This window comes from Sphingomonas sp. Root720 (assembly GCF_001428605.1).
Taxonomy (GTDB): domain Bacteria; phylum Pseudomonadota; class Alphaproteobacteria; order Sphingomonadales; family Sphingomonadaceae; genus Rhizorhabdus.
Genome location: NZ_LMID01000013.1, coordinates 383,600 through 614,285, shown reverse-complemented (window position 1 = coordinate 614,285; position 230,686 = coordinate 383,600). Strand labels below are relative to the sequence as shown.

At 67.1% G+C, this 230,686-nt stretch carries 202 protein-coding genes, 3 tRNA genes and 1 pseudogene (2 of these 206 cut by a window edge); 83 read left to right on the top strand and 123 right to left on the bottom strand.

The features are described 5' to 3' along the window. Positions 1–3, bottom strand: partial view of an NAD(P)/FAD-dependent oxidoreductase gene (locus ASE22_RS20325; protein ID WP_056363883.1) — the 5' portion only. Its footprint begins 1,179 nt before the window's first position; 3 of the gene's 1,182 nt are visible here — the first part of the coding sequence; the start codon lies at positions 1–3; its stop codon lies beyond the left edge, outside the window. A 6-nt stretch (positions 4–9) separates the two neighbouring features. Beyond that, the gene (locus ASE22_RS20320; protein WP_056363882.1) at positions 10–930 is read right to left on the bottom strand and encodes a dihydrodipicolinate synthase family protein; all 921 of its coding nucleotides are present in this window, start codon (positions 928–930) and stop codon (positions 10–12) included. 180 nt (positions 931–1,110) lie between these two features. Between ASE22_RS20320 and ASE22_RS20315 the strand changes: the two genes are divergently transcribed. Then, a complete protein-coding gene (locus ASE22_RS20315; protein ID WP_056363879.1) occupies positions 1,111–2,058 on the top strand; it encodes a LysR family transcriptional regulator in 948 nt (315 codons plus the stop codon). On the opposite strand, the gene ASE22_RS20310 is transcribed toward ASE22_RS20315, so the two are convergent. From ASE22_RS20310 to ASE22_RS20300, 3 genes are read right to left on the bottom strand one after another with little or no spacing between them, the layout of a single operon-like run. Next, a complete protein-coding gene (locus tag ASE22_RS20310) occupies positions 2,029–3,477 on the bottom strand; it encodes a sodium:solute symporter family protein (RefSeq protein WP_056363877.1) in 1,449 nt (482 codons plus the stop codon). The two genes, ASE22_RS20315 and ASE22_RS20310, sit on opposite strands and share 30 nt — an antisense overlap. Then, positions 3,474–3,719, bottom strand: coding sequence for a DUF3311 domain-containing protein (locus ASE22_RS20305; RefSeq protein WP_156397187.1), 246 nt, complete (start codon positions 3,717–3,719; stop codon positions 3,474–3,476). The genes ASE22_RS20310 and ASE22_RS20305 overlap by 4 nt, the downstream gene beginning before the upstream one ends. After that, positions 3,716–5,539 carry a DUF885 domain-containing protein gene (locus ASE22_RS20300; RefSeq protein WP_056363873.1) on the bottom strand — a complete coding sequence of 608 codons (1,824 nt, stop codon included), beginning with the start codon at positions 5,537–5,539 and terminating at the stop codon, positions 3,716–3,718. The genes ASE22_RS20305 and ASE22_RS20300 overlap by 4 nt, the downstream gene beginning before the upstream one ends. Positions 5,540–5,824: 285 nt before the next feature. Here ASE22_RS20300 and ASE22_RS20295 point away from each other — a divergent pair, with 285 nt between their 5' ends. The 6 genes from ASE22_RS20295 (at position 5,825) to ASE22_RS20270 (ending at position 14,903) form a co-directional block, all read left to right on the top strand. Continuing rightward, the gene (locus ASE22_RS20295; protein ID WP_200933131.1) at positions 5,825–7,087 is read left to right on the top strand and encodes an amidohydrolase family protein; all 1,263 of its coding nucleotides are present in this window, start codon (positions 5,825–5,827) and stop codon (positions 7,085–7,087) included. Between the two features lie 127 nt (positions 7,088–7,214). Further along, positions 7,215–7,703, top strand: coding sequence for a hypothetical protein (locus ASE22_RS20290; RefSeq protein ID WP_056364193.1), 489 nt, complete (start codon positions 7,215–7,217; stop codon positions 7,701–7,703). Positions 7,704–7,808: 105 nt separating this feature from the next. Beyond that, positions 7,809–10,088 (top strand): TonB-dependent receptor, encoded by a 2,280-nt coding sequence (locus tag ASE22_RS20285; protein ID WP_056363871.1) that lies wholly within the window; start codon positions 7,809–7,811, stop codon positions 10,086–10,088. A gap of 113 nt (positions 10,089–10,201) precedes the next feature. Then, complete coding sequence (locus ASE22_RS20280) at positions 10,202–11,698, top strand: tannase/feruloyl esterase family alpha/beta hydrolase (RefSeq protein ID WP_056363869.1); 1,497 nt, start codon at positions 10,202–10,204, stop codon at positions 11,696–11,698. A 38-nt stretch (positions 11,699–11,736) separates the two neighbouring features. Then, complete coding sequence (locus ASE22_RS20275) at positions 11,737–13,551, top strand: DUF885 domain-containing protein (protein ID WP_200933132.1); 1,815 nt, start codon at positions 11,737–11,739, stop codon at positions 13,549–13,551. 26 nt (positions 13,552–13,577) lie between these two features. Then, positions 13,578–14,903 carry an amidohydrolase family protein gene (locus tag ASE22_RS20270; RefSeq protein WP_082545388.1) on the top strand — a complete coding sequence of 442 codons (1,326 nt, stop codon included), beginning with the start codon at positions 13,578–13,580 and terminating at the stop codon, positions 14,901–14,903. 121 nt (positions 14,904–15,024) lie between these two features. Here ASE22_RS20270 and ASE22_RS20265 read toward each other — a convergent pair whose 3' ends face one another. Then, positions 15,025–15,627 carry an FMN-dependent NADH-azoreductase gene (locus tag ASE22_RS20265; RefSeq protein ID WP_056363867.1) on the bottom strand — a complete coding sequence of 201 codons (603 nt, stop codon included), beginning with the start codon at positions 15,625–15,627 and terminating at the stop codon, positions 15,025–15,027. Positions 15,628–15,765: 138 nt separating this feature from the next. Between ASE22_RS20265 and ASE22_RS20260 the strand changes: the two genes are divergently transcribed. Beyond that, entirely contained in the window at positions 15,766–17,085 is a 1,320-nt protein-coding gene (locus ASE22_RS20260; protein WP_056363865.1) for an MFS transporter, read from the top strand. A gap of 15 nt (positions 17,086–17,100) precedes the next feature. On the opposite strand, the gene ASE22_RS20255 is transcribed toward ASE22_RS20260, so the two are convergent. From ASE22_RS20255 to ASE22_RS20235, 5 genes are all read right to left on the bottom strand, one after another. Further along, positions 17,101–17,802, bottom strand: a complete 702-nt coding sequence (locus ASE22_RS20255; RefSeq protein ID WP_056364188.1) for a nitroreductase — start codon at positions 17,800–17,802, stop codon at positions 17,101–17,103. A 1-nt stretch (position 17,803) separates the two neighbouring features. After that, positions 17,804–18,559, bottom strand: a complete 756-nt coding sequence (locus tag ASE22_RS20250) for an MBL fold metallo-hydrolase (RefSeq protein WP_056363864.1) — start codon at positions 18,557–18,559, stop codon at positions 17,804–17,806. Positions 18,560–18,574: 15 nt separating this feature from the next. After that, on the bottom strand, positions 18,575–20,179 hold the full coding sequence (locus ASE22_RS20245; RefSeq protein WP_056363862.1) for a carboxylesterase/lipase family protein: 1,605 nt from the start codon (positions 20,177–20,179) through the stop codon (positions 18,575–18,577). Positions 20,180–20,248: 69 nt separating this feature from the next. After that, positions 20,249–22,492 (bottom strand): TonB-dependent receptor, encoded by a 2,244-nt coding sequence (locus ASE22_RS20240; protein WP_056601647.1) that lies wholly within the window; start codon positions 22,490–22,492, stop codon positions 20,249–20,251. Positions 22,493–22,728: 236 nt separating this feature from the next. Then, on the bottom strand, positions 22,729–23,877 hold the full coding sequence (locus tag ASE22_RS20235) for an aminotransferase class V-fold PLP-dependent enzyme (protein WP_056363858.1): 1,149 nt from the start codon (positions 23,875–23,877) through the stop codon (positions 22,729–22,731). 149 nt (positions 23,878–24,026) lie between these two features. Here ASE22_RS20235 and ASE22_RS20230 point away from each other — a divergent pair, with 149 nt between their 5' ends. Next, positions 24,027–24,482, top strand: coding sequence for a MarR family winged helix-turn-helix transcriptional regulator (locus tag ASE22_RS20230; protein ID WP_056363856.1), 456 nt, complete (start codon positions 24,027–24,029; stop codon positions 24,480–24,482). Positions 24,483–24,511: 29 nt separating this feature from the next. On the opposite strand, the gene ASE22_RS20225 is transcribed toward ASE22_RS20230, so the two are convergent. Next, complete coding sequence (locus tag ASE22_RS20225; RefSeq protein ID WP_156397188.1) at positions 24,512–24,952, bottom strand: hypothetical protein; 441 nt, start codon at positions 24,950–24,952, stop codon at positions 24,512–24,514. A 110-nt stretch (positions 24,953–25,062) separates the two neighbouring features. Then, positions 25,063–26,445 carry an MFS transporter gene (locus ASE22_RS20220; protein ID WP_235536474.1) on the bottom strand — a complete coding sequence of 461 codons (1,383 nt, stop codon included), beginning with the start codon at positions 26,443–26,445 and terminating at the stop codon, positions 25,063–25,065. A gap of 146 nt (positions 26,446–26,591) precedes the next feature. On the opposite strand from ASE22_RS20220, the gene ASE22_RS20215 reads away from it, so the two are divergent. Continuing rightward, positions 26,592–27,752, top strand: a complete 1,161-nt coding sequence (locus ASE22_RS20215; RefSeq protein ID WP_056363852.1) for an aminotransferase class V-fold PLP-dependent enzyme — start codon at positions 26,592–26,594, stop codon at positions 27,750–27,752. On the opposite strand, the gene ASE22_RS20210 is transcribed toward ASE22_RS20215, so the two are convergent. Then, positions 27,753–29,024, bottom strand: a complete 1,272-nt coding sequence (locus ASE22_RS20210) for a cysteine desulfurase-like protein (RefSeq protein WP_200933136.1) — start codon at positions 29,022–29,024, stop codon at positions 27,753–27,755. 509 nt (positions 29,025–29,533) lie between these two features. Between ASE22_RS20210 and ASE22_RS20205 the strand changes: the two genes are divergently transcribed. The 3 genes from ASE22_RS20205 (at position 29,534) to ASE22_RS20200 (ending at position 35,450) form a co-directional block, all read left to right on the top strand. After that, the gene (locus ASE22_RS20205) at positions 29,534–34,351 is read left to right on the top strand and encodes an autotransporter domain-containing protein (RefSeq protein WP_162254026.1); all 4,818 of its coding nucleotides are present in this window, start codon (positions 29,534–29,536) and stop codon (positions 34,349–34,351) included. Between the two features lie 147 nt (positions 34,352–34,498). Next, the gene (locus ASE22_RS26930; RefSeq protein WP_156397189.1) at positions 34,499–34,648 is read left to right on the top strand and encodes a hypothetical protein; all 150 of its coding nucleotides are present in this window, start codon (positions 34,499–34,501) and stop codon (positions 34,646–34,648) included. Positions 34,649–34,658: 10 nt separating this feature from the next. Next, a complete protein-coding gene (locus ASE22_RS20200) occupies positions 34,659–35,450 on the top strand; it encodes a hypothetical protein (RefSeq protein WP_056363847.1) in 792 nt (263 codons plus the stop codon). A gap of 75 nt (positions 35,451–35,525) precedes the next feature. Here the strand turns inward: ASE22_RS20200 and ASE22_RS20195 are convergent, their stop codons facing one another. The 5 genes from ASE22_RS20195 to ASE22_RS27735 form a co-directional block, all read right to left on the bottom strand. Beyond that, positions 35,526–36,827, bottom strand: coding sequence for a spinster family MFS transporter (locus ASE22_RS20195; RefSeq protein WP_056363845.1), 1,302 nt, complete (start codon positions 36,825–36,827; stop codon positions 35,526–35,528). Then, on the bottom strand, positions 36,824–37,984 hold the full coding sequence (locus ASE22_RS20190; protein ID WP_056364182.1) for a dipeptidase: 1,161 nt from the start codon (positions 37,982–37,984) through the stop codon (positions 36,824–36,826). The genes ASE22_RS20195 and ASE22_RS20190 overlap by 4 nt, the downstream gene beginning before the upstream one ends. Before the next feature lie 22 nt (positions 37,985–38,006). Beyond that, a complete protein-coding gene (locus tag ASE22_RS20185; RefSeq protein WP_056363843.1) occupies positions 38,007–39,575 on the bottom strand; it encodes a M20/M25/M40 family metallo-hydrolase in 1,569 nt (522 codons plus the stop codon). Positions 39,576–39,643: 68 nt separating this feature from the next. Continuing rightward, positions 39,644–42,382 (bottom strand): M14 family zinc carboxypeptidase, encoded by a 2,739-nt coding sequence (locus ASE22_RS20180; protein ID WP_235536475.1) that lies wholly within the window; start codon positions 42,380–42,382, stop codon positions 39,644–39,646. Positions 42,383–42,767: 385 nt separating this feature from the next. Continuing rightward, positions 42,768–43,187 (bottom strand): hypothetical protein, encoded by a 420-nt coding sequence (locus ASE22_RS27735; RefSeq protein ID WP_235538180.1) that lies wholly within the window; start codon positions 43,185–43,187, stop codon positions 42,768–42,770. A 13-nt stretch (positions 43,188–43,200) separates the two neighbouring features. On the opposite strand from ASE22_RS27735, the gene ASE22_RS20175 reads away from it, so the two are divergent. From ASE22_RS20175 to ASE22_RS20160, 4 genes are all read left to right on the top strand, one after another. Then, positions 43,201–45,261: a TonB-dependent receptor gene (locus ASE22_RS20175; protein ID WP_235537394.1), complete on the top strand. Its 2,061-nt coding sequence runs from the start codon at positions 43,201–43,203 to the stop codon at positions 45,259–45,261. Positions 45,262–45,317: 56 nt separating this feature from the next. Beyond that, positions 45,318–46,634: a metal-dependent hydrolase family protein gene (locus ASE22_RS20170; protein WP_056363837.1), complete on the top strand. Its 1,317-nt coding sequence runs from the start codon at positions 45,318–45,320 to the stop codon at positions 46,632–46,634. A gap of 151 nt (positions 46,635–46,785) precedes the next feature. Then, the gene (locus ASE22_RS20165; RefSeq protein WP_056363834.1) at positions 46,786–47,268 is read left to right on the top strand and encodes a (2Fe-2S)-binding protein; all 483 of its coding nucleotides are present in this window, start codon (positions 46,786–46,788) and stop codon (positions 47,266–47,268) included. After that, positions 47,268–49,490: a xanthine dehydrogenase family protein molybdopterin-binding subunit gene (locus ASE22_RS20160; protein ID WP_235536476.1), complete on the top strand. Its 2,223-nt coding sequence runs from the start codon at positions 47,268–47,270 to the stop codon at positions 49,488–49,490. The genes ASE22_RS20165 and ASE22_RS20160 overlap by 1 nt, the downstream gene beginning before the upstream one ends. Before the next feature lie 20 nt (positions 49,491–49,510). Here ASE22_RS20160 and ASE22_RS20155 read toward each other — a convergent pair whose 3' ends face one another. From ASE22_RS20155 to ASE22_RS20135, 5 genes are all read right to left on the bottom strand, one after another. Continuing rightward, complete coding sequence (locus ASE22_RS20155) at positions 49,511–50,119, bottom strand: glutathione S-transferase family protein (protein WP_056363831.1); 609 nt, start codon at positions 50,117–50,119, stop codon at positions 49,511–49,513. Positions 50,120–50,162: 43 nt separating this feature from the next. Continuing rightward, positions 50,163–50,807: a 4-carboxy-4-hydroxy-2-oxoadipate aldolase/oxaloacetate decarboxylase gene (locus ASE22_RS20150; RefSeq protein WP_056363829.1), complete on the bottom strand. Its 645-nt coding sequence runs from the start codon at positions 50,805–50,807 to the stop codon at positions 50,163–50,165. 37 nt (positions 50,808–50,844) lie between these two features. Then, complete coding sequence (locus ASE22_RS20145; protein WP_235536477.1) at positions 50,845–52,995, bottom strand: PQQ-dependent dehydrogenase, methanol/ethanol family; 2,151 nt, start codon at positions 52,993–52,995, stop codon at positions 50,845–50,847. Positions 52,996–53,066: 71 nt separating this feature from the next. Further along, positions 53,067–54,491: an MFS transporter gene (locus ASE22_RS20140; RefSeq protein WP_056363827.1), complete on the bottom strand. Its 1,425-nt coding sequence runs from the start codon at positions 54,489–54,491 to the stop codon at positions 53,067–53,069. Beyond that, on the bottom strand, positions 54,491–54,955 hold the full coding sequence (locus ASE22_RS20135; protein WP_056363825.1) for a MarR family winged helix-turn-helix transcriptional regulator: 465 nt from the start codon (positions 54,953–54,955) through the stop codon (positions 54,491–54,493). The genes ASE22_RS20140 and ASE22_RS20135 overlap by 1 nt, the downstream gene beginning before the upstream one ends. A 159-nt stretch (positions 54,956–55,114) precedes the next feature. On the opposite strand from ASE22_RS20135, the gene ASE22_RS20130 reads away from it, so the two are divergent. From ASE22_RS20130 to ASE22_RS20120, 3 genes are read left to right on the top strand one after another with little or no spacing between them, the layout of a single operon-like run. Beyond that, the gene (locus ASE22_RS20130) at positions 55,115–55,945 is read left to right on the top strand and encodes a p-hydroxycinnamoyl CoA hydratase/lyase (RefSeq protein ID WP_056363822.1); all 831 of its coding nucleotides are present in this window, start codon (positions 55,115–55,117) and stop codon (positions 55,943–55,945) included. Further along, positions 55,938–58,043 carry an acetate--CoA ligase family protein gene (locus ASE22_RS20125; protein ID WP_056363820.1) on the top strand — a complete coding sequence of 702 codons (2,106 nt, stop codon included), beginning with the start codon at positions 55,938–55,940 and terminating at the stop codon, positions 58,041–58,043. The genes ASE22_RS20130 and ASE22_RS20125 overlap by 8 nt, the downstream gene beginning before the upstream one ends. Beyond that, positions 58,040–58,687, top strand: a complete 648-nt coding sequence (locus ASE22_RS20120) for a glutathione S-transferase family protein (protein WP_056363819.1) — start codon at positions 58,040–58,042, stop codon at positions 58,685–58,687. Before ASE22_RS20125 ends, ASE22_RS20120 begins: the two co-directional genes overlap by 4 nt. A 1-nt stretch (position 58,688) precedes the next feature. On the opposite strand, the gene ASE22_RS20115 is transcribed toward ASE22_RS20120, so the two are convergent. The 4 genes from ASE22_RS20115 to ASE22_RS20100 are packed head-to-tail and all read right to left on the bottom strand — an operon-like array spanning position 58,689 to position 61,920. Beyond that, a complete protein-coding gene (locus ASE22_RS20115) occupies positions 58,689–59,558 on the bottom strand; it encodes an amidohydrolase family protein (RefSeq protein ID WP_056364179.1) in 870 nt (289 codons plus the stop codon). After that, on the bottom strand, positions 59,558–60,484 hold the full coding sequence (locus ASE22_RS20110; RefSeq protein WP_056363818.1) for an alpha/beta fold hydrolase: 927 nt from the start codon (positions 60,482–60,484) through the stop codon (positions 59,558–59,560). The genes ASE22_RS20115 and ASE22_RS20110 overlap by 1 nt, the downstream gene beginning before the upstream one ends. Before the next feature lie 4 nt (positions 60,485–60,488). Next, a complete protein-coding gene (locus ASE22_RS20105) occupies positions 60,489–61,031 on the bottom strand; it encodes a hypothetical protein (RefSeq protein ID WP_056363816.1) in 543 nt (180 codons plus the stop codon). A 4-nt stretch (positions 61,032–61,035) separates the two neighbouring features. Next, on the bottom strand, positions 61,036–61,920 hold the full coding sequence (locus ASE22_RS20100) for an amidohydrolase family protein (protein ID WP_056363815.1): 885 nt from the start codon (positions 61,918–61,920) through the stop codon (positions 61,036–61,038). 214 nt (positions 61,921–62,134) lie between these two features. Between ASE22_RS20100 and ASE22_RS20095 the strand changes: the two genes are divergently transcribed. The 3 genes from ASE22_RS20095 to ASE22_RS20085 all read left to right on the top strand — a co-directional run bounded on the left by ASE22_RS20095 (position 62,135) and on the right by ASE22_RS20085 (position 64,684). Beyond that, on the top strand, positions 62,135–62,587 hold the full coding sequence (locus tag ASE22_RS20095) for an ester cyclase (protein WP_056363813.1): 453 nt from the start codon (positions 62,135–62,137) through the stop codon (positions 62,585–62,587). Then, positions 62,584–63,270 (top strand): glutathione S-transferase family protein, encoded by a 687-nt coding sequence (locus ASE22_RS20090; RefSeq protein ID WP_235536478.1) that lies wholly within the window; start codon positions 62,584–62,586, stop codon positions 63,268–63,270. The genes ASE22_RS20095 and ASE22_RS20090 overlap by 4 nt, the downstream gene beginning before the upstream one ends. Before the next feature lie 79 nt (positions 63,271–63,349). After that, positions 63,350–64,684 (top strand): MFS transporter, encoded by a 1,335-nt coding sequence (locus tag ASE22_RS20085; RefSeq protein ID WP_162248207.1) that lies wholly within the window; start codon positions 63,350–63,352, stop codon positions 64,682–64,684. A gap of 5 nt (positions 64,685–64,689) precedes the next feature. Here ASE22_RS20085 and ASE22_RS20080 read toward each other — a convergent pair whose 3' ends face one another. Then, a complete protein-coding gene (locus ASE22_RS20080) occupies positions 64,690–65,373 on the bottom strand; it encodes an EthD domain-containing protein (RefSeq protein WP_056363809.1) in 684 nt (227 codons plus the stop codon). 190 nt (positions 65,374–65,563) lie between these two features. Here ASE22_RS20080 and ASE22_RS20075 point away from each other — a divergent pair, with 190 nt between their 5' ends. After that, positions 65,564–66,331, top strand: a complete 768-nt coding sequence (locus tag ASE22_RS20075) for an EthD domain-containing protein (RefSeq protein WP_056550002.1) — start codon at positions 65,564–65,566, stop codon at positions 66,329–66,331. 25 nt (positions 66,332–66,356) lie between these two features. Here the strand turns inward: ASE22_RS20075 and ASE22_RS20070 are convergent, their stop codons facing one another. The 4 genes from ASE22_RS20070 to ASE22_RS20055 form a co-directional block, all read right to left on the bottom strand. Then, a complete protein-coding gene (locus ASE22_RS20070) occupies positions 66,357–67,658 on the bottom strand; it encodes an aromatic ring-hydroxylating dioxygenase subunit alpha (RefSeq protein ID WP_056363804.1) in 1,302 nt (433 codons plus the stop codon). Continuing rightward, the gene (locus ASE22_RS20065; RefSeq protein ID WP_056363802.1) at positions 67,658–68,422 is read right to left on the bottom strand and encodes an enoyl-CoA hydratase/isomerase family protein; all 765 of its coding nucleotides are present in this window, start codon (positions 68,420–68,422) and stop codon (positions 67,658–67,660) included. The genes ASE22_RS20070 and ASE22_RS20065 overlap by 1 nt, the downstream gene beginning before the upstream one ends. Next, positions 68,419–69,024, bottom strand: a complete 606-nt coding sequence (locus ASE22_RS20060) for a carboxymuconolactone decarboxylase family protein (RefSeq protein ID WP_235536479.1) — start codon at positions 69,022–69,024, stop codon at positions 68,419–68,421. Before ASE22_RS20060 ends, ASE22_RS20065 begins: the two co-directional genes overlap by 4 nt. A 99-nt stretch (positions 69,025–69,123) precedes the next feature. After that, on the bottom strand, positions 69,124–69,879 hold the full coding sequence (locus tag ASE22_RS20055; protein WP_235538179.1) for a GntR family transcriptional regulator: 756 nt from the start codon (positions 69,877–69,879) through the stop codon (positions 69,124–69,126). A gap of 203 nt (positions 69,880–70,082) precedes the next feature. Here ASE22_RS20055 and ASE22_RS20050 point away from each other — a divergent pair, with 203 nt between their 5' ends. Continuing rightward, complete coding sequence (locus ASE22_RS20050; protein WP_056363800.1) at positions 70,083–70,742, top strand: glutathione S-transferase family protein; 660 nt, start codon at positions 70,083–70,085, stop codon at positions 70,740–70,742. Between the two features lie 29 nt (positions 70,743–70,771). Then, positions 70,772–71,950: a CaiB/BaiF CoA transferase family protein gene (locus tag ASE22_RS20045; protein WP_056363798.1), complete on the top strand. Its 1,179-nt coding sequence runs from the start codon at positions 70,772–70,774 to the stop codon at positions 71,948–71,950. A 45-nt stretch (positions 71,951–71,995) separates the two neighbouring features. On the opposite strand, the gene ASE22_RS20040 is transcribed toward ASE22_RS20045, so the two are convergent. The 3 genes from ASE22_RS20040 to ASE22_RS20030 are packed head-to-tail and all read right to left on the bottom strand — an operon-like array spanning position 71,996 to position 74,102. Continuing rightward, on the bottom strand, positions 71,996–72,652 hold the full coding sequence (locus ASE22_RS20040) for an RraA family protein (RefSeq protein ID WP_056363796.1): 657 nt from the start codon (positions 72,650–72,652) through the stop codon (positions 71,996–71,998). Continuing rightward, positions 72,649–73,320 (bottom strand): RraA family protein, encoded by a 672-nt coding sequence (locus tag ASE22_RS20035; RefSeq protein ID WP_056363794.1) that lies wholly within the window; start codon positions 73,318–73,320, stop codon positions 72,649–72,651. Before ASE22_RS20035 ends, ASE22_RS20040 begins: the two co-directional genes overlap by 4 nt. A gap of 23 nt (positions 73,321–73,343) precedes the next feature. Continuing rightward, positions 73,344–74,102 (bottom strand): EthD domain-containing protein, encoded by a 759-nt coding sequence (locus ASE22_RS20030; RefSeq protein WP_235536482.1) that lies wholly within the window; start codon positions 74,100–74,102, stop codon positions 73,344–73,346. 239 nt (positions 74,103–74,341) lie between these two features. Here ASE22_RS20030 and ASE22_RS20025 point away from each other — a divergent pair, with 239 nt between their 5' ends. Genes ASE22_RS20025 through ASE22_RS20005 form a run of 5 tightly spaced genes read left to right on the top strand, consistent with a single transcriptional unit; the run spans position 74,342 to position 78,638 of the window. Further along, the gene (locus ASE22_RS20025) at positions 74,342–75,679 is read left to right on the top strand and encodes an MFS transporter (RefSeq protein ID WP_056363790.1); all 1,338 of its coding nucleotides are present in this window, start codon (positions 74,342–74,344) and stop codon (positions 75,677–75,679) included. 40 nt (positions 75,680–75,719) lie between these two features. Beyond that, on the top strand, positions 75,720–76,706 hold the full coding sequence (locus ASE22_RS20020) for an extradiol ring-cleavage dioxygenase (RefSeq protein WP_235536483.1): 987 nt from the start codon (positions 75,720–75,722) through the stop codon (positions 76,704–76,706). Between the two features lie 14 nt (positions 76,707–76,720). Continuing rightward, positions 76,721–77,110, top strand: coding sequence for a RidA family protein (locus ASE22_RS20015; protein WP_056363786.1), 390 nt, complete (start codon positions 76,721–76,723; stop codon positions 77,108–77,110). After that, entirely contained in the window at positions 77,107–78,093 is a 987-nt protein-coding gene (locus ASE22_RS20010; RefSeq protein ID WP_056363783.1) for an amidohydrolase family protein, read from the top strand. The genes ASE22_RS20015 and ASE22_RS20010 overlap by 4 nt, the downstream gene beginning before the upstream one ends. Next, positions 78,090–78,638, top strand: a complete 549-nt coding sequence (locus ASE22_RS20005; protein ID WP_156397191.1) for a DUF4286 family protein — start codon at positions 78,090–78,092, stop codon at positions 78,636–78,638. Before ASE22_RS20010 ends, ASE22_RS20005 begins: the two co-directional genes overlap by 4 nt. A gap of 66 nt (positions 78,639–78,704) precedes the next feature. Here the strand turns inward: ASE22_RS20005 and ASE22_RS20000 are convergent, their stop codons facing one another. The 4 genes from ASE22_RS20000 to ASE22_RS19985 form a co-directional block, all read right to left on the bottom strand. Then, complete coding sequence (locus ASE22_RS20000; RefSeq protein ID WP_056363781.1) at positions 78,705–79,967, bottom strand: MFS transporter; 1,263 nt, start codon at positions 79,965–79,967, stop codon at positions 78,705–78,707. 264 nt (positions 79,968–80,231) lie between these two features. Further along, positions 80,232–81,161 (bottom strand): LysR family transcriptional regulator, encoded by a 930-nt coding sequence (locus tag ASE22_RS19995; protein ID WP_056601656.1) that lies wholly within the window; start codon positions 81,159–81,161, stop codon positions 80,232–80,234. A gap of 35 nt (positions 81,162–81,196) precedes the next feature. Continuing rightward, positions 81,197–82,117, bottom strand: a complete 921-nt coding sequence (locus tag ASE22_RS19990; RefSeq protein ID WP_200933138.1) for a TauD/TfdA dioxygenase family protein — start codon at positions 82,115–82,117, stop codon at positions 81,197–81,199. Between the two features lie 89 nt (positions 82,118–82,206). Beyond that, complete coding sequence (locus ASE22_RS19985) at positions 82,207–83,148, bottom strand: LysR family transcriptional regulator (RefSeq protein ID WP_056363776.1); 942 nt, start codon at positions 83,146–83,148, stop codon at positions 82,207–82,209. 249 nt (positions 83,149–83,397) lie between these two features. On the opposite strand from ASE22_RS19985, the gene ASE22_RS19980 reads away from it, so the two are divergent. The 3 genes from ASE22_RS19980 (at position 83,398) to ASE22_RS19970 (ending at position 87,015) form a co-directional block, all read left to right on the top strand. After that, positions 83,398–85,488, top strand: a complete 2,091-nt coding sequence (locus ASE22_RS19980) for a TonB-dependent receptor (RefSeq protein WP_056363774.1) — start codon at positions 83,398–83,400, stop codon at positions 85,486–85,488. Positions 85,489–85,552: 64 nt separating this feature from the next. Beyond that, entirely contained in the window at positions 85,553–86,197 is a 645-nt protein-coding gene (locus ASE22_RS19975) for an RraA family protein (RefSeq protein WP_156397192.1), read from the top strand. Next, complete coding sequence (locus tag ASE22_RS19970; protein WP_200933139.1) at positions 86,194–87,015, top strand: carbon-nitrogen hydrolase family protein; 822 nt, start codon at positions 86,194–86,196, stop codon at positions 87,013–87,015. The genes ASE22_RS19975 and ASE22_RS19970 overlap by 4 nt, the downstream gene beginning before the upstream one ends. Before the next feature lie 78 nt (positions 87,016–87,093). On the opposite strand, the gene ASE22_RS19965 is transcribed toward ASE22_RS19970, so the two are convergent. From ASE22_RS19965 to ASE22_RS19940, 5 genes are all read right to left on the bottom strand, one after another. Beyond that, positions 87,094–87,471, bottom strand: coding sequence for a phosphatase PAP2 family protein (locus ASE22_RS19965; RefSeq protein WP_082545395.1), 378 nt, complete (start codon positions 87,469–87,471; stop codon positions 87,094–87,096). 221 nt (positions 87,472–87,692) lie between these two features. Further along, positions 87,693–89,993 carry a TonB-dependent receptor domain-containing protein gene (locus ASE22_RS19955; protein WP_056363766.1) on the bottom strand — a complete coding sequence of 767 codons (2,301 nt, stop codon included), beginning with the start codon at positions 89,991–89,993 and terminating at the stop codon, positions 87,693–87,695. After that, a complete protein-coding gene (locus tag ASE22_RS19950; protein WP_056363764.1) occupies positions 89,956–90,924 on the bottom strand; it encodes a FecR family protein in 969 nt (322 codons plus the stop codon). The genes ASE22_RS19955 and ASE22_RS19950 overlap by 38 nt, the downstream gene beginning before the upstream one ends. A gap of 79 nt (positions 90,925–91,003) precedes the next feature. Continuing rightward, positions 91,004–91,687, bottom strand: coding sequence for an RNA polymerase sigma factor (locus ASE22_RS19945; RefSeq protein ID WP_082545396.1), 684 nt, complete (start codon positions 91,685–91,687; stop codon positions 91,004–91,006). Between the two features lie 44 nt (positions 91,688–91,731). Next, a complete protein-coding gene (locus ASE22_RS19940; protein ID WP_200935114.1) occupies positions 91,732–92,133 on the bottom strand; it encodes a superoxide dismutase family protein in 402 nt (133 codons plus the stop codon). Between the two features lie 311 nt (positions 92,134–92,444). Here ASE22_RS19940 and ASE22_RS19935 point away from each other — a divergent pair, with 311 nt between their 5' ends. Beyond that, positions 92,445–92,891 carry a DUF2141 domain-containing protein gene (locus ASE22_RS19935; RefSeq protein ID WP_200933141.1) on the top strand — a complete coding sequence of 149 codons (447 nt, stop codon included), beginning with the start codon at positions 92,445–92,447 and terminating at the stop codon, positions 92,889–92,891. 13 nt (positions 92,892–92,904) lie between these two features. Here ASE22_RS19935 and ASE22_RS19930 read toward each other — a convergent pair whose 3' ends face one another. From ASE22_RS19930 to ASE22_RS28025, 8 genes are all read right to left on the bottom strand, one after another. Beyond that, positions 92,905–93,537 (bottom strand): class I SAM-dependent methyltransferase, encoded by a 633-nt coding sequence (locus ASE22_RS19930; protein WP_056363759.1) that lies wholly within the window; start codon positions 93,535–93,537, stop codon positions 92,905–92,907. Beyond that, a complete protein-coding gene (locus ASE22_RS19925) occupies positions 93,537–94,154 on the bottom strand; it encodes a tetratricopeptide repeat protein (RefSeq protein WP_056364160.1) in 618 nt (205 codons plus the stop codon). Before ASE22_RS19925 ends, ASE22_RS19930 begins: the two co-directional genes overlap by 1 nt. Before the next feature lie 34 nt (positions 94,155–94,188). Beyond that, positions 94,189–94,944 carry an SDR family NAD(P)-dependent oxidoreductase gene (locus ASE22_RS19920; RefSeq protein ID WP_056363757.1) on the bottom strand — a complete coding sequence of 252 codons (756 nt, stop codon included), beginning with the start codon at positions 94,942–94,944 and terminating at the stop codon, positions 94,189–94,191. Beyond that, a complete protein-coding gene (locus tag ASE22_RS19915) occupies positions 94,931–96,973 on the bottom strand; it encodes an AMP-binding protein (protein ID WP_056363756.1) in 2,043 nt (680 codons plus the stop codon). Before ASE22_RS19915 ends, ASE22_RS19920 begins: the two co-directional genes overlap by 14 nt. Further along, positions 96,970–97,515: a thermostable hemolysin gene (locus ASE22_RS19910; protein ID WP_162248208.1), complete on the bottom strand. Its 546-nt coding sequence runs from the start codon at positions 97,513–97,515 to the stop codon at positions 96,970–96,972. The genes ASE22_RS19915 and ASE22_RS19910 overlap by 4 nt, the downstream gene beginning before the upstream one ends. Positions 97,516–98,061: 546 nt before the next feature. Beyond that, entirely contained in the window at positions 98,062–102,174 is a 4,113-nt protein-coding gene (locus tag ASE22_RS28035) for a beta strand repeat-containing protein (protein ID WP_443028912.1), read from the bottom strand. A gap of 7 nt (positions 102,175–102,181) precedes the next feature. Continuing rightward, positions 102,182–102,870 (bottom strand): calcium-binding protein (locus ASE22_RS28030; RefSeq protein WP_443028911.1); only part of this gene is annotated, 689 nt, incomplete at its 3' end. Positions 102,871–103,250: 380 nt separating this feature from the next. Then, positions 103,251–105,547, bottom strand: a 2,297-nt coding sequence (locus ASE22_RS28025) for a beta strand repeat-containing protein (protein WP_443028910.1), incomplete at its 3' end; no start/stop codon positions are given. A gap of 488 nt (positions 105,548–106,035) precedes the next feature. Between ASE22_RS28025 and ASE22_RS19900 the strand changes: the two genes are divergently transcribed. Beyond that, a complete protein-coding gene (locus tag ASE22_RS19900; protein ID WP_056601480.1) occupies positions 106,036–107,127 on the top strand; it encodes a helix-turn-helix transcriptional regulator in 1,092 nt (363 codons plus the stop codon). 209 nt (positions 107,128–107,336) lie between these two features. Here ASE22_RS19900 and ASE22_RS19895 read toward each other — a convergent pair. From ASE22_RS19895 to moaA, 3 genes are all read right to left on the bottom strand, one after another. Next, positions 107,337–107,411, bottom strand: a tRNA-Asn gene (locus ASE22_RS19895). Between the two features lie 120 nt (positions 107,412–107,531). After that, a complete protein-coding gene (locus ASE22_RS19890; RefSeq protein WP_056363746.1) occupies positions 107,532–108,305 on the bottom strand; it encodes an NAD kinase in 774 nt (257 codons plus the stop codon). Further along, complete coding sequence (gene moaA / locus ASE22_RS19885) at positions 108,302–109,327, bottom strand: GTP 3',8-cyclase MoaA (protein ID WP_056363745.1); 1,026 nt, start codon at positions 109,325–109,327, stop codon at positions 108,302–108,304. The genes ASE22_RS19890 and moaA overlap by 4 nt, the downstream gene beginning before the upstream one ends. A 252-nt stretch (positions 109,328–109,579) precedes the next feature. On the opposite strand from moaA, the gene ASE22_RS19880 reads away from it, so the two are divergent. Then, entirely contained in the window at positions 109,580–111,535 is a 1,956-nt protein-coding gene (locus tag ASE22_RS19880) for a putative bifunctional diguanylate cyclase/phosphodiesterase (RefSeq protein WP_235536304.1), read from the top strand. Positions 111,536–111,557: 22 nt separating this feature from the next. Here ASE22_RS19880 and mfd read toward each other — a convergent pair whose 3' ends face one another. Next, positions 111,558–115,046 (bottom strand): transcription-repair coupling factor, encoded by a 3,489-nt coding sequence (mfd, locus tag ASE22_RS19875; RefSeq protein WP_056363742.1) that lies wholly within the window; start codon positions 115,044–115,046, stop codon positions 111,558–111,560. Positions 115,047–115,123: 77 nt separating this feature from the next. Continuing rightward, positions 115,124–115,390 (bottom strand): FAD assembly factor SdhE, encoded by a 267-nt coding sequence (locus ASE22_RS19870; RefSeq protein WP_056363740.1) that lies wholly within the window; start codon positions 115,388–115,390, stop codon positions 115,124–115,126. A 130-nt stretch (positions 115,391–115,520) separates the two neighbouring features. Between ASE22_RS19870 and recG the strand changes: the two genes are divergently transcribed. Beyond that, the gene (gene recG, locus ASE22_RS19865; RefSeq protein WP_056363738.1) at positions 115,521–117,581 is read left to right on the top strand and encodes an ATP-dependent DNA helicase RecG; all 2,061 of its coding nucleotides are present in this window, start codon (positions 115,521–115,523) and stop codon (positions 117,579–117,581) included. A 68-nt stretch (positions 117,582–117,649) separates the two neighbouring features. On the opposite strand, the gene ASE22_RS19860 is transcribed toward recG, so the two are convergent. The 3 genes from ASE22_RS19860 to tyrS form a co-directional block, all read right to left on the bottom strand. Then, complete coding sequence (locus ASE22_RS19860) at positions 117,650–118,015, bottom strand: PilZ domain-containing protein (protein WP_056363736.1); 366 nt, start codon at positions 118,013–118,015, stop codon at positions 117,650–117,652. 148 nt (positions 118,016–118,163) lie between these two features. Continuing rightward, on the bottom strand, positions 118,164–119,444 hold the full coding sequence (locus ASE22_RS19855) for a hypothetical protein (RefSeq protein WP_056363734.1): 1,281 nt from the start codon (positions 119,442–119,444) through the stop codon (positions 118,164–118,166). Between the two features lie 122 nt (positions 119,445–119,566). Beyond that, complete coding sequence (gene tyrS / locus ASE22_RS19850; protein ID WP_056363732.1) at positions 119,567–120,796, bottom strand: tyrosine--tRNA ligase; 1,230 nt, start codon at positions 120,794–120,796, stop codon at positions 119,567–119,569. Positions 120,797–120,881: 85 nt separating this feature from the next. On the opposite strand from tyrS, the gene ASE22_RS19845 reads away from it, so the two are divergent. Next, the gene (locus ASE22_RS19845; protein WP_200933094.1) at positions 120,882–121,979 is read left to right on the top strand and encodes an anhydro-N-acetylmuramic acid kinase; all 1,098 of its coding nucleotides are present in this window, start codon (positions 120,882–120,884) and stop codon (positions 121,977–121,979) included. Between the two features lie 120 nt (positions 121,980–122,099). Here ASE22_RS19845 and ASE22_RS19840 read toward each other — a convergent pair whose 3' ends face one another. The 3 genes from ASE22_RS19840 to ASE22_RS19830 form a co-directional block, all read right to left on the bottom strand. Further along, a complete protein-coding gene (locus ASE22_RS19840) occupies positions 122,100–123,275 on the bottom strand; it encodes a vWA domain-containing protein (protein WP_056363729.1) in 1,176 nt (391 codons plus the stop codon). Beyond that, positions 123,275–124,558 carry an MFS transporter gene (locus ASE22_RS19835; protein ID WP_056363727.1) on the bottom strand — a complete coding sequence of 428 codons (1,284 nt, stop codon included), beginning with the start codon at positions 124,556–124,558 and terminating at the stop codon, positions 123,275–123,277. The genes ASE22_RS19840 and ASE22_RS19835 overlap by 1 nt, the downstream gene beginning before the upstream one ends. A 131-nt stretch (positions 124,559–124,689) precedes the next feature. Beyond that, complete coding sequence (locus tag ASE22_RS19830; protein WP_056364153.1) at positions 124,690–125,154, bottom strand: glycine zipper 2TM domain-containing protein; 465 nt, start codon at positions 125,152–125,154, stop codon at positions 124,690–124,692. Between the two features lie 311 nt (positions 125,155–125,465). On the opposite strand from ASE22_RS19830, the gene ASE22_RS19825 reads away from it, so the two are divergent. Continuing rightward, positions 125,466–126,461: a glycine zipper 2TM domain-containing protein gene (locus tag ASE22_RS19825; protein WP_056363725.1), complete on the top strand. Its 996-nt coding sequence runs from the start codon at positions 125,466–125,468 to the stop codon at positions 126,459–126,461. 393 nt (positions 126,462–126,854) lie between these two features. Here the strand turns inward: ASE22_RS19825 and ASE22_RS28020 are convergent. The 14 genes and pseudogenes from ASE22_RS28020 to ASE22_RS19755 form a co-directional block, all read right to left on the bottom strand. Further along, positions 126,855–126,971, bottom strand: a pseudogene (locus ASE22_RS28020) (HGGxSTG domain-containing protein); the annotation flags it as partial. A gap of 369 nt (positions 126,972–127,340) precedes the next feature. Continuing rightward, entirely contained in the window at positions 127,341–128,531 is a 1,191-nt protein-coding gene (locus ASE22_RS26320; protein WP_162248197.1) for a calcium-binding protein, read from the bottom strand. 1,128 nt (positions 128,532–129,659) lie between these two features. After that, positions 129,660–129,914, bottom strand: a complete 255-nt coding sequence (locus tag ASE22_RS27730; protein ID WP_156407254.1) for a hypothetical protein — start codon at positions 129,912–129,914, stop codon at positions 129,660–129,662. Between the two features lie 288 nt (positions 129,915–130,202). Beyond that, positions 130,203–131,381 (bottom strand): calcium-binding protein, encoded by a 1,179-nt coding sequence (locus tag ASE22_RS19805; protein WP_082545332.1) that lies wholly within the window; start codon positions 131,379–131,381, stop codon positions 130,203–130,205. A gap of 1,057 nt (positions 131,382–132,438) precedes the next feature. Then, positions 132,439–132,990 (bottom strand): hypothetical protein, encoded by a 552-nt coding sequence (locus ASE22_RS19800; protein ID WP_156397155.1) that lies wholly within the window; start codon positions 132,988–132,990, stop codon positions 132,439–132,441. Between the two features lie 283 nt (positions 132,991–133,273). Next, positions 133,274–134,326 carry a ribonucleotide-diphosphate reductase subunit beta gene (locus tag ASE22_RS19795; RefSeq protein ID WP_056363712.1) on the bottom strand — a complete coding sequence of 351 codons (1,053 nt, stop codon included), beginning with the start codon at positions 134,324–134,326 and terminating at the stop codon, positions 133,274–133,276. Between the two features lie 17 nt (positions 134,327–134,343). Further along, complete coding sequence (locus ASE22_RS19790; RefSeq protein WP_056363710.1) at positions 134,344–134,565, bottom strand: hypothetical protein; 222 nt, start codon at positions 134,563–134,565, stop codon at positions 134,344–134,346. A 771-nt stretch (positions 134,566–135,336) separates the two neighbouring features. Beyond that, the gene (locus tag ASE22_RS19785; RefSeq protein WP_056363708.1) at positions 135,337–137,304 is read right to left on the bottom strand and encodes a ribonucleoside-diphosphate reductase subunit alpha; all 1,968 of its coding nucleotides are present in this window, start codon (positions 137,302–137,304) and stop codon (positions 135,337–135,339) included. Positions 137,305–137,976: 672 nt separating this feature from the next. Further along, a complete protein-coding gene (locus ASE22_RS19780) occupies positions 137,977–141,186 on the bottom strand; it encodes an autotransporter outer membrane beta-barrel domain-containing protein (protein ID WP_056364152.1) in 3,210 nt (1,069 codons plus the stop codon). 446 nt (positions 141,187–141,632) lie between these two features. Further along, a complete protein-coding gene (locus tag ASE22_RS19775) occupies positions 141,633–141,920 on the bottom strand; it encodes a hypothetical protein (RefSeq protein ID WP_056363706.1) in 288 nt (95 codons plus the stop codon). Between the two features lie 156 nt (positions 141,921–142,076). Continuing rightward, positions 142,077–144,479: a TonB-dependent receptor domain-containing protein gene (locus tag ASE22_RS19770; RefSeq protein ID WP_082545331.1), complete on the bottom strand. Its 2,403-nt coding sequence runs from the start codon at positions 144,477–144,479 to the stop codon at positions 142,077–142,079. After that, positions 144,476–145,465, bottom strand: a complete 990-nt coding sequence (locus ASE22_RS19765) for a FecR family protein (protein ID WP_056363702.1) — start codon at positions 145,463–145,465, stop codon at positions 144,476–144,478. The genes ASE22_RS19770 and ASE22_RS19765 overlap by 4 nt, the downstream gene beginning before the upstream one ends. Positions 145,466–145,506: 41 nt before the next feature. Next, positions 145,507–146,019, bottom strand: coding sequence for an RNA polymerase sigma factor (locus tag ASE22_RS19760; protein WP_056363700.1), 513 nt, complete (start codon positions 146,017–146,019; stop codon positions 145,507–145,509). A 169-nt stretch (positions 146,020–146,188) separates the two neighbouring features. Next, entirely contained in the window at positions 146,189–147,592 is a 1,404-nt protein-coding gene (locus tag ASE22_RS19755) for a hypothetical protein (RefSeq protein WP_056363698.1), read from the bottom strand. A gap of 129 nt (positions 147,593–147,721) precedes the next feature. Between ASE22_RS19755 and ASE22_RS19750 the strand changes: the two genes are divergently transcribed. The 4 genes from ASE22_RS19750 to ASE22_RS19735 all read left to right on the top strand — a co-directional run bounded on the left by ASE22_RS19750 (position 147,722) and on the right by ASE22_RS19735 (position 150,450). Further along, on the top strand, positions 147,722–148,285 hold the full coding sequence (locus ASE22_RS19750; protein WP_056363697.1) for a dihydrofolate reductase family protein: 564 nt from the start codon (positions 147,722–147,724) through the stop codon (positions 148,283–148,285). Positions 148,286–148,406: 121 nt separating this feature from the next. Next, on the top strand, positions 148,407–149,420 hold the full coding sequence (locus tag ASE22_RS19745; RefSeq protein ID WP_235537378.1) for a transporter: 1,014 nt from the start codon (positions 148,407–148,409) through the stop codon (positions 149,418–149,420). A 113-nt stretch (positions 149,421–149,533) separates the two neighbouring features. Next, on the top strand, positions 149,534–150,262 hold the full coding sequence (locus tag ASE22_RS19740) for a dienelactone hydrolase family protein (protein ID WP_056363694.1): 729 nt from the start codon (positions 149,534–149,536) through the stop codon (positions 150,260–150,262). A gap of 5 nt (positions 150,263–150,267) precedes the next feature. Further along, positions 150,268–150,450, top strand: coding sequence for a hypothetical protein (locus tag ASE22_RS19735; RefSeq protein ID WP_056363692.1), 183 nt, complete (start codon positions 150,268–150,270; stop codon positions 150,448–150,450). An 85-nt stretch (positions 150,451–150,535) separates the two neighbouring features. Here the strand turns inward: ASE22_RS19735 and ASE22_RS19730 are convergent, their stop codons facing one another. From ASE22_RS19730 to ASE22_RS19720, 3 genes are read right to left on the bottom strand one after another with little or no spacing between them, the layout of a single operon-like run. Continuing rightward, on the bottom strand, positions 150,536–151,756 hold the full coding sequence (locus tag ASE22_RS19730) for a diaminopimelate decarboxylase (RefSeq protein ID WP_056363690.1): 1,221 nt from the start codon (positions 151,754–151,756) through the stop codon (positions 150,536–150,538). Continuing rightward, positions 151,743–152,210 (bottom strand): SET domain-containing protein-lysine N-methyltransferase, encoded by a 468-nt coding sequence (locus ASE22_RS19725; RefSeq protein WP_056363688.1) that lies wholly within the window; start codon positions 152,208–152,210, stop codon positions 151,743–151,745. The genes ASE22_RS19730 and ASE22_RS19725 overlap by 14 nt, the downstream gene beginning before the upstream one ends. 43 nt (positions 152,211–152,253) lie before the next feature. Continuing rightward, complete coding sequence (locus ASE22_RS19720; RefSeq protein ID WP_056364150.1) at positions 152,254–152,652, bottom strand: ATP-binding protein; 399 nt, start codon at positions 152,650–152,652, stop codon at positions 152,254–152,256. Positions 152,653–152,808: 156 nt separating this feature from the next. Between ASE22_RS19720 and ASE22_RS19715 the strand changes: the two genes are divergently transcribed. Then, positions 152,809–153,105: an STAS domain-containing protein gene (locus ASE22_RS19715; RefSeq protein WP_235537377.1), complete on the top strand. Its 297-nt coding sequence runs from the start codon at positions 152,809–152,811 to the stop codon at positions 153,103–153,105. Between the two features lie 22 nt (positions 153,106–153,127). Here the strand turns inward: ASE22_RS19715 and ASE22_RS19710 are convergent, their stop codons facing one another. Genes ASE22_RS19710 through ASE22_RS19695 form a run of 4 tightly spaced genes read right to left on the bottom strand, consistent with a single transcriptional unit; the run spans position 153,128 to position 158,202 of the window. Next, positions 153,128–154,303: a hypothetical protein gene (locus ASE22_RS19710; protein ID WP_056363684.1), complete on the bottom strand. Its 1,176-nt coding sequence runs from the start codon at positions 154,301–154,303 to the stop codon at positions 153,128–153,130. Next, positions 154,300–154,665: a hypothetical protein gene (locus tag ASE22_RS19705; protein ID WP_056363682.1), complete on the bottom strand. Its 366-nt coding sequence runs from the start codon at positions 154,663–154,665 to the stop codon at positions 154,300–154,302. Before ASE22_RS19705 ends, ASE22_RS19710 begins: the two co-directional genes overlap by 4 nt. Next, positions 154,662–155,810, bottom strand: a complete 1,149-nt coding sequence (locus ASE22_RS19700) for a HAMP domain-containing protein (protein WP_056363680.1) — start codon at positions 155,808–155,810, stop codon at positions 154,662–154,664. Before ASE22_RS19700 ends, ASE22_RS19705 begins: the two co-directional genes overlap by 4 nt. Further along, on the bottom strand, positions 155,788–158,202 hold the full coding sequence (locus ASE22_RS19695; RefSeq protein WP_056363678.1) for a hypothetical protein: 2,415 nt from the start codon (positions 158,200–158,202) through the stop codon (positions 155,788–155,790). The genes ASE22_RS19700 and ASE22_RS19695 overlap by 23 nt, the downstream gene beginning before the upstream one ends. A 116-nt stretch (positions 158,203–158,318) precedes the next feature. Between ASE22_RS19695 and ASE22_RS19690 the strand changes: the two genes are divergently transcribed. After that, complete coding sequence (locus ASE22_RS19690) at positions 158,319–159,920, top strand: PP2C family protein-serine/threonine phosphatase (RefSeq protein ID WP_235537376.1); 1,602 nt, start codon at positions 158,319–158,321, stop codon at positions 159,918–159,920. A 103-nt stretch (positions 159,921–160,023) separates the two neighbouring features. Here ASE22_RS19690 and ASE22_RS19685 read toward each other — a convergent pair whose 3' ends face one another. Next, complete coding sequence (locus ASE22_RS19685; RefSeq protein WP_056363674.1) at positions 160,024–161,058, bottom strand: acyltransferase family protein; 1,035 nt, start codon at positions 161,056–161,058, stop codon at positions 160,024–160,026. Positions 161,059–161,225: 167 nt separating this feature from the next. Between ASE22_RS19685 and ASE22_RS19680 the strand changes: the two genes are divergently transcribed. After that, positions 161,226–162,905 (top strand): LamG-like jellyroll fold domain-containing protein, encoded by a 1,680-nt coding sequence (locus ASE22_RS19680; RefSeq protein ID WP_056601471.1) that lies wholly within the window; start codon positions 161,226–161,228, stop codon positions 162,903–162,905. A gap of 6 nt (positions 162,906–162,911) precedes the next feature. On the opposite strand, the gene ASE22_RS19675 is transcribed toward ASE22_RS19680, so the two are convergent. The 3 genes from ASE22_RS19675 to ASE22_RS19665 are packed head-to-tail and all read right to left on the bottom strand — an operon-like array spanning position 162,912 to position 165,145. Continuing rightward, complete coding sequence (locus tag ASE22_RS19675) at positions 162,912–163,706, bottom strand: hypothetical protein (RefSeq protein WP_056363670.1); 795 nt, start codon at positions 163,704–163,706, stop codon at positions 162,912–162,914. Positions 163,707–163,718: 12 nt separating this feature from the next. Further along, positions 163,719–164,417, bottom strand: coding sequence for a TorF family putative porin (locus ASE22_RS19670; protein WP_056363668.1), 699 nt, complete (start codon positions 164,415–164,417; stop codon positions 163,719–163,721). A gap of 44 nt (positions 164,418–164,461) precedes the next feature. Beyond that, complete coding sequence (locus ASE22_RS19665; RefSeq protein WP_056363666.1) at positions 164,462–165,145, bottom strand: GntR family transcriptional regulator; 684 nt, start codon at positions 165,143–165,145, stop codon at positions 164,462–164,464. Between the two features lie 70 nt (positions 165,146–165,215). On the opposite strand from ASE22_RS19665, the gene ASE22_RS19660 reads away from it, so the two are divergent. The 4 genes from ASE22_RS19660 to ASE22_RS19645 all read left to right on the top strand — a co-directional run bounded on the left by ASE22_RS19660 (position 165,216) and on the right by ASE22_RS19645 (position 170,141). Next, on the top strand, positions 165,216–165,971 hold the full coding sequence (locus ASE22_RS19660) for an SDR family NAD(P)-dependent oxidoreductase (RefSeq protein ID WP_056363664.1): 756 nt from the start codon (positions 165,216–165,218) through the stop codon (positions 165,969–165,971). 13 nt (positions 165,972–165,984) lie between these two features. Then, complete coding sequence (locus tag ASE22_RS19655) at positions 165,985–167,166, top strand: acyl-CoA dehydrogenase family protein (RefSeq protein ID WP_056363663.1); 1,182 nt, start codon at positions 165,985–165,987, stop codon at positions 167,164–167,166. After that, a complete protein-coding gene (locus ASE22_RS19650) occupies positions 167,163–168,224 on the top strand; it encodes a phosphotransferase (protein ID WP_056363661.1) in 1,062 nt (353 codons plus the stop codon). Before ASE22_RS19655 ends, ASE22_RS19650 begins: the two co-directional genes overlap by 4 nt. Positions 168,225–168,407: 183 nt before the next feature. After that, on the top strand, positions 168,408–170,141 hold the full coding sequence (locus tag ASE22_RS19645; RefSeq protein ID WP_056363659.1) for a sensor domain-containing diguanylate cyclase: 1,734 nt from the start codon (positions 168,408–168,410) through the stop codon (positions 170,139–170,141). 21 nt (positions 170,142–170,162) lie between these two features. Here ASE22_RS19645 and ASE22_RS19640 read toward each other — a convergent pair whose 3' ends face one another. After that, positions 170,163–172,874: an adenylate/guanylate cyclase domain-containing protein gene (locus tag ASE22_RS19640; protein ID WP_056363657.1), complete on the bottom strand. Its 2,712-nt coding sequence runs from the start codon at positions 172,872–172,874 to the stop codon at positions 170,163–170,165. 301 nt (positions 172,875–173,175) lie between these two features. Here ASE22_RS19640 and ASE22_RS19635 point away from each other — a divergent pair, with 301 nt between their 5' ends. The 11 genes from ASE22_RS19635 to dxs all read left to right on the top strand — a co-directional run bounded on the left by ASE22_RS19635 (position 173,176) and on the right by dxs (position 185,462). Further along, a complete protein-coding gene (locus ASE22_RS19635; protein ID WP_056363655.1) occupies positions 173,176–174,078 on the top strand; it encodes a LysR family transcriptional regulator in 903 nt (300 codons plus the stop codon). Between the two features lie 69 nt (positions 174,079–174,147). Further along, positions 174,148–174,627 (top strand): NAD(P)H-dependent oxidoreductase subunit E, encoded by a 480-nt coding sequence (locus ASE22_RS19630; RefSeq protein WP_082545326.1) that lies wholly within the window; start codon positions 174,148–174,150, stop codon positions 174,625–174,627. Beyond that, positions 174,624–176,171: an NADH-ubiquinone oxidoreductase-F iron-sulfur binding region domain-containing protein gene (locus ASE22_RS19625; RefSeq protein WP_056363653.1), complete on the top strand. Its 1,548-nt coding sequence runs from the start codon at positions 174,624–174,626 to the stop codon at positions 176,169–176,171. Before ASE22_RS19630 ends, ASE22_RS19625 begins: the two co-directional genes overlap by 4 nt. 4 nt (positions 176,172–176,175) lie before the next feature. Next, positions 176,176–179,019 carry a formate dehydrogenase subunit alpha gene (fdhF, locus tag ASE22_RS19620; RefSeq protein WP_056363651.1) on the top strand — a complete coding sequence of 948 codons (2,844 nt, stop codon included), beginning with the start codon at positions 176,176–176,178 and terminating at the stop codon, positions 179,017–179,019. Then, on the top strand, positions 179,016–179,312 hold the full coding sequence (locus tag ASE22_RS19615; protein ID WP_082545325.1) for a formate dehydrogenase subunit delta: 297 nt from the start codon (positions 179,016–179,018) through the stop codon (positions 179,310–179,312). Before fdhF ends, ASE22_RS19615 begins: the two co-directional genes overlap by 4 nt. A 2-nt stretch (positions 179,313–179,314) precedes the next feature. Beyond that, positions 179,315–180,100 (top strand): formate dehydrogenase accessory sulfurtransferase FdhD, encoded by a 786-nt coding sequence (gene fdhD, locus ASE22_RS19610; RefSeq protein ID WP_056363649.1) that lies wholly within the window; start codon positions 179,315–179,317, stop codon positions 180,098–180,100. After that, complete coding sequence (mobA, locus tag ASE22_RS19605; RefSeq protein ID WP_056363647.1) at positions 180,097–180,627, top strand: molybdenum cofactor guanylyltransferase; 531 nt, start codon at positions 180,097–180,099, stop codon at positions 180,625–180,627. The genes fdhD and mobA overlap by 4 nt, the downstream gene beginning before the upstream one ends. 99 nt (positions 180,628–180,726) lie before the next feature. Further along, a complete protein-coding gene (locus tag ASE22_RS19600; protein ID WP_056363645.1) occupies positions 180,727–182,454 on the top strand; it encodes an acyl-CoA dehydrogenase in 1,728 nt (575 codons plus the stop codon). A gap of 155 nt (positions 182,455–182,609) precedes the next feature. Then, positions 182,610–182,981 carry a MerC domain-containing protein gene (locus tag ASE22_RS19595; RefSeq protein ID WP_414886415.1) on the top strand — a complete coding sequence of 124 codons (372 nt, stop codon included), beginning with the start codon at positions 182,610–182,612 and terminating at the stop codon, positions 182,979–182,981. A gap of 37 nt (positions 182,982–183,018) precedes the next feature. Further along, positions 183,019–183,495: a Fur family transcriptional regulator gene (locus ASE22_RS19590; RefSeq protein WP_056363643.1), complete on the top strand. Its 477-nt coding sequence runs from the start codon at positions 183,019–183,021 to the stop codon at positions 183,493–183,495. A 47-nt stretch (positions 183,496–183,542) separates the two neighbouring features. Beyond that, positions 183,543–185,462, top strand: coding sequence for a 1-deoxy-D-xylulose-5-phosphate synthase (dxs, locus tag ASE22_RS19585; RefSeq protein WP_056363641.1), 1,920 nt, complete (start codon positions 183,543–183,545; stop codon positions 185,460–185,462). A gap of 358 nt (positions 185,463–185,820) precedes the next feature. Here the strand turns inward: dxs and ASE22_RS19580 are convergent, their stop codons facing one another. The 4 genes from ASE22_RS19580 to ASE22_RS19565 form a co-directional block, all read right to left on the bottom strand. Continuing rightward, the gene (locus ASE22_RS19580) at positions 185,821–186,108 is read right to left on the bottom strand and encodes a flagellar biosynthetic protein FliO (protein ID WP_082545324.1); all 288 of its coding nucleotides are present in this window, start codon (positions 186,106–186,108) and stop codon (positions 185,821–185,823) included. Continuing rightward, positions 186,105–186,428, bottom strand: coding sequence for a flagellar motor switch protein FliN (gene fliN / locus ASE22_RS19575; protein ID WP_056363639.1), 324 nt, complete (start codon positions 186,426–186,428; stop codon positions 186,105–186,107). The genes ASE22_RS19580 and fliN overlap by 4 nt, the downstream gene beginning before the upstream one ends. Further along, complete coding sequence (locus ASE22_RS19570) at positions 186,425–187,420, bottom strand: flagellar motor switch protein FliM (protein ID WP_056363637.1); 996 nt, start codon at positions 187,418–187,420, stop codon at positions 186,425–186,427. Before ASE22_RS19570 ends, fliN begins: the two co-directional genes overlap by 4 nt. Positions 187,421–187,747: 327 nt before the next feature. Next, positions 187,748–188,533, bottom strand: a complete 786-nt coding sequence (locus ASE22_RS19565; protein ID WP_056363635.1) for an outer membrane protein assembly factor BamD — start codon at positions 188,531–188,533, stop codon at positions 187,748–187,750. 91 nt (positions 188,534–188,624) lie between these two features. Between ASE22_RS19565 and ASE22_RS19560 the strand changes: the two genes are divergently transcribed. Next, positions 188,625–189,836: a glycosyltransferase gene (locus ASE22_RS19560; protein WP_056363633.1), complete on the top strand. Its 1,212-nt coding sequence runs from the start codon at positions 188,625–188,627 to the stop codon at positions 189,834–189,836. Positions 189,837–189,902: 66 nt separating this feature from the next. Here ASE22_RS19560 and ASE22_RS19555 read toward each other — a convergent pair whose 3' ends face one another. Genes ASE22_RS19555 through yajC form a run of 4 tightly spaced genes read right to left on the bottom strand, consistent with a single transcriptional unit; the run spans position 189,903 to position 193,217 of the window. Further along, positions 189,903–190,283 (bottom strand): MTH938/NDUFAF3 family protein, encoded by a 381-nt coding sequence (locus ASE22_RS19555; protein ID WP_056363631.1) that lies wholly within the window; start codon positions 190,281–190,283, stop codon positions 189,903–189,905. A 12-nt stretch (positions 190,284–190,295) separates the two neighbouring features. Continuing rightward, positions 190,296–191,261 carry a protein translocase subunit SecF gene (secF, locus tag ASE22_RS19550; protein ID WP_056363629.1) on the bottom strand — a complete coding sequence of 322 codons (966 nt, stop codon included), beginning with the start codon at positions 191,259–191,261 and terminating at the stop codon, positions 190,296–190,298. Positions 191,262–191,275: 14 nt separating this feature from the next. Continuing rightward, positions 191,276–192,871 carry a protein translocase subunit SecD gene (secD, locus tag ASE22_RS19545; RefSeq protein WP_056363628.1) on the bottom strand — a complete coding sequence of 532 codons (1,596 nt, stop codon included), beginning with the start codon at positions 192,869–192,871 and terminating at the stop codon, positions 191,276–191,278. A gap of 7 nt (positions 192,872–192,878) precedes the next feature. Then, positions 192,879–193,217: a preprotein translocase subunit YajC gene (gene yajC / locus ASE22_RS19540; protein WP_056363626.1), complete on the bottom strand. Its 339-nt coding sequence runs from the start codon at positions 193,215–193,217 to the stop codon at positions 192,879–192,881. Between the two features lie 132 nt (positions 193,218–193,349). Between yajC and ASE22_RS19535 the strand changes: the two genes are divergently transcribed. Next, positions 193,350–193,426, top strand: a tRNA-Pro gene (locus ASE22_RS19535). A 342-nt stretch (positions 193,427–193,768) separates the two neighbouring features. After that, positions 193,769–195,058 (top strand): phenylacetate--CoA ligase PaaK, encoded by a 1,290-nt coding sequence (paaK, locus tag ASE22_RS19530; RefSeq protein WP_056363624.1) that lies wholly within the window; start codon positions 193,769–193,771, stop codon positions 195,056–195,058. Between the two features lie 24 nt (positions 195,059–195,082). On the opposite strand, the gene ASE22_RS19525 is transcribed toward paaK, so the two are convergent. After that, complete coding sequence (locus tag ASE22_RS19525; RefSeq protein WP_056363622.1) at positions 195,083–195,271, bottom strand: DUF3008 family protein; 189 nt, start codon at positions 195,269–195,271, stop codon at positions 195,083–195,085. Between the two features lie 90 nt (positions 195,272–195,361). Next, the gene (locus tag ASE22_RS19520; RefSeq protein ID WP_056363620.1) at positions 195,362–195,580 is read right to left on the bottom strand and encodes a hypothetical protein; all 219 of its coding nucleotides are present in this window, start codon (positions 195,578–195,580) and stop codon (positions 195,362–195,364) included. A 244-nt stretch (positions 195,581–195,824) separates the two neighbouring features. Between ASE22_RS19520 and ASE22_RS26925 the strand changes: the two genes are divergently transcribed. Next, complete coding sequence (locus ASE22_RS26925; protein ID WP_156397153.1) at positions 195,825–195,980, top strand: hypothetical protein; 156 nt, start codon at positions 195,825–195,827, stop codon at positions 195,978–195,980. A gap of 44 nt (positions 195,981–196,024) precedes the next feature. Here the strand turns inward: ASE22_RS26925 and ASE22_RS27725 are convergent, their stop codons facing one another. Continuing rightward, positions 196,025–196,141 carry an SDR family oxidoreductase gene (locus ASE22_RS27725; RefSeq protein WP_414886409.1) on the bottom strand — a complete coding sequence of 39 codons (117 nt, stop codon included), beginning with the start codon at positions 196,139–196,141 and terminating at the stop codon, positions 196,025–196,027. A gap of 33 nt (positions 196,142–196,174) precedes the next feature. On the opposite strand from ASE22_RS27725, the gene ASE22_RS27720 reads away from it, so the two are divergent. Next, positions 196,175–196,402, top strand: coding sequence for a hypothetical protein (locus tag ASE22_RS27720; protein WP_235536299.1), 228 nt, complete (start codon positions 196,175–196,177; stop codon positions 196,400–196,402). Positions 196,403–197,039: 637 nt separating this feature from the next. Beyond that, positions 197,040–198,773, top strand: coding sequence for a hypothetical protein (locus ASE22_RS19510; protein WP_156397152.1), 1,734 nt, complete (start codon positions 197,040–197,042; stop codon positions 198,771–198,773). Between the two features lie 877 nt (positions 198,774–199,650). Here ASE22_RS19510 and ASE22_RS19500 read toward each other — a convergent pair. After that, positions 199,651–199,727, bottom strand: a tRNA-Arg gene (locus ASE22_RS19500). Between the two features lie 81 nt (positions 199,728–199,808). Here ASE22_RS19500 and ASE22_RS19495 point away from each other — a divergent pair. Together ASE22_RS19495 and ASE22_RS19490 are read left to right on the top strand one after the other, a co-directional pair. Continuing rightward, positions 199,809–200,309: a hypothetical protein gene (locus tag ASE22_RS19495; RefSeq protein WP_056363610.1), complete on the top strand. Its 501-nt coding sequence runs from the start codon at positions 199,809–199,811 to the stop codon at positions 200,307–200,309. Between the two features lie 19 nt (positions 200,310–200,328). Beyond that, positions 200,329–202,386, top strand: coding sequence for a S9 family peptidase (locus ASE22_RS19490; protein WP_056363608.1), 2,058 nt, complete (start codon positions 200,329–200,331; stop codon positions 202,384–202,386). 123 nt (positions 202,387–202,509) lie between these two features. Here ASE22_RS19490 and ASE22_RS19485 read toward each other — a convergent pair whose 3' ends face one another. Genes ASE22_RS19485 through ASE22_RS19475 form a run of 3 tightly spaced genes read right to left on the bottom strand, consistent with a single transcriptional unit; the run spans position 202,510 to position 204,139 of the window. Beyond that, on the bottom strand, positions 202,510–203,157 hold the full coding sequence (locus ASE22_RS19485) for a heme exporter protein CcmB (protein WP_056363606.1): 648 nt from the start codon (positions 203,155–203,157) through the stop codon (positions 202,510–202,512). Then, positions 203,154–203,738, bottom strand: coding sequence for a heme ABC exporter ATP-binding protein CcmA (gene ccmA, locus ASE22_RS19480; protein WP_056363604.1), 585 nt, complete (start codon positions 203,736–203,738; stop codon positions 203,154–203,156). The genes ASE22_RS19485 and ccmA overlap by 4 nt, the downstream gene beginning before the upstream one ends. Next, a complete protein-coding gene (locus ASE22_RS19475; protein ID WP_056363602.1) occupies positions 203,738–204,139 on the bottom strand; it encodes a metallopeptidase family protein in 402 nt (133 codons plus the stop codon). Before ASE22_RS19475 ends, ccmA begins: the two co-directional genes overlap by 1 nt. A gap of 51 nt (positions 204,140–204,190) precedes the next feature. On the opposite strand from ASE22_RS19475, the gene ASE22_RS19470 reads away from it, so the two are divergent. Beyond that, positions 204,191–204,484 (top strand): 4a-hydroxytetrahydrobiopterin dehydratase, encoded by a 294-nt coding sequence (locus ASE22_RS19470; RefSeq protein ID WP_056363600.1) that lies wholly within the window; start codon positions 204,191–204,193, stop codon positions 204,482–204,484. 101 nt (positions 204,485–204,585) lie between these two features. Here the strand turns inward: ASE22_RS19470 and ASE22_RS19465 are convergent, their stop codons facing one another. From ASE22_RS19465 to ASE22_RS19445, 5 genes are all read right to left on the bottom strand, one after another. Beyond that, positions 204,586–205,452 (bottom strand): class I SAM-dependent methyltransferase, encoded by an 867-nt coding sequence (locus ASE22_RS19465; RefSeq protein ID WP_056363598.1) that lies wholly within the window; start codon positions 205,450–205,452, stop codon positions 204,586–204,588. A gap of 130 nt (positions 205,453–205,582) precedes the next feature. Further along, positions 205,583–206,815 carry a M16 family metallopeptidase gene (locus ASE22_RS19460; protein WP_056363596.1) on the bottom strand — a complete coding sequence of 411 codons (1,233 nt, stop codon included), beginning with the start codon at positions 206,813–206,815 and terminating at the stop codon, positions 205,583–205,585. 5 nt (positions 206,816–206,820) lie between these two features. After that, positions 206,821–208,221, bottom strand: a complete 1,401-nt coding sequence (gene thrC, locus ASE22_RS19455) for a threonine synthase (RefSeq protein WP_056363594.1) — start codon at positions 208,219–208,221, stop codon at positions 206,821–206,823. A 138-nt stretch (positions 208,222–208,359) separates the two neighbouring features. Continuing rightward, a complete protein-coding gene (locus ASE22_RS19450) occupies positions 208,360–208,788 on the bottom strand; it encodes a GFA family protein (protein WP_235536298.1) in 429 nt (142 codons plus the stop codon). 164 nt (positions 208,789–208,952) lie between these two features. Continuing rightward, on the bottom strand, positions 208,953–209,921 hold the full coding sequence (locus tag ASE22_RS19445; RefSeq protein ID WP_056363593.1) for a hypothetical protein: 969 nt from the start codon (positions 209,919–209,921) through the stop codon (positions 208,953–208,955). A 243-nt stretch (positions 209,922–210,164) separates the two neighbouring features. On the opposite strand from ASE22_RS19445, the gene ASE22_RS19440 reads away from it, so the two are divergent. The 4 genes from ASE22_RS19440 to ASE22_RS19425 all read left to right on the top strand — a co-directional run bounded on the left by ASE22_RS19440 (position 210,165) and on the right by ASE22_RS19425 (position 213,947). Further along, positions 210,165–211,355 (top strand): aspartate aminotransferase family protein, encoded by a 1,191-nt coding sequence (locus tag ASE22_RS19440; RefSeq protein ID WP_056363591.1) that lies wholly within the window; start codon positions 210,165–210,167, stop codon positions 211,353–211,355. Then, positions 211,352–212,281 (top strand): ornithine carbamoyltransferase, encoded by a 930-nt coding sequence (gene argF, locus ASE22_RS19435; RefSeq protein ID WP_056364142.1) that lies wholly within the window; start codon positions 211,352–211,354, stop codon positions 212,279–212,281. Before ASE22_RS19440 ends, argF begins: the two co-directional genes overlap by 4 nt. Before the next feature lie 136 nt (positions 212,282–212,417). Then, complete coding sequence (hslO, locus tag ASE22_RS19430) at positions 212,418–213,317, top strand: Hsp33 family molecular chaperone HslO (RefSeq protein ID WP_056363588.1); 900 nt, start codon at positions 212,418–212,420, stop codon at positions 213,315–213,317. 165 nt (positions 213,318–213,482) lie between these two features. Next, a complete protein-coding gene (locus ASE22_RS19425) occupies positions 213,483–213,947 on the top strand; it encodes a DUF3617 domain-containing protein (protein WP_235536297.1) in 465 nt (154 codons plus the stop codon). A 227-nt stretch (positions 213,948–214,174) separates the two neighbouring features. Here the strand turns inward: ASE22_RS19425 and ASE22_RS19420 are convergent, their stop codons facing one another. Further along, entirely contained in the window at positions 214,175–214,957 is a 783-nt protein-coding gene (locus tag ASE22_RS19420) for a hypothetical protein (protein WP_056363560.1), read from the bottom strand. A 138-nt stretch (positions 214,958–215,095) separates the two neighbouring features. On the opposite strand from ASE22_RS19420, the gene queC reads away from it, so the two are divergent. Further along, positions 215,096–215,788 carry a 7-cyano-7-deazaguanine synthase QueC gene (gene queC / locus ASE22_RS19415; RefSeq protein WP_056363558.1) on the top strand — a complete coding sequence of 231 codons (693 nt, stop codon included), beginning with the start codon at positions 215,096–215,098 and terminating at the stop codon, positions 215,786–215,788. Then, complete coding sequence (gene queE / locus ASE22_RS19410) at positions 215,788–216,420, top strand: 7-carboxy-7-deazaguanine synthase (RefSeq protein WP_056363557.1); 633 nt, start codon at positions 215,788–215,790, stop codon at positions 216,418–216,420. Before queC ends, queE begins: the two co-directional genes overlap by 1 nt. 49 nt (positions 216,421–216,469) lie before the next feature. On the opposite strand, the gene ASE22_RS19405 is transcribed toward queE, so the two are convergent. From ASE22_RS19405 to lipB, 3 genes are all read right to left on the bottom strand, one after another. Then, the gene (locus ASE22_RS19405) at positions 216,470–217,156 is read right to left on the bottom strand and encodes a hypothetical protein (protein ID WP_056363556.1); all 687 of its coding nucleotides are present in this window, start codon (positions 217,154–217,156) and stop codon (positions 216,470–216,472) included. Between the two features lie 64 nt (positions 217,157–217,220). Beyond that, complete coding sequence (locus ASE22_RS19400; protein ID WP_056363555.1) at positions 217,221–217,454, bottom strand: hypothetical protein; 234 nt, start codon at positions 217,452–217,454, stop codon at positions 217,221–217,223. Positions 217,455–217,506: 52 nt separating this feature from the next. Next, on the bottom strand, positions 217,507–218,181 hold the full coding sequence (gene lipB / locus ASE22_RS19395; RefSeq protein ID WP_056364134.1) for a lipoyl(octanoyl) transferase LipB: 675 nt from the start codon (positions 218,179–218,181) through the stop codon (positions 217,507–217,509). Between the two features lie 105 nt (positions 218,182–218,286). Here lipB and ASE22_RS19390 point away from each other — a divergent pair, with 105 nt between their 5' ends. Then, positions 218,287–219,069 carry a hypothetical protein gene (locus tag ASE22_RS19390; protein WP_056363554.1) on the top strand — a complete coding sequence of 261 codons (783 nt, stop codon included), beginning with the start codon at positions 218,287–218,289 and terminating at the stop codon, positions 219,067–219,069. Here the strand turns inward: ASE22_RS19390 and ASE22_RS19385 are convergent. Genes ASE22_RS19385 through ASE22_RS19375 form a run of 3 tightly spaced genes read right to left on the bottom strand, consistent with a single transcriptional unit; the run spans position 219,045 to position 220,962 of the window. Continuing rightward, a complete protein-coding gene (locus ASE22_RS19385) occupies positions 219,045–219,650 on the bottom strand; it encodes a GNAT family N-acetyltransferase (RefSeq protein WP_056364130.1) in 606 nt (201 codons plus the stop codon). The genes ASE22_RS19390 and ASE22_RS19385 overlap by 25 nt on opposite strands. A gap of 5 nt (positions 219,651–219,655) precedes the next feature. Continuing rightward, entirely contained in the window at positions 219,656–220,516 is an 861-nt protein-coding gene (gene hemF, locus ASE22_RS19380) for an oxygen-dependent coproporphyrinogen oxidase (RefSeq protein WP_056364128.1), read from the bottom strand. Further along, entirely contained in the window at positions 220,513–220,962 is a 450-nt protein-coding gene (locus tag ASE22_RS19375; RefSeq protein ID WP_056363553.1) for a tRNA (cytidine(34)-2'-O)-methyltransferase, read from the bottom strand. Before ASE22_RS19375 ends, hemF begins: the two co-directional genes overlap by 4 nt. Positions 220,963–221,156: 194 nt before the next feature. Here ASE22_RS19375 and petA point away from each other — a divergent pair, with 194 nt between their 5' ends. The 5 genes from petA to ASE22_RS19350 all read left to right on the top strand — a co-directional run bounded on the left by petA (position 221,157) and on the right by ASE22_RS19350 (position 225,524). After that, positions 221,157–221,723 carry a ubiquinol-cytochrome c reductase iron-sulfur subunit gene (petA, locus tag ASE22_RS19370; protein WP_056363552.1) on the top strand — a complete coding sequence of 189 codons (567 nt, stop codon included), beginning with the start codon at positions 221,157–221,159 and terminating at the stop codon, positions 221,721–221,723. A gap of 11 nt (positions 221,724–221,734) precedes the next feature. Next, a complete protein-coding gene (locus ASE22_RS19365; RefSeq protein ID WP_056363551.1) occupies positions 221,735–223,018 on the top strand; it encodes a cytochrome b in 1,284 nt (427 codons plus the stop codon). A gap of 15 nt (positions 223,019–223,033) precedes the next feature. Next, on the top strand, positions 223,034–223,876 hold the full coding sequence (locus ASE22_RS19360) for a cytochrome c1 (RefSeq protein WP_056363550.1): 843 nt from the start codon (positions 223,034–223,036) through the stop codon (positions 223,874–223,876). A 293-nt stretch (positions 223,877–224,169) separates the two neighbouring features. After that, on the top strand, positions 224,170–225,030 hold the full coding sequence (gene mtnP, locus ASE22_RS19355) for an S-methyl-5'-thioadenosine phosphorylase (RefSeq protein WP_056363549.1): 861 nt from the start codon (positions 224,170–224,172) through the stop codon (positions 225,028–225,030). Continuing rightward, entirely contained in the window at positions 225,027–225,524 is a 498-nt protein-coding gene (locus ASE22_RS19350; protein ID WP_056363547.1) for a TPM domain-containing protein, read from the top strand. The genes mtnP and ASE22_RS19350 overlap by 4 nt, the downstream gene beginning before the upstream one ends. Positions 225,525–225,550: 26 nt before the next feature. On the opposite strand, the gene ASE22_RS19345 is transcribed toward ASE22_RS19350, so the two are convergent. From ASE22_RS19345 to ASE22_RS19320, 6 genes are all read right to left on the bottom strand, one after another. Next, the gene (locus ASE22_RS19345) at positions 225,551–226,003 is read right to left on the bottom strand and encodes a MaoC family dehydratase (protein ID WP_056363545.1); all 453 of its coding nucleotides are present in this window, start codon (positions 226,001–226,003) and stop codon (positions 225,551–225,553) included. A gap of 147 nt (positions 226,004–226,150) precedes the next feature. Further along, positions 226,151–227,251, bottom strand: coding sequence for a redox-regulated ATPase YchF (ychF, locus tag ASE22_RS19340; protein ID WP_056363543.1), 1,101 nt, complete (start codon positions 227,249–227,251; stop codon positions 226,151–226,153). A 130-nt stretch (positions 227,252–227,381) separates the two neighbouring features. Further along, positions 227,382–228,038 carry a hypothetical protein gene (locus ASE22_RS19335; RefSeq protein WP_056363541.1) on the bottom strand — a complete coding sequence of 219 codons (657 nt, stop codon included), beginning with the start codon at positions 228,036–228,038 and terminating at the stop codon, positions 227,382–227,384. A gap of 35 nt (positions 228,039–228,073) precedes the next feature. Beyond that, positions 228,074–228,691 (bottom strand): DUF2238 domain-containing protein, encoded by a 618-nt coding sequence (locus ASE22_RS19330; protein ID WP_235536296.1) that lies wholly within the window; start codon positions 228,689–228,691, stop codon positions 228,074–228,076. A gap of 87 nt (positions 228,692–228,778) precedes the next feature. Continuing rightward, positions 228,779–230,140 (bottom strand): sensor histidine kinase, encoded by a 1,362-nt coding sequence (locus ASE22_RS19325; protein WP_056363537.1) that lies wholly within the window; start codon positions 230,138–230,140, stop codon positions 228,779–228,781. After that, positions 230,137–230,686: the 3' portion of a response regulator transcription factor gene (locus ASE22_RS19320; RefSeq protein ID WP_056363535.1), read on the bottom strand. Its footprint extends 242 nt past the window's final position; the window shows 550 of its 792 coding nt (coding positions 243–792); its start codon lies off the right edge, out of view; its stop codon occupies positions 230,137–230,139. The genes ASE22_RS19325 and ASE22_RS19320 overlap by 4 nt, the downstream gene beginning before the upstream one ends.

Genomic DNA, 230,686 nt, shown 5'->3' with positions numbered 1-230,686 from the left:
CATGGCGCCCTAGAGGCGCCCGGCAGCGACCAACGTTTCCCGGATCATGTCCATATGCTCCTCGGCGACGTCGCGGAGCGGCCGGCGGACATAGCCCCCGGGCAGGCCCTGCGCATTGAGCCCGGCCTTGAGCACGGCCGGTCCCGAGCCGAAGCGGCCGATCAGTTCGCGGGTGTACCAGTGATCGAGAATCATGCGGTCTTTTACGCCGCAAGCCCGCGCCTCGTCTATCTCGCCGGCCCAGAGATGATTGTAGAAGTCGGCGTGGACGCGGCCGAGCACCGCACCGGCGCCCATCGTGCCGTCGCCGCCGCGCGCCTGAAGAAGCGCCAGTCCGTGCTCGTCCATCGAATGGCCGAAGACGCGGACCTTGTCGTTCAGCGCGAAGAAGGTGCGGACGAAGCTGTTGAGGTCGCTGGTCGACTGCTTGATCGCGACGACATTCTCGATATCGGCCAGCCGCTCCAGCAGCTCGACGGGCATGTCGATGCCGGTGCCGGGCGGCCAGTTGTACACGCAGATTGGCAGCGGCGTGGCGTCAGAGATGTCGGAATAGAAATCGACGATCTCATCGGCACCCGGGCGCAGATAGGGCGGGGGGGTGACGAGGATGCCTTCGAAACCATGCTGTGCCGCATGCTCGGCGAAATCCACCGCTTCGCGCGCGGTGAACGCGGTGCAACCGGCGATCAGCGGCATGCGCGCGCCGAGCTGGTCCCCGGCCGCCGTAAACAGCTGCTTGCGCTCCGCCGGGGTCATGCTGGTCCACTCGCCGGTGGTGCCCGCCAGGATAAGACCGTGCATCCCTTCGGCCTCGAGCCATTCGAGCAGGCGGCCCAGCCCCGCGAGATCGAGCTGCCGCTGCGCATCGAACGGAGTGGTGATCGCAGGAATATAGCCCCGCCAATTGACACGCGATCGCTTGCTCACACTCGGTAGCCCCCTTGGCGCTTTTCGGCCGGCTGGTCCGGCATTCTCGCTGTTGCGACGAAGCGGTTTTCGCAGCAATAGCAATGAATCACCATCTTTGTTGCGCAAACCGCAAAGGTTGTAGCTTGCGGACCTTCGATCTTTTATGATGCGTGCACTGCGGTGTCGGGAGCCGGACGGATGTGGGATAACGCGTTTCATTATTTCTACGAGGCCGCGTCGCTGGGTTCGATGCGTCTCGCCAGCGAGAAGATCGGCGTGGCGGTGTCCTCGATCAGCCGGCAGATCGGCCAGCTCGAAGCGGCGATGGGCGTGTCGCTGATCGAACGCGGCCGGCGTTCGATCCGGCTGACCGACGCGGGAAGGCTGGTGTTCGACTTCCACCGCGAGCAGCTGTCCGACCGCGAAAGCCTGATGAACCGGTTGCAGGAACTGCGCGAGGTCAAGACCGGGCATATCGTGCTGGCGATCGGCGAAGGCTTCATCGGCAATGCCTTCGCCCGGACCTTCGACCAGTTCCAGCGGCGCAACCCCGGCATCGCGATCACCATCCACAGCTATACCAGTTCGGAGATCATCCGGATGGTGCTCGAGGACGAGGTGCATATCGGCATGATCCTGCACGTCCCGGACGAACCGAAGATCCGGACGCGGCTCGCGGTGAACCAGCCGCTGCTGGCGATGTGCGCGCCGAACCATCCGGCCGCCGAGCTGAGCGCGATCACCCTGGAGGACCTCACCCGCTTCGACCTCTGCCTGCCGCCCAAGGGCTTCCGTATCCGCTCGACGTTGATCCATGCCGAACGGCGGGCGAGGATCATGCTGGAACCGATGCTCGTCACCTCGTCGATCCAGATCATGCGCGAGGTCGCCAAGGCCGGGCGGGTGATCACGGTGCTGCCGCGCATCTCCGCGCTGACCGAACTGGCCGAAGGCTCGCTGGTCGCGCGGCCCCTGCTCGATCCCGAGCTGGAGCATACGTCGGTCAGCCTGATCCACCGGCTCGGCCGCCAGCTCGACGGGGCGCCCGCGCGGCTGCTGTCGCAGCTGGAGAACAGCCTCAAGAGCTGGGCGTCGATCCCGGTGACCGCGACCGGCTCAGCCGAGGACCTCCTCCGGGTGCCGTGACGGGACCAGCAGCGACACGATCGCCGCGACGACGGCATTGACGATCATCGCGACCAGGCCGGTGTCCCAGTGCGGCAACAGCCCGTTCCAGAAAGGCTGCAGCTGCGGCAGCAGCGCCGCATAGCCGACGATGATGCCCGCCATCACGCCGACCGCGCTGACCCGCTTCCAGGTGAAGGCGAAGTATACGCCCGGCGCGAGCATGCCGATCGCGGCGTAGGCCGACAGGCCGATCTCGACGAGCGAGCGCGAGGCTCCGATCGTCAGCCATACGGCGGCGGCGGCGAACGCCAGCATCGAGAGGCGCGAGGCGAGCAGCGCCGCCCGGTCGCCCAGCGAGGGCATGACCGGCTTGAGCACGTTGCGGCTGAACAGCGATCCCGCCGTCAGCAGCAGCACCGATCCCGGAACAAGCGCCAGCAGGCAGGCCGTTCCGGCGAACAGGGCGACCGCCCAGGGCGGATACCGATCGGCGACGAAGCTGATCAGCACCGCGTTGCTGTCGCCTTCGGGCGGCTGGATGCCGGCCAGCAGCGCCGCGAAGCCGAGCAGGATGATGAAGAAATAGGAGAGCGAGTAGATCGGCTGAAGCACGGCATTGCGCCGGATCGTCGTCCGGCTGCCGGCCGAAAAGCAGAGCTGGAACAGGTGCGGCAATATCCAGTTGCCGATCGCGACATTGAGCGCGGAGGTCATCAGCCACACCGAGTCCAGTCCGGCTTCGGGCTTGAGCCCGGGAAAGCTGCCGATCGTCGGAAACTGGTCCTGCACCCGCGCATAGATGTCGAGCATCGACGAGGCGCCGACCGTCGCGGCGGCGCCGCCGCACAGCACGACGACCACGACCAGCATCAATATGTCCTTCACCCCTGCGGCGAAGGCGGCGGACCGCAGGCCGGCGAGGAAGACGAACGCCACCATGACGATCGCAGCGAGGATCGCCGCCAGGGTGGGCGATACATCCTGCCCCAGGGTCAGGCGCAGGATCAGGCCGAGCGCGGTGATCTGGATCTGCACATAGACGATCAGCGCGGCGATGCCGGCGATGCCGACGACGACGCCGAGCCAGGTCGCGCGGTAATGCGCGGCGAAGAAGTCGGCCTGGGTGACGAGATTGTCCTTGTGCCCCGCCGCCCAGATGCGCGGCATCAGCCAGTAGCCGATCACCGCGGCCAGCGAGACCGAGGTCAGCGCCAGATAGGCCGGCGCACCGAACGCCCAGGCGAAACCCGAAATGCCGAGCACGGCAAAGGTCGTGTAGATCTCGCCGGCATTGAGGAACCAGAATATGAGCGTGCCGAAGCGACGGCCGCCGACCGCCCATTCGGTGAGGGTCTTCGCCCGCACCTGGCGCCGGGCGTAGACGACCGAGCCGAGCACGGTGCCCAGCACGATGGCCAGCGTCATGGCCAGGATCATGGGTGGCGATCCTCGCTCCGGCCCGAGGAAATGTCCTGCTCCCCGCCTTCCAGCCGTTCGTCGAGACGGAACACGGTCGCGATGACGATCGTCGTGATCACGATCCCCACCAGCTGCCACATCATCGGAAAGGGCAGGGAGAGCGGCCGCCACGCCACATCGTTGACGAACGGCACCGCCGCGATCTGCCACAGGAACGGCAGCAGCAGCAGCCAGCGATGGCCATAACCCTTCATGGTCATGCCTTCGGCATCCCGCCGCCGGCAGCGATCCAGCCGTCTATCTTGGCTTCGAGAACGTCCATCGGCAGGCATCCGGTATCGAGGATCTGGTGATGATAGTCGCGCACGTCGAACCGCGTGCCGAGCTTCGCCTTGCCGCGGTTGCGCAGTTCGCGGAACTTGAGCTCGCCGATCTTGTAGGCGCAGGCCTGCCCCGGATAGGCGATGTAGCGATCGATCTCGACCGCGACGTCGCGCGGTGCCATCGAGGTGTTGTCGAGCATATAGTCGATCGCCTTCTGCCGGTCCCAGCGCTTGGCGTGGATGCCGGTGTCGACCACCAGCCGCACCGCGCGCAGCATCTCCATGTCGAGATGGCCGAACAGCTGCATCGGATCGCCGAACATGCCGAGCTCCGGCCCGAGCGATTCGGCGTAGAGGCCCCAGCCTTCGGAGAAGGCCGTCGCCGAACCGTAGCGGAGCAGCGGCGGCAGCGCCTCGTTTTCCCGGGCCAGGGTGATCTGGAAATGATGGCCGGGAATGCCCTCGTGCAGGGTCAGCGTCTCGAGCGTCGGGATCGGGCGGGTGTTGAGCATCGACATGTTGAAGAACAGGACGCCCGGCGTCTTCCCGTCCGGCGGACCGGGGCGATAATAGCCGGTGCCGCGCTGGTCGCCGAGCGCGGGCAGGGGGGCGACCATGAAGGGTGCCTTGGGCCGGTCGTGGAACAGCTCCGGAATGCGCAGCCAGATCTTCGCCTCGATCGCCTTGAAGCGGCCGAGCAGTTCGTCCGGGGTCTTGTAATAGAATTTCGGATCGGTCCGGACATATTCGAAGAAGGCGCGGAGGTCGCCCTGGAAGCCGACCCGGACGCGGACCTCCTCCATCTCCTTGCGGATGCGCGCCACCTCGGACAGGCCGAGCGTGTGGATTTCGTCCGGCGTCCGCCGGGTCGTGGTGTGGCGCGCCAGTTCCCAGGCATAGAGGGCGTCGCCGTCCTTCATCGCCCAGCGGCCCGGCTCCACGGTCGCGACAGGCAGATAGTCGTCGCGCAGGAAGGTCTGCCACAGACGGTAGCCGGGATAGACCTTGTCGCCGATCGCCTTGCGATAGGCGGCGGTCAGCCTTTGCCGGTCGGCCGCGGCGAAGCTGGCCGGCATGCGGTCGATCGCCGACCAGAACGGGCTCTTCTCGATCGGCGTGGCCAGCATCGCGTCGACCTGCTTGAGCAGGTTCTCGATCAGGATGCGCGGCTGGCGATAGCCTTCGGCGAGTCCCCGCCTGGCCTGGGCGACCGCGTTGGCGAGATAGCCGGCGAAGCCGTCGAGCCGGGCGAGCCCGCGCTCATAATCCTCCAGCGTCGCGAAAGGGGCGGGGCCGCCCGACACGAAGTCCGGGAACTCGACCTGGAGCCCGAAGGATGGATTGAACGGCGCCTTGCGCTGCACCTCGAACAGGCCCGTCTCGAACAGCTCGAGCGTCTGGCGGAGACGATAGGCGAAGACGTCATAGGCGATCTTGTCGATGGCGGAGAGGCCGGCCCGATCGATCGCCTGCAATTGCTTCCACTCGGCCGTCTTGTTGGCGCGGAGTGCGGCGGCGTAGGCATCGCCGAGTGGATCGACGAACACCGGGCCCCGCGCGCCCTTGTCCTTGCGGGTCTCCGAGATCGGGTCGAGCAGCGCGTCGGCCGCGTCGCTGCGATCGAGCAGGGCGCGCAACTGCCGATCGGCATCCGATCCGGCCTGGGCCAGGGCGGGCATCCCGATCGCAGCCGCGCTGGCGCCGAGCAGCACGAGCAGCTCGCGCCGCGACGATTGGATTGGCTTGAAGGCGGTCATCTTGTTCCCCCGAGGCGGTCGTGCCGATGTGCTTCCCGCAGAATGCAAATCCACGGGCTTGCGGCAAGCGGCGGGCGAGTGGACCGCGCTTCCGCCCAACTATATGAAAAGCGGCGTTTTTAGCAGTTTTCGTGCCTCAAAGCTGCCAGGATGTTGCGTAAATCGCAATGAAGTCTGGCAAGTCCATGCATTGTTTGCACATCTTCTTCGCGCATCCTCTTCCTATCGGAGTGGCGGCGCGAGCGATGCCGCGTCCGGGGCACGCCATTCTGAGGGAGACGCGCGATGATGAAGACGGTCGGACGATGGGGACTGCTGGTCGGCCTGCTGATGGGCACGGCGGCGCAGGCCGAGCTGCTGGCGCTAACCGGTGCGAACGTCGTCGACGTCGACGGCAAGGCCCCCGTCCGCAACGCCGTGGTGGTGATCGACGGCGAAAGGATACAGGCGATCGGTCCCGCCTCCACGACCCCCGTGCCGGCGGGCGCCCGGGTCATCCCGCTCGACGGCAAATGGCTGATCCCCGGCCTGATGAACATGCACGTCCATCTCGCGCTCAACCTGCCCGGCGCGTCGCGCGTCTATAATGAAGGCCGCGACTCGATCGCGCTGCGGATGCTCGACAACGCCCAGAAATCGCTTCGCTCGGGCGTGACGACGATCCGGCTGACCGGCGCGCAGGAAGGCGCCGACTTCACCCTCAAGAAGATGATCGACAGCGGCGTGTTCGACGGGCCGCGCATCCACACCGCGGGGTCGTCGATCGTCGCCACCGGCGGCCATGGGTCGACCGAGGTGAACGGCGCCGCCGAATTCTCGCGGGCGGTGCGCGAGCAGATCAAGCAGGGCGCGACGTGGATCAAGCTCGGCATCTCGGGCGGTATCTCCGACACGCACGGCGAGATCGCCGCATCCCCCTTCACCGACGACGAACTGAAGACCGCGATCGAGGTCGCGCATCGCAACGGCGTCAAGGTCACCGGCCACAACGGCTCCCCCCTCTCGGCCGAAACCGCGCTCGATGCGGGGATCGACGGGTTCGAGCATGGCTATTTCCTGACCCCGCCCGTGTTGACGAGGATGAAGCAGAAGGGCGTGTGGCTCGTCCCCACCATCGTCGTCAGCCAGTCGGACGCCAAGGCGTTCTACCGCAAGATCGGATCGCCGGACTGGTATCTCGCGCGCGTCGATTCGGTCGGCAAGGCGCACTGGCAGATGCTCCGGAACGCCATCAGGATCGGTACGCCGATCGCGCTGGGGAGCGACCAATATCCGTGGGAACCGAACGAGGGCACGACCGCGACGATTCGCGAGGCCGAGCTCTATGTCGATGCGGGGATGACGCCGCTGCAGTCGCTTCGGTCGGCAACGATCGAGAGCGCGCGTATGTTGGGCGTGGAAAAGGAGGTCGGTGCGCTGCGTCCCGGCTACCTGGCCGATATCGTTGCGGTCGACAGCGACCCCACCGTCGATATCCGCGCGTTGCGGACGATCGGCTTCGTCATGAAGGGCGGCAAGACGATCGTCGGCCCGTCGGCAAGCATGTAGGGCGCTAATTTGCGTGAAACGCAACAAAGCCGGCTGACTGCTGTCATTGCAACAACTCTGTAACTGACGGACAACTTCCATGTCGAGGGCGGGCCCGCAAGCCGAGCCGCAGACAAGGGGACAAGTTTTGACGAAGACGAAAGCCTTCCTTGCATCGGCCATCGCCGCCTGCCTCGCCATTGCGGCGCCGGCCGGCGCCGAGAAGCCGACCACGGATGCGCTTTCCAAGATGTTCATCTGGTGGAACCAGGCGTTCAACACTCCCGGTGCCTACACCGCGGAGAATTTCTCGAAGTTCTTCACTCCCGATGCGACCCTCGTCCTCGAGGGGCGTACCGTGATCGATGGCGTCGACCAATGGGCGACCCATTTCCAGAAGATCCAGTCGAGCGGGGCCCAAGTCGAGATCGTCGTTCCCTTCAAGGAAGTCTTCGAGAAGGACGGCCTCGTCTACACCTATCATGTGATCCGCTCGCGCCGTGCCGGCAAGCCCGCCTGCTCGCTCGCCGCCGGTCACGCCACCCTGCGCGACGGCAAGATCTCCTCGATCGTGCTCGTCCGCGAGGTGCTCGATCCGGCCAAGGGCCCGATCGATCCGCAATGCTGGACCAAGTGATTTTCGCATTCTGAGGGGCCCCCGCGGTGCGCGGGCCGAGAGTAGGCTGAAAAATCCAAGCGCCGGAGATCAAAGGTCCCGGCCTTACACAAGGGGAAGAATTTGATGACCCAGTCGTTTTACGCAAAGCTTGCCCGCCGCATGCAGGGTTGCACGGCGCTCGTGTCGGTCGCGGTCGCCGTCATTGCGACGCCCGCTCTCGCCCAGACTGCGGCGGAAGGCGTTTCCGACAGCGAGATCATCGTCACGGCGCAGCGCCGGAACGAGTCGATCCAGAACGTTCCGATCGCGCTGACCGCCGTCACCGCGCAGACGCTGAAGGACCAGAACGTCCAGGGCGTCGAGGACTATTTCGCCCTGACGCCGAACGTCTCGTTCCAGAGCAACGGTTCGCGCGACCGCAAGGACCTCGCGATCCGCGGCATTTCGAACCAGCTCAACCCCTATGCCGACGTTCGTCAGTCGAGCTACGCCTTCTACGTCGACGAGTTCAACGTCGCGGCCGGCACCAGCAACCCGCAGATCGTCGACCTCGAGCGGATCGAAGTGCTGCGCGGTCCGCAGGGCACCTATTTCGGTCGTAATGCCGTCGGCGGCGCGATCAACGTCGTCACCAAGAAGCCGGTCGACCGCTTCGAAGGCGAGGTCGAGCTGGGCTATTCGAGCTTCGACACCAAGCGCGTGCAGGGCGTCCTCAACGTGCCGGTCGTGCCGGGCCTGCTCGCCGTCCGCGCCTCGGGCCAGTATGAAAAGTCCGACGGCTACATCAAGAACATCAATCCGATCGGCGGCGGCAACGACAGCAGATATTATACCGGCCGCATCCAGGCCCGCCTGACCCCGACCGAGAACCTGACCTGGGACCTGCTGTATAGCACCTCGAACGAAAAGGTCGGCATGCGCAACGGCGTGCCCACCGGCTTCGTCACCCGCACCTGGGCGTCGGTCTATTACGGCCAGTCCGCCGGACTGATCGGCAATCCCGACGGCGTCGGCTTCTTCCCGGACAATGACGATCGCGTGAACTTCAACCGCGCGCAGAAGGTCGGCAACAAGTTCCACTATTTCAGCACCCGCGCGGTCTGGGACCTGGGCCCGGTCTCGCTGACCGGCGTCGCCGGTCACCTGAAGTCCGACGTGTTCAACTATGGCGACGTCGACGGCGGCAGCCGCGACTTCTTCTACGAAGACCTCAAGCTGACCCGCAAGTCGACCAGCGGCGAACTTCGCCTCCAGTCGAACGGCTCCAACTTCCTCGACTGGAGCGTCGGCACCAGCTACGGCAAGGACACCGGCGTCAGCGACCAGTCGACCTATCACGGCGCGGCCAGCCCGCTGTGCCCGGCCGCCAGCGCGGGCAATTGCTCGGGCCTGGAAGTCACCGGCGCCGATGGCGACAGCTCGTCGCGCTACTTCGCAGCTTTCGCACAGGGTACCGCGAACTTCACGGACAAGTTGGCCTTCACCGCCGGCATCCGTTACTCGTGGGAAAAGGTCACCAACGACTCCCAGACCCGCTCCAACGGTATCGTGACCGGCAACAACGACCGGTCGGCCTCGTTCAACGACGTCTCGCCGAAGTTCACCCTGTCCTACAAGCCGCAGACCAACTGGATGATCTTCGCGACGGCGTCGCGCGGCTTCAAGTCGGGCGGTACGCAGACGGCGAACGCGGCACAGCTGCGCAACGAGTTCGATCCCGAGACGCTGTGGAACTATGAACTCGGCACCAAGTTCGACCTGTTCGACAAGCGCCTCCGCGTCGACGTGACCGCCTTCTACATGGACTGGAAGGACGTCCAGCAGACGATCCGCTTCCAGTTCATCGATCCGGTCACCGGCCTGCTGCGCGGCGTCAGCGGCATCGCCAACGCCGCTTCGGCGGAGAGCTACGGCCTCGAGGCGAGCTTCGATGCCAAGCTGTCCGACTGGTGGAAGCTCGGCGGTCAGCTCGGCTACAACAAGTCGAAGTACAAGGACTATCCGAACGCCCTCATCGACGGCATCGTGCTCGACCTTTCGGGCCAGCAGCTGACGACGGCGCCGAAGTGGACGCTGGGCGCGCAGACCCAGTATAACGTGCCGATCACCGACACGCTCGAAGCCTTCGCCCGTCTCGAGTGGAACTATCGCGCGAAGACGATCTCGAACCCCTATTATTATCTGTACAAGGCGGTTCCGGGCGAGCCCTTCCTGGCTCCGAGCTATCACAATGTGAACCTGCGCCTGGGCGTCGAGACCGAGAAGTTTCGCGCGGTCGTGTTCGCCGAGAATCTCTTCAAGGCCCATTATTACGCCAGCGCCTATGAGAAGGCCTTCTACAGCGGCGTGCAGGTCGAGCCGTCCTTCCGGACGATCGGCGTGAACGTCGGCTACAAGTTCTGAGGTACTGAACGGGGCGGCGGTCGCAGATCGCCGCCCCTTCTTCTGACAGAGGGGCATCATCCCTGCGCGATGCGGGATAGGATGTCCGGATCGGGGACGGGAGGGCAGGGGCGATGCAGACCAGATATTGGCTGATCATCTTCACCCTCATGGCTTGCGGGGTCGAGGCGACTGCGTTCGCCGCGCCGGTCCCCACCGTCGCCACGGCGTGCGAGGCTCTCGTCCGCGCACCGCTCGATCTCGCCGACGAGATGCCGGCGCATGTCATGTCGGCCGAAGCCGTCGGCACGGCCGGCCAGCGCGCCGCGCACTGCCTCGTGAAGGGCTATGTGGCGCCCAACACCCTGTTCCAGATCGTCCTGCCGGCCGGTGGCTGGAACGGGAAACTCTTCTACGCCGGCTGTACCGGCTCCTGCGGTATCTCCGGCGAATCGGTGTGGGCGCGGGAATGCGACTACCCGTTCGCGCGGGGCTATGCCTGCATCATTTCCGACATGGGGCATCGCTCGACCCCGGCCGATGGCCTGTGGGCCTGGCGCAACCTCGAGGCGAAGATGGATTTCGCCTTTCGCGCCACCCACCGCACCGCGCTGACCGGCAAGGCGATCGTAGCGGCCTTCTACGGCGAGCGGCCCCGGCACTCCTACTTCATGGGCTGCTCGACCGGCGGGCGCCAGGCCCTGGTGTCGGCGCAGCGCTTTCCGCACGATTTCGATGGAGTCATCGCCGGCGCGCCCGTTGTCAGCGAGGCCGGAACCTCGATGAGCTTCGTCTGGACGCTGAAAAGCCTTGCCCGGCCGGACGGCAGCCCGATCTTCGACGATCATAGCCTCAAGCGTCTTCACGATGGCGCGATCGCGGCGCTCGACCGGGTCGATGGCCGCAGCGACGGGGTGATCGACGATCCGCGCCGTCGGTTCGATCCCGGTTCGCTCGGCCTCACCGACGAGCAGGTTGCCGCGGCCCGGAAGGTCTATGCCGGGCCAGTCGATTCGGCGGGCCGTCCGGTCTATTTCGGCGGAGGTTTCCTGCCGGGCTCCGAAATGGGCTGGCGCAGTTTCCTGGCGATCGGCGGGCCGGCGCAGGCAACGCGATCGGGCACCGACACGACGCGGTTCATCCAGTCTGATTTCGGACCGGACTGGGAGGCGACCGCCTTCGATTTCGACCGCGATCCCGATCGGCTCCGCGAATATGAGATATTATACTCGGCCTCCCATCCCGACCTGCGGGCCTTTCGCGACGCGGGCGGCAAGCTGCTCATCTATCATGGCTGGGCCGATGCCCGGGTCGCCCCGCTGAACAGCGTCGACTATTATGCGGCCGTCACGCGCGCGATGGGCGGCGCCCGCGAGACGCGCGGCTTCGCGCAACTGGTGATGGTGCCCGGAATGGAGCATTGCTGGGGCGGCGACGGCCCCTTTGCCATCGATTATATCGGCGCGATGGAGGCTTGGGTGGAGAAAGGCGTGTCGCCCGATCGTCTGCGGGCGGCACATCGCACGGCCGATCGGCAGGAAGCGTCCGGACCGACCTTCGTCCATGCCTTTCCGGCAGCGCCCGGTGCGGAGGCCGGCGTCCGGACATTGTCGACCCTGGTGGTCGATTAGTTCTCAAGCAAACAGCGAATATCCGAGGAGTTCATTTCGTGTTGATCGATCGTCGCCATATTCTCCAGGCCGCCGCCACGGGCACGGCGCTGGGCCTGATCGGCCCACTGCCCGCCCTCTATGCCGGCACCACCGAGGACGCGGCGCTCGAAGCTCTCCTTCAGCGCCATACCGAGGCCTTCCTCCGCCGCTCGCCCGAGGAGGCGACCGGCAATGATTTCGACAAGGGCGCCAACGCCTGGCTGCGCGGCAGGCTCGACGACCGTTCGATGGCGGCCCGCGCCGGCGACCAGGCCGCGGTGAAGCAGGCGCTGCGCGAGTTGAAGGCGCTGCCCGCCGCTCGTCTTTCCCCGCGCGCCGCACTCGACCGCGACGTCGCGCTCTACGTCTACGAGACGCTCGACGACCTGCTCGGCCGCTACGGCTATGTCGACATGAACCTGCGGCCGAGCCCCTATGTCGTCAGCCAGATGAACGGCGCCTATTACTGGCTGCCCGACTTCATCGGCACCCGCCATCCGATCAAGGACGGCGCCGATGTCGAAGCCTGGTATGCGCGCCTCGCGGCGCTGGCGACCGCGCTCGACCAGGAAAGCGAGCGGATCCGCCACGATGCCTCGGTCGGCGTGATCCCGCCCGATTTCGTGATCGCCAAGACGATCGGCCAGATCAAGGGGCTGCGCGATCGCCCGCCGCTCGAATCCGCGCTGATCGCGCCGGCGCTCGTCAAGATGAAGCAGCTCGGCCGGCAAGGCGACGATGCCCGCGCCGAGAAGATCTTCCGCGACCGGATCGTCCCCGCGCTCGACCGGCAGATCGCCGCGCTGGAAGCCGTCGCGCCCAAGGCGGTCGACATCGCCGGGGTGTGGCGGCTGCCCGACGGCGACGCCTATTATGCGGCGGCGGTGCGGTCGAACACGACGGCGGACATCGCGCCGGGCGACCTCCACAAGCTGGGCCTCGAACAGTGCCGCCAGCTGATCGAGCAGATCGATGCGCTGTTGAAGGCCCAGGGGCTGTCGCAGGGTTCGGTCGGAGCCCGCATCGGCGCGCTCAACAAGGATCCGCGCTTCAAGGTCAGCGACGACGATGCCGGACGCGCCAAGCTGCTGGCGCTCGCCGAAGGCTATATCCGGGACATCACCGCGCGGCTGCCGCAGGCCTACGGCATCTCGACGGTCGATCCGGTCGTCGTCCGGCGCATCCCACCGGCGATCGAGGCCGGCGCGCCTGGCGCCTTCTACAGCGAAGGCGCGCCCGGAGAGCCCGGCGTCTATTCGCTCAACCTGCAGAATCCGAGCGAACACGCCACCTGGCGGCTGCCCACGCTCACCCATCACGAAGCGGTACCGGGCCATCATTTCCAGTACAGCGTCCTTGCCCATGCGCCGGCTCTGCCGATGTTCCGCAAGGTCGTGCGCTTCTCGGCCTATACCGAAGGCTATGCGCTATATGCCCAGCAGGTCGCGGCCGAGCTGGGCATATTCGACGGCGATCCGTTCGGGCGGATCGGTGAACTCCAGTCCCAGCTGTTCCGTGCGGCTCGGATCGTCGTCGACACGGGCATCCACCACGAGCGCTGGTCCAAGCAGCAGGCCGTCGCCTGGATGGTCGACAATGCCGGCGAGCAGCCGCTGGCCACCGACCGCGAAGTGACCCGCTACGCGGTCTACCCGGGCCAGGCGTGCAGCTTCAAGGTCGGCGCCACCCGGATCGTCGCCGCGCGCGAGGCCGCCCGCGCCCGCATGGGCGCCCGTTTCGACGTGCGCGCCTTCCACGACCTCATCCTCACCGCCGGCCCGATGCCGATGGCCGTTCTGGAAAAGGCGGTCGCCCAATGGGCGGCGGCGTGAACGATTACCCCAGGGAGCGAAGAAGAATGAAGATCCGCCATATCAAGCAAGCGATGCTGGCGATGCTCGTGAGCGTCGCCGTGCCCGCCGCCGTCCAGGCGCTGCCCACCGCGGAGCCGGTGAAGGCCCAGCACAGCAACGCGGTGATCGCGCTGACCGACGCCAACATCGTCTCCATCCAGGGCGGCGCGCCGATCCGCAACGCGGTGGTGATCGTCCGCGACGGCAAGATCGAGGCCGTCGGCGCCGCCGACAAGGTCACGATCCCGGCCGGCGCCGAGGTGGTGCCGATGGGCGGCAAATGGCTAGCCCCGGGCCTGATGAACATGCACGTCCATCTCGGCCTCAAGCTGCCGGGCGCCGAGGGCGCCGCGCTGGCCAGCGAGACCGATCCGCAGATGGCGCTCCGCATGGCCGCCAACGCCCGCCGCTCGCTGCTCGCGGGTGTCACCACCGTCCGTCTGGTCGGCGAGGAGCATGGCGTCGACTTCGCCGTGCGCCGCGCGATCGAGAAGGGCGAGATCATCGGCCCCCGGATCAAGACCGCCGGCGAGATCATCGTGCCCACCGGCGGCCACGGCTTCCTCGAGGCCGACGGCCCCTATGCGCTGGCCCATGCCGTGCGGGAGCAGATCAAGCAGGGGGCGGACTGGATCAAGATCGCCATCTCGGGCGGCATCGCCGATACCCATGGCAGCATCGCCGCTGCGCCGATGACCGACGAGGAACTGAAGACGCTGATCGACGTCGCGCACCGCAACGGCATCAAGGTCACCGCGCACAACGGGTCGGCCGAAGCGGCCAAGCAGTCGCTCGACATGGGGATCAATTGCTTCGAGCACGGCTATCACCTCACCGACGACAATCTGAAGCAGATGAAGGCGCAGGGAGTCTGGCTGGTCCCGACGATCGTCGTCAGCCAGGCCGGCGCGCGCGAATTCTACAAGAAGATCGGTTCCCCCGACTGGTATCTCGATCGCGTCGATTCGACCGGCAAGGACCATTGGGCCATGCTGCAGCGGGCCATCAAGATGGGGGTAAGCATCGGCCTGGGCACCGACCAGTTCCCGTTCGAGCCCAATGGCGGCACCACCGCGACCGTCGCCGAAGCCGAGCTTTACGTGAAGGCCGGCATGACCCCGCTCCAGGCGCTGCAGTCGGCCACGACGCAGACCGCGAAGCTGCTGGGCATCGAAGACCAGGTCGGCCGTATCGCGCCGGGCCAATATGCCGACATCATCGCTGTCGGCAGCGACCCGACCGCCGACATCTCCGCGTTGCGCACGATCAGCTTCGTGATGAAGGACGGCAGGATCTTCCGCGACGATGCCCATGGTAAGCTGGCGGACTGAGCGGCAAATGCTCGCCTAAGTATCGGGCATCGCTGCACGTGATGCCCGGCATGCCCTGTCCTCCCACGGATCATCGCCCGTCCGTGGGAGGAAGGTGGCGCGACTTCAGGCTCGATCGAGCTTAGCCCCAAACGATCCCGTCAAGATCGTTTCTGGCGCGCTCGACCTGACCCGCTGTCTCTCTCGCCATCTTCTCGAGCCGGATGAACCTGACGTCGCTCAGCCCGATGAAGTCGAGCATGGTCCGAAGATGGGGTTCCTGCGAGTCCTCCCCGATCGTGGGGCCCTCGCTGTAGAAGCCGCCGCGCGTCTGGATGACGACGGTTGGCTTCGGGGCGACCAGGCCCTCGCGGCCGTCGGGGCCGAACCGGAAGGTCTGTCCGGCGCGCAGCACATGATCGAACCACGACTTCAACGTCGAAGGCACGCCGAAATTGTACATCGGCGCGCCGATGACGATGAAGTCGGCTGCGTGGACCTCGGCCACGAGCCTGTCCGACAGTTCGCGGGTCGCCCGTGACTGCTCGGTCTCCGGTGCCGGTCTGCCGATCCCCGCCAGCGACTCCCGCCTGATGTGCGGGATGCTCTCGCGGTCGAGGTCGTGCTCGATGACCGAGGCGCCGGGTCTCTCTCGAACGAGCCGCGCGACCAGATGGTCGACGAGGCTGCTCGACACCGACGTCACGCCGCCGGCGCTGCTCTTGATCGCTAATATGGTCGGCATGGCAATTGCTCCCGCATCTCGTTGAAAAACGACCGCCGAACAGGACTGGACTTTTAATCTGAATTAATATGTATATTCATATATATCCCAGAATGAAGGTCAAGGCCTTCATATTTGCCGGGGCCGGGAGGTTCGACGATGACGCCAGAGCAGCACGCTTTTCCCGATCGCCGCTACGCATGGGCCGTCGTCGTCATCCTCATGTTCACGACGATCATCTCCTATACCGACCGCCAGGTTCTGAGCCTGCTGGTCGATCCGATTCGGGCCGAGTTCAACGCGACCGATCGCCAGCTCAGCTATCTCATCGGGGGAGCCTTCGCGATCGCCTATGGGATAGCGGGCCTTCCCATGGGCTATTTCGCCGACCGGCTGTCCCGACGGAACATGATAGTCTGCGGCATCCTCGTGTGGAGCATCGCGACCATCTGCTGTGCGCTGGCGCGCAGCTATTCCGAGCTGTTCGCCGCGCGGCTGGTTGTCGGCATGGGCGAGGCGGTCCTGTCCCCCGCAGCGCTCTCGTTGATTGCCGACTATTTCCCCCCGCATCGCAGGGGCGCGGCGATCGGCTGCTATTTCACCGGAATCTCGCTCTCCTATGGCGGTTCGATGGTGGTCGGAGGACTGATCCTCGGAGCCATCAACGGTATCACGCTGCTGCCCGGCACGCCGCTCGAACATCTGTCGGCCTGGCGCATCGTGCTGCTGATGATCGGTGTGCCCTCGTTGCTATGGGTGCTGCCGGTGCTGCTCATCAAGGAGCCCGCGCGGCAACTGGCGGTCGCGAACGTCTCCGAAAGCGGCGGAGCGGACATCCCGGCATTTCGCCTGTGGGCCATGACAATACCGCTATATTTCGCCATCGCGTCGGCATCGATGATCGACAATGCGGTGGGCGCCTGGTCCCCCTCGATGCTCATCCGGGAATATGGGATGCCCGCCGCCCAGGTCGGCACGGCGCTCGGACTCCCGCTCATGATCGGGTTCGGCGGCGGGCAACTGATCGGTGGTTTTCTCGCCGATCATGTCGGCAGGCGCTGGGGCCGGCGCGGCCAGCTCTTCGTCTCGCTGGGCCTTGCCCTGTTGATCTTCCCGGTCGCTCAGGCGGCCCGGCACGGGAGCGTGGCATGGGTGCTCTCCGGGATAGCCACCTATTTCTTCCTCGCCGGAAATATCATCTCCATCCTGTTCTCGATGATGGTCAATGCGATGCCGCCCCGGCGGCGCGCCCTGGCGATATCGCTGGCCTTCCTGTTGAACGTGGCGCTCGGTGCCAGCGCGGGCCCCGTGATCGTCACCTTCGCCGCGGAAAGCATGAGGAATGAGGGGCTGGCGGGAGCCATCACCTTCACGACCGGGCTTGGTGCGCTGATGATGAGCGGCTGCATCATGCTCATGATCCTCCTGCTTGGCCTGGGTGCCCGCAGGGCTCGCGAAGGTTCCCAGGCCCTCGTCTGAGCCGGATTTGCGGGCTCAGTCGAGGATGGTCACGAATTCGGCGAGCTCCGCTGGTTTGCGCGCGAAGCGGTTCTCCGCCGCATCGCGATCGCCCCAACCCAGCGACATCCCGGCTACGACCATCTCGCCCTCGGGAATGGGGAGATGCCGCCGGATGACATTGTGCATCCGGGACCACATCTGCTGGAGGCAGGTATCGAGCCCGCGCGCGCGGGCGGCCAGCATGATCGACTGGAGAAATGCCCCGTAGCAGAGGAAGTTCGAGCGTTCGAGGCGACGGTCGATGGTGAAGATGATGCCGACCGGAGCGCCGAAGAACATGAACTGGCGGTCTTCCTCGCGAGTCCGGCCGACCCTGTCGGAGCGGTCGATCCCGAGCGCTGCACTCAGCGCCGAGCGGAAATAGATCCGCCGGTCGTGATGGGGTTCGGGAACGGGATCGGGGAAGAAGGCATATTCGGGCTTGAGCTCGGTCGTCGCGGTCTGAAATGCGCTCACCGCGGCCTCGGTCAGCCGCTGCCGGGTCTCGCCGATCACGACGTAGCAGCGCCATGGCTGCATGTTGCTGCTGCTGGGAGCCCAGCGCGCCACCGACAGGATGTCTTCCACCATCGTCAGCGGCACCGGCCGGTCGAGGAAGGCCCGTATCGACCGGCGCGTCAGGATGGCATCGTCGACCGCCGCGGCGCCGTCGGCCGATGCGGAGACCCGTCGCACGTCAGGCCCGATCCGGGCCACCGGCATCGCCGGTGCCGGCACCCAATATCCCCTCCATGGCCGCGGAGAGATCCCGCAGGATCGCCGCTCCATTCCCCGAAACGCTGCTGCCGTGCATGAGCGCCAGCGTCGCCGGTTCGAGCTGCGCCAGTTCCTCGAGCATCGCGCCGGTGCGCGGGGAATAGGCCGTCGAATGGGCGAACGGACCGGAGGTCGACTTGAGCAGATTGGGTGTCGCGCGACCGACCGCGTCGCCGTCGCCGATCGGCGGGCAGTCCCCGCCCTGCGAGAGCAGATCCGAGCAGAACAGAATCCGCTCGCTCTCGTCGAACAGCATGCCGGCGTCCCAACCGTGCGGCAGGTGGGGAGTCGCGATCAGCCGGAAGCGGCGCCTGCCCGTATCGAGCCGGTCTCGGTCGCCGAGGATATGGGGCGGCCTGGTCGCAAAATCGCTGACGCTGGTCATGGCGCCGACCGGCCCGCAGAGCGGAACCGCCGCCGGTGCGACGGCCAGCCAGTCGTTCAGCGCGCCGCACTCGTCCGACTCGAAGTGGCTGAAGCCGATGAAGCGCAGCGACGCCGGATCGATCACCGTGGCGACCGCTTCGTGCAGCTCGGCGAACATGCCGCGCAGGCCGGCATGGAAGAGCATCGGCTGCTCGTCGCGGATCAGGAAATGGCTGAAGCTCAGGTTGAACTTCGAGGAGAAGATGACGATGCGGAATATGCCGTCCGCGATCTCGCTGATGCCGGCCATGCCGCCCTCCCTCTGCTATCGCTTCTCGGATTCCGCGCTTATGTCGTCCAGGAGCCGGTAGCGATCCTGATGCGCCAGCGGCTTCAGGGCGATCGTGGCGCCGAACTCCATGCCCAGTTGCCGATCGTCCAGCGGCGTCCAGGCCGGAAGATTGCCGCCGTTCGGATTTCCCGTCTTGATGAAGTTGACCCAGTAGGACGACATCGCGCTCGCCATTTCCCGGTCGGCGGGCCCGAAGGGCCAGTCGCGCACGCCGAGATTGTCGAACATGTAGATGATCTCGCTGGTGTGGTAGGCACCGCGCGAAGCGATCGGATTGCGCGAGATCGGCGGCGCGGGCGGGCGGAAGTCGAACAGATAGCGATAGACGGGCGCCTTGCTGGCGCGCCGTTCGACCTCGGCCCATTTCCATCCAGGATAGCCGATCCGCTCGTCCCCGGCGAGGGCTTCGGCCGATAGCCGGGTCTCGTCCGGCGACGCCGCCGGATAGAGCTTGAGCACGTCGTCGGCCCGCGCGCCGAAGCGCCGGCGCACGGTTGCCGGGAAGTCGGCATTGCCGGTCTGATAGCTTTGCGAGACGAGGAACCAGCTGCCTTCATCGGCGGTCCATCCGATGATCAGGGGTATGTTGCGCTCGGTCGCGAGCCGCGCATCCTTGGGATCCCGCGGCAGCAGATAACCGTCCCAGCTTGGCGGGAAGCGTTCGCCGAGCACCGCCATCTGGTCGCTTATCCGCTCGGCGGGCAGCGCGCGGAGACCGGCGAGGCCGGATACGCCCAACGACTTTTCGAAGGCCACGCCGCGTTTCTCCGCATCGGCGGCAAGGCTGATCGCCGCCGTATCGGGCTTGGCATGATAGAGGCTGCCGCCGCTCTGGGCGATCGCCCTCGCGAACAGTCCCTCGGCCAGCGGCGACATCAGCATCGTGTTGACGGTCCAGGCGCCCGCCGACTCGCCGCCGAGGGTGACGGCCGCCGGATCGCCCCCAAAAGCCGCGATGTTCTTCCTGATCCATTGCAGGGCCGCGATCTGGTCGAGGAGTCCGTAGTCGCCGCTTGCATGATGGGCGGACTCGGCCGTCAGCTCGGGATGGCTCATGAAGCCGAACACGTTGAGGCGATAGTTGAGCGTGACGACGATGACGCCTTTGGCCGCGAGGCGCGCGCCCGAATAATAGGGTTCGGATCCGGCGCCGAGATTATAGCCGCCGCCATGGACCCAGACATAGACGGGAAGCTTGGCGCCCGCTTTCGCCGCCGGGGCCCAGATGTTGAGATAGAGGCAGTCCTCGCTCATCAGGGGATTGAGCGGATCGAGATTCCCCAGCCCGGGCTGCTGCATGCAACGGGCCCCGAACCGGTCGACTGCGCGCACGCCGGCCCAGGCGGGGGCGGGGTGCGGTTCGCGCCAGCGCAGGGGGCCGACGGGCGGGGCGGCGTAGGGAATTCCCTTGAACGCCCGCACACCGTTTAAGTCCGCCGGGGCATCCGCCAGCAGGCCGCTCTCGACACGGATTTCGGCAGACAGCGGCGAGCCGAGCGCCAGGCCCGCGACCGCGCCCGCGATGGCGAGCCATTGCGGCGATCGCCGCTTCCGTCCGATCGCGCGCGGTCGAGTCATGGGCCTGTCTCCTTGATGATCCGAAAGGGCGGGCCGGCCGGCACCGGCCGGCCGCCCCTTTCCCGAAGGCTAGAAACGATAACCCGCGCTGATGCCGATCGTGCGCGGCTGGACCGAAACGCGGGCGTCCGGCCGCTGAGCGTCCAGCACCCAGCTCTGGGTGCCATAGGAGTCGAACAGATTGTTGGCGAAGACGGACATGCGATAGGGACCGCCCTCCAGCGTCAGGCGGAGGTTGGCCACCGAATAGCCGCCCTGCTTGCGGTACAGGACCGACTGCTGCCGGAAGTCCGTATAGGAGGATCCATAATAGGTGAGGTCGGCATGGGGTGTGAGGGTCCAGTCGTCGCTCACCGGAATCTCGTCCTCGACAAAGCCGCTGGCGGTGAATTCGGGCACGTTGGGAATGCGATCGCCCTTCAGGGCGCGGACACGGCCCGATATGCCGACGGGGTCGTCCTCCGCCAGCTCGGCGCTCAGGATCGTGAAGTTGCCGCCGATCGAGATTTCCCGGGTCGGACGAAGCACGACGCTGCCTTCCACGCCCTTGATGCGGGCCTTGCCGACATTGGTGACGTAGTTGCTGCCGCCGCTGGTGCTGACGACCTTCGCCTGAAGGTCGGTCCAGTCGATATAATAGGCGGCCAGGTTGTAATCGATCAGCCGGTCGAACAGCTGACCCTTGATGCCGGCCTCGTAGCTGCTCAGCCCGTCCGAGGTGAAGGGCGGGAAGATCGTGCCGGTGACGAGATCCGGCTCGTTCGTTCCGCCCGCCCGGAACCCTTCGGCATAGGTGGCGTAGATGAGCAGGTCGCGCGACGGTTTATAGGACAGCCCGCCCTTGAAGGTCGTTCCGCTTTCCTTCGATGAGGTGAAGACCGGAGCCGCCGCGACCGCGCGGCTGCGGGTCACGAGATTCTGGCCGACCTGGTCGATCTTGAAGCGGAAGCGGCGGGCACCGACCGTCGCGGTGAGACCGGGCAGTATCTCGTAGTTGAGTTCGCCGAAGGCCGCGATCTGTTCGACGGACCCTTCGACGCGGCGATTGACATATGTCGTATTGGCGGCCGGGATGATCTGATTGTCGAGCGTTATCGGATAGATGGTGCTGAGGAACTTGTCCTTGTCCTTTTCGTAGAACAGGCCGCCGACGAGCTGGAACTTGCCCTCCCATTTGGAGGCATAGCGGAGTTCCCCGTTGGTGATCTCGCGCGTGACGGGTTGCTGCAGCGTCGACCGGAAGGACTCGAGCTTCGGATTGTCGATCTGGGTCTTGCAGATCGGGTCGTTGGCCGGCGCACCGAACACGCTGCACAGCTTGCGCGTGGATTCCTGGGTGTAGAGTATCTTGCGCTTCGAATAGGATCCGGTCGCGGTGATCGTGCCGCTGAGCGCGTCGACGTTCAGCGCCGCGTTGTAGGCCTGGAGCTTCTCGTTCCACTTCAGCTCGTTGTGCGTGTCCTGGGCGCGCCTCCCGAACCGCGGCTGATAATAAGGTGCACCATTGGTGTCGGTGTCCTGGCGGATCGCCATGAGATCGAGCGAGACGTCGCTGGAGGGGGTCCAGCGGACCGCAATCCGGCCCCCGGTGACCTTGTTCGAATTGACCCCCTTCTTGCCCAGCAGGTCGTTGTCCAGCCAGCCGGCATCGTAGCTGCGGTAGCCGACGACGCGCATGGCGAGCACGTCCTGCACGATCGGCACGTTCAGCATGCCGTCGAAATTATAGTTCGCCTTGCCGGCATAATGGGTGGTGCCCGCCGAAGCGTTGAACGCGCCGCCGACGTCCTGGGTATTCGGCTTGTTGGTGAGCATGCGGATCGTGCCGCTCATCGAGCTGGCGCCGTAGAGCGTGCCCTGCGGTCCCTTGAGAACCTCGATGCGCTCCATGTCGATCAGCTTGAGATCGGGCTGCCGACCGCCGCCATCCTGGCGATTCGATCCTGTCAGGACGATGTCGTCGAAATAGACCCCCGTCGTCGCCGCACCGATCGACTGGATGCCGCGGATCACATATTTTTTGTCGCCGGGCCCGTTGTCCTCGAAGGCCAGTCCGGAGATGGTGCGGGCATAGTCGGAAAATTGTGTCACGCCGTTCTTGGTCAACTGCTCGCCGGTGAAGGCCTGGATGCTCAGCGGAGTGTCGTTGATCGTCTGGTTGCCGCGCTTTCCGGCAGTGACGACGATTTCGCCCGGGCTGCCGTCGTCCGCCACGGCGGCGGCTTGCGCGAGCGCAGGGGAGCCGTGGACCATCGCGGCGGCCAGAGCGAAGACCAGTGCTGAATTGGGTGTGCTACGCAGCTTCAGTGTCACGTCGGATCCCCTTTTTGATTTGGACTCAAACGCCTCTCTTTTTTTGTTATGAAAAAAAGTATGTATGTGGATGTATTGTCTGTCAATCAGTTTCCGATTGGGTGAAAATTTTACCCCAATACGTTGAGTTTATTATGTTTTTAAGACGCGGACATTTGCGGTTACGGCGTGGAGCCTCTACCGTCGGTGAGTCTTTCGCCACCGGCCCTGCCGCCGGGGCGGAGCAGGACGAAACTTCAGGCCGGCCCGAAGTCGAGCTTCAGTTCGGCGAGGGCGGCGATGAGCCGGTCGACGTCGGAGTCATCGTTGAAATAGTGGAAGCTGGCGCGCAGGTTCATGTCGCGATGCGACGTGACGATGTCGCGTGCGAGCAGTGTCTCCATCAGCCGCCCGCTTGCTCTCGAGGGGATGGCGATCATCGCCGCGCGTCGATCGTCCCGCGCGGGCGTGACGCTGGGCCAGCCGATGTCGGCCAGCCTGTCCAGGCAATAGCGGGTGAGCGCGCGGATATGCGCCTCGATCGCGTCGGTCCCGACCTCGAGGATCAACTGCAGCCCCGCGGCCGCGGCATAGCAGTTCACTACCGGCGGGGTGCCGGCTTCGAAGCGGCGGGCCGTAGGGTGGGGATTGTTGCGCGTGATATCCATCGCCTGGATGTCGGCCTGCGCCCACCAGCCGGAAACCGTCGGGACGAGCGACGGAATGAGGGCCTTGCGCACATAGAGATAGCCGATGCCGGCGGTGCCTAGCAGATATTTGAGCATGCCCCCGACGGCGAAGTCGACGCCCAGCGCCCTGGCGTCGATGTCGATCGAGCCGACCGCCTGGTAGCTGTCGAGCAGGACGAGGGCGCCCCTTCGATGCGCCATCGCCACGATCGACGGTATGTCGAGACGGGCGCCGTTGCGGAAGCAGACATGGGTTATGGCGACCAGCCGGGTGCGATCGTCGATCAGATTCTCGAAGGCTTCCGCGGAAATATAGCCGTCAGGGCCCGGCTTGGCGTGAACCACCTCAGCGCCCCGCGGGGCCTGGGCATGCCAGACCTGGGCATTGGTGGGAAATTCGAAGTCGGTCACCACGATCCTGTTGCGATCGCCGCTGAAGTCGAGCGCGCTGGCGATTGCGTTGAGACCGGCGGTCACCGAGGCGGTGACCGCGATCTCGTCGTCCTCGACGCGCAGCAGGCGCGCGACGAGCGAGCGGACTTCATCGCTCTTGAGAACCCATTGATCCCAGTTCGCCCCGACGGCCAGCCGCTCGTCCATATAGGCTTCGAAGGCGAGCTTCACCCGCTTGGCGAGCGGGCAATAGGAGCCGCTGTTGAGATAGGTTTTCTCGGCGAGCAGCGGATATTCCGAGCGCGCCCATGCCACATCGATCATTCCAGCCGCCCTCCGCGAAGTCGATACATATTACTTCAAATATGAAAACGGATGTAATTGGTCAAGCCATGGCAGAGCCGATTTATATGGAAGAATAACATTAAATATCATATGTATCTATCGAAGAAGCATTTTGGCAGGGGAGCGGAATGGCGACGGACCTGGAAGCCGGCAACAACTGGCTGGCGGATTATATCCCGTATCAGATCTATCGAGTGAGCAGCCGCATGACGGCGCGGCTGCGCAAGCGGCTGCAGGCCTTGAAGATCAACACGTCCGAATGGCGGGCTCTCAGCGTGATGCGCTCCTATGGAACGCTCAGCATTACCCAGCTTACCGACCTCGCACTGATGGAGCAGCCGACGATCAGCCGGGTGGTCCTAAAGCTGGAGAAGGACGGCCATGTCGTCCGGCGCGCCTCGGCCCAGGATTCCCGCGTCACCGAGGTCACCCTGACGCAGTCGGGCGCGGACATCCTGGCGGAGATGGCCGCGGCCGCAATGCGGCATCAGGAACATGCCTTCCATGGCTTCACCGAGCAGGAACTGTTGCAGCTTCGCACGACGCTGGCGCGGATCAACAAGAACCTGGACGCGCTGGAATAGGCAGGCGACGGAGCGGGGACGGGCAGGGGTTACCCGACCTGGTTCTCGATCACATGCTTCAGACGAAACACCTCGGTTTCGTGGCTGGCGCAGGTGAGGCGCCAGCGTTGCTCGTCGGCGTCCTGCGACCGCCAGGCCAGCACCGTGACGAGGCAATGCTCGGGCGGCAGGCCCAGATGGCGGCCGGGCAGGATGCGGATGACGATACGAGGCACGAGCGCGTCCGGTGCGGAGCCGATTTCGAAATCGACCTGCAATGCCGACGGATAGGCGGTCAGCCGGCTATAGCTCCTGCCGCCCGTGAACAGGCTCACGCCCTCATGGATATCGCCGTTAAAAGGCCTGCTCTCCCAGCTGCCGAAAGCCCATATGCCGAGATAAAGGGGATCGGAGATGAAAGCATAGGCTTGCTTCGCCTCCGCTTCGACCACGATCGAGGCGGAGTGGCACATCTCGTCAGTAAGCAACATCGATCGATTTCCCGTTCATGGACCGAGGCAGCATCCTATTTACGCCGGCCGGATGGATTGGAGATGGAAGACCCCAAGCGGTGATGGCGAAGCGCCGATCGACCATGGTGTCAGCTTTGTCCGGACGGCGCATGCGATCCGGTCCTGAGCGTGGCCGCCAGCGCGAGCGCCGACGCCAGGCAGAACAGCAGCATCATGATCGTCACCGGCAGGGGGGATCCATATTCGCGGTACAGCTGGATCGCGGCCAGGGGCACGAAACCCGCGATCACCGCTGAGATCGCCTGGGCCATCGAAATACCGGAGGCGCGCACCTGTACCGGGAAGAGGTCCGTCAGCAGCACCGCTTCGACGCTGATCATCGCGGCGTGGCAAAGGCCGTTGGCGATCAGCATCGCGGTGATGATCAAGCCGGTGTCGCCGCTCCCGATCATCAGGAAGAAGGGGTAGTTGATCGCGGCCATTCCGACGATGCCGGCAAGATAGATCTTCCTCCGCCCGATCCGGTCCGACAGCGCGCCTAGGAGTACCGTCATCACGGTGTCGGCCAACATCGAGACCATCACGGCGACCAGCAGCGTTCCCGCCGGTGCGCCGACCAGCGCGCCATAGGCGAGGGCAAAGGTCGTCGTTAGGTGCGAGCCGCACATTTCCGCGAGGCGCAGCGCCGTTGCGACCAGCAGGGCGCGGCCGTTCCGGGTCGCGAGCTCGGTAAGCGGGCGTCGCGACGCCTTGTCGGCTTCGACCACATTGTCCTGATATTCCCGGCTCTCGGGCACATGGGTGCGGATGTATATGCCGACGCTGAAGATGAGCGCGCTGGCCAGGAAGGGGATCCGCCATCCCCAGCTGAGCAGATCCTCGCGCGGAAGCTGCTGCGCGAGGAGAAAGGCGGCGGATGCGAGGACAAACCCCAGGCCCACCCCCGCCTGGCTCCAGGCGCCGTAGAAGCCGCGCCGGTGGGGCGGGGCGTTTTCGGTGGTCATCAGCACCGCGCCGCCCCATTCGCCGCCGGCCGCCAGTCCCTGGACGAGGCGAAGGACGGTCAGGGTGACAGGCGCGAACACGCCGACCTGGGCGTAGGTCGGCAGGAGACCGATCGTGAAGGTGGCGAATCCCATCAGCGAGAGCGTCCAGACCATCACCGACTTGCGGCCGTAGCGATCGCCGATATGGCCGAACACCAGCCCGCCGAACGGACGGGAGATGAAGCCCACGGCATAGCTGCCCAGCGCCATCAGCGTCGAGGCGGCAGGATCGGCGCCCGGAAAGAATATCTGACCGAAGACCAGCGCGGCGGCGGTGGTGTAGAGGAAATAGTCGTAATATTCGAAGCCGTTGCCGATCACCGCTGCCAAGGCGGCGCGCATATGCGCCCGATCCCTGGGCGGTTCGTCGGTCAGGATCGGTCTTCCGGTCGACAGCATCATTTCCCCCAACTCGCCCGATCCGCCCGTCTCAATCCGCTTGACCGGCGCAGCCCGATCATACATTCATAGTGATATGCAAATGAATGTAATTATGCAAGCAGGCCTGTAGCGATACCGGACATCGCTACCGACCCGCAGGCCGGCCGGCCCAGAACCGGTCGGCTTCGGATGCCGGCGGCCGGCAAGGATATTCCCAATCGGAGACATGCATGCAGACCAGGCTCGATCTCGAGGCGCTTCGGGATCATTTCCCGACCCTCCGCACGACCATCTATCTCAACAGCGGGTCCTATGGGTTGCTGCACGACTCGGTCCGGCGGGCGTTCGAGGATTATCTGACCGCACGGGTCGAGAAGGGGGCGGACTGGGACGACTGGGCCATGCGCGCCGAGGCGGTGCGTTCCCGCATGGCAGCCCTGCTGAACGTCACGGCCGATGAGATGGCCATCACCGCGTCCGCCTCTGCGGGAATGAACTCGCTGGCCAGCGCGCTCGACTTTTCCGGCGAACGCAACCGCATCGTCGTCAGCGACTATGAGTTCCCGACGAGCGGCCAGGTCTGGCACGCGCAGGCAAAGCGTGGCGCCCAGATCGTTCATGTCGCAGAGCGCGGCGATGGCGTGATCGCGGCGGAAGACGTCGTTTCCGCCATCGACGAGCGAACCAGGCTCGTCGTGTTGTCGCATGTCTGCTATCGCCACGGCGCCAAATTCTCGGCTGCCGACATCAAGACGATCGCCGCCGCGGCGCATGCGAACGGTGCCTTGCTCTTCCTCGATTGCTATCAATCGGTCGGCAGCGAAAGCATCGACCTCGCCGATCTGGACGTCGATTTCGCGGGCGGCGGGATGCTGAAATATCTGATCGGGACGGCCGGCATCGGCTTCCTCTACGTCCGGCGGTCCTTGATCGAGGGACTCGTCCCCGCGAACTCGGGCTGGTTTGCGCAGGCGGAAGCCAACATGCTCAATATCTTCGCCAATGAACCCCATCCCACGGCGCGGCGGTTCCAGGCCGGCACGCCGCCGGTGCCGAGTTGTTATGCCGCGACGGCCGGTCTGGATATCATCCTCGACGTGTCGACCGACGTGATCGGGGATCATGTCAGGTCGGTCACGCGCTATGCGCTGGATGAACTCGCTGCGGCTGGCTTCAGTGTCGCCACACCCGATCGGGACAGCCACCGCGGACCGATGATCGCGGTTCGCGCCCGCGACGAGGTCGCGCTGGTCAACGCATTGATCGATGAGCGCGTCGTCACGTCGTCGCGTTCGGGCAATGTCCGCGCGGGCTTCCATTTCTACAACAACCGACGCGACGTGGACGGCTTCGTCGCCGCGCTCGACCGCCATCGGCAATGGCTGGCCTGATCAGCGGAGGCTCAGTCCGCGCAGCACGTCTGCGAAACGGTCGATCTCGTCGACGCCGTTATAGTGGACCAGGGACAGGCGGACGACGCCCTCGTGCAGCGGCAGGCCCAGGCGGTTCATGAGCCGCGGGGCGTACATGTGGCCATCGCGGATCGCGATGCCGGCGTCGGCCATCGCCTGCACCACGGCGGCCGGAGCGGTGCCCGGCAGGTTGAACGAAAAGGTCGGAGCCCGCTCGTCGAAGCGGCGCGGGTCGGCCAGGCCGTAGATGGTGGCACCGCAATCCGCCAGCACGGCATGGACCCGTTCCGACAGGCTCCGCTCGTAAAGTTTGATCGCTTCCATGGCCGCGACCACCGCCGGGCGCGTCCCGGCGCCCTCGTGGCCGAGTTCGTCGGCAAGCGAGCAGAGGTAATCGACGACGGCGGCCATGCCCGCCACATTTTCGTAGACGAAGGTCCCGGCCTCGATCTTGTGGGGCGGCCGATCGGGAATGAAGTCCTCGCGGAACGTCGGAAGAGCCACGAGCTTGTCGAACTTTCCCCACATGAATCCCATGTGCGGCGAGAAGGCCTTGTAGCCGGAACAGACCAGATAGTCGCAATCCCACAGGGCGACGTCGATCGGTGCATGGGGGCAATAATGGACGCAATCGACGAGCATGTCCGCTCCCGCCTGATGGGCCGCCCTGGCGACCGCGGCGACGTCGATGAACGTACCGAGGGCATGCGACGCCGCGGTGCAGGCGACCAGCCGCGTCCGCTCCGATAAAAGCGGCAGCAGGTCTTCGAGGTGGAGGCCGCCATCGTCGCGCATCCGCCACCACTTCACCGTGGCGCCCATCTTCTCGAGGGCGAGCCAGGTCGAAATGTTGGAATCATGGTCGAGGTCGGTGACGACGATCTCTTTCCTGTCGGTCAGGGTCTCGGCGATCCCCAGGCTGATGAGGCGCAGGAAGGAGGTCGCGTTCATGCCAAAGGCGATCTCGTCGGCCCGCTCGGCGTTCACGAGCCAGGCGACGTTCTGCCGCGCCCGGGTGACCATCGCATCGACGGCCAGGCTGTGCGGATAGCGTCCGCCGCGCTGTACGTTCCTATGGAGAAGGTGGCCCGTCACCGCGTCCAGCACCCCCACCGGAATCTGGGCGCCGGCCGCATTGTCCATGAAGAGGATCGGGTCCGACGTCAGCGCCGGGAACTGGCGTCGCACCCAACTGAGGGGAAAGGCTACCCCCGGCTGCAAGGGCAGCGAACGTCCCGTCATCGATGCCATCGGCGGTCCTCCTATAACATCGGTATTCATATATAAACGGATATAAATTACAAGCTTTCCGCGCTGCTGCCCCCTCGTCCATCATCGACTGTCGCCCCGCGACGGAAGAGCGGACCGTAGAATACCGGGCGTGAACTTCCCGCTGAGATATCGGATGTGACCGGATGCCGGCTTTTACGATGGGCTATGATTTCCGGATGGCCGTTGCACGTGCCTTTCCGGGGATCGGTCGATCCCATGAAATTATAATGATAATAGCCAAGTATATTGCAATATAGATCCAAAATTCCTGGTTAAACCCAAGTAATTATGGATATTACTTTTGCATACCTCCGAAATATATTCCCACACCTTATACGCAAAATTACATAATTGCCGCTAAGCGGTTGACAATATTGGCGATGATCTCGATAGCCCGAGCCGGTTAAGGATATATTCCGGGGGTTATCATGACGAAGACGAGGGCGCCGGTCCGGCTGCACAAAATTTCCTTGCGGTGCGGGGCCGCGTTGAGCGCGTTGCTCGCGGGCGCGGCGGGTGCGGTGCCCTATTGCACGGTCACGGGCACCGGGACGGTGTTCAATTGCGACGCGACCTATGTGCAGGGCAGGGGCTCGGGCGGGACCTCGACCCTCACGGTGACCGACCTCACGACCGGCAGCGTCGAGTTGCGGCTCGATCCCGCCCTCACCGACGACGACGGCCCGTTCGACCAGACCCTCACCATCACCGGCACCAGCGTGATCGATCGCGCGGATTACAGCGCGGTCATCATGCAAACCGACCTGGCCCTGCGGGACGCCACGGTCATCATCGACAGCGACGTGCATGTTTCGTCGCGTGGCGGCGATATCGGCGCCGTCTGGGTGCGCAATGAGACCAGCGGCGACATAACGATAACGAACAGCGGTGCCATCACGGCCTATGCCGGCGGCGGCGACGGCATCACGGCCACCACCAATCTCGGCGCGGTGTCGATCACCAACTCGGGCATGGTGAGTTCCGCCGAACATCGGGGTCTCTACGCCGACGGTGGTTATGGAAACAGCGTCGAAGACCCGGTCGAGGTGAAGATCACCAACGAGGCGACCGGCAATGTTTCCGGCTATGAGGCTGGCATCCGCGTCATCGACTATCAGGGTCATGCGACTGCCGACAACCGCGGAACGGTGGAGTCGACTTCCCGCCAGGCGATCGTGTCCTATGCGGCCAATGGTGCGGCCACGATCCTCAACAGCGGCTCGGCGACGTCGCACGACGACTCCGCGCTCTATGCCGCGACCGATACGGGCGACGTGACCGTCACCAACAGCGGCATCGTCTCCGCCGCCGACGATCCCGACATCGTCGCGACGCGCGACGGCTATTCGGGCATTCGCGCCGTCGCCGACATCTCGGGCAATATCGAGGTGACCAACGACATAGGCGGGTCCGTAACTGCGCTGGACACGTCGGGAACGGCGGCGGAAGACGCCGCCATCTATGCCCAGACGCCTTCGGGAACGGTCACGATCACCAATCGTGGCACGGTCCACGGACGGATGGCGGTCTCCGGACTGAGCACCGACGGCCAAGTGTCGCTCGACAACAGCAGCATGATCGAAGGCGACGAGGGCGGGGTATATCTCGACGGCGCCACGAACAGCCTGACCAACAGCGGTTCGATCACCACCGCCGCTGGAATCGCGGTTTCGACCGGTGACGGCGATTCGACCGTGTCCACGAGCGGCAGCATCAGCGCCGCGGAGCCGACCGACACGGCGATCGCGTTCGGCGCCGGCGACGACAGCCTCATCCTGCAGTCGGGTTATTCGATCACCGGTCTCGTCGATGCGGGCACGGGCGATGACACGCTCGAGATAGCGTCCGTGGGCAGCGCCAGCTTCGACGCCAGCCTGGTCGGCGCCAGTGCGCAATATCGCGGGTTCGACACGATCCTCAAATCAGGCTCCGGAACCTTGACGCTCGACTTCGGCAGCGGTGGGGGATCGACAGGGCAGAACTGGCATGTGGCGAGTGGAACGCTGGTGGGATCGTCCGCCTCGCTCGGCGATGCCGACCTTCAGCTCGACACCGGTACCACCCTCCAGCTCGATCAGGACAGCGCGGGCGAATTGACGGGAAGTCTGTCGGGCAGCGGCGCCCTCATAAAGAATTCGGGCGGGACGCTCACGATGAGCGGCGACAGCGGCAGCTTCACCGGAGCGACCCAGCTGGCGGCCGGCGCTCTGGACGTCACCGGCTCGCTGGGCGGCACCCTGGATGTTGCATCGGGGGCCACGCTCACCGGCTCTGGCAGCGTCGGGGACGTCACGATCGCTTCGGGCGGCACCATCGCCGGACAGAGTGGGCAGACGCTTGGCCTTGCCTCGCTGACCATGGAAGACGGCGCGAAGATGGCCGTATCTCTGGGCTCTCCCAGCACGACCGAGCTGTTCAACGTCACAGGTGACGTGCAGCTCAACGGCACGCTGAGCGTCACCGACGCGGGCAGCTTCGGCGCGGGCGTCTACCGCCTTGTCAGCTATGGCGGCTCGCTCAGTGGGGTGGGGCTGATGATCGACCCAACCTCCGCAAGCGAGTTGCCGGGCGATCTATCCATCCAGGATGCGGTGGCGGGCCGGGTGAATCTGGTGGTCGATGAGCCCTCCACGGGTGGCGGCGTCCCTACGGGCGGCTTCACATTCTGGGATGGCGGCGATTCGTCGCACGCCAACAACGGCATGGTCGATGGCGGCTCCGGAAGCTGGACCGCCACCTCCGCGACCTGGACGACGGTTGACGGCGCGACCAATGGTCCGCTGCAGCCGGTGCCGGCCTTTGCCATCTTCGACGGGGCGGGCGGCAGCGTGCGGACCGATGCCGGCGCCGGGGCGCTTTCGGTGACGGGCATGCAGTTCGCGAGCAACGGATATAGCATCACCGGCGATGCGATCGGCCTGGCGGGCAGCCGGGCGACGATCCGCGTCGGCGACGGCACGAGCGCAGGGGCGGGCTATACCGCCACCATCGGCGCGGCGCTGACCGGCGACGCGCAGCTCGTGAAGGATGATCTCGGCACGCTCGTCCTGACGGGCGCGAACGGCTACACCGGCGGCACCGTGGTCAATGCGGGCGTGCTGCAAGGCAATTCGGCCTCGATCCGCGGCAACCTTCTCAACAAGGCGACCGTGGTGTTCGACCAGGGATCGGACGGCAGCTTCGGCGGTGCGATTTCGGGGACGGGCGAAACCGTCAAGCAGGGCGCGGGCACGCTGACGCTCAGCGGCCAGAGCGGCGCCTATGCCGGGCGCACCACCGTCTCGGCGGGCTCGATCGTGCTGACCGGCACGCTGGGCGGCACGGTCGAGGTGCGGGCCGACGGCACGCTGCAGGTCGGCGACGGCGGGACGAACGGCGACCTCACCGCCTCCACCCGGAACGACGGCACGCTGATCTTCGCGCGCTCGGACGACTATGACTATACCGGCGCGCTGTCCGGATCGGGCGCGCTCGTCAAGCGCGGCGAAGGGGCCCTGCTGCTGTCGGGCGACTATAGCTATACCGGCTCGACCGTGGTCGAGGGCGGTAGCGTGCGGCTGGCTGCGGCGCTCGATCCGACGACCACCCTGGTCGTCAACGACGGCGACTTCGACCTGGGTGGCCGCGATCAGACCGTGTCCGGGTTGGACGGTACCGGCGGCACCCTGTCGCTGGGCGCCGGCAACCTGGTGGTCGACCAGTCGACCAACACCAGCTTCGGCGGATCGATCGAAGGTACTGGCAGCTTCACCAAGACGGGCAGCGGCTCGCTCAACCTGACAGGCACCAGCAGCTTCACAGGCGACGCCATCGTCAATGGTGGCCGGCTCGCGGTGAACGGCACGCTGCCGGCGACGGTAACGGTGGGTTCGACCGGCACGATCGGCGGCAATGGCACGATCGGCGGCCTTGTCGTCCAGGACGGCGGCATGGCGGGGCCCGGCAATTCGATCGGGCTGCTGCATGTCGACGGCAACGTCACGTTCGAGGCCGGATCGGCCTATCAGGTGGAGATCAACGCCGCTGGTCAGGGCGACAGCATCGCCGCCACCGGCACCGCCACGCTCGAGGGCGGTACGGTCAACGTACTGGCCGCACCCGGCGATTATTCGCTCTCGACCGGCTACACGATCCTGACCGCGACCGGCGGCGTCTCGGGCACCTTCTCGGACGTCACCAGCAACCTCGCCTTCCTCACCCCGAGCCTGACCTACGAGGCCCGGGCGGTGAGGCTTCAGGTGACGCGCAACGACGTCTCCTTTGACGATGTCGCCGCCACCCCGAACCAGCGGGCGACCGCGATTGCGACCGAGGCGCTGGGCACCTCCAGCGCGGTCTATGATGCGGTCGTGCGCAGCAATGCCGATGGCGCGCGGCTGGCCTTCGACCAGCTTTCGGGCGAAATCCACGCGGCCGCGCGCACGATGATGGTGCAGGATGCCAGCCGTCCCCGCGATGCCATCATGGCCCGCACCGACATCGCTCCCGCCCAGGCCGGCGCCTGGATGCAGGCCGTCGGCACGTGGAGCGACCAGGACGGCAACCTCAACGCCGCAAAGCTCGATTATTCGACGAGGGGCCTGCTGCTCGGCGTCGATCATATGGTCGGCGGCGCCATACGGATCGGTCTGGCCGGCGGCTATACCCACAGCTCCGGCCATCTGCGCTCGCGCAGCAGCCGTGCCAAGGTGAACAGCGGCCATGTGATGGCCTATCTGGCCGGTGCCAGCGGAGCTCTGCACTTCTCGGCGGGCGGCGGCTATAGCTGGAGCGACGTCGACACCGACCGCTCGGTCAACATCGGCGCGTTCAGCGATGCGCCCAACGCCAGCTATTCGGGCAACGTCGTGCAGGGCTTCGCGCGGATCGGCGCGCAGTTCAGGCTCGGCGGCGGCATCGCCGAACCCTTTGGTTCGATCGCGGTGATGCGTGAGCATGTCGGCCGTTTCGGCGAAACCGGCGGTGCGGCGGCGCTGTCGGGCGATTCGGAAAACCGTACCCGGACCTTCTCGACGCTGGGCCTGCGGGTCGAGACGCCGGTGATCCTGCCGGGGTGGTCGATCCGCACCCAGGGCGGATGGGAGCATGGGTTCGGCCATCTCTCGCCCACCCGAACGCTGCGCTTCGCAGGTGGCACGGCGATGCAGATCGAGGGCGCGGGCCTGTCGCGCAACGCCGCCGTGGTCGATAGCGCGCTGATATGGCGCCCCGCCGACAAGCTGATGCTTTCGGCCGGCTATACCGGGCGCATCGGCGATGCCGGGCAGGACCACGGCGGCCGCGTCTCGCTCGTCATGGCCTTCTGACGCACCGGGTGCGGGTGGCTAGTGCCGCCCGCACCCAGAGCCCTACCGACGACGCCCAGCACCGGATGCCGCACGTCGCGTGGAGCGCGCGAATGCGTCGCGGAGGTCCGCCATTGCATCCTGTCGCACGATCGCGCTCATTTCGTCGTGGGAACTACCAAAGATCAGCAGAGTTCAGCCGGAACAAGCATCGTCCAGGAAAACGATGCACCGAAGGAGACGGACATGCCTATCCTGCTGTGGCTGCTGGGGATTCCGATCCCGATCATCATCCTGCTCATTCTGTTCTGGCATTGAGGAGGTTTTGATGGCGACTGTTATCGTCGGCAATCCCCCTGACGGGGGCGCCGTATCCGAATCCTCCCGTTCCGCCGTCTCCTGGCCATCGATCTTTGCGGGGGCGATCGTCGCGATCGCCGCGACCATGATTCTCATGGCCCTGGGTTCGGGCTTGGGTTTCGCCGCGGCCTCGCCATGGCCTGGCGCCGGCCCCAGCGTCACCACCTTCGCCATCGGCGCGGGCATATGGCTGATCGTCATGCAATGGGTGTCCGCAGCCCTCGGCGGTTACGTCACGGGGCGGCTCCGGACGCGCTGGACGGGCGTCCATACCGACGAGGTCCTGTTTCGCGACACGGCACATGGCTTGCTGGCCTGGGCCGTCGCGACGGTGATCGTGGCCGGCGTGGCGCTGGGCGCGACGGCATCGACGCTGAATGCCGCTACCGATACCGCAAGCGCCGTGGGCTATGCGACCGACACGATGCTTCGCTCCGACAGGCCGGCCGATCGGTCTTCCGCTGCGACGCGCGCCGAGATCGCGCGGCTGCTCGGGCGATCCGAGGCAATGGCGGCGAACGACCGCGCCTATCTCGCGCAATTGGTGGCCCGGCAGACGGGCCTCTCCACGGCCGAGGCGCAACAGCGTATCGATACGGCGACGACATCGATACGCGAAGCGGCTGACAAGGCTCGCAAGGTCTCTTCGTCCATCGGCTTCTTCGCCGCATTGTCCATGATCATCGGTGCCTTCATCGCCAGCGTGGCCGCGGCCTATGGCGGCCGCCTCCGCGACGAGGATGAACTGCGGCAGAGATAGGCCGGCCGTTGTCGAGGAGACATTCCTACGGCCCGCCCAGGCTTTCCGGCCTGGGCGGGTTCACATTCCCCTCGATCAGGTGATCAGCCGCCGATAAGGCTTGAGCGACAGTGCCAGCAGCACCGCACTGAGACTCGCCGCGCAGACCGTGACCACCGTGATCGAGTTGCGCACCGCCAGTTCGTTGCCGAAGCCATAATCGGTACACAGCGCGACCAGCGTGGGGCCGCAACCCATGCCGATCAGGTTGATCAGCAGCAGATAGAGCGCGGTCATCTGCCCGCGCAATCCGTTGGGCGTCACGCTTTGCAGCGCGGCCGGCGCGAGCGCTATGGACATGCTGATGCAGAAGCTGGTGAGCGCCACCAGCGCCAGCGCCGCGTAGGGCGTCGCCACCAGGCCGGCCGCCAGCGCGAAGGGAATGGCGGCGGCGGTGCCGATGATCGACAGCCAGAGATGGGCATCGCGCCGCCCGTGCGCCGCCAGCCGGTCCGCCACCACGCCCGCCAGGATCATCCCGCCCGATCCGAAGACGAGCATGATCGATCCGTAAGCGATGCCGATGTCCTTCGGGGTCCAGCCCCATAGACGGATGAAGCTGGTCGGCAGCCAGGCGGTGAAGGCGAAGGTGACGATCGCCAGCACGGCATAGCCCAGGATCGCCGGCGCATAGAAGGCGCGCCGCTCGATGAAATGGCCGAAGCCGCCTTCGCTGCCGGCCAGTTCGCGCCGGACCGGCTCGCGCACCGTGAACATCAGCGGCACGATCAGCAGGCCGGGCAGCGCCACGATGATGAAGGCGAGCTGCCAGGGCCGGAACGATCCCAGCACGGGCAGCACGACTGAGCCGGCGTCCTTGGTCGCCGCGATCACCAGGCCGCCGACGATGAAGGCCAGGCCGGACCCCAGATAGACGCCCAGCGAATAGAGGCCCATCGCCCGTCCCCGCCGTTCGGGCTGGAAATAGTCGGCAAGCATCGAATAAGCGGCCGGCGACAGGCTGGCCTCGCCCACGCCGACGACCATGCGGGCGAGGAACAGCGTGCCGAGGCTGCCCGCGAAACCGCAGGCGGCGGTGGCGACGCACCAGATGGCGATACCGACGATGATCAGCGAGCGGCGGTTGCGGCGATCGGCGAGCCGGCCGAGGACCAGACCCACCAGCGTGTAGAAGATGGCGAAGGCGAAGCCGTGGAGCAGGCTGATCTGGGTATCGGTCAGTTGCAGGTCGCGCTTCACGGGCTCGACCATCAGGCTCAGTATCTGCCGATCGACATAGGACAGGGTGTAGGCGAGCAGCAGGATGCCGGTGACATAATAGCCATAAGCGGCGCGCGGCCATGGCCGGCCGGCCGAGGCCGCGCTTTCGGCGGTCATGCCGGCCAGACTTCCCGGAACAGCCGGTCGAAATTGCCGCCAATCACCTTTTCGATCACGCGCGGCGGATATTTGGCGCGGTCCATCTCCGCGGCGATGATCTCCATGCGGCGCGCGCTGTTGAGATCCGGCACGGCGACGGGGCTGTCGGCCTCGCCGGGCGCGCCGATGCCGGCCTTCTGCCGCGCCTCCGCCGTCTTGCGCACGATATCCATATAGGCGGGCGAGATATCGACGGGCGTGATGCTCTGATCGCTGCCGATGCCGACATGATCCTCCCCGCACACGTCCAGCGCATGGCGCAGGTGGCGGACGAACAGCGCACGCGATGCCGCGACCGGATCGCGGCCGAGGAAGGGCATGAGGTAGATACCCACGACGCCGCCCTTTTCCGCCACGGCACGGAGCACCGTATCGGGCTGGTTGCGCTGGCTGGGGAAGACGGCGCGCGATCCGGTGTGGGAGCAGGTGATCGGCCGGGTCGAGGCGGCCACCGCGTCCAGCGCGGTTTGCGGATTGGCATGACCGGTATCGACCAGGATACCGCGGGCGTTCATCTTCGCGATCGCTTGCCGGCCCAGCTGCGAGAGCCCCTCGCTGTCGGGCAGCGAGCTGCCCGAACCGAGCGCGTTGCGGTCGTTATAGGTGAGCTGCATGATCTTCACCCACAGCCCGTCGAACATGTCGATCAGGCTCAGATCCTCGCCGATCATCCCCATGCCCTGGAAGCCGAAGATGATTCCCAGCTTCTTCTCTGCCTTGGCAGCGGCAATGTCCGAATGGCGCTTCACCAGCCGGAAGACATCGGGGTGATCGTCGATATGCTGCAGCCAGGCCGCGATCTCGTGCAGCGTGTTGGCCAGGTTCCCGGGCTTTCCGACCGTCAGGTTGATCGCCGTGATGCCCGACGCGCGGACATTGTCCAGCTTCTGCTGGGTCATCTCGCCCGGTGTCGGGAAGGGCACGTTCCAGCTGTCCGGCGAGGCAAGCGCGTCGATCACGATCGCCTTGTCGTAAAGCGCCCGGATTGCCGGCGAGGTGGCCGCTTCGGCAGCCGGGGCCGCCCTCGCGATCCCGCCAGCCAGCGCGCCGAGCGCGAGCCCGGTGGCCCCCAGTGCGAACCCGCGCCGATCGAGGGTGAAGCGATCTTCCGTCATGTCCATTCCTTCGCGATCGAGATCAGCGCACATCCGCCACGGCGTGGACCAGATCGACGTAGAATTTCTCCGCGTCGGCGATACCCGCGAGCTTCGATCCCGGCTTGGGATCGATCACGATGAATTCGTTGGGCGCATGGGCGCCGGTGCCATAGCCGATCCCGGCCGATACGATCGGCAGCTTCAATATGTCGGTGAACACATAATAAGGCGCGCTGCCGGCCAGCCGCGGCATCACGTCCGGAGTGATGCCATATTTGCGGTACGTGCCGATCGTCGCCTGCACCAGCGCGGCCTTCACCGAGGATTGTGCCGGCGGATAACCGGACAGGCGCGTCAGCTTGATGTCGGTAAAGCCCTTCGCGTCCAGATGGGCGCGGATCAGCCGTTCGGACTCGTCGGGCGTCTGGTTCGGCACCAGCCGCGAATCCAGCTTGGCGGTGAACTTGTGCGGCAGGATCGTCTTGGTGCCCTCGCCCGAATAGCCGCCCCAGATGCCGTCGATGTTCAGCGTCGTATCGAACAGATATTCGGTGATGGCGGCGCGGCCGCTGAGGCCGTCGATCCACTTGTCGACGCCCAGCGACTTGCGCAGCTCCGGCTCGCGCGCGGTCCAGCCGGGCAGGACGCCGTTGATCAGCTCCTGCTCTTCCTGGGTAGGCTGGCGGATCGAATCATAATAGCCGGACACGACGATCGTGTTGCCGTCCGGGCTCGTCAGGCTGGCCAGCGCCTGGGCGAGCCGCCAGCCCGGCGCATCGACGATCGCCTTGAACGAGCTGTGGACCTCCGCGTCCTTGGGGCCGCCCTGCGGGCCGCCCTGAGCCTCCAGCTCGAAATAGATGTTGCCCTTCACCCCGAGCGTCATCTGCACGCCACCCGACGGCGCCTGGCTCATCATCGGGAAGATGACCCCGCCATTGGCCCGTTTCAGCCGATCGGCATATTTGGCGATCAGATCGGGATAATGGGGCGAGCCCAGCTCCTCCTCGCCCTCGGCCAGCAGCATGATGTTGACCGGCAGCTTCTTCTCGGTCGCGATGATCGCCTGCAGCGCGTTGAGGAAGATGCGCTGAGGCCCCTTCTGGTTGGTGGCGCCCCGCGCCATCAGCACGCGGCCGAGCGGATGATCCTCCACGATCGTACCCGCGAAGGCATCGACCTTCCACCCGGTCGGCTCGATCGGCTGGACGTCGTACATCATGTAGACGGCGATGGTGGTCTTCGCGCCGGCGTCATAATAGCCCCAGACGCCGGGATGGCGCTTGGTCGGCACCAGCTCGGCTTCCTTGAAGCCCAGCGCCTTGAGGTCGTCGCGGAGCATCTCGGCCATCTGGACGACGCCGTCATTCTGCGCGCTGATCGACCGCTGGCGCACCCAGCGCTGGACGTTGGCGACGTCCCGATCCTTGTTGGCGTCGATATAAGCGTAGGCGGCGGCGTGCCTGCCCTTGTACGGCGCGACCTTCGATGCGTCGTAGGCGACGTCGGTCGTGAACGGGAAGCTGGGGCGCTTCGGTTCGGTCTGTGCGACGGCGGCCGTCATCGACAGCGCCGAGAGGACGAGGGCGAGAGCGGTGGTGCGGATCATCGATGGTTCCCCTGAAATGCGGCGAGCTTCGCGGGTGGAGGCAGCCCCCGTCCACCCGCAAAGGCTCTTTACGGTGTGGTCGTGGGCCCGGGCCCCGGCGGCGTCACGTCGGTCAGGCCGAGCTGGTTCCAGTTGAGGACGGCGTTGTAGAGCATCCGGAACTCGCCCCAATTCTGCCAGCGCCAGATCGGGTTGGTGGCGAACATCAGCACGCGACCCTGGCCGTCCGGCGCGTTGATGATCGCGGGGCGATCCTTCACCTGATCGGAGCCGCGCATGAAGCCGCTCATCACACCGTCCTTGCCGCCAGGAAACTGCATCAGCACCCGGTCCTTCAGCCGCTCCGGCACGGTATAGAGGGCGTTGGACGCCCAGCGCACCGGCATCGTCTTCTCGTCGTAACCGTAGAAGATCGGGCTGGCGGGCTTGAGCACCTTGGCGGTGACGATCGGGCCGGGCGCATAGAAATTGCCGGTCGTCCGCGCCACGGTCACGTCGTCGGCGATGCCGAACTCGACCGGTACGGCGCTCGCGTCGCCGGTCGTGATCAGCGTGCCGCCGGCCTCGACGAATTTGCGCAACTCCACCAGGCCTTCGAGGCCCATGCCGCCGCGCGTATCCTCCGTGGAGCCGAAATCGCCCGAGAATCTGTACTTGTCGGTCTTTGTATAGGGCAGCGGCTTGCCCTTCATCGGCACGTCGAACACGATATCCTTGGTCGACCGCCCCTGGGTCGGCAGGATGATGACGTCATATTTGTCGCGCAGATTGCCGGCGCGGACCTGTTCCTTGAAGATCAGGTCATAGGGCATTTCCTGCTGGTCGAACGCATAGCGCACCCAGCCGACCTTCTCGCTGGAACCCCAGGTGCTGAACAGGGCGGTGCGGGGCAGCGTGCTGTCATGCGCGACGGCACCGGGATCGCGGGAGACGGCGATCGCTTCCAGCCCCAGTTGCTCCACCGCCGGTTTCAGCGTCGCATAGGCAGCGCCGTCCACCAGGAAGGAGCCGGCCGGCACCGTCTTGCCGCCGGTGGTGAACGGCTTCTCGACGATCTTCACCGCCGCATCCTTCAGGCGGAAGCGCAGCGTCGCCATGGCGACCGCGCCATGATCCAGCACCGCATAGCTGCGCGCTCCCGAAGCCGCGATCCGGCCCCTCGGCGCGAAGCGGTCCAGCGGCGTCACCGGCACGTCCAGTGCCGCCTTGTCGGCGATCTCGACGATGTTCGTCTGGGTCATCATGCCCATCGTCCACGCGGCATCGTCGTAGGTGGTGAGATTTTCGTCCGGATAGTCGTCCTGCTTCTTCAGCAGCATCTTGGCGAGGCGGCCATAGGGCTGGTTCAGCTTGATGATCAGCGAGCCGGCCGGATAGCTGCCCTCCTTCACCTTCACCGGCTGGGTCGCGCGGCCGATCTCGATCCCCTGCAGCTGCAGGATATTGGAGACGAAGGCGATGCGGGTCGGGTCCGCCTGGTCGGATGGGATGATGTAGGCATAGGGCGCCTTGGTCTGGCCCGCCTCGATCGCGTTGGAGCTCTTCTTGTAGAAATTCTCCAGGATGGTCGTGGGAAAGCGCGCCGCGAGATCGAGCGCGGTCAGCACGCCCGTCTCCATGTAATTGGTGTTGTTGCGCATCGACCAGACGACCTCCTTGTAGGGAGGCAGGGGTCGGAACCAATCCCGCTTGGTCCAGTCGCCGCCGCGCACGCCGCTCTGCACTTCGGGGGCGACATGGCGCAGCATGGTGGTGGCGCCGGCATTGCCGAACGTCTCGTACATGCGCAGCATGCCGTTGTGGTTGGACGACATGAAGGCGAGATAGCCAGGCGTCCAGGCATCGACGAAGCCGTGCGTCCACACGCCCGGCATGCCGTATTTCGTCATCTGCGCCATCTCGAAATTCGCGAACCAGGGCAACTCGCCGAACAGGATCGGGTCCAGATCGGGGTTCTGCGGCGCCTGGCCGCTATAGGTATACATGAACGGCACGGATTCATGCAGTTCGTGCATGATCGGCGGATGCCAATCGAGATAATATTTGATCAGATGACGCGCGCTGACGTCGGAATAATTGATGTCGCGATTATTGTCGTGATAAATGTATTTGCCCCAGTAAGGCGGGCCGCCGGGCTTGTTGCGGTCGTCCTTTTCGTCGATCAGGTTGCGATAATACCAGTCGACGTAGCGATCGCGGCCGTCCGCCTCCAGCACGGGCGTGATCGCGACGACGAGATTGTCGCGGATGCCCTGGATCATCGGGCTGTCCTCGGTCAGCAACCGATAGCTCAATTCCATCAGCATTTCGGGCGGGCCGGTCTCGGCGCTGTGGAGGCCGCCGGAGATATGGTAGATCGGTTTGGTCGCCGCGATCACCGCCGGCGCGTCGGCGGCGCTGAGCTTGCGGGGATCGGCCAGCAGCGCCAGATTCTTCTTGTAGCTGTCGAGCTTGGCCAGATTCTCCTCGGAGGAGATCATGACCACGAGATTCTCGCGGCCTTCCTCGCTCTTGCCGATCTCGATGATCTTCACGCGGGGCGATTTCGCCGCCAGGGCGCGATAATAGGCAATGATCTGGTCGTAATAATGCAGCACGTTGGGCGCACCGACATGGTTGCCCAGGATCGCCTTCGGCGAGGGAATGGTCGTCGAGGCCGGAAGATGATCGACCAGGGGGCTCATGAACTCCGGCTTGGTCGTCCACTCCTTCACCGTCTTGGCATAGTCCGGATCCATCGTCTGCGCCGACGCGGTTCCGCACAGCAACATCGCGATCGCCGCGCTCAGCACCTGTTTTCTCGCCACCCTATAGTCCCTTTGCTCTTTCCGGCGGTATCCGGCCCCGGCGTCCGATACGCCGTTCGATCAACCTGTTGCCCGAACCGGACTCGGCTATCCCCTTGCAGGACATATGCTTCCCGGAAATCGGATCGTTCCCGTTTCCCGGCCGGAGTGCAACACCCTTTGCTCGCGGCGTCGAGCCAGCGGCACCGGGATCGACGCACATGGCGTGCATTTTTGCGGAGCGGTACGCCAGCCGCCGCATGACGCAAGCGCGAAGGCCGGGCCGTTTGCACGTTGATTGCGCACAAGGGCGGAGAAATAAAATTTAGCCGCGTTTGCAGAGGCATCGACGGGTGATTTATATTGACGCTATGCAGCCGCTGTTACAGGCTGAACGCGCAAAGGACTACCGCATCCGCAAAATGGCAGACCATTTTTTTGGCGTCGACATAGGGGCGACGATAAAATGTCGCTGTTTTGCTGAAGGGGAATCGAAACAGCTTGCGTCGTGATGATGGGCGGATAATCGCTGGATCATGGCGATACCGCCGACCGAAATGGGGCGGCATGGCAATGTGTTGCCGCTTACGAACGAAACAGGGAGAAAAATAATGGGTCTCGAATCTCGATCGATGAAAATTGCGCACAAGCGCCTCAGGCTGCTGACGGCGACGGCAATGTTGGGAATCAGCAGCGCCGCTCTTGCCCAGCAGGCGACAGGACCGGCCGAGACCGGCAGTGACGAGATCATCGTGACCGCGCTCAAGCGCAGCACGAATCTGCAGGACACGCCGATTTCGATTTCCGCCGTCACGGGCGAATCCATCGCGAATTCGGGCGTGCAAAGCATCGCCGACCTCAATTCCTCGATCCCCAGCCTGACCTTCGAGGACGGTGGCCCGTCGAACCGCCGCGTCGTCATTCGCGGCATCCGCGCCGCTGGCGAACCGACGGTCGGCACCTATTATGACGAGACCCCCGTCACCGGCTCGATCGGCGCGGGCAACGATTCCGGCGGTTCGACCCCGGAATTGCGGCTGTTCGACGTCGAGCGGGTCGAAGTACTGCGCGGCCCGCAGGGCACGCTCTACGGATCGGGATCGATGGGCGGCACGCTGCGCGTCATCTACCAGAAGCCCACCTTCACCAGCGAAGGCGCGGTCGACGTGAGCCTGTCCGACACGCGTGACGGCGGTCTGAACTACGAAGGCAATGCGATGGTCAATGTGCCCATCGTGGAGGACAAGATCGCAGTGCGCGCCGTCGGATTCTACCGCAACGCCAACGGTTATGTCGACAACACGACGCTGAACATCAAGAACATCAACGACAATAAGAGCTATGGCGGCCGCTTCCTGGTGCGCCTCCAGCCGACCGAGGCGCTGACGATCGACGCGGCGGCCTACATCAACCGCACCCGGACCGATACCAACGCCTGGACGCTCACGTCCGGCAAATATAATTCGGACGCGCTGACCCGCCAGCCGGTGCGCGACGACCTCGAACTCTACAGCCTCACTGCCAATTATGATTTCGGCGGCGTCGTCTTGACGGGCGTGGTCTCCTATCTCGATCGCGATCTCGATACCGTGTCGGACGTGTCGCGCTTCATCCGCTCGACCCGCACGGCGGCGGGCTGCGCGGCCCGCGTCAGCGCTGGCCAGCCCTGTTCGTCGACCCAGCTCACCGATTATTATGCGCTGGTCGACTCGCAGTCGACCTCGGCCCTCTTCCCGCAGCAGACCATGAAGAGCTGGACCGCCGAACTTCGCCTCAGCTCGGACGGCAGCGGCCCGCTGAACTGGACGGTCGGCGGTTTCTACTCGGATCGCGACACGTCGGTCGCCAATCCGCAGAGCAATGCCGATCCCGTCACCGGCGCGATCATCGAGCCGCAGCAGATCGCCACGGTGCGCTTCATCGACGACAGCCTGCGGCAGGTCGCCGCCTTCGGCGAATTCTCCTACGACGTCACCGATCGGCTCAACCTGACGGTCGGCGGCCGCTATTTCCGCTACGACAAGGACATCAGCGGACAGACGACGATCGGATCGATCCTGGTGGGCGCGGTCGTTCGGCCGCTCTCCTTCGTCAAGTCGGATGAGGACGGCACGGCGTTCAAGTTCAACGGATCCTACAAGATCACCGACGACGTGCTGTTCTACGCCGAAGCGGCGCAGGGCTTCCGCCCCGGCGGCGCCAACCAGGTCATCGGCCTGGCGCAGGAACTGACCCCCTACAAGTCCGACAGCCTCTGGAACTACGAAGTCGGCCTGAAGAACACGCTGTTCGACCGCCGGCTGTTCCTGAACGTCGATGTCTTCCAGATCGACTGGAGCGACATGCAGATCACGGGGCGCACGCCGAACGGTGCCTTCTCGTTCATCACCAACGCCGGCAAGGCCCGCGTCCGCGGCGCTGAGCTGGAAGCCACCATTCGCCCGGCGGCCGGCTTCACGATCACCGGCAACGCGTCCTACATCGACGCCAAGCTGCGCGAGAACCAGGCCAACGCGAACGTCAGCGCACCCGGCCTGAAGGGCGACCGGATTCCGTATGTGCCGAAATTCTCGGCCGGCATCGGTGCGCAATATGTCTGGGCGCTGACGGACAATCTGTCCGGTCTTGCCCGCATCGACGGCAACACCGTCGGCGGCTCTTACTCGGACTTCCGGCCTACCGGTACGTTCACCCGCAAGGTCGACTCCTATCAGCTCGTGAACGCGCGCCTCGGCGTCGAGGGGCCGGACAGTGCGTGGGGCGCCTATCTGTTCGTCACCAACCTGTTGGACGACACGGCGATCACCCGTGCCACATCCAGCGCGATCGCGGTCGGACGGACCCTGGTGAACAGCGCAACACCCCGTACCATCGGCGTCAATCTTCGTACCAAGTTCTGATCCCGGCACGGCGGCGTCTCCAAAGACGCCGCCGTCGCTCTTTTTCCGGAGTTTCCATGGCTGGCTTCCTTTCCTCCCGGCTGCTGCGCGTCGCGGTGCTGGCTTTGTGCGCGACATCGACCGCGGCGCTCGCGCGCGACGTGGTGGTCCATGCCGGCCACCTGATCGACGGCGTTACCGCCAAGCCGCGCGACAAGGTTTCCATCCTGATCCACGACGACCGGATCACGGGCGTGCAAGACGGGTTCGTGACGCCGACGGGCGCCGAGGTGGTCGACCTGTCGTCGGCGACGGTGTTGCCGGGCCTGATCGACATGCACGACCACATCACGGGCCAATATACGGGCAAGAACCCGATCGCCGAGCGCTTCACCACCAACAATCTCGATACGGCCTATGCCTCGGTCGCCTATGTGAAGCGCACCCTGGATGCCGGCTTCACCTCGGTACGGGACGTCGGCGGCGACACCGATGTCGTTGTCGCGCTGAAGCGCGCGATCAAGAGCGGCGAGATCCCCGGTCCGCGCCTGTGGGTCGCGGGCTATCCGCTCGGCCCCAGCGGTGGCCATGGCGATCCGCGCAACGGCATCCGCACCGACTTGGACGTGCACAGCGAGAACAAGGTCGTCGACGGTCCGGAGGATGCCGTGCGCATCGTGCGTCAGATGCACCGCGACGGCGTGGACCTGATCAAGATCATGCCCAGCGGCGGCGTGCTCAGCATCGGCGACGATCCCAATGTCACGTTGATGAGCGATGCCGAGATCAAGGCGATCGTCGATACCGCCCATAATCTGGGCATGCGCGTCGCTGCCCATGCCCATGGCCAGAACGCCATCGTGCGCGCCTCGGCGCTGGGCGTCGATTCGATCGAGCATGGTTCGTTCGGCGATGCCGCTGCCTATAAGGTGATGGTCGAGCACGGTACCTGGCTCGTGCCGACGCTGCTGGTGGCGGATACGGTGGTTAAGGTCGCCAAGGCGCATCCGGAGTCGCTGCCGCCATCGTCGGCGAAGAAGGCGCTCGAGGTCGGCCCGATCACGATCAAGAATCTCGGCGCGGCCTATAAGGCCGGCGTGAAGATCGCCTTCGGGACCGATCAGGGGATGGCGCCGCACGGCACCAACGGCAAGGAGTTCGCGCTGATGGTCGCCGCCGGCATGCCTCCGCTGGAAACGATCCGCGCGGCGACGGTCAACGCCGCCGAACTGCTGGGCGCCAAGGCCGATGTCGGCTCCGTCCAGGCGGGGCGCTACGCCGATATCATCGCGGTATCGGGCGATCCGTTGTCCGACGTCACCGAACTGGAGCGCGTGCGCTTCGTGATGAAGGGCGGCAATGTGGTGAAGCCCTGGGCCGTGGCCGCACAATAAGGCGCAGCTGTCTCCTTCTGCCGCCTTGACCGCCTCGCTCCGTCATGGGCGTGGCGGTCAAGGCCGGCCGGGCGCGCAAAGCCGATACTAGCCAACGGGTGCTGGAGCGTATAGCCTATAGTCCGTTTTATTGGCCTTTGCGGAGTCGTTCATGGCTGACGCCATTACCCTCTCGATCAATGGAAGCACCCGTCAGGTGGCCGTCGAGGAGGAGATGCCGCTGCTGTGGGTGCTGCGCGACGAGCTCCGGCTCAAGGGCACCAAATTCGGTTGTGGAGCAGGGCTGTGCGGCGCCTGCACGGTGCATGTGGACGGCGTGGCCGTCCGCTCCTGTATCACACCGGTCGGAACCATCGGCGGCAGCCAAGTGCGCACGATCGAGGCCATCGCCTCCGATCCGGTCGGCCGAAGCGTCCAGGCGGCGTGGCAGGAGATCGACGTCCCGCAATGTGGCTATTGCCAGACGGGCCAGATCATGGCGGCCACCGCTCTGCTGACATCCACTCCCACGCCGACCGATGCCGACATCGACAGCGCGATGGCGGGCAACGCCTGCCGCTGCGCGACCTATTCGCGCATCCGGGCGGCCATCAAGCGTGCCGGCGGTCTCGCCGTCGAAGACCGGAGGGCATGATGATCGAAATGCTGGAGCAGACCGACCGCCGCGCTTTCCTGAAGATCGGTGCCGCGCTCGGCGGCGGTCTGATGCTGGGCCTGATGAGCCCGGCCGCCGCCGCGGTGCGCGCCGCGACCGAGGCCGGGGCGGAATTGAACGGCTATGTCCGTATCGCGCCCGACGGCATCGCGACGATCATGGCCAAGAATCCGGAGATCGGCCAGGGGATCAAGACAATGCTGCCGATGCTGATCGCAGAGGAGCTGGACATCGCCTGGAAGGATGTTCGCGTCGAACAGGCCGATGCCGACGCGCGGCGGTTCGGCCAGCAGATCGCAGGGGGAAGCTATGCGACGCCGCTGCACTGGGACCCTCTGCGCCGGGTCGGCGCGGCGGCCCGGCAGATGCTGATCGCGGCGGCTGCCCAGCGGTGGCAATGCCCGATAGCCGAGTGCACGACCGAAGCCGGTGTCGTGATGCACGCGGCGAGCGGCCGGAAGCTGGGCTATGGCGCGCTGGCGGGGCTCGCCGCGACGATGCCGGTGCCCGACCTGGCCAGCGTCCCGCTCAAGCCCGAAGCCGACTATCGCATCATCGGCAAGCCCACGCCCCAGGTCGACATCGGGGCGATCGTCGCGGGAAAGATGCAGTTCGGCATCGACGTCGACGTGCCCGGCATGGCCTATGCCGTCTTCGCCAAATGCCCGGTGCCGGGAGGCAAGCTGGTCAAGGCCAATCTCGACGAACTCGCCCGCGAGAAGGGCGTGATCGCGGCCTTCGCGGTGGACGGCAGCACCGATGCGCCGGCGGGCGGGCTGGTCAGCGGGGTCGCGATCGTCGCGGACAGTTGGTGGCGCGCGGAAAAAGCCCGCGCGAAGCTGAAGGCCGAATGGGATGGCGGCGCGATCGCGACCCATTCCAGCGCCTATTTCGCCGAGGAGGCGGCACGGTTGTTCGCGCAACCGGCGACGACCGTCATCCGCAACGATGGCGACGTCGCCAAGGCGATGGCCGAGGCGGCCAGGACGGTCGAAGCCGATTATTTCTACCCCTTCATCAGCCATGCGACGCTGGAACCGCAAAATTGCACGGCCTCCGTCACTGGCGACAAGGTCGAGGTCTGGGCACCGACCCAGGCGCCGGCTCGCGGCATCGCGCTCATCGCCGAGACGCTCGGCGTCCCGGAGGCCAACGTCACGGTCCACCTGATCCGCTGCGGCGGCGGCTTCGGGCGCCGGCTGATCGCCGATCCGATGGTGGAAGCCGCCTATATCGCGAGGAAGGCCGGCCGGCCGGTCAAGCTGCTATGGTCGCGCAAGGACGACATGCAGCATGACTTCTACCGCCCGGCCGGATTCCACCGAATGAAGGGCGGTCTCGATGCGTTGGGCAGGCTGGTCGCGCTTCACGATCATTTCGTCACCTTCGGCGCCGGCGGGAGGGTCGCGCGGTCGGCGGACTTGCCCGCGACGGAGATCCCCGCGCAACTCGTCCCGCATTGCCTCTACGAAAGCTCGCTGATCGAATGCGGCATACCGACCGGGCCGCTGCGGGCGCCGGGATCGAATGCGATCGCCTTCGTCTTCCAGTCCTTCATGGACGAACTGGCGCACGCCGCGGGCAAGGACCCCTATCAGTTCCAGCTCGACATGCTCGCGGAGCCGCGCCTGCTCCCCACCGGGCGCAGCCTGCGCCCCGGCTCCGCCGAGAAGGTCAACTTCGATACGAAGCGGATGGCCGACGTTCTGCGCAAGGCGGCCGCGATGTCGGGCTGGGGCAAGCGCAGCCTTCCCAAGCGCACCGGCATGGGGGTCGCCTGCTATTTCAGCCATCTCGGCTATTTCGCCGAGGTCGCGCTGGTTGCCGTTGCGAAGGACGGCACGCCCAGCGTCAAGCAGGTCTGGGTGGCGGCAGATGTCGGGCGCCACATCATCAACCCTTCCATGGCGGTGAATCAGGTGCAGGGCAGCGTCATCGACGGCATAGGCTCGGCGCTGTTCCAGCAGATCACGATCGAGAATGGCGGCGCGGTACAAGCCAATTTCGACGACCATGATCTGATCCGCATAGACCGGGCCCCGATCGTCGAGGTCGAATTCCTGAAGACCGATTTCCCGCCCACGGGCCTCGGCGAGCCCGCCTTGCCGCCGGCCATCCCAGCGGTGTGCAACGCGATCCACGCCGCAACCGGCAAGCGGATCCGCTCGCTGCCGATCGACACCGCGCTGCTCAGGGCCTGATCAGGGCCTGAGCGGGGCGCTCAGGCCCCGGCGGCGAAGGCGGTGTCGATCGCCGAGCGACGGGCGGAAAATGTCGCATGCGCCTGTCGCAGGCCAGCCCGGCCCGCGCGCCAGTCGATCTCGGGAAAGCGGAAGTCGAGATAGGAGAGCAGGATGCCGGTGGCGACGTCGCCGATGTCGAAGCCTTCCCGCGAGGCGGCTTCCCCTTCGAACCGGTCGAGCGTCGCGATGAGCCGGCTTTCGTAGACGCCCTGCTGCCTGGCCGACTGGCAGCCCTCGGGCCGCCGCAGGTCGGCGCGCCACAGCAGCAACATATCGAGCATCCCGTCGGCCATCGCCTGACGCGAAAGGGCGCGCCAGCGCTCGGCGCCAGCGCGCGGGATCAGGCCGCCCTGGCCGAGATCGTCGAAATACTCGCAGATGGTCGGCGAGCCCGCGATCACGAGCCCGTCGTCGGTCACCAGCGTGGGCAGCTTCGCGATCGGCGTGGCACGGTTGAGCCCGGCGTGCGGACCGGGGCCGGGGATGGGGACGTCGATCAGCTCGAGCCTGTCGAACAGGCCGCATTCGTGCGCCACCATCGCCGCCTTGCGCGCGAAGGGAGAGCGCGACGACCAGAACATCCTCATCCGCGTGGGCCCGTCAGGAGGGGTCTCGTCGAGCGGCGCGCCATCATCGCGCGTCCTCGCCGAAGCCGTAGATGTCCAGCGTCCGCTCGCCCGAGCGGATCCGCGCGATCTTCGCCGCCTCGTCCTCCTCCCGGCGCAACCCCGCCTGCACCGCTTCGGCGGCCTGCGCCGCCGGCAGCACGACGACGCCGTCGCGGTCGCCGACGACCAGATCGCCCGGATGGATCACGACATTGCCGATGGCGAGCGGCTGTTGGAGCCGCGAGGGCACGTCGAAGCCCTTGATCGTGCCGCGAATGCAGACACCGTTGGAAAAGATCGGGAAACCCGCCTCCGCCAGCCCCGCCGTGTCGCGGACGCCGCCGTCGATCACGAGCCCGCCGAGGCCGCGCTGTTCCGCTGCCGCGTTCATCACGTCGCCCCAATAGCCGGCCTCGACGCCGTCGCTGGTGCCGACGACCAGGATGTCGCCCGGCCGCGCCTGGTAGATCGCCCGATGGATCCAAAGATTGTCGAAGGCGGGAACGACGACCGTGAAGGCCGGCCCGGCCAGTCGCATCGCCGGGTCCACCGGCTTGATCGCCGAGGGAAGCGCGCCGATCCGCCCTGCCGCCTCGTGCAGCGTCGCGGCGCCCAGGCGCCCGGCCAGCTCGAGCAGGCCGGGGTCGAAGGGGGGGATGTCGTTCACGGTCGAGGGGTCTCCATCTCGCGAGGCATGGTCATGGTCATTGTTCCTGTACGACCGCCTGGCTCGATCGCCGGCTGCCGCTCTGCTTGGCGCCGGGAGCCTCGCCATTCTTGAGCCGGGTCGCTTCCGAGGAGACATAGGCGCGGAGCTGCTCGACCTGCTCGGGCTTCAGATACTTCGACCAGCCGATCATGCCGGACGCTTCCAGCGCCCCATCCCATATCACGGCGTGCCAGGCCTCCTTGTCGGTCAGAAAGGCCGAGCGGCGGAGGTCGGGGATGACGTTTGAGGAAACCGCATCGGGCCCGTGGCAGCGGTAGCAATAGTTGCGATACGCCGCGTTGCCGAGATTCACCGCTTCCCGGGAGAAGCGCTCGGGAGCGGGATTGGCGGGCGGGGCCGGGGCGGGCTCCCTGGGGAGCGTGGCCGTACCGTCGAGGCGGAAGGCCACCATCCGTCCCGGCTGGCGCATCCGGGCCTCCGCACCCCCGGTCATCGCGCCCGCTCCCGCGCCGGTCGAGATGGCGACATATTGGACGCCGCCGACGCTGTAGGTGACCGCCGCCGCCTGGATGCCGTTGGGGGTCGGCCAGCTCCACAGCTGGCGGCCGTCGTCCGCGCGCAGGGCTACGAACTCGCCGATCACCGTGCCGCGGCCCTGGAACAGCAGGCCGCCCGCCGTCGCGAGGACACCGCCGCCGCGATAGGGGACGCGCCATGCCTCGCGCTGCTTCACCGGGTCCCAGGCAAGCAGGTAGCTGGCGCCAGCACCATGCTGGCTGATGACGCCATGGTTGAACGGCCCCATCGCCACCGGCTTGAAATCGGGATTGGTCTTTAGCAACGACTGGTTCTCCGCCACCGGCAGATAGACCAGGCCGGTCTTCGGGCTGAACGCCATGGCGTGCCAGTTGTGCGATCCCGCCGTGCCCGGCTTCGCGAGAAACGGCCCTTCGGTATAGCGCGCATTGGCCGGCTCGACCGGGCGGCCGGTGGCGATGTCGATGCGGCTCGCCCAGGTCGTCGGCACGGTCGGCGCGGCGGAGATGGGTTTGCCCGTCTGCCGGTCGATGACGTAGAAGAAGCCGTTCTTGGGCGCGTGCATCAGCACCTTGCGCCGGCGCCCCTCGATGTCGAGATCGGCGAGGATCATCGGCTGGGTCGAGTTGTAGTCCCAGGCTTCCTGCGGGTTCTCCTGATAGTGCCAGACATATTTGCCGGTGTCGGCGTCGAGCGCGACCACCGAGCAGAGGAACAGGTTGTCGCCCTTTCCGGCGGTGCGATACTTCGGATTCCAGGGCGATCCGTTGCCGGTGCCGATGTAGAGCCGGTTGAGATCCGGATCGTACATGATCGTCTGCCAGGCGGTCCCGCCACCGCCATATTTCGCATAATCCCCCGACCAGGTCGGGCGGACCAGCTTTTCCATGATGTCGTCGGATGCGGCGCCGTCCGCTCCCTTCGCCGGATCGCCGGGGACCAGGTAGAAGCGCCAGGCCAGCTTGCCGGTCGCCGCGTCATAGGCACCGACATAGCCGCGCACGCCGAAATCCGCCCCCGCATTGCCGATGATCACCTTGTCCCGGATGACCCTCGGCGCGCCGGTGATGGTCTGCATGCTGTTCGGATCGACCGTCATCGTGCTCCACACGACCTTGCCGGTGCGCGCGTCGAGCGCGATCAGCCGCCCGTCGAGCGCGCCGACGAAGACCTTGCCCTTGTAGACCGCGACGCCGCGGTTGACGACGTCGCAGCACGCCTTGGCGCCGTCCGCGCCCGAAACCCCGGGATCGTAGAACCAGAGCTGGCGGCCGGTGGCGGCGTCGAGCGCATAGACCTTGCTCCACGAGGTGCTGACGTACATGACGCCGTCCACCACGATCGGCTCGCCCTCCTGGCCACGGGTGGTATCATATTCGAAGTACCAGGCGGGCTTCAGCTGGCCGACATTGGAGAGATTGATCTGGTCGAGCTGCGAGTAGCGCTCGCCGCCGAAGCTACCGCCGTTGAGCAGCCAGTTCTGCGGTTCGCTCGAGGCGGCCAGCATGCGTGCGTCGTCGATGTCGCCCGCGGGCCGTAGTGCCGAATCCGGTTTTGCCGCGCCTTCGCCGGCGAACGGTTGTCCCGCCAGAAGCATGGCTGCGACGGCGATGCCCACGATGCCCGCCCTGCCGGTGGAACGCCTCAAAGATGCTCTCCCTAGTCCTTATAGGTCATAAAGCTATCTTTTCGATATTATCGATGCAAGCCCTTTGCGCGTTATCTGCGTCCGGAGACTTCGGCGCCGGCGTCGGGCGGCAGGCGAAGGAAGGAGATCAGCCCGGCCAGCGAAACGGCGGCTATGATCGGGAAGGCGATGCCGATGTCGGCCGCGGCCGGCATGGCACGGCCGTGCCAGTCGCGCTGAAGGTCGATGATCGCGGCCGCGAAGCCGACCCCCAGGCTCTGGGCGAGCTGCTGAAACATGCTCGAAAGGCTCGATGCGTGACTCATCCGGGCCGGCGGCACGTCGGCATAGGCGATCGAGTTGAGCGTGGTGAACTGCAGGGATCGGAGGAAGCCGCCGAAGAACAGTGCGCCGATCATGATCCAGTGCGGCGTCGCGGCCCCGAACAGCGCATATCCCGCCGAGACCGCCGCCAGCAGCACGGCATTGCCGATCAGCACGTTGCGGAAGCCGAGCGCGCGGATGATGGCGGGGGCGCTGGCCTTCACCACGATCGCGCCGAGCGCGGTGTTGAAGGTCAGCAGCCCTACCTCGAAGGCGGACATGCCGAAGCCGAGCTGGAGCATCAGGGCGAGGAGGAAGGGGATCGCGCCCAGGATCAGACGGGAGAACAGGCCTCCGACGGCGGATGCCCGGAAGGTCTGGATCCTGAGCAGCGAGAGGTCGATGATCGCGCCCGGCGTCCTGCGCGCATGGCGCAGATAGAGATAGCCGCAGCCCGCGCCGCCGAGCAATATCGCGACGACCAGCGGCCAGGGCAGCGTGTCGTTGCCGAGGCTTTCGAAGCCGAAGACCAGTCCCGAAAGGGCTGCGGCGGACAGGACCAGTCCTCGCAGGTCGAGCCTGTCGACCTTTTCCTCCCGTACCGCCGGAATGAACAATGTGGCGAGCAGGATGCCGATCGCCGCAATCGGCACGTTGATCAGGAAGATCCAGCGCCACGAGGTGTGGGTGACGAGGAAACCGCCGAGCGGCGGGCCGACGATCGGCCCGATCACGGCGGGGATCGTCAGATAGGACATCGCCTGCACCAGCTCCGACTTACGCACGCTGCGCAGCAGGACGAGGCGCCCGACCGGGAGCATCATCGCGCCCGAAGCGCCCTGCAGCATGCGCGCGCCGACCAGCTGCCAGAAGTCCTGCGCGACGCCGCACATCAGCGAGCTGGCGGCGAAGGCGGCGATGGCGACGCGGAACACGTTCTTCGCGCCGAAACGGTCGGCCACCCAGGTCGAGAGGGGCAGGAACACCGCCGCCGCCAGAAGATAGGCGGTGATCGCGACATTGAGCTTTACTGGATCGGTGTGCAGCGACCGGGCCATGGTCGGCAGCGCGATGGCGATCACATTACTGTCGAGCGTGTGCATGAACAGCGCGGCGCCGATGATCATGGGCAACAGTGGCCCCGTCCGCGCCGGCGCCCGATCCTGCTCGGCGCCGATGGTGTCCCCGGCCATCAGACGTTCAGCCGGACGAGACGGTCCAGCGGGACGACCGCGGCGTCGAGCGCGGCCAGTTCGCCGGGCTCCATGAGCGCCAGTCGGGTCATGAGCCAGTCGGTGCGGGACCGGCGGACGGCCGCCAGCGCCTGGCTGCCTGCATCGCTCAACGCCAGCGCGACTCGCCGCTTGTCCCCCCCATCGCTGCCGGGGGCGCGTTCGATCCAGCCGGACGATTCCAGGCGCTTGACGTGAACACTCATCGTCGGGCGACTCATCTGTTCGACCTGCGCCAGTTCGGAGATTCCGACCCCCGGGTTTTGCTTGATCGCCATGAGGATCTGCGACTCGAGCGGAGAAATGCCGGATTTCTGCGCCTCGCGCCTGAGCTGCCGGCTCACCTGCAGCAGCAGCGGGCGGAGCCGGTCGGCCAGTTCGGCGGTCGGGGTCGTGGGTGGGGCCTGATGGGGTTGCTTCGTCATGCCACGCTGTTATTAGGTAACTAACCTAACTACAAGTCTCGGCGGGATGGACGACGATGTCGGATATGGGCATCGCCGCGCCAAAAAGGCCATAAGATTAGCTGTTAGTCATAATTGGCGGCGACACCTGCGCCGCCGCGAACGGAAGGTGAGAGGCATATGGACAGGATCGAACGAAGCTGCGTCACGGTGGATTTCGACGAGGGGATCGCCTGGGTGACGCTGTCCCGGCCGGATAAGCGGAACGCGATGAGCCCGGCGCTGAACAGCGAGATGCTCGAGATCCTCGAGGATCTGGAACTCGACGATCGCTGCCAGGTGCTCGTCCTGACCGGCGCGGGCGAATCCTTTTCCGCGGGCATGGATCTCAAGGAATATTTCCGCGAGACCGACAAGCTGTCGCCGAGCGCGATCCGCCGGGTCCGCCAGACCGCCTATGCCTGGCAGTGGCGCAAGCTCATGCACTATGGCAAGCCGACCATCGCGATGGTCAACGGCTGGTGCTTCGGCGGCGCCTTCACCCCGCTCGTCGCCTGCGATCTCTCGGTCGCCGCGAACGAGGCGGTGTTCGGCATCTCCGAAATCAACTGGGGCATCATCCCGGGCGGCAACGTCACCAAGGCGGTGGCCGACAAGATGCGGCCCGCCGACGCGTTGCTGTACATCATGACCGGGCGCAACTTCGACGGACGCAAGGCCGCCGAGATGGGGCTCGTCAACGAAGCGGTGCCGCTGGCCGATCTGCGCACGCATGTCCGCGCGCTCGCGATGGAGCTGATGGGCAAGAACCTGACGGTGATGAACGGAGCCAAGATCGCGTTCAAGCAGGTGCGTTCGATGACCTGGGATGCGTCCGAGGATTATCTGACCGCAAAGGCGGCACAGGTGCGGCAGCAGGACAAGAGCAACGGCCGCAGCCAGGGCCTTTCGCAGTTTCTCGACGCCAAGAGCTTCCGCCCCGGTCTCGAAGGCTATTCCAAGGATGACTGAGGCGATCGACCGGTGCCGGGCGAACGTCGGAGCGCTGTTGCGTCCGCGTTCGATCGCGATCGTCGGCGCCTCATCCAGCCCGTCCGCCTTCAGCCGGCGGCTGCTGGCCAATCTCGAGCGCTTCGCCTTTCCCGGGGAGATCCACCTGGTCGGGCGGGCGGAGACGATCGAGGGGCGGCCCTGCCTGCCCAGCGTCGATGCGCTGCCCGAGGACGTCGACCTTGCGGTGATCGCGATCGGGCGGGAAAGCGTGCCGGAATCGGTACGTCGCTGCGGGCTTCGCGGCGTCCGGTCGGCGATCGTCTATGGTTCGGGTTTCGCCGAGACGGGCGAGGAGGGGCGCAGGGCGCAGGATGAACTCGCCGGCCACGCGATCGACGCGGGCATAGCCCTGCTCGGACCGAACTGCACGGGGCTTACCAATTTCGTCGGGAACATCCCGCTCACCTTCGGCAACTCCAAACCCCGCGCAGTCAAGGGCCCGGCGATCGCTATCGTCGGGCAGAGCGGCGGGATGGTGGGCGCGATCCGCATGGCGCTCGAGGCGCGGCAGCTCGACATCTCGTACACCATCGCCACCGGCAACGAAGCCGTGCTCGGGGTCGAGGATTTTCTGGACGAACTGATCGGCGACGAGACGACGCGCGTCATCCTCGTCTTCGCCGAGCAGATCCGGCGCCCCGACCGCTTTCTCCACGGCGCGGCGAAGGCGCAGCGCGCGGGCAAGGCGCTGCTGCTCCTGCATCCGGGGCGGAGCGCCGCCGGCCGGCAGTCGGCGGCGTCGCACACCGGTGCGATGGTCGGCGACCATGCAGCGATGCGCGCAGCGGTCGATCATGCCGGGATCATCCGCGTCGATACGGTCGAGGAACTGGTCGACGTGGCGGAACTCGTGCTCCGCTGCCCGCAGCCGCCGCAGGGCGGACTCGCGATCCTGACCGATTCGGGGGCTTTCAAGAGCCTGGCGGGGGACTTCTGCGAGACGGTGGAGGTCGCCCTGCCGCCGATCGAGCGGATGAGGGACGCATTGGCGACGGAACTTCCCGCCTTCATCTCGCCCGAGAACCCGCTCGACGTCAGTGCGCAGGCCCTTCAGCAGCCCGATATCTACGGTCGCTGCGGAAGGCTGCTGCTCGAGGAGCCCGGCGTCGGCGCGCTGCTGATCGCGATCATGCCGTCGTCGCCCGAGTTCGGCCTGAAGGCGGCACAGGAGACGCTGGCGCTGTTGCCGGACACCGGCAAGCCGGTGCTCTATGTGCTGTTCGGCGGCGACAGCCCGATCTCGCCCGACCTCACGCCCTTGCTGCGCGAAGCCGGCATTCCCTTCTACCGCGTCCCCGAGCGGGCGATGGCGGCGATCGGCCATTATATGCGCCATGCCGCATCCATCGGACAGCAGCGCACCGCGGCGTTGTCGTCGGTGCCCGCGATGCCGGCGGATGCGGGGGCGGCGATGCCCGAATGGCAGGCGAAGCAATGGCTGGGGAGGGCCGGCCTGCCCGTGCCAGAGGGGCGGCTGGCCACCGATGTGGAGGCTGCGGTCGCCGCCGCCGCCGGCATCGGATATCCCGTGGCGCTGAAGGCGCAAAGCGCTGCCCTGCCGCACAAGAGCGACGTCGGCGGCGTCATCCTCGGCATCCCCGACGAGGCCGGGCTCCGCGACGCATTCGCCCGGATGAGCGGCTCGATCGCCATCCCGCTCGACGGCATGCTCGTCGAACCGATGGCGAAGCGCGGCACCGAATTGTTCGTCTCGGCGCGGCGCGATCCGGCCTGGGGACCGATGCTCACGATCGGGCTGGGAGGCGTGTGGGTCGAGGCGCTGAACGATGTCCGCACCTTCCCGGCCGATCTCGGCGAGGTGGCGATCCTGGCCGAGATACGGGCGCTGCGCGGCGCCCGGTTGCTCGATGGCTGGCGAGGGGAGGCCGCCGTCGACCTGTCGGCGGTCGCGACCGTCGCGGCGCAGCTCGGGGCGTTGCTGACCGCCTCGCCCTGGGTGCAGGAAATCGAGATCAATCCGCTGCTGGTCTACCCCGGCACGGGGGGCGTGCTCATCCTCGACGCGCTGATCGCAACCGATCGGGCGGCCGGATGAAGCTACACTGGTCGCCCAGCGCCCCCTTCGTCCGCAAGGTCATGGTGGCGGCGCATGCGCTGGGCCTCGCCGACAGGATCGACTGCGTCCGCAGCCGCGTCGGACCGGCGCGGCTCAATGCGGAGCTGATGGCGGACAATCCGCTGAACAAGGTGCCGACGCTGGTGTTGGCGGACGGGACCGTCCTCTACGATTCGAGGGTCATCTGCGACTATCTCGACGCGGTGGCGGGCGGGGGGATCCTGGTGCCGGCCGAACCGGCCGCGCGCTGGCGGGCGCTGCGTTGGCAGTGCCTGGCCGACGGATTGGTCGATGTCGCCATATTGCTGCGCGACGAGCATTTCCGGGGGGAAGGCCATCGGTCGACGGCCCATCTCGCCGCCTACACGACAAAGATGCGCGCCGGCCTGGACGCGATGGATGCGGAGGTGGAGGCGCTCGACGACGCCAGGCTGAATGTCGGCAGCATCGCGATCGGCGTGGCGCTCGCCTATATGGACTTTCGTGCCCCCGGCCTGGAATGGCGGGCCGGCCGGCCCCGCCTGGCCGCCTGGGAACGTGTCTTTGCCGAGCAGCCCGCGATGCGCGCGGCGCCCTTCGTCGACGAGGGTGGAAAGAAGTTCGCCTTCTACGCGATGGAGTAGCTCAGCCGAAGCCGTAGAGCGTCGCCGGATTGTCGACGAACACCTTCCGGCGGATCGTCTCGTCGGCGGTCCAGCTGTCGAACAGGTCGATGAGGCCGCCGAGGTCGGGCTTGTGGGCCATGTTCACGAACGGCCAGTCGGTTCCCCAGACCAGCCGATCGAGATTGGCTTCGATCAGGGCGTCGTGGAACGGCCGCGCGTCGGCATAGTGGGGGGCCTCGGTCGAGCGGCGGACGACGGTGAGCTTCACCCAGATGCGACCCTCGCGCAGCAGCGCCAACAGGGTCTGGAAGGCGGGATCGTCGACCCCGCCGGCCGACTTTCCGACCGTCGCCATGTGATCGAGCACCAGCGGCAGGCCTGTGTCGAGCAGACGGGGCATATGCTCGGCGAAGGTCTCGGTCTTGGAGAATAGCTGGGCGTGCAGCCCCGCCTCGCGCAGGCGGGGCGCCATGTCGTAGAGTTCGGCGAAGCCGCAGGATCCCTTGGGCCGCCCGCCGTAGCGCTGCGAGAGCATCTCCACGAAGCGCAGGCCGCGCAGCCCGGCGGCGCGGAGCCCGGCGAGATGCTCGACGCTCGTTTCGGGCTCCGCCACGCCGATGCCCGCCCGGGCGTGCGGTGCCTGCGCGATCGCATCGATCAGGCAGCCATTGTCGTCGCCATAGGCGGTCGGCTGGACGAACACGCCGCGGGCGAAGCCGAGCGCCCCGAGCATGGTCCGGTGCATCTCCGCGGTCGCCTCGGGCGGGGTGTAGCTGCGCTCCTGGGCCAGCGGAAAGCGGTCATAGGGGCCGAGGACATGCGCATGGGCGTCGCATGCCAGATCGGGGAGCGGGACGGAGGGGGGCGAGGCAAGGGGCATGTCGGTCATCATCTGTTCCCTGATCGGACCCGATGGAGGAAGGACAGGACGCGCTGGTTGAAGCCGTCCGGCTGTTCCCAGAACAGCGCATGTCCGGCTTCGGCGAAGATGGCGATCTCCGCATCGGGAAGGCGCCGCGCGAAAGCGCGTATCAGCGGAGGCGGGGCGTAGAGGTCGGCGTCGCCGCCCATCGCCAGCACCGGAGGGAGCGAGGCGGGATCGAGCGCGTCGGAAGGTCGCGCCTGGCCCCGCGCCGGCGGCGGGCCGTGGCGCGCCTGTTCCTGCAGCGTGGTCCAGCGCCGTACGCCGACCGGGTTGGCCGCGCGATAGGAGGGGCCGAGCTCGCGGAACGCGGGCGGCAGTTCGTCCCATCCGTTCGGCAGCAGGCCGTTCAGCATCGCATGGTCCTCGGGCGTCGTGGCGAGCGCCAGGCTCGATGCGAGCACCAGCGAGCGGACCCGGCAGGGGTGGAGTGCGACGAAATCCAGCGCGACGAGGGCGCCCGCCGCCGATGCGACGATATGCGCCCGGTCGATCGCGAGCTGGTCGAGCAGCGCGCGGAGATCCTCCGCGTCGGTCGAAGGGGTGCTGGCGGCATGCGCGTCCGACTGGTAGAAATTCCGCCGCGAATAGCCGATCACCCTATAGCCCGCGGCGGCGAGCGCCGGCTGTTGATAGGGCCACGCAGCGTGGCTGCCGGTCATCGGGTGGAGCAGGACGACGGCATCCCCGGTTCCTCCCGTGTCCCATGCGAAGAGGCGGACCTGGCCCAGTTGCCGCAGCCGGGCCTCGGCCGGCGCCTGGGGCGGTGGATCCTTCGATTGCGCCTGTGCGGGGACCAGGCATCTTCTTGCCTCCGCCGGTTCAGCGCCGAGCCGGGCCGGCAGCAACGCAGCCGAAGCGGTCAGGCCCAGCATCTGGCGGCGGCGAAGCATGCCGCTAGGGTTCCCGCCAGAAGGAATAGCGGGTGTAGAGCGAGGAGAAGCGGCGCATGCGGGCCGACCATGGGGTGCGCGCCGCCGCCATCCACTGCGCCGACTGGCTCAATGCCAGATCGCTCATCAGATAAAAGGCCAGGTGGGTGGGTCCATGGCCGGGAAGAGCCTGGTACCGCCCGGCCTGAAATATGCCGGGCAGCGCGGCGAGGCGCGGCATATGCTCGCTTTCGTACCAGTCCTCGAATTCGTCCGCGGCCTCGGGCGCTGTCTCGATGAAGGTGAGCACCAGGCCCCGGGCATCACCCGGCTCCGCCCGGTGGCTGGACACCCGCCGGCCCCGCCACGAAAACGCCTCTCCGCACGCTTCGACGGACTCGCCGACCAGCAGTCTGCGCGTGGGGGACGGAAATGCGGGATCGCCTGTGAGGTGGCTCGAGCCGCCACGCCAGCCGGCCATATCGTCATCCCCTGCGAGCTCCTTCATGACAATGGCTATGGCGTCGCCCTTTCGGGACTGCCGCATCAGCTCTTCGGCGACCTCCATCGGCTCAGAACCCATAGAGAACGGCCGGGTTGTCTACCATTATCCTGGCCGCCGCCGCCTCGTCGCCGGTCCAGTCGCGGAACCGGTCGACGAGCGCCCCGATGTCCGGCGTTCGCTCGCCGAGGTTGAGCATCGGCCAGTCGGAGCCGAACACCAGTCGATCGGGATTGGCCTCGACCAGCGCCTCATGGAAGCTGCGCGCATCCTCATAGCTCGGATAGGCGGCCGAACTGCGCACCATCGTCAGCTTCACCCACAGCCGGCCCTCGCGAACCAGCGCCAGGAACTCGCGATAGACCGGCGAAGCGGCGTTCCAGTCGGTCTGCCCGGTGCGGCCCATATGGTCGACGACGATCGGCAGGCCGAGCGCGAGCAGGCTGTCGCGCGCTTCGACGACAGTGTCGGCATTGGCGAAAAGCTGCGCATGCAGGCCATGTTCGCGCAGGCGCGGAGCCAGCGCCGCGAGCGTGCGCAGGTCGCTCGCCCCCGCCATGCCGTTGGGATAGCGTTTCGATTTGACCTGGGTGAAGCGCACGCCCGCGAATCCGGCTGCGCGCAGCTCGGCGAGCGCGGCATCGGTCACATTTTCGTCGACGACGGCGATGCCGCGCAACCGATCGGGCGCCGCGGCGATCGCGGCGGCGATCGCGCGATTGTCCACACCGTGGGCGGAGCCCTGGACGACGACGCCGCGATCGAAGCCGAGCGCATCGAGCATCGCGCGGTGCGCTTCCGGCGTGGCTTCGGGCGGAGTGTAGCTGCGCTCCTCGGCGAGCGGGAAGCGCGCGAACGGCCCGAAGATGTGGGCATGTGCGTCACAGGCTCCGGCGGGCGGAGCGATGCGCGGCTTCGACGGGAGCGCGGGGACGCCGGGCGGGACTGGGGACATCAGGAGCCGGCGCCGATTTCATCGCTGAAGAAGATCATGGGCGGCGCCTGTACAACGGTCGCCGACGGCCCTTCCGCCGGCAGCCGCAGGCATAGGTCAAGCCGAATAACTTGAAAAGCCATATCTTTGACCTTATGGCGGACGATATGGCCGGCGATGCCGGACGAGTGACGGGAGAGTCGGACATGGCGGAAGAGATCTGGGGCACCGCGGCATGAGCGGCGCCGGCTCGACCGATGCGATCAAGGCGGTCGCCGCAATCTACTATGCGGAGCATGCAGCGCCGATGGAGCAGTCCATGCGCGCGATCGCCGAGGACGTCATCTACCATAACCGTCCCGGCGCGCCGACGACCCTGCAGCTGTGGAAGGATCGCGAGAACCGCTTTCGCGTGGCGATGAGCGAGATCACGACGACCGTTCATCGCCAGATCGCCGAGGGTGATCTCGTCACCACGCACTGGACGCTCGAGGCGGTCCACAGTGGCCGCTTGATGGACTATCCGGCGTCGGGACGGCGCATCAAGATGGACTCGATCTGCATCGACCGGGTGGTCGGCGGACTGGTGGTCGAGCATTGGGGCGTGCGCAACCTGCTCGCCGTACTGCGGGCGATCGGGGCGGTGCCGACGTTCGAGCCTCCCCGCCCTGACCGGACCGCGGCATGAGCAGCCCCGCTTCGGGCGACGAGTCCGTCTCCCGCGCTCCGATGAAGCTGCATTGGTCGCCCAGTTCGCCCTTCGTCCGGAAGGTGCTGATCGTCGCGCACGAACTCGGGCTGGTCGACCGGATCGCGTGCGAGCGCGCCGTGGTCGGCCCGGCGCGGCTCAATCCCGACGTGATGGGCGACAATCCGCTCAACAAGATTCCCACGCTCGTGGCGCAGGGATCGCTCGTCCTGTTCGATTCGCGCGTGATCTGCGAATATCTCGACGATCTCGACGGCAGGGGGCTGATGTTTCCGCGCGATCCGGCGAGGCGATGGCCCGCGTTGCGGCGGCAGGCGCTGGGCGACGGGCTGACCGAGACGGCGGTGCTTCTGCGCGACGAGCATTGGCGTGGGGACGGCCATCGGTCGGCGACGCACCTGCTCGCCTATCGGGAGAAGGTCCGCGCCTGCCTCGCTGCGCTGGAGGCAGAGGATCTCGCCGCCGAACGACCCGACATCGGGCATGTCGCCATCGCCTGCGCGCTGTCCTATCTCGACTTCCGCATGGCCGAGATCGGCTGGCGCGAGGCGCACCCCAGGCTCGCGGCATGGGAAAGCGCGATCGCGGAGAGGCCGTCGCTGGCCCTGACGCTGCCGGTCGAGGCGAACAAGCGGTCGCTGAGTTTCTACGAGATGGAATGATCTTCCGGCCGCCGCGGGCGGCGGGGTGCAAAAATGCCGCCGCCGGCGAGGCGGAATGGCCAGGGATGAGGAGTGGGTGGTGGCGGGTGCAGGACATTCGGGCGTGTCGCAGATCGTGCGATCGGGTCCGCTCAAGCTGTGGCAGCTGGTAACGCTCGTCCTGTGCATCCTGATCAACATCTCGGACGGGCTCGATACCTCGGCGATCGCCTATGCGGCGCCGTCGATCCTCAAGGACTGGCGGCTGGGGCCGGAGACGATGGGGCTCATCTTCAGCCTCGGGGCGGCGGGGCTGGTGTGCGGCGCGATCTTCGTCGCGCCGCTCGCCGATCGGTTCGGTCGGCGCAACATCATCATGTGGGCGGTGGCGTTCAACGGCCTCTCGATGCTGATGATCGCCACGGTCGATTCGGTCGAGGCGCTCCTGGCTCTGCGCTTCGTCACCGGTCTCGGCATCGGCGCGCTCGTTCCCTCGCTGAGCGTGATGGTGGTCGAATTCTCTACCGAACGCCGGGGCAACATCTTCCTCGCCCTGGTCCATGTCGGCTTCGCCATAGGCGCGATGCTCGGCGCGGCGGTGGGCGCCGTGCTGATCGAGGCTCTCGGCTGGCGGTCGATCTTCGTCTTCGCCGGGCTGGTGAGCCTCGTCCTCGCCGCGCTCTCCTTCCTGCTGCTGCCCGAATCGCTGCATTTCCTGCTGACCCGGCAGCCGCGCAATGCGCTGGCGCGCGCCAATGCGCTGCTCGCCCGGCTGAACGAACCGTTGCTCGAGGCACTGCCGCCGCGCCCGCCCGCCGCCACGGCGGGGCAGGGGACGGTGCGAAGGCTCTTCGCCCCCGAATATCGGACGGTGACGCTGCTGCTCTGGCTGGCCGCCTTCTCGCGCTATTTCGTCAGCTATTTCCTCACGCAGTGGAAACCGCAGATCCTCGTCCTGGCCGGGGTGTCGCCGACGCTGGCGATCGCGAGCGGAATCGTCACCGGCGGCGCGGCGATCATGGGCGCGCTGTTGATGGGGACCTTCGCCTCGACCCTCGGCGCGCCGCGGGCGACCTGCGTGAGCTTCGCGCTGTGCGCGGCGAGCCTCGTCACCTTCGGCTTCATCCAGGCCGAACCCGTCCTGCTGCTGGCGGTCGCGGCGGTCGCGCTGTTCGCGATCGAGGCGACCTTCACCGGCGTCGTCATCGCGAGCACGCGCTTCTATCCGGTCGAACTCAGGAGCACCGGGGTCGGCTACACGATCGGCGTCGGCCGGTTCGGCGCGATCGCCGGGCCCTATCTGGGCGGAGCGCTGCTGGCGATGAACCTCGACCGGGCGGTCGTCTATCCGGTCTATGCGGCGGTCTGCCTGGTCGGCGCCACGGCGATCCTGATCGCCTTCCGTCGACGGGTGGAGGTGGCCGGGACCAACTGAGCCGATCAGCCGCCGGTCCGGCCCGGCGGCGGCATGTCCTCATGTTCGTCGACGTAGAGGAGCAGATGGCTGTGGAAGAAGCCCAGCCGCGAACCGACCGTGTCCCTGATCGCGAGGCTCGCCGTCTCGAAGGCAGCGGCGTCGGCCCACCATAGTTCGGCATAGCCGTCCCAGGGCGCCTGCTCGTGATCGAGCAGGTTGAGCACATAGCCTTCGAGGCCCGGTTGCCGGTTCGCCTGGGGAGCATGTTCGTGGACCCAGTCCTCAAAGAATTCCTCCCGGCCCGTCGTTGGTCCCCGCCCCACCAGCCCGATGCGCTTCACGCGCCGTCGTCCGGCCTGCGCGGTCACCGGCCGGACGACGACCTCGTGCGAAACGAAGCGCATCGCGTCGTCTCGCATGAACAGTGCCTGGTCGGCGGCGAGCGACTCGACGAGCACCGGGTGGGCCGGGCCCGCCGCATCGTCGAGCCAGAGCTCGACCACCGCATCATATGGCGCATCCGGACTGCGGAGACGATCGACGGCGTTGAAGGTCAGCCCCCTCAGCCCGGGCAGGCACCGCAGGAGCGGCGCGCGGTGGAGGCGCCAGTGTTCGAGGAAGGCCTCGTGCGCAAGGCCGTCGGCGCGGCGGATAAACTCGGTGCGCTTGAGAAGCGGTTCGAGCCGGATCGTTCTGCGTTCACTCATGGCCAAGTCTCGCATGATCGCGCGTTGACGCCCTATAGATCATATTTTAGACCTTTAAAGAACCCGGCGGCTGGCAACGGCCGGAGACCGTCGGGATAAGCCTTGATCGGGAGAGTCGACAATGGAGGAGGGCCGATGCGACCGTCGCAGCCTGATTGCGATGGGTGGTCTGGGACTCGTTTCCCTGGCGATGGGACGGGACCCGGCGACGGCGCAGTCTGTCCCTGCGGCGCCGGGCGACGAGCTCCGGAAATCGATCTCGCTGATCATGCGCAAGCCTAGCCTGACCGTCGAACAGTTCAACGCCCGCTGGCTCGGAGAGCATGGGCCGGGCTCGCGCAACGTGCCCGGCTTGCGTGGCTTCGTGCTCGGCGAGGTGGTGGAGGATCCAGGTCGCCGACCGGGTGCGCCGGCGGCGCCGGCTCTCGACGGCATCGCCGAGTCCTGGCAGCCGGCGGGAACCCAGCGCTCGGCACAGGCGCGCGACAATCCGTTGGTGCGCGAATGGCTGGCTGCGGCGCCCGGCTATATCGGCGCGATCAACATCTATGCGACGCGTGAGCATGTCTTCGTTCCGCCGGTGCGGGGCGGACTCAAGGTGATGACCTTCATCTCGCGCAAGCCCGGCACGTCGCGCGAGGATTTCGTGCGGCATGTTCTGGAGGTGCATGGTCCCCTGTCGCGCGAGGTCCCGGGGTTGGGCGGCTATGTGCTCTCGGAAATCCTCCGCAGCGCGCAGATGCCCGGTATCGCTCCGGTGCCGGGCCTCGCCGACGTCGACATCATCGGGACGAGCTGGCTGCCCGCCGACCCCGGGCACAAGACCCCCGACACGCCCGAGCGCCGGGCGTGGCTCGCCGACGGGGCCGCGCATTTCGGACAGTTCGTGCGGTATGCGATGGTGGAGCATGTCTTCATCCCGCCGCCTGGCACTTCGGGATCCCCGGCGCCGCGCTGAGCGGGGCAAGGGGGGCGATCGGGAATCAGGTTGCGTGCGTCGCCCGCCCGGCCCCGGAAGGCTCGATCTCCTCCGGCGTTACGCCCATTGCTCTCCAGAGCGCCTCCTGCACCGCGCGCGGCTGCCCCGCCTGATAGGGATAGCCTCGCAGGTGCCGGCCGAGCACCGGATGGGCCAGCAGCTCCGCGCGCGGCAACCCGCGCGCATAGCGGTCATAGTGCGAAATGGGCAGGTGGATCACGCCGCCTTCGGGCGGGCTGCGCAGCACGCCCTTCGGATCGCGGCCTTCGGCCACCGCCTTCACGTCGGCGAACAGCTGGCGTCGCATCAGCCCGACGCCCAGGTCGCTCTTCCCGAGATGCTCCTGGGTGCGGTCGGCGATCGTGCCCTGGCCGATCCAGGCGACGAAGTCCTGGTTCATCACATGGCTGGAAATCCACTCGCCATCGGCGTCGCGGGTCGGGCCGTACCAATAGGGAATGCGTTCCTGCACATAGGGTTCGCATTCCAGCGGCACGCGCTGGAACGACCACGCGATGCTCAGCGTGTTCTCGTCGTCGACGGGAACGCGCCATTCGAAATGGTCGCCGAGGAACACGCCGATCGGCCAGAGCGTCACCCGTCCGACGGTCCACAGATCATGCTTCTCGTCGGTGTCCTCGCGGATCCGCTTGTAGAGGAAGCCATGCTCGAATTCCTCGAAGTCGATCTTGACGTGGCGGGGCGCATAGGGGCCCCGCTCGCCCTTGAGCCGGATGCTCCAGTTCGAATGCATCCACTCGAAATGCACCGGATCGATCGAGTTCTCCTGGCACTGGGCCCAGTTGCACGGCACCTCGGAGATGATGATCTGCTTGAAGCCGTTCGGCCAGGAAAAGGCTTCATATTCAGGCAGGATCGGGGGTTCGCCGGTTCCGAGGAAGGCCCAGAGCAGCCCGCCGGCCGCGCGCACCGGATAAGCCTTGATACGGGTCTTGTCGCGCACGTGCGCGGCGCCGAGCGCGACATCTTCATAAGGCTGCTCGATGGTGCGGCCGTCGGCGTCGAACAGCCAGCCATGATAGTTGCAGCGCAGTCCGCAATCCTCGACGAAGCCGAAGGACATGTCGGCACGCCGGTGCGGGCAATGGCGGTCGATCAGCCCGAAGCGGCCACCGAGATCCTTGTATACGACGAGGTTCTCGCCGAGCAGGCGGACCGGTTTGACCGCCCGGTCGTCCAGCTCGCTCTCGGCGGCGATCGGCAGCCAATATTGGCGCAGCACCGCGCCCATGGGCGTTCCCGGGCCGACCCGGGTGAGCAGTTCGTTCTGTTCGTGCGTAAGCATCAGCGTCCCCGGAAGACAGGTGCCCGTTTATCGACGACCGCGCGCACGGCCTCGCGCGCGTCCTCGGTCGCCATGAGCTTTGTGCTGTAGGTCTGCTCGAGGGCATAGCCCTCGTCGACCGGCAGGAATTCGGCCGCGTTCATCGACTCCTTGCCGAGCCGCAGGCCGAGCGGAGCCTTTCGGGCGATCTCGTCGGCCAAGGCATGGGCAGTGTCGAGAAGCGCGGCCGGCTCGACCAGCTCGTCGACCAGCCCCGCCGCGAGCGCCATCGGCGCCGTGATGGGCCGGCCGGTGAACACCATCCGCCGGAGCGTGCCCTGGCTGACCAGCCTGCCGACATGCGCGGTGCCGCCGCAGCGGCCGATGTTGATCTCGGGCAGGCCGAAGGTTGCCGTCGGCACCGACAGCCGAATGTCCGATACCGCCGCCAGGACGCATCCCGCGCCGAGGGCCGGGCCGTTGACCGCGGCGATGACGGGGACGGGGCAATGGCGGATCGTGGCGAAGGTGCGCCGGACGACGACGGCGTTCGCCTCGTCGTCCTCGAGTTTCGCCGTCACGAATTCATGGAGATCCTTGCCGGCGCAGAAGGCCTTGGTGCCCGCGGCGGTGAACACGACGCAGTTGATCGCCTCGTCGCTTCCGATCTCCTCGAAAGCGCCGGTGAGCGCCTCATAGTCGGCCAGCGTCAGCGCGTTCACCGGCGGACGATCCATGGTCACCCGGGCGACGGCACCGGAACGTTCGATCCTGATGCTGGTCATTCCGCGGCCTCCCGAAACGGATCGGCCGATCCCGCGGGAAGATCGAAGGCATGCGCGTTCAGCGTCATCGCGACGAGCGTATAATAGCCGATCAGGGCGGTCAGCTCGACGACGCCGACGGTGCCGATCAGCGACAGGGCTTCGGCATAGACCGCGTCGCTGATGCCGTGCCGGTCGTGCAGTTCCTTGGCATAGGTGTAGATGATCTCGTCGTCCCGCCGTTCGAAGGCCGGGCGGCGGTCCAGTCGGATCGCCTCGATGATCCCGTCGGAAAGCCCGCTGGATCGCGCGGGCGGCTCATGCTGCACCCATTCGAAGGGGCAATCCCAGGCGCGGGCGGTGACGAGGATCGCCAATTCGCTGTGCCGCGGCGGAAGCGATGTCTGGTAGCGCAGCAACTGCCCGAACTGCTGCCATTTGTCGGCGAGCTCGGCGTTGTGAAGCGCGGCGCGCAGCGGCCCTACCATCAGGCCGCGCGGGCCGTCGACGACGTCACGATAGACCTTGAGCTGCGCCGGGGTCATTGTTTCGACTTCGGGAAACGGAATTCGCGGCACCCAGATCTCCACCCGTTCGCGCATCCCGTCGGCGCGCCACGTCATTGCGTCATGACCGGGGCGACACCCCGATCAGACAAAGAGTGTATAGGGCATCTTTATGACCTTTGTCGAGCCCATTCGACGCGGTTTGGTCGGGCGCGCCTATTTCAGCTTGATGTCGAGCCGGACGATGTCGCCGCGATAGGTGCCGTCGGACACCATGACGAGCCTGCCGTTGCTGTCGACAGCCGAGCGATGGACATAGGCGACGGGCGCGTTGAGCGAGACGCCCAGTTCCCTTGCGGTAACGACGTCGGCCGCGCCGATGGTCAGCGTCTGCCGCACATCCTCGAGCTTCACCCCGCGGATGCTGCTCAGCAGGCTGAGTGCGGTCTTGGTTTCCAGGTCCTCGCGCTTGAGTCGCTTGTACAGCGTCTCGTCGAGATAGGTGTAGGCGACGAGGAAGGGCTTTCCGTCGCGCGAATGGCGGCGCTTGAACCGGCGGTAGCTGCGCGCCCGTTCGCCCTGGGTGTCGATGAGCGCGGGCGGCTGCTGCCCGGTCTCTTCGGACAACAGTTCGATCGTCGCCCCGGGGCGCGATCGGAGCAGGCCGGACCAGTCGGTTTCCACCTCGCACCAGAGTTGGTCCTGGGGCCGATAGGTCACGAAGGTGCCCTTTGCGCGGTAGCGCGCGATCAGCCCGTCATTGTCGAGCCTGCCGAGCGCCTGCCGGACGGTCGCGCGTGCGACTCCATATTCCGCGGCCAGTTCCTCGACGGTCGGGATCTGGCTGTCGGTCTGCCATTGCCCGGACTCGATCATTCGGCGGAACAGCGTGCTCAGCTGAAGATAGCGGGGCATCCCGGTGGCATCATCGTCCAGCGGGCGCGATTCAGTGAGGGTGGGCTGCGAGTTCATGGTCCTGACGTAAGACAAAGCGGGTTCCATTCCAAGTCGCTCGCGCTTTCGGGTACCCGGCCCCCGGTAGCATGGCCACGGCTGCCTTCATATCTTTAGTTTATTCCTATGGAAGATTGACCTAAGATCGTCTAACGCGAGCTGACGATCTTTTCCGCCACGGATGGGGCCTTCGCTTGTCCTCCGCTTCACCTTCCCCCGATATGCCGAGCGCCGGCCGCGGCCCTGCCGGCGATTCGCTGCCGCCGCCCGTCGCGCTGCACTGGTCGCCGAAGTCGCCCTTCGTGCGGAAGGTCATGATCGTGTTGATCGAATGCGGTCTTGCCGGCCAGGTCGAGAAGATCCGCACACCCGTCGACCGGCGAAAACCCAATCTCGCCTATATGCAGCAGAACGCGCTGGGCACGATACCGGCCCTGCGCCTGTCGGATGGGACGCTGCTGTTCGATTCGCCGCTGATCTGCGACTATCTGCTCACCCTGCGGCCGCGGCCGGACCTGCTCCCGCTTGCCGGACGCGATCGTTTCGAGGTGCTGCGCCGGCAGGCCTTCGCCGATGCCATGCTCGACGCCATTCTCGTCTGGCGCCAGGAGCGGATACGGCCGGCGGCCGAGCGCAGCGCCGAGGTCGACGCCGCTTATGCGGTAAAGGCGTCGGCTGCGCTCGACCGGCTGAACCGCGACGCGCCCGCTTTCCCGGCGGGATTCGATCTGGGCCACATCGCAACCGGATCGGCGCTGGCCTATCTCGACCTGCGCTTTCCCGACATCGACTGGCGGCGCGGGCGGGACGATCTCGCCGCCTGGCACCGGGCGTTCGAGGATCGCCCCTCCGCCCGCGCGACGCGTCTCGCCCTCGACTGACCCCTTCCCTCAAAGCCAGGATCAAGACCGTGTCCGGACCCCTCAGCCATATCCGCGTCCTCGACCTCAGCCGCGTGCTCGCCGGCCCCTTCGCCGGGCAGATATTGGCCGATCTCGGCGCCGACGTGATCAAGGTCGAGCGGCCGGCGGTCGGCGACGACACGAGGCACTGGGGGCCTCCCTTTCTGACGGACGCGGACGGGGAGCGCGGCGATGCGGGCTACTTCCTGGCGGCCAACCGCGGCAAGCGATCCGTGCAGGCGGACCTGGCCGACCCCGACGGGCAGGCGCTGGTGCGCTCGCTGGCCAGAAGCTCGGACGTGGTGCTCGAGAATTACAAGACCGGCAGCCTCGCCAAATGGGGCCTGGGTTATGCGGATCTCGCGGCGATCCGGCCCGACATCATCTATTGCTCGATCACCGGTTTCGGCCAGACCGGACCGCGCGCCGGACAGGCCGCCTATGATTTCATGATCCAGGCGATGGGCGGGCTGATGAGCGTCACCGGGGAAGCCGACGGCTATCCCGGCGCGGGGCCGCAGAAGGTCGGCATCCCCGTGGTCGACCTGATGACGGGGATGTATGCGGCGATCGGCGTGCTCGCCGCGCTCGCGCGCCGGGCGGAGACGGGCGAGGGCGAATATATCGATCTCGCCATGCTCGACGTGATGGTGGGGTCGCTGGCGAACCAGGCGATGAACTTCCTCGTGTCGGGCAACGTCCCGCGTCGCGCGGGCAACAAGCATCCGAACATCCAGCCGCAGGACGTATTCCCGTGCAGGGACGGCCATGTCGTCGTCGTCGTCGGCAATGACGGGCAATATGCCAAATTCTGCGAGGCGATCGGCCGTCCGGACCTTGCGGCGGACCCGGACTTCGCCACCAATGGCGGGCGCGTCCGCAACCAGTCGCGCCTCCTGCCCCAGATCATCGCGGCGCTCGCGGCCGAGGACATGGCGGTGTGGGTGGCGCGCCTGGAGGCGGCCGGCGTGCCCTGCGCCCCGATCAACACGGCTGCCGACGCCTTCGCCGATCCGCAGGTCGCGCATCGCGAAATGCTCGTGCACCTCGACCATCCGGTGGCGGGCAGCCTGCCGATGGTCGCCAGCCCGCTGCGCTTCGCCAATGCCCCGATCGTCTACGACCGCGCACCGCCGCTGCTGGGCGAGCATGACGAGGAGATCCGACGGGAGGCCGGCCCGGCCTGAGGAAAGGCCGGGCTCGCATTCCGTCGCAGGCTCCGTTCGGTTCGGCTAGTTCGCTTCCCGGCGCTGCAGCAGGTGGTAGTTCAGCTGCTTGCGCGCTTCGTCGAGCCGCATGCCCAGATCGAGCGCAGCCCGGATCGAGGCTTCCGCGCGTTCGATTTCCTCCGCGATATCGAGGATGGCGTCCTCATGTGCGCGGGGCAGTATGACGGCTCCGTCGGCGTCGCCGCGCACGATGTCGCCGGGCGCCACGCGCGCGTCGCCGATCGTCACCACGGTGCCGCTCGCTTCGAGCTGGACGCGGTCTTTGCCGGTCCGCATCGAGTAGCTGCGGCTGAACAGCGGATAGCCCAGCGAGCGCGCCAGATCGGTGTCGCGGCAGGCGCCGTCGATCAGCGTGCCGGCGATGCCGCGCCGGTGTGCAACCGAAGTGAGGATGTCGCCCCAGACGGTCGCATCCTCGCGGCCGCCATTGTCGAGCACCACGACGCTTCCCGGTGGGACGTCGTCGATATAGTCGCCGACGCTGCCGGCCGGCTTGGCGGCGGCGGCATATTGGAAGGTCACGGCGCGGCCCAGCAGGCGGAAGCCGGGGTCCAGCGGCTTGATGCCGAGGCACTGGCCGCCGATGCCAAGCTTGTCCATCGCATCGCTCAGCGTGGCGGTGTCGAGGCGCCCGGCGCGGTCGAGGTTGGCGTCGCTCATCGCGCCGCCTCCGGTTCGCTGAGCATGGTCTCGTAGCGGGCGCCCATGACCTCGCTGACCGGCTCGCCCGCGCGGACCGAGCTCGTCATCGCCGCTTCCCGTGCGGCGATCTTCTCGGCGGCGGCGAGGAGTTCCTCGATGCGGGAGGCAGGCACGAAGACGACGCCGCTGCTGTCGGCGACGACATAGTCGCCTTCGTTGACGAGCGTGTCACCGACGGTCACGGGCTCGCCGGAGGCGATCTCGAAGATGCGCCCCCGCGCGGTCCGGCAGGTCGCCGACCGGCTGTAGACCGGGAAGCCGAGCTCCGCCGCCTCGTCGATGTCGCGGGCCGGGCCTTCGACGATCACCCCGGCCAGCCCCCGTACCTTCGCCGCATTGGAAAGAATGCCGCCCCAGCCGGCGGCGTCGATGCCGGTGCGCTGCTCGATGACGATGACGTCGCCCGCGCCCGCGCGCTCGATCGCCGAGGTGCAGAGGTGGCGATGCGATCCGTTGGGCGCGGTGCCCGCAGCGAGCGTCACCGTCGCCACGCGGCCGGCGATGCGGCCGCGGACGGATCGCCATCCGATGCCGGTCACGGCGGGGGGCAGGCCGATCTGGTCGCCCGCATCGGATATGCAGCAGGCGTCGAGCCTACCCAGGCGGTCTAGGATGCTTTGGGTCATGATGGATCCTGGTCGGTTGCGTTTCAGCTTGGTTGGATGATCACATGCTCACGGGTGCGGTAGCCGATCGCCTCGCCGATGCTGGCCTTGCCGTCGGCGTACCAGCGCTCGCGCTGAGGAGACGGCGGCGCGTCCATGTCGTCACGAAAGGATTGCGCGATGCCGTCGATCTCGCCGAAGCCGGCCAGCGGCGGGATGTCGCCGCGTTGCGCTTCCGCCAACACCTCGTTGAGGATGAGGCCCGACACTTCCGGCACGTCGCGCGCCATCGGCCCGTGCACCTTCAACCAATGCTCCGCGAACTGGGCGTGGCTCTGCGGCGGCTTGCGCTTCAGCAGCGCGATGAGCCCGGTGCCGCCCCGCTTCGGAGGCACGAAGACGTTCTCGCGAACGCGGAACCCCTTGATCTGCCCGACGAACAACGGGCCGTCGGCATACCATGCCTTGGCCGCCGCCGGAGCGTCCGGATTCTGCAGCGAGCTCGTTTCTTCCTTCCAGGATTCGGCCACGCCGTCGATCTCGATCCGGGGGCCGCCCGGCAGATGCGCCGAGGCGCTGGAAACCAGCGTCACCTCGTTGCAGACCATGCCGCGCATCCCCGGTACCTTCAGTGCCATGGGAGCGTGGACGTCCAGCCAGTACCGCATGAACTCGGCGTGGGTCGTGCCGGGCTTGCGGACCATGAAGGTGAGCGTCTTGACGATGCGCGGACCCTCCGGCTTCGCGACGGCAGCACCCGGCACCAGGGCGCCGGCGGTCAACGCCACGCCGCCCAGCAGCACGTCGCGCCGCGACGGATTGGATCGCTCGGCATAAGTTCGCATCCGCCCCTCTCTTATGAATCAGTCAATCGACTAGGTTTTAATATCACTCATCCTGCCGTCTCCGAGCTGGTTTGCCAAGGAGCGGCGCGGAAAAAATCTCGGCGGGCGGCGGCTTGCGCAGCAGCGGAGGCGCTGCTAGATAAACACCAATAAGCTATAACTACGTATCTTTAACGAGAGGTCGAAAGGCGGCTGTCGTGGATCAGGATGCTCCCAAGTCGATCGCGGACGCGCCGATGACGACCTTCCAGTTCGTGGTCGTGCTGCTGTGTTGCGTGATCAACATGGCGGATGGCGCGGATGTGATCGTGATGGCCTATGCGGCCCCTCTGATCGCCCGGCAGTGGGAGATCAGCCCCCAGGTTCTGGGCATGGTCTTCGCCGCAGCGCCGGTCGGCATGGCGATCGGCGCGTTCGGGCTGGCGCCGCTCGCCGACAGGATCGGCCGGCGGGCGATCATCCTCTCGGCCTTCGGCGGCATCACCGTCTGCATGCTGCTGACCGGATTCGCGGACAATGTGCCGATGCTGGTCGCGGTACGCCTGCTAACGGGGATCGGCCTCGGCGCGCTCCTCGCCAGCCTCACCGTGATCATCGTCGAATATACCAATCGTCGGTGGGGCAATTTCTTCATCGCGGTGTTCCATATCGGCTTTGCCGTGGGGGCGAGTCTGATGGGGGTCGTCGCGGCCGCGCTCGCCGACGATCATGGTTGGCGCTCCTTCTTCATCGTCGGCGGATCGGTAAACCTGCTGATCTTCCTAATAGCCATATTCGCCTTGCCGGAATCGGTCGAATTCCTGATGGAATCGCGTCCCCGCAACGCGATCGCCCGCATCAATCGTATCTTCGCGAAGATCGGCCGCGCGCCGCTGTCGGTGCTGCCCGCCCGGATCGAGAAGGTGAAGCAGGGCGGCGGGTTGCCGAGCCTGCTCAAACCGCCGCTGCGGCGGCCGTCGCTGCTGCTCTGGGCCGCCTCGATGGGCTACACGGTGGTCAGCTATTATCATCTGAACTGGACGCCCCACGTCCTCGCCGATGCTGGTGTGTCGGCGCATCTGGCGATTTCGAGCGGGGTGTTCACGGGAACCGGTGCCATCGCCGGCAACCTCAGCATGGGGGTGCTGTCGAGCCGCACCGATACCGTCCGGCTCACCGCCTTCTATTTCCTCGGGTCGGCGATCTCGTTCGCGACCTTCGGGTTGGTCGCGCCGAACGCCGTCGGCATGTTCGCGGCGGCGACCATGATCAGCTTCTTCACGCTCGGCGGGTTCAGCGGTCTGATGATCGTCACTTCGCGCCAATATCCCGCGCTCGTCCGCGGCACGGGCGTGGGCGCGGTGGTCGGCTTCGGTCGGTTCGGCGCCGCCTTGGGCCCGATGCTGGGCGGCCTCATGATCGGCGCGGGCATGCAGCTTTGGGGATCCTATCTGGTCTTCGCCGCTTTCGCGCTGATCCCGTTCATCATGCTGTTGACGCTGCGCGGCGGGCCGCCCCTGGATGCCCCGACGCTGCACGCGCTGGCTTCGGAATGAAAGGCGGGTTTACCTTGCTACGAGATGATGGGGGTTCAGAATGGCACGACTGACGCATGGCTTCGGTGTTTCGCACACGCCCATGCTGAACATGGAGATCGAGGACTGGGGCAAATTCGTCGAGCGCGACGCCGCCGGCAGCTTCCTCGACACGAGCGGCAAGCCGGCGACCTATGAGGAACTGCTGCGCGCGGCCCCGGCCAATGTCGCCGACCTGATCGCGCCGGAGGTTCTGGACGAGCGCTTCGTCGCGTCGCAGGCGGGCCTCGACCGCGTCCGCTCCGCGATCAGGGATGCCAGGCTCGACGCGCTGATCGTCATCGGAGACGACCAGAAGGAGCTGTACCACGAGGACAACCTGCCCAGCATCCTCGTCTATTACGGTAGCACCATCCGCAACGTGCCGCGCCATCTCGTCAAGCCGAACAAGGTGGCGTGGTTCCAGCGCGCGCGCGGCGGCTATTACGAGGCGGAAGGTCTGCGCGACTATCCGGTGGACGCAGGGCTCGCCCGCCACCTGATCGCAACACTGGTCGATCAGGAATTCGACATCTCCACCGCCGACCGCCTCCCCGAGGGCGAGGGCGAGGGCCATGCCTTCGGCTTCATCCACAAGCAGGTGTCGGGGGCGGAGATTCCGATCGTGCCGGTCGCCCTCAACACCTATTACCCGCCCAACCAGCCGACGCCCCGTCGCTGCTACAACCTCGGCCGGGCGATCCGAGCCGCGGTCGAGGCTTACCCCGAGGACAAGCGGGTCGGCATCATCGCGTCGGGTGGACTCAGCCATTTCGTCGTCGACGAGGAACTCGATCGCGGGCTGATCGAGGCGATGCGCAGCAAGGACGTCGACGCGCTGTGCGGGATCGATCGGGCGCGGATCAATTCGGGAAGCTCGGAGATCCGCAATTGGATCTGCGCTGCGGGCGCGGTCGAGCATCTCGCGATGCAGTGGCACTCATATCTGCCATGTTATCGCACCGAGGCCGGCACCGGCACCGGCGTCGCCTTCGCCGAATGGCATTGAGGAAGGAGAGCCCCTTGCGGCAGAAGAGCATTCATATCGACAAGATCGGCCATAGCGCGCCGATCCCGCTGGCGTGCCGGATCGGGCCGATCCTGGCGACCTCGGGGATCATGGGCCGCGATGCCGACACCGGCAAGATGCCGGAAGAGGCCGCGGGGCAGGTCGCGAACTGCTTCCGCAACCTCGGGCTCGTCCTCGCCGAGGCGGGGATGGACCTCGGCGACGTCGTGCGCTTCACCATCTACGTCAAGAGGGAGGAGGATCGCGAAGCGATCAATCCGGTCTGGCTCGAGCATTATCCCGATCCGGCCAGGCGTCCGGCCCGCCACGTCCAGGTCATTGACCTGCGCGGCGCCGTTCTCGTCCAGCTCGAAGCGCTTGCCGTCGCAAAGGAGGCATCATGATCATCGACTCCCACGCCCATGTCGTCCTCGACGATATTTCCTACCGGCACATGGCGACCCTCACGGGCAGCCGGAACAACCCCAGGTCGCTGGCGAAGCTTCCCCCCGAGGAGGTGATCCGCAAGACGGTGCAGGGGCTGCTGAAGCAGATGGACGAGGTCGGCACGGACATGCAGTTCCTGTCGCCGCGCCCCTATCTGCAGATGCATTCGCTCGCGCCCGCGAGCGTTCCGCTCACCTGGGCGCGCTACAACAACGACCTCATCCACGCGCATGTCCAGACGGCACCGGACAGGTTTCGCGGGATCGCGGGGCTTCCGCAGTTCCGGGATACCAGTCCCGCCGCCTGCGTCGAGGAACTCGAGCGCGCGGTCACCGAGCTTGGCTTCGTCGGTTGCCTGCTCAATCCCGATCCGATGGAGGGGGACGGCACGCCGCCGCCGGGACTGGGCGACGAATTCTGGTATCCGCTCTACGAGAAGATCTGCGAGCTCGACATTCCGGTGCTCGTCCATTCGGCCGGTTGCTGCCACCCGCGCGAATCTTATACGCTCAAGTTCATCAACGAAGGCAGCATCGCGATCATGTCGCTGCTCAGTTCTCGCGTGTTTCAGGATTTCCCCAAGCTGAAGATGATCATATCGCACGGCGGCGGGGCGATTCCCTATCAGATCGGCCGGTTCCGTGCCGGCCACATCCGGCGCAACCAGGATTTCGACGCTAAGCTTAAGCAGCTCTATTTCGATACCTGTGTCTATTCGGTCGAAGGGCTCGACCTGCTCTTCCGGATCTGCGGCCCGGAAAACTGCCTGTTCGGTACCGAACGACCGGGCACCGCCTCGGTGTTCAACCCCGAATGGGGACATGAACTCGACGACCTCAAGCAGGTCATTGACGGTATCGGATGGCTGAGCGGCGAGGACCGCGCCAAGATCTACGAAGGCAATTGCCGTAAGCTCTACACCCGCGCCTTTCCCGCATGAGCGAGGCCGGGCCCCGGTGGCTCGCCTTCTCGCTGCGGACGGCGGCGGCAGGGGAGGGGCCGCCGGCTCTTTCCGGAGACGCCGGAACGCTGAGCGCTCGGACCTGGGTCGAGCAGGGGGCCGCCGAAGCCGCCCCCGCCGGCCGCCTGCTTCTCTGCGACGCCGCCGCGCCGCTGCGGTTGCCGGACGACGGCTCCGGCTGGACATGGACGGGCGTGCAGATCGGCGGGAACGGGGCGATCGCTCCGGCCCGGGCGGGCGGGCTGCTGCTCAACCTGATGGACATCGACGCCGCGCATGAGGACGAGTTCAACGACTGGTACGATAGCGAGCATCTGCCCCGCATGGCCGCGGTCGATGGTGTGATCCTGGCGCGGCGGTTTCGCAGCGAGGCGGATTCGCCCCGCTATCTTGCGAGCTATCACCTTCGCGATCCGGCGGTCATCGCGGGCGAGGCGTGGAAAATGGCGGCCTCCACGCCCTGGACGGCCCGCATGCGGCGCCATCGCACCGGGCTGGTGCGGAAGAGTTACGTGCCGCTCTAGACCAGACCGATCGACGCGCACCGCCCGGTCTCCAGGCCTCGGGGCGAACCCCAGCTTTGCCGCCGCTCATGCGGGCTCGAGCGAAGCCTCGATGGCCGGGGCGGTGTTCGGCAAGGTGAAGGCGATCGCGCACGATATCAGCAGCGATATGATCATGACGGCGAAGGTGAGGGCGAAGTGGCCGCCCGAAACTTCGATGAGATAGCCTACGCAGACCGGCGAGATGATGGCGGCGACCTGGGCCGCCGTGTTGATGATGCCGCTGGTCACGCCCATGCGTTCCTTGGGCACCGTGTTCATCGGCATCGCCCAGAAAGCGGCGAAGAAGATGCTCAGGGTCAGTCCGGCCAGCGTCTGGAAGGCATAGAGCGCCATCATCGAGCCCGACACGAAGGTCAGGTAGAGCAGGGCCGCGGACGATAGCTGGGCGGCGACGATCAGGATCTTGCGGCGACCGGAGAAGAAGCGGTCTGACAGCCAGCCGCCGAAGACGCAGCCCACCGTGCCCGCCAGGAAGGGCAGCGAGGCGCCGATCCCCATCTGTACCATCGAAAAGCCGCGCGCCTCGACCAGATAGGTCGGAAGCCAGGAGGTGAAGCCCCAATAGGCGAAATCGAAGGTGAAGTAGATCAGGCAATATTTGAGCAGGTTTTCCTGCCGCAACACCTCCCGGAACGACAGGGCATCGGCCTTGTGCGCGGTTTCGGCATCGGTCGGTTCCTCGAAATCCGCGAGTTCGGCCGGCGTGATCCGGCGGCTGGTGAACGGCGAGTCCGCCACGAACAGCCAGCAGAGCAGAGTCACCAGCAGTCCGGGGATGAAGAGGCTGAAGAACACCGTTCGCCATCCGCCGAAATGCATGAGGGCGACGACGACCAGCGGCGCGATCGCTGCGCCGAGCCGGCTGGAGGACAGCATGATGGCGTTGGCGGTTGCCCGCTCGCGCTTGGGAAACCACACGGCCACCGTCTTGAAAGCCGATGCCGGAAACACCCCTTCGCCTGCGCCGAACAGGACGCGGACGATCAGCATCTGGACGAAGCTGCCCACCAGGCCGGTGATCGCGGTGAAGAAGCTCCACCACAGCATCGCGACGGTGAGGACCCTGCGTATGCCGAAACGGTCCGACAGCAGGCCGCCGGGAATCTGGGACAGCGAATATCCAACGAAAAAGGCGCTCATCACCGCGCCGCTCTCGAAGGCGCCCAGATGGAAGTCGGCCTTGATGAAGGGAAGGACGACGCTCATCGCCATCCGGTCCATGAAGGACACGATCGAGGCGGTGAACATGATCGCTATGACCGTGTGGCGCAGTTTCCAGCTCGGCATTTGGGTCATCGATTACTCGCAGTTGGACGAAGCGGTGCCTGCCTCGACCCGATGTCAGCTCCCTTGCCCGGCGCGACGTCCACGGCAGAGGAGAGGAGAGCGATCATCCAGGGGCACCGATCATATTCGGGGAAATCCCAAGCCCGCATCGTCAGGGCGATCGGCTTTGCGCTCAAGGATGAAATATTTACGCTCACGATCAAATAAGCATATGGAAAGCTTCCGGGCTCGGTGCACACGGCGGTGAAAGCGGGCTGCCAGGCCTCATCTTGGCGGTTGGATGCTGGCAATGCTGCGCGCCGCGGCTTCAGCAAAATTGAATATCATTGCGTCCCGGCGGTCGGCGCTCCAGGCGATCGCCAGGTCGATCGTCGCGGTCAGATCCTCGACCTTGCGGAAGGTCAGCCCACCCCATTGCCCCGCACTGGCCCAGGCCGGAACGATGCTGATCCCCCCGGTGGCCGACACCAGCGCGAGCGCGTTCAGGGTCGAATGGGTGGTGGTGCACTGGTCGAGGGTGAGCCCGGCATCCTCGAGCTGCCGGTCGACCGCGTTGAACGCATCGCGCAGATCGGGCCGCGAGAGGCGCAGCACCTCCTGCGCGGCCAGATCGGCCAGGAGCAGCCGGCGGCGCCTGCCTAGCGGATGATCGTCGGGCATGACGGCGAGGAAGCCTTCCTCGACCAGCGTCTCGACATGGAGCCGTCCCGGTTCGGCCGGAGGGCGCAGCAGGCCGATATCGAGGTCGCCGCGCTCGATCGCCCGGACGATCTCGGCGCTGCCGAGAATCTCGACCTCCACCTTCACCTGCGGATAGCGCTGGCGGAATCGCTTCAGCAGCCCCGGCAGCATCGAGAAGGTGGTGAACAGGCCCGCGCCCACGCGCAGCCGCTCGGTGCTCAGTCCATGGCTGTCGCGCGCCCTGTCGACCGCGCTCTGGAGGCGATGGAGGATGTCGTCGATGTCGGCGAGGAAGCCGATGCCGGCCGGCGTCAGCGATACGCGCCGCGTCGTCCGTTCCAGCAGGGGAACGCCTACCCGCGCTTCCAGTTCGCGGACGAGCTGGCTCAACGCGGGCTGGGTGATGGCCAGGCGGGTCGCTGCCCGGCCGAAATGCAGTTCCTGCGCGAGGATGGAGAAGGCGCGCAGCTGGCGGAGGTCCGCCGTCCGCGCGCCCATGACCCCTGCGCTCATGGCGTCGAGGGCGGCGTCGAGCCGCTCATCCCTGGTCAGCAGACATAGTGCGGGCGTTCCCCCCTCGTGGTGGTGCGATGCATGATGCGGGTCTCTTCGGCCGACCAGCCGTTGCGGCGATGCATGGTACAACGATTGTCCCACATCACCATGTCGTGCGGCTGCCAGACCTGCATCCACTGGTGCGCGGGGTTGCGGACATGGTCCATGATCTCGGCCAGGATAGCGTTGCTCTCGTCGAGCGGAAGTCCGACGATCCAGTTCGAGCGCTTCTCGGACCCGATATAGACGCAGTTGCGGCCCGATTCCCCATGGGTGCGGACGATCGGGTGGCGGATGCCCGCCCACAGCCGGATATCGTCGCTGTCCGGCTCCTGCTGGCCGACGCGAACGCGGTTGGAGCCGTCATAGACGATGTCGAGCTGGATGAGCCGGCCTTCGATCACCTTGCGGACGGCGACCGGCAGTGCCTGATAGACGGCGTACATGTCCGCCCAATAGGTGTCGCCGCCACTGCTCGGCAGCTGCATGGCGCGCAGCAGGGCCGCGGCCGGCGGTCGATCGTAAATATAGGTATCGGTATGCCACTGCGCTTCGTTGTTGGCCATCGTGCCGACCACCTTGCCGTCGCGCTTGCCGTTGCCGATGATGAGGATCTCCTCATAGCGGTCATGCGCGCCTTCCTCGCCTTTCAGCTGACGGGGATGTTTCACGAACTCGCCCAGCAGCGCGGTGAAGCGCATATGTTGTTCGTCGGTGATCTGCGTGCCGCGGAATCGGACCACCCCGTGGCGGATCCAGGCGGCGCGAACCGCGGCGACCTGTTCGGGCAGGAGCGCGTCGAAATCGAAGCCGACGATGTCGGCGCCGAGCATCGTGCCCTGCGCATTGGGAAGGACGGTGATCCCGGCGGCTTCGCCAAGCGCTGCGGGTCGTTCTTTGAGAATCGCGGTCATGGACAACTCCTGTGTGGAGCGACGATCCTTATGCGCGATTTCCGCTATGAATAAATCAGATTATTGGAGGATTGATAGGCTGTAAGCTATCAATCCCGAGGGCGGAAATGCGCAGGATCGGCCGTCTCGGCGAAGCGCGCGACCGCCGCGCGGGCCGAGTGCACGACCTTGGCGATCGTGTCGGCATTGTCGTGCCGGCGATAGAGGGCGATCACTTCCCAGGCCGGAATTTCCTGCTTGATCGGCAGTTCGACGAGACGGCCGAGCCGCAACTGCCCGGCGACGGTGGCAACCGGCACCGCGGTCACGCCGACCCCTTCGCTGGCGAAGTGGGCGCAGTGCATCGTCTCGAACCCGACATCGACCCAGTGATTGGGAGTCAGTCCCTCGATCAGCGAGACATTATGCCACCGGAAATATTCGAGGATCTTCTGGTAGCGATAGGATGATTGCCGCGACTGGATGATCGGGAAGCGGGCAAGGTCGACCACGCTGGTCGGCATCGCCCCTTCGACCATTGCGGGGGCGGCCAGCCATTTGATCGTATAATCGCACAGATATTCGCTCGACAGGGTCGGGTCCTCGATCGGGCCGATCACGAAGGCGATGTCGATCTCGTCCCGGCGGAGCGCCTCGACCAGCCCATGGGCCATGCCGGTCTTGATGCTCAGCGAAATGTCGGGGTGGTGATGCTTCTGATGATTGATCAGGGCCGGCAACCAGGACAGGCCGACGACCTCGGTCGCGCCTACCCGGACGATGCTGAGATCCCCGTCGCCCTTGCGAACCTCCTCCTGCAATTCGGTGGCGAGCGGGACGATCGCCTCGCATTTGCGCAGCACCCGGATTCCGGTAGCGGTTAGCTCGATCTTGCGGCCATTGGTCTTGTAGAGTTCGGTGCCGAGCGCGCGCTGGAGCGCCGCCATGCGCATCGACACGACCGGCTGGCTGATCCGCATCCGCGCGGCCGTCTCCTTCACGCTCTTGAGCGTGCCGAGCCAGTAGAAAGTTTCAAGAAAAGAGATGTTCATCGCGGTCCTTCATCGTCCGCAGGGTCATTTCCATAAACTTTCTTGATAGATCGGCTAAATATTAAAAACTTGCAAGCGCCGTCACCCCTTTGTCACACAAGGGTCGACCAAATGAGAAAAAGGGGCTCTTCCATCATGAAAACATTTCAGGGGTTTCCACGATCGGTAGTAAAAAATTCCAGCCTTATAGCTATTGCCGTCGCGAATATCGTCGGTGGCCAGGCTTTATCTCAAACCACTTCGCCCGATTTGAAAGATGGCGGGCGAATTTCGTCCCCTTCGGATGGGGGTGACATCATCGTCACTGCCCGCAAGCGCAACGAAAGCACGATCGACGTTCCGATCGCGCTCTCGGTCCTTACCGCGGACGCGCTGACGGCGCAGAACGTCAAGGGCCTGCAGGACATCCAGAACGGCGTGCCCGGGCTTTTCTATCAGGAACGTGGATCGTTTCAGACCTACGTGTCGATCCGGGGCGTCGGCGGCGATTCCCGGAACATCGCACTGGAAAGCGGGGTGTCGATCACGATCGACGGCGTGACCATCGGCCGCTCCAACGCGTTCAACATGGATCTGGCGAACATCGCCCAGGTCGAAGTGCTGCGCGGCCCGCAGGGCACGCTGTTCGGCACCAACACGATCGGCGGCGCGATCAACATCACGACGGAGAAACCCTCCGACGAGATCAGGGCAAAGGCCACGCTGAACTACGGCAACTACGGCACGGCGCGGACCCAGGCCGCGCTGTCGGGCCCCCTGAGCGACACGCTGGCGGCCGGAGCCAGCATCAGCAGCTGGAACTCGCGCGGCTATCTCTACAACAGTTTCAAGAAGATCCATGTGAACGGGCAGGACCGGCTCGGCGGCCGCCTGCAGCTGCGCTGGACGCCGACCGAGCGGCTCGAAGTCAACCTGAGCGGCGACGCGACCCGCGATCGCCGGCAGGAAGCGCTCAATCAAAATGTCGCGCCGTTCATCGGCTATGCCGCGCAGGACATTCCGCCCGACCGCTTCACCATCAGCGCCGCCGAGCCCGCCTTCAACAACCGCGACGTCTACGGCGCCAACGCCACGGTGGACTATGATCTGGGCGGGGACTTCTCGGTCAAGTCGATCAGTTCCTACCGCAGGGTCGAGACCGACATGAATGCGGACAGCGACTCGGTGCGCGCCGACATCTCGCACTCCGGCCCCTATCAGGACCATAGCAGCTTCCTGACGCAGGAGCTTCGGCTGGTCTCGCCGGCCAGGAGCCGGCTGCGCTTCGTCGCCGGCCTGTTCTACAGCCGCCAGGATGCCAGTCAGTACCGGGCGCTGTTCAATCTCGGCCAGACCACGACGCTGGACTCGGAGATATTGACCAATACCTATGCGGGCTATCTGAACGGCGACTTCGACCTCACCGACCGGCTGACCCTGAACGCCGGCGCCCGCTACAACAGCGAGGTCAAGGACGGGCAGTCCTTCCAGGGCCATACGAGCAATGCGCGGCTCCGCTTCAGTTTTCCGGACCTGCACCGCAAGGATGACGCTGTGTCGTGGACGGGCAGCGTCAAATATAAATTCTCGCCTGACGCATCGACCTATGTGACCGTGTCGCGCGGGTTCAAGTCGGGCGGCTTCAACGTCGATACGCTCGGCGCCGCCGCCTATACGGTCGATACCATCCAGTTCCGGCCGGAATCGGTCACCAATTACGAAGCCGGCCTCAAGCTGCGGGCGCTGGACCGCGCCCTGCAGTTCAACATCGCGGTCTTCCAGCTCGACTATTCGGATCGCCAGGTCCTTCAATTCAACGATCCTGGTGCCGGCCTGCAACCCTTTACGACGATCGACAACGCCGCCTCGTCGCGGACCCGGGGTATCGAGCTCGACGGCTCGCTGCATCTTGCCGGGGGCTGGACGCTGTCGGGTTCGTTCGCCCATCTCGATGCGAAATATCGAAACTTCCCGCGGGCGACCCTGGCCGGCGCCGACTATAGCGGCAACTTCACCGAGCAGGCGCCGAAATATACCGGCTCGATCGCGGTCGATTATCGCGGCGAGATCAGCGACCGGTGGCGGGTCGTCGTCCACGCCGACGCCAGCTACCAGGGCAAGACCTATTTCGACGCGGCGAACAACCCGCAGAACGTCGAGAATGGCTATTGGCTGCTGAACGGGCGCGCCGGCTTCGAGCGTGACCTGACGCCGGACGGCAACACGCTGGGCATCTTCGCCTATGTCCGGAACGCCACCAACGAGGCCTTCTTCCTGTTCAAGCGACAGTCGGGGGGCGTCAACCAGGGCGTCTACGGCCTGCCGCGCTTCTACGGTGTCGAACTCAGCTACAAATATTGAACGGAGCGGTCGGGAATGACTTCCTATGATGGGGGCCTCGTTGAGCGGTTTTGAGATTGGCGCGATGCCGCCCCAGCTGGATCAGGCGCTGCTCCGGCAACTGATCGACGTCGAAGTGGCAACGGTCGGTCATTGGCGGGCCTGGGGCTTCTGCGATCATCGGATCCAGCGACTGGTGCCCGGCCGGACCGTCGCGGGAACCGCGGTAACCGTGGCCTGTCCGAGCGCCGACAATTCGGCACTGCACAAGGCGATCGACCTGGTCCGGCCCGGCGACGTGCTGGTGATCGATCGGCTCGGTGATGACGGCATCGCCTGCATCGGGGAGGGGGTAGCCCATGCCGCCAAATGCGCCGGTGCCGCGGCCGTGGTGGTCGATGGCCCCTGCACCGACAGCGCGGCGCTGCGCAAGCTGGGGCTGGAGGTGTGGAGCCGGGGTATCAGCGGCCGCACCACCTATACGCGCGGTATCGGCGGCCGCATCAACGTGCCGGTATCGGTCGGCGGCGTGGTGGTCATGCCCGGCGACGCGGTGCTGTGCGACGACGACGGGGTCCTCGTGCTGCCGCCGCACGAAGTCCTCTCGGTCGCGACGCTTGCGATCGAGAAGCAGCGCAACGGCGCGAGGATGCTCGACATGGTGTCCTCCGGCGAATCGCTTGCACGGCATAGTGGGGCGGCGGCGATGTTCAGGAATGGTGATCAATGACAATGAAGCTTGCCGTCGTTCAGATGAACTCGACCGCGGACGTCGCCCGCAACATCGCCACCGCGCGCGATCTGATGGAGGTCGCCGTCACGCGCGACGGCGCGACCTGGCTGCTGCTGCCCGAGCATTTCCAGTGGGCGGGCGGCGACAGGGAAGGCCGGCTGGCTTCCGCGGAAATATTGGGGGAAGGCCCGGCTTATCGGATGTGCCGGGACTTCGCGCGCGAATATGGCGTGAACGTTCATGCCGGCAGCATCTACGAGGCTTTGCCGGAGGACGGTCGTGTCGCCAATAGCTCGATCGCCTTCGATCGCTGGGGCAATGAGATCGCCCGGTATCGGAAGATCCACCTGTTCGACATCACCGGTCCCGACGGCGCGCAATATCTCGAATCGGAAACGGTGCGCGCCGGCGATACCACGGTCGTCTATGAGGTAGACGGCGTGACGTTCGGTTGCGCCATCTGCTATGATCTGCGCTTCCCCGAACTGTTCCGGTCGCTGGTCGACAAGGGCGCGCAGGTGATCGCGCTACCCGCGGCCTTCACCCTGCAGACCGGCAAGGACCATTGGGAGCCGCTGATCCGTGCGCGTGCGATCGAGACGCAATGCTATCTGGCGGCGGCCGGCAGCTGCGGTTCGGTGCCACGAAACGGGCAGCCGCACTTCACCTACGGGCACTCCATGATCGTCGATCCCTGGGGTCATAAGGTGGCGCAGGTTTCCGATGGAGATGGTATCGCAGTTACCAATTTCGACGCCGATCTGGTCGCGAGAACCCGGCGAGATATCCCTCTCGCACGGCACCGCGCCATCTGAGCGCGGAGGTCCGCAGCGGCCAGGAAGTCTATCCGCGGATAAGACCCGGCATGCCGGGCGCTGAATCGGTTGGTGTCGCTAGAAGCGGGCGCTCAGCGCCAGGCCGCCCCCGGTCGCGCCACCCCAGGCCGAGACATCGATCGGGCGGTCGGCCCGGTGCGTCAGCAGGAAGCCCGAGGCGGATCCGATCGCCGCCCCGGCGGCGACGTCATACCAATGGTGCCGTTTCGCTTCGACCCGCGCTACGCCGACAAAACTAGCGAGCGCGAAGGCGGGCAATCCCACCTGCCAGCCATATCGGTTCTCCAGGGATGCCGCCGCGGCATAGGAGAAGCTCGCATGACCCGACGGAAAGCTGTGACGGTCGCTCCCGTCCGGCCGTCGCTCGCTTATCATCGACTTCAGCGCGAAGGCGGTTCCGGTGGCTGCCGCCATGCTGAGGCCGGACTGTGCCATCCCGGATGGATCGGATTTGACGAGCGGGATTCGAGCGCGAGCGCGGCGATGGCGCCTGCGGTGGCCGTGCTGGCCTGATCCCAATGGTGGAATGACTTGGCCTCGCCGGGCGAGCCGATCGCCGCCGCCATGACAAACACGGCTACCGCTCGATATGTCCGCATCGCTCTCTCCCCGCTTGCGGCGAGAGCCGGCGTGAGCGGCCGGGCACCCCAGCCCGGTTAGAAGTTTTTCTGCACCCGCACCGTCAGCGTGCGCGGCTGAAGAGGGGTGCGCTGGTCGATGGATCGCAGGGTGAAGGGGTTGCCGAAACCGAAGCTGTTCTCGCGCTGGTCGAGGAGGTTGGTGATCGTGATCCCGGCCTTCCAGTCGCCATCCGTAACTTCGGCGCCGATGTCGCTCACCCAGAAGTCGCCCGTCGGGTGGCCGAGCGAGGGATCGAAGCTCAACCTGGCGGAGCCGGTATACCGGACCGACAGGAATCCGCGGAACGGGACGTCGCCGACGGGGCGGACATAGGAGAGTTTGAGGCCGCCGGCATAGTCTGGCAGAACCGGAAGCCGGTTGTCGTCGCCGAGCGCGTTGGCCGCCGCCGAAGGACGATTGAGCCTGCCGTGCTGGACGGTGAGATTGGTCTCGAGACGGAAGGCCCCGAGGCGCACTTCCCCCGATAGCTCGGCGCCCAGATTGCGCGCGTTGCCCGCATTGATCGTCCTGACGAGGCTGTCCATGCCGAGCACGTCGCTTTGGACATTTTCCCAGCGAAGTCCGAACAGATTTCCGTTCAGCCGAAAACGGCCGTTATCCGATGTCAGGCGCCAGCCCAGTTCGATGCTTTTCAGATCGTCCGACCGGAACGACCGCGACCGGGGGTCGCCCTCTGGATTGATCCCGCCGGGACGCACTGCGGCCGAATAGCGGATCCAGACTATCGCGCGGTCGGCAGGATGCCAGGAGAGGCTCAGGCTCGGGGTGATTCCGCTCCTGCGCGCGCGCCGCCTGGCCTGACCGTCCTGCTCATTGTCGACTCGAGCGAGATAGGCCCGCGCGCCGAGCGTCGACGACCAGTCTTGCCCGAGGGGCTGGGTGATCTCGCCGAACAGTGCGGTCTCCAGGCTGTCATTATGTTGCGAGACGATCCGCATGGCGGGCGATGCCGCCGGCAGGAAGCTGTCGCGGAGCGTATTCTCAGCCTGCAGCAGGGTCAGCCCCGCGACCCAGGGCCGATGCGCGACCGGATCGCTCAGCCGCATTTCCTGTGTGCCGAGGCGCAGAACGCGCAGTTCCTCGAAACCGAGCGGGGCCGACAGGCCGCGCGAGGCCGCCTGGGAGGTCGCGTCGTAGACACTGCTGAACTCATGGGTGACATAGGCCGTGGACGAGAGGAGATCGAGCGACCCGACCTTCCCCCGGACCGTCGCCGTGGCAGCCAGGAAGTCGTTGTCATGCGGCTCCGCGAGGGCCGTGCTCCGCTCCAGCCGCCGAAACGCATATTGACCGTCGCGGACGTTGAGCCATTGCGCGGTGAGCCCCATATCGACATGCCATCCATCGGCGAACCGCCATCCGACGGTCGCGCGCCCGCCATAGCGCCGGCTGCGGTTGACGTCCTTCCGGTCGCGTCCGCGATCGTCGATCCAGCCGCCGCCCTGGTCGGCATAGGCGGCCAGCCGCAGGGCCAATCTGTCGGTGATGATCGGCGCGTTGGTCGCCCCTTCCGCGACGCCACCGAGCCCACCATGGGCAATCGCCGCTCCCTCGATAGCGGCCATGCCCGACCAGTTCTGGAGATCGGGCTTTTTGGGCACGATCCGGACGATCCCCCCGAGCGCGCCCGAACCGTACAGCGCACCCTGCGGGCCGCGCAAAAGCTCGATCCGATCGATGTCGAGAAGGCGCAGGTCGGGGTCCGGTGTCGCGTAGCTGACCCGCGCATCGTCCAGATAGAGGTTGACCGTCGACTGCGTCGAACCGTTGAAGGCGCTGTCGGCGACGCCGCGCAGGAAAATCCGATCGCGCCCGGGGCCCAAATTTGTCGTGAACGCGCCTTCGGCAAACGCCAGCAGGTCATGGATGCCGCGACGGGCGGCCATGTCGCCGGCCATGTCGGGTCGAACCACGCTGATCGCGACCGGCACTTCGCTCAGCCACTCGTCCCGTTTGCGTCCCGTGACGACGATGTCGTCGAACGTCGCCGTGACCGGCGGACGAGCGGTCGGCGGGGTATTGGCGACCGGACGTTCCAGCCGCCAGATTGCGGGGCCTGCGCGGATCGCGCGCAGACCCGACCCTTTCAGCAGACGCCGCAGGGCCTTCTCGGGCTCCATCGTCCCGCGAATGCGCGGCGTGGGATGCGGCGGAATCGTTCCGGCGAGACCGACCGAGATCCCGGTCTGGCTCGAGAGATCGGCGAGCGCCGATGGCAGCGAACCAGCCCCGATGTCGATCCTGCGCGGCGTGGCATGGGCGGAACTTAGGGCGAGACTAGCGAGCGCCGCTCCCGACCAGGCGAACGATACCATTGGCCGCCACCGCCTTGACGGGCAGCAGGGCCTCGATCTGTTGAACAAGCCCGGCACCATCACTGATCGCAAGCACCCCCGAAACCCGCAAATCGCCAATCGTCGGATCGACCTCGACCGGGCGACCGACATAGCGCGCCAGATCGGTGGCGACCAGCGCGAGGGGCATATCCTGATAGACGAGCTGCCCTTTGCGCCACGAACCGACGCTGGCGGCCGCGACGGGAACCACTCTGGCTTCGCCGGTCCCGGTCGCGACGTCGATTCGTTCCCCGGCGGTAACCGTCGTACCGCTGCCGCCCATAGGCGCGATGGTCAACCTGCCGTCGCTCACGGCAACGCGAAGCTTGGCCGGCGCGACGGCAAGATCGAATTTGGTGCCGATATCGCGAACCTCGTAGCCGTCCGCCTGGATGAGAAACGCGCGAGCCGGATCGTGCCTGACGTCGAAATAGGCAGCGCCCCTCTGCATCTCCACGCGGGGCGATGCGCCGTCCGCGAGTTGGAGCTGGGAGTTGCGGTCCAGCAGGATATGACTTCCGTCCTTGAGATCTATCTGCCGCGTTTCGGAAGGACCGGTCCGATAGGCTACCGTCCTGGCCGGTGTGACCGTCGCGATCTGCGGCGCGATCATGGCGGCGATGACGGCGACCGCCCCGATAGCGCCACCAACCCACCATCGGCGGCGCTGGACGGGGAGGATATCGCCGTCTGCGGCGTCATTGGCGGGAAGCGCCGCGAGGATGGCGTCGCGCTGATCGCCGATATCGGCATCGAGCATCGCGATCGCGTCATAGGTATCGCGATGGGCGGGATGGGCGTCCAGCCACGCAGCGAATGCGTCCCAATCCATATCGGGCGCGTCGAGGCGAGCGTGCCATTCCGCCGCCTGCGCCGTCATATCGCCCTCCTTCGTGGTGGGCACCGTCATGTCGACCTCCCGTTCATGGTCGTCACCCCCTTTTCAATCAGACGCCGCCAGCCGATAGCCACCTCAGTCGATAAACGCGTCATCTCTGCATAGCCTCCCGCAGATGGCGCAAAGCGACGGCGATATGCTTTTCGACCGCACTGCGGGAAATGCCGAACTCGGCCGCCACCTCGGCATGGCTCAACCCATCGATCTTGTGCCGGCGAAAGACGCGCCCGGCCCCGGGCGGCAACGCTTCGATCGCCGCGGCGAGGCGTTTTGCCTGCTGTCGGCCATCGACGATCTCGTGGGGCGAAGGGGCATCGTCGGTCGCCTCGCCCCCCTGCCGCTCGATCGCCACGTCGGACCAGCCTTGTTCCCGCCTGGCGCGGCGCTGCCGCTCCCGGAGGCGATCGAGCACGATGTTCATGCCGACGCGGTGGAAGAAGGCGATCGGGTTGGCGACCGGACCGGTATCGGACCGCGCCACATGCAACCATATCTCCTGAACGACATCTTCGGCCTCCGCGGGGCTGCCGGTGCGGCTCGTGAAGAAGCGTATGAGTTGGGGGCGGCTGGTCGTCAGGACGGCAGCGAGGCCGCCCGGATCATCGCGATGCTCTTCGACGCCCGACCTCCTGGCCTCAGTCCCGACTGGTGCACATCGCACGCCGGGCAGCGGCCGGGCGTCGCCGCGCCGGCCTGTCCGGGGACATTGCCCTTTTAGCGGGACGAAGTCGCCAGAAAAAGAGGCGGATTGCTCCGCATCGGTCCGTTGGTCCATCGGTCCTCCGAGCAGGCAGTGGTTCGCGCCAACGGCCCCGAAATCTATCGGATCTCGGCGCAAGCCACCCGTTCCGCCGCCCCGCCGATCGGTTGGCTCAGATAGTCGTCGGCTTTCGCATGCACGACGATCGCGGACCCGTCCGGATCGAGCAGATCCGCCCGCGTCGTTCCAGCCCGCAGGGCCACGAAGGGCGAGAAGAATTCGGCCGTCGCCGTTCCATCCGATCCGGCGAACAGGTTGGGCAGATCCCCGAAATCATTTCCGGCCGGGTTCAGCAGGCCATGGACGGCGGGCGTCGTCATGTGGACGTGGCCGCCGGCGGATTTGAACATCGGATCGCTACAATCGGCTTTTTCGTGAAAATGGATGCCGTGCCAACCCGGCGTGAGGCCATGGGCTTCGACCCGCACGATCACGCCTCCCGGAGCGTCGGTCAGCGCCACTTGTCCAATGGCGCCGGCGGTCGAGCTTTTGAGCGGGTAGGTCCTGGTCGTCGGGGCGGGGGCGGCGGCCATCAGGACGAGCGACGCGACCAGGACGATCGACGGACGATGCATGGCTTATCTCCAGAGTGGGGTTACGAGCGGAACCGGCCTGGTGAGACGTCGCGGCAGCGACGCAACCACAGTGCTCGCCGACAGGTCGGCTCGATTAAATCGGCATGGCGAAATATTCCCGGGCTGTGGGCGGGGATCGTCGGCGGCGTCGTTGCATCGACGTGGCTCCGCCAGTCCGAGCATGAGGGGAGATCTGGATGAAATATCGCCGTTTCCGACATATGTGCGTTGTGCTCGGTCTCGGGCTTGCCGGCGCTGGCCTGCTCCCCGCGATCGCCGATGCCGCCGATCTGGAGGTCACGGCCTCGCACGTCGTGCCCGGTCCCGGATCGATCCGCTTCGTCCTGTATCGCGGAGCGGAGGGGTTCCGCCACGAGGACAAGGCCTTCCGTGTCTTGAGCGCACCGGCCGGAACCGGATCGGCATCGGTCCATTTCCAGGATGTTCCGCCGGGGCGATATGCGGTGATGGCCTATCATGACGCCAATGACGATCGGAAGCTCGACCTGAGGTTGGGCATGTTCCCCAAGGAGGGCTGGGGCCTGTCGAACAATCCCAGGGTGATGGGACCCCCGGGCTTCGCGCCGTCGAGCTTCGCGGTGGACGAACCGGACAGGTCGATCGTCATCGAGATGCACTACTGACCCGCCCCGCGTTTCAACCGGCGTGGGCGAGCGCGAAAAGCCCGCGAACCCCGGGGGCTACCCATCTGGTGTCGAGCGTGATGTTCGCCGGGTCGAAACCGCCGCCGGCGAGGGCGGCCACGAGCTGGTTGCCGTCGTAGAGGCGGTGAAGCCCGGCCCTGGTGAAGGACCATCGCTCCATAGCGTGCCGATCGGTGACATAGCAGACGAGGCGGCCGCCTGGCCGGAGGGCTTCGCGGAGAGCCGCGATCATCCCGCCGTCCGGCTCGCAAAAATAGAGGATGTTGAGCGCGAGTGCGGCGTCGATGCTGCCCGGTCGACAAGGCAGGCTTTCCAGTTTCGCGCGGTGGAGGTCCACCACGCCGTGCCTGTCCCGCCTTGCCAGGCGCGCGCGGGCGCGGTGGATCATGGTAGCCGACTGATCGACGGCCACGATGCGACAGTCGGCGCGCCGCAGCATTTCCGCGCTCGCTGCTCCCGTGCCGCAACCCGCATCCAGCACGGTCTCACCCGAAAGGGGGGCGAGTATATCTATCGCCTTTTGCATGGGCACCCGATTGGCCAGGTCCATCGCCGCGCCGCAGAGCGTGCCGGCGATGCCCGTCGGGTCTGCAAGCTGACGGGCGAGGCTCCGGGAGAGGCGCATCAGCCGATTTTCGTAAGCAGGGCCTGCACTTCCCGTCGCCGGCCTGCATCCCACACCGTGCGGTTTGGATCGTGGGGCGCTCGCAACGCCTTGAGAAGCGCAGCTTTGGCGCCGGCCTTGTCGCCCTGGTCGTACAGGAAATCCCCCCAGAAATAATTGGCGTCGAGCCCGTCGGGATCGATGGACAGCGCCTGCTGCAGCAATTGACGGGCATGTGCGCTATCGCCGAAGCCGATCGGCGAACCCGGCACCTTGTAATAGAGAACCCCGAGGCTCATCGCCGCTCCGCCATTCCCGGCCTTCGGATTGATGGCATAGGCACGGGCGAGAATATCGCGGGCGCGCGTCGCGAGACCCAGCTTATGGAAGATATTGGCCCGGTTGGCCTGTTCGCTGACGACGATCCCCTGCCACAGCAGCGGATCGGCCTGCCCCGGGTAGCGGGCAACGACCAGATCGGCCTGATGCGCCAGCTGGTCCAGAGCGGTCGTCTGGTGGCTCGAACCGTTCATCTGATAGGCTATGCGCGCCCAGTTGTCGTTGATGGACTTCACATCCTCCGGCATCCCGGCGGATGCCGCACAGGACAAAGCCGCCGCGACCATCGCTGCCAGCATGGCATATGTCTTCATACTTCTCTCCTATGCTTGATCAACAGAACTCGGCGCGCGCGCGGCGGGTTTGCGGCGCGATGCCATTGTCGATGATGCTGGGGGCAACGGCGTTCACGATCGCGTAGAGCCGTTCCAACCATCCGATGGTGACCGTCTCGCGGCGCTGTACGATCGCCTCGACGATCCGACGCGCGACCTTTTCCGGCTCGTCCGCTTTCATGCGCGCGATGTCGAGAAAGCGATTGACCTCGCTGTCGTTCAATGGGGTCTTCGCCGCTCGCGGGCTGACATGGGTGACACCGACGCCGCTTCCCGCCAGTTCGCGCCGGAGGCTCTGGCTCAGTGCCGCGAGTCCCGCCTTGCTGCTCGAATAAGCCGCGAACCAGGGATAGGGGATGGCCCCCAGCACCGATCCGATGTTGACGATCTGCCCCGCGCCGCGAGCGCGCATCGGAGCGGCGACCGCCTGTGCGAGAATGGCGGGAACATAGAGGTTCACGCGGTAGCACAGGGCGAGGGCCTCGCTCGGCTGATCCTCATGGAGGCCGAACCGCAGGACGCCGGCAAGATTGACCAGGATGTCGGGGGTATCCTGTGCCAGTGCCCGGGCCAGGGCCGCGAGCGAAGCGTCGTCGGACAGATCGGTCACGATGCTCTCGTCGCACGCCGGGCACCCGACCCGATCGATGCCGACGACATGCGCGCCCCGTTCTTTCAGCAATCTGGCGAGAGGCCGGCCAAGGCCACCGGCAGCGCCGGTGACGGCGATCCGCTTTCCGTCAAGCCGCTTCACTGAGATCCTCCATCGGAATGGCGGCGAAGAGTCCGCCGAAGAGGTCGAAAATATCGTTGGCCATGCGCAGGATCGCGTCCTCGTCGTCACGATCGTCGAGGGCGTTCACCAGCCTCTCGAAAAAGCGCATATGATCCTGATCGAGTGCTCCGTGCGATGTCAGGTAGCTGAAGGCCGATTCCGGCAGGCCAAGGCTCGAGCGAACCGCATCCGCCCCGCTGGTCGCCAGTGCGGTGCTGGTGCCCTCCAACACGAACACCATGCCGAAGAAGGCGGCAGCATTGGTTTCGCGCAGGACGGCATACGCATGCTCGACCATGCGCGCGGTGGCCGTTGACGGTCCTTCGGCGACAGCCGCTTCGGCGTCGCCGCCGGCCGCCGCGATGTCATCGAGGATCCACTGTTCATGACCCTCCTCCTCTTCGATATATTCGTCGAGGGCCGCGACCAGAGCCGGTTTGTGGGCGAGCCGTTCCCGGGCAAGCCGCATCAGCGGGACCGTGTGCCGGACATGGTGATAGGCTTGGGTAAGATAGCCGATATAGGTCTCCCGGCTAACCCGCCCGGCGAGCCCGGCCTGAAGCTGGGGGACGGACAGCATGCGGGCCCGGGCCGGCGCGGTCTCGGCATACAGCCTTTGGAAGAAGGGGAGCCGCGCGTTTCGTTCCAGAATGGCCGATCTGCGGAGGCGGCCGTTCGCCGTCAACGTCCCGTCGGTGGGGAGAAACGGGCGGCTGGGCGCCCAATGTTCGACCCGCGCATAGCCGGGCAGGCCGGCATTGGCGGCCGCCACCCCAGCCGAGATATCGGCGGATGGCGACGACGGGACGATCAGGGCGCGGATGTCGGACTCTCCGTCGCCATAGACCATGGCCTGTGCGATCTGCGGCTGGGCGGTCAGTTCGCCCTCGACCCACTCGGGCGCGATGTTCCTGCCGAAGCTGGTGATGATGAGACTGGATTTGCGCCCGACGATCGAAAGCCGGCCCGTTTCATCGAGCTTGCCCACGTCACCCGTGAAGATCGGGCCATCTGGCCGTGGGCTGCCGACCGTTCCCAGATGAAAATGACCGTCGATGACGATCTCTCCATCGTCGGCCAGGGAGATGTGCGCGTGGCGCAGCGGGTGTCCGACCGTCCCCCGGTCGGCATCGCCGATCGCTTCGAGGCAGACGACCGATCCGCATTCGGTCAGCCCATATCCCTGGACGACGGCCAGCCCGACCCGGGTCGCGCGTTCGAGCAGGCCCACGGGGACGCGCGCTCCGCCGACGGCGACCAGCTTCAGTCGTGTCAGGCGGTCGCCCGTCCGCTCCAGCCGATCGACCAGGCGGCCGAGATATTCAGGGACGAGGATGAGGCTGCTGGCTCCGGCCTCCGCAATCGCGCCGACAAAGGCGGCATCGTCGATGCGGAAGGGATCCGCCAGGCCGATGTCGGCGAGCGGGCGCACCGAATAGCACCCGCCCGCGAGCAGGGTAGAGTATAGGCCGGCGACATTTTCCAGGAGCACGCCGAGCGGCAGGATCGGAAAATGTGTGCCGGCCATGTCTTCGCCCAGCCGTGACACCACGGCTTGCGCGGTGGCCAGCATCAGCTGGTCGTCGAGGCAGATGCCCTTGGGACGCCCGGTGGACCCCGAGGTGTAGCTGATCTTCGCGGTCTCCGCGGGCAGCTCGACGGTCGCTCCTTGGCACGAGATGATCCCATCTGCGCCGATCACCGCCACGACGCCGGCATCGGAGCACGCGGCTTGCGACTGCGCGGCGGTGAAGAAGCTCGGCAGGGGAACGCAGGCCCGCTCCAGCGCCATGATGGCAAGATCGGCCAAAACCCAGTCGATCCCGTTGTCGAGGTCGATCGCGATGCTGCCCGGACGATCCCCCGCCACATCGGCGATGCGCGCCGCGAGCGTTGCTATTTCCCCGGCCAGGCTGCGATAACTGATCGTGCGGACGCCGTCGCCCAAAGCGATCCGCGCGCCTTCGCGCTCGGCACGGGCGAGGATCGCCTGAAGAAGGAGGTTCATCGGCGTTCCTCCCCGCCAAAGGCCGCCAGGGCGGAGAGACCGGTCCCGATCTCTCCTGCGCAGAGCAGCGGCTGGCTGTCGTAATAACGCCCCCATTGATGGCGAATGTCTGCGCTCAGCCTGCCCGGGTCGGCCGAGGCCAGTTCGATGAACGGCATGCCAACGCGCGCGAACATGCGCCGCAAGGGCAGCGTGAGCGTGGCGACCGCGACGTCGTACCGGAGGGCCAGATCGCGGGCCGCTTCCTGCCATAACCGATAGAGCGCGGGGGTCGGAGCGGCCGCCAGGCATCCGATCTCGACGATCGCATCGCGTTCGATCGTCCGTCCGAAGACCTGCGACACCAGCGTCTCGATCGGGAGCTCCAGATAGCCCTCCAGGAACAGCCGTTCGGTACCGGCGCAGCGATAGGCAAGTGCGGCCAGGGGTTGATCGGCGGGGGTGTGAATGGCCTGCCAATGCCCGTAATCGGTGCAAGGCGTGGCGCCATGATGTTCGGCGAAATGGTCGGTTACGAAGGCTTTGAGGGTCTCGATACGCATCGTGATACTCATGCTGTTTGCCGGGAGGACGCCGCCGGTCGAGCATCACCCCAGTCGGCCCGCAAAAAAGCTTGCATCAAAGCATGCCGACTGCGGCAACGCCGGCGAGCAGGGAGGCGCGAGGAAGGTCCCTGCAAGGCTCCGACCACGGCAAGGATCGGCGAGGCCCGCTGGGAAGATATGATGCGCCTCTGGCATCGGCCGGGGACGTCAGCGGTGCGCCATCGTCGTTGTCCGATCGCCAATCTCGATCAGGCCGCCCGGTTCGTGCCCGACGACGTAATGGCCGCAAGGGAGGTCGACGGGCCGGTCGTCCTTCATGGCGACGACCATTCCCCTATGGCGGACTCGTCGCGGCAAGGTTCCGGTCGCAGGCGCTGACGACGACGGATTGCGGCGTCGGCCTGCTGCCGGGGGAGTATCCATTGCTCATGGGCCGCCAGGCAGCCTCGACGGCGGGTGGCGGTATCCTATCAAAGCTCTTGGCCCGTCAATTTGTCCTATGCCGACTGCGACCGCGGCCGTTCTCGCCGCGAGACATCTTCGTCAGGCTGCGAAGTCGAGCGCATCAATATCGGCTGCAGTCGTCCCCCGTATCGCTATTGCCGCCGTTATTTGATCGGCCGAGCCCGCCGCATTGTAGAACAGGTAAGTATCGGTCCCCACCTGCAGCGCCGCCACGTCCTGCGTACCCATATGCCCGTTCAACAGCGTTGCGGCGGCTGCCTGCGCCGCCGATACGGAGGCGTAGTTGGTCGCATCGTACAGCACCTCGCCGCTCGAGACCGTGAAACCGAGGTGAATTCGGTCACTGCCCTGCTCGAAGTCGGTGATCGCCGTCCAGGCGCCGACGGTGTCGAGGTTGCCGGCACCCGCGGAAGCGAAATCGAACAGATCCGCTCCCGCCCCGCCCGTCAGTTCGTCGACACCGTCGCCTGCGACCAGGCTATCGTTGCCGAGGTCGCCCAGCAACGTATCGTTGCCGGCATCGCCGGACAGCCGGTCATTGTCCTTGCCGCCGCGCACCATATCGTCGCCGTCGCCACCCGACAGGGTGTCGTTGCCCTGATTGCCGTTCAGATGATCGTTGCCGGTACCGCCCGAGATGTCGTCATTGCCCTCGCTGCCATATAACCGGTCGCGCTCGGCACCGCCGGAGATGGTGTCGTCGCCGCCATTGCCTATCACCACGTCGGTGCCGTCGCCGGCATCGATCAGGTCGTCGCCATCGGCAGCGTTGTCGGCGCCGTTGAGGCTGTTGCCGTAGATGTGGTCGTTGCCCGCACCGCCGGACAGCGTGTCGTTGCCGCCCTCGCCGTCCCCCGACATCATGTAGCCGCCGTAGAGCCAGTCATGGCCGTTGCCGCCGACCAGGCTGTCGTCGCCCGAACCGCCGCCCAGCGAGTCGTCGCCCGCGCCGCCGTCGATGGCGTCCGCCCCTGCGCCGCCGCGGATGCTGTCGGCGCTGCCGTTGCCGATGATCCGGTCGTCGGCAGCCGTGCCCGTGAACGTCGTCTGGCCGGGGGTCAGGCTGGTTGTCACGACGTCGTCGATCGTGGTGATGCTGATCGCGAGCGTCGCGCCGGCGGACCCGCCGCGTCCATCGCCGACCGTATAGGCGAAGCTTTCGGTCAGCGTTTCTCCGGCCGATTGCGCGTCGACGCGATCGCCATCGGCGGCGTAGGACCAGCTGCCATCGGTGTCGATGGTCAGCGTGCCATAAAGGCCCTGCACGACGGTGGCGCCGGTGATTGACTGTCCCGCGACCGAGATCAGCGCCAATATGTCGGGCGCCTCCGGATCGCTCTCGCCCGTGGCGTCGTTGGCCAGCAGATTGCCGGTGACGGTAGCGTCCTCGTCCACCGAAGCGGTGTCGGCTGCGGCCATTGGCGGATTATTCGCTTGAACGGCGGTAACGCCGGTGATGCTTTCGGCATCGGCGACCGCCTGGGTCGTCGCCTGCGTCTGCTCGACGATCGCGGCGAGCACCTCGGGCGTCGCGTCGCCCAGCCCCGCGCCGATCACGTCGGTCAGCACCTGCTGGTCGGTGAGATCCACCGGATCGCCCGCCGCGACGAGCGTGCCCAGCGTGCCCAGCGCCGCCGCCATGTCGCCGTCATTGGCGGCCACGCTGTTGAGCAGTTCCGCCACCGCGACCGCAGCCTTCTGCGCGGCGAGGCCATCGGCATCGGTGGTCGCCGCCCCCACCAGGTCGAGCTTCAGCAGGTCGATTCCGGGATCGATGCCGAAGGCCTGCTTGACCTGCACTTCCGCGTCGCTGGCCGAAGCCCCGCCCGCCACCAGCGTCTCGACCAGCGTCGTCAGCGGGTTGATGACGGTCGATCCGCTCGGTGCCGCGAAGCTGAGCTGATTGGGGAGGTTGGTGTCGATATTTGTGCCGCCAAAGGCGCGCAGGCTGCCAGTTTGGGAAGTGACCAGCGTATAATTGCCGTTGGCGTCGGAGGTCGTGGAATCCTCGCCCAGGTCGAGCTGGCCGTTGCCGTCGACGTCGATATAGACCGTGGCGCCGCTGATATAGCCGTCGGCGATCGTCCCTTGGTTGGCGCCGAGCAGGTCGGTGCCGTTCCAGCTGTAATCGCCATCGGCGAAGGAGAAGACCTCGACGTTCGAAAGCTGGTCGCCGCCGACGAGGACGCTGCCGCTGGAGCCCGCCTCCACGACATAATCGCTTCGGTTGCCGGCAAAGCGAGCGGTATCGGTTCCCGCGCCGCCGTCTATCACGTCGTCGCCGTCGCCGCCGACGATGGTGTCCCCACCGCCGCCGCCGTTCAGCGTGTCGTTACCCGCGCCGCCGGAGATGCTGTCGCCCTGGCTGGTTCCGGTGATTGCCTCCGCGCCGCCCGCGCCATTGACCGCGATGCGGATGCTCGATCCCGCCGCGAAGCTGTAGCCGGATCCGGTGAAGACGTCGTCGGGGGCAAGGCTGACGGTGATGCCGCCCGTTCCGTCGAGGAGCAGGTTCGACGCCATCGCCCCGATCGTGTCGCCCGATATGGTGAGATTGGCGATGCCCTGGCTGGGCGTGCCGGGCGAAGCCGAGGTGAAGGCGGGCTGCAGGTAGATGCCCTCGATCGACTGCACCGTGCCCTGGAAGTCGACGACGCCACCGACCGACAGGATGTCGGTGCCGGTGCCGCCATCGAACAGGCTGCCCGCGCCACTGTTGCCACCGGCGATGACGAGTACGTCGTTGCCGTCATTGCCGTGCAGCACGTTGGTCCCGCCATTGCCGTTGAGCAGGTCGATGCCCGACGCGCCGTTGAGCGTGTCGTTGCCGGCGTTGCCGAACAGAGCCTGGCGGAAGCCGCTGTTGTCTTCGGAGGCGCTGAGCTGATAATTCGCACCATCGGATGCGGAAAGAATGACGGTGTCACCGGGCTTGTAGGCTGATGACGGCGTGGACCAGCCGACCGCGTTGATCGTCGGCATGACGATGTTCGAATCGACACCCATGCCGCCGACTGCCGCGAGTACGAAATTGTCGATGCCCGCACCGCCGGTGATGTGGGCAGGTGCCGAAATGGTGAAGGTGCCGTTCGAATTGACGACATGATAGCCCGTAGCGAGCGTCAGCACCGTGCCGGCGCCCGAATGGAACTCGACGCGTTCGAAACCGGAGAAGGCCTGGCCGGAATACAGAGTGGTCGGGCCGATCGGACCGCGGGGTGCCCCGGCGAGCGTGTGCAGCTCGAGCGTGTCGTCGCCATCGCCACCGCCGTAGCTGCCGCCGTTGGAGATGGCGGCGTCGAGCACGACGCGATCGTTGCCGCTCCCCGCCTGGATGCTGTCGATACCACCCCTGCCATTGATGATATCGGCTCCCGGGGTTCCGGTGATTATGTCGTTGCCGGAGGTGCCGGTCAGTATTCCGGGCTGGATCGCGACAAGCGCGGTGCCGTCCCAACGGAAGTCGCCGTCGGTGAAGCGGAATATCTCGACCTCGGCGATGGTGTCCCCGTCGATGACGACCGCACCATCGGGACCGGCGCTAACGCTGTAACCGGCCTTTTCGCCGGCGAAGACGACGGTGTCGATACCGTCGCCGCCTGCGATCTCGTCGTCGCCGGCGCCGCCGTCGATCACATCGTCGCCGTCGCCACCTCGGATCTCGTCATCCTGCGCGGTACCGACGATATGGTCATCTTCATCGGAGCCGAAAATCTCGACGTCGATGTTAGAGCCGATCTCGAAGACGAGGTCGGAGCCATCGAAATCGTCGCCCGCTTCGACGGTGATGTCGATGTCGCCGGTGCCGCGGATCGATAGCCCGTCGGCGAAGCCGTCGATATGCGCCGTGCTGATCTCCAGCGTGGCGTCTTCCTGGCCCGTCGTGCCTGGCCCGCTACGGGCGAAGCCGGGTAGAAGCTCGATGCCTTCGATCGAGTCGACATTGCCTTCGAACTTCACATGGCCGCCGATGGCGAGATAATCGATGCCGTCGCCGCCGTTGAACTGGCTGCCCGCGAAGGTGAAGTTGGTGGGGCTGTCGGCGCCGACCGGGATATTGTTCACCGCGCCGAGCCGGTCGTTGCCGCCACCGGCGTTGATGACGTTGATGCCGCCGCCGCCGTTGAGGATCTCCACCCCGTCGGTGCCGTTGAGCGTGTCGTTGCCCAGTCCGCCGACGAGCGCCTCTATCCCGACNATGACGTTGATGCCGCCGCCGCCGTTGAGGATCTCCACCCCGTCGGTGCCGTTGAGCGTGTCGTTGCCCAGTCCGCCGACGAGCGCCTCTATCCCGACGTGGCCGGCCGAGGCGTTGAGCGTGTAGCTGGCATTGCCCGTGGCGACGAGGGTCACGGTATCCCCGGGCGCCGTCGTATCGGTCGAGCTGTTCCAGTTCTCGCGGGTGAAGCCGGGCAGGGTGAAGCTGCCGCCGCCGCTCGCGACGGCGATCAGCGCGTCGTTGCCCGCGCTGCCGACAAGGGTCGCGGTGCCGGAAAGCTGCCCCAGGCCGACGATAACGCTCTGGCTTTCCCCCGCGGCTGAATCGAACGCCAGCTTCTCGATCGACGTCAGCGTGGTCGTGCCGATCAAGCCGGTCTGGAAGACGGTGCCGGCCGGACCGTTGACGACGGTGCCCGAGGAGGTTCGCACGAGCAGCGTGTCGATGCCGTCGCCGCCATCGAAAACCTGGCCATTTGCTGTTTGGTCGGCGACGACGAGGACGTCGTCCCCAGCCTCGCCGTAGAGCTCGTCGCGGCCCGCGCCGCCGCTTAGCGTGTCGTTGCCGTCGCCCCCGGAAAGCTCGTCATCCTGCGACGTGCCGATGATCCGGTCCGCTTCGTCGGAACCGAATATTTCAACGTCGACCTCCGAACCGGCCTCGAACACATAGGCCGACCCGTCGAAACCGTCGCCCGTATCGACGCCGATGTCGATATCACCCGTTCCGCGGATCGAGAGGTTCGAAGGCAGCTCGCCCAGGATGGATGTGCTGATCTCCAGCGTGGCGTCTTCCTGGCCCGTCGTGCCCGGCCCGCTACGAGCGAAGCCGGGTAGAAGCTCGATGCCCTCGATCGAGTCGACATTGCCTTCGAACTTCACATGGCCGCCGATGGCCAGATAATCGATGCCGTCGCCGCCGTTGAACTGGCTGCCCGCGAAGGTGAAGCTGGTGGGGCTGTCGGCGCCGACCGGGATATTGTTCACCGCGCCGAGCCGGTCGTTGCCGCCACCGGCGTTGATGACGTTGATGCCGCCGCCGCCGTTGNCTGGTGGGGCTGTCGGCGCCGACCGGGATATTGTTCACCGCGCCGAGCCGGTCGTTGCCGCCACCGGCGTTGATGACGTTGATGCCGCCGCCGCCGTTGAGGATCTCCACCCCGTCGGTGCCGTTGAGCGTGTCGTTGCCCAGTCCGCCGACGAGCGCCTCTATCCCGACATGGCCGGCCGAGGCGTTGAGCGTGTAGCTGGCATTGCCCGTGGCGACGAGGGTCACGGTATCGCCGGGCGCCGTCGTATCGGTCGAGCTGTTCCAGTTCTCGCGCGTGAAGCCGGGCAGGGTAAAGCTGCCGCCGCCGCTCGCAACGGCGATCAGCGCGTCGTTGCCCGCGCTGCCGACGATGGTCGCGGTGCCGGAAAGCTGCCCCAGGCCAACGATGACGCTCTGGCTTTCCCCCGCGGCCGAATCGAATGCCAACTTCTCGATCGACGTCAGCGTGGTCGTGCCGATCAAGCCGGTCTGGAAGACGGTGCCGGCCGGACCGTTGGCGACGGTGCCCGAAGATGTTCGTACGAGCAGCGTGTCGATGCCGTCGCCGCCATCGAAGATTTCCCCCGCTACGATGGTGTCGGCGGCTATCAGCACATCGTCGCCGGCGCCGCCTTCGAGTTCGTCCCGCCCGGCGCCACCGTCGAGCGTGTCGTTGCCGTCATTGCCCGCGATCTCGTCCTCGTCGGCGGTGCCGGTCAGGACGTCATCCAGGCCGGAACCGTCGATGTTGAATTCGATGCCGGCATCCTCGTCGATGACGAAGGCCGAGCCATCGAAGCCGTCGCCGGCCTCCACGATCACAGTGATCTCGCCCTCGCCGCGGATCGCAAGGTTCGCGGGCAGTCCGTTCAGGATCGAGCTGCCTATGGTGAGCGACGCATCGTCGCCATCGCCATCGCCGTTGGGCTGAAGGTCGATGCCTTCGATCGAATCCAGGGTGCCCTGAAAATTGACCTCGCCGCCAATCGACAGCCAGTCGAATCCGTCGCCGCCGTTGAACTGGTTGCCGGTGAAGGTGAATTCGGTCCCGGTGGCATTGGTTGCGACGAGCTTGTCGCCGCCGCCGCCGCCGTTGAGAACGTTAAGCCCGCCGGCCCCGATGAGGATCTCGGCTCCGTCGGTTCCGTTGAGCGTATCGTTGCCCGCGCCGCCGACAAGTGCCTCGATACCGGCGTGGCCGGCCGAGGCGTTGAGCGTGAAATTGCCGGAGCCGCCGGCGACGAGCGTGACGGTGTCGCCGGGGGCGAACAGGTTGCTGGAACTGTTCCAGCCATCGCCACGCACGAACGGCGCCAGCGTGTAGGTGCCTGCCGTCCCGGCCGCCACGATCAGGCTGTCATCGCCATCGCCGCCGTTCAGCGTGGCGGTGGGCGACAGTCCGGCGCCGATCTGCCCGACCGTCACGATCACGCGCAGGGCGACGCCCTCGCCGGAATCCAGCTCCAGCCGCTCGATCGAGTTGAGCCCGATACCGGCCAGGTTGACCTGGACCACCGAGCCAGCCGAATCCGGGACTATCGTGCCGGCAGCGGTGCCGATCTCGATGGTGTCGATGCCTTCGCCGCCGTTGATCTGGGAACCGTTCCCGATCGGTTCGTCGATGTCGATCAAATCGTCGCCGCCGCCGGCGTTGATCGTATCGACACCGCCGCCGCCGATCAGGATTTCGATCCCGTCGCTGCCGTTAAGAACGTCGTTGCCCGCGGCGCCGACCAGCGCCTCGACGCCCGTGTGACCTGCCGAAGCGTTGAGCGTATGATTTCCGCCGCCATTCGCGACGAGCGCGACCACATCGCCTGGTTCCTGGGCGTTGTCGCTGTCATTCCAATCGCTCTTGGCGAAGGCGGACAGCGTATAGGTGCCCGGCGCCAACGCAAGGACGATCAGGGCATCGTCGCCCGCGCCGCCAACGAGTTCCGCGGTCGCCGATATGCCGTCACCGATCTGATAGCCAGCGACGATGACCTGAAATGCGTCTCCGGCCTGGCTGCCGAAAGCGATCCGCTCGATCGACGTGAGGGACGAACCCGCGAGGGCCGCGATCCTGACGTCGTCGTCCAGAGAAGTGGCCGACCTGTCGATCCGCAGCGTGTCGGTGCCATCGCCTCCGTCGAAAGCCTCGCCATTTTCCGGCGCGTTCCCGACGATCAAGAGATCGTCGCCATTGCCGCCCTCGAGCGTGTCGGCGCCCGCGCCGCCGTTCAGAGTGTCGTTGCCGTCCAGCCCCTGCACAAGATCGGCGGTGACATCGCCCACAAGATCGTCCGGATTAGCGGTTCCTACGAAATCGGCCATTTTAGTCACCCCCTGAAGTCTTGAAGCTGTTTGCTTCGACACAACGATGCCGCCCGAGCATGTGGTCTCGAAGCCTTTGCAGACTCGCAATGTGCGCCGGACGCCCCCGGGCTATAGGGTCACGGTAAAAGCAGTGGTGATTCGCGCATCACCCGTTTGGGGGAGGCGGAGCCGGGAGCCCGTGTTGCAATAGCTGCAGGGCCGGCGCCCATGTCCCCTTCCAAGATGCGCGACCCCGACAGAGCCGAGGTTGGCCCGAATGTCGCTCGTCAGCGCCGTCGATGCGCCAGTATTCCGGCCATTTTTGTTTGGGCGCGATTGCAATGCCATTTGAGAACAAGCCGGCATTCGGGTGGCGTACCCGCTTGAATCGGACGTCGACTTCCGAACTGGGTAATAATTGCCTATCTTGGTGTCGAGCTCGCCAACTTATACGCGGAGTAGGGCTGAGCGGCGGGGGGAGCCGCCGGATAGGGGAGGGGCTGGCGTTGTACGACGAGACACTCGTTGATGCGATCTACGAGGCGGGGGCCATGCCGGAGCTGTGGCCGGTCGTGCTCGATAGGCTCGCGATCCTGATGCGCGCACGCGGCGGAAATATTATCTATGCGCGACCCGGCGGACAGGAAATGCGCGCCAGCTCCCAGGGGATCGAGCAGGTCACGCTGGAATTCGAGGCTCAGGGTTGGGGTGCTCGCAATTCGCGTCTGGATCGTTATCTCGCCCGACCGCCGCATGCTGGCTTCCTCACCGACAGCGACCTGCATAGTGAGGAAGAACTGCGCACTTTGCCCATCTACGCGGAGTTTCTGATCCCGCATGGCGCTGCCGCCGGCGCGGCGACGCTCATCCGGGGCGCGGCGGACGATACGCTGGCCATCACCATAGAGGGGTTTGAGAGCCATGCCGGCTCGCGCGAGGCGGTACCGGCCCTCGACAACCTCCGGCCGCATCTGGCCCGGGCCGCGATGCTGAGCGGCAGGCTGGCCATGGAGCGGGTGCGGGCCGCCGTGGAGGCGCTTGCGATGATCGGGACGCCGGCAGCGATGCTGGATATCCAGGGTCGGCTCTTGATCGCAAACGAACTGTTCGAACCGGCGATCGGCAAATCCATATTCGATTTGCGGTCCCGTTTGAAGTTTAGCGACGCTCGGTCCGACAAGAGGTTCGGCGAAGCGCTTGCGCGATTGCTCGCGAACCATGAGGGCAGTTCGATAGCCATCGATCTGGGAAACCAACGGGTGGCAATGCATCTGTTGCCGGTACGCGGAAGCGCGAAGGACATCTTCTCTTCGGCGGCAGGCCTGCTCGTCCTTTCCGATGTCGCAGACGGCCGGCTGCCTCAGCAGGATCTGCTCCAGGCGCTTTTCGATCTTACCCCCTCCGAAGCGCGGATCGCGCGCGAAATTGCGCAAGGCGGCGGCGTCACGGCGGTTGCGATGGCGATAGGGCTGTCGCGGGAAACGGTCCGGTCACACCTCAAGGCGATTTTCGAGAAGACCAACACGAGACGCCAAAGCGAGCTCACCAAGCTGCTGCCAAGCTATGGTCTGCCCGCTCTGGTGAGCCGAAGCGACTGACGACCATCCTCGAAGGATCGTGGCCGGCAGGATGGTCGGTCCGCAAGCTGATGCGAACCTCCGATCTTCCGATGGACGGAAGCTGCAAAGGCACATGCTCGGCTCTCCGTCCGACAGGCACGAAATGCCTGGCGCAAACCTACAGAAAATAGGGGGAATCTTCGCTTTGGGACGGCAGTCTCGGACTGGCCGTCATGCCGCGAGAAAAATGGCTCCCCGGGCCTGATTCGAACAGGCGACCATTCGATTAACAGTCGAACGCTCTACCGCTGAGCTACCGGGGATCATTTCCGCTTCAAGCGAGGCGCGCCTATAGCAGCGGCTTCTCGAACCTTGCAAGCCTTTAGAAGCCGTTCGGCGAAACTTCTCGCATCGCGGTGGTAAACGCCCGGAAATAGGGCGGTTCAGACCGCGAATTGCTCCATCGTGATGCGGTCGTCCAAGGCATGTTCGGGGTCGAACAGGAGGGTCAGCGGACTGGTCTTGTCGATGCCGACCTTGATCAACGAGACGTCGCGGACCTCGCGCTGGTCGGCCACGGCGCTGACCGGACGTTTAACCGCGTCGAGGACGCGGAAGGAGATCGAGTTCTTGTTGGGGAGGATCGCCCCCCGCCAGCGGCGCGGACGGAACGGGCTGATCGGGGTCAGCGCCAGCAGCGACGATTCGAGCGGCAGGATCGGCCCCTGTGCCGACAGGTTGTACGCGGTCGATCCGGCCGGAGTCGACACCAGCACCCCATCGCAGACCAGTTCGGGCAGAACGACACGGCCATCGACCAGCACCTCGATCTTTGCCGTCTCGCGCGTTTCGCGGAGCAGGGAAACCTCGTTGATCGCGGGCACCGAATGGCGCTGCCCCTCGACCGTCTCGACATCCATCCGCAGCGGCAGCACGGTGATCGCCCGGGCCTGCTGCAGCCGCAGTTCGAGCAGGTCAGGCTTCCAGTCGTTCATCAGGAAACCGACCGTGCCCAGGTTCATCCCGAACACCGGCAGGATGCGGTGCCGGTCGAGCATGGCGTGCAGGGTGCGCAGCATGAAGCCGTCGCCGCCGAGCGCGACGATCAGGTCGGCCTTCTCGAGCGGATGCCATTCATACATGGCGCGCAGCTGGTTGACCGCCTCCTGGGCGGCCGGTGTCGGGGACGCGACGAGCGCCATCCGCTTTTCGGTCATCCGCCGGTGACGCTCATATGTCGGGAAACGCTGGGCGCCGCGCCGGGGGTGTCGATCCGGAAGTCGTGACGTTCGGGCTTCAGCCGCATCGCCCGGTCGAGCAGGCGGTCGAGCTCGTCGGCATCGCCCTCGCGCAGCGCCTTGCGCAGGTCGAGCCGATCGTCATGGCCGAGGCACATGTAGATCTGTCCGGTCGCGGTCACCCGGACGCGGTTGCAGCCATCGCAGAAATTGTTGGTCAGCGGCGTGATCAGGCCGATCCGCGCATCGAGTTCCTCGACGCGGAAATAGCGGGCCGGGCCGCCCGTCCGATAGTCGAGCGGGCTGAGCGTATAGCGCTCCTCGAGCCGGCGGCGAACGCCGTCGAGCGGCAGGTAGCGATCGGTGCGGTCGTCCTCGATCTCGCCCAGCGGCATCGTCTCGATCAGGGTCAGGTCATGGCCCTGCGCCGCGCACCAGCGCAGCGCCGGCTCGATCTCGTCCTCGTTGAGGCCCTTGAGCGCGACCATGTTGATCTTGACGGCGATCCCCGCCTCGCGAGCCGCGGCGATGCCGTCGAGGACGACGGCCAGGTCGCCGCCGCGGGTGATGAAACCGAAGCGCTCCGGGTCGAGGCTGTCGACGCTCACGTTGATCCGGCGGACGCCGGCTTCGGCCAGCGCCGGCGCATGCTTGCGCAGCTGGCTGGCATTGGTCGTGACGGTCAGCTCGTCGAGCCCGTCGCCGACGCGGCGGCCGATCAGCCGGACGAGCTCGTCGATCCCCCGCCGCACCAGCGGCTCGCCGCCGGTCAGCCGGATCTTGCGGATGCCGCGCCCGATGAAGGCGTCGGCGAGCGCCGACAGTTCCTCGATCGTCAATATCTCGCGCTTGGGCAGGAACTGCATCTTCTCGGCCATGCAGTAGCGGCAGCGGAAGTCGCAACGGTCAGTGACCGACAGGCGCAAATAGGTGATCCGCCGGCCGAACGCGTCGGCCAGGCCCCTTGCACCCTTGTTCTCCGGCTTTTCCATGGCTGCCATGAACCTATCCTAGCAGCCTGAGTGCGCCAAGCATAGGAAGCTGTGGATCGATTGTGGGTCGATCGGTTCCACGGTGCTTTGCGGATTGGCGAGCGTCCCGTGATACGGTAACGCTTCGCAATGAAGAAGGATGCGGGCTCACATGGAGCAGCGGCCGACGGCGCCGCCGCAGGGGCGAAACTGCCTCTTTTCCTGCTATCCTTTCGACATCGCAATGAATTGACGCCGACGATCGAACGGACGGGTCGGCAGGTGATCGCCGCACGCCGGGCCGAGGCTGCCGGTCGGCGCTTCGTAGCCTCTGGCGCGACGATCGCGGTGATCGATGCGCGCGATGCGGCGGATGAGGCCATCGAAGCCTGTACGGCGATGGCGGCGGCCGTCGGATCGGCGGGGTCGGCCCTGCTCGTGATCGTCGGCGACCTCGCCGACCTCGACCGGTATCTTGAAGCGGGGGCGACCCATTATCTGGTTGCACCCTTCGGCGAGGCGGAGGTGCGCGTCGCGCTCGCCTTCGCCGATCGCCATGCCGAGCGGATGGCCGGCGGCGGCCGGGCAGCGTCGGTCCGCGCCTCGTTGCGCCTGTCGGAATCGGAGGCCTGGATCTGGAAGCCGGGCGACCGGATGGTGACGCTCAGCCCGGCGCTCGCCGACCGCATCGGCGCGGTCGGCGAGACGGTGCCGATGTCGATGCTGTTCCGCTTGATGGACCGCGACAGCCGCCGGCTGGCGCGCGAGGCGATCGACCGGCTGCTGTCGACCGGCCGATCGACCGCCTTCGCCCATCGCAGCCGCGCCCTGGGCGACCGGCTGGCGCATCATATCTCCTACGACGAGGTGCGGCGCGCGGTCGTCGCCTGGGTGGAGGTCAACCGTCAGGACAACGATCCGACCGGGGAGCATGGCGACGCCCTTACCGGGCTGCCGACGGCCGACCGGATCCGCCAGTGGGTCGAGGGGCGGCTGGCCGACGAGCAGCTGACCGAACCGCGTTGCGTCCTGCTGATGCTCGGCATCATGCGCTTCGGGCTGGTCAACGCCGCCTTCGGCCGTCCGACCGGCGATGCGGTGCTGCAGGGCGTCGCGCGGCGGATCGAGCGCGTGATCGACCGGATCGGCCTCGACAATACGATGATTGCGCGGACCGCCGGATCGGAGTTCGCCATCGCGCTCGGCGCGCCGGTGACCGCCGACACGGCCGAGCTGATCGCCAACCGGCTGGTCGAAAGCGTTGCCTGGCCGTTCGTGTCCGGAGATTCGCTCATCCCGCTGTCCTGCCGGGTCGGCATCGCCGCGATCGACGGCGATGCGCGGCGGGACGCGGGCACGCTGTTCCAGCGCGCGGCGGCGGCGCTCGCGGCGGCGAAGCATGGCGATACGGGCCTGGTCCGCGCGCTCGACGCCGACAGCGAGGCCGAGGCGCATCGCCGCAACCAGCTCGAGATCGACTTGCGCCGCGCGCTCGACCACGACCAGATCGACATTCTGTTCCAGCCGCAGGTCGACATCCGGTCGAGCCAGATCGTGGGGGTCGAGGCACTCGCCCGCTGGCGCCATCCACAACTGGGCGAACTTGGCGCCATTCCGCTGTTCGCGACCGCCGCCCGTTCGGACTTCGTCGTCCAGCTGTCGACCTATGTGCAGCGGCGCGCGGTCGAGGCGGCGGCGAGCTGGCCGGCGCATATGGGCAATCTGCGGCTGTCGGTGAACGTCACCGCCGCCGATATCGCCCGGCCCAATTTCGTCGACGATTTCCTCGCCATGGTCGACGATGCCGGCTTCCCGCGCGACCGGCTGACCGTCGAGGTCACGGAAAGCGGGCTCATCGCCGATCTGGTCGGTGCCGCCGGGCTCCTCTCCCAGCTACGGCGCGCCGGGCTGCGGGTGGCGATCGACGATTTCGGCACCGGCTATTCGAGCCTCGCCTATCTCAAGGCGCTGCCGCTCGATTATCTCAAGATCGACAAGACCCTTGCCGAGGACATCACCGGATCGACCCGCGACCGGATCGTCGTGCGGGGGGTGATCGACATGGCTCGCTCGCTCGGCCTCGCCGTCATCACCGAGGGGGTCGAGACCAAGGCCCAGCTCGCGCTGCTCGCGCGCGAGGGTTGCGATTATTATCAGGGCTATCTCTGTTCGCCACCGATCGACAGCGGAACGCTGGAGGCGATGATCGTCGACAAGGCGATGAGCACGGCGGAGTGATCCGGGCCGGAGCGCGCTTCCGCTAACCGACGATCTTCGCCAGACCTCGCGACAACTGCAGCGCCCCGTGCAGCCGGTGCGATGGATCCGGCCAGTGGCGGGTGATCACCAGCTTGCTGTCGGGGCGCAGGCGGGCGCTGTCCTTGAGCCGGTCGACATAGGCCAGCAGTCCCGGAAGGTCGGGGAAATTGTCCTCGTGGAAGGTCACCAGCGCGCCGCGCGGGCCGGTGTCGATCTTGGCGACGCAGGCCTTGCGGCAATTGAGCTTGATCTCGATCACCGTCAGCAGGTTCTGGGTCGCGGCCGGAAGCTTGCCGAAGCGGTCGATCAGCTCGGCGGCGAAGGCCTCGATCTCGGCGCGGGTCTCGACCTCGTTCATGCGGCGGTAGAGGCCCATGCGCAGGTCGAGGTCGGGAACATAGTTCTCCGGGATCAGGATCGGCGCGTCGACGTTGATCTGGGGCGAGAAACTCTCGCGCTTCAAGGGGGCGAGCCCGCCGGCCTTGGCTTCGAGGATCGCCTCCTCCAGCATCGACTGGTAGAGTTCGAAGCCGACCTCCTTGATATGGCCCGACTGCTCGTCGCCGAGCAGATTGCCCGCGCCGCGGATGTCGAGGTCGTGGCTGGCGATCTGGAAGCCCGCGCCGAGGGTGTCGATGTTCTGGAGAATGTGGAGCCGCTTCTCGGCGGTCTCGGTCAGTCCCTTGTCGCCGGTGGTCAGATAGGCATAGGCGCGCGTCTTCGACCGGCCGACCCGCCCGCGCAGCTGGTAGAGCTGGGCCAGGCCGAACCGATCGGCGCGGTTGATGATCAGTGTGTTGGCCGACGGTATGTCGAGCCCGCTTTCGATGATCGTGGTCGACACGAGGATGTCGAACTTCTTGTCGTAGAAGGCCGACATCCGCTCCTCGACCTCGCTCGCGGCCATTTGGCCGTGGGCGACGACATAGGAAACCTCGGGGACCTCCTTGCGCAGATATTCCTCGATGTCGGGCAGGTCCTTGATGCGCGGCGTGACGAGGAAGCTCTGCCCGCCGCGATAATGTTCGCGCAGCAGCGCCTCGCGGATCACGACGCCGTCCCAGGGCGCGACATAGGTACGCACTGCGAGACGATCGACCGGCGGGGTCTGGATCACGCTCAGTTCGCGCAGGCCCGACATCGCCATCTGCAGGGTGCGCGGGATCGGCGTCGCCGTCAGCGTGAGCATGTGGACGTCGGTCTTGAGCGCCTTCAGCCGTTCCTTGTGGGTGACGCCGAACCGCTGCTCCTCGTCGACGATGACGAGGCCGAGCCGTTTGAACTCGATCCCCTTGGCGAGCAGGGCATGGGTGCCGATGACGATGTCGATCGATCCGTCGGCCATCCCGTCCTTGGTCCGCTTGGCCTCGCCCGACGTGACGAGCCGCGAGAGATGGCCGATATTGACCGGCATGCCGTGGAAGCGGTCGACGAAGTTGCGGTAATGCTGGCGCGCGAGCAGCGTGGTCGGACAGATCAATGCCACCTGCATGCCCCCCATCGCCGCGACGAAGGCGGCGCGCAGCGCGACCTCGGTCTTCCCGAAGCCGACGTCGCCGCAGATCAGCCGGTCCATCGGCTTGCCCGCCGCCAGGTCCTCGATCACGTCGGCGATCGCGCGGTCCTGGTCCTCGGTCTCCTGATAGGGGAAGCGGTCGACGAACTCGTTGTAGCCGCTCCCGGGCTCGATCGCCTCGGCGGGGCGGAGCGCGCGCTCGGCGGCGGTCTTGATCAGCTCGCCTGCGATCTCGCGGATCCGCTCCTTCATCCGCGCCTTGCGAGCCTGCCAGGCGACCCCGCCCAGCTTGTCGAGCTGGACCCCCTCATTCTCGGCGCCGTAGCGGCTGAGCACGTCGATATTCTCGACGGGCACGTAGAGCTTGTCGCCGCCGGCATAGCTCAGCGCGACGCAGTCGTGCGGCGCCTTGGCGACCGGGATCGAGGTCAGCCCCTCATAGCGGCCGATGCCATGGTCCATGTGGACGACGAGGTCGCCGGGGCTGAGCGTCGCCAGTTCGGCAAGGAAGGCGTCTGCGGACTTCTTGCGCTTCTGCCGTCGGACGAGCCGGTCGCCGAGCATGTCCTGCTCGGTCAGCAGCGCGATGTCGCCGCTGGTGAAGCCATGGTCGAGCGGCAGCACGGCGAGCGCGACCCGAGCCATGCCGGATCCCAGCGATTTGCCGGATGCGGGCTGGGCGATCGCCGCCTGCCAGTCGTCGACCAGATCGACCCGGTCGAGACCGTGCTCCTGCAGCAGCCCCGCGAAGCGGTCGCGCGAGCCCGCCGAATAGTTGGCGAGCACAACACGCTTGCCCGCCTTGCCGAGCGCTTCGGCGTGCTCGACGACGGCGTCGTAGATGTTGACGCCCTGGTTGCGCTCGGGCGCGAAGTCGCGGGCGCCGTCCACGCCCAGGTCGATCACCCGCGCGCTTTCGGGCTCGGCGAAGGGGGTGACGAGGTGGATCGGCCGGTCGGCGATCGCCGCCTGCCATTCCCCGGCGCCCAGATAGAGCTCGTCGGGTTCGAGCGGACGATAGCTGCCCGGATCGCTGCTCCGCGCGCGGACCCGGTTGGCGTGATAGTCGCCGATCGCCTCGAAGCGGGCCTCGGCCGCCTTGATCGACCCCGCCTCGCGGACGATCAGGTCGTCGGGCGAGAGATGGTCGAACAGTGTCTCCAGCCGTTCCTCGAACAGCGGCAGCCAATGGTCCATGCCGGCGAGGCGGCGGCCGTCCGACACGGCCTGGTAGATCGGATCGCCCGTCGCGGCGGCGCCGAAACGCTCGCGGTAGCGGCCCCTGAAGCGCTTGATCGTCTCCTCGTCGAGCAGGGCTTCGGAGGCAGGCAGCAGCGTGAAGCCGTCGATCGGGCCGATCGTGCGCTGGTCGGTGGCGTCGAACTGGCGGACGCTCTCGATCTCGTCGCCGAAGAAGTCGAGGCGCAGCGCGTGAGGCTCGCCCGATGGGAACAGGTCGACAAGGCCGCCGCGCACCGCATATTCGCCATGGTCGGTAACGGTGTCGGTGCGGAGATAGCCGTTGGCCTGCAGCAGCGCTGCAAGCTTGTCGCGGTCGATCCGCTCGCCGGGGGCGAGCCGCGCGACGAGCTGGCGGATGCGGAAGGGGGTGAGTACCCGCTGGGTGACGGCGTTGACCGTGGTCGCGACCAGCGTCGGTCCGAGGGGTTTCGCCTGGAGTGCGTGGAGCGCCGCGAGCCGTTCGCTCGTCGCGCGGAGCGCCGGGCTGGCGCGATCATAGGGCAGGCAGTCCCACGCCGGAAACATCAGCACCGACAGCTCGGGCAGGAAATAACGCGCGGCGTCCGCCACCGCCTGCATCGCCTGGTCGTCGGCCGCGACGAAGACGACCCGGCCGTCCTTCGCAGCCACAGCGCGGGCAAGGTCGGCGAGCAGCCATGGCTGAAACCCCGACGGTGCGCGCGACAGGGTCAGGGCCTCGGAGGCCTTCAGGATGCGGGGGAGGTCGATCATGCTTTTCTGGTCTCGTCGTCCTGACGAACGTCAGGATCCATTGCCGCTAGGTTCGGAACTGGGGACGGTCGCCTCGATCACCGCGGGATGTCGACATAGTCGACGCGCTGCATCCGCTCCATCAGCGGCCCTTCCCACGCGGCCGGGACCGGGATGGTGCGCATGACCCAGCCGAGGATATCGGCGTCCTCCTGGTTGAGCAGACCTTCGAACCAGTCGAGCGCCTCCTCGTCCCAGCCCTGGTGCAGCCGGTCGAAAAAGCCGCCGATCATATAGTCGGCTTCCCTCGTTCCCCGGTGCCAGGCGCGGAAGCGCAGGCGTTTCAGACGGTCTTCGCGGTTCATAATCGTCCAATGCCGATGGGCCGGCGGGCGATTGGCAAGCCCGTCGGCGTAAAGTTAGAAGCGGAAATAAGCATTTTCCTGCCCGGCGCAATCGACCCGCGGCTCGGAAAATGCCACAGCGAAGGAATCCATGCGGCCCGATATCCTCAATCCGTTGTTCGCCGAGGTCGAGACGCTGAAAGGCGTCGGGCCGACTCTGGCCAAGCCGTTGCGCAAGCTCGCGCTCGAACGGGTGGTCGACCTGCTCTTCCATCTTCCGACCGGATCGGTCGATCGCAAGCCGGTCGAGACGGTCGAGGCCGAGGATAGCGGCCGGATCGTCACCGTCCGGCTGGTACCGATCAGCTACCGGGCCTCGGGCGGGCGCGGGCCCTTCCGGGTGGGCGCCACCGACCAGGCGGGCAACGTCGTCAGCCTCGTCTATTTCGGCGGCAATCCCGGCTGGGCGAAGAAGCTGTTGCCGATCGGCGAGCCGCGCATCGTCTCGGGCAAGCTCGAACTCTACGGGCAGGAATTGCAGATGGTCCATCCCGACCATGTCCTGCCGCCGGCCGAGGCCGCCGACCTGCCGACCCGAGAGAGCGTCTATCCGCTGTCGGAGGGGATCACCTCGCGGCGGCTCGGCCAGCTGATCGAGCAGGGGATCGAGCGCGCGCCGGAGCTTCCCGAATGGATCGAGCCGAGCCTGCTCCAGGCGCGCGGCTGGCCGGCCTGGCGCGAGGCGGTGGTGCGCGCCCATGCCGATGCGCAGGACGAACTGGCCCGCGCCCGGCTCGCTTATGACGAGCTGTTCGCCAACCAGCTCGCGCTGATGCTGGTGCGCGCCTCCTCGCGCAGGCGGCGCGGCCAGCCGCTGAAGGGCGACGGGCGGCTGCGCGACCAGCTCAGGCTGCCTTATGCGCCGACCGGAGCGCAGAGCCGCGCGGTCGCCGAGATCGAGGGCGATCTCGTCCAGCAGACTCCGATGACCCGGCTGCTCCAGGGCGATGTCGGATCGGGCAAGACGCTGGTCGCGACGATGGCCCTGCTCGCGGCGGTAGAGGCCGGCGCGCAGGGCGCGCTGCTCGCGCCGACCGAGATCCTCGCCCGCCAGCATTACGAGACGTTGAGCCGCACGCTCGCGGGTCTCCCCGTCAACGTCGCGATCCTGACCGGGCGCGAGAAGGGCAAGGCGCGCGAGGCGACGCTGATGGCGCTGGCCGACGGGTCGATCGACATCCTCGTCGGCACCCATGCGATCTTCCAGGAGAAGGTCGGCTACCGCAAGCTCGGCCTAGCCGTGGTCGACGAGCAGCACCGCTTCGGCGTCGCGCAGCGGATGATGCTGCAGGCCAAGGCCGAAAGGCCGCCGCACCTGCTGGTGATGACCGCCACCCCGATCCCGCGCACCCTGACGCTCAGCCATTATGGCGAGATGGACGTCAGCCGGCTGGACGAGATGCCGCCTGGCCGCCAGCCGATCGAGACGCGGGTGATCTCGGGCGAGCGGCTCGAAGAGGTGGCGCAGGCGCTCGGCCGCCATCTCGCGGCGGGCCGGCAGGCCTATTGGGTCTGCCCGCTGGTCGAGGAGAGCGAACAGTCCGACCTCGCCGCCGCCGAGAGCCGCGCCGAAAGCCTGCGCTTGTGGTTCGGCGACAAGGTCGGCGTCGTCCATGGCCGGATGAAGGGCCCCGAGAAGGACGCGGTGATGGCCGAGTTCCAGGCGGGCCGGATCGGCGTGCTGGTCGCGACGACGGTGATCGAGGTCGGGGTCGACGTGCCCAACGCGACCCTGATGATCATCGAGGGCGCCGATCGCTTCGGCCTGGCCCAGCTCCACCAGCTGCGCGGGCGGGTGGGGCGCGGCGACCAGCGATCGGTGTGCCTGCTGCTGCGCGGCAATGCGCTGTCGGAAACCTCGCGGGCGCGGCTGGCGCTGATGCGCGACACCAATGACGGCTTCCGCATCGCCGAGGAAGATCTGCGGCTGCGCGGCGCGGGCGAGATATTGGGTACCCGCCAGTCGGGCGAGGCGGCGTTCCGCCTCGCCGGGCCGGAGCGGACCGCCGCGCTGATCGAGGCCGCGACCCAGGACGCCCGGCTGCTGGTCGATCGCGACGGCGGCCTCGACAGCGAGCGGGGGCAGGCGGCGCGGATCGCGCTCTACCTGTTCGAGCGCGACGCCGCGGTGGGATTGTTGCGGGCGGGGTAGAACCTGGTTCGGTTAGATGCCGTGGGCGGGCAGGGAACGGTGCCTGGAGGTGCTCCGCTCCCTGGAGATTATCCCATCGGCCAGCGCTGGCGCTTGGCGCGCGCGGCGTTGAGCATCGCCGCGAAGGCATATTCGTCGATCGGCTTGATGAACTCGGCCCCGACCCGGCCGCCGAGTGACCAGACCACGCGCGCCGTCACCTGGCCGAGGCGCGGCAGGGCGAGCCGCACGATCGTGCCCTTTGGCGTCTGGCCATATTCGCGGACCATGAAGCCAAGCATCGATATGTTGACCAGCAACACGTCGCTCGCCTTGTGGTCCATCGTGAACATGCGGGTGGGCAGCGCCACTTCATGGCGTGGAGCACGGCGCTGCTCGGCATATTTCGCGTCGTCATCGATCGACGACGTCGACGTTTCGGCAGTCTGGGTCATGCTCTCATGTCCTTGTTGCAACACGAGAATTGCCTACCGCCTTTGCGAAGCTCTTAATCGTTTCGGTTAGCGGCAGGTTAACGGCGAATATCGGCGCCATCGTCATACCTTCGGCCTAAGGCCGGTGGCATTCTCCGTCGCCCACCGGTCAGCGTCGAAGGTCGGCGGGTAGGGTCGGCTGGGAAATGATCGCTTCCATCCGCTTCCAGCGCGCCTGCGAATCGCGTCCGGCCCGGGCGAGGTCGGCCGTGACCATGTCCTGGCCGAGGCCATAGTTGATCACATAGCTGCGGTAATTCTCGGTGAAGCTCAGCGACTGTTCGGCGCGCTTGCGGCTGACGAGCTGGTATTTCTGGATCAGGTCGAGCGCCGCAGAGCGATCGACCTTGCCGTCGAGATACATCGCCGCGATCGTCATGCGGGCACCCGCCAGCTGGTGGAGCAGGTCGAGCAGCCGGTCATAGGCGGCGGCGCCGGCCGGATCGAGCCCGGCGATCGGATAGAGCCGCGAGGCCTCGAACCTGGCGCGCTCGGCCCCGGGGAAGGCGAGGTCGATGCCGGCGTTGGCCGATCCCTCGGCGATGAAGCTCTGCGGGCTGAACAGCGGGTAGACGGTGAACTCCACCCAGCCCCTGGCGCGGGCGAGGTTGCGTTCGAGCAGCATGTTGAGCGCGTGATGGCCGGGATAGCCCTCGTGGCAGCCGAGATCGACCGCGCGGTCGATCCGCACGGGCAGGTCGGTGTTGACCTGGATCAGGCTGTGTGCGTCGCCCTTGTACCAGTTGTAGCCCGACCAGCTCTTGCCGGTGACGAACTCGAGCTCGAACCGCTCCTGCGCGGGCAGCTTGATATGCGCCACCGTCCGCGCCCGGCATTCGGCGATCGCGGCGCGCATCACCGGCTCTAGCTTGTCGGTGGGTATGACGAAGCGGTTCTGCCAGTCGTCGACCCGCTGCCAGAGCGGCCCGTCACCCGGGACGATCGCCGCGATCTTCGCCAGCGCGGGATCATAGGCGGCAAGCGGCTTGAGCTGCGGACGGACGGCGAACAGGCCCTCGGCCTCGTCGGCGAAGCTGAACTTCGTGCCGGCCATCATCGCCAGCCGGGTCTCGGCGGCCTTGAGTTGGGCGGTGAGGAAGCGCTGGCGGATGCGGTCCTCGGGCGTCAGCGTCGCGGGCTTGACCGCGTCCAGCCGTGCCACCAGCGCGTGGGCGTCCGTGCGCAGCGTTGCGACGTCGCGCGGCTTCGCCTTCGCCGCTTCGGCCCAGTCCTTCGGGCCGTAATAGGCATCCACATAGCCCTCTTCGCGCTCGCCCGCCTCCAGTGTCAGGTGGACATAGTCCGCCGCTATGCCGTCGAGCGGCGACGGCGCCCGCTTGGCGGCAACGGCGAGGAACAGGGCGGCGGCGAGGAGCAGGGTGCGGGTCATGGCACCTGCATAATCGTCAATCGGGTGTCGCTCCAGCGCAGGCTGGAGCCCATGTCTGCTTTCTTGCGCGATGCCATCCCGGTGGAGGCAGACACGAACCCCGGCTTTCGCTGGGGTGACGGTTATGGGACGAGCAATCCGTGCTTCTTCTTGCCCAGGCTGAGTTTGATTTCCTTGGTCCCGGGAACCGTCACCATAAGGGTTGGATCCTTGACGACCTCGCCATTCAGGCGAACCGCGCCTTCCTCCAGCTTCCGCTTCGCTTCGCCGCGAGATGCGGCAAAACCGATTTGAACGACGGCGTCGAGGATGTTGGTCCCTTCCTCGCCAACCCCCAGCGTCGGCAGGTCGCCACCGGCCTGACCCTCCTCGAAGGTCTTGCGTGCGGTTTCGGCGGCGGCGGTGGCGGCTTCGGCGCCGCGGCACATCGTCGTCGCGGCATTGGCGAGGACGATCTTGGCCTGGTTGATCTCCTGGCCTTCGAGCGCCTCGAGCCGGGCGATCTCGTCGAGCGGCAGGTCGGTGAACAGGCGCAGGAAGCGGCCGACGTCCTTGTCGTGGGTGTTCCGCCAGAACTGCCAATAATCGTAGGCCGGCAACGATTCCTCGTTGAGCCACACCGCGCCGGACATCGTCTTGCCCATCTTGCCGCCGTCGGCGGTGGTGATGAGCGGGGTGGTCACGCCGTAGACCTCGGTGCCGAGCATGCGCCGCGACAGTTCGATGCCGTTGACGATGTTGCCCCACTGGTCCGATCCGCCCATCTGCAGCCGGCACTGGCGGCGCTTGGCCAGTTCCATGAAGTCATAGGCCTGCAGGATCATGTAGTTGAACTCGAGGAAGCTCAGCGACTGCTCGCGGTCGAGGCGCAGCTTGACCGAGTCGAAGCTCAGCATCCGGTTGATCGAGAAATGCTGGCCCACCTCGCGCAGGAAGGGGATGTACTCCAGCTTGTCGAGCCAGTCGGCATTGTCGACCATCACCGCGTCGGTGGGGCCGTCGCCGAAGGTCAGGAAGCGTTCGAAGATCCGTTTGATCGATGCGACGTTGCCCGCGATGATCTCGGTCGTCATCAGCTTGCGGGCTTCGTCCTTGAAGCTCGGATCGCCGATCTTGCCGGTGCCGCCGCCCATCAGGACGATCGGCTTGTGCCCCGCCTGCTGCATGCGCCGCAGCAACATGATCTGCACCAGGCTGCCGACGTGGAGCGACGGCGCGGTCGGGTCGAAGCCGATATAGCCGGGCACGATCGCGGTGGCGGCGAGCTTGTCCAGCCCCTCCGCATCGGTGATCTGGTGGATATAGCCCCGCGTGTCGAGCAGGCGCAGCAGGTCGGAACGATATTCGGTCATAGCGCGCGGGCCGTTAGCATGGCCGGGCCCGATCGTCATGCTGAACTTGCTTGCGCGATGCCGCTTCGCCGGGGAAAGAGGAGGCATGACGAAGATGCTGGCCGTAGGGCTGATGTCGGGCACCTCGCTCGACGGGATCGATGCCGCGCTGATCGAGACGGACGGGGCTGGCCATATCCGGCCGATCGCCTTCCGCTCCGATCCCTATAGCGGCCAGGCGCGCGACCAGTTGCGCGAGGCGGCGGCGCTGGCGCTGAGCTTCGAGACGCCGCGCCGGAGCCCGAAGATCGCCGAGGCCGAGGAGATGCTGACGCGGCGCCACGTGCTCGCCGTGCGACAGCTGCTCGCGACCGCGCAGGTCGACCCCGCGCAGGTCGACGTCATCGGCTTCCATGGCCAGACCATCGCGCATCGCCCCGACCGCGGCTGGACCTGGCAGATCGGCGACGGCGCCGCGATGGCGGCGGCGCTCGGCATCCGCGTGGTCAACGATCTGCGCGCGGCCGACGTCGCGGCGGGCGGGCAGGGCGCGCCGCTGCTCCCGGTCTACCACCGGGCGCTGACCGCCGGGATGGACGGGCCGGTCGCGGTGCTGAACCTGGGCGGCGTCGGCAACATCACGTGGCTGGGTGCGGCGGAGGGCGAATTGATCGCCTTCGACACCGGCCCCGCCAACGGCCTGATCGACGACTGGATGCTCGCCGAAACCGGGTCGCCCTACGACGCCCATGGTGCCTTCGCCGCGCGCGGCACGGTCGACCGGACGGTGCTCGACGCGATGCTCGACAATGCGTGGTTCGACGCGCCGCCGCCCAAGTCGCTCGACCGCGCCGACTTCACCATCGAGCCGGCGCGGAGCCTTCCCGCCGCCGACGGCGCCGCGACCCTGACCGCCTTCACCGCCGCGACGGTCGCGCTGGCCCTGCGCCACCTGCCGGCGCCCCCGAAGCGGCTGATCGTCGCGGGCGGGGGGCGGCACAATCCGACCCTCATGAAAATGATCGCGGACGCCACGCGGATAGCGGCGGAACCGATCGAGGCGCTCGGCTGGAACGGCGACGCCACCGAGGCCGAGGGCTTCGCCTATATGGCGGTGCGCAGCCTGAAGGGGCAGCCGATCAGCTACCCGGGCACCACCGGGGTGGCGGAACCGCTGACCGGCGGCGTGGTGCACGAGGTCTGAGCCGCCAGGCCGTCATGCCGGCGGCGGCTGGCATCTCGGGAGAGGGCGCCGCCGCGTCTCTCCGGAGACCCCAGCCTTCGCTGGGGTGACGGGGAGGGGGAGACCGCTCCTCCGTAGGCGTCATTTCTTCCGGGCCAGGCTCCGCATCGCATCCTCCAGCCCCGACAGGGTCAGGCCGAACATGCGGTTCTGCATGATCTCCCGGATCATGCGGGTCGACTGGCTGTGCATCCAATAGGCTTCGGGGGTCGGGTTCAGCCACACCGCCGAGGCGTAGACGTTGAGCATGCGCTTGAGCCAGACCTCGCCCGGCTCCTCGTTGAAATGCTCGACCGACCCGCCCGGCTGCGCGATCTCATAGGGGCTCATCGCCGCGTCGCCGACCATCACCAGCTTATAGTCGTGGCCATATTTGTGGAGGATGTCCCAGGTCGGCGTCCGCTCCTGGAAGCGGCGCTTGTTGTCCTTCCACACGCCTTCGTAGATGCAGTTGTGGAAATAGTAGAATTCGAGATGCTTGAACTCGGCGGTCGCGGCCGAGAACAGCTCCTCGCACAGCTTGACGTGCGGATCCATCGACCCGCCGATGTCGAGGAAGAGCAGCAGCTTGACCGCGTTGCGCCGCTCGGGCCGCATATGGATGTCGAGGAAGCCGCGCCGCGCGGTCCCGTCGATCGTGCCCTCCAGGTCGAGCTCGTCGGCCGCGCCCTCGCGCGCGAAGCGGCGCAGGCGGCGCAGCGCGACCTTGATGTTGCGGGTCCCGAGCTCGACGTCATTGTCGAGATTCCGGAACTCGCGCTTCTCCCACACCTTGATCGCGCGCTTGTGGACGCTCTGGCCGCCGATCCGCACGCCTTCGGGATTGTAGCCCGAATTGCCATAGGGCGAGGTGCCGCCGGTGCCGATCCACTTGCTGCCGCCCTGGTGCTTGCCTTCCTGCTCCTCGAGCCGCTTCTTCAGCGTCTCCATGATCTCGTCCCAGGAGCCGAGCGCCTCGATCTTCGCCATTTCCTCGGGGCTCAGATATTTCTGGGCGATCGCCTTCAGCCAGTCCTCGGGGATCTCCTCGCCCGCGGCCCGCTGGTCGAGCACGCCCCGGAACACCTTGCCGAACACCCGGTCGAAGCGGTCGAGCAGCGCTTCGTCCTTCACATAGGTCGCGCGGGCCAGATAATAGAATTCCTCCGGGCTCCACCCGATCACGTCGCGGTCCAGCGCCTCGAGCAGGGTCAGGTGCTCCTTGAGGCTGGCGGGGATGCCCGCGCTGCGCAATTCGTCGAGGAAGCCCAAGAACATCAGACGGCCATAGCGCGTTTGTCATGATGGCGCGACCACCACAATGCGAACAGGCTGACGGCCGCCGACAGGCTGAGATAATAGCCGACGAAGGCGAGGCCGCCGCGGTCGGCGAGCCACTGCGCGACCAGCGGAACCGGCGCCGCGCCGAGGATGCCGGCGATGTTGAAGGTCATCGACGCGCCGGTGTAGCGCACCCGCGGCGGGAACAGCGACGGCAGGAAGGCGCCGAGCGGGCCGTAGACGAAGCCCATCATGAACAGCGCCAGCACCAGCCAGCCCGCGATCAGCGGCAGCAGGCCGCCGACGAACATCGGCCCGAGCAGCGCGCCGGTCGCGATCGTGCCGACGCAGCCGGCGATCAGCACGTAGCGGGCGCTCTTCACGTCGGACCACCAGCCCGCCAGCGCGATGCCCAGCGCCATGAACAGGATCGCGACGATCTGGATCGACAGGAAGGTCTCCTTGGGCACGCCCAGGCTCTTGGTCGCGTAGCCGAGCGCGAAGGCGGTCGCGAGATAATAGGTCGCGAAGCAGGCGATCGCGGCGAAGGTGCCCGCGAAGGTCGGGCCCAGATGCTCGCGGAACAGCTCGGCGATCGGCACCTTGGGCGGCTCGGCCTCCGCGATCGCCTTGCGGAAGGCGGGGGTCTCGGTCAGCTTCAGCCGCACCCACAGGCCGAGCGCGACCAGCACCGCCGAGCCGAGGAAGGGCAGGCGCCAGCCCCAGTCGAGGAACTCCTGCGGGGTCAGCCACAGGCCGAGCACCAGGAACAGGCCGTTGGCGGCGATGAAGCCGACCGGCGCGCCGAGCTGCGGGAACATGCCGAAGCGGCCGCGCAGGTGCGGCGGGGCATTCTCGACCGCGAGCAGCGCCGCGCCGCCCCATTCGCCGCCCAGCCCGATGCCCTGGCCGAAGCGCAGGATGCACAGCAGCAGCGGCGCGACCCATCCGATCATCTGGTAGGTCGGCAGGAAGGCGATCAGCGTGGTCGACGCGCCCATCAGCAGCAGCGAGGCGACCAGGGTCGACTTGCGCCCGATCCGATCGCCATAATGGCCGAACAGCCAGGCGCCGAGCGGCCGGGCGAGGAAGGCGAGGCCGAGGCTGGCATAGGCCGAGAGAAGCTGCGCCGACGGCGATTCCGCGGGGAAGAACAGGGGGCCGAACACCAGCGAGGCGGCGGTCGCGTAGATGTAGAAATCGTAGAACTCGACCGACGTGCCGACGAGGCTCGCGATCAGCACCCGGCGGGTCGACGGCTTGGCGTCCGTGATGGCCATGAAAATCCCCTCTCGTCGCGCCGGATTGGCGCGACGGAGGGGCGCGGTCAACCGCGTTTGCGACTTTCCCCCTCCCGCGCGGGGAGGGGATGGGGGAGGGGGATGGTCGCATCAGGCGGGGACAGGTCGCATCAGCGGCACTTGGCGTTGCCGCGGTCGATCGACCGGCCGAGCAGGGCGCCGCCGCCGGCGCCGAGCAGCGTGCCGAGGGTCGACGAGCGGCCGTTGTCGAGCGCGTTGCCGAGCAGGCCGCCGGCGAGCGCGCCGACGATCAGGCCGGTCGTGCCGTCCGAGCGGCGGCAATAATAGCGGCCGTCATTGCCGCGATAGATGCGGTCGTTCCGGGCCAGGCGGCGCTCCTTGTAATAGCGGCCGTCGCGATAATAGCGGTCGGCATAATAGCGGTTGCCGTTGCGCGGATCGGGCTTGTTCCAGTCGTAGCGGCGACCCTCGCGCCAATCGCGCCGGTCATCGCGCCGGTCGTCGCGCCGGTCATGGTGACGATCGTCGCGGCGCTGGGCGGCGGCCGGCTCGACGGCGACGACCGCCGGCGCGATGGTGGCGGCCATGGCGATCGCCAGGATGAACTTACGCATCATATTTCTCCCGTCCGAAATGGGACGGAGGCAGAACGGCAGCGGCCGCGCAAGGTTGCGTGAACCGCAAACTACGTCACGTTCATGCGCAGGACAGGCAGGCAGGGCCAGGATCGGCCCATCGCCCGCAGGCTGGTTGAGGGGCCCGACGAGCGTCCGCGGAGAGAGCCCTGGCGGGAGGCTCGGCGAGAGATCCGGAGAAAGGCCCGGCGGGAGGATGGCGCGGGCTTTTCAGCACGGAGGCGGAACCACTTTCTCCCTCCACGGGTTTGACGGCCTGAGACATGACGGACTGTTCCAAGGAGAGTGACATGCGCAAGTTCATGATCGCGGCGGGTGTCGCCGCCCTGGCGATGGGCCAGGCGGGCCAGGCCGAAACCGTGTGCAAGCAGGATTCGACCGGGCGCACCGTCGCCACCATCGCCGGCGCCGGGATCGGCGCGATCCTCGGCCGCGTCATCGACGGCGGCCGGCACAAGGAGGTCGGCACGATCGTCGGCGGTGTCGCGGGCGGCGTCGCCGGCAACCAGCTCGCCAAGGGCGGCGACAAGTGCCAGGTGTCCTATGGCTATTATGACGAGAGCGGCCGCTGGCACGCCAACCGCATCTCCGACCGCGAGGCGCAGGGCTATTACGACCGCGACAACCGCTGGGTCGCGGGCGCGCCCAACGGCTATTATGATCGCAACAACCGCTGGGTCGCCTTCGACGGCGACGCCCAGAACTCGGGCTATCGCGACCGCGACGGCCGCTGGGTCCCGGTCGGGGTGAGCGGCTATTATGCCGCCGACGGCCAGTGGGTGCAGGCGACCGCCCCCGGCTATTACGACACGCGCGGCCGCTGGGTCGCCGGCCCGACCTCGGGCAGCTACGATGCCAATGGGCGCTGGATCGCGAACAGCCGTTCGGGCGAGCCGGTCGGCTATTGGGAAGCGCGCAGCGCGCCCGGCTATTACGACGCCAACGGCCGCTGGGTGCGCGGCCAGACCACCGGCTATTACGACGCGCGCGGCCGCTGGGTCTCGAAGGGCGCGGTGAACGTCGCCGCCCGCAACATGGACGTCGACACCCGCGCCGCCCGGATCGAGCAGCGCATCGCCCGCCAGCGCGATCGCGGCGCGATCAGCAAGTCCGAGGCCAGCCGCGCCCGCAGCGAGCTCGCCTCGATCCGTCGCGACGAGAGCAACATGCGCCGCTCGGGCAACCGGCTGACCCCGAACGAGGAGTCGGTGCTGCACCAGCGGCTCGACAAGCTGGTCCAGCAGCTGCGCGCCGACCGCAACGACCGGGATCGCTGGGACGGCTGACCGCCAGCGTCCGGCCGGATCAGGGGGCGGAGCTTCGCGGCTCCGCCCCTTTTTCATGCCCGTCGCCGGCCAGCGGGCGGCGCGCTCGGGCCCGCGGTCGCCCCGCCCGGCGGCAGGCCGGGACGCGCCGATATCCGGGTGCATGGGGTTGTCCGCGCGTTTTTTTGTTTTTTCTTCCGCGCCGCCGTCCGATCGCAACCGCATCGCCGTCTCGACGAGGCGCCGGCCGGCCCCGGCGTCGATCCGCAGCGCCGCCGCCTGGGCCCGCAGGCGCAGCTGCAGGAGGCGCAGGGTGAGGCTGGCCTGCCGTATGCGGCGCGCCATCGCGGCGACATGCGCCGAGCGGCCGCCATGCTTCCAGGCATTGCGATTGCCGCGCGGCGCGCCGCTGCCCTTGCCGCCATGCATCCGGCACCGCCGATGGCCCTGCACCGCCGGCGAGCGGCACGCTTCGCCCGACCGCGTGCGCGCGCCGCAGCGGGGGGCCTTGGCGAGGATATCGGGCTGCATAAGCGGGCCTTGGGATCTGTTGTGGGGACCGGATTGCTTAGCGGAAGGGGAGGGGAATGGCAAGAACAAAAAGGGAACAATATTTGGTGGCACGGATGAGATTTGGGAGAAAGCGGGGGGGGGGGCGAGCGCGTGGATATGACCGGACTGTGGGAAGACTCCCGGCATCAACGACTGGCGATCGGCCATCCCGCTGACGGATCTTCGGCCGCTGTCTGGCGGATGCCATGTCTGGAATTGGTGATTAGCGGCCATCGGTGCGATGAGCCGCGAAGACCGAGATGGGGCCGATTTCAGAACGGCAGGTTCCGGGCCGCCTTGTTAAGACAGCTGCCGTTCGCCAACTTAAGATCCTTTAGACCGCACGCATCAGAACCCGAAGTCGCTCGCTGTGATCTCCCCAGGATTTACACCGATCAGGAGCACGGCGGCCTGTACTGTCGAAGAATTGAGGTGGAAGAAAAGATAGGTATCGTGGCCGACACCGATCGCGGCGGTCTCGCTGTCGCCGGGGTTATTGTCGAGAAGGGTCTGCGCTAGGGTTGCGGCGGCCTGGGCATCGGTCGCCGCACCGACGAGAATGTTCTGCGGCGTGGAAAAGGCGAGGTGATCCTCGCCGTGGTGGAAATCGGTGACGATATCGACCCGGTAGGCATCGGGGCCGGTGGTGGTGAACTCTGCGGCGACCGCAGATGCGTCCCTCGGGTCGTCAAACCGGAATACATCGCTTCCTTCTCCACCGGTAAACAGATCGTAACCACGACCGCCGGAAAGCACATCGTTACCCTTGTCGCCCATCAGGACATCGTTGCCGTCGCCGCCCTGTATCTGATCATTGCCCTGGCCGCCGCGCAGAGAATCATTGCCATTGTCACCAATAATTGTGTCATCGCCAAGGTTGCCGTTTACCGTGTCGTTACCTGCGGGAGGGCCATTGGGCAGACCGCTGCCTCCGAAGATAAAGTCATTCCCTGAACCTCCATTGATCCGGTCTGACCCCGCTCCGCCGTCAATTCGATCGTCTCCCGCATTGCCTTGCAGATAATCACTTCCTTCATCGCCGGAGAGGGTGTCCGGACCATCCAGTCCGCCGCCACTGGACTGACCGTAGATATGATCATTGCCTGCGCCGCCATTTATGTGGTCGGCACCAGGGCCGCCAGATACAACGTCGTGTCCATCATAGCCGAAGAAAGTATCGCTACTGGATCCGCCCATCACGATATCGTCTCCGGCAAACAGCGGATATGGCCCACCCACCGCGAGCCATGTGGTCAGGCTGGCAACGCTAATCTGCACATCCTCAATATCGTAAGTCGGTGTGCCGTTCTGGATACCATGTATTTCCGTAATGACGCCTTGGGTCGGTTGGCCGTCACCCGCATAGCGGAAGCCTGAGCCCCGGATCGTCAGCACATATTGGTTGTTATGAACGTCTATCGTGAAGGCGGTGGATGATTTTTCAGAAAACGTCGCCACGTCGAAATCGATCAGAGCCAACGGATCGAGGTAGACCGCTGGGCGGTAATTCTCAGGATAAACGGTTGTGATCGACGCCATCGTTTGACCTCTCCAATCGTCCAACTCGTAAAACCGTACGGGCGGGGGCGCACGTAATTTCGTAACCATTACGGACAAAACTTATGGCAGCTTCTGGGATCGGGCGCGCTTACCCGCAATGGCTGGAATTAGGGCGCGAAGCGGTCGCGGTGGTTTGCCTGAATGAACAGCAGCTTTTGGAAAGTTCGGTCCGAGCGTCGAACATCCGAGATTCAAGGCGTTTCGGGACTGCCCGCTTTTAGGATCGTTTTAAAGCCTCGCAGCTTGAACAGGTTGCAAACAAGCGCTTCGTCTCATCCGACGGGAGCAAGGAAGCGGGACCCCGGGTCTGGCCAGGGGTGACGATAGCGGGGGTGTTTCGTCGGGCGGTGGGTGGCACGTCCGACGCTGTGGTATGCGCTTACTCCGCAGCGACCCCGGCATGAGTTCCGGGGACACAATACAAATTTCTGCTCGATCTCGGACTGAATCCGGCAGGAAAAAATCTACGTGCGGTCGTTATAATTATTATCAATCCTCGGAAATTGAGATTCAGTAGCGGTCTTTGGACGGACGTGCTTCACTGCCCGAATGTGCCGATGGATAAACGCGACGATCGCATTGGCCATGTTGGCGGCGATGTCGGTGCTTGGTAGCTGTAGCCGGCCCATCTCTGATCCCGAGAAGCTCAGGGCAATCCATGCCGAAGCTCAAGCACTGATGAAGTCGCATCTGCCCGAACAGCCGGGCAGCCGGCGAAGTGTCCCGGTGCGGCAATGGCCGAGGGTTATCGCCGGTCTTCGCCCTCAAAGTGTGACGGTTTACGCATGGGGCGTTGATATAACGACCAAAGCCGGTTTTGATGGAGGCTGGGGCTATGAAGTGCCACGACGTAAGTCGGACCTTCCAATGCCCGCAGCTTGTTATTCGGAGCCAAGCCCGGGCGTGTTCTGGCATGGGCCGTGCTGACGCATCTGCCACGATAGTTGACGGTCTGTTTACGGGTTCACGGCTTCATTGAGTTCCGGGGACGCAATGCAAATTTCTGCTCGATAAGCGCATCCGGCAGAGGGAAATTCGCGTCAGCCGGCTTCATGTCATGAACCCGATAGATGGTACCGTGCGGATGTGGAGGCTTGATTATCGCGTTCAGCCGCCACGGAGCGCGATGAATAGGATTTGCCCAGCGGGCAAGCCGACAATCAGGACGAAGGACGCAGCGCTGAGGTACTGGGGCCACGCGCGGGTGGTGGCAGGACGCCGATAAACGAGCGCGCCGTTTGCGAGCGCGACAATGGCGAGCGTTGCGACAACTGACATGTTCCGCACGTTGGGCCCTGTCGCCATTGCCCCCATTATAAACCAGATAGCGCCGAGTTCGAGCAGGGCGATTATCACCACCACGCAAGCCAGGGCGCGTTGCCGGGAAGACCGGCGATCGGGCGCCGAACTATCAACTAGTGACGCCAACAGCGCGTATATAAGGAATAGTGCGAGCGCGATTGCAACGGGGAAGGCCATGGACACATGTACCTGCTTTTAGGCGGTCTACACAAATTACCTATGGGCGAGTTTTTTCAGAGGCGCGTGTTGGGCGCGAGAATTATGGGGAAGAATAGTAAATGCCCAGAGTTTCTATTTGAACCCGCCGCTGCTTCAGCGAAGCTTGCTGCTGCTGGAGAATAGAACCACCTATATAAAATGGTCGGTAGTAATGGCGTAGCCGCCACCGACATAGTCAAACGAGCCGCCGTCAATCAGGACCGCTGAATCGACGGTGCCGCCTCCGTTGGATGCCCAGAGCATGACGGTCTGGCCCGAAGCATAGATGAATGCCACCTCGCGATTACCCGCATGCTGATCGAGCAAGGTCTGGGCGTAGGCGCGTGCTTGCTCAGGCGTCGCCAGCGAGGCGTCTCTTCCCCCGACTAGAATGCTATCCGGCTCGAAACCGAGCGAAAAATGATCCGTCAGTTGACTGAAGTATGCGAGGCTGTCGACATCCCGCATGGTCGCGCCGATCGGGCTCGTGTCAGGACCGAACACGAAGATGTTGGCGCCATCGCCACCGTCGAGAAGGTCCACGCCGCGATCCCCCATCAGGATATCGTTGCCGTCGCCACCTGTGATAGTGTCATTGCCTTGGCCGCCGCGGAGAACGTCATGCCCGTCTTCGCCGCTGATGACGTCATCGCCGAGATTGCCGTTGACGGTATCATTGCCAGCATCGCCTGAGATGGAGTCCTGCCCCTGACCGCCATAGAGCCGGTCCGAGCCGTCTCCGCCGGAAATATAGTCATTTCCGGCATTTCCATGGATATAGTCCGAACCGCCGTCGCCGAGCAGCGCATCATCGTCCTCGCCACCACCGCTGGGCGAATGCCCATATATATGATCGTTGCCATCGCCGCCGATGATCGTGTCGCGCCCCGCTCCACCGATGAAGATGTTGTGGCCGGCGACGTCACGCAGAACATCTTCGCCAGCGGTCCCGCGCAACTCATCATTGCCAGGCAGAAGCAATTTGAGTGGATCCGCCTGGATGCGGCCCGACGATATATCGTTCAACAGCTGGAAAAAATCGGACGCGGAGGCGTGCAACCCCGTCAAGCTGGTAACATGGCCCCCTATGTCGCTGATCTGCACACCGGTGATGATGCCGCTGATCGGCTCGCCATCATCATTATAGCGGACGCCTTCACCCGAAAAGGAGAAGGTGCCGGGCAGGCGGCCGTCGACATCAGCCACACCCACTGTACTGACGACCAGTTCGGTGCTCGTCCTGACCAGAACTTGTGTTCCCGGTCTGACCAAAGCGATGAAATCGGCATCCATTCTGATTGGTGAATTTCCCAACCCCGTCACCAGCATAAGGCCCTCCGTTCGATGGGGAGGACGATGCACGGGGCATGCAGATCGTCAATGCCAGATAGCTCGGTTATGGAGGTCGACATGGCCCGGAGCTCCTGAGAGTTCCGGAGTTCGGGGGCAGCGTACACGCCCTTGGGCTTGCTATGCGACCGGATAGGGGTGGAGACCTGTAATTCGATATGACATTATTCAGCGAAGGGCACCGGAAAACTCAGCCACCAACTAGGTGGTGAGCATAAATGAAGCAGGTAAGAATGCCGATCTCTCACGGCTTGTCAGTGCAGGTATTCATCCCCCATCATGAAGTGCTTCTTTACATATGGAGGCCGAAGGTTGGAAGTTGAACTAGGTTGGATAGTGATAGCGTGCTCGCTAGGTGTCGTCACACTTATTGCTTTGATCATTGAGGGCGCAGTAACCGGGTGCGTAAGAGAGCGGTTCTTTAGGCGGCATAGGACGACAGAGCCTGTCCAGTATTATGGCACCATGGCTCTCTATTTCATGTTGGCGGTGGTAATATCGCTCGCCGCTTTGCGCGAGATTGGATTGTGGCGGGGTTAAGCTCCATCGGTCGGGCTCGCGCATAGACCGAGCTTGTCCAAAATGCGGATGTCTGCAATCGGGTCGGGTCCGGACTGGCCGCTTTCAGGCGTATTCCAGGGGCACGCACCTGAGTTCGCTGCAAGCGAGCCCTCCGTTCCATCGGACGGGAGCAAGGAAGCGGGACCCCGGGTCTGGCCCGGGGTGACGATAGGGGGGGCGTTTTGTCGGGCGGTGGGTGGCACGCCCGACGCCTTGGGGCGCCGTGGTGCGCGCTTACTCCGCCGCGACCCCGTCACCAGCATATGGCCCTCCGTTCCATCGGGAGGACGATGCTCGGGGCATGCAGATCGTCAATGCCAGATGGCTCGGTAATGGAGGTCGACATGGGCCGGAGTTCCTGAGAGTTTCGGACTTCCGGGGGTAGCGTACGCGGTGTCGCGGCTAGGTCGCTTCGACCTTCGAAATGGGGGGGCAGAATTTCCGCTATTGATCCAATCTGAAGCCAAACCGGTCGTCAGTGGATACTCGTGGCAGTAACATTGCTGTCCTGATGGAACAGAAGTCCAGCGAACTTGAATTGCGCGGTGGAGCAGAAAGCCATCGCTTTACCAGCGGACAATGGAATGAAATCCGCGTTGAAGTCCTTCCCGCCAATGGCGAGCGCTACCTTGCCGGTGTCGGAAATCGAGAGATTGAACGGGACGCTTGCTTCGGTTTCAAGCTGAGTGACGGTCGCGCGTTTCATGTCGTCCCCGCGCTTCAAGTACAGGATGATATCGAATCGGGTTGCGCGAGGGCGGGGGACTACGATTTGGAACCCGACGCTGTTATTCCCGTCCGAACTCACCAGACGCGCACCGGCCACCGGCAGGTTGGCACCGGAGCGAGTTCGCACCAGTTGGACCGAACCTTCGATCTTCATCGGTCCGCCGACATCCTGTGATACGGACGAGTAGTTATCCGCAGGGACATCACAATCGAAAGTTATAGGTCCGGCAGACGCCTGCGCGGGGTAACTGACGGCCATGGCGAGCAATGTCAAAAAGAGTGGATTGATCCTCGTCATGCTTTCCCCCCGGCTTGCGCAGCAAACGGCCCAATCCACAGATGGTCGGCTATTGGGGTTACTAACGCAACTCTGGAACGACGCCGTTTGGGTCGGGTCCGGACTGGCCGCCTTCAGGCGTGTCCAGGGCCACGCGCCTGAGTTCGCTGCAAACAAGCGCTCCGTCCCATCCGACGGGAGCAAGCAAGCGGGACCCCGGGTCTGGCCCGGGGTGACGATAGCGGGGGCGTTTCGTCGGGCGGTGGGTGGCACGCCCGACGCCTTGGGGCGCTTTGGTGCGCGGTTACTCCGCCGCGACCCCGGCATGGCCGAACAGGCCGCCGTCGGCGCTGTCCTCGTTGGCCGCGGCCGCGTTCTTGGCGGTCATGCGGTTGTCGAAGGCGTCCCAGACGTCGCTCCACTGGCCCCGCGTCGCGGCCTTCGAATATTCGGTCGCGCGGGTCTCGAAGAAATTGGCGTGCTCGACGCCGTTGAGCAGCGGCGCCAGCCAGGGCAGCGGATGCTCCTCGATCATGTAGATCGGCTTGAGGCCGAGCTGGCCGAGGCGCCAGTCGGCGATGTAGCGGACATATTTCTTGATGTCCTTCGGGGTCATGCCGCTGACCGGGCCCATCTCGAACACCAGGTCGATGAAGGCGTCCTCGATCCGCACCGTCTTCTGGCACATGTCGAGGATGTCCTCCTTGACCGCGGGGGTCAGGCAGTTGCGCTCCTTGCAGAAGGCGTGGAACAGCCGGATGATCCCCTCGCAGTGGAGCGTCTCGTCGCGGATCGACCAGGTGACGATCTGGCCCATGCCCTTCATCTTGTTGAAGCGCGGGAAGTTCATCAGCATCGCGAAGCTGGCGAAGAGCTGGAGCCCCTCGGTGAAGCCGCCGAACATCGCCAGGGTGCGCGCGATATCCTCGTCGCTGTCGACCCCGAAGGTCGCGAGGTAATCGTGCTTATCCTTCATTTCCTTATACTGCATGAAGGCGCTGTATTCGGTCTCGGGCATGCCGATCGTGTCGAGCAGGTGGCTGTACGCCGCGATGTGGACCGTCTCCATGTTGGAGAAGGCGGTCAGCATCATCTTGACCTCGGTCGGCTTGAACACGCGGCCATATTTGTCGTGGTAGCAATCCTGCACCTCGACGTCGGCCTGGGTGAAGAAGCGGAAGATCTGCGTCAGCAGGTTGCGCTCATGATCGGTCAGCTTCTGCGCCCAGTCGCGGCAATCCTCGCCCAGCGGCACTTCCTCGGGCAGCCAGTGGAGCTGCTGCTGCCGCTTCCAATATTCGAACGCCCAGGGATATTCGAACGGCTTGTAGGTGCGGCTGGCCTGGAGAAGCGACATGGGACGACCTTTCAGCTTCAGCTGTAAACAAAGATGATCGCGGCGAGCGCGACCATGACGACGGCGCTCAGCAACTGCCGGAGCGCGAAACTCTTCAGATCGGCCGGCGTGTCCCCGAGGGGACCCTTGCCTTTCCGCACCTTGCGCAGCCGCAGCAGCGCGACCAGCATCAGCCAGAGGCAGAGCAGGCCGACGAGCGCCGAGGCGGCGGCGATGACCAGGGGCACCGAAAGGTCCATCGATCAGTCCCGATCCATCGGTTCGGAAACAGGCGACATCCGATCGCTCCACCCTGTCAGATCGGGACTTCCATCCCGGGATTCAACCATTTCGCAGGCAATGGCCCCAGCCATCGAAACGCGACGCTCATCCTATGCCAAGCGGCACCGCCCGACAAATGTTTTCGCGAGGTTTTCCACAAGAGCTTGTGTGTCGGAGGGGAGCGCGACCACCACGCCTATGTTTCGGGGGTTTTCGGTCGTCGTCCTCGAAAGGCGTCGCGCCGGCGGAGGCTGGCATCTCCGGAGATGGGCGGTGCGGGCCTCTCCGGAGACCCCAGCCTTCGCTGGGGTGACGTGGGGGGAGGGGCGTCCGGCCCGTTTGGGTGACGTGCGTGGGGGAGGCGCGTGCCGACTCCCCCTTCGTCATGCCGGCGGAGGCTGGCATCTCCGGAGATGGGCGGCGTGCGTCTCTCCGGAGACCCCAGCYTTCGCYGGGGTGACGTGTGTGTGGGGGAGGGCGTGCCGACCCGTTGGCGGGACGTGCGTGGGGGAGGCGCGTGCCGACTCCCCTTTCGTCATGCCGGCGGAGGCTGGSRTCTCCGGAGATGGGCGGTGYGSGTCTCTCCGGAGACCCCAGCCTTCGCYGGGGTGACGTGTGTGKGGGRGGAGGGGGCGTGCCGACCCGCGGGGGTGGCGTGTGGGGAGGGGACGTCCCGACGTTATCCCCCGGAAAACAGGACGGCCGCGTGATGGTGTCACGCGGCCGTCGGGATCAGGGGTGCCGGATGGCTATTGGCAGGCGAGGCACTCGTCATAGTCCTTGGACTCGAGCTCGATCTGCTTGAGGTCGGGGGTGTTGTCCGCCTCGACCCCGCCCGCGAAGCCGGCGCGCTGCACCGACTTGGAGCGGAGATAGTAGAGCGACTTGATGCCCAGTTCCCAGGCGCGGAAGTGGAGCATCAGCAGGTCCCACTTCTCGACGTCGGCCGGGATGAACAGGTTCAGCGACTGCGCCTGGTCGATATAGGGGGTGCGGTCGGCGGCGAGCTCGATCAGCCAGCGCTGGTCGATCTCGAAGCTGGTCTTGTACACGTCCTTCTCTTCCTGGGTCAGGAAGTCGAGATGCTGGACCGAGCCGCCCTTCTCGAGGATCGTGTTCCACACCGCGTCCGAATCCTTCGACTTTTCGGCGAGGAGCCGCTGCAGATAGGGATTCTTGATCGAGAAGCTGCCCGACAGCGTCTTGTGGGTGTAGATATTGGCCGGGATCGGCTCGATGCAGGCCGAGGTGCCGCCGCAGATGATCGAGATCGACGCGGTCGGCGCGATCGCCATCTTGCAGCTGAAGCGCTCCATCACGCCCTGGTCGGCGGCGTCGGGGCAGGGCCCGCGCTCGCTGGCCAGCAGCATCGAGGCTTCCTGCGCGCCGGCGGCGATATGCTTGAAGATCTTGAGGTTCCAGCTCTTCGCCATCGCGCCTTCGAACGGGATGTTGCGCGCCTGGAGGAAGGTGTGGAAGCCCATCACGCCGAGGCCGACCGAACGCTCGCGGCTGGCGCTGTACTTGGCGCGCGCCATCTCGTCGGGGGCGCGGTCGATATAGTCCTGCAGGACGTTGTCGAGGAAGCGCATGACGTCCTCGATGAACATCTTGTCGCCGTTCCACTCGTCCCAGGTCTCGAGGTTGAGCGAGCTGAGGCAGCAGACCGCGGTGCGATCCATGCCATGCTGGTCGCGGCCGGTCGGCAGGGTGATTTCCGAGCAGAGGTTCGAGGTCGACACCTTCAGGCCGACGTCGCGGTGATGCTTCGGCATCATCCGGTTCACCGTGTCGTTGAACACGATATAGGGCTCACCGGTGGCGAGGCGGGTCTCGACCAGCTTCTGGAACAGCGCGCGGGCGTCGACCGAGCCGCGCTTCGACTGGTCCTTCGGGCTGAGCAGGTCCCACTCCTTGCCGTCGCGGACCGCTTCCATGAAGGCGTCGGTCAGCAGCACGCCGTGGTGCAGGTTGAGCGCCTTGCGGTTGAAGTCGCCCGACGGCTTGCGGATCTCGAGGAACTCCTCGATCTCCGGGTGCGACACGTCGAGATAGACGGCGGCCGAGCCCCGGCGCAGCGAACCCTGGCTGATCGCGAGGGTCAGCGAATCCATCACCCGGACGAAGGGGATGATCCCCGAGGTCTTGCCGTTGAGGCCGACCGGCTCGCCGATGCCGCGCACCGACCCCCAATAGGTGCCGATGCCGCCACCGCGCGACGCCAGCCAGACATTCTCGTTCCAGGTGTTGACGATGCCCTCGAGGCTGTCGTCGACCGAGTTGAGATAGCAGCTGATCGGCAGGCCGCGCCCGGTGCCGCCGTTCGACAGGACCGGCGTCGAGGGCATGAACCACAGCCTGGAGATATAGTCGTAGATGCGCTGCGCGTGCGGCTGGTCGTCGGCATAGGCCGAGGCGACGCGCACGAACAGGTCCTGGTAGCTTTCGCCGGGCAGGAGATAGCGGTCGGTCAGCGTGTCCTTGCCGAAATCGGTGAGGAGCGCGTCGCGGCTGTGGTCGACCTCGATCGGATAGAGCTGCGGCCGTATCTCGGTGCTGCCGGTCGACACCCTGGCATTTGCGGGGGCATTCGCCGGGGCCGTGGCCGTAGCCTCGGGGGTGGCCGCGGGTTTCGCTTTGGCGTCCTTCACCGGGAGATCCATCATCGTCGCCACGTCGTTCGAGCCCACTTCGCTGCTGCTGCCAGAAAGGTCCATTTGCCCGCCTCCGCACAATTCATGTCTGAACGGGCCGACCTGGCGGCTCCGTTCGCGATCCGTTCGGCTTGGGCGTACCTCCAAGATAATGTGTCCTCGGCGCTATTCCAGCGCTGAATCGACCTTATCCCCGATATTCGCAGCACCGTGGACGGCCATCCGCCCGGAGCCGAGCTCCCGAACGTGATCCACCATCTCTAGCGCTGCCCCTGTTGCCTTACACTACCTATAGTGCCTCATCTGAATCCCAGCGCAAGAGTCAAAATGACGGTTCGGGGACTCGGCTCGTCGCATCGGCCAAAGGCGACCCACCCCCTTGACGCGGCGGAATAGTGAGTCGGGTCAGCCACTTGCCCGTGGGGAAGGAACGAAGGCGCAACAAAAGAATCTGTGGATGGAATTTTCAAAGCGCGGCCGGCGCAAAAAAACTCCCCCGCCCGGAGGGGCAGGGGAGCAGGGCGTGGGGTCCACGAATGATGGGGTGGGTAGCGGCGGGGGGCCTCGTGCCGCTTTTAAGGGGGAGAACCCACCCCGCCCTCCTCAAAGGAGGGATAGGAATGTTTTGCGCGACTGGCGCCGGGGGGCGGCACCGGCCCGCTCCCCCACCCGACCTCCCACAGCATCGGCCGGAGGAGATCGGGCGGGGGAGCGGCCCGGCGCCGCGTCAGCCGGTCAGAGGCCGACCACCAGGCTGGCGCGCAGCGAGAGGGCGGCGCGGCCCTGCTGCTGCTCGGCGCCGGCCTCGCCGCCGATCTGGAAGCCGTTGCCGCCGCCGACCGCGCGCAGCTTGCCGACCCAGCCGCTGGTCCGCTTCTCGGGATCGAGGGTGAAGGCGGTGCCGCCGGCGAAGCGCGCGGTAGTCGAGCCGAGCGAGCCGCCGACCAGCTCGCGCCGGCCGCCTTCGGCCTCGATCCGGAACCAGCCCGAGTCCTCGTTCTGGCCGCCGAAGTCGAAGCCCGCCGCGACCGTGCCGCTGACCGCGAGCTCGTCGCTCTTGCGGCCGTCGACGATCAGATCGAAGGCGTCGCCGCCTTCCTTCTCGGCATGGCCGTCCTCCTTCAGGCGGTAATAGTCGATCGCCGCCTTCGGCCGCACGCTGAACGAACCCATGTGCAGCGTGTAGGCGGCGCCGGCGGCGGCCGAGATCAGCTTGCCGTTCCAGTTGGACTTGGCGCGGCGCTCGACATTCTCGGTGCCGATGCTGCCCTGGAAGACGCGCTCGCCCTTGAAGTCGACATGGGCGTAGCTGGCACGCGTCCAGCCCTGGAAGGGGCCCCAATAGCCGCGCCAATAGGCGCCGATCTCATATTGGCCGGCATCGACCTTGTTGTCGGTGCCGCCGTCGGCGTCCTTGCCGTAGAGATAGGCGAGCGAGATGCCGAAGCTGCCGAGGTCGGTCTTGGCCTCGGCGCCCGACGAGATGCCCCAGCCGGTGATGTCGTAGGACGCGGTGTCGCCCAGGCCCTTCGACGTGCCCCAGCCGACCTGCTGGATCCAGTAGCCCCACTTGCCCATGTCGGCGAAGGGCGCGTTGGGATCGGCCAGGAAGGTCGCGGTCGCGCGCGAGGCCATCGTCACCGATTCGAAGGCGCCGCCGGCATGATCGGGCAGCATCTGGCGGAGCTGCTTGCGGAAGGCGTCGCCGTCGGTGGTGCCGAGATAGACGCCGGCCACCTTCGCGTCCTTGCCGAGCGCCGTATAAATCGCGTTGTAGGCGGCGGCCTGCGACCGGTTGAGGCCCAGTTCGGTGGTGGTCTTGCGGCTGATATCGACCGCCAGTTCGGTGCCCGAGACCGCGCTCACCGTGCCCTTGTACATGAAGGGCAGGAAGGCGGCATTGGTGGCGATGGTCGATGCGCCGGTGACCGATCCGGCCTTCAGGAAGGTGTAGCGGCCTTCGGCGCCGGTGATGCTGTTGAGCGTGACCGCGACCTTCGAGCCCTGCGCGAAGCTGGCCTCACCGGCGACCTGATAGAGCGTGCTCGTCTTGCTCGCGACGTCGATGGCGACGCCGAGCGTGCCCGACGCGCCGACGGCGAGCGTCTGGATCGCGGCGGTCGACTTGCCGATGTCGAGCGAGCCGTTGACCACCACGGCCGTGCCCTGGGCGTTCGAGAGCGCGCCGTTCAGCTTGGCGCCGCTGCCGATCGTCAGACGGTCGCTGCCGCCGCCGAAGTCGATGTCGCCGGCATAGGCGGCGGTCCCGCCGAGCGAGACGATGTCGTTGCCCGCGCCGAAGCTCGCCTTGCCGGCATAGGTGGCGTCGCCCGACAGCAGCAGCTGGTTGTTGCCCGTGCCGAAGCTGGTGTTGCCCGCGACGCTGCCGTCGGCGACGTCGAGGATGTCGTTGCCGGCGCCCAGGCGGATGTCGCCGACGATCGACGGCGCGGCGACGCCGCTCGCGACCACCGTCTGGTCGATCCGCGTGCCCGTGGCGTTCGCCGAAAGGTCGATCGCGACATTGCTGCCCGCCGCCGCGCCGGTCGCCGAGATCAGGCCGCTGTTGCTGATCAGGTCGACCTCGCCCGAACGGTCGAGGATCGCGGTGACGGTCGCGCCATTGGCCGACGCGGTGCCGCCGGCGGTCGCGCGGATGGCGCCGCTGTTGACGATCTCGGCGGTGAAGCCGCCCTGGTCGATCTGCAGCGCCACCGTCTTCGCATTGGCGGCGTTGGTGCCGCTCGCCTGGATGATGCCGGCGTTGATCACCTCGGGCACGGATGCGCCGCTGCCGACGCGCAGCGCGGTGGCGCTGGCGCCCGACGCGCTGACCGTGCCGCGATTGGTGACGCCGCCGGCAACGGTCACCGCACCGCCGAGGCCGCCGATGACCAGGCCGTTGCCGTTGACGCCGGCATAGGTGCCGGCGCCGGCGATCGCGCCCTCGATGACGAGGCCGTGGCCGTCGGGGTTGCCCGCCACCGCGCCGATCGTCACCGCGCGGTTGGCCGCGCCGATCTCGACCGCCGCCGCGGAGCCGTAGGAGGTGATGGCGGCCGAGCCTTCCTTGGCGTCCTCGATGCCGTCCTTGTCCTCGTCATTGTCGGTGGTGCTGCTGTCCTTCGGCGGCACCGCGAAGACGACGCCGCCCGCGACGTTGCCGGCGATGCGGACGGCCGGGCCGCCCTGCAACAGGTCGTCGGCATCGAGCTTGGACGTGTCGGTCGGCGGGGTGGTGTTGCGGTAGCCGGTCGCGGTGATCGATCCCTGGACCACCAGCGCGCCGCCGATATCGCCGCCGAGCGAGGCGCCCACCGCGCCCTGGCCGATCGCCGTGATGGTGCCGGCGATGCGGACATTGCCGGTCACGTCGCCGGCGGCGACCCCGACCGAGCGATCGCCGACGATGGCGATCGTGCCGTCCTGGATCAGCTTGCCGTCGAGCCGGCCGTCGAGCCGGATGCCGGCCGAATCCTTGCCCTCGATCGCGATCGAGCCGCTGTTGGTGACGTTGCCGGCGAAGGCGCCCGCGGTGCGGATGCCGACCCGGCCGGTGCCGACGGCGAACGGACCGTCGAGATCGCCGTCCTTGTCGGCGTCTTCGGCGGTGTAGGTCTCGTCGAGGACGATCTTGCCGCTGGCGGCGTTGACGATGCTGCCGGTGCGGCCGGCCTCGGCGCGGATGCCGGTCGCGTTGTCGAGGTTGGTGGCCTGGATCGTGCCTTCGTTCACCACCTTGTTGTCGCTGTCGAGCACGACCGCCGGGCCCGCGACGGTGGGGACGACCGAGCCGGCCGAGGTGATGCGGATGTCGTCGGCCGCGCCCGACTTGATCGTCGCGGTGCGGATCGTCGCGGTGCGCTTGTCGCCGACGGTCGTCTCGGCATGGACGGGCACGGCGGCGAGCGCGGCGAGGCAGGTGGAGGCAAGCAGGTAGCGCATCGAGATTCCATTCCCTTCGGTCATCGGGGAAGGGATCGCTTGCCGCGATCGCCCTCCCGCATGACCCGAAGACGGGGCCGACGCGGCGGAGCCTTGGAAGAAAATGTCGCGGGAGGCGCCGCGCCGCTCTTCGTCATCTTGGCGGAAGCCGGGATCTCGGGAGAAGAGCGGGGCGGGTCTCTCCTGAGATGCCAGCCTGCGCTGGCATGACGGAGGGGGAGCGGGGGGAGCGGGGGGATCTGGCGGCGGCCGGCGGCCTGGAAGGGGGGCGGGTGCGAAGCGGTTGCCGATCGCATCCATGACGTCACCCCAGCGAAGGCTGGGGTCTCGGGAGAGGAGCGGCGCGCGTCTCTCCTGAGATGCCAGCCTACGCTGGCATGACGGAGGGGGGAGCGGAGGGAGCGGGGAGCGGGGGAACGGGAAGGGGGCGTCGGCCGCCGCTCGGCTCAGAAGCTCTTGTCGAGGCCGATGCGGATCGCGCGCGGGCGCAGCGGGGTGATCTGGCGGCCGCCGGCGGCCTGGAAGGGGGTGCCGAGCGCGAAGCGGTTGCCGATCGCATCCGTGGCGTCACCCCAGCGAAGGCTGGGGTCTCGGGAGAAGAGCGGGGCGCGTCTCTCCTGAGATGCCAGCCTGCGCTGGCATGACGGAGGGGGAGCGGGGGGAGCGGGGGGATCTGGCGGCGGCCGGCGGCCTGGAAGGGGGGCGAGCGCGAAGCGGTTGCCGATCGCATCCATGGCGTCACCCCAGCGAAGGCTGGGGTCTCGGGAGAAGAGCGGCGCGGGTCTCTCCTGAGATGCCAGCCTACGCTGGCATGACGGAGGGGAGAGCGGGGGGAGCGGGGGGGAGCGGGGAGCGGGGGAACGGGAAGGGGGCGTCGGCCGCCGCTCGGCTCAGAAGCTCTTGTCGAGGCCGATGCGGATCGTGCGTGGGCGCAGCGGGGTGATCTGGCGGCCGCCGGCGGCCTGGAAGGGGGTGCCGAGCGCGAAGCGGTTGCCGATCGCGTCGGTCAGGTTGGTGACGCCGAGGCTCACGCCGAAATCGGGCCGCCCGACCCGCGCGGTCAGTGCGGTGTCCAGATAGTCGCCCTGCAGGTCGCCGAGGATCGGGCCGATGCCGAGCCGCGACTTGCCGATGTAGCGGACCCAGCCGTTGACCCGCAGTTCGAGCGCGTCGGAAACGGGCCTGCGATAGTCGAAGCCGACCCGGCTGGTGAAGCGCGCGACATTGGGGATGCGGCTCTGCCCGCCGGTGAAGGCGCCGGTCTTGTCGCTTACCGGGACGGCGGCGAGCGCGATCAGCAGCGAGGTCGACGGATCGGTGACGCGGCTGTTGTTGTAGGTCGTGGCGGCGTCGAAGATCAGTCCGGACAGCGGCGCCCAGCCCATCGCCGCGCTCACCGAATAGATGCGGCCGTCGCCGATATTGTCGGTCGAGGGCAGGCCGCCGCTGTCGATGAAATCGGCCTGGATGTCCTGCCAGTCGGTGTAGGACAGGCTCAGCGACAGATCGAACGGATCGTCGCCGCGCACGCCGTAGCGCAGCCCGGTCTCCATCGTCGCGACATGGTCGTTGCGGAAGCGGCGGACGAAGCCGCCCTCGATCGCGAGGCCGCCGGGCCGGAACCCCTGCTGGTAGCGGGCATATACGGTCAGCCGCGGCAGCAGCGCGGCCGACACCGAGGCGGACGGGAGCAGCCTTTTCTCGTTGCGGGTGGCGACGATGGCGGCGCGCGCGGCCTCGACGACGGCGGAGAAGGCCGGCAACGGATCGTCGGCGCCGCCGCCCAGCTTCGACCAGGTGTAGCGCAGGCCCCCGGTCACGGTCAGGGCGCGGACCGGCTCGACGCTGGCCTCGCCATAGACGGTCGTCTCGCGGATGCGGTTGGACACGCCGGTGACGGCTGCCGGCGCGCCCGCCGGGCCGAGCGACCGGTCGAGATCGGTGCGGTTATGGGTGTAGCTGGCGCCGATCACCCAGCCGAAGCCGTCGCGGGCCGGCCGCCACAGCCGGTTCTCGGTCGCGAACATGCGGGTCCGGTTGCGCTGCGAGAACTGGCGCTCGACCCCGTCCATGCTGGCGTCGTAGCGCTCGTCGAGGTCCTGGCGCACCAGCCCGGTCGAGGACAGGAAGGACAGGCCGTCCCAGGCCTTGGCGACGACCAGCTCGCCCAGCGCATAATCGGCGTCGAAGCCCCCCGGCGTCCGGCTCGATCGCTTCAGCCCGCCCAGGCTGCGATCGGCATATTGGCTGTCCCGGCCATGATTGTCCTGGTAGACGCCGCCGACGTCGACGGTCCAGCCGTCGCCGGCGTCGATCCGCAGGGTCGCGCGGCCGCCGGCGATGCGGGTGCGGTTGATGTCCTTCTTCCCGCGCCAGACATCGTCGATATAGCCGCCCTCGCGCAGCCCGTAGGCGACCGCGCGCAGCGCCACCCGGTCGCCGGCGACGGGCAGGTTGAGCATGCCGCCGAGGTCGCCGGACGGATCACCATGCGCGGTGGCCGACACGCCCGCCGACAGCGCGCCGCCATATTCGCCGAGCCGCGGCGGGTTGCGGACGATGCGGATGATGCCGCCGAGCGAACCGGCGCCGTAGAGCGTGCCCTGCGGCCCCTCGAGGATCTCGACCGACCGGATGTCGTAGAGCCGCAGGTCGGGATCGGGCGCGTTGTAGGTCAGCCGCATGTCGCCCAGATACTGGCCGACCGTCGCCTGGGTCGGCCCGGTGAAGCTCGAATCGGCGATGCCGCGGATGAACAGCTTGTTGCGGCCGGCGCCGAGATGGGTCGACGACAGGCTGGCGACGCGGGCGAGCACCGATTCCATGCCCTGCTCGCCGCCGAAGGTCAGGTCGGCGCCGTCGAGGATGCTGACCGATCCGGCGAAGTCGCGCAGCCGCGTGTCGCGCTTCGATGCGGTGACGATGATCGGCTGCTCCTCGCCCTCGACGACGGGCGGCGGCGCGGGGCGGGCGCGGCGCGGCGGCGCGGCGACGTCCCGCGCGGCGACGATCCGGAAGCTCCGTCCGTCGATCACGACCAGCCGGGCGCGGCTGCCGCGCAGCAGGCGGCGCAGAGCGTCCTCCGCGCTCATCCGGCCGCGCAGCGGCGCCACCCGCATCGCCCAGACCGATCCCTCGGCGACGCTGACGCTGACCCCGGCCTGCGCCGCGAGCGCCGCCACGGCGTCGCTCAGCCGGCCCGCCGGCAGGTCGAGCGGCTTCACCTCCGCGGCGCCGATCGGGGCGGCCGCGAGAGCCAGGGGGATGCTGGCGAGGGCGAGGGTGCGGTTCACGGGTTCCGGGGCGACAAAATCCATTCCCGTCCGCTGCGACGGACGTCGACGTCTAGCAGCGAGGCGAGGCCGGCGACATCGTCGTCCTTGCCCAGGCTCAGCACGCCACGGAAACGCTGGGCGGCGACGCGCGGATCGGCGCGCACCGTCTCGCCCGACCAGCGGGTCAGGTCGGCGGCGACGTCGGCCATGGTCTGCCCGTCATAGATCAGCCGGCCCTCGCGCCAGGCGGCGACCGCGTCGGGCGCCACGGCGGCGAGCTCGATATGCGGGTCGCCGTCCTCCGCGCGCAGGCGCCGCCCGGCATCGAGACGCACCGCCGCGCCGTCGGGATCGTAGACCACCGCCCCCTCGGAGACCTGGACGGCGGTGACGCGGCCGTCGCGCACGACGTTGAAACTGGTGCCGACGTCGACCAGCGTCGTGTCGCCGACCAGCACCTTGAACGGTGCGTCATCGTCGTGGACGACGTCGAACAGCGCCTCGCCGCGCTCCAGCGTCGCGTGGCGCGGATCCTTGCGGTCGAGGGTGATGCGGGTGCCGCCGTTGAGCGCGATCCGGCTGCCGTCGCCGAGCGTGACGGTACGCCGCATGCCCGGCGCGGTCTCGACCTGGTAGAGCGCCGGCTGGCGATCGATCATGCCGAAGCCGATCAGGCCCGCCACCGAGGCCGCGATCGCGCCGCCCAGCCAGGCGCGGCGGGTCAGCGACCGGTGCGGCAGTAATCGGTGCGGCTGGGACCGGTGTGGCTGGGACCGGTGGGGCAGGGGCACGACGTTCGACGGCATCTCGGCCGAAGCGGGCGCGACGGCGAGCAGTTCGGCCATGTCCTGGTCGGCGATCGCAAGGCGATGATAGGCTTCGGCATGGGCCGGGTCGGCGCCCAGCCATGCCTCGAATTCCTCCCAGCCGTCGAAGCCGGGGTCGCGCAGGCGGATCACCCAGTCGAGTGCCGCGGTTTCCATATCGTGCCTGTCCTCAGCCATGAAGGTGTGGCTCCCTGAAAGACAGGACGGAGACGTTCGGCTCATCCCTCATCGAAACGGCTCCTGAGCTCGATCATCGCGCGATAGGCGCGGCGCAGGTCGCTTTCGACCGTGCTGATGCTGACACCGAACTCGGCGGCGATCTCGCGCTGGCCGACCCCGTCGATGCGGTGCCGGCGGAAGATCGCGGCGGGCCGTTCCCCCAGCGCATCGAGCGCCGCCTGGGCGAGCCGCAACTGCTCGCGCGCGATCAGCCGCCGTTCGGTCGACGGCTCGTCCGACTGACCGGGGACGGTGGTCGCCGCCTCGGTCCAGTCCTGGTCGCGCCGCGTCGCCTGCTGCCGCGACCGGTAGCGGTCGAGCATCAGGTTGTTGGCGGCGCGGTAGAGGTAGGAGAGCGGCTGCGCGATCGGCCCGTCGGGCGCGGACGACAGCTTCAGCCACAGGTCCTGCAACAGGTCCTCGGCCGCGTCTCCGGCGCCGTGCGCGCGCAGGAAGGCGAGCAGCCGGGCCCGGTTCGACAGGAAGACGGCCTCCAGGCCGGTGCTGTTCATGTCCCCGCTCGCTCGCCTCTCCGCAGACGCAATCAGGGACGGCGCTGTACACGGCGCGACGGCATGGTGCCAATCCCTTCGTGGAGCGCGGACCCCCTGTGCTTCAGACGGTCTCGATGCCGAAACGCCTTGGACCGGAACCTCGCCGCGGCTTCCGGGCCGGGCCCGTTCACGGCACCCGCTCGTACAATTGCCAGTCCATGCCCGACAGGCCATAGGCTCGACCCGAGGCGATCGGCCGGAAGGCGGCGCCGCAGCGCAGCGCCGCCAGCGGGAAGGGCTCGGTGCGGTTGCCGGACAGATAGACGAAGCGGGCGGGCACGCAGCTGTCGATCGTCAGCAGCCGGTAGACCCGCGACGCCGCCGCGCTTTCGAGCACCGCGCCGTCGCCGCCATGGTCGAGCAGGACCGTGGCGCCACCCGGCGCCCGCCGCATCATCGCGTCGACCGCCCTGCCGGGGTCGCCGCGCCGGCTTTGGACGATGCTCGTGTCGGTGGCGAGGCTGGCGATCAGGATCATGCCCGTCGCGACCGCCGCCGCCTGCTTGCCGCGCGCGACCAGCGCCGCCAGCAGGTCGGCGATCAACAGCAGCAGCGCCACCGAGACCAGCAGATAATAGCGCGGCCACACGCCGTCGTCGGGTTCGGCGAGCGCCACCAGCAGCGGAAAGCCGAGGATCGCGATCAGGAAGAAGGGCGACCGGTCGGCGAGCGCGCCGGTCCTCCGCACCGCCACCGGGAGCAGCAGCAGGGCCAGCATCGGCAGTCCGATCATCGGCGACCAGCCGATCGTGAAGGCCAGCATATCGACCAGCGCACCGACGAATGCCGGCCAGGAGAAGGCGGCCATGCCGTCCACGCCCGCCCCCTCCGGACCGGCGAGGGTGGCGGCCAGGACCAGCAGCAGCACCGCGACCACCGCGCCGATCGGGCGGCCCATCAGCCGGGCGGTTGCGGCGACGGCGCGGCGGGCGGGCATGCGCCGGCCATATTCGATCAGCACCCAGCCGCTCAGCGCCGCGATGCCGAACAGCATCGACATATCGGCGAACATGCCGAGCAGCGCGGCCAGGCCCAGCCAAGGCCCGGCGCGGCGCGGCGGACGGCCGAACAGTTCGCGATCGACGATCCAGATCGAGACGAGCAGCGCGAGCAGCATCGGCGCATCGCCGCGCGCCTCGGAGCCGTAGGTCAGCAGGATCGGCGAGACGGCGAACATCGTCGCCGTCAGCAGCGTCGTGCCCAGGCCGCGCCGCAGCCCGATCAGCCCCGCCACGCCGATCGCGGCGGTGCCGCAGGCGATCGACAGCGCGCGGCCGAGCAGCGGCGGACCGCCCCAGCCGACGAATCGCAGCCACAGGCCGTTGAGGACATGGCCATCGCCCGGGCCGCTCGCGAACAGCAGGTCGCCCGGCGTCGGCGCATCGCGCGCGAACAGCGCCGACCATGCCTCGTCGAGCCAATAGTCGCCCTGCGCCGCGGCGATCCGCAGCGCGAGGCCCAGCGCCATCGGCAGCGCGAAGGCCAGCCACAGCTTCCAGCCGGAGGGAGGGATCGGGTCGTCGCGCACCATGGCTGCTTCTATCCGGATCGGACGGCCATGCCAGCGTTCGTGGGACCGTCGAGCAAGAATCCGTCTATACCCCCGAGAAGCGGTGGGCGGCGTTCAGGCAAGGCCCGGTATTCGTTGGGAGGTTTCGGCGTGGCAAAGCTCGTCTTCGGAATGAACCAGTCGCTCGACGGTTATGTCGACCATCTGGAAATGACCACGGGTCCCGCGCTGTTCGGTCACTGGCTGGACCATGTGCGCGGCCTGACCGGCAGCGTGTATGGCCGCCGCATGTACGAGGTGATGCGCTATTGGGACGAGGATCTTCCCGAGTGGGGGCCGGAACGGCAGGCGTTCGCCGCGGCGTGGCGGCGCCAGCCGAAGTGGGTCGTGTCGCGCTCGCTGACGTCGGTCGGGCCCAACGCCACGCTGATCGGGAGCGACGTCGAGGCGACGATACGGGGCCTGAAGGCCCGGCTCGTCGGGGAGATCGCCGTTTCCGGGCCCGAGCTGGCGCGAAGCCTGGGCGACCTTGGCCTGATCGACGAGTATCGTCTCTATCTCCATCCCGTCGTGCTCGGTCGCGGCAAGCCGTTCTTCGCCGGCCCGCGGCCGCCGCTCCGCCTCGTTTCCACCGATCCGGTCGGCGAGGACGTGATCAGGGTGACCTACGTCCCTGCCGGATCGTGCGACGGGCCGCCTCCCGGCCATGCTTAGCGGATCGCCCGTCGCGCCTTGCGAGGGCGGATGTTTCCATCTGCCTGGAAATCGCGCCAGCGGCTAAGCAGGGCAGGAACGGGGGGCGGTGATTCGGCGCGGGACGCCGACCCCGCTTCCCATGCGATCGGAACCGGAAGTGTCGACCAGCAGCGATCCCTTGCCGATGACGCCCTTCCCGTCGGCCCCCGGCCTGATCTGGGGCTTCGACCTCGGTGCCGAGGGCGCGCGCCCCACCGAGCGCTGCGAGGAGGTCGGCGTCGGCTTCCGCTGGCTGCATCTGAGCCTGGCGCACCAGGGGACGGCAAGCTGGATCAACCGGCTGGGGAGCCTGCCCGAGGACGTCAAGGAGTTGTTGCTGGCGGGCGACAACCACCAGCGCGCGCTGGTCGACGAGGGCGTCGTCGGCTGCGTGCTCCATGACTTCGAGCGCGATTTCGAGCAGCGCAGCACGCAGATCGGCGCGATCCGGCTGGCGCTGACCCCGACGATGATGATCACGGCGCGGCTCCATCCGATCCGGTCGGCCGACAATGTCCGCAACCGTCTCGCGCATGGCCGCCGGATCGAGGAGCCGAGCGACGCGCTCGACCTGCTCGTCACCACCATCGCCGAGGGGCTGTCCGCCGAGGTCCGCGACCTGAGCGGCGAGGTGCAGAGCGCCGAGGACGCCTTCCTCACCGACTTCAACTCGCCGACCGCGCGGGGCCTGATCGCGATCCGCCGCCGCCTCGCCCAGCTCCACCGCATGCTCGCCGGGATGAGCACGGTGTTCCGGCGGCTCGAAGAGGACGAGGAACTGCCCGAACCGCTGATCGCCACGGTCGAGAAGCTGTCGCAGCGGCTCCAGTCGCTCGACGCCGACGTCGAGGGCGTCCAGCGCCAGCTGCGCCAGCTCCGCGAGGAGATCGATACCCAGGTCGACCAGCGGACCAACCAGAACCTCTACATATTGTCGATCATGACCGCCCTGTTGCTGCCGGCGACCTTCGTCACCGGTCTGTTCGGCATGAACACGGGCGGGCTTCCCTGGGCGCGATCGCCGCACGGCACCTTCCTCGCGACCCTGCTCGCCTTCGGGGTGGCGGGCATGACCTATGTCCTGCTCCGCTGGATGGGGTTCATGCGCCGCTGATTGCCTTCCCGTAACGGTCGTGTCTGGTCCAGAACGGACGAAAAGCAGCGATTGTGTACGGCTCGTGACATGCTTAACAGGCGATCGGGGTGGGAAGGTCAACGGGGAGAGTCATGCACACCGAAATTCTGACCTACGAGGCCGATGGCCTGCGTATGGAAAGCCACCTCTTCGTCGACCCGAGGCGAGATGGGCGGCGCCCCGGCGTGCTGGTCTTCCCCGAAGCCTTCGGCCTGGGCGATCATGCCAAGGATCGGGCCCGGCGCCTCGCCGAGCTCGGCTATGTGGCGCTGGCCTGCGACCTGCATGGCGAAGGTGAGGTCATGACCGACCGCGAGAAGATGATGGCCGCGCTGGGCGCGCTGCGCGAGGCGCCCGAGCGGATCCGCGCCCGCGCCGGCGGCGGCCTGGCGGCGCTGCTCGGCCGCGACGAGGTCGATCCCGCGCGGATCGCGTCGATCGGCTATTGCTTCGGCGGCACGATGTCGCTCGAACTGGCGCGCGGCGGGGCCCCGATCGCGGGCGTGGTCGGCTTCCATAGCGGTCTTGCGACCGCCCGGCCCGAGGACGCGAAGGACATCACGGCGCGGATATTGGTGCTGATCGGCGCCGACGACCCCGGTATTCCCCCCGAGCAGCGTGCCGCCTTCGAGGCCGAGATGCGCGCCGGCAAGGTCGACTGGCAGATGAAGCTGTACGGCGGGGTCGTCCATAGCTTCACCAACGAGGGCGCCGACGCGCTGGGGATGCCCGATTTCGCGCGCTACGACGCGACCGCCGACCGACGCTCCTGGGACGAGATGATCGCCTTCTTCGGCGAGATTTTCGGGACGGCGGCCTGAGCGCCATGTCGGATGGATCGAAGGGTTCCGCCGCACGGCTGAGACGCGAAGCGGCGAAGGCGCGCCTGCTGGCGCACAACAGGACCGACGGGCAGGAGCGCGAGAGACTGACCGCGATGGCCGCGATGTTCGATCGCGAGGCCCAGGCGATCGACGAGGCGCTCGACGGGAAGGCCGAGCGCGACTGATCGGTCGGGCTCGGGAAAGCCGGTTGCCCGACAAGCGCGATGCCCCCCGTCCGTCATGCCGGTGCCGGTCGGTTTCCTGTCCCGGCTACACCAGCATCTCGACGAATGCGCCGCGCATGCAGTGGTTGGAGCTCATCGCCGAGCCGTAGCCGCCGGCGTTGATCAGCGCGATCCGGTCGCCCTCCTCGAGCGGCGGCATGCGATGATCCTCCGCCCACAGGTCGAGCGCCTCGTTGATGTTGCCCGCGACGGTGACGGGCTGCCAGCGCGCCGGGTCGGGCTCGCGCAGGGCGCAGGCGACGGGCTCGCAGGGGAGGTCGTAATGCGCGGGCTCGGGGTGGAGGTTGAAGCCGCCGTCGACCGCGACGAAGGTCGTGTCGCGCTTGCGCTCGACCCCGACGACCGACAGCAGCAGCAGCCCGGCATCCTTGACCAGATAATCGCCCGGCTCGACCGCGACGGTCAGCTGGCGGCCGCCGAAATGGCGGGCGACGATCGCCGACCAGCGGGCGAGGTCGAGCGGCGCGTCGCCGGCGCGGTGCGGCACGCCCAGGCCGCCGCCGACGTTGACCGTCGTCGCGTCGGGCAGGTCGGCGAGGAAGCCGGCGGCGGCGCCAACCGCCTGGTCCCAGGCGTCGAGCTGGTCCGACAGATAGCCGCAGCCGACATGGAAATGGATCGCGGTGATCCGGAGGCCGTGGCGCGCGGCGAGGTCGAGCGCCTCGGCCCATTGCTCGCGATAGATGCCGAACTTGGTGGTCCGCGCGCCGGCATAGGTCAGCCGCGCGCTATCGCCATAGCCGGTGCCGAAGCCCGGATTGACCCGGATGCCGATCGCGCGGCCGGGCCGGCGCTCGCCGATCCGCCGGATCTGGCCGAGCGAGTCGCAGTTGATATGGAGATCGGGATGGGCGAGCAGCCGATCGAGGTCGCGGTTCGCGACGCTGGTGCCGGTGAAGCTGATGTCGGCCGCCCGGAAGCCGCAGGCCAGCGCCAGATCGAGTTCGTCGGGCGAACAGATATCGATGCCGACCGCGCCGCCGCGCGCACCCTCGGCCGCCAGCAGTTCGAGCAGCGGGGCGAAGCGGTTGCACTTCATCGCATAATGGATGCGGTGCGCGCAGCCGGTCGCCTCCAGCGCGCCGCGCAGCCGGGCGAGATTGGCGCGGATGCGGCCGGCGCCATAGACGAAGAGGGGGCGGTCATGCGCGCGGGCGAGCGCCTCGACGTCCTTCCCAGCGAAGATCAGCCGGCCGTCGGCGGCGCGGTGGAGATCGTCGCGCGCCCACCAGTCAGCGGGCATCATGCTCCGCGAGCCATGCAAGGCCTTCGTCGCTGGGCGCCTCGTCCCGGCCATGGACCCAGCCCCGGCACGACGCCGCGCCGCAACGGCAGGCGAACTGGCGGTGAAGCCGATCCTCGGTGTCGGCATAGTCGACGGTCAGCACGTCGTCGGGCGCGATGGCCCGCAGCGCGACGAGGGTGAAGCCGGCCATGTCGAGCCGGCTGTTCGGATCGCAGCCATGGCTGAGATAGCCGATATAGCGGGTGCCGCTGATGTGACGGCTGGCGTCGATCTGCAGGCTGTGCTGGCAGATCTCCTCGCTGACGATCCCGGCGAAGCGGTGGATCACGGCGCCGGCCGCGAACGACCGCCGCGCGCGTACGCCGAGGCCGCGCGAATCGTCGAGGCGAACCACCTCGATCGCGTCGTCGTCCTGATGCTGCCGTGCCGTTGCCCAATCCGGCGCAGACGTCATACGCTCACCCCTGTACGAATCCGCGCAGACTAGCCCGAAAGGCTTAGAAAGTCTTGCTAAAGATCAGCCGGTTCCACCCTTTTTCGCGGGCATAGCCGACATCGTCCATCATTTCCCTGACGAGGTGGATGCCGAGGCCGCCGATCGCGCGATCGTCGATGCCGAGGTCGGTGTCGGGGGCGTCGCGCGCCAGCGGATCGAAGGGCGGGCCATCGTCGGCGACGGTGGCGGTCAGCGTGCGATCGTCGGCCGCGATGGCGACCGACAGGGTGCCGCCGCCATGATGGGCGATGTTGCTCAGCACCTCGTCGAAGGCGATCATGATCCGTGCCGCGGCGGCGGGCGGAACGCCGGCCGTCCCCAGCCAGGCCTCGATCTCGACGATCAGGCCGGGAAGCCCCGGCGCCCCCGCGGGCAGGGTGCGTTCGAACCTAGCGGGCACGCGGCCGTGCCCTCCGCCGTGCCGTTGCGCCATGCCCTCGGATAATCGTGTGGAAAATCGACATCCACTCCTGATATGCAACGACGCCGACACGCCGCGGCCAAGTGGATTCTAGACCAGATGGACATCAGCGAAAATAGCCGAGACGGTGCTCTCGTGATTTCGGCCGCCGGCCGGATCGACAGCACCACCGCCGGAGAGCTCGAAGCCGTGCTTCCCGGCCGCGTCCGCGACCATGGCGCGGTCGTGCTCGACCTGTCGGGCGTGCCCTATGTCAGCTCGGCCGGACTGCGCGTCCTGCTGATCGGGGCGAAGGCGGCGAAGGCGGCCGGACACAGGCTGATCATCACCGGGGTCGCGCCCGCCGTGCGCGAAGTGTTCGACATCAGCGGCTTTTCGAAGATCTTCACGATCGAAGCCGACATCGAATCGGCGCTCGCCGCGATCGGCTAGAAACCGGACCGTGTCGGCCGGTTCATGCCGGCCGCACCGCCGCGACGATGCCGCTCTCCGCGAACAGGATGGCGAGGTCGCTGGTGAGCGCCCCCGCCGACAGGCCGGGATTGAGCGCGCGATAACCCTCGACCATGGCGGGATCGGCGGCGAGCGCGAACGCGCCCTCGGACACACCGGTCGCGACCACCCGCCATTCGACCCCGAAGGCGCGGGCGGCGAGATCCAGCCGGTCGCGGAACGCGGACGCCGGTCCGGCGGCGACATGGTCGCGCGCCGCGATCGCGGCGGCCAGCGCTTCGGCGGGTTGGCCGCCCGCCGCGCCCAGGGCGATCGCCCAGCCGCCGTCGCAGGGCAGCGCGACATGGACGGCGCCCGCCGGCGCGTTCGGCAGCGGGCGGATCGACAGGGCGATGCCGCCCTCGATCCGCTCGACGCCGGGCAGATGCCGCTCGCGCAGCGCCGCAATGCCCTCGTCGAGGCCGCCTTCGGGCCGCCGGGCGAGGCGCCGCAGCTCGCTCGCCACGCTCTTGTCGAGCAGGCCGATCGCATCGGCCAGGTCGCGCACCTCGCGGATGCCGAGCGCGGCATCGTCGCTGCTGCCGCCCCGCGCCTCGATGATCGCGCGGGTGCGGCTGAAGGCGCGGCCCACGCGGCGCGCGACCATCAGGCCGAGCAGCACCGCGAGCGCCGCCGACCCCACGATCAGCGTGGCCGACAGGCGCTTGAGGTGGAAGGTGCGGCGCACGAGCGGCTTGGCGCTGATCTCCGCGACGACCATCGCGCCATGGCCGTCGGGAGCGATGGCGGTAACCAGCGGATCGCCGTGCGCATCGGTCCAGTCGCTGACGACGCGCGCCTTGCCGGGCACGGCCAGTCCCGCGCGGACGGTGGGCGGCGTGTCGAGCAGGCTGAGCAGCGGGCCGCCGGGGCGGCTGAGGTAAAGCGATGCGAGGCCCGGTATCTTGTGGGCGGCGTCGCGCAGGGCGGCGCGCCGGCCGGGCTCGCCGAGTTCCGCGAAGGGGTCGTTGGCCTGGCGCGCGAACTCGGCGACGGTCACGGCGGCGGCCAGCGCCTCGCCGCGCAGGCCCGCCTCCATGTGGCGCGTCTCCTCGTCGTAGAGGAGGGCGCTGTTGATCCCGGCGAGGAACAGGAACAGCGGCAGCGCCAGCAGGATGATGACGGTGCGGACGCTCATCGCGGCGCCTCGTTGCGCTGCATCAGCGACATGACGAACTCGGGAAACTCGCGGGCGATGGTGAAGACATGCGGCTTGGCGACCACGAGCAGGGTCGCGCCCGCCGGGCCCGCGAGGCAGTCCTGCGGCGCCGCGAGACCGAACAGCAGGCCGGGGGCGTCGAACACCGGCGGGACGGGGGCCCCGTCCGCCCCGACCAGAGCGCCCTCGACGCAGGCGAGCAGCGATTCGGCGAGGCTGCCCGCCGGCAGCACGAGCTGGCCGGCCACGACCGTCCGGAGCGGCGACCGCGCGACGATCGTGTCCAGTACCTCGTCGTCGAGCGCGTCGAAGCCGGGGAGAAGGCGAAGCCGGTCGATCATGCGCCAGCCCCGATGACGAGCTCGCGTCCGTCGTCGAGGCGGGCGGTGGCCCGCTCGCCCGGCGCGAGCGCGAGGACCGGCCCCTCGGCTTCGATGCGCGCGGCAAGCGCCGGATCCGCCGCGACCCGTTCGGCCAGCAGCGCCGCCGCCGCCCGGCGCAGCGAGGCGCCCTCGCCGTCGGCGAGGGGATCGCCGCCGGTGAAGGACAGCCGGTTCGACCCCTTCGCCAGCGTCGCCAGCGCGGCGGCGGCGGCGGCGACGCCAGCCTCGCGGGTCGCGATATCGCGGTGGACGCGGGCGTCGGCGAGCCTGCCCGTCATCTCGGTTGTGCTGGCGGCAAGCGCTTCCTGGAGATCGGCGATGTCGCGCGGGGCGGGGAAGCGTTCGAGCGGACGGTGATCGCCGCCGGCGATGCGCAGCGCCTCCTGCCGCAGCCGGTCGAGCGGCTCGGCGATGCGGCGCACCGCGACGACCGTGACGAACGCGCTGCCGAGCAGCGAGGCGAGGCCGATCACGACGCTGACGAACAGCGCGTTCTGGGTCGCCACCCGGATCAGCGAGACGTTCACGTCGGCGCCGGCGGTGGCGACGATGCGGCCCTGCCGGTCGCGCACGGGCGCGGCGGCGGTCTTGAGCAGTCCCCATTGCTCCTGGAACTCGATCGGCGAGAGATGGACCGTGCCCTGCGCTGTGGCGCGGCGAATCCCGGCCAGCGTCTCGGGCGGCAGGTCGTCCTCCGCGCCGATCCTCGAATGGTCCTCGCCCACCGTCGCGTCGAGGACGTAGATCACGTCCTGCGACCCGCCCAGCACCTGGGTGTAGAGATAGGTGATGTCGAGTTCGTGCAGGATGCGCCGCATCGGCAGCACCGCGCGCAGATATTCGGCGCTGTGCTCGGCCGCGTCGCCCTCGGGCTCGGTCCGGGCGATGGCGATCAGCCGGTCATGGTCGCCGGCATCGAGCAGCGCCCCGGTCAGCGCGCTGGTCGCGATCAGCTTGCGGTCGAAGCCGTCGACGATCGACGTGTAGACCCGGTCGTAGGCGAGCAGGCTGAGGCCGATCGCGACGAAGGCGACGGCGGGCAGGAAGACGCGCAGCAGCAGCGTCCGGATCGGGATGCCGCTACGCCGCATAGGCGCGGTCATCCGAGGCGCGGTACATCGCCAGCGCCAGATCGACGTTCCGGCAGGCGAGATCGCGCGCATAGGCGTTGGAGAGCCACAGGGTCACGCCGTCGACGTCGACGGCGCGGACGTCCTGGTCCGACGGCCGGTCGCGGAGCTTGATCGCGAGCCGTGCCTGAACGTCGATCGAGGCGGCGGCGAAATCGGGAAAGGCGGCGATCGCATCGATCTTGTCGACCATCGTCCGGGCACCCGCGCCGGGCAGCCCGAGCAGCGTCGCGAGATCGGCGCGTTCGAGCGGATAGAGATCGGGGCGCAGCGCCTTGCGCAGCTTCGCGCCCAGCTCCCCGGGCGGCACCAGGTCGCGGATCGCCTGCGCCGCCGCGACGAGTTCGAGCGGATCGGGCGAGGCCAGCCTATCCTCCAGCATCTCCAGAAGCCGCGCGGGGCCGGCCGGGATGCCGGGCGGCCGATCGTCGAGCAGCCCCTTGAGCAGCCGGAAGGTGGCGCGGTCGACGCCGTTCTCGATCGTCTCGATCGCATTGCCGCGCACCTTGGGATTCTTCGAATGGAGCGAGACGATCAGCAGGTCGAAGTCGGGCAGGCGGCCGCCGAGCGCGAGCAGTTCGATCACGAAGTCGGTGCCCTTGCCGATCAGCTGGCGCTGCAGCCGGGCCAGCAGGCGGGTGGCGCGGGTCTGGTCGGGTACCGCCTCGAGCGCCTCGGCGAGGGCGAAGCGCGGTTCGGCGCGCTCCAGCTCGGCCCGGACCAGCGCGTCGAGCCGCGAGGCAAAGAGCGGGTAGGAGAGCCGGGCGAGCGCGCGCGCCGCCATGGCGCGGCCGCGATAGCGGAAGGTCCGGTCGGGCATCGCCGAGACGAGGCGGGGAATCGCGGTGTCGCCCCAGCCGATGATCATCGTCTCGACGTCGTGGCGATCGGCCGGGGAGAGCCAGGACGCCCGGTCGAGGATCCTGGGCAGCGCCTCGAGGTCGCGGCCGGCGCTGAGCAGGGCGATCGCCTCCGCCCGGACGGCGCGATCCTGCGAGCGCAACTGTTCGAGAAGCGCGTCGGTGTCGGTGGCGCCGGTGGTGTCGGCGGCGGGCGCGATCCCGCGTCCCTTCCCGAAATCGAGCAGCATCGACCGCATGTTGCGCGCCATCGCGGCCGGGTAGAGCTGGCGCAGCATGATCACGACCAGCAGCAGGACGAGGCCGAGAATGACGCCCAGCCCCGACAGGTCGCGGACGTCGGTGCGGCCGGCGTAGACCAGCAGGAAGCCGCCGGCGATGAAGCTGGCGAGCGGTTCGGCCAGCCCTTCGACGATGGTGCGGACCGGGCGCTTGGTTTCCGCGGGGACCGCGTTGAACAGCAGGTTCTGGTTGTTGTATTCGATCGAGGTGAGGATGCCGTGATAGGCGAAGAAGGCCGCCAGCGCGCCTTCGAACGATCCCGTCACGAACAGGAAGCCGAACGCCGCGAAATAGGAGAGCGGCATGATCAGCGCGACGTTGCGCACGCCGATCCGCCCGACCAGCCGGTTGAACACGAACAGGCAGATGATGACGTTGAAGATGTTCGCCGCCGCATAGAGCGAGCCGAGCAGGCTGGCCAGCTCCGCCTCGCTGCGTCCCTGTTCGAACATGTCCGAATATTGGAACTCGGCCAGGTTGGTCATCAGCAGGGTGACGAACAGGATCAGGGTCAGCACCAGCGTATAGCGCGAGGTACGGAAGGTGTCGACGACCTGGCCGATCTGGCGCCCGACGCTCTCGTCGCCCTGCGCGACCTCGCTGTCGGCGATTCGCGTCCAGCGCCGCCGCAGCCCGAGCGCGACCGGGAAGGTGATCGCGGCGATGCCCGCCCAGATCAGGAAGAAGCCGCGCAGCGACACGGTGCCGGCGAACTGGCTGACGATCAGGCCGCCGCAGGTCATGCCGAGCGCGGTCGCGGCGGCGAGCAGCGGGAACAGCCGCTTGCCGTCCTGGATGGCGAAATAGCCGTCGGTATAGTTCCAGAACTGGGTGTAGAGCGCGATGTACCACATCGCGAGATAGAGCTTCAGGCCGATATAGACCGGCAGCTGCCAGTGGGCCGGCAGGTCGAGGCCGAGCACCGCATAGGACAGCAGGCCGCCGACCACGAGCAGCGCGATCGTCGCGTCGATCACCCGGTCGATCGAGAAGCGGACCATCAGATAGGAGAAGGCCGCCGTGTAGATCAGCATGATCGCCGGCGTCATCATGAAGATCAGCGCCAGCCGATCGGCCCCGGCATGGGCGAGGAAGGCCGCGTCGCCGGCGCTGAAGCCGATGCCGAGCCCCATCTGCAGGAGAAAGCCGAGCAGGCCGAACTGGGCGAGCTTCGGCCATTCGCCGGGTGCAACACGCAGCAGCCGGTTGACGAAACCCCCCAAAATTCCCCCTTCGTGCCGTTGGGACTACCGCTGGCGCCCTGCCGGTGCGATAGTCGAGCGAGGGCAACAGCTTCGGGGCGAATGCAGGTGGATGCAAGGGGCAAGATCGCGTGACCGTGGCCGAACGTCGTCGCCGGTTCGGATTGCGGCCGCAACTGCTGTTGCTGCTGTTCGTGCTGAACCTCGTCGCGGCGATCGCCTATTCGACGATGCTCTATACGATCGACCGGCACGAGATCATCGCCGGCATCGACGACCGGCTGACCACGGCGGTCCATGCGGTGCGCGAGATCATTCCGGAGGGCTATCACCGCCGGATCCGGGGACCGGCCTCGATAAGCCCCGCCGAGTTCGACCGGCTGCAGGCGCGGCTGTCGCGTTTCGCCAACCGCTCGAACCTCGTCTACGTCTACAGCTACATGCGCTTCGGCGCGCATATCCACACGGTGGCGACCAGCGCGACCCAGCGCGAGATCGGGCAGGGCACCCAGACCCGCTTCTTCACCCGCTACGACACGGCCCCCGCCAAGCTCTACAGCAGCTTCGAGGACGGCCGGGTCCGCTTCGACGAATATGAGGATTCGTTCGGCCGTTTCCGGTCGATCTACATGCCGGTGCGGTCGACCGACGGGCGCATCCACGTCATTGGTGCCGACATCGAGCTCGCGTCGCTCGACGAACGGCTGGCCGGCGCGCTGCGCACCTCGATCCTGGTCGGCCTGGCGACCTTCGTCCTGTCGATGGTGGTCGGCTCGCTGCTGATCACCCGGATCACCGGGCCGCTCGAACGGCTGACCTCCTACACGCGCAACATGGAGGAGCGCAGCTTCCAGTCGAACGACGACGAGATGCGCGCGATGCAGGCGATCAGCGGCTCGCGCGCCGACGAGGTGGGCAGCCTTGCCGAGGCCATGTCGGGGATGATCTCCCGGCTGCAGCGCTACCTGATCGAGATCCAGGCGGCGACGGCGGCGCGCGAACGGGTGGAGGGCGAGCTGTCGGCCGCGCGCGACATCCAGATCGGCATGGTCCCGCGCCGCTTCCCGCCCTTCCCCGAACGCGACGACATCGACATCTATGCGCTGCTCGAACCGGCCAAGGAGGTCGGCGGCGACCTCTACAACTATGTGATGATCGACGAGAATCGGCTGTTCTTCGTGATCGGCGACGTGTCGGGCAAGGGGGTGCCGGCGGCGCTGTTCATGGCGATGACCAGCACCCTGTTCAAGGCGAACGCGCTGTCGGCGCTGTCGACCGCGGACCTGATGGCGCGGGTCAATGTCGAGCTGGCGCGCGACAATGCCGCCAACCTGTTCGTCACCGCCTTCGCCGGGATCATCGACCTGCGCGACGGCACCGTCGCCTATAGCGACGCGGGCCATGAGGCACCCTTCCTGCTGCGCGCCGACGGCAGCGTGTCGCGCCTGAGCAAGCCCGAGGGCATGGCGCTGGGCGTCTTCGACGACGCCAGCTTCGACGGCGCCACCGTCCGCCTCGATCGCGGCGACGCGCTGGTGCTGTTCACCGACGGCGTGTCGGAGGCGACCCGCGAGGACGAGGCGCAGTTCACGGTCGAGGGGATCGTCGACGCCCTGTCGGACCTGCCGGCCGACCGGACCGCCCGCTCGATCGCGACGAGCCTGGCCGATCGGGTCGGGCTGTTCGTCGGCAGCGCGCCGCAGTTCGACGACATCGCGATCCTGGTGGTCCGCCGCTAGCGCCGGTTGCGGACGAAACGCTTTCGCCGGAAGCGGAAGGAAGCGGGACCCCGGGTCAGGCCCGGGGTGACGACAGGGGTAGGATTTCGTCCGCCGAAGCGCCCTAGCTACGGACGTGCAGCCGCGCCGATGCCCGGCGGCGCACCGGCCCGTCATAGGCGCGGTCGAGCCACAGCGCCGCGCCGCACAGCGCCGCCATCGTCGCGAGGCCGATCCACGGCGCCAGCGCTTCGGGGCGCTGACCGGTGAAGATCACGCCGCGCGTGACGAGCGACAGCAGCGGGACGTGGATGACGTAGAGCGGATAGGACAGCGCGCCGAGCGCCGAGGCGATGGGGGGCCGGGGCGGCTCCACCGAGGCGGCGAACCAGACCAGCAGCGGGAAGGCGACGAAGATCGTCAGCAGGTCGAACGCGAAGGCGCCCGGCAGCTTCACCGCCAGCAGCAGGACGATGGTGGCCACCGCCAGCCAGGCGATCGGCGAGCGGCCCGTCGCCGCGCGACGCCGGCGCTGGAGCAGCACGCCCAGGAAGAAGGAAAAGCCGACCCGCGGAAAGCCCCACCAGAAACTGCCCCAGTCCTGGCCGTTGCCGGTCGATCCGGAGACCGCGATCGCGATTCCGGAGGCGATCACGATCGCGACCAGCACGGGCTGGGTGAGACGCCGCCAGCCGAGCGCCAGGACGAGATTGGCGCACAGCTCGAAGAACAGCGACCAGGCCGGGAAATTGAGCGGGAACAGGCTGTCGTCGGCCGACCAGGTGGGGGAGGGCAGCATGAACAGCCCGGTGAGGGCGGTCGTGCCGAACTGGGCGAGCGACAACTGCCCCTTGCCCAGCGCCAGCGCGAGGCCCCCGCCCAGCAGGCCGATCGCGAGGCCGAGCAGATAGAGCGGATAGAGCCGCACCAGCCGCGCGACCAGGAAATCGCGCACCGACAACCCGGCGCGGAATCGCGGTTCGTAGATCGCGCCGAGCACATAGCCGCTGATCAGGAAGAACAGGTCGACCGCCAGCCAGAAGCGCGGGATATGCGGCAGGCCGAGCAGCACGGCGGCATGGCCGATAAGAACGAAGATCGCGGCAACCCCGCGCATCGCGTCGATCGTGTGCAGCCGCCCCGGCAACGTCGCCCCCATGCGCCGGGCTTGCACCGTGCGCCGCATGGGGTCAACCGGGGGACGGCGCCGGCCTGCTCGCCTTGCGGAAGCCCGGGAGGTGGGGGTGGCCTCGCACAGCGACGATCGCGATCGTTCCCTTTTTCCGGTCGAGGCCCTAGTCAGTGGCGGGGCAGGGAGGGCGGACGATGCGATCGATCATTCGGACGGGGCTGGTCGTCCTGCTGGCCGCGATCCCGTTCGGGGTCGCGCAGCCGGTTCGCGCCGCCGCGCCGATCGCCCTGGAGCAGGTCGTCGAAGCGCGTGTCTTCCAGCGATCGACCAGGGAGGGCGGCCCGTTCGGGAAGGGCGTGGGCACCATCGTCCTGGGGGTGACGCTGCCGGCCGCCGGACCGGTCTATGCGCGGATGCGGGCGCTCGACGGCGCGACGATCCTCCAGCCGGCCTGGCTGGCGGCGGCGCAGGCGCCGGCGGGGACGAGCAAGGTCGGGCTCGCAGGGATAGGCGCTCGGCTCGGCGGCTTTCACATCGATCTCGCGCCGTCGCCCGACGGCCCGTGGACGCCGGGGACGACCGAACTCCATATGGGCGCGCTGTTCGTGCAGGCGCCGTCGCAGTCGTTGGGCGTGCTGATGACCCGGCGCGCGGCGACGGACAGGACGCTGGCGGCGCTGGGCATCGTGCCCGATCGCAACGCCTTCGTCTGGGCGACCAGCAACGATCCCGCGCTGGCGGCGCAGCCCGGGCGCTGGGCGCACCCCTCCGACGACGGACCCTATGGCTCGGCCTTCGCCGCGCAGTTCCTCAACGACCAGATCGGGCGGCTGGGCGTGTCGTGCGGGTTCGTCGGCCATGCCACCGGGGCGATGGCGATCGGCAGCTTCCTGCCGCCGGGCGGGCGCGAATATCCGCGCTGGATCGCGGCGATCGACGAAGCGGGCGGGTTCGAGGGCGCGATCGGCATGATCGGCCATTCGGACGCGAGCGGGCGGACGTCGGGATCGCGCTTCAACCTGTCGGTCCGGGCGGCGCGGGCGATCATGGCGCGGCACAATCCGGTGCTCGGCGACCGCTTCGCCATGGCGCTCGCCACCATTCCCAACATCGCCTCGCCTTATTGGGGCACGCCCGCCGACCGGGACCGCATCCGCCATGCCGGCTATGAGGCGATGGCCGCGACCGGCGGTCATTATGTCCAGCCCTACGACCTCGAGCTGGTCGACGGGGTCCACCAGAGCAACGCGGGGTCGCGCACGCTGGCGCTCCATTTCAGCCGCGCCTTCGCGGGGGGCGACGAGAGCGGCAACGCCGCCGCGCTCGGCCGGCCCGGCGACAGCCTGGGCGAACCGCTGCAGCTGAGCCCCGACGCGGCCTTCGCCGATGTCGACGGCGCGCGCGCGCTGGCCGGCGGGGCGGCGGCGGCACCGGGCGACGTCATCCCCGGCGGGTCCGAATGGTCGTGGAGCGTGCGTTTCCGGCTCGATCGCGGATCGGTGCGGGACCGCGCGGTGCTGGTCGGCGCCGGCGGGCAGGGCCATCTCCATGTCGAAGCCGATGGCCGGCTCCACAGCGGCGGCGAGCTGCCGGCGCTGGCGTCGCGCGCCAAGGTCGCCGACGGGCGGTGGCACGTCGCCGCGCTGGTCTCGACCGGGCAGGGCGTCACCCTGTCGCTCGACGGGCGGGAGGAGGCGCGCTCGCCCGCCCCCGGGCCGAAGGGCTATGGCGCGGTGCAGTGGGTGCGCGCCTATGGCGGCCCCGGCGCGTTCGTCTTCCCCGGCGCGATCGACTGGGTCGCGTTCGGCTATTGGGGGGTCACGACCCGCTACGAGCTGGACGGCGACGGCAGCGCAGCGGCCCCGCCGCGCTGACCCGGCTCAGGCCGCCGGCGGACCCAGTGCGAGCCGGGGCCGCTGCACGCCGTGCATCTTGCGCAGATAGAGGCGGATATTGGCGATCGCCCGTTCGATGTCGGATATCGGGGTCGGCGGCATGCCCGTGGCCTTCGCCATGTGCGCGCACTGTTCGATCTCCCAGGGCATGAAGTTGAAGTCCTCGCCCGCCTCCAGCATCCAGATGATCGGATAGGGGCGGCCGTACATCACGCCCTTCAGCTCCTCCGCCCCGATCAGGTGGAGCGCGACCTGGTCGGCGTTGCCGGCGGTCAGGACGAGGTCGGCGACGTCGAGCGAGAGGGTGAGGCAGGCCGGCCGCGAGAATTTGGTGACCCGGAAGCCGAGGTCGAGATCGGGGCCGATGAAGTCGATCGCGCGGACGCCCTCGCCGCCCGACAGCTCGGGAATCTCCAGCTCGATGTTCGGGCCGGTGAAATCGGCGAGCCAGGCGGTGCCCTTCAGCCGGAGGGGGAGATCCTCCAGATAGCGCTCCTCATAGGCGTTCATCGTCCGCAGCAGGGCGAGCAGCAGGTTGACCAGTTCCTCCGCGGCGGCCGGCGTCGCGACGAAGATCACCTCGTCGCCCATCACCTTCCACACCTCGACCACCGGCGTCTCGCCTTCCTCGAGGAAGGCGAAGCCGACCTGGCCGGCCAGCATCAGCGGGAAGTTGGTGAAGAAGGTCCGGAAGGTGTCGAGCCAGCTGCCGCCGTCGGTGAAGCGCGCCTTGAACTGGGTCGATCCGGCCATGTCGACCGAGAGGAAGAGCCGTACCATCGCCGCCTCCTATCAGAAACCGGCCCTGGCCGACAGGACGATGCCCGCCCGGGCGTTCCTGCCGGCTTCGAGCGGGCCCTTGTAGTTGCTGTCGACATAGCTCGCCGAAAGATCGAGCGCGTCGAGCTTGTAGGTCAACCCCGCCGACCAGTCCAACTTGTGGTCGTAGCTGCCATTTTCGCGGCCGATGCTGAACGACGCGGTCAGCGGCCAGTCGCCCATCGCCACGTCGGCGCCGAGCGCGGCGTAGAAATTGTCGCGATTGCTGTTCCACTGGTCGGGCGTGTAGGCGAAGGTCAGGGTCGAGGTGACCGGCCCGAAGGTTCGCGCGATCGTGGCCTGCAGTTCGAAATAGTCGGTGTCGACGCCGCCCGGATAGACATAGGTGTAGAGCGTGGCCGAATAGTCGAAGCCGGCCAGCGAGCCGCCATAGCCGCCGTAGAGATCGACCTCGAGGTTCGAACTGCCATAATCGGAGACGTTGGTCGTCCACGTGCCGAGGAACAGGCCCGAGCGAAAGGCCAGGTCCGCGCCGACCTGCACCGCCGGATGGCGGGTCGTGTAGCTGATGCCCCGGAAGCGATAGTCGGATACCAGCGCCGCATTATAGGCGATCGAGACGGCGGGCGTTTCCGCCCCGTCCTGCGCCCAGGCCACCGAAGGCAGGAGCAGCGCGCCAGCCAGCAAGATCTTGATGTTACGCCCCCGCATTTCCCGATCATGACGGGCCCGACCGCGGTCGTAAACATACTTTGTTACAGGTCGATAGCCATCAGCTCGCGGATCACCGCGCGGACATTGTCGACATGCTCGGCCGCGGCGCGTTCGGCGGCGGCGGCGTCGCGTGCGACGACGGCGCGGGCGATGGCCTGGTAATCGGCCAGCCGGATGCCGCGCAGCCTGGGCGACGGATATTGCGCGTGGATGATGTGGATGCCGATGGCCGGGAACAGCCGCTGCAGCTCGCGATTGCCGCCGATCAGAAGGAGCGCCCGGTAGAAACCGCGCCGCGCCCGGCTGAACGCCGCCGCATCGCCATCGGACGCGACCTCGGTCAGTTCGCCGATCGCCGCCGCCAGCAGCGCCCCATGCTCGTCGCGGAAACCGGTGGCCGCCGCCCGCGCCGCCAGCCGGGTCATCGCCTCCGCGACGTCGAGCACCTCGAGGGTCTCGGCCGGGTCGAGCGATCGGATCGCCGGCGAGCGGTTGGGGCTGAGATCGACCACGCCGCGGACCGACAGATGCTGCATCGCCTCGCGCACCGCGTTGCGGCCGACCTCGAAGCGGGCGGCGAGGTCGGTCTCGACCAGCCGCTGTCCGGGCACCATCCGGCCCCCTTCCAGATCCTGGAGGATGCCCAGATAGACGCGCTGGGCCGAACCGGCCGGCTCGGGGCCGGGCCAATGGGCGGCGGAGGAAAAGGAGGCCTTGGCAGTCATATGGTTGATTGTTCCACAATCCTGTTCCATAGTCGATACATAATCATCGTGGAGTCGGCGGGAGCAGGATGTGGCTGAGCTTATGGACCTGAGCGGCAAGGCCGCGTTCGTCACCGGCGCATCGGGCGGCCTGGGAGCCCATTTCGCGGGGGTATTGGCGCGCGCCGGAGCGAAGGTGATCGTCGCCGCGCGGCGTGAGGAGGCGCTGGCGGACGTCGCGGCCGGGATCCGGCAAGCGGGCGGGCAATGCGACACGGCCGCGCTCGACGTCGCCAGCAGCGCGAGCGTCGCGGCGATCGAGCCGCTGCTCGCCGAGGTCGACATCTTCGTCAACAATGCCGGGATCGCGGTGGAGAAGCCCTTCCTCGACCAGAGCGAGGAGGATTGGGACCGGGTGTTCGGCACCAACGCCAAGGGCATGTTCCTGCTGACCCAGGCGGCGGCGCGCGCGATGAAGGCGCGCGGCAAGGGCGGGTCGATCATCAACGTCGCGTCGATCCTCGGCCTGCGGCAGGGCACGCACCTGTCGACCTATGCGATCTCCAAGGCGGCGGCGGTGCAGCTCACCAAGGTCGCCGCGCTCGAACTCGCCCGCTTCGGCATCCGCGTGAACGCGCTGTGCCCGGGCTATATCGAAACCGACCTGAACCGCTCCGCCTGGGAAACCGACGGCGGCAAGAAGATGATCCAGCGCGTCCCGCAGCGCCGCCTCGGCGAAGCGTCGGAGCTGGACGGCCCGCTGCTGCTGCTCGCGTCGGACGCGTCCACCTACATGACCGGATCGGTGCTCGTCGCCGATGGCGGCCATCTCGTCAGCTCACTGTGAACGGAGACAATCGATGAGTGAACGCGCACAGGCCATCGCGGCCAGGGTCGAGGCCTTCGTCCGCGAGACGGTCATCCCCTATGAGAAGGATCCGCGCTGCAGCGATCACGGGCCGAGCGACGCGCTGGTCCAGGAGATGCGGGCGAAGGCGCGCGCCGCCGGGCTGATGACGCCGCACATCCTGCCCGACGGATCGCATCTCGACCAGCGCGAGACCGCGATCGTCCTCCGGAAATCGGGCCTGTCGCCGCTGGGGCCGCTGGCGGTCAACACGATGGCGCCCGACGAGGGCAACATGTACCTGATCGGCAAGGTGGGATCGGCCGAGCAGAAGGCGCGCTTCCTCGACCAGCTGGTCAGGGGCGACAGCCGCTCGGCCTTCTTCATGACCGAGCCGGCGTCGGAAGGCGGGGCCGGTTCGGACCCGTCGATGATGAAGACGCTGTGCCGCCGCGACGGCGATCATTGGGTGATCAACGGGCGCAAGGCGTTCATCACCGGCGCCGACGGGGCGAAGGTCGGCATCGTCATGGCGAAGTCCGAAGCCACCGACGGCAGCGGGGGCGCCTGCATGTTCCTGGTCGACCTGCCCGATCCGGCGATCCGCATCGAGCGGGTGATCGACACGATCGACAGCTCGATGCCGGGCGGCCATTCGATCGTGATGATCGACAATCTGCGCGTGCATGAGAGCCAGATGCTCGGTGCGAGCGGGGAGGGGTTCAAATATGCCCAGGTCCGCCTGTCGCCGGCACGGCTGTCGCACTGCATGCGCTGGTTCGGCTGCGCGACCCGCGCGCAGGAGATCGCGATCGACTATGCCTGCCGGCGCGAGGCGTTCGGCAAGAAGCTCGTCGACCATGAAGGCGTCGGCTTCATGCTGGCCGAGAACATGATCGACCTGAAGCAGGCCGAGCTGATGATCGACTGGTGCGCCGGCGTGCTCGACGGCGGCTCGCTCGGCACGGTCGAAAGCTCGATCGCCAAGGTGCAGGTGTCGGAGGCGCTCTACCGGGTCGCCGACCGCTGCATCCAGGTGATGGGCGGGACCGGCGTCTCGCGCGACACGGTGGTGGAGCAGATCTTTCGCGAGATCCGCGCCTTCCGTATCTATGACGGTCCGACCGAGGTCCATAAATGGTCGCTCGCCAAGAAGATCAAGCGCGACCATGCCAAGGGGCAGGAAGCGGCATGACCACGGGCAGCGGCCAGGACGAAAACAGCGGCACGACCCCCGTCCGCGAGGGCTTCGCCTTCGACGAGGCGAGCCTCGCGCGCTGGATGACCGAGCATGTGCCCGGCTTCGAAGGGCCACTGGCGGTCGAGCAGTTCAAGGGCGGGCAGTCCAACCCGACCTACAAGCTGGTGACGCCGGGCCGCGCCTATGTCCTGCGGCGCAAGCCGCCCGGACAGCTGCTCAAGGGCGCCCATGCGGTCGAGCGCGAGGCGAAGGTGCTGACCGGGCTGGAGAAGGCGGGTTTCCCGGTGGCGCATGTGCATGCGCTGTGCACCGACGACGCCGTGATCGGCACCTGGTTCTACATCATGGACATGGTCGAGGGCCGCGTCTTCTGGGACGCGCGGCTGCCCGAGGTCGCGGCCGCCGATCGCCCCGCCTATTTCGATGCGATGAACGCGACCGTCGCCGCACTCCACCAGGTCGATCACGAGGCGGTCGGCCTCGGCGACTATGGCAGGCCGGGCAATTATTTCGAGCGGCAGATCGGGCGCTGGTCGAAGCAATATGTCGAGGATGTCGACGCGGGGCGCGATCCGGACATGGACCGGGTGATCGAGTGGCTGCAGGCCAACATCCCGCCGGGCGACGAAACCTCCATCGTCCATGGCGACTTCCGTATCGACAATATGATCTTCCACCCGACCGAGCCGCGCGTGCTGGCGGTGCTCGACTGGGAGCTGTCGACGCTCGGCCATCCGCTCGCCGACTTCGCCTATAACGCGATGATGTACCATATGCCGCCGCACATCGTGGCGGGCCTCGCCGGCGCCGATCTGGCGGCGCTGAACATTCCCGGCGAGGACGCGTATATCGCCGCCTATTGCGCGCGGACGGGGCGGGATTCGATCCCGAACTACCGCTTCTACACCGCGTTCAATTTCTTCCGGATGGCGGCGATCTTCCACGGCATCAAGGGCCGGGTGATCCGCGGCACCGCCTCTTCCGCGCAGGCCGCCGAACGGGCGAAGGTGTTTCCCGAACTGGCACGGATCGCCTGGGCGCAGATCGGATAGCAGCCCCGCTTTTTCGCTCTCCGTTCGACAAAGGTCGAATGTTCGGCGCAATCGGGGAGAGATTTTCCGTCGAAAAGCGGACATCTAGGCCCTCGTCAATTCCGTTCGACAGCGCTCATGTCGCGGAGGACGGAGGTCATGATGCCATCGTTCACAGCCGCCCGACGATCGATTTCCACGCCCTTGCTGGCAGCTCTCCTCTATTCCGGGCTGGGAATCGCGACGATCCACCTGACCGGCGACGCCGACATCGCCAGCGTCTGGCCGGCCAATGCCGTGCTGGTCGCGCTGCTGGTGCTCCGCAGGCCGTCGGAATGGACGGCGATTCTCGTCGCGGGCTTCGTCGGGAACGTCCTGGCGAACCTCTGCACCCGCGGCACGGCGGAAGGCGCGCTTCTCTTCGGGCCCGCCAATTTCATCGAGGTGGTGATCGCGGCCTGGGGGATACGACGCCGGCTGGAGCGCAGCCTGGCGGAGGACCCATCGGGGATCTGGCCGTTCATCTTCTGGGCGGGACTGGTGGCACCCTTCGTCGGCGCGCTCGTCGGCGCCGGGACGATGGTGCTGTTTCGGCACCAGCCCTTCGGTCCTACGTTGCTGAACCTCTACGTCGCCAACGCGCTGGGCCTGCTGATCTGCACGCCGGTCTTCTATGGGCTGTTCAAAGGGGAGTTCGTCCACGCGTTCCGGGAAAAGACCTCGATAGAGCGCGTCGAAGCGGTGGCGCTGCTCGCGCTGACGTCGCTCGTCGCGACCCTGGTGTTCATGAAGAGCGGCGTGCCCTTCCTGTTCCTCCTGTTCATTCCGATGATGCTGGTGACGTTCCGGGTTGGCTGGCAAGGATCCAAGATCGCGGTGCTCATCATCGCCGCGATCGGCGGATTCGCGACGATGAACCACCAGGGGCCGGTCACCTTCATATCGCCCAATCCCGGCGTGCAGGCGACGTTCTTCCAGTTCTTTCTGGCGTCCGTGCTGCTCGTCAACATGCCGGTCGCCGCCGCCGTCGCCGCGCGCAAGATCCTGATCGAGCGGCTGCGCGACAATGAGCGCTCGCTGCGCCTGATCGTCTCGCAATCGCCGACCCTGCTGCTCCATTTCACCCCTGCGGGCATATGCGACCGGGAGTTCGGCTCTTCCGAAATCCTGTTCGGACAGGATGCCGGGGCGTTCGTGGGCAGCAGGATCGAGGCGCTTTCGGCCACGGCGGCGGAAGCGATGCGCGACGCGCATCTCGACGTGCTGGCCGATGCCGTGACGACCCGACGGGTCGAATTCCTGGCGGCGAACGGGCTGCGCTGGCTGGAGGCGACCTTCGGCGCGCTGCGCGCCGAGGACGGCGACTGCGTCGGCACGCTCGCGAGCATCCATGACATCACCGCGCGCAAGCATCACGCGGCGTTCCTGACCCAGGCCGCCGAAACCGACAGCCTGACCGGCCTGTACAACCGGGCGGGCTTCCTCGCCCGGCTGGACGCGGCGGTCGAGCAGGCCGACAGCGGCGCGCTGAGCGTGGCGATGATCGACGTCGACCGCTTCAAGGGGATCAACGACGGGTCCGGGCACAATGCCGGCGACATCGTCCTGCACGAAATCGCCCGCCGCATCGGCGATGTCGTCGGCACCAGCGGAACGGTCGGCCGGCTGGGCGGCGACGAGTTCGCGCTGCTGCTGGCGGTCCCCGAGCGGGCCGCCCGGCGGATCTGCGCGTCGATCGTAGCGGCGGTCGGCGAGATCCCGGTGGTGCTGCCGTCGGGCGGGACCATCCCCGTCACGATCAGCTGCGGCATCGCCCCGCACCGGTCGGGCTTCACCGCCTCGCGGCTGCTCCACGCGGCGGACGAAGCGCTCTACACCGCCAAGCGCGGCGGGCGGAACCGCTTCCAGACGGCAAGTCCCATCGCCCGGGCCGCCTGACCGGCGGCTCTTCGCCCGCACCTATTTCGAGGTGAGCGTCCACACCCCATCCCAGTCGCGGGCGGGGGGAGCCTTCGCGAAGGCGCGGCAGCGTTCGACATACATGGCGGAAGGGCCGTCGCCGGGCATCGCCTTCAGCGCCGCGAGAAAGGCCTGTTCGGCGTCGCCCCATTCCATCGCGCGATAGGCGGCAAGGCCCGTCGCGTAATGTTCGAGCATCGCCCCCAGGCCCCGATCGATCTCCGCTGCCCGATAGCCGAGCGATTCGTGGACGCCGACGGGGAAATCCTTGCCCTTCACCCGGATCAGGTCGATCTCGCGCACCAATTGGGGGTCCGCGAGCCGGGCATGGGTGAATTCGGAGAACAGGATCTTCGAACCATAGGCCTTGTTCGCGCCTTCGAGGCGCGAGGCGAGGTTCACGCTGTCGCCGATGACGGTATATTCCATGCGCTTGATCGAACCGATATTGCCGACGATCACGTCGCCGGTGCTGATGCCCAGCCCGATGTCGATCGGCCGCTCGCCCGCCGCGGTGCGCTTCAGGTTGAGCGCCGCCAGCTCGACCAGCATCTTGTTGGCGGTCGCGATCGCGTTGTCGGCGTCGTTGGGCCCCGCGAAGGGCGCGCCGAACAGCGCCATGATTGCGTCGCCGATATATTTGTCGAGGATGCCCTTATGCTCGAAGATGACGTCGACCATCTCGGTGAAATAGCTGTTGAGCATGGTCACGGTCTCGCGCGCGCCGATCTTCTCGGCGATCGTCGTGAAGCCGCGCACGTCGGAGAACAGGATCGATACGGTCTGGTCCTTGCCGCTCAATTCGCTTTCGCCGGCCTCGAGCAGCTGGTCGGCCACCTCCTTCGACATGTAGCGCGCCATGGTCGAGCGGACGCGCTTCTCGCTGGTGATGTCCTCCATCACCAGCATCGATCCGATCACCGCGTCATTGGCGTCGACCAGTGGGGCCGCCGTCAGGTTGATCGATGACGCCTTGCCGTCGCTGCCGATCAGTTCGGCGTCGACCGCCAGATAGGCCTCGCGGTCGCGGTCGGTGCGCTCCAGCCGGTCGGCGATCCACCCGTTCCTGCCCGAGAAGGCGGCGCGCGCGCTGGTGCCGATCAGCCCGTCGGGCGCGTTCATCAGCGTGCGGGCAGCCTCGTTGCTGGTGACGATCCGCTGGTCCTCGTCGAAGGTGATCACCGCGTTCGACGTGCTCTTCAGGATGCTTTCGTTGTAGTTCTTCATGTAGAGCACGTCGTCGAACAGCCGGGCATTCTCCAGGCACACCGCGATCTGGGCGGAGAAGGCGCGCAGCCGTGCCTCGTCCTTGGCGGTGAAGGCCGCCGTATCGCGCTTGTTGAGCACCTGGGTCACGCCGATCCGGCCGCCATGCTTGTCGAAGATCGGCTGGCAGAGGATCGAGCGGGTGACGAAGCCGGTGGCCCTGTCGACCTCCGGGTTGAAGCGCGGGTCGGCATAGGGATCGGCGATGTTCTCGGCGACGCCGCTGGCGAACACCGCGCCGGCGATGCCGCGGTTCGACGGCAGGCGGATCTCGCGGACGAGGTCGCCCTCGGCGAACAGCGAGAAGAGCTCGTCGGTCTTGCGGTCGTAGACGAACAGGGTCGACCGTTCGGCGTTGAGCAGCTCGGTCGTCGTGCGCATGATCCGCGCGATCAGGATCTCGAGCTTCAGCTCGCCCGCCAGGTCGTTGCTGACCTCGAGGATCAGCTGCTCCTCACGCAGCGCCTCGAGCATGTGCTGGAAGCCGCGGAAGATGTCGGCATATTCGTCGGTGGAGACCACCTCCAGCTTCACCCCGTCGAGCTCGCCGCGCTCGACCATCCGCATCCCGTCGATCAGCCGGCTCGCCGATCGCGACACCTCATGCGCGGTCAGCAGCGCCATCATCACCGACCCGAGCATGCAGATGCAGACGACGCCGGTGATCCACACATAGAGCGGCATCATCATCGACGGGGTGGGATCGACGCCTTGCAGCAGGAACATCCGCTGCACCTTGAAGATGATCGAGGCGGCGAAGAACACCAGCGGCAGCGCGGCGACGAAGATCGTCAGATAGAGCAGCTTGCTCTTGAGCCGGATCGCCACGAGCTGCTGCTGATAGTCGAACGGCAGGCCGCCTTCGAGATGGTCCGACAGCCTTACGATCGTCGGCACCAGCGCGCGGGCGACCCCGAAATACTCGAAGATGGCGTGGGTGGGCGAGGCAAAGAAGAGCGCGGTCGCGGCGAACACCATCACCTGCCACGTCTGGTAGCCGGCGTCGAACGCCCAGTTGCCGAAGGGCAGCGCCATGCACACCATCACCGCGACCATCGGGCCATGGAGGAAGGTGACGCGCATGAACGAATAGAAGGGCAGGTTGAGGGCGCGGACCACCGCCTCGGCGATTACCGGCTGGGCCGGCCTCTCGCCCCGGTCGAGCGCACGGAGCGCCCGGTCGATCGGACGATAATGGCGGACGATCAGATAGACGTCGGACAGGTTGTAGATCGCGACGACCACCGGCGTCATGCCGATCAGGATGAGCCACTGGCGCAGGTCCAGTTCGAGGCCGAACAGAACGAGCGCCATGGTGATGACGATCGCGGTCGTGCAGCCGCCCTGGTAGAGCCAGACGAGCCGCCAGAACAGCGCGCGCGCGGTGGGCGGCGGCCTAAGGCGCGCCTTGCCGCCCGGACGGGCGATCGGCTTCAGCTCGGTCATGACGGTGGGCGGAGGGGTAGCGGCTTCATGCTCTCGCGCGGTTCCCCTGATGTGCCCCGAAACCTGCGTGCATCGCATGATCTCCCTGGCGCTGATGTGCCGCCGCAGCCGCGCCTTTGTCCAGCGAAGTTTCGCGTTTCATCGATCCGTCCGCCAGCCCCCCTTTCTTCCATAGCAGCCATGCGGGGCCGGATCTGTGACCGAGCGCACATATGCGGCCTCCCGGCGCGCAGGCCGTGCTCGCGGCGCCTCGCGCGCCGACGGCGAGCGTGATAGGGCTTGTCTATCGAGAGGGGTGCCGATGCAGCTTCGCCCGTTGCGCTATTTCACGACCCTGGCGCGCGAGGGTCATTTCGGCCGCGCCGCCGACGCCTGCGGGGTGACCCAGCCGACGCTGTCGGCCGGGATCGCCGCGCTGGAGGAGCAGTTCGGCCGGCGGCTGGTGCAGCGCGACCGCCGCTATATCGGGTTGACCCCCGAGGGGCAGGCGATGCTGCCCTGGGCGCAGCAGCTGGTCGCGGTGTTCGACGGCATGGCGCATGCGATGCTGGCGATGGACGGCCCGGTCCAGGGCGAGTTCCGGCTGGGCGCGATCCCGGCGGCGATGCCGGCGGTGGGCCATGTCGCCCGGGCGCTGCTGGCGCTGCATCCGGCGATGACGCTGTCGGTGCGGTCGCTCACCTCGCGCGAGATCGAGCGCGGGCTCGGCGGCTTCGATCTCGACGCGGGCCTTACCTATCTCGACCATGAGCCGCCCGCCGACATGCTGACCGCGCCGCTCTATGCCGAGCGCTACATCTTCCTTGCCCGTGCCGGCGGCGGCTTCGACGGGCGCGCCGCGATCGGCTGGGCGGAGGCGGCCGCCACCGATCTCTGCCTGCTCCACCAGGGCATGCAGAACCGGCGCATCCTCGACGCGCGCCTCGCCGAGCGCGGTCTCGCCATTCATCCGCGCGCGACGGCCGACAGCTATGTCGCACTGCTGGCGATGGTGCAGGCGGGCGGCTTCGCGACGATCATGCCCGACAGCTATCTCGCGCTACTGCCGGGGCTGGACTGGGCCCGCATCCTGCCGTTCGACGATCCCGCCCCGGCCAGCCGGATCGGCGTCATCGTGCCCAATCGCAGCCCGGTAGGTCCGCTCGCCGCTGCGGCGCTGGCGATCGCGCGCAGCATCTCGCTGCCCCAGGGCTTCGGGACTTGATAGACATCGTCTATCAATCATGGGGATTAGTGATTTGACCGGCCCGGATGGCGGGATCAAAGCCGCGCCATGACGACGGAGAGAAACGAGCCGGTCGAGGTGGTGGTGGCGCGCCTGGCGGCGGCGCAACGCGGACGGCGCGGGGCGTTGCTGCCGCTGCTTCACGACCTGCAGGAGGAACTGGGCGTGGTCGGCGAGGAGGCGGTGGCCGCCATCGCGGCCGAGCTGAATCTCAGCCGCGCCGAGGTCCACGGCGTCGTCAGCTTCTACCATGATTTCCGCAAGGTGCCGGCCGGCCGCCACATCGTCAGATATTGCCGCGCCGAAAGCTGCCAGTCGCGCGGCGGCGCCGCGGTCGAGGCGGCGCTGGCCGAGCGGTTGCGGGTGGCGATGGGCGAGACCCGCGCCGACGGACAGGTGACGCTGGAGCCCGTCTACTGCCTCGGCCTCTGCGCGGTCGGGCCCAATGCGCTGGTCGATGGCGTGCCCATCGCCCGGATCGACGGCGAGGCCGCGATCGAGCGGATCGCCGCGCGGGTGGCGGCATGACCCGCGTCTTCGTCAGCGCCGACATGGCGTCGGTCGCGCTCGGCTCGGACGCGCTGGCCGAGGCCTTCGCGGCGGCCGGCTGCACCGTCGTGCGCACCGGCAGCCGGGGCCTGTTCGCGATCGAGCCGCTGGTCGAGGTCGAGCGCGCCGAAGGGCGGATCGGCTATGGCCCGGTCGCTCCGGGCGACGTCGACGCGGTGCTGGCCGATGCCCACCCCAACCGGCTCGGCCCGATCGACGCGCTGCCCTTCTTCGCCCGGCAGCAACGCCTCACCTTCGCGCGCTGCGGGATCGGCGATCCGCTCGACCTCGCCGCCTATGCCGCGACCGGCGGCTGGCGCGGGCTGGAAGCGGCGCGGGCAATGGCGCCGCAGGCGGTGGTCGACGCGGTCAAGGCGTCGGGCCTGCGCGGCCGGGGCGGGGCGGGCTTCCCGACCGGCATCAAGTGGCAGACCGTGCTCGATGCGAAGGCCGACGAGACGTTCATCGTCTGCAATGCCGACGAGGGCGACAGCGGCACCTTCGCCGACCGGATGCTGATGGAGGGCGATCCCTATGGCCTGGTCGAGGGCATGGCGATCGCGGCGCACGCGGTCGGCGCGGGGCATGGCTATGTCTATATCCGCTCCGAATATCCGTTCGCGATCGCGACGATGCGCGAGGCGATCCTTCGCGCGGCGGCGGTCGTCGCGCCGTTCACGCTCGAGGTGCGGGTCGGCGCGGGTGCCTATGTCTGCGGCGAGGAGACCGCGCTGCTCGACAGCATCGAGGGCAAGCGCGGCCAGGTCCGCGCCAAGCCGCCGCTGCCCGCGATCCAGGGCCTGTTCGGCAAGCCGACCGTCATCAACAATGTGCTCAGCCTCGCCGCCGTCCCCTTCATCCTGGCCGAGGGGGCGGACGCCTATGCGGCGGTCGGCTTCGGCCGGTCGCGCGGGACGATGCCGGTGCAGCTCGCGGGCAATGTGCGGAATGGCGGCCTGTTCGAGATCGGTTTCGGCATCACCCTGGGCGCGCTGGTGAACGAGATCGGCGGCGGCACCGCATCGGGCCGGCCGGTCCGCGCGGTGCAGGTCGGCGGGCCGCTCGGCGCCTATATCCCGCCGTCGCGCTTCGACCTGCCGTTCGACTATGAGGCCTTCGCCGCGGCCGGCGCGCTGATCGGCCATGCCGGGATCACGGTGTTCGACGACAGCGTCGACATGGCGCACATGGCGCGCTTCGCGATGGAGTTCTGCGCGGTCGAGAGCTGCGGCAAGTGTACGCCCTGCCGGATCGGATCGACCCGCGGGGTCGAGGCGATCGACCGGATCATCGCGGGCGGGCGCGGCGGCGACCGGGTCGAGGCGCTGGCGCAGATGCGCAACGCCACGCCGCGCGCCCGATCGGTCGAGGAGGAGATCGGCCTGCTGCGCGACCTGTGCGACACGATGAAATATGGATCGCTCTGTGCGCTCGGGGGTTTCACGCCCTATCCGGTGCTGAGCGCGCTCGATCACTTCCCCGAGGATTTTGGCGCGTCGGCGATGCCGGCGGCGGCGGAGTAGAATCATGGCGTGGATCGGCGAAATCGACCTCGGCACCAAGGCGGTGCCCGTGACGGGCCCGCTGGTGGCGATCACCATCGACGACCAGCGGATCGAGGTGCCCGAGGGCACGTCGATCATGCGCGCGGCGGCGCTGATGGGGACGACGATCCCCAAGCTGTGCGCCACCGACAGCCTGGAGAGCTTCGGCTCCTGCCGGCTGTGCCTGGTCGAGATCGAGGGGCGGGCGGGCTATCCCGCCTCCTGCACCACGCCGGTGCTGCCGGGCATGGTCGTCCGCACCCAGACCGACAGGCTGAAGCAGCTTCGCCGGGGGGTGATGGAACTCTACATCTCCGACCATCCGCTCGACTGCCTGACCTGCTCGGCCAACGGCGATTGCGAGCTGCAGGACATGGCGGGCGCGGTCGGGCTGCGCGACGTGCGCTACGGCTATGAGGGCGAGAACCATCTCGTCGCCGAGAAGGACGAGTCCAACCCCTATTTCACCTTCGACAGCACCAAGTGCATCGTCTGCTCGCGCTGCGTGCGCGCCTGCGACGAGGTGCAGGGGACGCTGGCGCTGACCGTCGACGGGCGCGGCTTCGAGTCGCATATCGCGGCCAGCCAGGACGAGGATTTCCTGTCCTCCGAATGCGTGAGCTGCGGTGCCTGCGTCCAGGCCTGCCCGACCTCGGCGCTGATCGAGAAATCGGTGATCGAGAAGGGCACCCCCGACCGCGCCGTCGTCACCACCTGCGCCTATTGCGGGGTCGGCTGCACCTTCCGCGCCGAGATGCGCGGCGAGGAGCTGGTCCGCATGGTGCCGTGGAAGGACGGCAAGGCCAATCGCGGGCATAGCTGCGTCAAGGGTCGCTTCGCCTGGGGCTACGCCCAGCACAAGGAGCGCGTCCTGAAGCCGATGATCCGCGCCTCGGTCGACCAGCCGTGGCGCGAGGTGAGCTGGGACGAGGCGATCGCCCATACCGCCGCGGAGTTCCGCCGCATCCAGGCGACCTACGGCACCCGTTCGGTCGGCGGCATCACGTCGAGCCGCTGCACCAACGAGGAGACCTTCCTCGTCCAGAAGCTGATCCGGCAGGGTTTCGGCAACAACAATGTCGATACCTGCGCGCGCGTCTGCCATTCGCCGACCGGCTATGGGCTGAAGACGACCTTCGGCACCTCGGCCGGCACGCAGGATTTCGACAGCGTGATGCAGGCCGACGTGATCATGGTGATCGGCGCCAACCCGACCGATGGCCATCCGGTGTTCGCGAGCCGGATGAAACGGCGTCTCCGGCAGGGCGCGCGGCTGATCGTCGTCGACCCGCGCCGCACCGACCTGGTCCGCTCGCCAAGGATCGAGGCCGACCATCACCTGCCGCTCAAGCCCGGCACCAACGTCGCGGTGCTGACCGCGATGGCGCATGTCGTCGTCGAGGAAGGACTGGCGAACGAGGCCTGGATCCGCGAGCGCTGCGACTGGGACGAATATCAGGACTGGGCCGACTTCGTGTCCGAACCGCAGCGCTCGCCCGAGGCGACCGAGCCGCTGACCGGGGTACCCGCCGCCGAACTGCGCGCCGCCGCCCGGCTCTACGCGACCGGCGGCAATGCCGCGATCTACTACGGCCTTGGCGTCACCGAGCACAGCCAGGGATCGTCGACGGTGATGGCGATCGCCAACCTCGCCATGGCGACCGGCAATATCGGCCGCGAGGGCGTGGGGGTGAACCCGCTGCGGGGCCAGAACAACGTCCAGGGCGCCTGCGACATGGGCAGCTTCCCGCACGAATATTCGGGCTATCGCCATGTGTCCGACAGCGCCACCCGCGAGCTGTTCGAGCGGGCCTGGGGCGTGCCGCTCGATCCCGAGCCCGGCCTGCGCATCCCCAACATGCTCGACGCCGCGACAGACGGCAGCTTCAAGGGCCTGTTCGTCCAGGGCGAGGACATCCTCCAGTCCGATCCGAACACCACCCATGTCGCCGCCGGGCTCGCGGCGATGGAATGCGTGGTGGTGCAGGACCTGTTCCTCAACGAGACCGCGAACTACGCGCATGTCTTCCTGCCCGGCTCGACCTTCCTGGAGAAGGACGGCACCTTCACCAATGCCGAGCGCCGCATCCAGATGGTCCGCAAGGTGATGGCGCCGCTCAACGGCCATGCCGACTGGGAGATCGTCCAGCTCGTCGCGCGGGCGCTGGGGCTCGACTGGAACTACGCCCATCCGTCCGAGATCATGGACGAGATCGCACGGCTGACGCCGAGCTTCGCGGGGGTCGGCTACGACCTGCTCGATGAACAGGGGTCGATCCAGTGGCCCGCCAACGAGACGGCGCCGCTCGGCACCCCGACGATGCACATCGGCGGCTTCGCGCGCGGCAAGGGCAAGTTCGTCGTCACCGACTATGTCCCGACCGACGAGAAGACCGGGCCGCGCTATCCGCTGCTGCTGACCACCGGCCGCATCCTCAGCCATTACAATGTCGGCGCGCAGACGCGGCGGACCGAGAATGTCGCCTGGCATCCCGAGGACCTGCTGGAACTCCATCCGCTCGATGCCGAGAATCGCGGGATCAAGGATCGCGACTGGGTCTATCTCCGCAGCCGCGCGGGCGAGACGACCCTGCGCGTGGCGGTGACCGAGCGGGTGGCGCCGGGGGTGGTCTACACGACCTTCCACCACCCGGCGACGCAGGCGAACGTCATCACCACCGACTATTCCGACTGGGCCACCAACTGCCCGGAATATAAGGTGACGGCGGTGCAGGTCGGCCTGTCCAACGGCCCGTCCGACTGGCAGGAGGATTATGCCGAGCAGGCGCGGCGCAGCCGCCGCATCCTCGTCGAGGCCGCCGAATGAGCGGGATGACCACCGACGACAAGCTCGTCTATATGGCGAACCAGATCGCCCGCAATTTCGAGGCGCTGGGACATGACCATGCCGTGGCGGCGACCGAGGACCATATGCTCAGCTTCTGGGACCCGCGCATGAAGGCGCGCATCCTGGCGCTCGCCGTCGAGCGGGCCGACGCGCTGGGCCCGGTCGCCGCGGCCGCGCTGGAGCGGCTGCGCGCGGGGGTCGTGCCCCGGCCGCAGACCGGCGCGACCCGCTTCGCGGCGGTCGACGAGTCCGGCGCCTCGGACGCCGGCTGAGCATGGCCGACGGGCCGCCTGTCCGATGGCTTCGCTTCCGGCGGGTCGCATCGACCGGGATCGTCGAGCCGATCGAACGCCCCGTAGCCGACGAGACGCCGGTCGCGATCGAATATAACGGCCTCGGCTATGCAGTGCTGATGGCGAGCGCGACGGACCTCGAGGACCTCGCCTTCGGCTTCAGCCGCGCCGAGCGCCTGATCGAGCGGGCCGGGCAGATCGTCGACGTCGACACCCACCGGACCGAGCGCGGCATGCTGGTGCGGATCACCCTGTCTGAGGATCGGCTGGCGCTCGTCGCCGACCGGGTGCGCCACCGCGTGTCCGAATCCTCCTGCGGCCTGTGCGGGATCGAGAATCTCGAACAGGCGCTGCGCCCGCTGCCGGAGGTCGAGGCCGGCCCGCCGCCGCCGGACTCCGCGATCTTCGCCGCGCTGGCCGGACTGTCGGCGCACCAGCCGCTCAACGCCGCGACCGGCGGGGTCCACGCCGCCGCGCTGTGCGGGCGCGACGGATCGATCCGGCTGGCGCGGGAGGATGTCGGCCGCCACAACGGCTTCGACAAGCTGATCGGCGCGATGCTGCGGCAGGGGCTCGACTGGGACGGGGGATTCGCGCTGCTCACCTCGCGCTGTTCCTACGAACTGGTCGAGAAGGCGGCGCTGGCGGGCTGTCCGACGCTCGTCACCGTCTCCGCGCCGACCGGCCTCGCGATCGACCGGGCGCGTGGGGCGGGGTTGCGCCTGATCGTGCTCGCGCGGCCCGACGCGATGCTGGTGGCGCCGTGACCCGGCTGCTCGGCGCGCTGATCGCGGGCGGCCGGTCGAGCCGCTTCGGATCGGACAAGGCGCTGGCGCTGTGGCGGGGCAAGGCGCTGATCGACCACGCCGCCGATGCGCTGCGCCCGCACGTCGCCGACCTCGTCGTCTGCGGGCGGGCCCATGGCCGGCTGGCCGTGGTCGCCGACCGGCCCGCGCCGAACATGGGTCCCCTCGGCGGGCTTGCCGGGGCCCTGCACCATGCGCGGGCGCACGGCTTCGATGCCGTGCTGACGGTGGGATGCGACACGCCGGTGCTGCCGGAAAGCCTGCTCGAAAGGCTGCGATCCTCGCCGCGACCGGCCTATGTGGCGAACCTGCCGGTGATCGGCTTCTGGCCCGTCGCGCTGGCCGACCGGCTCGATGCCTTCCTGGCCGCGGATCGCAAGCATGCGGTGCGGGCCTGGGCGGCGGAGGCGGGGGCCGAGGCGATCGATTGTCCCGAGCTCGCCAACGTCAACGAACCTGCCGACCTGGCCGCGCTGAAACTGGTATGATCGATCAAAAATATTGACTCGCATCGTAGCGGGGCTAGGGCGATCCTGCCGGCCACGCGACGATGCGGGCGCGGATGCAGGATGGAAAGGCTCTGATCGATGTTCGCGCCCCCTCTCGATGAACAGCGCTTCGTGCTCGAGCATGTCACGGGTCTGCCCGAGCTGGCGGCGAGCGATCGCTTCGCGGCGGCGACGCCGGATCTGGTCGATGCGGTGATCGAAGGCGTGGGGAGCTTCGCCGAGGGCGAATGGGCGCCGCTCGCGCGCGCCAGCGACCAGGTCGGGGCGAAGTGGACGCCCGAGGGCGTCGTCATGCCCGAAGGTTTCCCGGCCGCCTACAAGGCCTTTGTCGAAGGGGGCTGGGGCACGATCAGCGCACCCGAGGCGTTCGGCGGGCAGGGCCTGCCCTATGCGCTGGCGTCGGTGGTGCTGGAGACGCTGGGGGGGGGCAACATGGCCTTCACCCTCTGTCCGGTGCTGACGGTCGGCGCGATCGAGGCGCTCGTCCATCACGGATCGCAGGCGCAGCAGGCGCTCTATCTGCCCAAGCTCGTCACCGGCGAATGGACCGGGACGATGAACCTGACCGAGCCGCAGGCCGGATCGGACGTCGGCGCCCTGCGCGCCAGGGCCACCCCGCGTCCCGACGGGAGCTGGTCGATCAGCGGCACCAAGATCTTCATCTCGTTCGGCGACCATGACCTCGCCGACAACATCGTCCACCTGGTGCTGGCGCGTACCCCCGACGGCCCCGCCGGGACCAGGGGCATCTCGCTGTTCCTCGTCCCCAAATATCGATTGAATGCCGACGGATCGCCGGGCGCGGAGAACGACATCCGCACCGTGTCGATCGAGCACAAGATGGGCCTGCACGGATCGCCGACCTGCGTCCTGTCGTTCGGCGACAATGGCGACTGTATCGGCGAACTGATCGGTCCCGAGTTCGGCGGGATGCGCGCGATGTTCACGATGATGAACAATGCCCGGCTCAATGTCGGGCTGCAGGGCGTCCAGGCGGCCGAGGGCGCGACCCAGAAGGCGGTCGCCTATGCGCGCGACCGCATCCAGTCGGCACGCGCCGGATCGGGCAGCGCCGCGCCGGTCGCGATCATCGAGCATCCCGACGTGCGCCGCATGCTGCTGCGGATGAAGGCGATGACCCAGGCGGCGCGCGCGCTGCTCTATTATGCCGCCGGGATGGTCGACCGCGCGACGCTGGGCGACAAGGCGGCGCACGCCCGGCTGGAACTGCTCACCCCGCTCGCCAAGGCCTATGGCACCGATGTCGGCTGCGAGGTCGCCGATATCGGCATCCAGGTCCATGGCGGCATGGGCTATATCGAGGAGACCGGCGCAGCCCAATATTTCCGCGATGTCCGCATTGCCGCCATCTATGAGGGTACGAACGGCATCCAGGCCGCCGACCTGGTCGGCCGCAAGCTGGGCCTCGAGGGCGGCGAGACGCTCGCGCGCCTGATCGCCGACATGCGCGCCGAGGCCGAGGACGCGGGGCTGCGCGCGCTGATCGACGCGTGCGAGGAGGTCGCCGCGAAGCTGTCGGGTGCCGCCATAGACGACCGGCTGGCGGCCAGCTATCCGTTGCTGACGATGCTCTCCACCGCGGTCGCCGGCTGGCTGATGGAACGGCAGGGGCGCATCGCCGCCGCCATCGCCACTGGGGGCGACAGCGCCTTCCTCGCGATGAAGCGGGTCGCCGCGCGCTTCTATGTCGAGCAGATCGTCCCCGAGGCGCTGGGCCTGAAGGCCGCCGCGACGGCGCCGGCCGATATCCTCTATGCGGTCGATGCGGAGGGCTTCGCCGCCTGACGGCGCGGTCCCGCGGATTCCCGCCGCTTGCCCCATGCGCGGCCGGCGGCGGGTCGGGGACGCGCGGCGACCGAGAGAAAATCTCCGCGAAAATCGAAATGATATATTGTATCTTCGGCCTCGGCATGCCATTTGCGGCCCGAGAGGAAGATGTCGTGACACGCCCCAACTCCGCCCGCGACCTGTTCGACCGGCTGGCCATCGGCCTGTCGGCGCTGTGCTTCGTGCACTGCGCGGCGAGCGTGCTGCTGGTCGCGGTGCTGGCGACGGCGGGCGGCGCATTGCTGCATCCGGCGATCCACGAAGTCGGCCTCGGACTGGCGATCCTGCTCGCGGTGGTCGGACTCGGCAGGGGGTTTCTCCAGCATCGCCGCCCCGTGCCCGTGATGCTCGGAACGCTGGGAATCTCGCTGATGGCGGCGGCGCTGAGCGTCCCGCACGGCCCCGTCGAGGCGGTTTTCACGATGGCGGGCGTCGCCGCCGTCGCGGGCGCCCACTTCCTGAACCGGCGCGCGCACGCCTGGTAAGCCTTGAATGCCCCCTGGCCGGTGCTAGATTGTCACCATGGCAACCGTTCATGATCACCAGCTCCACAAAGGCCAGTCGCTGGCCGACGCCGCGCAGCGCGCGTTCGAGCGGGCGGGCGAGCAATGGACCCCCATGCGCGCCGAGATCTTCTCTGCGCTGAGCGCCGCGGCCAAGCCCGCCTCGGCCTATGACCTTGCCGAGACCGTATCCGCTTCGACCGGCCGGCGGGTCGCCGCCAACAGCGTCTACCGTATCCTCGACGTGTTCGTGGCGGCCAACCTGGCGCGCCGGGTGGAAAGCGCCAACGCCTATATCGTCAACGCCCACCCGGAGTGCGAGCATGACTGCATCTTCCTGGTCTGCGACAGCTGCGGCCAGGCCAGTCATGTCGACAATGACGACCTGACCGGATCGGTCCGCCGCGCGGCGGAAAAGGCCGGTTTCACCAATCTCCGCCCGGTCATCGAGGTGCGCGGCTGCTGCGCGATATGTTCGGAGGGGGATGCGGCCTGACGCATCGGGGGTGGCGACGGGGCCTCAATCGGTTTAAGGCCGGCAGGATGACCGACCGTCCCGTCACGCCGCTTCTCGATACCGTCGACACGCCCGAAGACCTTCGCCGGCTCAAACATGCGGATCTCCGCCAGCTTGCCGACGAGTTGCGCGAGGAGATGGTTTCGGCGGTGTCGGTGACCGGTGGCCATCTCGGCGCGGGGCTCGGCGTCGTCGAGCTGACCGTGGCGCTCCATTATGTGTTCGATACGCCGCGCGACGTCCTGATCTGGGACGTCGGCCACCAGGCCTATCCCCACAAGATCCTGACCGGCCGGCGCGATCGCATCCGCACCCTGCGGCAGGGCGGGGGGCTTTCGGGCTTCACCAAGCGCAGCGAGAGCGAATATGATCCGTTCGGCGCGGCGCACAGCTCGACCTCGATCTCGGCGGCGCTCGGCTTCGCGGTGGCCAACAAGCTCGCCAAGAAGGACGGTCGCGCGATCGCGGTGATCGGCGACGGCGCGATGTCGGCGGGCATGGCCTATGAGGCGATGAACAACGCCAAGCAGGCGGGCAACCGGCTGATCGTCGTCCTCAACGACAACGACATGTCGATCGCGCCGCCGGTCGGCGCGCTGTCGGCCTATCTCGCCAAGATCGTCTCCTCGCGGCCCTTCCTGTCGATGCGCGGCTTCGCCAAGCGCGTGGCGCAGAAGCTGCCCCGCCCGATCCACGATTTCGCCAAGCGATCCGAGGAATATGCCCGCGGCATGGCGACCGGCGGCACGCTGTTCGAGGAACTAGGCTTCTATTATGTCGGGCCGGTCGACGGCCATAATCTCGATCATCTGCTGCCGATCCTCGAGAATGTCCGCGACGGCGACCATGGTCCGATCCTGGTCCATGTCGTCACCAAGAAGGGCAAGGGCTACGGCCCGGCCGAGGCGGCGGCCGACAAATATCATGGCGTCCAGAAGTTCGACGTCGTCTCGGGCGTGCAGGCCAAGGCGCCGCCCGGACCGCCGAGCTATACCGGCGTCTTCGCCGACGCGCTGGTCGCCGAGGCCAAGCGCGACGACCGGATCTGCGCGATCACCGCGGCGATGCCCTCGGGCACCGGCCTCGACAAGTTCGGCAAGGCCTTCCCGGAGCGCAGCTTCGACGTCGGCATCGCCGAGCAGCATGCCGTGACCTTTGCAGCGGGCCTCGCGGCGCAGGGCTTCCGCCCTTTCTGCGCGATCTATTCGACCTTCCTGCAGCGTGCCTACGACCAGGTCGTCCACGACGTTGCGATCCAGAACCTGCCGGTGCGCTTCGCGATCGACCGTGCGGGGCTGGTCGGAGCCGACGGCTCGACCCATGCCGGCAGCTTCGACGTCACCTATCTGGCGACCCTGCCGAACATGGTGGTGATGGCCGCCGCCGACGAGGTCGAGCTGGTCCACATGGTCCATACCGCCGCCCTGCACGACAGCGGGCCCATCGCCCTGCGCTATCCGCGCGGCAACGGCGTCGGCCTGACCTTGCCCGCCGTTCCCGAGCGGCTCGAGATAGGCAAGGGCCGGGTCGTGCGTGAGGGCAAGACGGTGGCGATCCTGTCGCTGGGCACGCGGCTCGGCGAGGCACTGCGCGCCGCCGACCAGCTCGAGGCGCTGGGCCTGTCGGCGACGGTCGCCGACCTGCGCTTCGCCAAGCCGCTCGACGAGAAGCTGATCCAGACCCTGCTCACCAGCCATGAGGTGGCGGTGACGATCGAGGAAGGCGCGATCGGCGGCCTCGGCGCGCATGTCCTGACGCTCGCGTCGGACCTGGGCCTGATCGACAACGGCCTGAAACTGAGGACGATGCGCCTGCCCGACAGCTTCCAGGAGCATGACAAGCCCGAGAAGCAATATGCCGATGCGGGGCTCGACGCCGAGTCGATCATCGGTACCGTGCTGGCGGCGCTCCACCGCAACAGCAAGGGCCTCGAAGAGAGCGCTTAACGTGCGGGCGCCCTCAGGCGCCGGGCGCGAGGCATCCGCCTCGCTTGGCTACCTCGCATAAGCTCGGGCGGCCGTTCGGCCTTGCGGAGCCTTGGCAGGCTCCGACGATCGACCCAGTAACCGTCATGCTAAGCGGGGCGTGTCATCATTGGCGGACGAAACGCTCCCACTGCCGTCACCCCGGGCTTGATCCGGGGGCCCGCTCCTTTCCCTTCCGTCGAATGGGGGAGAGCGCCGGTCGGGTCATCATATCCGCACGACAGGTTGTCCTGAGAAGCGGGACCCCGGGTCAAGCCCGGGGTGACGGTGTGCGTGGTGATGAACGCCCCTGCTTCGGCATGATGCGCGAATCAAAAGATCAGAGGTCCTCATCCGGCAGGACGAAGGCGCCGTCCGCCGGCGCCTCGGCGATCTTCTCGATCCGGCCGCGCGACACGGCGACGAGGATGTGCCGATTGGCGAATTCGACGACGGCGAGACGGCCGGTGGCGCCCATGGGGATCGCGTCGACGACGCGAAGCGTCCTTTCCCTGTTGCCGATGGCGATGCCGGGCTGGAGCTTGCGCCACAGCCAGAGCGATCCATAGGCCAGGCCCGCGACCAGCGGGACGAGCAACAGCAGTCGCAACAGGTAATCCAGCATCATTGGCGGCGTTCGATTCCCGATAGCCGCGCATCGGCGGCGACAACGTCGACCACCCTTATCCCGAACTTTCCGTTCACTGTCACTACCTCGCCCTTCGCGACGAGCGTGCCGTTGACCATGATGTCGAGCAGCTCGTTGGCCTGGCGGTCGAGTTCGACCACGCTGCCCGCGTTGAGCTCCATCAGTTCGGCGAGGCGAAGCGACGTGCTGCCGACCTCGACCGACAGGCGCAGCGGGATATCCGCCAGCAAGCGGAAATTGTCGCGGCCCGTGAGCTCGGCGGCGCCGGGGACAGCGGGAACGTCGGCCATGTCGCTCATTTCAGCACTTCCTTGTTGAGTCTTTCGATCATCATCGCGGCGCGGCCGTCCTGCTCGCCGATCGTGCCTTCGGCGAAGCGGCGGTTGCCGACGAGGAGGGGAACCGTCTGGGAGAGATTGACCGGGATGACGTCGCCGGGCTTGAGCGCCAGCAGCTGCGCCACCGTCATCTCCGGCCGCGCCAGCACCGAGCGGACGGGCAGGGCGACATTGTCGAGCGCGGAGAACAGCTTGCCCTTCCACTCATGATCCTCGCCGCCGGCGCCCGCGTGGGTGCGCGCGGCGATCTCGTCCTCGATCGGCTGCATCAGCGAGAGCGGGTAGAGGATCTCGATTCGGGTCGAGCGCGACATGCCCGGCTTGATCGTGAAGCTCTGCACCACCACGGGCTCGTCGGCGCGGACCATGTTGGCGAAGGTGGCATTGGTCTCGTGGGTCGAGAGTTCGAACTGGAGGGGGAAGGTCTCGGCCCAGCTCTTGGTCAGCACCTCGACGATCGCGTCGGCCAGCCGGCGTTGCAGCCGCTGCTCGGACGGGGTGAACTCGCCGCCCTTGGTGGTCAGCCCGTTGCCGGTGCCGCCGTAGAAGGCGTCGACCATGTTGGTGATGAAGCCGGGCTCGATCGCGATCATCATCATCCCCTTGACCGGGCGGACCCGGAAGAGGCTGAGGCTCATATAATCGGGCTGGTTGCGCTGCCACTCGTCGAAACGGCGGGTTTCGAGCGGGATCGGATCGACCTTGCTGCGGGTCTGGGCGATCGGCTCGATCACGTCGCGCAGGCGGCGGGCGATCCGCTCGTTCATCCGCTCGAGGTGCGCGAGGTGGGCGACCGGGCGGTCCTTGCGCTGGCCCAGCGCATAGGGCTCGACGTCGCGCGCCTGGCGCACCTTGGGCGCCTCGGCACCCTCCTGGTCGAAAGAGATGTCGCTGAGTTCGTCCATCAGCGCGGCGACCTCGTCACCCGAAAGACTGGAAGCTGCGCGCGTCATCGACTCAGCGAATGTCCCGAACCCGTTGCCGCCGGGTCCATCCCGACGGATTCGCTATACGGTCGAGGTGGTTAACGAATTGATGAGGAGGGGCGTCGTTCGTTTGGCGCTCACGCGCCTGGCGCCGGGCATCCGCCCGGCCAGGCTATCCTCCCATAAGCTCGGGCGGCCGTTCGGTCTTGCGGGACGCTGTCGCGCCCCGATGCTCAGCTCGTCGTCGGAGTCCGCCAGGGCTCGGCAAGCGCGAACGCGCGTCCGAGCTCATGCGAGGATAGCCAAGGTCTCGGATGTGACCGCCGGTGCATGAGGCAAAACAAACAGCCAGCCTCAGCTGGCGGAGATGCCCTTCTTGCGGAGCAGCGCATAGGCATGCTCATACCATTTGCTGCCCGGATAATTGGCGCCCAGCACCGCGGCGGCGCGCTCGGCTTCCAGGGGGACGCCCAGTTCCAGATAGCTCTCGGTCAGCCGCAGCAGCGCTTCGGGCGCATGGCTGGTGGTGTCGTACTTGTCGATGACGGTCCGGAAGCGGACGACCGATGCGAGCCAGTCGCCGCGCCGCTGGTAGAAGCGGCCGATCTCCATCTCCTTGCCGGCGAGATGGTCGTTCACCAGGTCGACCTTCACGCGGGCATCGGCGGCGTAGCGCGAATCCGGATAGCGGCGGATCAGTTCGTTGAGCGCAGCCAGTGCCTGCTGGGTCAGCTTCTGGTCGCGCGTGACGTCCTGGATCTGCTCATAATAATCGATCGCGATCAGGTAGAGCGCATAGGGCGCATCGCGGTTGCCCGGGTGGATCGAGATGAAACGCTGCGCCGAGGCGATCGATTCGGTGTACTGGCGCGCGAGATAATAGGAAAAGGCGCTCATCAGCTGCGCCCGGCGGGCCCAGACCGAATAAGGGTGCTGGCGCTCGACCTCGTCGAACAGCGCGGCGGCCAGCTTGTACTGGTGGCGGTCCAGCCGCTCGCGCGCCGCGTTGTAAAGCGTGTCCACGTCGCGGGCGACATATTTGGTGTCGCCCTTGTTCTTGCTGGTGGCGCAGCCAGCCAGCGGAACCAGGGTGGCGGCGGCGATCATCAGCGCGATCGGACGGGAGACTTTACGCAGCATAGGCCCGCCTCTTTACGGGGCAAATGTCGCCGCCGCAATGGGCGCGAAGAGAGGGGGTGCGCAGCGGGCCCAACACGTTAATGTGAGGGCAATGTTGCGCGTCCTGACCCTGTCGACACTCTACCCGGATCGCACCCGTCCCGGCTTCGGCGGCTTCGTCGAACGGCAGACCCGCGCGCTCGCCGCACGGGCCGATGTCGAGGTCCGCGTGGTGGCGCCGTTCGCGGTCCCGCCGACCCGCCTGGCGAAGCGCCACCCGGCCTATCGCGCGCTCGCCGGGCTGCCCGCGCGGGAGATCTGGAACGGGCTGGAGGTCCATCGTCCGGCCTTCGCGACCCTGCCGATGATCGGCGGCCGGATCAATCCGTGGAGCCTCGCCCGGACCGTGGCGCCGCTGCTCGATTCGATCCGGGCGGAGTTCCCCTTCGACGTGATCGACGCCGAGTTCTTCTATCCCGACGGCCCGGCGGCGGTGCGGCTGGGCGCCCGCCACGGCGTGCCGGTGTCGATCAAGGCCCGGGGGAGCGACATCCACCTGTGGGGCGCGAATCCCGCCTGCAGCCGCAAGATCGTCGCGGCGGGGCGGGCGGCGGACGGAATGCTCGCCGTATCGGCGGCGCTGCGCGCGGACATGATCGCGCTGGGCCTTCCGGGCGAGCGCATCCGCGTCCATCATACCGGGGTCGACCAGGCGGCCTTCCGTCCACGCGACCGCCGGGCGGCGAAGGCCGCGCTGGGCGTGCGCGGGCCGCTCGTGGTCAGTGCCGGCAACCTGATCCCGCTCAAGGGCCATGCGCTGCTGGTCGCGGCGATGGCGGCGCTGCCCGGGGTCAAGCTGCTGATCGCGGGGCGCGGACCAGAGCAGGCGGCGCTCGCCGCGCAGGTCGAGCAGGCGGGGCTCGGCGATCGGGTGTGGCTGCTCGGCGCCCTGCCGCACGAGCAACTGCCCGGCCTGTTCGCGGCCGCCGACGCGATGGCCGCGCCGTCCTCGTCCGAGGGGCTCGCCAATGTCTGGGTCGAGGCCCTGGCCTGCGGCACGCCGATCGTGATCACCGACGTCGGCGGCGCGCGCGAGGTGGTCGACCGCGCCGCCGCGGGCCGGCTGGTCGACCGGACGCCTGCGGCGATCGCCGAGGGAATCAGGGCGGTGCTCGCCGATCCGCACCCGCAGGCCGAGGTCGCGGCGGCGGCGGCGCGGTTCACCTGGGAGCGGAACAGCGAGGCCCTGTTCGAGCATCTGAGCGGGCTGGTTCTTCGTCATTCCCGCGAAAGCGGGAATCCATGGTTGCGGGACGCTGTTTGACCGGATGTGCCGCCGTCCATGGAGTCCCGCGTTCGCGGGAATGACGGTGGGGGTGGTCAAGGAAATCTAAAGCGGCATCAGCGCCGCGACGATCCAGCGGTCCTCGCCGCGCAGCACGTTCCAGGCGCGGGCGGCGGCGCGGCTGTCCATCGGTTCCACGCCGAAGCCGAGCGCCTCGATCTCGGCCATGAAGGCCGGGGAGGGGCGGCGCATCGTCGGGCCGGTACCGAGCAGCAGGAATTCGGGTGTCGGCGCGACGTTCGGCAGATCGGGCAGGTGGGCGGCGGTCAGCGCGTCGACGAGCACCGGCGGGTTCCAGTCGAGCGCATCGACCGGGGTCAGCCACAGGCCGCCCGGCACGATCCGGTCCTCGATGCGGAAGGCCGTGCCGGCGAACCCGCGGATGACGGGTCCGCCGGGCGGAAGCTCACGGTCGAAGCTGACCATCGTCGGGCGCGATCAGGGCTGCGGGCCGATCCGCTCGGCGTCGGGCCGCGTTTCCTTCGGCTTGGCGGCGAAGCGCTGCGGTTCGAGGCCGAGGGCGATCAGCAGCGACGAGGAGACATAGACCGACGAATAGGTGCCGACGATGATGCCGAGCATCATCGCCGCCGCGAAGCCGCGCAGCACATGGCCACCGAACAGCAGCAGCGCGCCGAGCGCGAGGATGATCGTCACCGAGGTCATCACGGTGCGCGGCAGCGTCTCGTTGACCGACAGGTCGATCAGCGCCTTCATGTCCATCTGGCGATATTTGCGCATATTCTCGCGGATACGGTCGTCGATCACCATCTTGTCGTTGATCGAGTAGCCGATGATGGTCAGCACGGCCGCGACGATGTTGAGATCGAACTCCATCTGGGTCAGCGCGAAGAAGCCGAGGGTCATCAGCACGTCGTGCACGATCGCCACGAAGGTCGACACGCCGAACTGCCATTCGTAGCGCAGCCAGGAGAAGACCGCGATGCCGAGCACGGCGAGGACGACCGCGAGCACGCCGTTCCGGATCAGCTCCTCCGAGACCTTGCCCGAGACCGTATCGTAGCGGGAGAAGGTGACGCCGGGGAACTGCTTGCGCAGCGCCGCCGAGACCTTGTTGACGACGGCGTTGGTCGCGCCTTCGTCGCTGCTCTCGGGGATCGGCAGGCGGATCGACACGGTTTGCGGATCGCCGAACTGCTGGAGCGAGCTGGTGCCGACGTTCAGGCCGTCGATGTTGCTGCGCACCGCATCGAGCGGCGGCGGGCTCGGGAACTTCGCCTCGATCATCAGGCCGCCGACGAAATCGACGCCCATGTTGAGGCCGCGCGCGCCGACGATGGCGATCGACGCGACGGTCAGCAGCGCGGTGATGATGAAGGCGATCAGCCGGACCCGGACGAAGCCGATATTGGTGTTGTCGGGAACAAGTTTCAGCAGACGCATGGCTCTGTTTCCGATCAGATATGGATGCTGGTGGGCCGCTTGCGGCGGAGCCACAGCGCGACGAGCATGCGGGTGAAGACGACGGCGGTGAACACCGAGGTGGCGATGCCGATCAGCAGCACGACCGCGAAGCCCTTCACCTGGCCCGAACCGAGCAGGAACATGATCAGCCCGGCGATGGCGTGGGTGACGTTCGCCTCGAAGATCGTCCGGCTGGCTTCCTTATAGCCATGCTCGACCGCCTGGGTGGGCGACCGGCCCCGGCGCAGCTCCTCGCGCACGCGCTCGTTGATCAGCACGTTGGCGTCGACCGCGGTGCCGATGGTCAGCACGAAGCCGGCGATGCCGGGCAGCGTCAGCGTCGCATGGAGCAGCGCCATCACGCCGAGGATGACGAACACGTTTATGATCACGGCGAGGTTCGCGTAGAAACCGAAGCGGCCGTAGCTGACCAGCATGAAGATCACCACGCCGACCACGGCGATCACGCTGGCGAGGGTGCCGGCCCGGATCGAATCGGCGCCGAGATCGGGGCCGACAGTGCGCTCCTCGACCACCTTCAGCGCGACCGGCAGCTTGCCCGACCGCAGCGCGATCGCGAGCTGGCTGGCGCTGTCGGTGGTGAAGCGGCCCGAGATCTGCGCCTGGCCGCCCAGGATCGGTTCGTTGATGTTCGGCGCCGACAGCACCTTGCCGTCGAGGATCATCGCGAAGGGCTTGCCGACATTCTCCTGCGTGACGCGGGCGAATTTGCGGCCGCCCTCGCTGTTGAAGGTGATCGAGACGACAGGCTCGTTGGTCTGGCTGTTGTAGCTGAGCTTGGCGTCGATCAGCTCGTCGCCGCTCAGCATCGCGCGGCGCTTGACCGCGATCGGCGGCTGGCCGGGTTCGGCATAGGGGAGGATCTCGCTGCCCACCGGCGCGCGGCCCTGGGCGACGGCGGCAGGATCGGCGGTGAGGTCGACCAGCTTGAACTCGAGCTTCGCGGTGCGGCCGAGCAGCGCCTTGAGCGCCGCCGGATCCTGGAGACCCGGCACCTGCACGACGATGCGCTCGGCACCCTGGCGGATGATGGTCGGCTCGCGGGTGCCCATCTCGTCGATGCGCTTGCGAACGACCTCGGTCGCCACCTGCATCGCGGCGTCGGTCGCCTGGTTGAGGCCCTGCTGGGTCGGGGTCAGGACCATGCGCGTCGAATCGACGACCTGCACGTCCCAGTCACGCTGCCCGGTCATGCCCGACGGCTGGGTGAGCGTGCGGATGCGCTCGACCGCGGCGTCGATCTGGCTGGCGTCGCGGACGAAGAAGGAGAGGCGGCCGCCCGTGGTCGAGATGTCGCCGATCGCGATCGGCGGATCGGCACGGCGCATCTCGGTGCGGACCTGCTCCTCCATCTTGGCGATGTTCTGCTTGGCGAGGTCGGCGGTGTCGGCCTCCAGCATCAGGTGGCTGCCGCCCGACAGGTCGAGGCCCAGGTTGATGCGCGGCAGGCCGCTCAGCCCGGCGCGCTCGGCGACCGATTCGGGGATGAAGCTGGGCAAGGACAAAAGAACGCCGACCGCCAGCAACAGGCAGATCGACCATATCTTCCAGCGCGGAAAATCGAGCATCGTCGGATCAGTCGTTGGCGGGCTTGCCGGCGCCCGCGGTGCGGACCTCGGCGATCGTGCCCTTGACGATCTTCACCTTGACGTTCGGTGCGATCTCGGCCTCGACCTCATGCTCGTCGACCTTGACGACCTTGGCGACGATGCCGCCCGCGGTGACGATCAGGTCGTTCTTCTTGACCGCGTCGATCGTGGCGCGATGCTCCTTCGCACGCTTCTGCTGCGGACGGATCAGCAGGAAATAGAAGATGACGCCGATCAGGACGAACTGGCCGAGCATGAAGATCGTGCTGCCGGACGAAGAGCCGGCGGCACCTGCGGCCTGTGCGTATGCGGGAGAAGCGAACATCGTATCTGGTATCCCGGAAAAAGCGGGTCCGTTGGGGCCCCGAAGTGGCGCGCGCCTATCACGTTCCGCATGGCAAGGGCAACCGCGCGCTTGCCAAGCGCGAAAGACCTCCCTAAAGCGCGCAGCCTTGGTCGGGGCGTGGCGCAGCCTGGTAGCGCACTTGACTGGGGGTCAAGGGGTCGCAGGTTCGAATCCTGTCGCCCCGACCATTGAAATCCAACCGATTAGACCCCCAGTTCGCCGGACCGCCGCATGGCGGCCGGCGCCGGCGTCCTCTCATTCCCCGCTCCGCGCTTTCATTCGGCGGTCGAGTCGCGCGAAACCCGATTCGAGTCCCGGAAATTGGGCGTTTCATATATTGATCGACCAGACGTTTAATTATATCACCGCTCGATCGGAGCGGTGGGCACATGGGCGATTCCCGTCATTCATGTGCACAGGCTTCCGGTTCGTCTTATTGTCGGCAGCGCCGGCCCGGTCCAGATAAAGAGCCGCGCCGTCGAGCCTGATGGCCGGTCGCACCCTCGGTGCGCAGGAATGGAGAGAGGATCATGGCTGAGGTCGACTATGGCCCCGCGAATCTGGCGGACCTGCGGGCGATCCAGCTCGAGCGGCTGAAATCCACGCTGGCGCACGCCTATGCGCATTCGCCGCATTATGCGAAGGCGTTCGACGCGGCGGGGGTGACCCCCGACGACCTGCGCTCGCTCGAGGATCTCGCGCGCTTCCCGTTCACCACCAAGGGCGACCTGCGCGCGACCTATCCGTTCGGGATGTTCGCGGTGCCGCAGGAGCAGGTGTCGCGCATCCACGCCTCGTCGGGCACCACCGGCAAGCCGACCGTCGTCGGCTACACCAAGCGCGACATCGAGACCTGGGCGAGCCTGGTCGCACGATCGATCCACGCGGCCGGCGGACGGGCCGGGATGAAGGCGCAGATCTCCTACGGCTATGGCCTGTTCACGGGCGGGCTGGGGGCGCATTACGGCGCCGAGGCGCTGGGCTGCACCGTCATCCCCATGTCGGGCGGCCAGACCGAGAAACAGGTCCAGCTGATCTGCGACTTCAAGCCCGACATCATCATGGTCACGCCGAGCTACATGCTCGCGATCCTCGACGAGTTCCGCCGCCAGGGGATCGATCCGCGCGCGAGCTCGCTCAAATACGGCATCTTCGGTGCCGAGCCCTGGACCGAGGCGATGCGCCGCGAGGTCGAGGAGGCCTTCGACATCAAGGCGACCGACATCTACGGCCTGTCCGAGGTGATGGGGCCCGGCGTCGCGCAGGAGTTCGTCGCGTCGCAAGCCGGCCCGACGATCTGGGAGGATCATTTCTACCCGGAGGTGATCGATCCCGCGACGGGGGAGGTGCTGCCCGACGGCGAGGAGGGCGAGCTGGTCTTCACCTCGCTCACCAAGCAGGCGCTGCCGATCATCCGCTACCGCACCCGCGATCTCACCCGGCTGCTGCCGGGCATCGAGGTGCCGATGCGCCGCATGGCGAAGATCACCGGCCGCAGCGACGACATGCTGATCATCCGCGGCGTCAACGTCTTCCCGACCCAGATCGAGGAACAGGTGCTCAAATGCGAGGGTCTCGCCCCGCATTTCGAGGTCGAGATCACGCGCCCGGGCCGCATGGACGAGGTGCTGATCATCGTCGAACGCCGCCTCGAGTGCGACGAAGCGCGGGGCAGCGCCGAGGGCGCCCGCCTGGCCGGCTACGTCAAGGAGGTGATCGGCATCAGCGCCCGCACGCGGATCGTCGAATGCGGTTCGCTGCCGCGCTCGGCCGGCAAGATCGCCCGCGTCCGCGACCTGCGAGATCGCGCTCCGGCCTGAAGCGCCGGGGCGCGAAGCCGGCGGTCAATCCTTGCTCTTGTGCTCGGGCTTTCCCTTGCGCTTGGTCGAGGCCATCTTCTCGAGCTCGGTTTCGCTCATCGACTTTTCCATCGACCTCGACGCGCCCTTGAGCTCGCTCTTGGGCGTGTCGCCGCGCTTCGCCGACAGGGCGGCGCCGGCGGCTTTCTGTTGTGCTCCGGACTTTGCGGGCATCGCGTCTCTCCTGTGGATCGGGCGAGAAAAACCCCCGGCGGGCATGGACGGTTCCGCAGCAAGGCGCGGTCGCCCATCCCGTCGACCGCGTCAGTTCTTCCCGGCCGAAACGGGCGTCGTCTTCGGCGGCAAACCTTCGCTGCGGCGCTCCGCGTCATGCTGGTCGCGCACCGCCTGCTCGCTGCGCTGCTTCTCCGCACGCGACCGGCGGTTGCGGACCATCGCAAACAGAATCGCCAGCGCGAGAACGACCGGCCCGGCTATGGTGATCACGCTCCACAGGGCGCCGCCTGCGTCTATCTGTCCCACAAGGCTTCTCCTCGACATCGATTGCCCGTGAACAACGCGTCCGTAGGGCGATGGTGCCGGTCGTCACGCGGCCGTACCGCTCCCGAGCGGAGGCAGGCGCTGGGCGCCGTTCCAAACAGAAGCGCGGGGCGACGTGATTATCAGGACAAGCGCGCGGCGACGGCGCAATGACCGGACGTGCCCGTCAACTTGACCGGGCGCATCTTTTGTACCTCCAAAGGGAGGGCCAGCTTATCGGTGGACGGTGCGGTCTTATATTTGTGGGCCGCGCCTGGACGGATTCAAGCTACCGCGCCGCTACAGCTTCGTCGATGCGCTGCCGCGCAACGCCAGCGGCAAGATCCTCAAGCGTGAACTGCGTGCCGCCTTCTGGACCGAACGCGAACGGCAGATCGGCTGATGGGCGAGAGGAGGCCGGCAGCCTGCATCCCGCCCATCGCGACATCACATCGCGGAATAGCCGCCGTCAACCGCGATGGACGCGCCCGCCACGAACGACGCCGCATCGGAGAGCAGCCAGGCGGCGGCCTCGGCAAGTTCGTCTTCGACGCCTCTGCGCATGAAAGCCGCAACCTGTTCACGCTCGATGTCCGTGTGCGCACCAACGACGCCTATCTCGATGCGCACACGCTGATCAACGGATCGATCGGCTTCACTAATGCCGACGAGCGCTATCAGGTTCGCATCATCGGACGGAACCTGGGTAACCAGGGCTATCGCACGGGGGCACAGACGGTCGGCAGCCTGTTCCGCTACTCGATCTACGGCGAGCCGCGCTATCATGGTCTGGAAATCGGCGTGAAGTTCGGCGGCACGCGTTGAAGGTTGGGCCCCAAAGGCCAGCCATTATTCGATAATGGCTTCTGTTGAGGGAGAGAGTGCTAGGCGCACTCCCCTTTTTCGTTTGCCATGCGGTAGTGCCGGATTTTTGGACAGGGTGCTAAGCCAATCCCGACCTGAGGAGTGGGACGGGAATGAAGACGACTAGGCCGGATTGACATTCAGGATTCCCAAACGAGTTAATCGCCGACCGATAGGATTCCGTGTTGAAGCGGAGCGAATGATGGCGAGCTGGCGGCGAAACACGGTAAGTCGTTGTTCGCGTCTTGGATATGCAAAGTCCGGTCCTGCTAAAACGGACGTTCGTAGAGCTGCGCAGGCCCTCTCTGCTAGGTCCCGGCCGTTGGACGGTCCTGACTGTCCGCTTGTCGTGTGCTGATGGAGCTAAGCCTAATCGGATGATGCGCCACCTACTAGGGTTAGTCCGCGACAGCATCAAAGATTGCAGCCGACCCAGGGCTTGCTGCCGATCCGATACCGTTGTGCCATAGGTGCGAGGCGAACGGGAAGATCGTCGGGCGCTAAGTCGCGAGGCACGACAAGAGAACGCCCTCGGAATCGCTATTCCTTTCGCGCGATCGAGCGTGGTAACTGATGATCGGACGAGCCGGGGCGGCGTATGTTTAATTGGCTAATCGCGTTATTATCTTCGCGTCATGCGGACGATCATCCGCATGGGCGTTTCTGGCGGGGTTTCGAGCGCACTAGCATCGTGTTTGGCACCGTCGCCTCGGCGACCGCGATCTTCGGTATTTATTCTTGGTACACGGAGAGTGACGACAGGCGGCTTGAGCGCGCAGTGAAACTCTATCAGGCGTCGTCGGGGGCGGTGGCAACCCTCGACCGGACGCGAGGCAGACCGGCTGAGCTCGGTCAGAGCGCCTCGGTGGAACTGCTTGAGATGCTCCAGCGAAACCTCGACGATGTCGATCTAAATGATCTCTATCTGACCGGCCTGACCTTGATATCGCCGCTCTATCAACCACCCGGTGGGCTCACCTTCCTCAACAACAGCGGCCTCGTCGTGCCGCGGGCCGGGCTGTTCCGGCGAGTCGAGAATGACATTCCACATCTTGACAAACAGCGTTGCGGCCACGCCATCGTCGCGATCACCTCCTTCCTCGTCTGGACCGATTCGGCGCTCGGCGAAACGGCGCTATGTGTCTACGGGACGCTGGCCGCGAGCCGCTTGAGCCTTGGTCGCTCAGCCGTCTTTCTGCGCGGCGCGATGCTGTCGAACCGGCGGCTTCGTTCGGCCGTGCTGAAGGAAAGGCTGCCCGGTTATCAAACACTCGAGGAGCACTTACGCATCGCGAATATCGAAGAACGCGATCCGCTGGTCCCGCTGCGGCCGGCGCTCGTCCTCGTCGAGAGCGAGGCCACGCGCGCGACAATTAACGTCGAGAATGCCGATTTCTACGGTGAGGATATGATCCTCGACCGCGCGACGCTTGTGGTCCACGGCGAATTTTTCGGCGCGAAGGACAGTTCCCTTAGGGGCGCGGTGCTGCATGCACCGGGTCTCTCGCGACTGCGTTTCGCGCTCGAAAATTATCCGAAATGCCTTTTGGTCGGGCGACCGAACCGATGGCTCGGCGAGCGGAGCCCGGATTATTATAGCAGCTGGCATGATTATGACGAGCAGGTGCAAGCGTCCCCGACCCGGCCGGCCCGCCCCGCGCGGGTCGAACAGCAAGAAGCGAAGTGCGCCGATGTCCTCAATCGCGCCGAGGCGACCTTGAACGATACGTCGACCGAAGGTGACGGTATCTTCCTCCAGAACGTCGATATTAGGGGTGCGGACCTCTCAGCGCTGCCGAAGATCTTCCTCCGGCTAATCAATGTTTGTGCGGACGCCGCGACCAAGTTCCCCAAGGGGCTGACGGTACCAGCCTGTACGGGCGAGAGCCTAAACTATTGGGACAGCATCCGCGCCTGCCGCCGGGGCCAGAGCCAACCCAACCAGATCAGGGCCTGCCAGCATGAGGCGGCGGGCAGGATCGCCAAAGGGCGCCGAGTGGCACTATCTACCCTCGAGCCGAGCGGCGTATTCGAGGGCTATTTACGCTTCCCATTGAACCTTTATGCTGGGCTCGCCAATGATCATCTGCGCGATCGCTATGGCCGGATCGCGCCGCACACCGACATGCTGCGCGTGGCGCAGCCGCAGGACAAATATCGATTGGTGCTGGAGGGAAGTTACACCCGCTACAATGCCGATGCGGGGTATCGCGACAACCTCTTTTCACGGATCGAGGAACCGCCGTCGCGCTGGAACCCACCTGAGGATTGGGAACGCCCGCTAGTGGAGCCGAAGAGAGCGACGCTACCGAGCTACGAGCCTAAGTCCTGATAAAGCCCGCTGAAAGAACGGAATAGCCGTGCGCCAGCGGCGTTGCCCTCATCCCTTTGACAGTCGGGACGGCGTCCCCGACGCAATAGTTGTGGCTGTCGCGCGGGTGAGGTACAAGTCGTGATCCGGTATGCCATCACCGCACATCGCTCGATCATGTCCTGCTTAGTTATACCGCGGCCGGAACGTCTTGCAATAAGATCGCCCCGTCATGCTGATTGGCAGATTCGCGCTGGGCGTTAAAAATCGGGCATGGGGCCGACGCAGGCGTATTCGGGCCTGACGGGGTCGAACCAAGGTGTCGTGCTTCAGCCGAAGCGCGCTTTGAGCGTCAGGCCATAACTGCGGCGATCGCCCAGAACGCCGACGAAGAGCGTAGCCGCGGTCGCTGCGTCAATTCCGTAAAAATAGCGCTTAGCGAAGATATTCCTGCCTCAGGCGGTCAGCGACCAGCGATTGTCGCCCGAACGAACGCCAAAGCCGCCATTGGCCAGCCAGTAACCCGGCTGTCGGCCATAGGCCGACCCGGCGTGAGCAGATTCGTCGCCGACCGATAGCTTCCGTTGAAATAGGCGATGAGATTGAGCTCAGTCGTCAGCGATCGATCCAGATCGAAGCTGACCTGACCCGTCCATTTCGAGGCGTTTGCCACGGTCTTGCCAGAGAGGTCGACAAAAGGCGGCGCACCGGCGGCCTGATCTTCGATCGGAGCAGGCGCTCGCCGATGAGACTCCGACCGATTGTCGGCCAGATCCGTCAGTCAGAAACGTCTCCCGGCTCGCAGATCCAAACCCCTGGTACGCAAACCCGAGGAAAAGCGGGACGAATTTCGCCCGTCCCGAAAATCTCGGGAATCAAGTTTCGACTATGGAAAAATTGGCGCGCCCGGAACGATTCGAACGTCCGACCCTCAGATTCGTAGTCTGATGCTCTATCCAGCTGAGCTACGGGCGCGCTGTGGGGGGCTAACTAGTCGGGGAGGGGCTCGGGCGCAAGCCCGTTGCGCAGATTTTATCGCGCGCCTAGAGCTTGGCCATGAAAAGCCGCCTTTTCCCTGCCGCTCTGCTCCTTTGCGCGGGCCTTTCCGGCTGCGCCGACACCCGGTCCGGCTATCCGTCGCTGGCGCCGCGGCCGATCGAGCGGGAGGTGCTGCAGGCGGATGCGGTTCCGCCGGTGCCGGCGACGGCGCCCGCACCCGCCGCGCCGTCGGCCGACATCGCCCAGATCGTCGCCGGCGCGCGGACCGCCGACGCCGCGTTCCGCGCGGCGCTCGAAAAAGCGCGCCCCGCGATCGAGGCCGGCCGTTCGGCGCCCGAGGGGAGCGAGGCCTGGGTCGCCGGCCAGCAGGCCTATAGCAATGCCGACGTCGCCCGCATGCCCGTCGCCGACGCGCTGGCCGAGCTCGACCGGCGGCGCGAGGCGGCGGTGACCGCGGGGGATGCGGCCGGCGGGGCAGCCGTCGCCGAGGCGCTGGGCGAGCTCCAGCAACTCCACGAGGCCGAACGCGCGCTGCTCGCCGCGCTGATGCCCGCCTGACCCCCAAAAAGGCCTCTCCATGACCTACGACCTGCCCGCGCCGCCCGTCGCGGCCCGCCGCCCGCATCAATATAGCCGCCACGGCCATGCGATCGACGATCCCTGGTCCTGGCTGAAGGACCCCAAATATCCGACCGTCGACGATGCCGACGTGCTCGCCTATCTCCGCGAGGAGAACGCCTATTTCGAGGCGGCGATGAAGCCGCACGAAAGTCTGGTCGAGACGCTGTTCGCCGAGATGAAGGCGCGCCTCAAGGAGGACGACGCCAGCGTTCCGCAGAAGGACGGCGACTGGCTCTACTGGTGGGCCTACCAGCCCGGCGGCCAATATCGCCTCTGGTATCGCAAGCCGGCCGAGGGCGGCGAGGAGAGGGTGATCCTGGACGAGCCCGCCGAGGCGGCGTCGGTGGAGTATTTCCGCCTCCAGGTGCTGAGCGTCAGCCCCGACGGCCGGCTCGCCGCCTGGTCGGCCGACCGCAGCGGCGCCGAGCGCTTCGAGCTGCGCATCCGCGACCTGGGGACCGGCGAGGATATCGAGACCGTCACTGCCGTCGCCAACGGCGCGGTCGCCTGGGGCGCGGATTCGCGCAGCGTCGTCTACACCGAGGTCAACGACAATTGGCGCACCTATCGCGCGCGGCTCCACATCCTCGGCACCGATCCCGCCAGCGACCGGACGCTCTACGAGGAGACCGAGGAACTCGGCTTCAACGTCGGGGTCGGCAAGACCCATGACGACCAGTGGATCGTCATCGCGACCGGCGACAACCAGACGAGCGAGGTCCGCCTCGTTCCCGCGGCCGATCCCGGCGCTTCGCCGATCCTGGTCAGCCCGCGCCGGGTGAAGCGCGAATATTCGGTCGACAGCGCGCACGGGTCGCTGTGGATCCTGACCAACGACGATCATGTCAATTTCCGCGTGGCGCGCGCCGATCCGGCCGATCCGGGCGCCTGGGAAACCGTCGTCGCCGGGTCCGACCGCGTCTATATCCGCGGGCTCACCAGCTTCGCGCGGCATCTGGTGCTGACCGAGCGGGTCGACGGGCTCGACCAGGTCCGGCTGCGCGCCTATGACGGCCAGGAGCATCGCATCGCCTTTCCCGAGGCGAGCTACACGGCGGGGCTCGGCAGCAATCCCGAATATGATCCGCCCGCCTACCGGCTCGGCTATGCGTCGATGGTCACGCCGCAGACGGTGTTCGACTATGATCCCGCCGCGCGGACGCTGACGACGCTCAAGGTGCAGGAGATCCCGTCGGGCTACGACCCGTCGCTCTACGCGACCGAGCGGCTGATGGTGCCGGCCCGCGACGGCAAGGCGATCCCGGTGTCGGTGCTCTACCGCAAGGGCTTTCCCCGGGACGGATCGGGCAAGCTGTTCCTCTATGCCTATGGCGCCTATGGCCATGCGATCCCGCCGGGCTTCTCGACGGTGCGGCTGTCGCTGGTCGATCGCGGCTGGGCCTATGCGATCGCGCATATCCGCGGCGGCGACGATCTCGGCTACGACTGGTATCTCCAGGGCAAGGCCGAGCAGCGCTGGAACACCTTCCACGACTTCTCGGACGCGGCGAAGGGGCTGATCGCGGCGGGCCTCACCAGCGCGGGCCGGATCGCGATCAACGGCGGGTCGGCGGGCGGCGAGCTGATGGGCGTCGTCGCCAACACCGATCCCGATCTGTGGGGCGCGGTGGTGGCCGACGTGCCCTTCGTCGACGTGCTCAACACCATGCAGGACGAAAGCCTGCCGCTGACCCCAGGCGAATGGCCCGAATGGGGCAACCCGATCACCGACCAGGCGGCGTTCGAGCTGATCCGCAGCTACAGCCCCTATGACAATGTCGCGGCGCAACCCTATCCGCCGATGCTGATCACCGGCGGCCTCAACGATCCGCGCGTGACCTATTGGGAGCCCGCCAAATGGGCCGCCCGGCTGCGCGCGACCAAGACCGACGACCATCTGCTGCTGCTCAAGATCAACATGGGCGCGGGCCATGGCGGCAAGTCGGGCCGCTATGAATCGCTGCGCGAGGATGCCGAGGCCTATGCCTTCGTGCTGACGCAGGTGGGCGGATAGGCGGCTGACTTCTCCGTCACCCCAGCGAAGGCTGGGGTCTCGTGAGAGGGGAGAGCAGGTCGCGGCAGGAGCCTCCCGAGATGCCTGCCTGCGCTGGCATGACGCGGCAGGAGGAGAGGGGCATCAGTCCCTCGCCGCCCTGAGCGCGGCACCCGCCGCGAAGGGGGCGAGGGCGGTGAGCAGCAGGGCGGCCGCGCCGAGCAGCTTGATCGCGCCCATGCCGTCCTGTCCCAGCGCGCCCGCGCCGAAGATCAGCAGCGGCACCGCGAGGGGCAGCATGACGAGCCCCGCCAGCGCCCCCGCGCCGCGCAGGCCCAGGGTCAGCGCGCTCGTCATCACGCCCAGCGCGGCGAGTGCCGGGGTGCCGATCGCCAACCCGGCCTCGAGCCGGAACAGGATGTCGCCGTCGAGCTTCAGCAGCGCGGCTGCGGGCAGGGCGGCGATCATCAGCGGCGGGCCGAAGCCCAGCCAGTGGGCGGCGATCTTGGCGGCGGCGATCCCCTCGTCGGACAGGCCGCGCACCGCATATTGGTCGAGCACGCCGCTATCGGCGTCGGGCGCCACCAGCCGGTCGACCGGCAGCAGCGCCGCGAGCAGCGCCGCCATCCACAGCGCGCCGCCGCCGACCTTGGCGAGCAGCGGCCCGTCGGGCCCGACCGCGAAGGGGAAGAGCGTTGCGACCAGCAGGAAGAAGATCAGCGGCAGCAGCGCGCCGCCGCCCTGATAGGCGAGGCGCACGTCGCGCAGGATGATCGTGCCCCAGGGGCTCATGGCCGCGTCCCCAGCGGAATCTCGATCGCCCCGGGCAAGGCCAGCGACTGGTGCGTCGCGACGACGACGATCCCGCCCGTGTCGCGGTGCGCGGCCATCGCGGCGGCGAGCCGGTCGATCGACGCGGTGTCGAGGCCGTTGCCGGGCTCGTCGAGCAGCCAGATCGCAGCGCGGCCGGCGATGACGCGGGCGAGCGCGGCGCGCTTGCGCTGCCCGGTCGAGAACATCCGGACCGGCACCTGCGCCAGGTTGGCGATCGCCATCCGGTCGAGCGCCGCATCGACATCGGCCGGGGAGGCGCCGTCGAGCTTCGCCCAGAAGCCGAGCGCCCGGCCGAGCGGCAGGCGTGGATCGAGCGCGGCGGCTTCCCCCGCGAAGGCGATGCCGCCGGCGCGCTCGACCGTGCCGGCGGAGGCAGGCAGCAGCCCGGCCGCGATCCGCATCAGGCTCGACTTGCCCGCGCCGTTGGGCCCGGTCAGCAGCGCGGCGTCCCCCGCGTCCAGCGCGAAGCTCATCCCCTCGAACAGCAGCCGGTCGCCGCGCAGGCAGGCGACCCGGTCGAACGCCAGTCGCGCCACCATCAGCCGACCATCGCCTCGAGCGCGTGCATGTCGTCGTCGGACAAACCGAAATGATGGCCGATCTCGTGGATGACGACATTCGAAACGAGCGCCTCCAGCGTCACGTCGGTCTCGACCCATTCGTCGAGGATCGCACGGCGATAGAGGTGGATCATGTCGGGCATCGTCCCCGAATGGTCGACCGACTTCGATCCGACCGGCAGGCCCGTGTAGAGCCCGGTCAGGTCGAACGGGCTTTCGATCCCCATCTCGGCGAGGGTCGCGTCGTCGGCGAACTCTTCGATCTTGAGGACGACGTCGCCCAGGTGGCGCGCGAACGCCGGCGGCAGCTTCGCGATCGTCGCGCGCGCGATCGCCTCGATCCGGTCGGCGTCCGGCGCCAGGGTTTGACCTTCGCTCATCTTCGGCCGACATAAAGCGCGCAACCGGAACACGCCAGCGAGGATAGAGCGATGCCGATCGAGCCCCTGACCGACGAGGAGCGCGCCGACGCGCTCGATGGCCTGCCCGACTGGGACTATGACGAGGCCCGCGATGCGATCAGCCGCAGCTTCACCTTTCCCGATTTCCCGGCCGCCTTCGCGTTCATGACGCGGGTCGCGCTCTATGCCGAGAAGCACGACCATCATCCGGAGTGGTCGAACGTTTGGAACCGGGTGGATATCCTGCTGACCACCCACGATGCCGGCGGGCTGTCGCACCGCGATGTCAGCATGGCCGAGGCGATCGAAGGTCTTGCGGAGTAATGGATGGCCCGCCATGATCGTCAGTATCGCGCGCATCGGCATTTAAGGCTGCTTCAGGTCGCGCTTGTCGACGGCCGCCACCTCGGCGGACCGCCGGACGATCAGTCCCGCCGCCACCGCGCGAAGATCGCGGTCGGCAGCAGCAGGCCGCGCGCTTCTTCGCGCACGGCCATCTCGCCTACCTCGACCGTGCCGCCGAGATCGGCCATCGCCTGTCGCAGCAACTCGCCGATCGCCAGCGCGGACATGCGGATCGCGTAGACCGTGAGCACCAGGAACTTCGACTTCTCGTCGAGCAGCGCGCGGCAATCGGCGATCAGGCCCGGAAGATGCTCCTCCAGCCGCCAGACTTCGCCATCGGGGCCGCGCCCGAATTTGGGCGGGTCGAGGAAGATGCCGTCATAGCGGCGGCCGCGGCGCACCTCGCGCGCGGTGAACTTGGCGGCGTCGTCGACCATCCAGCGGATCGGCCGGTCGGCCATGTCGCTGAGGAAGGCGTTGGCCTTGGCGGCATCGACCGACTTCTTCGAGGCGTCGACATGGGTGAGCTTCGCCCCCTTGGCGGCGAGCGCCAGGGTGCCGACGCCGGTGTAGCCGAACAGGTTCATCACCTCGTCGCCTTCGCCGGTGCGGTCGCGCATCCAGCTCCATTGCGGGGCCATGTCGGGGAAGAAGGCGAGGTGGCGGAAGGGGGTGTTCTGCGCCATGAAGCGCACCTCTTCCCAGCGCATGTGCCAGCCGCCGCGCGGGACGTCGCGCGACAGGTGCCATTTGCCGCCGCCATCCTCGTCCGAGGCGCCGATGAAGTCGCCGTCGGCTTCCCAATTGGGGGAGGCGGGCGCCCACATCGCCTGCGGCTCGGGGCGGATGAAGCGGAAGCGGCCGTAGCGCTCGAGCTTGCGGCCATGACCGGAGTCGACGAGGCCGTAATCGTCCCACGGTTCGGTGATGAGGGTGGTGAGGTTCATGTCCAAGTGCCCGTCATGCCAGCGCAGGCCGGCATCTCGCGAGGAGGGGAGATGCGGTTGCCGCTGGAGCCGCCCGAGATCCCAACCTGCGCTGGGATGACGCGATGGGCGGCGACGCGTGCCGCCGGCGTCACGCCGCCGCCTTGAGCGCGGGCCCCACCGTCGCCAGCGTCTCGGGCCCTTCGAGCAGGCGGGCGCCGGCGGCGCGGACCTCCTCCAGGGTGCAGGCTTCGATCCGGGCGACGATCGTCGCGGGGTCGATCGGAGCGCCATGGACCAGGGTCTGGAAGCCGAGCCGGTCGGAGCGGCTCTGGACCGATTCGAGCGCCATCAGGATCGTCGCGCGGATCTGCGCCTTGGCGCGGGCCAGCTCGACGGGGGTGAGGTCGATCGTCGCCCCGCGCAGCAGCTCGCGCGACAGGTCGGTCGCGTTCTGCGCCTCGCGCCGCGCGGTCGCGAGGTAGACGGTCAGCATGCCGGTGTCGCGCCAGGCCGCGACCGAGGTGCCGATCGAATAAGCGAGCCCGCGATCCTCGCGGATCGACTGGAACAGCCGCGACGAGCTGCCTTCGCCCGCCGCCTGGCTGAACAGCAGCAGCGGATAGTAAGACGGGTCGAAATAGCTGACGGCTTCATAGCCGAACAGGATATGGGCCGATTCGAGCCGGCGCCGTTCGACGAAGCTGCCGCCCCGATAGGCCGCCAGCTCGGGAACCGGGCGGGGCGCCTGTTCCATGTCGCCGAAGCGTTCCTCGGCCAGCGCGACCAGCCGGTCGACGTCGATCTTGCCCGCCGCCGCCAGCACCATGCCCTCGGGCCGGTAATGCTTGCGCGTCCAGGCGTGGAGATCATCGACGCCGATCGCCGCGATCGTGTCCTCCTCGCCCAGCACCGGACGGCCGAAGGCCTGGCCCGGCCAGGCGGTCGAATGGAAATGATCGTTGATGATGTCGTCGGGCAGGTCGCGCGCCTCGCCCAGTTCCTGGAGAACGACGTCTTTCTCGCGCACCAGATCGTCGCCGTCGAAATGGGGCTTGCGGATCAGGTCGCCGATCAGCTCGACGCCGAGATCGAGATGCTCGGCCAGCAGCCGCGCCTGGAAGGCGGTCTGGTCGCGCGAGGTGAAGGCGTTGAGATAGCCGCCGACATTCTCGATAGCTTCGGAGATCGCACGCGCGCTACGGCCGCCCGCGCCCTTGAACACCATATGCTCGAACAGATGGGCGAGCCCGTTGGTGCGACCGTCCTCGTGCCGGGCGCCGCAATCGACATGCAGTCCGACGGCGATCGTCTCGACGCCCGCCATCGGCTCGGCGGCGATGGTGAAGCCGTTGGCCAGCCGGTGGAGATGCGGCCCCGACATGATGTTCAGGCGACCGTCGCGGCCTGCTCGGCGACGAAATTCTCGATCGCGCCGATCTCGGCCGGGAGCACCGCATAGCGCTCCTGCCGCTCGAACAGTTCGCCGATCCGTGCCGGCAGGATCGGCCGGGTGCCGGTCGCGCGCTCGACCGCGTCGCCGAATTTGGCGGGGTGGGCGGTGGCGAGGGTGACGATCGGGATCGAGGGGTCGAGGTCGCTGTCCTGCGCGGCGGCGAGGCCGATCGCGCTGTGCGGGTCGATCGTTTCGGCGGCGCGGTCATGCGCCCAGCGCATCGCCAGCTGCATGCGATCGGCGTCGATGCGGGCGCTGGCGAGGAGGCCGGCGGCCTCGGCCTGCATCGCGGCGGGGATGTCGAGCCGCTTGCTCGACTCGAACCCCTTCATCGTCGCGGCGAGCGCGGTGCCGTCGCGGCCGTGCAGGTCGAACAGCAGGCGCTCGAAGTTGGAGCTGACCTGGATGTCCATCGACGGGGCGGCGGTGGCCGTGACGGTGCCGACCGAATAGTCGCCCGCCGACAGCGCGCGGTGGAGGATGTCGTTGACGTTGGTCGCGACGATGAGCCGGGCGACGGGCAGCCCCATCTTCGCCGCGACATAGCCCGCGAACACGTCGCCGAAATTGCCGGTCGGGACCGAGAAGGCGACCGGCCGGTCGGGCGCGCCGAGCCGGACGGCGGCGTAGAAATAATAGACCACCTGGGCCATCAGCCGCGCCCAGTTGATCGAATTGACCGCGGACAGGTTGAAGCGGCCGGCGAAGTCCGCATCGGCGAACATCGCCTTCACCAGCGCCTGCGCGTCGTCGAAGCTGCCCTCGATCGCGATATTGTGGACGTTGGGAGCCAGAACGGTCGTCATCTGGCGGCGCTGCACCTCGGACACGCGGCCCTTGGGATGGAGCATGAAGATGTCGACCTTGGCGCGACCGGCGAGCGCGTCGATCGCCGCGGAGCCCGTGTCGCCGCTGGTCGCGCCGATCACGGTCAGATGGGTGTCGCGCTTCGCCAGGAAGCGTTCGAACAGCAGGCCGAGCAGCTGGAGCGCGACATCCTTGAAGGCGAGCGTGGGCCCGTGGAACAGTTCGAGCAGCCACTGGCGATGGTCGAGCTGCTTGAGCGGTACGACCGCCGCATGGGCGAACCGGCCATAGGCGGCCTCGCACAGCGACTTGAGCTCGGCATCGTCGAGCGCGCCCGCGACGAAGGGCTTCATCACCGCGACGGCGGTGTCGACATAGGACAGGCCGCGCAGCGCCGCGATCTCCGCCGTGGAGAAGCTGGGCCATGTTTCGGGCACATAGAGGCCGCCGTCCGCCGCGAGGCCCGCGAGCGTGACATCTTCGAATCCGAGGCGCGGGGCCGAGCCCCTGGTGCTGACATACTGCATGACCGGCGGCCCTTAGCGGGCACGGCCCGATGCGGCAAGAAAATCAGCCTCGGAAATGCGTGTCGGCCGTCCCAGACGCGCTCAGCCGATGGGAAGGGGGCGTATGTCGCCGGCGATCCCCGACGTGCGCGCCGCGGTTTAGGGCCGTTCCCGTTCATGGCGCGGCAGCGCATCGATCGTATCGAACCAGCCGATCCGGCTTTCGCGCCAGATGTGGAAGGCGGGTGGCAGCCAGGTCGGATCGTCGAGCGACACCGTCGCGAAGTCGAGCATGTCGGGCGCATGATCGACCCACATGGCGAGGGAGCTGCCGCAGTCGCCGCAGAACCAGCGTTCACCGACGCTGGACGACCGGACGCGAACCGGATCGCCTTTCTCGATGCGGAAGTCGGGCAGCGGCACCGAGGCGAAGGCCATCACCGGCGCCCCGCTGAATCGCTGGCACATGCGGCAATGGCAATAGCCGGGGTCGACCGGCTCGCTCGCCAGCCGGTAGCGGATCGCGCCGCACAGGCATCCGCCGACATGAGCGGCATCGGGTGCGTCATCGGCTTCGGGAATCATCATCGCTCTCCCGGGTTGAGGTGCGGAAGGGCAACGACGTTGGCCGGTCCGTGGCTCCGTCCGTCGATGCGAGCGGTTGGATTTTCCGGATGGGCGGTCGCGGGCAATTTCTGCCGAGCGATCCGCAGCTCGTCCCGGCCGCACCGGCGGGTGGCCGATGCGGCCGTCTAGAAGGTGAGCCCGAGCGAGACGCGCAGGTCCCGGGTGGAGATGGCGCGGGTGTCGGCGATCGGACGGAAATCGCTATAGGTCGCGCCGATCGTCAGGGGGCCGCGCGTCGCGCTCGTCGCCACTGTCAGCTTGTCGCCGTTGAGCGTGCTGATGCCGTTGGCGGCGAAGCGCCGGTAGCTGGTCCGGGTGGAGGCGAGTTCGCCCAGGTCGAAATCGCTGCCCATTTGCCAATAGGTGGGGGCGCCGCCGGTCGCGTTGGCGAGTGCGCCGGTCTGGCGGACATAGCCCAGCGAATAGCCGAGCCTGATGTCCTGCCCGACCCGCCGGCTGCCGCTGAAGCGTGCGCCATAGACCTGGTTGAGCAGGCGGAAGTCGTCGCCGGCGGCATTGCGCTGGTCGATCTGATAGGCGTAGCCGCTGAGGGTGCCGATCCCGTTGGTCCAGCTCAGCTGCGCGAAGATATTCTCGCCCGGCACGTTGACGGGCAGGGGCCCGACATCGGCTGCCCACAGGCTGCTGCTCGCCCACGCATAAGCGAGGTCGGCGCTGAAACCCGGCATGCCGGACCAGCGCAGCCGGGCGGCGTCGAACGTCTGCTCGCCGTCGCGATCGCCGGTGATGGCCACGTCGGCGATGCCGAGACGCTGCCGCCCGAGGCTGATCGCGGTCCGGGGGAGTCCGCTATATTGCAGCTTGAGTTCGCCGAGCTGGATGGCGTCGGGCCGCATCGGGGGCCTCGTCGCCGCGCCGCTCGCATCGCGGCGCACCTCGATCGCGGCGGCGCTGATCGCGTCGAACGACCAGGGCCCGGACGATAGCGCGACGCCGGGCCGCGCGCGGAAGAGGATCGCATCCTCACCGCCGAGCAGGCGATCGGCGGCATATTGCTCGTAGCGCAATTCGGTGCCGAAGACCGGCGACAGGGTGACGGGCTGCGCCGCGAGCGGCTGGACCCAAGCAAGCAATGGCGAAGCAAGCAATGACAAGGCCAACAGGCGACGCATCGACGACCCCGAATGGATGATTCTCTATGGATTTTCGGGGCTTTTAGCCGATTGTGCGGATCCATCCCACAATGATGCGACGAAGCGTTTGACGAGCATGACGCCGCACGACTATATGCTCGCTCCGACAGGCGGCCGGGAGGGCCGCCTTTTTGCGTTTCGGAGCTTGTTCAGGCCGATCGAGAGGAAAAGGGAGTTTTTGCCATGACCATCACCCCGCTCATGCCGGTTTATCCGCGGTGCGGCGTGCGTCCGGTGCGAGGCGAAGGCTGCTATCTCATCGGCGAGCGCGGCGAGCGCTACCTGGACTTCGCCAGCGGCATCGCGGTCAATATCCTCGGTCACGGCCATCCCGAGCTGGTCAAGGCGATCGCCGACCAGGCGGCGACGCTGATGCACACCTCGAACCTCTACGGCAGTCCGCAGGGCGAGGCGTTCGCGCAGAAGCTGGTCGACAAGACCTTCGCCGACACGGTGTTCTTCACCAATTCGGGCGCCGAGGCGGTCGAGTGCGCGATCAAGACCGCGCGCCGCTATCATTATGTGAACGGCAATCCCGAGCGGACCAAGATCATCAGCTTTTCGAACGCCTTCCACGGGCGGACGCTGGGCACGATCTCGGCGACCAACCAGGCCAAGATGCGCGACGGCTTCGAGCCGCTGCTGCCGGGCTTCGAGGTGGTGCCGTTCAACGATCTCGAGGCCGCACGGGCGGCGGTCGACGCCGGCACGGCGGGCTTCCTGGTCGAGCCGGTGCAGGGCGAGGGCGGCATGACCCCGTCGAAGCCCGAGTTTCTCAGGGGCCTGCGCGAGATCTGCGACGAGCGGGGCCTGCTGCTGATCCTCGACGAGGTCCAGTGCGGCTATTGCCGGACCGGCGCCTTCTTCGCGCATGAGCATTACGGCATCACGCCCGACATCATGGCGGTCGCCAAGGGCATTGCTGGCGGCTTCCCGCTCGGCGCCTGCCTCGCTACCGAGGAAGCGGCGAAGGGCATGGTGGTCGGCACGCACGGCTCGACCTACGGCGGCAACCCGCTCGCGATGGCGGCGGGCGAGGCGGTCTTCAAGGTCGCGGTCAACGACGAATTCCTCGCCAATGTCCGGGCGACCGGCGACCGCCTGCGCCAGGCGATCGAGCAACTCATCCCCAACCATGACGGCGTGTTCGACAGCGTGCGCGGCCTGGGCCTGATGATCGGCATCAAGCTGAAGGACGCGGTCGAGGCGCGCGGCTTCGTCGCGCATCTGCGCGACAATCACGGGCTGCTGACGGTGGCGGCGGGCGACAATGTCGTCCGCATCCTGCCCCCGCTGGTGATCGAGGACAGCCATATCGCCGAATGCATCGAGAAGCTCTCGGCGGGGGCGCGGACGTACGAGCCCTCGGCGTGACCCGGCGGTTCCTCGACCTCGCCGACGCCGGCGCCGCCGGCATCCGGCTGATGCTCGACGAAGCGGTTTCCCGGAAGAAGGCCAGGGCCGGCCTGCCCAAGGGCACCCCCGACCGCGATGCGCCGCTCGCCGGCCATACGCTGGCGATGATCTTCGAGAAGAACTCGACGCGGACCCGCGTGTCGTTCGACATGGCGATGCGCCAGCTCGGCGGTACGACGATCGTGATGGATTCGGGCGGCATGCAGCTCGGCCGCGGCGAGACGATCGCCGATACCGCGCATGTGCTCAGCCGCTATGTCGACGCGATCATGATCCGCACCGACGATCACCAGAAGGCGGTCGACCTCGCGAAGCATGCCGACGTGCCGGTGATCAACGGGCTGACCGACCGGTCGCATCCGTGCCAGATCATGGCCGACCTGCAGACGGTCCTCGAGCATAAGGGGCGCGTGGACGGGCTCGGCTGGGCGTGGCTGGGCGACGGCAACAACGTGCTCCATTCGATCGTGGAGGCGGGCAGCCTGCTCGGCTTTCCGGTGCGAATCGGCTGTCCCGACGGCTATGATCCCGATCCGGCGGTGCTGGCCGATGCGCGCGCGCGCGGCGGCGAGATCCTGCTGTCGCGCGATCCGGTCGAGGCGGTGCGCGGCGCCGACATCGTCGTCACCGACACCTGGATATCGATGGGCCAGGCCCATGCCGAGGCGAAGCTGGCGGCGATGATGCCGTACCAGGTCGACGCGGCGAAGATGGCGCTGGCCGCTTCCGATGCCGCCTTCCTCCACTGTCTCCCCGCGCACCGCGGCGAGGAGGTGGTCGATGCGGTCATCGACGGGCCGCAGTCGCTGATCTGGGACGAGGCGGAAAATCGCCTCCATGCCCAGAAGGCGGTACTGCTCTGGTGCCTCGGCAAGCTGGGCTGACCGCCAAGGCCGACGGACAGGCTTGAAATAGCCGCCGGTCATGCTGACCTTGTTTCGGTATCCACCCATCGTCGTCACGGACGATGCGCGTGAAGCATGGCCCCGAAACGCGTTCGGGGCGACGATGGGGTAGATTGTGACGTCCGACATCCAGATCATCGACACCGCGCTGGGCTTCGCCATTCCCGAACGCCATGCCCGCGGCCGCCTCGTCCGGTTGGGCCCGGTGCTCGACGCCGTGCTCGGCGCCCATGGCTATCCGCCGGCGGTGGAGAAGCTGCTGGCGGAGGCGATCGTGCTTGCCGCGCTGCTCGGTTCGACCCTGAAGCATGACGAGGGGCAGCTGACGCTGCAGGCGCAGGCCGACGGCGGCGCGATCGAACTGCTGGTCGCCGACTACAGGAACGGTGAGCTGCGCGGCTATATCCGCCACGACCCGGAACGGCTGGCCGAAATCCCCACCGATCCCTCGCTGTTCGCGCTGTTCGGCCGGGGCTATCTGGCGATCACCTTCGACCAGGCGGTGACCGGCGAGCGCTACCAGGGGATCGTGCCGCTCGAGGGCGGTTCGCTCGCCGAGGCCGCCGAAGCCTATTTCAGCCAGTCCGAGCAGCTGCCCAGCCTCGTCCGTCTGGCCAGCCGGCGGTCGGCCGACGGCCGCCATGTCGCGGGCGGCCTGCTCGTCCAGCACCTGCCCGAAGGCGAGGAGGGGCGTGACCGCATCCATACCCGGCTCGATCATCCCGAATGGGAACATGTCGAGGCGCTGGCGCAGACGGTGACGTCCGAGGAACTCGCCGACCCCGACCTGCCGTTCGAGACGATCCTGTGGCGTTTGTTCAACGAGGACGAGGTCCGCACCTATTCCGGTATCGCGCTGTCGCGGGGCTGCCGCTGCGATCCCGACCATATCCGGTCGGTGATCCTGCGCTTCCCGCCCGACGAACGCGCCGAAATGGCCGACGATCGGGGAGAAATTCACGTCGATTGCGAGTTCTGCGCGAGCCGCTTTTCATTGGCGCTCGATTCGATTTGAGCCGCTGCGACGAATCAGCCGGAATTTCCGCATTTCTGCAACAGGAACTCAGCATTCTTCAGGAAGCGGTTTCACCGGTCTTGATGTATTGACGGTTGGTCGAAGGACGATGGTCTGGCGACGATGATCGGGGGATCGGGGGCGCCTGAAGAGGGCGTGAGGCATATGATGGCTTTGGTGTGGCATGGCGGTCGGGCGGTGCTGATGGCGGGATTGATGGCGGGCATGGCCGCGCAGGCGGCCAGGTCGGAGCCCGTGCCGCCGCCGGGCGGAACCGGCGCGCCGATGTCGCTCGCGGCGCTCAACCAGCTCGAAGCCGGGCTGTGGCAGCTCGACGTCAAGGGCCGGTCGCCGCGACAGATCTGCGTCGCCGATCCGATCAGCCTGGTACAGGTCGAGCATGAGCAGCTCGGCTGCTCGCGCTTCGTGATCGCCAATGATCCGAAAAGCTCCACGGTTCATTACAGCTGCCAGGGCGCCGGGTGGGGGCGCACCACGGTGCGGGTGGAAACGCCGCGCACGGCGGTGATCCAGACCCAGGGCATCTCGCGCAATGCGCCGTTCGACTATACCGTCGAGGCCCGCCGCATCGGTCCCTGCGGCGCACAGTCGGCGGCTCGCCAGCGCTGATTCCGCTGCCCGACCACGGGCGGTACGATTCGCCCGGCGTCGAATCGCCCAGGCCCGCATGCATGTCCGGTGGTTAATGCTTTGTTTAACCCTCTTCCTATATGGAGAGGACGTGCCTTCCCCTTTTGGGCACATTTTCCTCCCTTAGCAGGCTGTATGGCCTCACTGGGCCGCTCTCGGGCGGCCCTTTTTTTGCTCGGCGCCGGGCTCCGGACGCACGGCAGGCGTCACCCCGCCGACTTCAGCTCCACCACGCCGTCGCCGTCTTCGCTGAGGAAGGGCGGATCGGGGATCGCTGCGCGCGATTCGTTGAGCAGCATCGACCAGCGGTTCGACAGATTGCGCATATAGGCGTCGTCGGGCTCGATCCGCCGCTTGATGATCGGCAGTTGGGGATCGTTGCGGAACACCATCACGTCGAAGGGCAGGCCGACCGACTTGTCCGACCGGATCGTCGAGTCGAACGACAGCAGCGCCACCTTCACCGCTTCGTCGATCGTGCTGTCGTAATTCATCGCCCGGTCGAGGATCGGCTTGCCATATTGGCAGGCGCCGATCTGGAAGAACGGGCTGTCGGGCTGGCACTCGATGAAATTGCCGGCATCGTAGATCAGGAACAGCTTGAGCGGACCGCCGCCGATCCGCCCGCCGAGCAACAGCGAGATCCCCGACGCCACACCCGCCGCGTGGAGGGCGGGCTTGAGCTGCGCCCCCGCCGCCATGACCGCCTCTCCGACGAGCTGGGCGGCCTGGAACATGCTCGGCATATGCTCGACCTTGCGGGGCCCATCGTCGGGATCGCGCGATGGAAGCCCCTCGGCCAGCATGCCGAGCACCAGCTGCGTCACCGACAGGTTGCCCGCGCTCGCCGCGACGATGAAGCTGTCCTTGGCGTCCGCCAGCACGTGCAGCTTCCGATAGGTGGAGATATTGTCGATCCCGGCGTTGGTCCGGGTATCGGCGACCATGATCAGCCCCTGACGGAGCATTATGCCCACACAATAGGTCATCGCATTCCCCTAACGGCCGTTCCCCGACCTCGATCGACCATATCGTATCGGCCGCGTTTTCCATTCCCTTTTTCGTTTACCGTCCGCGCGAGGGGCGTTCATCTTTCGCCGGCCGCGAAAATCGCCTAAGCGCGGGACATGTCTGACATTGCGAACAAGGAAGGCCGCCGCGCGATCGTGCTGCTGTCGGGCGGCCTCGACTCGATGGTATCCGGCGGCATCGCCCGCGAGCAGGGGTTCCGGCTCGCGGCGCTGACGATCGACTATAACCAGCGCCACCGGGTCGAGCTCGAGGCGGCGAAGCGGGTCGCGGCGGCGCTGCGGATCGATCGGCACGTCACCCTGCCGCTCAACCTGCGTGCCTTCGGCGGCTCGTCGCTGACCGACGACATCGACGTGCCGAAGGACGGGGTGATGCCCGGCATCCCATCGACCTATGTTCCCGCGCGCAACACGATCTTCCTGTCGCTGGCGCTGGGTTTCGCCGAAGCGACCGGCGCGCGCGACATCTTCCTCGGCGTCAACGCGCTCGACTATTCGGGCTATCCCGATTGCCGGCCCGAGTTCATCGCCGCCTTCCAGCACCTCGCCGACCTGGCGACCCGGATGGGGGTGGAGGGGCAGGGCTTCACCATCCACGCGCCGCTCCAGCACATGACCAAGGCCGACATCGCCCGCGAGGCGGCCCGGCTCGGTCTCGACGCCGGGATGAGCTGGTCTTGCTACGATCCGACGCCCGACGGCCGGCACTGCGGGCTGTGCGACAGCTGCCGGCTGCGCGCCAAGGGCTTCGCCGAGGCCGGGCTCCCCGATCCGACGGTCTACGCCTGATGGGCAGCTATGCCGTGAAGGAGATGTTCCTGACCCTGCAGGGCGAAGGGGTGCAGGTCGGCCGCCGGGCGGTCTTCCTGCGTTTCGCGGGATGCAATCTCTGGAGCGGGCGCGAAGAGGATCGCGCCGAGGCGCAGTGCCGTTTCTGCGACACCGATTTCGTCGGGCTCGATGGCGACAATGGCGGGCGCTACCGCGACGCCGATGCGCTCGCCGACGCGGCGCTGGCGATGTGGGGCGACGTGCCCGGCCCCTTCATCGTCATGACCGGAGGCGAACCGCTGCTCCAGGTCGACGACGCGCTGGTGGCCGCGCTGAAGGCGCGCGGCTTCGAGATCGCGGTCGAGACGAACGGCACCCAGCAGGCGCCGGCGGGGATCGACTGGATCTGTGTAAGTCCCAAGGCCGGCACCGACGTGGTGCTGCGGCGCGGCGACGAGCTGAAGCTGGTCTGGCCGCAGCCGGGGATCGATCCCCTGGCGCTGGAGGACTGGGACTTCGGCCATTTCCTGCTCCAGCCGATGGACGGACCCGAGCTGGCCGATGCGCGCGCGGCGGTGATCGCCTTCGTGATGGATCATCCGAAATGGCGGCTGTCCACTCAGACCCACAAGGTGGTGGGAATCCGCTGACAGACAACGGCCCTCATCCCGACGGAAGCCGGGATGAGGGAGAAAATCCCTAGCCCGTCCGCCCGCTGGGCGCGCTGGCCTGCCGCGTGCCCACGGGGGCGCAGGCGGCCTTGAACTGGTCCTTCTTGGTCCAGCAGGCCTTGTCCATGGAAATGGGCTGGATCGGCACATAGATGAAGCGCCGGGCATGGATCATGTCGCCGGCCGGGACCAGGCTGTTGCGGAACTCGCGCATCCGGTCGACCGCCAGCTGGGTCAGCTTGCCGCGCCCGAGCTTGCGCGCTTCGCGACCGATCGCGCTCGCCGTCTCGCAGAAGCCGAGCTGCGCGTGCATCGTCGAGAAACCGTTGTAGGTCCTGGTGGTGTAGCCATCGAAGGTCTTCTGCCAGGTCTTGCCGCCCGTCCGCTTGAAATAGGCGCCGAGCGTCTTGTAGGCCTCGTTAAGCTCGGCCGAGTTTTTCGACAGCAAGTCGTTGTAGTTGGGGACGGTCAGCAGGATCGGGGAGAATTGGCACTGCAGCGCCGCGACGTTGAGGCCCGCGCGCATGTTCCAGAGCAGATGCGCCTTCAATTCGGCCGGCGTCGCCTTCGGCATTGCCTGGCCGAGCCCCGGTTCGTCGCCGACCACCGGGCCCCCCGTGAAATTGGGCTGCACCCAGAAGAGATAGGCAGAGGCAGGGGCGGCGAGACCCATCGCCGACACCACCGCCAAACCCGAAACCAACCATCGAAACATGCTTTCTCTCCCGAACCTCAGAGACCGCCCACCCCGACAGTGCTCAATATCCCCCAGTTTTCCGTCACATCGCGTTGCTGGCATTCTCCGTCGTCATGCCGTTGTCGGCCGCCGCCGCGGCGCCCGCCTGGTCGAGCGTGGCGCTCTCGACGACGGTCATGTCGTTCATCGACCCGTCGCTGGCGTTCATTTCGACGATGTTGGTGTCGGCGCCCGCGTCCTTCTTGCCGCAGGACGACAGGCCCGCCGCGACCAGGACGAGGCCGCTCGCGAGGATGATGCTGACGGTACGCTTCATGATTACTCCCGCAGGTTTATGCAGGGCAGGATATAGCCAACGACTCGGGCACTCAAGAGTCCCCGTCGGCTTTCGACGAAGATCGCAGGCGCGACAGCATGGCGGGAAAATGCGCGTGCAGGGCGGCGTCGACCGCCGCCATGTCCGTGGCCGCGCCCAGCCGGGCCATGCTGGTCACGGCGAAGTCGCCGAGACCGCACGGGACGATCCCCGAAAAATGCGACAGATCGGGATCGACGTTGAGCGAGAAGCCGTGGAAACTGACCCAGCGGCGGACCCGCACGCCGATCGCGCCGATCTTCGCCTCGTCGGGGCCGTGTCCGGTCCAGATGCCGACCCGGCCGGATTCGCTGCGCCCCTCGATGCCGAAATCGCGCAGCGTCGCGATCACCCAGTTCTCGATCGCCGCGACGAAGCAGCGCACGTCGCGTCCGCGCCTGTCGAGGTCGAGCAGCACATAGCCGACCCTCTGGCCCGGCCCGTGATAGGTATAGCGGCCGCCGCGGCCCGACCGGAACACCGGGAAGCGGTCGGGCAGCAGCAACTCGCCCTCTTCCGCGCTGGTGCCGGCGGTATAGAGCGGCGGATGCTCGAGCAGCCAGATCAGCTCGCGTGCCTCGCCGGTACGGATCGCGGCGGCCCGAGCCTCCATCTCCGCCACGGTCTCGGCATAGGGGGAGAGGCCGGGGGTCACCCGCCATTCGATGGTGTCGTCGTTCACGGTCATCATCTTCGCATATTGCCGCTTTCGGCGCGCGATCAAGTGCTGCGCGATTGCGCTTGCCGCGCCCGGCGGATAGGGGGCGCCGACGAGTTGTGGAGTAACCATCGAATGACGGCTTTCTCGCTGGGAACGGTCTGGGAAGAAACCATCGCCTTCCTGCGCCGGGAAAGCGGGCTGCTGATCCCCATCGCGCTGGCAATCTACGGCCCGGCGCAGCTGATGCTCGATTTCGGCATGCAGTCGCTCATGACGGCGCGCAACGCCCCCCAGCCCGAGCTGCCGTTGCAGGCGCTGCTCGTCCTGCCGGGCGGCCTGCTGATGCTTCTCGGCAACCTCGTCGTGGCGCTGCTCGTCATCGTACCGGGGGTCAGCGTCGGCGAAGCATTGAGAGCAGGGCTGCGACGCCTTCCGATAGCGCTCGCCGCGATGCTGCTGCTCGGCGCCGCGATCCTGGCGGCGACGATCGTCGTGAGCCTCGGCGCCTTCATGGCCGGCGGCAGCGCGCGGGCCCCGGCGATCGCCAGCCAGTTCCTGCTCCCGCTCATGATCCCGATCGGCATCATATGGCTGCGGCTGTTGCTGTTGCCGACGGTCGTCGCGGTCGAGGCGGTCGGTCCGGCGGACGGCATCCGGCGGGCCTGGGCGATCGGCCGGAACAACGTGCTGCGGCTGATCGGGGTGTGGGTGCTGGTGCTGTTCCTCAGCCTCGTCCTGGCAATGATCGAACTGTTCGTGATCGGTTCGCTGGCCGAACTGCTCAAGCTCGGCACGGGCGAGGCCGCCATGTCGGCCCTGCTCCAGGCGATCGCCAACGCCGCGCTCGAGGCGCTGCTCTCGACGGGTTTCGCGGTCTATCTTTCGCTGGTCTACCGGACGCTGGCGTCGCGCTGATCGAGCAGCGGCACGTGCGGCGCGGCCTCGCGCGGCAGGATGCCGGCCAGCCGCGGATCGGCGAAGGTCTCGACCGCGCGGGCGAAGGGCACGAAGCCGTGGCGGCGATAGAAGCCGAGCGCGCCGGGATGGTCCAGCGTACAGGTGTGAACCCATAGCCGCCGCAGGTCCCTTCGCCAGCCGAGCGCGAGGGTTTGCGCCATCAGCCAACCGCCATGCCCCTTGCCCGCCAGTTCGGGGACGAGACCGAAAAAGACGATCTGGGCCTCGCCCGGCTGGCGGAAATCCAGTTCGAGCAGTCCGATCTCGATCCCGTGCCGGTCCTCGACCGCGTGGATCTCGACCTCGGGATGGCCGATCACCGCCTCCAGGTCCTCCTCGGCCATCACAAGCCGCGAGAACCACAGCCAGGGCTCGCCGATCCGGCGGAAAAGCGCGCGATATTTGGCTGTCGACGGCGCCTTCCAGCGCGCGAGGCGAAAGGGCGCGGCGGGGGCGGGCCTCGGCCGGGGCCGCTCGAGCATCTCCAGCGAGGTAACGACGGCCGCCACCATCGACGGCGGGACCACGGTCAGCGGCACGGGCTTCACTCCCAGGTCGCGACCGGGGGCAGGCTCATCAGGATCGCGTCGATGTTGCCGCCGGTCTTGAGGCCGAAGGATGTCCCCCGGTCGTAGACCAGGTTGAACTCGGCATAGCGTCCGCGGAAGGCGAGCATGCGACGCCGGTCCTCCTCGCTGGCCGGCTGCTGCATGCGGGCGCGGACGATCTTCGGGAAGATATCGAGGAACGCTTCGCCGACATCGCGGGTAAAGGCGAACTGCGCTTCGAAGCCGGCATCGTCCGCGGCGTCGAGATGATCGTAGAAAATTCCGCCGACCCCGCGATGCACCTGGCGGTGGGGAATCCAGAAATAGTCGTCCGCCCATTTCCGGAAGCGCTCATAATAGTCGGCGCCGTGCGGATCGCAGGCCGCCTTCAGCCGCGCGTGGAAAGCGGCGGTGTCGGCGTCATAGGGGATCGGCGGGTTGAGATCGGCGCCGCCGCCGAACCAGCGCTTCGTCGTGGTCAGGAAGCGGGTGTTCATGTGGACGGCGGGCACGTGCGGGTTGGCCATGTGCGCGACGAGGCTGATGCCGGTCGCGAAGAAGCCGGGATTCTCCTCGCCCGCGCCATGGATCGTCCGGGCGAATTCGGGCTGGAACGCGCCGCCGACGGTCGAGACGTTGACGCCGACCTTCTCGAAGATCCGCCCCTTCATCAGGCCGCGCACGCCGCCGCCGCCCGCGCCGTCGGGGTCGTCGTCGCGATTCCAGGGCGTGTAGCCGAATCGCGCATCGCTGCCCGCTTCGGCCTCGATCGCCTCGAAAGCGGCGCAGATCCGGTCGCGCAGCGATTCGAACCATGTCCGCGCCGCCGCCTGCTGCGCGTCGAGCTGCAATGTCATTCGGGCCATCCTCCGGTTTGCCTCAGCGCTTCGGCGAGCGCGATGCCAGCCGAGACCGCCACATTCAAGGACCGGAAGCCCGGTCGCATCGGAATGCGCACGCGCAGGTCGGCCCTTTCGTGCACGGCCGGCGGCACGCCCGCGCCTTCCGACCCGAGCAGCAATATGTCGGAGGGCAGGAAAGCGGCCTTGTCCAGGCTCGTGTCGGCGGCGGTCGTCAGCAGCACGATCCGGCCGCGCAGCTGCGCCTCGAACGCCGCCCAGTCCGCGTGGCGGCTGATATCGGCCGCCTCGGCATAATCCATGCCCGATCGCCGGACGGCGCGCTCCGAAAAGGCGAATCCGCATGGCTCTATGATATCGACCGGCGTCCCCAGGCAGGCCGCGAGCCGCAGGATGGTGCCCACATTTCCGGCGATATCGGGCTGGTGAAGGGCGATCCGCATCGGACAGCTGATAGGCGAATGTGCCGCGATGCCGCAATAATCGGAAAATGGGATTGGCAAAGCCGACAAAGCGGCGCTATCAGCGCGCAGCCGTCGGGGATTTTGCGGGCGGCTGCGCATGCTCAGGGGGGAAAGGCCGTTGCCCGGACCCTTTGGCGCAGGCGCCTGAATCGTGGCAGCGCAAAGGTTCCGGAATGGCGACGCTCGAAACTACAGAAACGCCCGGCGAAGGGGCCGGTGACGGCGTTCGTCGCCGTGATTTCATCAATCTCGCTGCGGTGAGCTTCGCCGGCGTCGGTGCCGCCACGGTGCTGCTCCCCCTGATCAACCAGATGAATCCTTCGGCCGACGTGCTTGCGCTGGCTTCGATCGAGGTCGACATCTCGGCGATCAAGGAAGGCCAGGCGATCAAGACGATCTTCCGCAAGCAGCCGCTCTTCGTCCGTCATCTGACGGCCGCCGAGATCGCGGCGGCGGACAAGGTCGACCCGACCAGCCTGCGCGATCCGCAGACGCTGGAACAGCGCACCGCCGCCGGCAAGAAGCAGTGGCTCATCACCATGGGCGTCTGCACCCATCTCGGATGCGTGCCGCTGGGCGCCGGCGAGGGCGAGACCAGGGGTGAGTTCGGCGGCTATTTCTGCCCTTGCCACGGTTCGTCCTACGACACCGCGGCGCGCATTCGCAAAGGCCCGGCGCCGAAGAATCTCGAAGTGCCGAAATATGCCTTCAAATCCGATACCGTCGTCCAAGTCGGCTGAGGTAGACAGACATGAGCTTCCCCTGGGCAAATCATTACGCGCCTAAGCATCCGCTGATGCAGTGGATCGACAGCCGGCTGCCTCTGCCGCGTCTGGTCTACAACGCGGTGGGCGCCGGCTATCCGGTGCCGCGCAACCTCAACTATTTCTGGAACTTCGGCGTGCTTTCGGGCGCGGCGCTGGCGATCCAGATCGTCACCGGCATCGTGCTGGCGATGCATTATGCGGCCAACGGCCTCGTCGCCTTCGACTCGGTCGAGCACATCATGCGCGACGTGAACTCGGGCTGGATGCTGCGCTACGCGCACTCCAACGGCGCGAGCTTCTTCTTCATCGTGGTCTATCTCCACATCTTCCGCGGCCTCTTCTACGGATCGTACAAGGCCCCGCGCGAAATGGTGTGGCTGCTCGGCCTCGTGATCTTCCTGCTGATGATGGCCACCGCCTTCATGGGCTATGTGCTTCCCTGGGGACAGATGAGCTTCTGGGGCGCCAAGGTGATCACCGGCCTGTTCGGCGCGATCCCCGTCGTCGGCACGCCGATCCAGACCTGGCTGCTCGGCGGCTTCGCCCCCGACAACGCCGCGCTGAACCGCTTCTTTTCGCTGCACTATCTGCTGCCGTTCGTGATCGCGGGCGTCATCATCCTGCACATCTGGGCGCTGCACATCCCGGGTTCGAGCAACCCGACCGGCATCGACGTCAAGGGCCCGCAGGACACGGTTCCGTTCCACCCCTACTATACCGCCAAGGATGGTTTCGGGCTGGGCGTGTTCCTGTTCCTCTACTGCGCGGTTCTGTTCTTCGCGCCGAACGCGATGGGCCACCCGGACAACTATATCGCGGCGAATCCGCTTTCGACGCCGGCGCACATCGTCCCTGAATGGTATTTCTGGCCGTTCTACGCGATCCTGCGCGCCTTCACCGTCGACTTCATCCTCCCGGCCAAGCTGTGGGGCGTGATCGCGATGTTCGGTTCGATCATCCTGCTGTTCTTCCTGCCGTGGCTCGACAAGTCGCCGGTTCGCTCGGGCAATTATCGCCCGGCGTTCAAGAAGTTCTTCTGGCTGCTCGTCGTCGACGTGCTCATTCTCGGCTATTGCGGCGGTTCGCCGGCCGAAGAGCCCTACGTCATGATCAGCCAGCTCGCGGCGGCCTATTATTTCGCGCACTTCCTGATCATCCTGCCGATCGTCTCGCGCATGGAGCGTCCGCTTCCGCTGCCGAACTCGATCACCGAGGCGGTGCTGGAAGGTCGGAGCGGCGCGACCCTTTCGACGAACACCCAGGCCTAAGGGGATATAGAGACCATGGTTCGTCCCATCGCAATCCTCGCCGGCCTCGGCTTCGTCTTCGTCCTGCTGTTCTCGCTGGTGACGGGCGCCGTCGCCTTCATCAGCGAGCCGCCCGCCAAGACCGTCGAGCATGAGTTCCACCTGCACCCGAAGGACGTCTCCTTCGCGTCGGATGGTCCGCTCGGCAAGTTCGACCGCCAGCAGCTGCAGCGCGGCTTCCAGGTTTACAAGGAAGTCTGCTCGGCCTGCCATTCGCTCCACCAGGTCGCCTTCCGCGATCTGAAGGACCTGGGTTTCACCGATCCCGAAGTGAAGGCCATCGCCAAGAACTGGGCGACCGAGGTTCCCTCGGTCAACCCGGAGACCGGCGAACCCGCGACCCGCAAGGGCACCCCGGCCGACAAGATCCCGACGCCCTACGCAAACGAGGTCGCTGCCCGCGCCGCGAACAACAATGCGCTGCCGCCGGATCTGTCGCTGATGGCGAAGGCGCGCCATGACGGCGGAGCCTATATCTACTCGCTGCTGACCGGCTATCAGGACCAGCCCGCGGAACTGCTCAAGCATTTCCCGGACGCCAAGACCCCGGGTAGCCTGCACTACAACCCGTATTTCGCGAACCTGAACATCGCGATGCCGCCGCCGCTCGCGGCCGACGGCCAGGTCACCTACGCCGACGGCACCAAGTCGAGCGTCGACCAGATGGCCAAGGACGTCTCGGCCTTCCTGGTGTGGACGGCGGAACCGAAGCTCGAGAAGCGTCACTCGACGGGTATCGCGGTCCTCGGCTTCCTGCTGATCGCAACGATCCTGGCCTATCTGTCCTACCGGAACATCTGGGCCGGCATTAAGCACTGAGCCCGAAGGGCTTGACGAGAATGGGCCGTCCGGGATGACCGGGCGGCCTTTTCTTTTGAGGCCGTCATCCCTGTCGCTTCATGCCAGCGCAGGCGGCACCTGTGCGGAACGCTCCTCGTCATTCCGGCAAAAGCCGGAATCTCGCTGATCTGGAGGATGGGGGGCAAGCGCATGTCCGGAAGCAGAAGAGACGTCCCGGCTTTCGCGGGATGACGGTTGGGTGATTTTCGGATGCGACCGTTTGTGTAAAGGTCCCGCGTTCGCTGGCATGACGATCTGGAGGGGAGCCCCGAATGACCAACCGCCTCGGGCTGATCGGGGGCAGCGGCCTCTACCGGATGCCCGCGCTGGCGGATGGCGAATGGATCGCCGTCGATACTCCCTGGGGCACGCCGTCGGACGCGCTGCTGCTCGGCACGATCGCGGGGCGCGAGGTCGCCTTCCTGCCGCGCCATGGCCGGGGCCACCGGATCGCGCCGCATGAGATCAACTACCGCGCCAACGTCGCCGCACTCAAGGCGGCGGGCTGTACCGAGATCCTCGCCGTCTCTGCCGTCGGGGGCTTCCATGAGGACGTCCCGCCGGGCAGCTTCGTGTTGATCGACCAATATATCGACCGCACCGTCCGGGGCGGCCGCAGCTTCTTCGGCGATGGGATCGTCGCCCATGCCGCCTTCGGCCACCCGACCTGCTCGCGGCTCGGCGCGGTGGTCGCCCGGACGCTGGCGGAGGAGGGCGGCCCACACCGGATCGGCGGCACGATGCTGGTGATCGAGGGGCCGCAATTCTCGACCCGCGCCGAATCGCTGCTGCACAAGGCTTGGGGTTGCGACGTCGTCGGCATGACCGGCCTGCCCGAGGCGCGCCTCGCCCGCGAGGCCGAGCTTTGCTACGCCAGCGTCGCGATGGTCACCGACGACGACGCCTGGTCCGAAACGCATGTCGACGTCGCCTCGGTGATCGCGATCATGGAAGCCAACGCCGCGCGCGCCCAGGCGCTCGTCGCGGCGGTCGCCGCCGGGACGCAGGGCGGCCGCGATTGCCCGCAGGGCTGCGACCATGCGCTCGAGGGCGCGGTGATCACGGCGCCGTCGGCCTGGCCCGCCGCGACGAGGCGGCGGCTGGCCGCGCTGCTGCCGAGGCTGTTCGGATGAGGTTGGGGCTGACGATCGCGGCCCTGCTGCTGGTCGCGGGTACCGCGCCGGCGCCCGCTGCCCATTGGTGGGAAGCGGGGCCACCGCTGCCCGTATTCGCCGGCCGCGTCACCGACGAGGCCCGGCTGCTATCGCCCGCCGTCGCCGGCCAGATAGGCCGGAGACTGGCCCGGCTGGAGGCTGCCACGGGCCACCAGTTCGTCGTGTTGACCGTGTCCAGCCTGCGCGGCCAGCGGATCGAGGATTTCGGGATCCGGGTCGGACGCAGCTGGGCGATCGGCCGCAAGGGCATCAATGACGGCGTGTTGCTGATCGTCGCGCCGAACGAGCGCCGCGTGCGGATCGAGGTGGGCTATGGTCTCGAAACGCCGCTCAGTGATCCGGTCTGCGCGAAGATCATCCGTGAGACGATCCTGCCGCGCTTCCGGAAGGGCGAGATGGCGGAAGGGATCGGCGCGGGCGTGGATGCCGTCATCGCGCGTATCGACGAGTAGGTGACGGTCGGCAAATAGGCGATGGGTCAGGACGCCGCGCGGCGCTTCTGGATGTTGGTGACCTTCAGCGTCATGACGACGTCGTCATGCTGGTTGAAGACGGTCAGCCGAAAGTCCACGAAGCCCATTTCCGGGCGTGAGCGGGACGCGGTCTTCGACAATATCTCCGCCTCGACGCTCAGCGTGTCGCCCGGATAGACCGGCTTTACCCAGCGCAGCTCGTCGACGCCGGTCCCGCCGAGCGAGAAATAGCCGTCCTCGGTCCAGTGGTCGGTCAGGATGCGCATCACCATGGCGCAGCTGTGCCAGCCGCTGGCGGCGAGCCGGCCGAAGATCGGGCTCGTCGCCGCCGCCGCATCGTCGAGGTGGAAGGGCTGCGGGTCGAACTTGGAGGCGAAGTCCATGACCTCCTCGCGGGTCACGGGATAGGCGCCGAACCGTTCGACATGGCCTTCCTGATAATCCTCGAAATAGCGCATCCGGTTTTCCTCTTTGGCGTCATGCCAGCGCAGGCTGGCATCTCGCGAGATCGGGTGCAGTCCTACTCTCTTGAGATGCCAGCCTGCGCTGGCATGACGTATCAAAGGAGTGATGTCTCACCAGCCGCCGATTAGATGATTTAATGTCTATACATTGAAGCGGAAGAGCATGATGTCGCCGTCCGCGACGACATAGTCCTTGCCTTCCGACCGCAGCTTGCCGGCCTCGCGCGCCGCGGCCTCGCCGCCCAGCGTGACATAGTCCTGATAGGCCATCGTTTCGGCCCGGATGAAGCCGCGTTCGAAATCGCTGTGGATCGCGCCCGCCGCCTGCGGTGCTTTCGATCCCTTCTCGATCGTCCAGGCGCGGGCCTCCTTGGGGCCGACCGTGAAGAAGGTGATCAGGTCGAGCAGGTCGTAACCCGCGCGGATCACGCGGGCGAGGCCGGTCTCGCTGAGGCCGAGGTCGGAGAGGAAGTCCGCGCGATCGGCGGGGTCGAGGGTGACGATCTCGGCCTCGATCGCGGCCGAGACGATCACCGCCCTGGCGCCTTCGGCTTCGGCCTTCTCGAACACGCGGGCGGAAAGGGCGTTGCCCTCGGCCGCCGCGCCTTCGTCGACGTTGCAGACATAGAGGACGGGCTTGGAGGTGAGCAGCTGCGCCTGGACGAAGATGCGCGCCTCGTCGTCGTCCCTGGGCCGGGTCAGCCGGGCGGGCTTGCCGTCGCGCAGCAGGTCGAGCGCCTGGCCGAGCACCGATGCGGCGGCCTTCGCTTCCTTGTCGCCCTGCGCGGCCTTCTTGACGAAGGCGGGGACGCGCTTCTCGAGGCTTTCGAGGTCGGCGAGCATCAGCTCGGTCTCGACCGTCTCGGCGTCGGCGATCGGATCGACCTTGCCCTCGACATGGGTGACGTCGCCGTCCTCGAAGCAGCGCAGCACATGGACGATCGCGTCGACCTCGCGGATATTGCCGAGGAACTGGTTGCCCAGCCCTTCGCCCTTCGACGCGCCGCGCACCAGGCCGGCGATGTCGACGAAGCCGAGCTGGGTCTCGATGATCTTGGCCGATCCGCCGATCCTGGCGATCTCGTAAAGACGCGGATCGGGGACCGCGACCTGGCCCACATTCGGCTCGATCGTGCAGAAGGGATAGTTGGCCGCCTGCGCCGCGGCGGTCTCGGTCAGCGCGTTGAAGAGGGTGGACTTGCCGACGTTCGGAAGTCCCACGATGCCACAGCGAAAACCCATAATCCCTCAAGCCTTGTTCGGATGGGCGCCCGATAGCGGGTGCGGCGCACAAAGGCCAGCGCAAGCCGCAAAAAGCGGAAAGGCCCCGGAGTTTCCTCCGGGGCCTTCCGTCGTCTCCCGATCGGGGGGGTCAGGTTCTGGAAGGGGTGAAGCTCTTCAGCTCGGCGGGCAGGCTGACGGGCGTGATCCTGGGCGCGGGCTTGGCCGCGGGCGCGCTCTTCGTCGGCGTCACCGGGCTGGCCGGCGCCGATCCGGCCGCGCCGCAGCTGCCCGAGCTGGTGCGGATCACCCTGGGCTGGTCCGGGGCGGCCGCGCCGTCCGAGCTGTAGCTGCCGTCCGAGCTGTAGCTGACCGTCCGGGTGCAGCCGTCGGCCGAGATGGTGCTCGACGTGAAGCTGTAGTGCATCACGCCGATCGGCTGGCCCTCGGCATTGGTCATGACGATGCCGGGGCCGTTGCCGGTGCTCCGCGTCGCCGGCCTCTGCGCCTGCAGGGCGGCGGCCTGGCGCATCATCGCCTGGCTTCGGGCCTCCATCATCGCCGAGATGCGCTCCATCTCGGCGAAGGGCGAGCCGGGGCCGAAGGCGACATCGATCAGGCCGGCCGGCGGGGGCGCGGCCATCAGGACCAGACGGGGCGCGACGTCGCCCTCATAACGGACATGCTGCACCGATCCATCGGGCAAAGCGACCAGCATCACCTTGTGGTCGTCACGGGCGGCGAATGCCGCTCCGGCAAGAGCCGCAGACGCCAGGCCGGCGAGGATCGCGGTTCGGACAAGACTCATGGGCGTACCTCCATTCGTAAAGTCGGGAGGCCATGCTAGATTCGCTTAGCTGAACCCTCGATAAACGGAAGCCGGTTACACATCGCATCATGCCACCGGCCCAGCGTGAATAGTGCCAGTGCGGCGCCGAGCAGGCACATAAGCATGTCCCATTGCGTGTCCCACGGATCGCCCTGCGTGCCGAGAAAGGCATCCGCTCCCTGGCCGAGCGCGAGCGCGGCTGCGAATTCGATCAGCTCGTACAGAGCGCTGATGGCCAGGCAGATCAGAAGGACGATGGGGAACAGCATGTTCCTCACCCGTAGAAGCTCGCGCCTGACGAATATCTCGCGGATGACGATCGCGGGGACGAAGCCCTGCATCAGATGCCCGAACCGGTCGTAGGGATTGCGCGCCAGTCCCAACCAGTCCTGGACCGTGAAACCGATCGGCACCCGCGCATAGCTATAGGCGCCGCCGAGCATGAGGACGAGCCCGTGGACACCGATCAGGGTGAGGGCCAGCGGGGTGAAGGGGAAACGATCGCGAAGGGCAAAGAGGATCGGCCAGGCGATCAGGACCGGCGCCACCTCCATCATCCAGGTCGCCCGGTCATAGGGGGCCCAGCCGGACAGGATGAGCCCGGCGAGCCAGGCCATAGCGAGAAAGGCCAAAGGTCGATTCCCGGCGGTCACGGCCGGGTTCGAAGCAGCGCGTCCATCGCCATGCTATGCCAGTGCCGCGCGGGACGGCAAAGGGTACTATTCATAGGCGGCGAGCAGGCGCGGCGTGCGCAGCAGCAGGGTCACGCTGGCCCCGCGCCCGCCATTCTCGACATGGACCTCGCCGCGATGCCGTTCGGCGATAGCGCGGACGATGATCAGGCCGAGTCCATGGCCGCCCAGGGTCGAGCGCGCATCGGTCTGTTCCTCTTGCCGGGAAAAGCCGGGCCCCTCGTCGGTGACGCGCAATTCGAGCGCCGGCTCACCATCCTTGCGCGCAGGCCGGGCGGAGACGGTGATCATCGCTCCGGGCGGCGATACCTTCAGCGCGTTCTCGATCAGGTTGGCGAGCGCGCGGATCACCAGCTCGCGATCGCCGACGAAGCGGCCGGCGGCGGCCGCACGGACGATACGCACCTGTTTCTCGTCCTCGGCGACGGCCTCGTAGAGGTCGATCGCGTCTTCCACCGCGCCGGCGATGTCGAACGGGCCCGGCGGCGAACTGATGTCGGATTCTATCTCGCGCAGCTCGAGCAGCGCGTTGAAGGCCGCCATCAGCCGGTCGAGCTCGGCCGCGGCGCGGATCGCCTGTGCCGCCGTCTCCGGATCGGCGGCATCCTCCATCGTCGAGAGCCGCGCCCGCACGCGGGCGAGCGGCGTGCGCAGGTCGTGGGCGATATGGTCGGACGCCGCGCGCAGCCCGTGGATGCGGCGCTCCAGTTCGCCCAGCATGCCGTTCATGTGGCGCGCCAGGACGCCGATCTCGTCGGGCGGGCCGGGATCGGCGATGCGCGCCTTGACGTCCCCTTCGCCGACCCGGTCGCAGACCCGGTTGAGGCGGCGGATGCGCGCCGCCGTCTGCCCGCCGACGATCAGCGCGGTCGCGACTGACAGGCCCATCAGCAGCAGGACGATGCCACCGCCCCACAGCCCCAGCGACCGGCGCAGCGCGCTGGCCGAGGCGACCGGCCGGGCGATCAGCAGGGCCGCGCCGTTTGGCAGCGGCCGCTGGATGCCGATCACCTCGCCGCCATCGGGGGTACGGGCCGAGACATAGGTCTCGCGCCACGGGCGCACCTCGCCGGCCCAGCGTCGCCAGGTTCCGCGCACCCGTCCGTCGGCGCCGCGGAACAGGGCGATGCGGGGCTGGCCGGTGCGGCCGGCATATTGACCGATCTCGCCCACCGCCGAGGCGAGCAGGGGCAGCGCGGACGGGTCGCCGATCACCCCCGGAAGCTTCTCGTCGAGCGCCTCGAAATCGCGCTGGGCGGCTTCGGCCGCGGCGATGCGGCGGGCGTCGCGGTCGACCATGGCGAGGCCGGCGACGCTCAGTGCCAGTGCCAGCACCGAGAAGAACGCCAGCAGCAGCGCGGTCCTGGCGGGAAGCAGCAATGGTCTCAAGCGGGCCCGTCCAGTCGCCGCAGCATCAGCCCCTGGCTCCGCACCGCGACGATCAGCGGGTTGAGGCTGGCGGACAGGCCGGTGCCCGCCGCCTCGAGCTTGCGGCGCAGGCGCGAGACGTGGACATCGATGGTGTTGGCGAAATTGGCCGGCACGAAATTATAGGTCGACCAGCAGACCGACCACAGCATCGACCGCGTCACCGGCAGGCCGATGTTGCGCGCGAGCAGCGACAGGATCGAGAATTCGCGCGCGGTCAGGTCCAGCATGTTGCCGCACAGCGATGCCGTCATCGTTCCCGCGTCGATCCTGAGCGGGCCGCAGACCAGCTCGGTCCCGGCCGGAGAGGCGCCGTCCCATTCGCGCCGCCGCAACAGCGCGGCCAGCCTGGCGAGCAGCTCGATCTCCGACAGCGGCTTGACCGCATAGTCGTCACCGCCGCCGGCCAGTCCCTCGATCCGGTGCCGCTCCGATCCCAGCGCGGTCAGGAACAGCGCCGGTGCGCGGGTCGATCTTCCGCCCTCGGAACGGATCCGGCCGAGCGCG

Bases quoted from the DNA above. Each gene is read 5' to 3' on its own strand.
- ASE22_RS20315 (WP_056363879.1), top strand. From the start codon at position 1,111: ATGTGGGATAACGCGTTTCATTATTTCTACGAGGCCGCGTCGCTGGGT.
- ASE22_RS20310 (WP_056363877.1), bottom strand. From the start codon at position 3,477: ATGATCCTGGCCATGACGCTGGCCATCGTGCTGGGCACCGTGCTCGGC.
- ASE22_RS20305 (WP_156397187.1), bottom strand. From the start codon at position 3,719: ATGACCATGAAGGGTTATGGCCATCGCTGGCTGCTGCTGCTGCCGTTC.
- ASE22_RS20300 (WP_056363873.1), bottom strand. From the start codon at position 5,539: ATGACCGCCTTCAAGCCAATCCAATCGTCGCGGCGCGAGCTGCTCGTG.
- ASE22_RS20295 (WP_200933131.1), top strand. From the start codon at position 5,825: ATGATGAAGACGGTCGGACGATGGGGACTGCTGGTCGGCCTGCTGATG.
- ASE22_RS20285 (WP_056363871.1), top strand. From the start codon at position 7,809: ATGACCCAGTCGTTTTACGCAAAGCTTGCCCGCCGCATGCAGGGTTGC.
- ASE22_RS20280 (WP_056363869.1), top strand. From the start codon at position 10,202: ATGCAGACCAGATATTGGCTGATCATCTTCACCCTCATGGCTTGCGGG.
- ASE22_RS20270 (WP_082545388.1), top strand. From the start codon at position 13,578: ATGAAGATCCGCCATATCAAGCAAGCGATGCTGGCGATGCTCGTGAGC.
- ASE22_RS20265 (WP_056363867.1), bottom strand. From the start codon at position 15,627: ATGCCGACCATATTAGCGATCAAGAGCAGCGCCGGCGGCGTGACGTCG.
- ASE22_RS20260 (WP_056363865.1), top strand. From the start codon at position 15,766: ATGACGCCAGAGCAGCACGCTTTTCCCGATCGCCGCTACGCATGGGCC.
- ASE22_RS20250 (WP_056363864.1), bottom strand. From the start codon at position 18,559: ATGGCCGGCATCAGCGAGATCGCGGACGGCATATTCCGCATCGTCATC.
- ASE22_RS20245 (WP_056363862.1), bottom strand. From the start codon at position 20,179: ATGACTCGACCGCGCGCGATCGGACGGAAGCGGCGATCGCCGCAATGG.
- ASE22_RS20235 (WP_056363858.1), bottom strand. From the start codon at position 23,877: ATGATCGATGTGGCATGGGCGCGCTCGGAATATCCGCTGCTCGCCGAG.
- ASE22_RS20230 (WP_056363856.1), top strand. From the start codon at position 24,027: ATGGCGACGGACCTGGAAGCCGGCAACAACTGGCTGGCGGATTATATC.
- ASE22_RS20225 (WP_156397188.1), bottom strand. From the start codon at position 24,952: ATGTTGCTTACTGACGAGATGTGCCACTCCGCCTCGATCGTGGTCGAA.
- ASE22_RS20220 (WP_235536474.1), bottom strand. From the start codon at position 26,445: ATGTATGATCGGGCTGCGCCGGTCAAGCGGATTGAGACGGGCGGATCG.
- ASE22_RS20215 (WP_056363852.1), top strand. From the start codon at position 26,592: ATGCAGACCAGGCTCGATCTCGAGGCGCTTCGGGATCATTTCCCGACC.
- ASE22_RS20210 (WP_200933136.1), bottom strand. From the start codon at position 29,024: ATGGCATCGATGACGGGACGTTCGCTGCCCTTGCAGCCGGGGGTAGCC.
- ASE22_RS20200 (WP_056363847.1), top strand. From the start codon at position 34,659: ATGGCGACTGTTATCGTCGGCAATCCCCCTGACGGGGGCGCCGTATCC.
- ASE22_RS20195 (WP_056363845.1), bottom strand. From the start codon at position 36,827: ATGACCGCCGAAAGCGCGGCCTCGGCCGGCCGGCCATGGCCGCGCGCC.
- ASE22_RS20190 (WP_056364182.1), bottom strand. From the start codon at position 37,984: ATGACGGAAGATCGCTTCACCCTCGATCGGCGCGGGTTCGCACTGGGG.
- ASE22_RS20185 (WP_056363843.1), bottom strand. From the start codon at position 39,575: ATGATCCGCACCACCGCTCTCGCCCTCGTCCTCTCGGCGCTGTCGATG.
- ASE22_RS27735 (WP_235538180.1), bottom strand. From the start codon at position 43,187: ATGGATTCGCCCGTGACGGCGGAAATCGAAATCGGCGTGTCCTGCAGA.
- ASE22_RS20170 (WP_056363837.1), top strand. From the start codon at position 45,318: ATGGCTGGCTTCCTTTCCTCCCGGCTGCTGCGCGTCGCGGTGCTGGCT.
- ASE22_RS20165 (WP_056363834.1), top strand. From the start codon at position 46,786: ATGGCTGACGCCATTACCCTCTCGATCAATGGAAGCACCCGTCAGGTG.
- ASE22_RS20160 (WP_235536476.1), top strand. From the start codon at position 47,268: ATGATCGAAATGCTGGAGCAGACCGACCGCCGCGCTTTCCTGAAGATC.
- ASE22_RS20155 (WP_056363831.1), bottom strand. From the start codon at position 50,119: ATGAGGATGTTCTGGTCGTCGCGCTCTCCCTTCGCGCGCAAGGCGGCG.
- ASE22_RS20140 (WP_056363827.1), bottom strand. From the start codon at position 54,491: ATGGCCGGGGACACCATCGGCGCCGAGCAGGATCGGGCGCCGGCGCGG.
- ASE22_RS20135 (WP_056363825.1), bottom strand. From the start codon at position 54,955: ATGACGAAGCAACCCCATCAGGCCCCACCCACGACCCCGACCGCCGAA.
- ASE22_RS20130 (WP_056363822.1), top strand. From the start codon at position 55,115: ATGGACAGGATCGAACGAAGCTGCGTCACGGTGGATTTCGACGAGGGG.
- ASE22_RS20125 (WP_056363820.1), top strand. From the start codon at position 55,938: ATGACTGAGGCGATCGACCGGTGCCGGGCGAACGTCGGAGCGCTGTTG.
- ASE22_RS20120 (WP_056363819.1), top strand. From the start codon at position 58,040: ATGAAGCTACACTGGTCGCCCAGCGCCCCCTTCGTCCGCAAGGTCATG.
- ASE22_RS20115 (WP_056364179.1), bottom strand. From the start codon at position 59,558: ATGACCGACATGCCCCTTGCCTCGCCCCCCTCCGTCCCGCTCCCCGAT.
- ASE22_RS20110 (WP_056363818.1), bottom strand. From the start codon at position 60,484: ATGCTTCGCCGCCGCCAGATGCTGGGCCTGACCGCTTCGGCTGCGTTG.
- ASE22_RS20105 (WP_056363816.1), bottom strand. From the start codon at position 61,031: ATGGAGGTCGCCGAAGAGCTGATGCGGCAGTCCCGAAAGGGCGACGCC.
- ASE22_RS20100 (WP_056363815.1), bottom strand. From the start codon at position 61,920: ATGTCCCCAGTCCCGCCCGGCGTCCCCGCGCTCCCGTCGAAGCCGCGC.
- ASE22_RS20095 (WP_056363813.1), top strand. From the start codon at position 62,135: ATGAGCGGCGCCGGCTCGACCGATGCGATCAAGGCGGTCGCCGCAATC.
- ASE22_RS20090 (WP_235536478.1), top strand. From the start codon at position 62,584: ATGAGCAGCCCCGCTTCGGGCGACGAGTCCGTCTCCCGCGCTCCGATG.
- ASE22_RS20080 (WP_056363809.1), bottom strand. From the start codon at position 65,373: ATGAGTGAACGCAGAACGATCCGGCTCGAACCGCTTCTCAAGCGCACC.
- ASE22_RS20075 (WP_056550002.1), top strand. From the start codon at position 65,564: ATGGGACGGGACCCGGCGACGGCGCAGTCTGTCCCTGCGGCGCCGGGC.
- ASE22_RS20070 (WP_056363804.1), bottom strand. From the start codon at position 67,658: ATGCTTACGCACGAACAGAACGAACTGCTCACCCGGGTCGGCCCGGGA.
- ASE22_RS20065 (WP_056363802.1), bottom strand. From the start codon at position 68,422: ATGACCAGCATCAGGATCGAACGTTCCGGTGCCGTCGCCCGGGTGACC.
- ASE22_RS20060 (WP_235536479.1), bottom strand. From the start codon at position 69,024: ATGACGTGGCGCGCCGACGGGATGCGCGAACGGGTGGAGATCTGGGTG.
- ASE22_RS20055 (WP_235538179.1), bottom strand. From the start codon at position 69,879: ATGAACTCGCAGCCCACCCTCACTGAATCGCGCCCGCTGGACGATGAT.
- ASE22_RS20050 (WP_056363800.1), top strand. From the start codon at position 70,083: ATGCCGAGCGCCGGCCGCGGCCCTGCCGGCGATTCGCTGCCGCCGCCC.
- ASE22_RS20040 (WP_056363796.1), bottom strand. From the start codon at position 72,652: ATGAGCGACGCCAACCTCGACCGCGCCGGGCGCCTCGACACCGCCACG.
- ASE22_RS20035 (WP_056363794.1), bottom strand. From the start codon at position 73,320: ATGACCCAAAGCATCCTAGACCGCCTGGGTAGGCTCGACGCCTGCTGC.
- ASE22_RS20020 (WP_235536483.1), top strand. From the start codon at position 75,720: ATGGCACGACTGACGCATGGCTTCGGTGTTTCGCACACGCCCATGCTG.
- ASE22_RS20010 (WP_056363783.1), top strand. From the start codon at position 77,107: ATGATCATCGACTCCCACGCCCATGTCGTCCTCGACGATATTTCCTAC.
- ASE22_RS20005 (WP_156397191.1), top strand. From the start codon at position 78,090: ATGAGCGAGGCCGGGCCCCGGTGGCTCGCCTTCTCGCTGCGGACGGCG.
- ASE22_RS20000 (WP_056363781.1), bottom strand. From the start codon at position 79,967: ATGCCGAGCTGGAAACTGCGCCACACGGTCATAGCGATCATGTTCACC.
- ASE22_RS19995 (WP_056601656.1), bottom strand. From the start codon at position 81,161: ATGAGCGCAGGGGTCATGGGCGCGCGGACGGCGGACCTCCGCCAGCTG.
- ASE22_RS19990 (WP_200933138.1), bottom strand. From the start codon at position 82,117: ATGACCGCGATTCTCAAAGAACGACCCGCAGCGCTTGGCGAAGCCGCC.
- ASE22_RS19985 (WP_056363776.1), bottom strand. From the start codon at position 83,148: ATGAACATCTCTTTTCTTGAAACTTTCTACTGGCTCGGCACGCTCAAG.
- ASE22_RS19975 (WP_156397192.1), top strand. From the start codon at position 85,553: ATGCCGCCCCAGCTGGATCAGGCGCTGCTCCGGCAACTGATCGACGTC.
- ASE22_RS19970 (WP_200933139.1), top strand. From the start codon at position 86,194: ATGACAATGAAGCTTGCCGTCGTTCAGATGAACTCGACCGCGGACGTC.
- ASE22_RS19965 (WP_082545395.1), bottom strand. From the start codon at position 87,471: ATGGCACAGTCCGGCCTCAGCATGGCGGCAGCCACCGGAACCGCCTTC.
- ASE22_RS19955 (WP_056363766.1), bottom strand. From the start codon at position 89,993: ATGGTATCGTTCGCCTGGTCGGGAGCGGCGCTCGCTAGTCTCGCCCTA.
- ASE22_RS19950 (WP_056363764.1), bottom strand. From the start codon at position 90,924: ATGACGGTGCCCACCACGAAGGAGGGCGATATGACGGCGCAGGCGGCG.
- ASE22_RS19945 (WP_082545396.1), bottom strand. From the start codon at position 91,687: ATGGACCAACGGACCGATGCGGAGCAATCCGCCTCTTTTTCTGGCGAC.
- ASE22_RS19935 (WP_200933141.1), top strand. From the start codon at position 92,445: ATGAAATATCGCCGTTTCCGACATATGTGCGTTGTGCTCGGTCTCGGG.
- ASE22_RS19930 (WP_056363759.1), bottom strand. From the start codon at position 93,537: ATGCGCCTCTCCCGGAGCCTCGCCCGTCAGCTTGCAGACCCGACGGGC.
- ASE22_RS19925 (WP_056364160.1), bottom strand. From the start codon at position 94,154: ATGCTGGCAGCGATGGTCGCGGCGGCTTTGTCCTGTGCGGCATCCGCC.
- ASE22_RS19915 (WP_056363756.1), bottom strand. From the start codon at position 96,973: ATGAACCTCCTTCTTCAGGCGATCCTCGCCCGTGCCGAGCGCGAAGGC.
- ASE22_RS19910 (WP_162248208.1), bottom strand. From the start codon at position 97,515: ATGCGTATCGAGACCCTCAAAGCCTTCGTAACCGACCATTTCGCCGAA.
- ASE22_RS19890 (WP_056363746.1), bottom strand. From the start codon at position 108,305: ATGACCGAAAAGCGGATGGCGCTCGTCGCGTCCCCGACACCGGCCGCC.
- moaA (WP_056363745.1), bottom strand. From the start codon at position 109,327: ATGGCAGCCATGGAAAAGCCGGAGAACAAGGGTGCAAGGGGCCTGGCC.
- mfd (WP_056363742.1), bottom strand. From the start codon at position 115,046: ATGATCGACCTCCCCCGCATCCTGAAGGCCTCCGAGGCCCTGACCCTG.
- ASE22_RS19870 (WP_056363740.1), bottom strand. From the start codon at position 115,390: ATGAACCGCGAAGACCGTCTGAAACGCCTGCGCTTCCGCGCCTGGCAC.
- recG (WP_056363738.1), top strand. From the start codon at position 115,521: ATGCGGCCCGATATCCTCAATCCGTTGTTCGCCGAGGTCGAGACGCTG.
- ASE22_RS19860 (WP_056363736.1), bottom strand. From the start codon at position 118,015: ATGACCCAGACTGCCGAAACGTCGACGTCGTCGATCGATGACGACGCG.
- ASE22_RS19855 (WP_056363734.1), bottom strand. From the start codon at position 119,444: ATGACCCGCACCCTGCTCCTCGCCGCCGCCCTGTTCCTCGCCGTTGCC.
- tyrS (WP_056363732.1), bottom strand. From the start codon at position 120,796: ATGACCGAATATCGTTCCGACCTGCTGCGCCTGCTCGACACGCGGGGC.
- ASE22_RS19845 (WP_200933094.1), top strand. From the start codon at position 120,882: ATGACGAAGATGCTGGCCGTAGGGCTGATGTCGGGCACCTCGCTCGAC.
- ASE22_RS19840 (WP_056363729.1), bottom strand. From the start codon at position 123,275: ATGTTCTTGGGCTTCCTCGACGAATTGCGCAGCGCGGGCATCCCCGCC.
- ASE22_RS19835 (WP_056363727.1), bottom strand. From the start codon at position 124,558: ATGGCCATCACGGACGCCAAGCCGTCGACCCGCCGGGTGCTGATCGCG.
- ASE22_RS19830 (WP_056364153.1), bottom strand. From the start codon at position 125,154: ATGCGTAAGTTCATCCTGGCGATCGCCATGGCCGCCACCATCGCGCCG.
- ASE22_RS19825 (WP_056363725.1), top strand. From the start codon at position 125,466: ATGCGCAAGTTCATGATCGCGGCGGGTGTCGCCGCCCTGGCGATGGGC.
- ASE22_RS26320 (WP_162248197.1), bottom strand. From the start codon at position 128,531: ATGGCGTCGATCACAACCGTTTATCCTGAGAATTACCGCCCAGCGGTC.
- ASE22_RS19805 (WP_082545332.1), bottom strand. From the start codon at position 131,381: ATGCTGGTGACGGGGTTGGGAAATTCACCAATCAGAATGGATGCCGAT.
- ASE22_RS19800 (WP_156397155.1), bottom strand. From the start codon at position 132,990: ATGACGAGGATCAATCCACTCTTTTTGACATTGCTCGCCATGGCCGTC.
- ASE22_RS19795 (WP_056363712.1), bottom strand. From the start codon at position 134,326: ATGTCGCTTCTCCAGGCCAGCCGCACCTACAAGCCGTTCGAATATCCC.
- ASE22_RS19790 (WP_056363710.1), bottom strand. From the start codon at position 134,565: ATGGACCTTTCGGTGCCCCTGGTCATCGCCGCCGCCTCGGCGCTCGTC.
- ASE22_RS19785 (WP_056363708.1), bottom strand. From the start codon at position 137,304: ATGGACCTTTCTGGCAGCAGCAGCGAAGTGGGCTCGAACGACGTGGCG.
- ASE22_RS19780 (WP_056364152.1), bottom strand. From the start codon at position 141,186: ATGCGCTACCTGCTTGCCTCCACCTGCCTCGCCGCGCTCGCCGCCGTG.
- ASE22_RS19775 (WP_056363706.1), bottom strand. From the start codon at position 141,920: ATGGATGCGATCGGCAACCGCTTCGCGCTCGCCCCCCTTCCAGGCCGC.
- ASE22_RS19765 (WP_056363702.1), bottom strand. From the start codon at position 145,465: ATGGCTGAGGACAGGCACGATATGGAAACCGCGGCACTCGACTGGGTG.
- ASE22_RS19760 (WP_056363700.1), bottom strand. From the start codon at position 146,019: ATGAACAGCACCGGCCTGGAGGCCGTCTTCCTGTCGAACCGGGCCCGG.
- ASE22_RS19755 (WP_056363698.1), bottom strand. From the start codon at position 147,592: ATGGTGCGCGACGACCCGATCCCTCCCTCCGGCTGGAAGCTGTGGCTG.
- ASE22_RS19745 (WP_235537378.1), top strand. From the start codon at position 148,407: ATGCGATCGGAACCGGAAGTGTCGACCAGCAGCGATCCCTTGCCGATG.
- ASE22_RS19740 (WP_056363694.1), top strand. From the start codon at position 149,534: ATGCACACCGAAATTCTGACCTACGAGGCCGATGGCCTGCGTATGGAA.
- ASE22_RS19735 (WP_056363692.1), top strand. From the start codon at position 150,268: ATGTCGGATGGATCGAAGGGTTCCGCCGCACGGCTGAGACGCGAAGCG.
- ASE22_RS19730 (WP_056363690.1), bottom strand. From the start codon at position 151,756: ATGATGCCCGCTGACTGGTGGGCGCGCGACGATCTCCACCGCGCCGCC.
- ASE22_RS19725 (WP_056363688.1), bottom strand. From the start codon at position 152,210: ATGACGTCTGCGCCGGATTGGGCAACGGCACGGCAGCATCAGGACGAC.
- ASE22_RS19710 (WP_056363684.1), bottom strand. From the start codon at position 154,303: ATGAGCGTCCGCACCGTCATCATCCTGCTGGCGCTGCCGCTGTTCCTG.
- ASE22_RS19705 (WP_056363682.1), bottom strand. From the start codon at position 154,665: ATGATCGACCGGCTTCGCCTTCTCCCCGGCTTCGACGCGCTCGACGAC.
- ASE22_RS19700 (WP_056363680.1), bottom strand. From the start codon at position 155,810: ATGACCGCGCCTATGCGGCGTAGCGGCATCCCGATCCGGACGCTGCTG.
- ASE22_RS19685 (WP_056363674.1), bottom strand. From the start codon at position 161,058: ATGGGGGCGACGTTGCCGGGGCGGCTGCACACGATCGACGCGATGCGC.
- ASE22_RS19680 (WP_056601471.1), top strand. From the start codon at position 161,226: ATGCGATCGATCATTCGGACGGGGCTGGTCGTCCTGCTGGCCGCGATC.
- ASE22_RS19675 (WP_056363670.1), bottom strand. From the start codon at position 163,706: ATGGTACGGCTCTTCCTCTCGGTCGACATGGCCGGATCGACCCAGTTC.
- ASE22_RS19670 (WP_056363668.1), bottom strand. From the start codon at position 164,417: ATGCGGGGGCGTAACATCAAGATCTTGCTGGCTGGCGCGCTGCTCCTG.
- ASE22_RS19665 (WP_056363666.1), bottom strand. From the start codon at position 165,145: ATGACTGCCAAGGCCTCCTTTTCCTCCGCCGCCCATTGGCCCGGCCCC.
- ASE22_RS19655 (WP_056363663.1), top strand. From the start codon at position 165,985: ATGAGTGAACGCGCACAGGCCATCGCGGCCAGGGTCGAGGCCTTCGTC.
- ASE22_RS19650 (WP_056363661.1), top strand. From the start codon at position 167,163: ATGACCACGGGCAGCGGCCAGGACGAAAACAGCGGCACGACCCCCGTC.
- ASE22_RS19640 (WP_056363657.1), bottom strand. From the start codon at position 172,874: ATGACCGAGCTGAAGCCGATCGCCCGTCCGGGCGGCAAGGCGCGCCTT.
- ASE22_RS19635 (WP_056363655.1), top strand. From the start codon at position 173,176: ATGCAGCTTCGCCCGTTGCGCTATTTCACGACCCTGGCGCGCGAGGGT.
- ASE22_RS19630 (WP_082545326.1), top strand. From the start codon at position 174,148: ATGACGACGGAGAGAAACGAGCCGGTCGAGGTGGTGGTGGCGCGCCTG.
- ASE22_RS19625 (WP_056363653.1), top strand. From the start codon at position 174,624: ATGACCCGCGTCTTCGTCAGCGCCGACATGGCGTCGGTCGCGCTCGGC.
- fdhF (WP_056363651.1), top strand. From the start codon at position 176,176: ATGGCGTGGATCGGCGAAATCGACCTCGGCACCAAGGCGGTGCCCGTG.
- ASE22_RS19615 (WP_082545325.1), top strand. From the start codon at position 179,016: ATGAGCGGGATGACCACCGACGACAAGCTCGTCTATATGGCGAACCAG.
- fdhD (WP_056363649.1), top strand. From the start codon at position 179,315: ATGGCCGACGGGCCGCCTGTCCGATGGCTTCGCTTCCGGCGGGTCGCA.
- ASE22_RS19600 (WP_056363645.1), top strand. From the start codon at position 180,727: ATGTTCGCGCCCCCTCTCGATGAACAGCGCTTCGTGCTCGAGCATGTC.
- ASE22_RS19590 (WP_056363643.1), top strand. From the start codon at position 183,019: ATGGCAACCGTTCATGATCACCAGCTCCACAAAGGCCAGTCGCTGGCC.
- dxs (WP_056363641.1), top strand. From the start codon at position 183,543: ATGACCGACCGTCCCGTCACGCCGCTTCTCGATACCGTCGACACGCCC.
- ASE22_RS19580 (WP_082545324.1), bottom strand. From the start codon at position 186,108: ATGATGCTGGATTACCTGTTGCGACTGCTGTTGCTCGTCCCGCTGGTC.
- fliN (WP_056363639.1), bottom strand. From the start codon at position 186,428: ATGAGCGACATGGCCGACGTTCCCGCTGTCCCCGGCGCCGCCGAGCTC.
- ASE22_RS19570 (WP_056363637.1), bottom strand. From the start codon at position 187,420: ATGACGCGCGCAGCTTCCAGTCTTTCGGGTGACGAGGTCGCCGCGCTG.
- ASE22_RS19565 (WP_056363635.1), bottom strand. From the start codon at position 188,533: ATGCTGCGTAAAGTCTCCCGTCCGATCGCGCTGATGATCGCCGCCGCC.
- ASE22_RS19560 (WP_056363633.1), top strand. From the start codon at position 188,625: ATGTTGCGCGTCCTGACCCTGTCGACACTCTACCCGGATCGCACCCGT.
- ASE22_RS19555 (WP_056363631.1), bottom strand. From the start codon at position 190,283: ATGGTCAGCTTCGACCGTGAGCTTCCGCCCGGCGGACCCGTCATCCGC.
- secF (WP_056363629.1), bottom strand. From the start codon at position 191,261: ATGCGTCTGCTGAAACTTGTTCCCGACAACACCAATATCGGCTTCGTC.
- secD (WP_056363628.1), bottom strand. From the start codon at position 192,871: ATGCTCGATTTTCCGCGCTGGAAGATATGGTCGATCTGCCTGTTGCTG.
- yajC (WP_056363626.1), bottom strand. From the start codon at position 193,217: ATGTTCGCTTCTCCCGCATACGCACAGGCCGCAGGTGCCGCCGGCTCT.
- paaK (WP_056363624.1), top strand. From the start codon at position 193,769: ATGGCTGAGGTCGACTATGGCCCCGCGAATCTGGCGGACCTGCGGGCG.
- ASE22_RS19525 (WP_056363622.1), bottom strand. From the start codon at position 195,271: ATGCCCGCAAAGTCCGGAGCACAACAGAAAGCCGCCGGCGCCGCCCTG.
- ASE22_RS27725 (WP_414886409.1), bottom strand. From the start codon at position 196,141: ATGCGCAGAGGCGTCGAAGACGAACTTGCCGAGGCCGCCGCCTGGCTG.
- ASE22_RS19510 (WP_156397152.1), top strand. From the start codon at position 197,040: ATGTTTAATTGGCTAATCGCGTTATTATCTTCGCGTCATGCGGACGAT.
- ASE22_RS19495 (WP_056363610.1), top strand. From the start codon at position 199,809: ATGAAAAGCCGCCTTTTCCCTGCCGCTCTGCTCCTTTGCGCGGGCCTT.
- ASE22_RS19490 (WP_056363608.1), top strand. From the start codon at position 200,329: ATGACCTACGACCTGCCCGCGCCGCCCGTCGCGGCCCGCCGCCCGCAT.
- ASE22_RS19485 (WP_056363606.1), bottom strand. From the start codon at position 203,157: ATGAGCCCCTGGGGCACGATCATCCTGCGCGACGTGCGCCTCGCCTAT.
- ccmA (WP_056363604.1), bottom strand. From the start codon at position 203,738: ATGGTGGCGCGACTGGCGTTCGACCGGGTCGCCTGCCTGCGCGGCGAC.
- ASE22_RS19475 (WP_056363602.1), bottom strand. From the start codon at position 204,139: ATGAGCGAAGGTCAAACCCTGGCGCCGGACGCCGACCGGATCGAGGCG.
- ASE22_RS19470 (WP_056363600.1), top strand. From the start codon at position 204,191: ATGCCGATCGAGCCCCTGACCGACGAGGAGCGCGCCGACGCGCTCGAT.
- ASE22_RS19465 (WP_056363598.1), bottom strand. From the start codon at position 205,452: ATGAACCTCACCACCCTCATCACCGAACCGTGGGACGATTACGGCCTC.
- ASE22_RS19460 (WP_056363596.1), bottom strand. From the start codon at position 206,815: ATGTCGGGGCCGCATCTCCACCGGCTGGCCAACGGCTTCACCATCGCC.
- thrC (WP_056363594.1), bottom strand. From the start codon at position 208,221: ATGCAGTATGTCAGCACCAGGGGCTCGGCCCCGCGCCTCGGATTCGAA.
- ASE22_RS19450 (WP_235536298.1), bottom strand. From the start codon at position 208,788: ATGATGATTCCCGAAGCCGATGACGCACCCGATGCCGCTCATGTCGGC.
- ASE22_RS19440 (WP_056363591.1), top strand. From the start codon at position 210,165: ATGACCATCACCCCGCTCATGCCGGTTTATCCGCGGTGCGGCGTGCGT.
- ASE22_RS19425 (WP_235536297.1), top strand. From the start codon at position 213,483: ATGATGGCTTTGGTGTGGCATGGCGGTCGGGCGGTGCTGATGGCGGGA.
- ASE22_RS19420 (WP_056363560.1), bottom strand. From the start codon at position 214,957: ATGACCTATTGTGTGGGCATAATGCTCCGTCAGGGGCTGATCATGGTC.
- queC (WP_056363558.1), top strand. From the start codon at position 215,096: ATGTCTGACATTGCGAACAAGGAAGGCCGCCGCGCGATCGTGCTGCTG.
- queE (WP_056363557.1), top strand. From the start codon at position 215,788: ATGGGCAGCTATGCCGTGAAGGAGATGTTCCTGACCCTGCAGGGCGAA.
- ASE22_RS19405 (WP_056363556.1), bottom strand. From the start codon at position 217,156: ATGTTTCGATGGTTGGTTTCGGGTTTGGCGGTGGTGTCGGCGATGGGT.
- ASE22_RS19400 (WP_056363555.1), bottom strand. From the start codon at position 217,454: ATGAAGCGTACCGTCAGCATCATCCTCGCGAGCGGCCTCGTCCTGGTC.
- lipB (WP_056364134.1), bottom strand. From the start codon at position 218,181: ATGACCGTGAACGACGACACCATCGAATGGCGGGTGACCCCCGGCCTC.
- ASE22_RS19390 (WP_056363554.1), top strand. From the start codon at position 218,287: ATGACGGCTTTCTCGCTGGGAACGGTCTGGGAAGAAACCATCGCCTTC.
- hemF (WP_056364128.1), bottom strand. From the start codon at position 220,516: ATGACATTGCAGCTCGACGCGCAGCAGGCGGCGGCGCGGACATGGTTC.
- ASE22_RS19375 (WP_056363553.1), bottom strand. From the start codon at position 220,962: ATGCGGATCGCCCTTCACCAGCCCGATATCGCCGGAAATGTGGGCACC.
- petA (WP_056363552.1), top strand. From the start codon at position 221,157: ATGGCGACGCTCGAAACTACAGAAACGCCCGGCGAAGGGGCCGGTGAC.
- ASE22_RS19365 (WP_056363551.1), top strand. From the start codon at position 221,735: ATGAGCTTCCCCTGGGCAAATCATTACGCGCCTAAGCATCCGCTGATG.
- ASE22_RS19360 (WP_056363550.1), top strand. From the start codon at position 223,034: ATGGTTCGTCCCATCGCAATCCTCGCCGGCCTCGGCTTCGTCTTCGTC.
- mtnP (WP_056363549.1), top strand. From the start codon at position 224,170: ATGACCAACCGCCTCGGGCTGATCGGGGGCAGCGGCCTCTACCGGATG.
- ASE22_RS19350 (WP_056363547.1), top strand. From the start codon at position 225,027: ATGAGGTTGGGGCTGACGATCGCGGCCCTGCTGCTGGTCGCGGGTACC.
- ASE22_RS19345 (WP_056363545.1), bottom strand. From the start codon at position 226,003: ATGCGCTATTTCGAGGATTATCAGGAAGGCCATGTCGAACGGTTCGGC.
- ychF (WP_056363543.1), bottom strand. From the start codon at position 227,251: ATGGGTTTTCGCTGTGGCATCGTGGGACTTCCGAACGTCGGCAAGTCC.
- ASE22_RS19335 (WP_056363541.1), bottom strand. From the start codon at position 228,038: ATGAGTCTTGTCCGAACCGCGATCCTCGCCGGCCTGGCGTCTGCGGCT.